This is a genomic window from Pantoea sp. JGM49 (assembly GCF_018257655.1).
Taxonomy (GTDB): Bacteria; Pseudomonadota; Gammaproteobacteria; order Enterobacterales; family Enterobacteriaceae; genus Pantoea; species Pantoea communis.
Genome location: NZ_JAERJM010000003.1, coordinates 264204 through 437415 on the forward strand (window position 1 = coordinate 264204; position 173212 = coordinate 437415).

The 173212-nt window shown below is 54.6% G+C and carries 155 protein-coding genes, 3 tRNA genes, 1 other RNA gene and 1 pseudogene; 64 read left to right on the forward strand and 96 right to left on the reverse strand.

Going from position 1 to position 173212, the window contains the following annotated elements:
- From JK231_RS07285 to JK231_RS07300, 4 genes are all read left to right on the forward strand, one after another.
- Window positions 1-76: transfer RNA gene (locus JK231_RS07285), tRNA-Val, on the forward strand.
- Window positions 77-117: 41 nt separating this feature from the next.
- Window positions 118-193: transfer RNA gene (locus tag JK231_RS07290), tRNA-Val, on the forward strand.
- A 4-nt stretch (window positions 194-197) separates the two neighbouring features.
- Window positions 198-273, forward strand: a tRNA-Lys gene (locus JK231_RS07295).
- 147 nt (window positions 274-420) lie between these two features.
- Window positions 421-771 carry a FlxA-like family protein gene (locus tag JK231_RS07300; protein ID WP_058959063.1) on the forward strand — a complete coding sequence of 117 codons (351 nt, stop codon included), beginning with the start codon at window positions 421-423 and terminating at the stop codon, window positions 769-771.
- Here the strand turns inward: JK231_RS07300 and JK231_RS07305 are convergent.
- On the reverse strand, window positions 768-1688 hold the full coding sequence (locus tag JK231_RS07305) for a LysR family transcriptional regulator (protein WP_058959064.1): 921 nt from the start codon (window positions 1686-1688) through the stop codon (window positions 768-770). The two genes, JK231_RS07300 and JK231_RS07305, sit on opposite strands and share 4 nt — an antisense overlap.
- Window positions 1689-1788: 100 nt before the next feature.
- Here JK231_RS07305 and JK231_RS07310 point away from each other — a divergent pair, with 100 nt between their 5' ends.
- Window positions 1789-2790 (forward strand): bile acid:sodium symporter family protein, encoded by a 1002-nt coding sequence (locus JK231_RS07310; protein WP_097118552.1) that lies wholly within the window; start codon window positions 1789-1791, stop codon window positions 2788-2790.
- Between the two features lie 30 nt (window positions 2791-2820).
- Here JK231_RS07310 and JK231_RS07315 read toward each other — a convergent pair whose 3' ends face one another.
- The 3 genes from JK231_RS07315 to zipA form a co-directional block, all read right to left on the reverse strand.
- Window positions 2821-3039: a DUF3820 family protein gene (locus JK231_RS07315; RefSeq protein WP_038645584.1), complete on the reverse strand. Its 219-nt coding sequence runs from the start codon at window positions 3037-3039 to the stop codon at window positions 2821-2823.
- A gap of 1 nt (window position 3040) precedes the next feature.
- Window positions 3041-5059, reverse strand: a complete 2019-nt coding sequence (gene ligA / locus JK231_RS07320; protein ID WP_211728280.1) for an NAD-dependent DNA ligase LigA — start codon at window positions 5057-5059, stop codon at window positions 3041-3043.
- Between the two features lie 72 nt (window positions 5060-5131).
- On the reverse strand, window positions 5132-6124 hold the full coding sequence (zipA, locus tag JK231_RS07325) for a cell division protein ZipA (protein ID WP_211728281.1): 993 nt from the start codon (window positions 6122-6124) through the stop codon (window positions 5132-5134).
- A 217-nt stretch (window positions 6125-6341) separates the two neighbouring features.
- On the opposite strand from zipA, the gene cysZ reads away from it, so the two are divergent.
- From cysZ to crr, 5 genes are all read left to right on the forward strand, one after another.
- A complete protein-coding gene (cysZ, locus tag JK231_RS07330; RefSeq protein WP_097118555.1) occupies window positions 6342-7100 on the forward strand; it encodes a sulfate transporter CysZ in 759 nt (252 codons plus the stop codon).
- A 140-nt stretch (window positions 7101-7240) separates the two neighbouring features.
- Entirely contained in the window at window positions 7241-8212 is a 972-nt protein-coding gene (cysK, locus tag JK231_RS07335) for a cysteine synthase A (protein WP_034825880.1), read from the forward strand.
- 386 nt (window positions 8213-8598) lie between these two features.
- Complete coding sequence (gene ptsH / locus JK231_RS07340) at window positions 8599-8856, forward strand: phosphocarrier protein Hpr (protein ID WP_034825876.1); 258 nt, start codon at window positions 8599-8601, stop codon at window positions 8854-8856.
- A gap of 159 nt (window positions 8857-9015) precedes the next feature.
- Window positions 9016-10743, forward strand: coding sequence for a phosphoenolpyruvate-protein phosphotransferase PtsI (ptsI, locus tag JK231_RS07345; protein ID WP_034825874.1), 1728 nt, complete (start codon window positions 9016-9018; stop codon window positions 10741-10743).
- Between the two features lie 42 nt (window positions 10744-10785).
- Entirely contained in the window at window positions 10786-11289 is a 504-nt protein-coding gene (crr, locus tag JK231_RS07350; protein WP_034825872.1) for a PTS glucose transporter subunit IIA, read from the forward strand.
- Window positions 11290-11688: 399 nt separating this feature from the next.
- On the opposite strand, the gene JK231_RS07355 is transcribed toward crr, so the two are convergent.
- The 11 genes from JK231_RS07355 to JK231_RS07405 all read right to left on the reverse strand — a co-directional run bounded on the left by JK231_RS07355 (window position 11689) and on the right by JK231_RS07405 (window position 21422).
- Window positions 11689-13050: an ATP-binding protein gene (locus tag JK231_RS07355; RefSeq protein WP_097118557.1), complete on the reverse strand. Its 1362-nt coding sequence runs from the start codon at window positions 13048-13050 to the stop codon at window positions 11689-11691.
- Window positions 13047-13727 carry a response regulator transcription factor gene (locus tag JK231_RS07360; protein WP_034825869.1) on the reverse strand — a complete coding sequence of 227 codons (681 nt, stop codon included), beginning with the start codon at window positions 13725-13727 and terminating at the stop codon, window positions 13047-13049. Before JK231_RS07360 ends, JK231_RS07355 begins: the two co-directional genes overlap by 4 nt.
- A 178-nt stretch (window positions 13728-13905) precedes the next feature.
- Window positions 13906-14787: a cysteine synthase CysM gene (gene cysM / locus JK231_RS07365; RefSeq protein ID WP_211728282.1), complete on the reverse strand. Its 882-nt coding sequence runs from the start codon at window positions 14785-14787 to the stop codon at window positions 13906-13908.
- A gap of 72 nt (window positions 14788-14859) precedes the next feature.
- Window positions 14860-15948 carry a sulfate/thiosulfate ABC transporter ATP-binding protein CysA gene (cysA, locus tag JK231_RS07370; protein WP_211728283.1) on the reverse strand — a complete coding sequence of 363 codons (1089 nt, stop codon included), beginning with the start codon at window positions 15946-15948 and terminating at the stop codon, window positions 14860-14862.
- A complete protein-coding gene (cysW, locus tag JK231_RS07375) occupies window positions 15938-16810 on the reverse strand; it encodes a sulfate/thiosulfate ABC transporter permease CysW (protein ID WP_211728284.1) in 873 nt (290 codons plus the stop codon). Before cysW ends, cysA begins: the two co-directional genes overlap by 11 nt.
- Complete coding sequence (cysT, locus tag JK231_RS07380; RefSeq protein WP_034825859.1) at window positions 16810-17643, reverse strand: sulfate/thiosulfate ABC transporter permease CysT; 834 nt, start codon at window positions 17641-17643, stop codon at window positions 16810-16812. The genes cysW and cysT overlap by 1 nt, the downstream gene beginning before the upstream one ends.
- Window positions 17643-18659, reverse strand: a complete 1017-nt coding sequence (locus JK231_RS07385; protein ID WP_211728285.1) for a sulfate ABC transporter substrate-binding protein — start codon at window positions 18657-18659, stop codon at window positions 17643-17645. The genes cysT and JK231_RS07385 overlap by 1 nt, the downstream gene beginning before the upstream one ends.
- Window positions 18660-18853: 194 nt before the next feature.
- Entirely contained in the window at window positions 18854-19750 is an 897-nt protein-coding gene (locus JK231_RS07390; RefSeq protein ID WP_211728286.1) for a Dyp-type peroxidase, read from the reverse strand.
- 96 nt (window positions 19751-19846) lie between these two features.
- Window positions 19847-20467 (reverse strand): RpoE-regulated lipoprotein, encoded by a 621-nt coding sequence (locus tag JK231_RS07395; RefSeq protein ID WP_097118563.1) that lies wholly within the window; start codon window positions 20465-20467, stop codon window positions 19847-19849.
- Between the two features lie 63 nt (window positions 20468-20530).
- Complete coding sequence (locus JK231_RS07400; protein ID WP_211728287.1) at window positions 20531-20989, reverse strand: DUF2919 domain-containing protein; 459 nt, start codon at window positions 20987-20989, stop codon at window positions 20531-20533.
- Window positions 20990-20996: 7 nt separating this feature from the next.
- Window positions 20997-21422 carry a GNAT family acetyltransferase gene (locus tag JK231_RS07405; RefSeq protein ID WP_211728288.1) on the reverse strand — a complete coding sequence of 142 codons (426 nt, stop codon included), beginning with the start codon at window positions 21420-21422 and terminating at the stop codon, window positions 20997-20999.
- A gap of 210 nt (window positions 21423-21632) precedes the next feature.
- Here JK231_RS07405 and amiA point away from each other — a divergent pair, with 210 nt between their 5' ends.
- Together amiA and hemF are read left to right on the forward strand one after the other, a co-directional pair.
- Entirely contained in the window at window positions 21633-22490 is an 858-nt protein-coding gene (amiA, locus tag JK231_RS07410; protein ID WP_211728289.1) for an N-acetylmuramoyl-L-alanine amidase AmiA, read from the forward strand.
- A 47-nt stretch (window positions 22491-22537) separates the two neighbouring features.
- Window positions 22538-23458, forward strand: a complete 921-nt coding sequence (hemF, locus tag JK231_RS07415) for an oxygen-dependent coproporphyrinogen oxidase (RefSeq protein WP_097118566.1) — start codon at window positions 22538-22540, stop codon at window positions 23456-23458.
- Between the two features lie 281 nt (window positions 23459-23739).
- Here hemF and maeB read toward each other — a convergent pair whose 3' ends face one another.
- Window positions 23740-26019, reverse strand: coding sequence for an NADP-dependent oxaloacetate-decarboxylating malate dehydrogenase (gene maeB / locus JK231_RS07420; RefSeq protein WP_211728290.1), 2280 nt, complete (start codon window positions 26017-26019; stop codon window positions 23740-23742).
- Window positions 26020-26338: 319 nt separating this feature from the next.
- On the opposite strand from maeB, the gene tal reads away from it, so the two are divergent.
- The 3 genes from tal (at window position 26339) to ampH (ending at window position 30689) form a co-directional block, all read left to right on the forward strand.
- Window positions 26339-27289, forward strand: coding sequence for a transaldolase (gene tal / locus JK231_RS07425; RefSeq protein WP_045814871.1), 951 nt, complete (start codon window positions 26339-26341; stop codon window positions 27287-27289).
- A gap of 69 nt (window positions 27290-27358) precedes the next feature.
- Complete coding sequence (gene tkt / locus JK231_RS07430; RefSeq protein ID WP_211728291.1) at window positions 27359-29368, forward strand: transketolase; 2010 nt, start codon at window positions 27359-27361, stop codon at window positions 29366-29368.
- Between the two features lie 145 nt (window positions 29369-29513).
- On the forward strand, window positions 29514-30689 hold the full coding sequence (gene ampH / locus JK231_RS07435; RefSeq protein WP_034825840.1) for a D-alanyl-D-alanine-carboxypeptidase/endopeptidase AmpH: 1176 nt from the start codon (window positions 29514-29516) through the stop codon (window positions 30687-30689).
- Window positions 30690-30792: 103 nt separating this feature from the next.
- Here the strand turns inward: ampH and JK231_RS07440 are convergent, their stop codons facing one another.
- On the reverse strand, window positions 30793-31851 hold the full coding sequence (locus tag JK231_RS07440) for a DUF1176 domain-containing protein (RefSeq protein WP_097118569.1): 1059 nt from the start codon (window positions 31849-31851) through the stop codon (window positions 30793-30795).
- A gap of 580 nt (window positions 31852-32431) precedes the next feature.
- Between JK231_RS07440 and JK231_RS07445 the strand changes: the two genes are divergently transcribed.
- Genes JK231_RS07445 through JK231_RS07480 form a run of 8 tightly spaced genes read left to right on the forward strand, consistent with a single transcriptional unit; the run spans window position 32432 to window position 40355 of the window.
- On the forward strand, window positions 32432-33262 hold the full coding sequence (locus tag JK231_RS07445) for a DeoR/GlpR family DNA-binding transcription regulator (RefSeq protein WP_034825836.1): 831 nt from the start codon (window positions 32432-32434) through the stop codon (window positions 33260-33262).
- 12 nt (window positions 33263-33274) lie between these two features.
- Complete coding sequence (locus tag JK231_RS07450) at window positions 33275-34258, forward strand: substrate-binding domain-containing protein (RefSeq protein WP_034825834.1); 984 nt, start codon at window positions 33275-33277, stop codon at window positions 34256-34258.
- A gap of 2 nt (window positions 34259-34260) precedes the next feature.
- The gene (locus tag JK231_RS07455; protein ID WP_211728330.1) at window positions 34261-35766 is read left to right on the forward strand and encodes a sugar ABC transporter ATP-binding protein; all 1506 of its coding nucleotides are present in this window, start codon (window positions 34261-34263) and stop codon (window positions 35764-35766) included.
- Entirely contained in the window at window positions 35759-36748 is a 990-nt protein-coding gene (locus JK231_RS07460) for an ABC transporter permease (protein ID WP_034825832.1), read from the forward strand. The genes JK231_RS07455 and JK231_RS07460 overlap by 8 nt, the downstream gene beginning before the upstream one ends.
- Before the next feature lie 13 nt (window positions 36749-36761).
- A complete protein-coding gene (locus tag JK231_RS07465; protein ID WP_058959087.1) occupies window positions 36762-37811 on the forward strand; it encodes an ABC transporter permease in 1050 nt (349 codons plus the stop codon).
- Window positions 37811-38503: a D-allulose 6-phosphate 3-epimerase gene (alsE, locus tag JK231_RS07470; protein WP_038645526.1), complete on the forward strand. Its 693-nt coding sequence runs from the start codon at window positions 37811-37813 to the stop codon at window positions 38501-38503. The genes JK231_RS07465 and alsE overlap by 1 nt, the downstream gene beginning before the upstream one ends.
- Window positions 38500-39393: an allose kinase gene (gene alsK / locus JK231_RS07475; RefSeq protein WP_097118570.1), complete on the forward strand. Its 894-nt coding sequence runs from the start codon at window positions 38500-38502 to the stop codon at window positions 39391-39393. Before alsE ends, alsK begins: the two co-directional genes overlap by 4 nt.
- Window positions 39393-40355, forward strand: a complete 963-nt coding sequence (locus JK231_RS07480) for a ribokinase (protein WP_034825823.1) — start codon at window positions 39393-39395, stop codon at window positions 40353-40355. Before alsK ends, JK231_RS07480 begins: the two co-directional genes overlap by 1 nt.
- 44 nt (window positions 40356-40399) lie before the next feature.
- Here JK231_RS07480 and nudK read toward each other — a convergent pair whose 3' ends face one another.
- From nudK to JK231_RS07515, 7 genes are all read right to left on the reverse strand, one after another.
- A complete protein-coding gene (gene nudK, locus JK231_RS07485) occupies window positions 40400-40978 on the reverse strand; it encodes a GDP-mannose pyrophosphatase NudK (RefSeq protein ID WP_097118572.1) in 579 nt (192 codons plus the stop codon).
- 275 nt (window positions 40979-41253) lie between these two features.
- The gene (napC, locus tag JK231_RS07490) at window positions 41254-41838 is read right to left on the reverse strand and encodes a cytochrome c-type protein NapC (protein WP_097118573.1); all 585 of its coding nucleotides are present in this window, start codon (window positions 41836-41838) and stop codon (window positions 41254-41256) included.
- 8 nt (window positions 41839-41846) lie between these two features.
- Window positions 41847-42278 (reverse strand): nitrate reductase cytochrome c-type subunit, encoded by a 432-nt coding sequence (napB, locus tag JK231_RS07495; protein WP_211728292.1) that lies wholly within the window; start codon window positions 42276-42278, stop codon window positions 41847-41849.
- 11 nt (window positions 42279-42289) lie between these two features.
- On the reverse strand, window positions 42290-44776 hold the full coding sequence (napA, locus tag JK231_RS07500) for a nitrate reductase catalytic subunit NapA (protein WP_211728293.1): 2487 nt from the start codon (window positions 44774-44776) through the stop codon (window positions 42290-42292).
- Window positions 44773-45063, reverse strand: coding sequence for a chaperone NapD (locus tag JK231_RS07505; protein ID WP_045814879.1), 291 nt, complete (start codon window positions 45061-45063; stop codon window positions 44773-44775). Before JK231_RS07505 ends, napA begins: the two co-directional genes overlap by 4 nt.
- 162 nt (window positions 45064-45225) lie before the next feature.
- On the reverse strand, window positions 45226-46728 hold the full coding sequence (gene ansP, locus JK231_RS07510; RefSeq protein WP_097118576.1) for an L-asparagine permease: 1503 nt from the start codon (window positions 46726-46728) through the stop codon (window positions 45226-45228).
- A 278-nt stretch (window positions 46729-47006) separates the two neighbouring features.
- A complete protein-coding gene (locus JK231_RS07515) occupies window positions 47007-47279 on the reverse strand; it encodes a YdgH/BhsA/McbA-like domain containing protein (protein ID WP_058959094.1) in 273 nt (90 codons plus the stop codon).
- Between the two features lie 241 nt (window positions 47280-47520).
- Here JK231_RS07515 and narQ point away from each other — a divergent pair, with 241 nt between their 5' ends.
- The 6 genes from narQ to JK231_RS07550 all read left to right on the forward strand — a co-directional run bounded on the left by narQ (window position 47521) and on the right by JK231_RS07550 (window position 55469).
- Window positions 47521-49209: a nitrate/nitrite two-component system sensor histidine kinase NarQ gene (gene narQ / locus JK231_RS07520; protein ID WP_097118577.1), complete on the forward strand. Its 1689-nt coding sequence runs from the start codon at window positions 47521-47523 to the stop codon at window positions 49207-49209.
- 41 nt (window positions 49210-49250) lie between these two features.
- Complete coding sequence (locus JK231_RS07525; protein WP_058959096.1) at window positions 49251-49883, forward strand: response regulator; 633 nt, start codon at window positions 49251-49253, stop codon at window positions 49881-49883.
- 195 nt (window positions 49884-50078) lie between these two features.
- A complete protein-coding gene (gene acrD, locus JK231_RS07530; RefSeq protein WP_211728294.1) occupies window positions 50079-53195 on the forward strand; it encodes a multidrug efflux RND transporter permease AcrD in 3117 nt (1038 codons plus the stop codon).
- A 562-nt stretch (window positions 53196-53757) separates the two neighbouring features.
- Window positions 53758-54126 carry an ArsC family reductase gene (locus JK231_RS07540; protein WP_034825783.1) on the forward strand — a complete coding sequence of 123 codons (369 nt, stop codon included), beginning with the start codon at window positions 53758-53760 and terminating at the stop codon, window positions 54124-54126.
- Window position 54127: 1 nt separating this feature from the next.
- Window positions 54128-55255, forward strand: coding sequence for a succinyl-diaminopimelate desuccinylase (gene dapE / locus JK231_RS07545; protein WP_160834309.1), 1128 nt, complete (start codon window positions 54128-54130; stop codon window positions 55253-55255).
- 25 nt (window positions 55256-55280) lie between these two features.
- The gene (locus JK231_RS07550; protein ID WP_034825779.1) at window positions 55281-55469 is read left to right on the forward strand and encodes a YpfN family protein; all 189 of its coding nucleotides are present in this window, start codon (window positions 55281-55283) and stop codon (window positions 55467-55469) included.
- 124 nt (window positions 55470-55593) lie between these two features.
- On the opposite strand, the gene ypfH is transcribed toward JK231_RS07550, so the two are convergent.
- The 6 genes from ypfH to dapA all read right to left on the reverse strand — a co-directional run bounded on the left by ypfH (window position 55594) and on the right by dapA (window position 62313).
- Window positions 55594-56289, reverse strand: coding sequence for an esterase (gene ypfH, locus JK231_RS07555; RefSeq protein WP_166936363.1), 696 nt, complete (start codon window positions 56287-56289; stop codon window positions 55594-55596).
- 73 nt (window positions 56290-56362) lie between these two features.
- Entirely contained in the window at window positions 56363-58444 is a 2082-nt protein-coding gene (locus JK231_RS07560; protein WP_211728296.1) for a GNAT family N-acetyltransferase, read from the reverse strand.
- Entirely contained in the window at window positions 58444-59307 is an 864-nt protein-coding gene (locus tag JK231_RS07565; RefSeq protein ID WP_058959102.1) for a neutral zinc metallopeptidase, read from the reverse strand. Before JK231_RS07565 ends, JK231_RS07560 begins: the two co-directional genes overlap by 1 nt.
- A gap of 223 nt (window positions 59308-59530) precedes the next feature.
- Complete coding sequence (purC, locus tag JK231_RS07570; protein ID WP_034825771.1) at window positions 59531-60244, reverse strand: phosphoribosylaminoimidazolesuccinocarboxamide synthase; 714 nt, start codon at window positions 60242-60244, stop codon at window positions 59531-59533.
- Between the two features lie 144 nt (window positions 60245-60388).
- Window positions 60389-61420, reverse strand: a complete 1032-nt coding sequence (bamC, locus tag JK231_RS07575) for an outer membrane protein assembly factor BamC (protein ID WP_211728297.1) — start codon at window positions 61418-61420, stop codon at window positions 60389-60391.
- A 14-nt stretch (window positions 61421-61434) separates the two neighbouring features.
- A complete protein-coding gene (gene dapA / locus JK231_RS07580) occupies window positions 61435-62313 on the reverse strand; it encodes a 4-hydroxy-tetrahydrodipicolinate synthase (protein WP_097118582.1) in 879 nt (292 codons plus the stop codon).
- A 143-nt stretch (window positions 62314-62456) separates the two neighbouring features.
- Here dapA and JK231_RS07585 point away from each other — a divergent pair, with 143 nt between their 5' ends.
- Window positions 62457-63023 (forward strand): glycine cleavage system transcriptional repressor, encoded by a 567-nt coding sequence (locus tag JK231_RS07585; protein ID WP_097118698.1) that lies wholly within the window; start codon window positions 62457-62459, stop codon window positions 63021-63023.
- A 140-nt stretch (window positions 63024-63163) separates the two neighbouring features.
- Complete coding sequence (bcp, locus tag JK231_RS07590) at window positions 63164-63631, forward strand: thioredoxin-dependent thiol peroxidase (protein ID WP_034825761.1); 468 nt, start codon at window positions 63164-63166, stop codon at window positions 63629-63631.
- A 34-nt stretch (window positions 63632-63665) separates the two neighbouring features.
- Here bcp and JK231_RS07595 read toward each other — a convergent pair whose 3' ends face one another.
- The 10 genes from JK231_RS07595 to JK231_RS07640 all read right to left on the reverse strand — a co-directional run bounded on the left by JK231_RS07595 (window position 63666) and on the right by JK231_RS07640 (window position 73544).
- A complete protein-coding gene (locus JK231_RS07595) occupies window positions 63666-64733 on the reverse strand; it encodes an AI-2E family transporter (protein WP_034825758.1) in 1068 nt (355 codons plus the stop codon).
- A gap of 136 nt (window positions 64734-64869) precedes the next feature.
- Entirely contained in the window at window positions 64870-66462 is a 1593-nt protein-coding gene (locus tag JK231_RS07600; RefSeq protein WP_058959105.1) for a sensor domain-containing diguanylate cyclase, read from the reverse strand.
- 165 nt (window positions 66463-66627) lie between these two features.
- Window positions 66628-67458: a phosphodiesterase gene (locus JK231_RS07605; protein ID WP_211728298.1), complete on the reverse strand. Its 831-nt coding sequence runs from the start codon at window positions 67456-67458 to the stop codon at window positions 66628-66630.
- An 11-nt stretch (window positions 67459-67469) separates the two neighbouring features.
- The gene (locus JK231_RS07610) at window positions 67470-68459 is read right to left on the reverse strand and encodes an ABC transporter ATP-binding protein (RefSeq protein WP_097118584.1); all 990 of its coding nucleotides are present in this window, start codon (window positions 68457-68459) and stop codon (window positions 67470-67472) included.
- On the reverse strand, window positions 68456-69268 hold the full coding sequence (locus JK231_RS07615) for an ABC transporter permease (RefSeq protein ID WP_211728299.1): 813 nt from the start codon (window positions 69266-69268) through the stop codon (window positions 68456-68458). Before JK231_RS07615 ends, JK231_RS07610 begins: the two co-directional genes overlap by 4 nt.
- On the reverse strand, window positions 69265-70122 hold the full coding sequence (locus JK231_RS07620) for an ABC transporter permease (protein ID WP_058959109.1): 858 nt from the start codon (window positions 70120-70122) through the stop codon (window positions 69265-69267). Before JK231_RS07620 ends, JK231_RS07615 begins: the two co-directional genes overlap by 4 nt.
- A gap of 2 nt (window positions 70123-70124) precedes the next feature.
- Window positions 70125-71129, reverse strand: coding sequence for an ABC transporter substrate-binding protein (locus JK231_RS07625; protein WP_249221656.1), 1005 nt, complete (start codon window positions 71127-71129; stop codon window positions 70125-70127).
- Between the two features lie 23 nt (window positions 71130-71152).
- Window positions 71153-72169 carry a substrate-binding domain-containing protein gene (locus JK231_RS07630; RefSeq protein WP_211728301.1) on the reverse strand — a complete coding sequence of 339 codons (1017 nt, stop codon included), beginning with the start codon at window positions 72167-72169 and terminating at the stop codon, window positions 71153-71155.
- A 126-nt stretch (window positions 72170-72295) separates the two neighbouring features.
- The gene (locus tag JK231_RS07635) at window positions 72296-72904 is read right to left on the reverse strand and encodes a DsrE family protein (protein ID WP_058959112.1); all 609 of its coding nucleotides are present in this window, start codon (window positions 72902-72904) and stop codon (window positions 72296-72298) included.
- A 34-nt stretch (window positions 72905-72938) separates the two neighbouring features.
- Window positions 72939-73544 carry a DsrE family protein gene (locus JK231_RS07640; protein ID WP_058959113.1) on the reverse strand — a complete coding sequence of 202 codons (606 nt, stop codon included), beginning with the start codon at window positions 73542-73544 and terminating at the stop codon, window positions 72939-72941.
- A gap of 639 nt (window positions 73545-74183) precedes the next feature.
- Between JK231_RS07640 and JK231_RS07645 the strand changes: the two genes are divergently transcribed.
- Complete coding sequence (locus tag JK231_RS07645; protein WP_097118589.1) at window positions 74184-75647, forward strand: M48 family metallopeptidase; 1464 nt, start codon at window positions 74184-74186, stop codon at window positions 75645-75647.
- 5 nt (window positions 75648-75652) lie between these two features.
- Window positions 75653-76000: an arsenate reductase (glutaredoxin) gene (arsC, locus tag JK231_RS07650; protein ID WP_058959115.1), complete on the forward strand. Its 348-nt coding sequence runs from the start codon at window positions 75653-75655 to the stop codon at window positions 75998-76000.
- Here the strand turns inward: arsC and hda are convergent.
- The 3 genes from hda to upp all read right to left on the reverse strand — a co-directional run bounded on the left by hda (window position 75997) and on the right by upp (window position 78944).
- On the reverse strand, window positions 75997-76698 hold the full coding sequence (gene hda, locus JK231_RS07655) for a DnaA inactivator Hda (RefSeq protein WP_202403671.1): 702 nt from the start codon (window positions 76696-76698) through the stop codon (window positions 75997-75999). The genes arsC and hda overlap by 4 nt on opposite strands.
- Before the next feature lie 93 nt (window positions 76699-76791).
- The gene (gene uraA, locus JK231_RS07660) at window positions 76792-78075 is read right to left on the reverse strand and encodes a uracil permease (protein ID WP_038645460.1); all 1284 of its coding nucleotides are present in this window, start codon (window positions 78073-78075) and stop codon (window positions 76792-76794) included.
- 242 nt (window positions 78076-78317) lie between these two features.
- Window positions 78318-78944 (reverse strand): uracil phosphoribosyltransferase, encoded by a 627-nt coding sequence (upp, locus tag JK231_RS07665; protein ID WP_211728302.1) that lies wholly within the window; start codon window positions 78942-78944, stop codon window positions 78318-78320.
- A 239-nt stretch (window positions 78945-79183) separates the two neighbouring features.
- On the opposite strand from upp, the gene purM reads away from it, so the two are divergent.
- On the forward strand, window positions 79184-80224 hold the full coding sequence (gene purM, locus JK231_RS07670) for a phosphoribosylformylglycinamidine cyclo-ligase (RefSeq protein ID WP_034825969.1): 1041 nt from the start codon (window positions 79184-79186) through the stop codon (window positions 80222-80224).
- The gene (purN, locus tag JK231_RS07675) at window positions 80221-80859 is read left to right on the forward strand and encodes a phosphoribosylglycinamide formyltransferase (protein ID WP_160834301.1); all 639 of its coding nucleotides are present in this window, start codon (window positions 80221-80223) and stop codon (window positions 80857-80859) included. The genes purM and purN overlap by 4 nt, the downstream gene beginning before the upstream one ends.
- Before the next feature lie 137 nt (window positions 80860-80996).
- On the opposite strand, the gene pstB is transcribed toward purN, so the two are convergent.
- The 3 genes from pstB to JK231_RS07690 are packed head-to-tail and all read right to left on the reverse strand — an operon-like array spanning window position 80997 to window position 85465.
- A complete protein-coding gene (gene pstB / locus JK231_RS07680; protein WP_211728303.1) occupies window positions 80997-81764 on the reverse strand; it encodes a phosphate ABC transporter ATP-binding protein PstB in 768 nt (255 codons plus the stop codon).
- Between the two features lie 12 nt (window positions 81765-81776).
- A complete protein-coding gene (pstA, locus tag JK231_RS07685) occupies window positions 81777-83375 on the reverse strand; it encodes a phosphate ABC transporter permease PstA (RefSeq protein WP_211728304.1) in 1599 nt (532 codons plus the stop codon).
- The gene (locus JK231_RS07690) at window positions 83372-85465 is read right to left on the reverse strand and encodes an ABC transporter permease subunit (protein ID WP_211728305.1); all 2094 of its coding nucleotides are present in this window, start codon (window positions 85463-85465) and stop codon (window positions 83372-83374) included. The genes pstA and JK231_RS07690 overlap by 4 nt, the downstream gene beginning before the upstream one ends.
- Window positions 85466-85647: 182 nt before the next feature.
- Between JK231_RS07690 and ppk1 the strand changes: the two genes are divergently transcribed.
- The 5 genes from ppk1 to mgtE all read left to right on the forward strand — a co-directional run bounded on the left by ppk1 (window position 85648) and on the right by mgtE (window position 91763).
- On the forward strand, window positions 85648-87708 hold the full coding sequence (gene ppk1 / locus JK231_RS07695) for a polyphosphate kinase 1 (RefSeq protein WP_097118592.1): 2061 nt from the start codon (window positions 85648-85650) through the stop codon (window positions 87706-87708).
- A gap of 5 nt (window positions 87709-87713) precedes the next feature.
- Complete coding sequence (gene ppx / locus JK231_RS07700; protein WP_211728306.1) at window positions 87714-89237, forward strand: exopolyphosphatase; 1524 nt, start codon at window positions 87714-87716, stop codon at window positions 89235-89237.
- Window positions 89238-89264: 27 nt separating this feature from the next.
- Entirely contained in the window at window positions 89265-89864 is a 600-nt protein-coding gene (tehB, locus tag JK231_RS07705) for a tellurite resistance methyltransferase TehB (protein WP_211728307.1), read from the forward strand.
- Between the two features lie 150 nt (window positions 89865-90014).
- Entirely contained in the window at window positions 90015-90203 is a 189-nt protein-coding gene (locus JK231_RS07710; protein WP_034825717.1) for a YfgG family protein, read from the forward strand.
- 126 nt (window positions 90204-90329) lie between these two features.
- Window positions 90330-91763, forward strand: coding sequence for a magnesium transporter (gene mgtE, locus JK231_RS07715; RefSeq protein WP_058959123.1), 1434 nt, complete (start codon window positions 90330-90332; stop codon window positions 91761-91763).
- Window position 91764: 1 nt separating this feature from the next.
- On the opposite strand, the gene JK231_RS07720 is transcribed toward mgtE, so the two are convergent.
- Together JK231_RS07720 and JK231_RS25465 are read right to left on the reverse strand one after the other, a co-directional pair.
- Window positions 91765-92259, reverse strand: a complete 495-nt coding sequence (locus tag JK231_RS07720) for a hypothetical protein (RefSeq protein ID WP_058959124.1) — start codon at window positions 92257-92259, stop codon at window positions 91765-91767.
- A 10-nt stretch (window positions 92260-92269) separates the two neighbouring features.
- Window positions 92270-92518: a hypothetical protein gene (locus JK231_RS25465; protein WP_071845604.1), complete on the reverse strand. Its 249-nt coding sequence runs from the start codon at window positions 92516-92518 to the stop codon at window positions 92270-92272.
- 216 nt (window positions 92519-92734) lie between these two features.
- On the opposite strand from JK231_RS25465, the gene JK231_RS07725 reads away from it, so the two are divergent.
- The gene (locus JK231_RS07725) at window positions 92735-92914 is read left to right on the forward strand and encodes a hypothetical protein (protein ID WP_034825711.1); all 180 of its coding nucleotides are present in this window, start codon (window positions 92735-92737) and stop codon (window positions 92912-92914) included.
- 253 nt (window positions 92915-93167) lie between these two features.
- On the opposite strand, the gene JK231_RS07730 is transcribed toward JK231_RS07725, so the two are convergent.
- Window positions 93168-93944 (reverse strand): DUF3750 domain-containing protein, encoded by a 777-nt coding sequence (locus JK231_RS07730; protein WP_211728308.1) that lies wholly within the window; start codon window positions 93942-93944, stop codon window positions 93168-93170.
- 226 nt (window positions 93945-94170) lie between these two features.
- On the opposite strand from JK231_RS07730, the gene JK231_RS07735 reads away from it, so the two are divergent.
- Window positions 94171-94497, forward strand: coding sequence for a type II toxin-antitoxin system RelE/ParE family toxin (locus JK231_RS07735; protein ID WP_211728309.1), 327 nt, complete (start codon window positions 94171-94173; stop codon window positions 94495-94497).
- Window positions 94498-94501: 4 nt separating this feature from the next.
- Window positions 94502-94831, forward strand: a complete 330-nt coding sequence (locus JK231_RS07740; RefSeq protein ID WP_211728310.1) for an addiction module antidote protein — start codon at window positions 94502-94504, stop codon at window positions 94829-94831.
- Window positions 94832-94882: 51 nt separating this feature from the next.
- Here the strand turns inward: JK231_RS07740 and guaA are convergent, their stop codons facing one another.
- Window positions 94883-96463, reverse strand: a complete 1581-nt coding sequence (guaA, locus tag JK231_RS07745; protein ID WP_097118601.1) for a glutamine-hydrolyzing GMP synthase — start codon at window positions 96461-96463, stop codon at window positions 94883-94885.
- 72 nt (window positions 96464-96535) lie between these two features.
- A complete protein-coding gene (guaB, locus tag JK231_RS07750; RefSeq protein ID WP_211728311.1) occupies window positions 96536-98002 on the reverse strand; it encodes an IMP dehydrogenase in 1467 nt (488 codons plus the stop codon).
- A 169-nt stretch (window positions 98003-98171) separates the two neighbouring features.
- Here guaB and xseA point away from each other — a divergent pair, with 169 nt between their 5' ends.
- The 4 genes from xseA (at window position 98172) to JK231_RS07770 (ending at window position 101217) form a co-directional block, all read left to right on the forward strand.
- Window positions 98172-99545 carry an exodeoxyribonuclease VII large subunit gene (gene xseA, locus JK231_RS07755; protein ID WP_097118602.1) on the forward strand — a complete coding sequence of 458 codons (1374 nt, stop codon included), beginning with the start codon at window positions 98172-98174 and terminating at the stop codon, window positions 99543-99545.
- A 47-nt stretch (window positions 99546-99592) separates the two neighbouring features.
- Window positions 99593-100606, forward strand: a complete 1014-nt coding sequence (locus JK231_RS07760; RefSeq protein ID WP_160834291.1) for a M4 family metallopeptidase — start codon at window positions 99593-99595, stop codon at window positions 100604-100606.
- A complete protein-coding gene (locus JK231_RS07765) occupies window positions 100603-100929 on the forward strand; it encodes a protealysin inhibitor emfourin (protein ID WP_034825682.1) in 327 nt (108 codons plus the stop codon). The genes JK231_RS07760 and JK231_RS07765 overlap by 4 nt, the downstream gene beginning before the upstream one ends.
- A gap of 105 nt (window positions 100930-101034) precedes the next feature.
- A complete protein-coding gene (locus JK231_RS07770) occupies window positions 101035-101217 on the forward strand; it encodes a general stress protein (protein ID WP_045814915.1) in 183 nt (60 codons plus the stop codon).
- An 88-nt stretch (window positions 101218-101305) separates the two neighbouring features.
- Here JK231_RS07770 and JK231_RS07775 read toward each other — a convergent pair whose 3' ends face one another.
- The 12 genes from JK231_RS07775 to JK231_RS07830 all read right to left on the reverse strand — a co-directional run bounded on the left by JK231_RS07775 (window position 101306) and on the right by JK231_RS07830 (window position 121219).
- Complete coding sequence (locus JK231_RS07775; protein ID WP_097118604.1) at window positions 101306-103744, reverse strand: glucose/quinate/shikimate family membrane-bound PQQ-dependent dehydrogenase; 2439 nt, start codon at window positions 103742-103744, stop codon at window positions 101306-101308.
- A gap of 418 nt (window positions 103745-104162) precedes the next feature.
- Window positions 104163-105656: a ribosome biogenesis GTPase Der gene (der, locus tag JK231_RS07780; protein ID WP_034825679.1), complete on the reverse strand. Its 1494-nt coding sequence runs from the start codon at window positions 105654-105656 to the stop codon at window positions 104163-104165.
- A 177-nt stretch (window positions 105657-105833) separates the two neighbouring features.
- Window positions 105834-107015, reverse strand: coding sequence for an outer membrane protein assembly factor BamB (gene bamB, locus JK231_RS07785; protein ID WP_211728312.1), 1182 nt, complete (start codon window positions 107013-107015; stop codon window positions 105834-105836).
- A gap of 19 nt (window positions 107016-107034) precedes the next feature.
- Entirely contained in the window at window positions 107035-107652 is a 618-nt protein-coding gene (locus JK231_RS07790) for a YfgM family protein (protein WP_045814917.1), read from the reverse strand.
- Between the two features lie 39 nt (window positions 107653-107691).
- Window positions 107692-108966 (reverse strand): histidine--tRNA ligase, encoded by a 1275-nt coding sequence (hisS, locus tag JK231_RS07795; RefSeq protein ID WP_097118606.1) that lies wholly within the window; start codon window positions 108964-108966, stop codon window positions 107692-107694.
- A gap of 106 nt (window positions 108967-109072) precedes the next feature.
- The gene (ispG, locus tag JK231_RS07800; RefSeq protein WP_034825671.1) at window positions 109073-110194 is read right to left on the reverse strand and encodes a flavodoxin-dependent (E)-4-hydroxy-3-methylbut-2-enyl-diphosphate synthase; all 1122 of its coding nucleotides are present in this window, start codon (window positions 110192-110194) and stop codon (window positions 109073-109075) included.
- Window positions 110195-110232: 38 nt separating this feature from the next.
- Window positions 110233-111249 (reverse strand): cytoskeleton protein RodZ, encoded by a 1017-nt coding sequence (rodZ, locus tag JK231_RS07805; RefSeq protein ID WP_038645413.1) that lies wholly within the window; start codon window positions 111247-111249, stop codon window positions 110233-110235.
- Entirely contained in the window at window positions 111239-111973 is a 735-nt protein-coding gene (pilW, locus tag JK231_RS07810) for a type IV pilus biogenesis/stability protein PilW (protein ID WP_097118608.1), read from the reverse strand. Before pilW ends, rodZ begins: the two co-directional genes overlap by 11 nt.
- Before the next feature lie 76 nt (window positions 111974-112049).
- Window positions 112050-113219, reverse strand: a complete 1170-nt coding sequence (locus JK231_RS07815) for a bifunctional tRNA (adenosine(37)-C2)-methyltransferase TrmG/ribosomal RNA large subunit methyltransferase RlmN (protein WP_211728313.1) — start codon at window positions 113217-113219, stop codon at window positions 112050-112052.
- 187 nt (window positions 113220-113406) lie between these two features.
- Entirely contained in the window at window positions 113407-113838 is a 432-nt protein-coding gene (ndk, locus tag JK231_RS07820; RefSeq protein WP_007884899.1) for a nucleoside-diphosphate kinase, read from the reverse strand.
- Between the two features lie 169 nt (window positions 113839-114007).
- Window positions 114008-116326 (reverse strand): peptidoglycan glycosyltransferase PbpC, encoded by a 2319-nt coding sequence (pbpC, locus tag JK231_RS07825; RefSeq protein WP_211728314.1) that lies wholly within the window; start codon window positions 116324-116326, stop codon window positions 114008-114010.
- A gap of 6 nt (window positions 116327-116332) precedes the next feature.
- Window positions 116333-121219, reverse strand: a complete 4887-nt coding sequence (locus tag JK231_RS07830) for an alpha-2-macroglobulin (protein ID WP_211728315.1) — start codon at window positions 121217-121219, stop codon at window positions 116333-116335.
- A 153-nt stretch (window positions 121220-121372) separates the two neighbouring features.
- Between JK231_RS07830 and sseA the strand changes: the two genes are divergently transcribed.
- Window positions 121373-122215, forward strand: coding sequence for a 3-mercaptopyruvate sulfurtransferase (gene sseA / locus JK231_RS07835; protein WP_058959144.1), 843 nt, complete (start codon window positions 121373-121375; stop codon window positions 122213-122215).
- Between the two features lie 239 nt (window positions 122216-122454).
- Here sseA and sseB read toward each other — a convergent pair whose 3' ends face one another.
- From sseB to trmJ, 5 genes are all read right to left on the reverse strand, one after another.
- Window positions 122455-123222 (reverse strand): enhanced serine sensitivity protein SseB, encoded by a 768-nt coding sequence (gene sseB / locus JK231_RS07840; RefSeq protein ID WP_058959145.1) that lies wholly within the window; start codon window positions 123220-123222, stop codon window positions 122455-122457.
- 240 nt (window positions 123223-123462) lie between these two features.
- Window positions 123463-124749: an aminopeptidase PepB gene (gene pepB, locus JK231_RS07845; RefSeq protein WP_097118612.1), complete on the reverse strand. Its 1287-nt coding sequence runs from the start codon at window positions 124747-124749 to the stop codon at window positions 123463-123465.
- A 62-nt stretch (window positions 124750-124811) separates the two neighbouring features.
- Complete coding sequence (locus tag JK231_RS07850) at window positions 124812-125981, reverse strand: IscS subfamily cysteine desulfurase (protein ID WP_211728316.1); 1170 nt, start codon at window positions 125979-125981, stop codon at window positions 124812-124814.
- Window positions 125982-126070: 89 nt separating this feature from the next.
- Window positions 126071-126568, reverse strand: a complete 498-nt coding sequence (gene iscR, locus JK231_RS07855; protein WP_034825654.1) for a Fe-S cluster assembly transcriptional regulator IscR — start codon at window positions 126566-126568, stop codon at window positions 126071-126073.
- Between the two features lie 135 nt (window positions 126569-126703).
- Window positions 126704-127447, reverse strand: a complete 744-nt coding sequence (gene trmJ, locus JK231_RS07860) for a tRNA (cytosine(32)/uridine(32)-2'-O)-methyltransferase TrmJ (RefSeq protein ID WP_211728331.1) — start codon at window positions 127445-127447, stop codon at window positions 126704-126706.
- Between the two features lie 121 nt (window positions 127448-127568).
- Between trmJ and suhB the strand changes: the two genes are divergently transcribed.
- Window positions 127569-128372 carry an inositol-1-monophosphatase gene (gene suhB, locus JK231_RS07865; protein ID WP_058959149.1) on the forward strand — a complete coding sequence of 268 codons (804 nt, stop codon included), beginning with the start codon at window positions 127569-127571 and terminating at the stop codon, window positions 128370-128372.
- A 42-nt stretch (window positions 128373-128414) separates the two neighbouring features.
- On the opposite strand, the gene JK231_RS07870 is transcribed toward suhB, so the two are convergent.
- Window positions 128415-129398, reverse strand: a complete 984-nt coding sequence (locus JK231_RS07870) for a nickel/cobalt transporter (RefSeq protein ID WP_211728317.1) — start codon at window positions 129396-129398, stop codon at window positions 128415-128417.
- Window positions 129389-130015, reverse strand: a complete 627-nt coding sequence (locus JK231_RS07875; RefSeq protein ID WP_211728318.1) for a DUF1007 family protein — start codon at window positions 130013-130015, stop codon at window positions 129389-129391. The genes JK231_RS07870 and JK231_RS07875 overlap by 10 nt, the downstream gene beginning before the upstream one ends.
- A gap of 156 nt (window positions 130016-130171) precedes the next feature.
- Here JK231_RS07875 and csiE point away from each other — a divergent pair, with 156 nt between their 5' ends.
- Entirely contained in the window at window positions 130172-131440 is a 1269-nt protein-coding gene (gene csiE / locus JK231_RS07880) for a stationary phase inducible protein CsiE (protein ID WP_045814928.1), read from the forward strand.
- Here the strand turns inward: csiE and JK231_RS07885 are convergent.
- Together JK231_RS07885 and glyA are read right to left on the reverse strand one after the other, a co-directional pair.
- On the reverse strand, window positions 131437-132573 hold the full coding sequence (locus tag JK231_RS07885; protein WP_058959200.1) for a 3-phenylpropionate MFS transporter: 1137 nt from the start codon (window positions 132571-132573) through the stop codon (window positions 131437-131439). The two genes, csiE and JK231_RS07885, sit on opposite strands and share 4 nt — an antisense overlap.
- Window positions 132574-132859: 286 nt before the next feature.
- Window positions 132860-134113, reverse strand: a complete 1254-nt coding sequence (gene glyA, locus JK231_RS07890) for a serine hydroxymethyltransferase (protein WP_045814929.1) — start codon at window positions 134111-134113, stop codon at window positions 132860-132862.
- A 338-nt stretch (window positions 134114-134451) separates the two neighbouring features.
- Between glyA and hmpA the strand changes: the two genes are divergently transcribed.
- Complete coding sequence (hmpA, locus tag JK231_RS07895) at window positions 134452-135636, forward strand: NO-inducible flavohemoprotein (protein WP_211728319.1); 1185 nt, start codon at window positions 134452-134454, stop codon at window positions 135634-135636.
- A 49-nt stretch (window positions 135637-135685) separates the two neighbouring features.
- On the opposite strand, the gene glnB is transcribed toward hmpA, so the two are convergent.
- The 5 genes from glnB to purL form a co-directional block, all read right to left on the reverse strand.
- Entirely contained in the window at window positions 135686-136024 is a 339-nt protein-coding gene (gene glnB, locus JK231_RS07900) for a nitrogen regulatory protein P-II (RefSeq protein WP_034825643.1), read from the reverse strand.
- Window positions 136025-136229: 205 nt separating this feature from the next.
- Window positions 136230-137567: a two-component system response regulator GlrR gene (glrR, locus tag JK231_RS07905; RefSeq protein ID WP_211728320.1), complete on the reverse strand. Its 1338-nt coding sequence runs from the start codon at window positions 137565-137567 to the stop codon at window positions 136230-136232.
- On the reverse strand, window positions 137564-138235 hold the full coding sequence (qseG, locus tag JK231_RS07910) for a two-component system QseEF-associated lipoprotein QseG (protein WP_097118614.1): 672 nt from the start codon (window positions 138233-138235) through the stop codon (window positions 137564-137566). The genes glrR and qseG overlap by 4 nt, the downstream gene beginning before the upstream one ends.
- 3 nt (window positions 138236-138238) lie before the next feature.
- Entirely contained in the window at window positions 138239-139666 is a 1428-nt protein-coding gene (locus JK231_RS07915) for a HAMP domain-containing sensor histidine kinase (protein WP_097118615.1), read from the reverse strand.
- Between the two features lie 669 nt (window positions 139667-140335).
- Window positions 140336-144226: a phosphoribosylformylglycinamidine synthase gene (gene purL / locus JK231_RS07920; RefSeq protein ID WP_211728321.1), complete on the reverse strand. Its 3891-nt coding sequence runs from the start codon at window positions 144224-144226 to the stop codon at window positions 140336-140338.
- A 270-nt stretch (window positions 144227-144496) separates the two neighbouring features.
- Here purL and mltF point away from each other — a divergent pair, with 270 nt between their 5' ends.
- Window positions 144497-145954: a membrane-bound lytic murein transglycosylase MltF gene (mltF, locus tag JK231_RS07925; protein ID WP_058959158.1), complete on the forward strand. Its 1458-nt coding sequence runs from the start codon at window positions 144497-144499 to the stop codon at window positions 145952-145954.
- On the opposite strand, the gene tadA is transcribed toward mltF, so the two are convergent.
- Both tadA and yfhb read right to left on the reverse strand, forming a co-directional pair.
- Window positions 145951-146445, reverse strand: coding sequence for a tRNA adenosine(34) deaminase TadA (gene tadA, locus JK231_RS07930; RefSeq protein ID WP_097118618.1), 495 nt, complete (start codon window positions 146443-146445; stop codon window positions 145951-145953). The genes mltF and tadA overlap by 4 nt on opposite strands.
- A 56-nt stretch (window positions 146446-146501) precedes the next feature.
- Complete coding sequence (gene yfhb / locus JK231_RS07935; protein WP_211728322.1) at window positions 146502-147140, reverse strand: phosphatidylglycerophosphatase C; 639 nt, start codon at window positions 147138-147140, stop codon at window positions 146502-146504.
- 204 nt (window positions 147141-147344) lie between these two features.
- Between yfhb and JK231_RS07940 the strand changes: the two genes are divergently transcribed.
- Window positions 147345-148184, forward strand: a complete 840-nt coding sequence (locus tag JK231_RS07940) for a MurR/RpiR family transcriptional regulator (protein WP_034825629.1) — start codon at window positions 147345-147347, stop codon at window positions 148182-148184.
- 411 nt (window positions 148185-148595) lie between these two features.
- Window positions 148596-148844, forward strand: coding sequence for a YfhL family 4Fe-4S dicluster ferredoxin (locus JK231_RS07945; RefSeq protein ID WP_058959160.1), 249 nt, complete (start codon window positions 148596-148598; stop codon window positions 148842-148844).
- Here the strand turns inward: JK231_RS07945 and acpS are convergent.
- The 11 genes from acpS to rpoE form a co-directional block, all read right to left on the reverse strand.
- On the reverse strand, window positions 148841-149221 hold the full coding sequence (acpS, locus tag JK231_RS07950; RefSeq protein WP_034825626.1) for a holo-ACP synthase: 381 nt from the start codon (window positions 149219-149221) through the stop codon (window positions 148841-148843). The two genes, JK231_RS07945 and acpS, sit on opposite strands and share 4 nt — an antisense overlap.
- Window positions 149221-149952, reverse strand: coding sequence for a pyridoxine 5'-phosphate synthase (gene pdxJ / locus JK231_RS07955; RefSeq protein WP_034825624.1), 732 nt, complete (start codon window positions 149950-149952; stop codon window positions 149221-149223). The genes acpS and pdxJ overlap by 1 nt, the downstream gene beginning before the upstream one ends.
- Before the next feature lie 70 nt (window positions 149953-150022).
- Complete coding sequence (recO, locus tag JK231_RS07960; RefSeq protein ID WP_097118621.1) at window positions 150023-150751, reverse strand: DNA repair protein RecO; 729 nt, start codon at window positions 150749-150751, stop codon at window positions 150023-150025.
- A gap of 3 nt (window positions 150752-150754) precedes the next feature.
- Window positions 150755-151657 (reverse strand): GTPase Era, encoded by a 903-nt coding sequence (gene era / locus JK231_RS07965; protein ID WP_034825620.1) that lies wholly within the window; start codon window positions 151655-151657, stop codon window positions 150755-150757.
- Between the two features lie 54 nt (window positions 151658-151711).
- Window positions 151712-152392, reverse strand: coding sequence for a ribonuclease III (gene rnc / locus JK231_RS07970; RefSeq protein ID WP_034825618.1), 681 nt, complete (start codon window positions 152390-152392; stop codon window positions 151712-151714).
- Between the two features lie 132 nt (window positions 152393-152524).
- A complete protein-coding gene (gene lepB / locus JK231_RS07975) occupies window positions 152525-153496 on the reverse strand; it encodes a signal peptidase I (RefSeq protein WP_211728323.1) in 972 nt (323 codons plus the stop codon).
- 9 nt (window positions 153497-153505) lie between these two features.
- Window positions 153506-155305, reverse strand: a complete 1800-nt coding sequence (lepA, locus tag JK231_RS07980) for a translation elongation factor 4 (RefSeq protein ID WP_034825613.1) — start codon at window positions 155303-155305, stop codon at window positions 153506-153508.
- Window positions 155306-155523: 218 nt separating this feature from the next.
- Window positions 155524-155988 carry a SoxR-reducing system protein RseC gene (gene rseC, locus JK231_RS07985; protein ID WP_058959162.1) on the reverse strand — a complete coding sequence of 155 codons (465 nt, stop codon included), beginning with the start codon at window positions 155986-155988 and terminating at the stop codon, window positions 155524-155526.
- Window positions 155985-156941 (reverse strand): sigma-E factor regulatory protein RseB, encoded by a 957-nt coding sequence (gene rseB / locus JK231_RS07990; RefSeq protein ID WP_034825608.1) that lies wholly within the window; start codon window positions 156939-156941, stop codon window positions 155985-155987. The genes rseC and rseB overlap by 4 nt, the downstream gene beginning before the upstream one ends.
- Complete coding sequence (rseA, locus tag JK231_RS07995) at window positions 156941-157600, reverse strand: anti-sigma-E factor RseA (RefSeq protein WP_034825605.1); 660 nt, start codon at window positions 157598-157600, stop codon at window positions 156941-156943. Before rseA ends, rseB begins: the two co-directional genes overlap by 1 nt.
- A gap of 27 nt (window positions 157601-157627) precedes the next feature.
- Entirely contained in the window at window positions 157628-158206 is a 579-nt protein-coding gene (gene rpoE / locus JK231_RS08000) for an RNA polymerase sigma factor RpoE (protein WP_038645348.1), read from the reverse strand.
- A 442-nt stretch (window positions 158207-158648) separates the two neighbouring features.
- Here rpoE and nadB point away from each other — a divergent pair, with 442 nt between their 5' ends.
- On the forward strand, window positions 158649-160268 hold the full coding sequence (gene nadB / locus JK231_RS08005) for an L-aspartate oxidase (protein ID WP_211728332.1): 1620 nt from the start codon (window positions 158649-158651) through the stop codon (window positions 160266-160268).
- Here the strand turns inward: nadB and JK231_RS08010 are convergent.
- The gene (locus JK231_RS08010) at window positions 160253-161002 is read right to left on the reverse strand and encodes a tRNA1(Val) (adenine(37)-N6)-methyltransferase (RefSeq protein ID WP_211728324.1); all 750 of its coding nucleotides are present in this window, start codon (window positions 161000-161002) and stop codon (window positions 160253-160255) included. The two genes, nadB and JK231_RS08010, sit on opposite strands and share 16 nt — an antisense overlap.
- A 137-nt stretch (window positions 161003-161139) precedes the next feature.
- Here JK231_RS08010 and srmB point away from each other — a divergent pair, with 137 nt between their 5' ends.
- A complete protein-coding gene (srmB, locus tag JK231_RS08015; protein WP_034825597.1) occupies window positions 161140-162468 on the forward strand; it encodes an ATP-dependent RNA helicase SrmB in 1329 nt (442 codons plus the stop codon).
- A 197-nt stretch (window positions 162469-162665) separates the two neighbouring features.
- Here the strand turns inward: srmB and grcA are convergent, their stop codons facing one another.
- Window positions 162666-163049: an autonomous glycyl radical cofactor GrcA gene (gene grcA / locus JK231_RS08020; protein WP_038645342.1), complete on the reverse strand. Its 384-nt coding sequence runs from the start codon at window positions 163047-163049 to the stop codon at window positions 162666-162668.
- Window positions 163050-163313: 264 nt separating this feature from the next.
- On the opposite strand from grcA, the gene ung reads away from it, so the two are divergent.
- Window positions 163314-163991 (forward strand): uracil-DNA glycosylase, encoded by a 678-nt coding sequence (ung, locus tag JK231_RS08025; protein WP_211728325.1) that lies wholly within the window; start codon window positions 163314-163316, stop codon window positions 163989-163991.
- 49 nt (window positions 163992-164040) lie between these two features.
- On the opposite strand, the gene grpE is transcribed toward ung, so the two are convergent.
- Window positions 164041-164619: a nucleotide exchange factor GrpE gene (gene grpE, locus JK231_RS08030; protein WP_034825591.1), complete on the reverse strand. Its 579-nt coding sequence runs from the start codon at window positions 164617-164619 to the stop codon at window positions 164041-164043.
- 122 nt (window positions 164620-164741) lie between these two features.
- Here grpE and nadK point away from each other — a divergent pair, with 122 nt between their 5' ends.
- The 3 genes from nadK (at window position 164742) to bamE (ending at window position 167899) form a co-directional block, all read left to right on the forward strand.
- Window positions 164742-165620, forward strand: a complete 879-nt coding sequence (nadK, locus tag JK231_RS08035) for an NAD(+) kinase (protein WP_034825588.1) — start codon at window positions 164742-164744, stop codon at window positions 165618-165620.
- Between the two features lie 85 nt (window positions 165621-165705).
- Complete coding sequence (gene recN, locus JK231_RS08040; protein WP_211728326.1) at window positions 165706-167367, forward strand: DNA repair protein RecN; 1662 nt, start codon at window positions 165706-165708, stop codon at window positions 167365-167367.
- A 184-nt stretch (window positions 167368-167551) separates the two neighbouring features.
- Complete coding sequence (bamE, locus tag JK231_RS08045) at window positions 167552-167899, forward strand: outer membrane protein assembly factor BamE (protein ID WP_211728327.1); 348 nt, start codon at window positions 167552-167554, stop codon at window positions 167897-167899.
- A 53-nt stretch (window positions 167900-167952) separates the two neighbouring features.
- On the opposite strand, the gene JK231_RS08050 is transcribed toward bamE, so the two are convergent.
- Window positions 167953-168243: an RnfH family protein gene (locus JK231_RS08050; protein ID WP_160869439.1), complete on the reverse strand. Its 291-nt coding sequence runs from the start codon at window positions 168241-168243 to the stop codon at window positions 167953-167955.
- Window positions 168236-168670: a type II toxin-antitoxin system RatA family toxin gene (locus tag JK231_RS08055; RefSeq protein WP_034825580.1), complete on the reverse strand. Its 435-nt coding sequence runs from the start codon at window positions 168668-168670 to the stop codon at window positions 168236-168238. Before JK231_RS08055 ends, JK231_RS08050 begins: the two co-directional genes overlap by 8 nt.
- Before the next feature lie 158 nt (window positions 168671-168828).
- On the opposite strand from JK231_RS08055, the gene smpB reads away from it, so the two are divergent.
- From smpB to JK231_RS08075, 4 genes and pseudogenes are all read left to right on the forward strand, one after another.
- Complete coding sequence (gene smpB, locus JK231_RS08060; protein ID WP_034825578.1) at window positions 168829-169311, forward strand: SsrA-binding protein SmpB; 483 nt, start codon at window positions 168829-168831, stop codon at window positions 169309-169311.
- 44 nt (window positions 169312-169355) lie between these two features.
- Window positions 169356-169717: a transfer-messenger RNA gene (ssrA, locus tag JK231_RS08065) on the forward strand.
- Window positions 169718-169914: 197 nt separating this feature from the next.
- Window positions 169915-171113, forward strand: a pseudogene (locus tag JK231_RS08070) (integrase domain-containing protein).
- Window positions 171114-171144: 31 nt separating this feature from the next.
- Window positions 171145-172488 carry a hypothetical protein gene (locus JK231_RS08075; RefSeq protein WP_211728328.1) on the forward strand — a complete coding sequence of 448 codons (1344 nt, stop codon included), beginning with the start codon at window positions 171145-171147 and terminating at the stop codon, window positions 172486-172488.
- A gap of 252 nt (window positions 172489-172740) precedes the next feature.
- Here JK231_RS08075 and JK231_RS08080 read toward each other — a convergent pair whose 3' ends face one another.
- Window positions 172741-172992 carry an ogr/Delta-like zinc finger family protein gene (locus JK231_RS08080; protein WP_211728329.1) on the reverse strand — a complete coding sequence of 84 codons (252 nt, stop codon included), beginning with the start codon at window positions 172990-172992 and terminating at the stop codon, window positions 172741-172743.
- Between the last annotated feature and the right edge of the window lie 220 nt (window positions 172993-173212).

A 173212-nucleotide genomic window follows, 5' to 3' on the forward strand; every position in this document is an offset into this window, starting at 1 on the left:
GGGCGATTAGCTCAGTTGGTAGAGCATCTCCTTTACACGGAGGGGGTCGGCGGTTCGAGCCCGTCATCGCCCACCACATCTTAGTCAGATGACACTCTTGTTAAGCAGTTCCGAAGTGGGCGATTAGCTCAGTTGGTAGAGCATCTCCTTTACACGGAGGGGGTCGGCGGTTCGAGCCCGTCATCGCCCACCACTTCGGGTCGTTAGCTCAGTTGGTAGAGCAGTTGACTTTTAATCAATTGGTCGCAGGTTCGAATCCTGCACGACCCACCAATGTAGAAAGGCGCCCTAAAGGCGCCTTTTTGCTATCTGCTATTTGCCCACCCTCACAAAACCTTTGCAAACACTTAACGCTTTGTGTGCTCAAGCCGTTTTATCCCCTTGCCGATAACGATAATGGTCTATTGCAAGGAGAAAACCATGTCTACTATCTCAAGTGTTAGCAGTGTCAGTACCGCAAGCAGCGGTAGCGGTTCAACGTCAGAAATTGCCAGCCTGAATAAACAGATTCAAAGCATCACCAAAGAAATTAAAGATTTATCCAGTGATGACTCCCTGACAGATGAGCAAAAATCTGAACAGGAACAGATGTTGCAATCGCAGATTCAGATGATTGAAGCGCAGATTGCACAAATCGAGCAGCAGGCAGCAGAAAAAGCACAACAGAAACAAGAAGCACAGCAGCCCACAACGGAAAGTGCCACCAGCGCCCAGAAAGCCGATGGCATTAACCGTCCGACCGAGACCAATCAGATCAACGTTTACGTCTAAAACGCCGGTTTGAGAGCACGTTGTTGCGCCAGCAGGCCTGCTTGTTGGCGCACTTCCTGCCAGATCGCTTCCGCAGCGGGTGTCAGAGAGCGATTTTTGCGTTTAATCAGCATCAGATTTCGATGGATTTCCGGATAGAGACGTCGCACCGTCAGTTTCCGCCCCGCCGGCAGCGGTAACGCCAGCGCAGGCAAAATGCTGATGCCAATACCGGCTTCCACCATCGGAAACAGCGTGGCGGGATGACCAATTTCCTGCACCACCTGCACCTGAATCGATAACTGCTGCAGCGCCGCATCCACCAGAAGACGACTTCCTGAAGCATAATCCTGCAAAACCAGGTTGCGCCCCGCCAGCATCGTCCATTCCGCTCGCTCGACCTGGGCCAAAACATCATCCGCATGGCACAACAATAAGAACGGCTCCTGCAAAATCGCTTCGTAATCCAGATCGGCATCCCCTAGCGGCCCGATGACAATGCCAAAATCCACCTCCGCATTGCGCACGCTTTGCAGCACTGACTGCTGAGCGCGATCGTGCAGGATGACGCGGATATCCGGATAACGTTGCTGGCTACTCGCCAGACACTGCGGCATTAGATTTGCCGAAGGTGTCTGGCTGGCGGCAACACGTACGGTGCCACTGCGCTGCTCGCCGTAACTGCGCACATCCAGCAGCGTGGTATTTAACTCCTCCAGCAAACGTTCCAGCCGCGATGCCAGTTGGTGCCCCGCTTCCGTCAGCATCACTTCACGTGTGGTGCGGTCCAGCAAACGCACGCCCATTTCCGCTTCCAGCTCCTTGATACTGTGGCTGACCGCCGACTGGCTGAGCCCAATCGCCTGCCCTGCCTGGCTAAAACTGCCCTGCTGCGCCACAGCCACAAAGGTGCGTAACTGACGTAAGGTGTAATTCATCGATATCGCTCATAGATTGATGCAATAAATCAATTTTATTTCTAAACCTAGCTGGCGCACAATCAGCACCATCTTTTTTTATTTTAACCGGATTGTAACAATGGGCTTTTTACGACTCGACCCGATGATGGTCAAACTCATCATCACTGTGCTGTTGGCCAGCTTCATCCCGGCCAAAGGCGGGTTTGTCGATTTCTTTGAATACCTGACCACCGCCGCCATCGCCCTGCTGTTCTTTATGCACGGTGCCAAGCTGTCGCGCGAGAAAATCATTGCCGGCAGCAGCCACTGGCGTTTGCATCTGTGGATCATGTGCAGCACTTTCGTGGTGTTCCCGATTCTTGGCTTGCTGCTGGTGTGGTGGCATCCGGTGAACGTCGGGCCAGAGATTTATACCGGCTTCATTTATCTGTGTATTCTGCCTGCCACCGTGCAGTCTGCGATTGCCTTCACCTCCATGGCGGGGGGGAACGTGGCGGCTGCGGTCTGTGCCGCTTCGGCATCCAGCCTGCTGGGCGTATTCATCTCGCCGCTGCTAGTGAATCTGGTGATGAACGTCCATAGCGATGCGCCGAGCAACGGTCTGGAGCAGATTGGCAAAATCATGCTGCAACTGCTGGTGCCGTTTGTGATTGGTCATATGTCTCGTCGCTGGATTGGCGGCTGGGTGGAGAAGCATCGTAGCCTGATTGGTAAAACTGACCAGACCTCGATTCTGTTAGTGGTTTACTCCGCGTTCAGCGAAGCAGTGGTCAACGGTATCTGGCATCGCGTCGGTGTGGATACGCTGCTGTGGATTCTGGCAGGCAGCGTGCTGATTCTGTTTGTCGCGCTGGCGATTAACCTGGGTGCCTCGCGTCTGTTTGGTTTCAGCCGCGCCGATGAAATCGTGGTGCTGTTCTGTGGTTCGAAAAAGAGTCTCGCTAATGGCGTGCCGATGGCCAATATCCTGTTCCCGGCCAGCTCAGTGGGGATTATCGTGCTGCCACTGATGATCTTCCATCAGGTGCAGTTGATGGTGTGCTCCTTCATCGCCCAGCGCTATAAGGCGGGCAATGAGAAGCGGCTGGCACAGCAGCAAGTCGAAGCACAAAAATCCTAAGCAAACGGCCCGCAATTGCGGGCCGTTTTGTTATTCACTGCGCTTTAGCGGTTTAACTAACCCCTGCAATCCTTCTATTTTAATCGCCAGGGTCAGCTGCATCAGCTCGCCCAGCTTCCCTGCCGGAAATTCGTTTTTACGCGCAAACCACAGCAGATACTCTTCTGGCACATCAATCAGCATACGGCCTTTATACTTGCCGAACGGCATAGCGGTATTGGCAATTTCAACCAGCTGATGTTTGTCCACGTTAAGCTCCCAGTAACCGAATCATTTCCGCTTCATCAATCACCGGAATACCGAGTTCCTGCGCTTTCGCCAGTTTGGAACCGGCCGCTTCGCCAGCAATCAATAAGTCTGTTTTCTTCGACACGCTGCCGCTCACTTTCGCGCCCAGCGCCATCAGTCGCTCTTTGGCATCATCACGGTTCATCTGCGACAGCGAACCGGTCAGCACCACGGTCTTGCCAGCAAATGGACTGTCGATCTCTTCAACATTCACCACTTCCAGCTGCGGCCAATGCACGCCCACCTCTTGGGTGAGTTCGCGGATGACTTCGCGATTGCTCTCTTCTTCCATGAAATTACGCACGTGTGCCGCCACCACTTTACCCACGTCCTGCACCGCAATCAGCGCATCCAGATCGGCGTTCATCACCTTCTCAAGATCGCCAAAATGATTGGCCAGATTGGCCGCAGTGGCTTCACCGACCTCACGAATCCCCAGCGCATACAGGAAGCGAGGCAGCGTGGTGAGTTTCGCTTTTTCGAGCGCATCCACCACATTTTGTGCAGATTTCGGCCCCATGCGATCCAGTCCCGTCAGCTTGCCCGCCGTCAGACGGAACAGATCGGCAGGTGTTTGTACGTACTCTTTTTCGACCAGCTGATCGATAATTTTGTCGCCCATGCCGTCAACATCCATCGCACGACGAGAAACAAAATGTTTGAGCGCCTCTTTACGCTGGGCACCACAAATCAGCCCACCGGTACAACGGGTAACGGCTTCGCCTTCCACGCGCTCGACATCCGAGCCACACACCGGGCAATGGCTGGGGAAGACGATTTCACGGGTATCATCCGGTCGTTCAGATTCCACCACGTTGACCACCTGCGGAATCACATCTCCGGCGCGGCGAATCACCACTTTGTCGCCAATGCGCAGGCCAAGACGCGCAATTTCATCCGCATTGTGCAAGGTGGCATTACTCACCACCACGCCAGCCACCTGCACCGGCTCCAGACGAGCGACTGGCGTAATCGCGCCGGTACGTCCCACCTGAAACTCAACATCGCGCACAAAGGTCATCTGCTCCTGCGCCGGGAATTTGAAGGCCACGGCCCAGCGCGGGGCGCGGGCGACAAAGCCTAATTGTTCCTGCAGTGCCTGCGAATCGACCTTGATGACCACGCCATCAATATCGAATCCGAGTGTCGGGCGATCCTGCTCAACCTGACGATAAAACTCCAGCACCTCTTCCGCGGTATGCGCCAGACGAATACGGTCGCTGACCGGTAAACCCCAGGCTTTAAATTGCTGCAGGCGCTGCCAGTGGCTGGCGGGCATGTCACCGCCTTCCAGCAGGCCGAAACCGTAACAGAAGAAAGTCAGAGAACGTTTAGCGGTAATGCGCGGATCGAGCTGACGTAGCGATCCCGCCGCAGCGTTGCGCGGGTTGGCAAACACTTTCGCGCCGGTGCGACGTGCATCCTCATTGAGTTTCTCGAAGCCCGCTTCGGTCATAAAGACCTCACCGCGAACTTCAACACGCGCAGGAATATTGTCGCCGTGCAGGCGCAGTGGAATAGCATGGATGGTGCGCACGTTGGCGGTGATATTCTCACCCGTGGTGCCATCACCGCGTGTCGCCGCACGCACCAGCAGTCCATCTTCATACAACAGACTGACCGCCAGGCCATCCAGCTTAAGCTCGCAACAGTAGGTCAGATCGTCGCTGCTTTTCAGGCGATCCTGGACGCGCTTATTGAAGGCAAGGAAACCGGCTTCATCGAAAGTGTTGTCGAGTGACAGCATCGGCACCTCGTGGCGCACCTGTTCGAAGGCGGCCAGCGGTGCTGCTCCCACGCGCTGAGTCGGCGAATCCGGGGTAATGAGATCGGGATGTGCCGCTTCCAGTTCACGCAATTGCTGCATCAGTCGGTCATATTCTGCATCCGGAATTTCCGGCGTATCCATCACGTGATAGAGGTACTCATGGTGACGTAACGAGGTGCGCAGCGCGGTGATCTGCTCCTGAACCGATTTCATAGTGTTTTATCCGATAAAAAACCCCCGACATGCGGGGGTTGTTTCGTTAATATTTGATTTTGCTCGCGGCTATCAGCCGATAACTTCGCGAATACGCGCTTTATAAGTTTCCAGCTTCTGTGGCGTCATCATGCGACGCTCATCATCCAGCACAACCCCGCCGACATCGTCCGCAATACGCTGGGCAGATTGCAGCATGAGCTTAAAGTTTTGGTTCGCATCGCCATACGACGGCACCATCATAAAGATGGAGATACCTGGCGTGCTGAAATCGCCCATAGTGTCGGGATTAAAGGACCCCGGTTTCACCATGTTCGCCAGACTGAACAACACAGGACCGCTGCCCGCTGGGCTCAGGTGACGATGGAAAATATTCATCTCACCAAACTGGAAGCCCGCTTGCAAAATACCTTGCAACAGAGCTTCACCGTTCAGTTCGCCGCCGGCGTGGGCGGCAACATGCAGCACCAGTACCGCTTCATTTTTTCTCTGGGTAGAAGCAGCAGACTGTTTTGGTTCATCGTGTGCGACCGGCGCTTCTTCTTCGTATTCGGGCTCTTCAGCGGCCTGGAACTCAGGCGCAGGCTGCGTGGCAGAAAGTGGCTCGTTATCCAGTAAGGGATCGGCCTGAACGGAGTGAGGCTGCGGTTGTGGCTGCGGCGCAGGTTTAACCACCGGCGGTTGTGGCGCAGGTGCAGGCTGGCGCACTTCCGGCTCATCATCCAGCAGCGGATCACCCATCAATGGGGTTTCATGACGCGGGAATGGCTGACGCGCAGGTTCAGGCGCACGTGGCGCGCTGACAGGCTTAGTCACAGGTGCGTCGAATTCGGGTTCGACATGCGCGTCACGATTGCGACGGACACGCACTTCGCCGACACCATCATCATCTTCTTCGCTCAGCAGATCTTCATCCGCTTCTTCGCGCTGTTTCAGACGTTTGTGCGGGCGATCGCGAAACACGGAAGAGCGCTCTTTACGGCTGGTCCACAGTCCGTGAAGTAGCAACGCTATTATGGCGATCGCGCCAACAACGATTAATATCAGACGCAAATCCTGCATCATTGTATTCTCTGTTGTTCCAATACCTTGCCACCACGGCAAACTTTATCCTCTAACTGTATTTGCCCAGCTAAACAAGTGCAAGTCTGTGCAGTATTTTCTGACAAATAAGATAGCTGCCCCACGCTTTTTTGCTGATTTTTCGCGCAAAGTGCGCCTGCCACCGACAAAAAGCCAGGTTATGATGTTCGCGCCGCCACATAAAGGAGAAAGGCTCGCTATGCCCGTTGAGAAATCGCCCTCATCATTAAATGGTATTCATTACTTTGCCGAAGGCTGGAGACTGGTACGTCTGCCTGGCATTCGTCGTTACGTCATTATTCCTCTGCTGGTGAACATTTTGCTGCTAGGAGGCGCCTTTATCTGGCTGTTTCAACGGCTCGGAGAGTGGATTCCGGCCTTGATGTCGCACATCCCTGATTGGCTACAGTGGCTCAGTTATTTGCTGTGGCCGCTTTCCGTCATATCGATTGTGCTGGTATTCAGCTACTTCTTCTCCACCATCGCGAACTGGATTGCCGCCCCCTTTTGTGGATTGCTGGCTGAGCAACTGGAAGGTCGCCTCACCGGTCACCCGCTGCCGGATAGCGGTTGGATGGCGATGGTTAATGATATCCCGCGCATCATGAAGCGCGAATTACAGAAGCTTGGCTACTATTTACCGCGTGCACTGGGACTGCTGCTGCTTTACTTTATCCCCGGTTTTGGACAAACGGTGGCACCGGTATTATGGTTTCTGTTTAGCGCGTGGATGCTGTCGGTGCAGTACTGCGACTATCCGTTTGATAACCACAAAGTGAGTTTTCAGCAGATGCGTAGTGCGTTACGTCAGCATAAAACGGCGAACATGCAATTTGGCGCGCTGGTCAGTTTGTTCACCATGATTCCGATTCTGAACCTGGCTATCATGCCGGTGGCCGTATGTGGCGCGACTGCGATGTGGGTTGATCGCTACCGCCTACAGCATGCACGTCACTAAAGCGTCAAAAAGCCTTATGCATTTTTGCGTAAGGCTTATGGTTGTGGGCTATATAGATATGCGATTTCTTTCCTTCCGCACACCGGAAGAACAGGTATGCTCTGAGGGTTCCCAATATTTCATACAGTTAAGGACGAGCTATGAGTAAGATCTATGAAGACAACTCTCTGACAATTGGTCATACGCCGCTGGTTCGACTGAACCGCATCGGTAATGGACGCATCCTGGCGAAGGTCGAATCGCGTAACCCGAGCTTCAGCGTCAAATGCCGTATCGGTGCCAATATGATTTGGGACGCAGAAAAACGCGGAATCTTAAAGCCGGGCGTTGAACTGGTTGAGCCAACCAGCGGTAACACCGGTATTGCACTGGCTTACGTGGCCGCCGCTCGCGGTTACAAACTCACGCTGACCATGCCAGAGACCATGTCTGTTGAACGTCGCAAGCTGCTGAAAGCACTGGGCGCGAATCTGGTGCTGACCGAAGGCGCAAAAGGTATGAAAGGTGCCATTGCTAAAGCCGAGGAAATCGTTGCCAGCGATCCGGATAAATTTGTGCTGCTGCAGCAGTTCAGCAATCCGGCTAACCCGGAGATCCATGAGAAAACCACCGGCCCGGAAATCTGGGAAGACACCGACGGTGAAGTGGATGTGTTCATTGCGGGCGTGGGCACCGGCGGCACGCTGACAGGCGTGAGCCGTTACATCAAGAACACCAAAGGCAAAAAAGACTTAATCACCGTCGCGGTAGAGCCGACTGACTCTCCGGTCATCGCTCAGGCTATCGCGGGTGAAGAGATCAAGCCGGGTCCACACAAAATTCAGGGCATCGGCGCAGGTTTCATTCCTGGCAACCTTGACCTGAAACTGGTTGATCGGGTCGTTGCGATTACCAACGAAGAAGCCATCAGCACCGCACGTCAGCTGATGGAAGAAGAAGGCATTCTGGCCGGTATCTCTTCAGGTGCGGCAGTGGCTGCAGCACTGAAGCTGCAGGAAGACGAAGCATTCGCCAATAAGAATATCGTGGTGATCCTGCCCTCCTCTGGCGAGCGCTATTTAAGCACCGCCCTGTTTGCCGATCTGTTCACTGAAAAAGAGCTGCAGCAGTAGCCGCCATAGTCTGAAAACGATGAAAAAAGCACCCTAATGGGTGCTTTTTTGTGGCGCAGATCTCACTTTTATCACCAGACAGATTGATTTCAATGACACGGCTCTGGTATTTAAGCTCCCAATTATTTCGGTGCCTGAAATTAATCTGGCTTTGAAGTGGATCAAGCTGAATGGAATTACTGATTTGGCGAAACGGCGAATCACGGCATACTTAGCAAGGTGACCTTTTCGCACAGTTTTTGATCTGCTGCTGAAAGACGCACATTACTAAGCGCATTTTTTGGTCAGCTTAATGCCACACCAGCGCACCTATACAGGCTAAAGTGACGGCTCCAGGCTAGACTTTAGATCCATAACACCAAACCTGATAAAGTTGGGGAAATAGAATGTTCCAGCAAGAAGTTACCATTACCGCACCTAACGGCCTTCATACCCGTCCTGCAGCTCAGTTCGTGAAAGAAGCTAAGGCTTTCCAGTCAGACATCACTGTGACCTCTAATGGCAAATCTGCCAGCGCGAAAAGCCTGTTCAAACTGCAGACTCTGGGTCTGACTCAGGGTACGGTTGTTACGCTGTCTGCTGAAGGTGAAGATGAGCAGCAAGCGGTTGAGCACCTGGTGAAACTGATGGCTGAGCTGGAGTAATTCCGCTCAGGCAAGCAACTAAACCGACTCCTTTGCCCCATTGAGTGCAAATATCTTGATCGCGGACAACCTGTCCGCGTTCTTGCTTCCTTAGAGTACTGTTCCGCGACAGTGGCAACGCATTGGGTCAATGAGCCATCGTGATTAAAAGGTAGGGTTATGATTTCAGGCATTTTAGCATCACCGGGTATCGCTTTCGGCAAAGCACTTCTGCTGAAGGAAGATGAGATCGTCATCAGCCGTAAAAAAATTACTGACGATCAGGTTGAGCAAGAAGTTCAACGCTTCCTTGATGGACGTGGCAAAGCGGCAGTACAGCTCGAAGCCATCCGTGTCAAAGCCGGTGAAACCCTCGGTGAAGAGAAAGCGGCGATCTTTGAAGGTCACATCATGCTGCTCGAAGACGAAGAGCTTGAGCAGGAAATCATCGACCTGATTAAGAAAGATCACGCAACGGCTGACGCTGCGGCGTACTCTGTCATTGATGGCCAGGCCAAGGCGTTGGAAGAACTCGACGACGAATACCTGAAAGAGCGTGCGGCTGACGTGCGTGACATCGGTAAGCGTCTGCTGCAAAACATCCTCGGTCTGCATATTGTCGACCTGGGTGCTATCGCAGAAGAATCTATTCTGGTGGCGAAAGATTTAACGCCGTCAGAAACCGCACAGCTGAACCTGAAGAAGGTGCTGGGCTTTATCACCGATATCGGTGGCCGTACTTCGCATACGTCCATCATGGCGCGTTCTCTGGAGATCCCAGCGATTGTCGGTACCGGTAACGTCACCACGCAAATCAAAAACGGTGACTTCCTGATCCTCGATGGCGTGAATAACAAGATTTACGTTAATCCTACCGATGCAGAACAAGAAGAATTGAAAGCGATTCAGACGCAATACCTGTCTGAAAAGCACGAACTGGCGAAACTGAAAGATCTGCCCGCTATCACGCTGGACGGCCATCAGGTGGAAGTGTGCGCCAACATTGGTACCGTGCGCGATGTCGCTGGTGCAGAGCGCAACGGTGCGGAAGGCGTGGGCCTGTATCGTACCGAGTTCCTGTTTATGGACCGTGACTCGCTGCCAACCGAAGAAGAGCAATTCCAGGCGTATAAAGCGGTAGCGGAAGCCATGGGCTCTCAGGCCGTCATCGTGCGTACCATGGACATCGGCGGCGATAAAGACCTGCCGTACATGAACCTGCCGAAAGAGGACAACCCGTTCCTCGGCTGGCGTGCGATTCGTATCGCCATGGACCGCAAAGAGATTCTGCATGCTCAGCTGCGCGCTATCCTGCGTGCCTCTTCCTTCGGCAAACTGCGCATCATGTTCCCGATGATCATTTCGGTGGAAGAAGTGCGTGCGCTGAAGGCCGAGCTGGAGCTGCTGAAAACCCAGTTGCGTGAAGAAGGCAAAGCCTTTGATGAGACCATTGAAGTGGGCATTATGGTGGAAACACCGGCTTCAGCGGTGATTGCGCGTCATCTGGCGAAAGAAGTCGACTTCTTTAGTATTGGGACAAATGACCTGACGCAGTATACTCTGGCGGTCGATCGTGGTAATGATTTGATTTCACACCTCTATAACCCAATGACGCCATCTGTTTTGGGCCTCATTAAGCAAGTGATCGACGCATCACATGCCGAAGGGAAATGGACCGGCATGTGTGGTGAGCTGGCTGGTGATGAACGTGCTACACTACTGTTACTGGGAATGGGGCTGGACGAATTCAGCATGAGTGCCATTTCAATCCCGAGCATCAAGAAGATTATTCGTAATACTAATTTCGAAGATGCGAAGGCATTGGCGGAGCAGGCTCTGGCTCAACCCACAGCGGAAGATTTAATGAACCTGGTGAACAAGTTCATTAAAGAAAAAACGCTCTGCTGATCCACGAGACGCTGGCCCCAAATTACTGCTTAGGAGAAGATCATGGGTTTGTTTTCTAAACTTTTTGGCGAAAAATCAGAGAGCGCGTCAGGGACTATTGATATCGTTGCGCCTCTGTCAGGCGAAATCGTGAATATCGAAGACGTACCTGATGTGGTATTTGCTGAGAAAATCGTGGGTGATGGTATCGCCATTAAACCGACTGGCAACAAAATGGTTGCACCGGTTGATGGTACCATTGGCAAGATTTTTGAGACCAACCACGCCTTTTCAATCGAATCTGACAACGGCATCGAGCTGTTCGTCCACTTCGGTATCGATACGGTTGAACTGAAAGGTGAAGGCTTTAAACGCATCGCCGAAGAAGGCCAGAAAGTGAAAAAAGGCGACGTGGTGATCGAGTTTGATCTGCCACTGCTGGAAGAGAAAGCAAAATCTACGCTGACGCCGGTTGTGATCTCGAACATGGACGAAATCAAAGATCTGATCAAACTCTCCGGTCAGGTAACTGTGGGTGAAACCCCGGTTATCCGCATCAAGAAGTAAGCAGCGTCTGGATAGTAAAAACGGCACCCAATGGGTGCCGTTTTTGTTTGTGTGGCTGGCTGGAACTGCAGGGTGCGGTGGCGTTAGGGATGGTGCAGTGGCGTTAGGGCTAGTGCGGTCGGTCAGGACGACCGGGCAGATCGCAAAGACGGCATAAACCATCCCTGGGCCTCGGCCCTCGCCATCCATGGCGAGGGACGCTTTGCTCCTCTGCCCGGTCGTCCTGCCCTACTCCACACAGTGCGTGCTGCTTTTTACTGCGTTAGATGCACGGCTTAGTGCGAATAGGTTCGTAGTATGAGTCGCAATGCATTGCGCGCTTGCCTGTGCTAACCGGACTGCATGGGCGCGCTACTATGGATTCACAAGAACGCGGTTAGATTGTGAGCGCTTAAACCTTCAGTCTTGCTTCCAGCGTGGCAATCGTAACGTTAGCTCTAAGCCACCTTCAGGGCGATTGACCGCCTGTACCTCACCGTGGTGCGCCAGAATCACCTTACGCACGATGGAGAGCCCTAAGCCGTATCCTTTGCCCATCAGTGGCGAATTAACGCGTACGAAGGGATCGAAGATGCTGGAAAGCTTTTCGTCGTCAACGCCCGGGCCCTGATCGCGCACGCGAATCGCCAGCCATTGATTCTCCGCCTGTAGCCTCACGCTGATATGCTGGCCTTTGTGCGAGAAGCGCAACGCATTACGCAGGACGTTCTCTACACCACGGCGAATCAACTCGGCATTGCCGTGCACGGTGTAGTCGGCGTTCTCATCGACCTGAAAGTCGACTTTTACGCCCGGAATCTGTGCCTCATAGCGCACGTCCGTGACCACCGCGTGCAGCAGGCCAGTGAGATCGAAATACTGCTCACCCGGCATACTTTCATGTTCCGCACGCGATAGCGTCAGCAATTCGCCAATCATCTTGTCGAGACGACGCGCTTCTTCATCGATGCGGTTCAGAGAGGATTCCACTGATTCCGGCGTTTGCCGCGCCAGACCGGTTGCCAGTTGCAGGCGCGCCAGCGGTGAACGCAGTTCGTGGGAGATGTCGTGCAGTAATTCCTCGCGCGCCTTCACCAGCGTATCCAGGCGCTCCACCATGGCATCAAAGTCTTGCGCCACGCTGGAGAGTTCATCATGACGACGACGCATGACCGGATAGAGTCGCACCGACAAATCGCCGCTGGATACGCGGGCAAAGCCTTCACGCAGCTGGCGCATTGGGCGCGTCAGGTTCCAGGCCAGTAATAAGCTGAACAGTAATCCTAGCGCCCCGGCAAAGGTGAACATCGGCTCTGGGATGTTGAGGATACGTCGCGGGCCACCGCCACCCATCGAACTATCCTCGCGCAATCCTTTAACGTCGTAACGCAACTCGTACTCTTTGCCATCCTGCCCTTTCACCCAACGGACGATGATATCCGGGAACGGACCATGGAAGGGTTCACTGAAGGTTTCCGGCGGCGCATTGCCGGGCGTAGCGGCAGGTTTATCATGCTGGATGACTGAGAAGAACTGGCGGTCGTTGGGTTCCCAATCGGCCATCATGTCATCCAGTGAACTCGGTCCGCCGCGCTCCAAGACAGAAACTGCGGACGCCATCTGTAAATTCACAATACGACGGATAGCCACAATTTCGGGTGGTTCGTGACGATTACCGGAAAGCGTAAAACCAAGCCACAGCAGCTGGCTGATGATGACAAATACAATCCAGAAGCCCAGTAAGATCTTCCAGAACATGCGGCCGCGGTAGCTGTGTTTCATCGAATGCGATAACCAATACTGCGCACAGTTTCAATGTTGATGCTGTCGGCGGTGAGCGCGGCCAGCTTCTGGCGGATATTGCTGATGTGCACATCCACGCTGCGATCGTAAGCTTCACGCGGACGACCAAGCCCTTTCTCTGACAGTTCATCCTTCGACACCACGCGATCGGGCGCACGCAGCAGCAGATCCAGCAGGTTGAATTCTGACGCGGTCAGATCAAAGGCTTTGCCCTGCCATTCGGTGATGCGCGTGGCCGGATTCAGGCTCAGCTCACCCCAGCGCAGCAGTTCTTTTTTGTCCTGAACCGGTGCCTGATCTTCGAAACGACGCAGTACGGCACGCAGACGCGCCACCAGCTCACGCGGGTAGCATGGCTTTGGTACATAATCATCCGCACCCATTTCCAGGCCGATAACGCGATCGATGTTGTCGCCTTTGGCGGTTAACATAATCACCGGCAAACGGCTGTTCTGGCGCACCTGACGCAGCACATCAATACCGCTCATATCCGGCAGCATAATGTCGAGAATCATCGCGGTATAGTTGCCCGACAGCGCCCCTTCAATCCCGGCGGTTCCGGTTAAAACCAGTTGCGTTTCAAAGCCTTCCGCAATCAGGTACTGGCTCAGCATGGTGCCAAGTTCTACATCGTCATCAACAAGCAGAATTTTCATCTTTATCTCTCGTACAAAATTGCCGTTATTTTGGCCTGAGTTGGCAATGAGCGCAGCCGATTTTACTCGATCCTTACAGTGCCAACACCAGAGGATTATCAGGGAGACTATAGACAAAAATGGCCCGGTCGCACCACAACAGCACGCGCAGGCCAGATAAAATGCGGGGAAGAGAAGATCAGTGGAACACGCCGGTGGAGAGATAGCGGTCACCGCGATCGCAAACTATCGCCACCACGACACTGCCGGGATGGGCATTAGCGATGCGCAGCGCACCGGCCACCGCGCCACCGGAACTCACGCCGCAGAAAATCCCTTCACGTTGCGCTAACGCACGCATGGTTTCCTCGGCTTCCCGCTGTGCCATATCGATGACCTCATCCACTAATTCAGGACGGAAAATCCCCGGCAGATAAGCCTCGGGCCAGCGACGAATACCCGGAATACTGCTGCCCTCCTGCGGCTGTAAACCAATGACTTTCACCGCTGGCGCAAACTCTTTCAGATAGCGACCGACGCCAGTGATAGTGCCCGTCGTGCCCATACTGGAGACAAAATGGGTCATGCGGCCCTGCGTCTGCTGCCAGATTTCCGGGCCGGTGGTGAGATAGTGGCCTAGGGGATTGTCGGGATTATTGAACTGATCCAACACCCTGCCCTCACCGCGATCGGCCATCTCTTGCGCTAAATCGCGTGCGCCTTCCATGCCCTGTTCGCGCGTCACCAGAATCAATTCCGCGCCGTAGGCACGCATCGCGTCCTGCCGCTCCTGGCTCATGTTATCCGGCATCAGCAGGCGCAATTTGTAGCCTTTCATCGCCGCGATCATCGCCAGGGCGATGCCAGTATTCCCACTGGTGGCTTCAATCAGCGTATCGCCGGGTTGAATGTCACCGCGCAGTTCCGCCTGGTGAATCATCGACCAGGCCGCACGATCTTTTACCGAACCGGCCGGATTATTGCCTTCCAGCTTTAACCAGATTTCACTGCCGTTTTCGGGCGTCAGGCGTTGCAGCCTGATCAACGGCGTATTACCGATGGTATTTTCCAGTATGGTCACGGTTTGATTCCAGACAGAAGAGAGGCAAATAAATCGGGCGGGAAAGTCCCGCCCGAAGGAGTGTCAAAAATATCAGGCGCTTTCGGCAAAGGCAACTGGACGCAGCGGCGTCGTGCCGTTGTACAGTCGTGCCTGCTGCAGGCCAACAAACAGGCGTTCGCCGCGAATCGGAGCGGTGTGATCGCCGTCATAGACCACGGAGAAGACCTCACCCTGCCAGCCGCTTGGCTGCACCACTAATTGCCAGAAGTGGCCACGTGGACTGATCTCCAGCACTTGCACCGGCAACGGGGTTTCGAGGCTGCTCTGACGTGAGATATCGACTTCCCACGGACGCAGGAACAGCTCAACTTCGCCCTGATGCGCGGGCGTGTAGCCCAGCGGCCAGCGATGCGCCCCCACATGGAACTGTGAACCGTGTACCTCACCGTCGAAGCGATTCACTTCGCCGAGGAACTCCAGCACAAAGCGGGTGGCCGGTTCCTGCCACACTTCATCCGGCGTGCCGACCTGTTCGATATTGCCCTGACTCATCACCACCACGCTGTCTGCGACTTCCATCGCCTCTTCCTGGTCATGCGTCACAAACACGCTGGTGAATTTCAACTCTTCATGCAACTGACGCAGCCAGCGACGCAGCTCTTTACGCACCTGCGCATCCAGCGCGCCGAAAGGTTCATCCAGCAACAAGATCTGCGGTTCCACTGCCAGCGCGCGCGCCAATGCCACGCGCTGCTTCTGTCCACCCGAAAGCTGAGCCGGGAAACGATTGGCGAGATGCGCCAGCTGCACCATTTCCAGCAGGCGCGTCACTCGCTGTTTGATTTCAGCGGCGGATGGGCGCTCGCGGCGCGGCAACACGGTTAAACCAAAGGCGATGTTATCGAACACGGTCATATGGCGGAACAGCGCATAGTGCTGGAACACGAAGCCGACCTGGCGATCGCGCGCGTGAGTACGGCTGACATCTTTACCGTGGAAATGAATCTGCCCGCTGTTCTGATGCTCCAGACCCGCGATGATGCGCAGCAGCGTGGTTTTGCCCGAGCCCGACGGCCCCAGCAGCGCCACCATTTTGCCGGTAGGAATATCCAGAGAGATATCATTTAGCACCGGCGTACGGCCGAACGCTTTGTTAATGTGTTTAATCTCAATGCTCATGATTTTTCTCCTGTTGGCGCTTCTGCTGATGCTCTAATCGCCACTGCACCACGCTTTTCAGAAACAGCGTCAAAATGGCCATCAGGGTCAACAATGCAGCCGCGGTAAAGGCGCCAACCGTGTTGTAATCCTGATGCAGTAATTCAACCTGAAGCGGTAAGGTGTAGGTCTCACCGCGAATCGATCCCGAGACCACCGAGACCGCACCAAACTCACCAATGGCACGGGCGTTGGTGAGCACCACGCCGTACATCAGCGCCCAGCGAATGTTCGGCAGCGTCACGCGGCGGAACATCTGCCAGCCCGATGCCCCTAACAGCACCGCGGCTTCATCTTCATTGCTGCCCTGGCTCAACATCACCGGCACCAGCTCACGCACCACAAACGGACAGGTGACAAAAATGGTGGCCAGCACCATGCCCGGCCAGGCAAACATAATCTGGATGTTGTGCGCATCCAGCCAACCACCCGCCGGGCCGTTGATGCCCCAGAACAGCAGATACATCAGCCCCGCCACCACCGGTGACACGGCAAAAGGAATATCAAACAGCGTAAGCAGCAACTGGCGGCCGGGGAAGGTAAAGCGCGTCACCAGCCATGCCAGCAGCGTACCAAACACCAGGTTGACCGGCACCGTGACCAACGCCACCAGGATAGTCAGCCAGATGGCGTGCAGCATGTCGCCATCTTTTAAATTAGAGAGCGAGGCGACGATCCCCTGGCTCAGTGCCTCCCAGAAGATCGAGATCATCGGGACCACCAGCAGCAGGAAAGAGACCAGCGCGCCCACGCCAATCAGCAGCCATTTACCCCAGTTCACCGGCTGACGTTCAGCGTGATTAATCTGCGAAATCTCCGCCATTAGTGGCCTCCTAAGCGACGGCCAAAGCGGCTCTGCAAGGTGTTAATCGCGAACAGCAACAGCAGCGAAGCGGCCATGATGACCGAGGCGATAGCACTGGCCGCCGGATAATCAAACTCTTGCAGGCGAACAAAAATCATCAGCGAGGTGACTTCGGTTTTCCACGCGATGTTACCCGCAATAAAGATAACCGCACCAAACTCACCCAGGCTGCGCGTGAAGGATAACGCCGTGCCCGCTAACAGCGCGGGCGCCACCTCTGGCAGCACCACACGGCGGAAGCTCTGCCACGGTGTCGCACCCAGCGTTTCAGCCGCTTCTTCATATTCCGGGCCTAACTCTTCCAGCACTGGTTGCACGGTGCGCACCACAAACGGGATGCTGGTGAAGGCCATCGCCACCGCAATGCCTAGCCAGGTGTAAGAGACTTTAATATCGAAATGAGCCAGCCATTGACCATACCAACCACTCACCGAGAACAACCCCGCCAGCGTCAGACCGGCAACGGCGGTAGGCAATGCAAACGGCAGATCCATTAAGCCATCCAGCAACGCGCGGCCGGGGAAGCGGTAACGGGTCAGAATCCATGCCATTAACATGCCAAAGAACGCATTGAAGATGGACGCCACGCCCGCTGACAACAGCGTGACTTTATACGCCGCAATCAGCTGCGGATTGGTAACCACATCCCAATACTGTGCCAGTGTCATGTTGGACAGTTGCATCAGCAGTGCGCTGATCGGCAACAGCAGGATCAGGCAAGTAAACAGCAGGCTGGTGCCGAGGCTGAGACCGAACCCTGGCAGCACGCGCTTTTGCGCTAAAGCAAACATCAACCGCGCCCCGCTGCCAGTAATTTATCCAGCTCACCGCCGCTGGCAAAATGGGTTTTCATCACGTTATCCCAGCCACCAAAGGCATCCTGCACATTAAACAGCGCGGTCTGCGGGAAGCGGTCTTTCTGTTCCGCCATCATCTGTGGATTGTTCACGCGATAATAGAAACCGGTAATGATTTTCTGCGCCTCAGGGGAATAGAGGAAATTCAGATAGGCTTTGGCCGCGTCAGCGGTGCCGTTGTGCTCGACGTTTTTGTCGACCCACGCCACCGGAAACTCCGCCAGAATATTGGTCTTAGGCACGATGACTTCGTAGTCATCTTTGCTGTACTGATTGCGGATGTTGTTCACTTCCGATTCGAAGCTGATCAGCACATCCCCTAAACCGCGTTCGGCGAAGGTGGTCGTCGCGCCACGGCCGCCGGTATCAAACACCTCGACGTTTTTCAGGAATTTCGTCATAAAGGCTTCGGTTTTGGCTTTGTCTTTACCATCCGCCTGGTCGGCTGCGCCCCAGGCGGCCAGATAGGTATAACGGCCATTACCGGAGGTTTTTGGATTCGGGAATACCAGCTTCACCTTGTCTCGTGCCAGATCCGACCAATCATGGATCTGCTTAGGGTTCCCTTTGCGTACCAGAAAAGCCATGGTGGAGTAAAACGGTGAGCTGTTGTTCGGCAGACGGGCTTGCCAGTCGGCTGGAATCAGGTTGCCTTTATCATGCAACACCTGCACATCCGTCACCTGGTTGTAAGTCACCACGTCCGCGCGCAGGCCCTGCAAGATAGCCAGTGCCTGTTTTGATGACCCGGCATGCGATTGTTTAATCGTCAGCTTGTCAGTGGGGTGCGCAGCATTCCACTGCTGCTCAAACGGCGCATTCAGGGCAACAAACAGCTCGCGCGAGACATCATAAGAGCTGTTCAACAACTCTGTTGCCTGCGCTGCACCGGCTAACGCCAGTGACAAGGCGATTCCGCTCATCCATTTTTTCGCAATCGGAAGTGTCATGCTGCACCCTGCTCGTCGGCGAAATCGCCAATGCCATTAGATGCTGTCAGTGTATTTATAACTCAGGGCAAACCAGTAACGGTTTTATATATCGTTTGGGGATTTCAAAGTCTAAAAAGGCATAAGACGGCGGGAGAGATTATGCAACAGACGGGATTGGTGGTGAGCGGCACGCAAGGCCGCTCACTGGCGTATTACAGCGCTTGCAGGGCATCCAGTGCAGGCGCAAAGAAGTAGCTGCCCGTTACCGGCTTAGTGAAGCGCAGCATCGCATCCATTTTGCCGTCACGCTCGCCGAACATGCTCAGCAGTTGCTGCTCAATGTTATACAAGCGGTTGCAGTACGAGATGAAATACAGGCCATGAGTGCCGCTGGCCGAACCATACGGCAGGCTCTGGCGCAGAATCTTCAGCCCTTTGCCCTCTTCTTTCAAATCAACGCGGCTGAGATGCGAGGTGGCGGGACGTTGATCGCCCGGCAACTCTTCATTATCCACTTTGGTGCGGCCAATAATCGCTTCCTGCTTTTCCACTGCCTTACGATTCCACAGTTTGAGATTGTGCTCCCAGCGCTGAGTGAAAACATAGCTGCCACCGGCATCCGGGCCTTCAACAATAATTGCCACCTGCTGACGCGCCTCGCCTTGCGGGTTTTCCGTGCCATCAACAAAGCCGGAAAGATCGCGCTCTTCCACCCAGCGGAAGCCGTGGGTCTCTTCTTCAATATTCACGGCGTCAGCAAAGGCCGCTAATGCCGCCTGTGCCAGCGAGAAATTCACGTCATGACGCAGAGATTGGATATGGATAAGCAGATCGCGTTGCGTGGCGGGTGCAATGCCTTTGCCCAATGGGGAGAAGGCTTTCAATTCTGGCGCTGAATCCGCACCTTGCAGATCGCGCCACAGCGCATCGCCAAAAGCGATCACCGCGCCCAGTCCGGCATCGGCAAATTTCTGTTGCAGCGCATCGAGTTGTTGCAGGAAGGTTTTGCTCCCCTGGCGGACAGCATCGAGATCGCCCGAAATACGAGCTTCTAGCCAAATGGCGAAACGGCGGTGTTCCAACAGGATCCCGCTCTGGAATTGAGGCATTGCACTGCTCTCCGGCATGAAAGTTGGGACGATTTTTCGCCCATATCATACCGGAAAGCCACACAGTGATTGTGCGTTAACGCAATTATTTTTTGCTTAGCGCTGCCAGACGATTTTGCTGATTTTCCAGCTTTTCAAGGTGTCGTCAGCCGGCATCAATCCCTCTGGTCCATGCCCTTCGCCGCTGTAGACATAAGAGATGTGCTGACTGCCCGGAGCACGGCACTCAACATCGCGCGCATCTAATCCGGTAGTGAGTTTGCAGTTGTCGAAGGCTTTGCTGAATTTGGCGCTAAACAGATCGCCAATCTTGCTGCCGTCTGCACTCTTTGCATCGGCATCCATCACTTCAACGCGTTCAACGCTGCTCTGGCCGTTGATCACCAGTTTCACTTTGCCATCTTCCAGCGCCTGCCAGAAATCAACCACCTGGCCATTCTGCGTGCGCATGCCCTGACGCAGCTGATAATCATTGTTTAACGCTTTACCGATCGCCGCTTCTGACATCGGGGTGGTGCTGCTTAAGCCTGCCACACCTTGTTCGGTCACGGTTAACGAGCCGCCAAACCAGTTCATTGGATTGAGTGCCGACCAGTGATAACTCAGCGGATTATACCAATGGCTTTCGCTCGCGCTGGAGGCGGTAGAGGAACCTGAACTGGCGCAACCTGCCAGCATCATGGCGCTAACCAGCAGTGCGGGACGAACAACTTTCATGAATGCTCCTTGATCTCTTGTGCCGATTGGCGTGCCTGTTGGAGTCGCAAACCGGCAAAAAGTTTATTCGATGTGATGTTCCGGCAGAAAACAGTCGCGCAGGCGCTGATGGGTTTGCAGCCAAATCAACGCCAGCAGATCAAACAGCGTTAAAAGTAACGGCCACGGAGAGTCCGGAAAAGCGCCCTGTATCAGCCCGTAGCCTTGTGACAACAGACTGATCAATAACGACACACTCAGCACCTGCCGCCAACTCTGCCACAGTCGCGGCCAGCGTTGGCGATAGCCGGTCAGCAGCAAACCCGCTGCCGCCGGAATGCCCAGCGCCAATCCAATCCAAAAGCTCTGACGATCGGGATAGAACAGCGCCAGCAGATCGTTACCCTGCTGACGGGACGCGCCCGCCATCACCAGTAACAGCCAGGTGCGCGCCTGCAATAACAGAATCGGCCAGAAAAGAAACGGCAGCCGTAGCTGCCCTTTTGCATCGTATTCATCTGGCAAATATTTCAGCCCCATCATCGGCGGCTTAATATTCGCGGTCTTCGATTAAACGTTTACCCAGCAACACCGAATCCACCGGCTCGTAATCGAGTTTCTCGTAGAAGGCGAGCACCTGGTCATTTTCTTCGCGCACCATCAGATTGATCTTCGGACAGCCACGCGCGATTAACTTTTTCTCCAGGCGATTCATCAGCGCATTAGCAAATCCGCGCCCCTGATAATCGGGATGCACCGCCATATAGTAGACCGATCCGCGATGGCCATCGTAACCGCCCATCACCGTGCCGACCACTTCACCGCCGACTTCCGCCACCAGAAAAAGCTCCGGATCGTGGTTCATTTTACGTTCGATATCCAGTTCCGGATCGTTCCACGGACGTAACAGATCGCAACGCTCCCAGAGCGTGATCACTTCTTCAAAATCTTCCTGGCGGAATGAGCGGATTTCCATCGGCGTTACCCTGCTATTAAGCACAATTCGCTGATTATCACGCATTCTTTGCCAGGCGCAACCCTCCCGCCGCGCAACGGTGGAAAAAAACGGCTAAATTGCTGTTAGTAACGTGTAATACAAAGTAATGCGCTGAAATGGTTGTGAAGTCGCCGCAAGGCAGTTGTTACGATATAACACTGGGCAGGATTTTCTGTCAGGGACCCCATTATGAGTAAAATTTCACTGCTGAAGCGGCTGACCAATCGCCGCCAGTTGATTCTCTCTGGCCTGGCGCTGGCGGTGCTGTCACCGCGCGCGGTGATGGCGAAAGAAGAGAACGCCGATTTGCGCGTCAGCAAAGGTCACACCCCGCCGAAACCGGCGACTAACGGTAAACGCATCGTGATGATCGATCCCGGTCACGGCGGCATTGATTCGGGCGCGGTGGGCGAAGAAGGCTCGGAAGAGAAGCACATCGTACTGGCAATCGCCAACACCGTGCGTACGCTGTTGCAAAATCACCCTAAAGTGGAAGTGCGACTGACGCGAGAAAGCGATCACTTTATCCCGCTGTATCAACGCGTGGAGATCGCGCATCAGCACGGCGCCAACCTGTTTATGTCGATTCATGCCGATGGTTACACCAGCCCGGATGCCAACGGCGCGTCGGTATTCGCCCTGTCGAATCGCGGCGCCAGTAGTGCCATGGCGCGCTATATGTCACAGCGTGAAAACGATGCCGATAAGGTCGGCGGCGCGGAAGTGCAGGAGAAAGATAACTACCTGAACCAGATTCTGTTCGATCTGGTGCAAACGGACACTATCCGCAATAGTCTCACGCTGGGCAAACACGTCCTGGATCAAATTCGCCCGGTGCATCATCTGCACAGCCAGCACACCGAGCAGGCGGCGTTTGCGGTGTTGAAGTCGCCCTCAATTCCGTCAGTGCTGGTCGAAACTTCCTTTATTACCAACCCGCGTGAGGAGCAACTGCTGGGTACCACTGCCTTTCGCCAGAAGATCGCCAGCGCGATTGCCGATGGCATCGTCAATTACTTCAACGAGTACGATCGTCGCCAGGCGTAGCTTTTTCCTGTGGTAGAATCGCGGCAAATTTCCGGAACGAGTGACTCATGAGCAATCCCGATATTTCCCGCGTCAAAGCGTTTTTATTGACGCTACAGGATGAAATTTGCGCCCAGCTGGCCGCTGCCGATGGTACAGCGACCTTCGCCGAAGATGACTGGCAGCGCCCAGGCGGCGGCGGCGGACGCAGTCGCGTACTACGCAACGGCGCGGTGTTTGAGCAGGCAGGCGTGAATTTTTCCCACGTACACGGTGATCAGATGCCCGCCTCTGCCACCGCACATCGCCCTGAACTGGCCGGCCGCAGTTTTGAAGCCATGGGCGTGTCACTCGTCGTCCACCCGGAAAATCCGTACATCCCCACCAGTCACGCCAACGTGCGTTTCTTCATTGCTGAGAAGCCGGGTGCCGATCCAGTATGGTGGTTCGGCGGCGGTTTCGATCTCACGCCGTATTACGGTTTCGAAGAGGATGCGCTGCACTGGCATCAAACCGCGTTTGACCTGTGCCAGCCGTTTGGTGAAGACGTCTATCCGCGCTACAAAAAATGGTGTGACGACTATTTCCACCTCAAGCATCGTAATGAACAGCGCGGCATCGGCGGGCTGTTTTACGATGACCTGAATACGCCAGACTTTGATCACTGCTTCGATTTTATGCAGGCAGTGGGCAAGGGTTATCTGGATGCCTATTTACCGATTGTCGCGAAGCGCAAGGCGCTGCCATGGGGCGATCGCGAACGTCAGTTCCAGCTCTATCGTCGTGGACGCTATGTTGAATTCAACCTGGTGTGGGATCGCGGCACGCTGTTCGGCCTGCAAACCGGCGGCCGCACCGAATCGATTTTGATGTCGATGCCGCCACTGGTGCGCTGGGAATATGATTACCAAACCGAAGCCGGCACGCCGGAAGCAGCGCTCTACAGTGATTTCTTGCCGGTGAAGGATTGGCTGGGATTGGGTGAATAGTTCTTTTGCAGGAAAGCACAAATGTTGATGGCCTTAGCCCCTCTGCTGCTGCAAGGGCAATCCGCAGCGCTGAGGCTTTTACGTTGGGCCAGGAGATCCACGCAGGGATGCGTGGATCAGTTCGGGGCCGACCAGGGATGGTCGCTCCCCGAACGGTCCGTCGGCACGACGTGGAAGCCGAGGGCACCGCGTTAGCGGCGCGAGGACTGCCCGGCAGCAGCAGAGGGGCTAAGGCCCACACCAACCCCCCCAGGCCCTTAGCCCTTAACCACGTCATCACCTCACAACGGCTCGGTCTGCGCCTCCACTACCGCTAACGCCACCATATTCACAATGCGCCGAACCGATGCAATCCGCGTCAATACATGCACCGGCTTGCTGATCCCCATCAACACCGGCCCCACCGTCACGCCTTCCGAGCACGACACGCGCAACAGGTTATAACTAATACGCGCCGCTTCCACGTTCGGCATAATCAGCAAATTAGCCGTGCCTTTCAGCGGGCTGTCGGGCATCAGTTCACGTCGGATACTCTCCACCAACGCCGCATCGCCGTGCATCTCACCATCAATCTCCAGTTCTGGCGCACGGCTCTGAATCAGCGCTAATGCATCGCACATCTTGCGTGCGCCCGTCGCATTGGACGTGCCAAAGCTGGAGTGAGACAGCAACGCCACGCGTGGTTCGATACCAAAACGACGCACCGTTTCGGCCGCCAGCAATGTGATATCCGCCAGCTGTTCCGCACTCGGATCTTCATTCACGTAAGTATCCGCAATAAAAGTATTCCCGCTCGGCAGCAGCAGCGCGTTCATTGCCCCAGCGACCTTCACGTCGTCGCGGAAACCAAACACCTTCTCCACCACATCGTAATGCTCGCGGTAATCGCCGATGGTGCCACAAATTAACGCGTCAGCCTCGCCACGATGCACCATGATCGCGCCAATCAAGGTTGGATTACCGATCACCGCGCGCTGAGCGGTTTCAGGCGTCACACCGCGCCGTTTCATGATCTGGTAATACTCGTTCCAGTATTCTTTAAAGCGCGGGTCGGACTCGTTGTTGACGATCTCAAAATCTTTACCCGCTTCAATTTTTAATCCTTGCTTCTGAATACGCATCGCAATCACATTTGGGCGACCAATCAGAATCGGCTTCGCCAGCCCCAGTGATACCAGCTCCTGCGTCGCATGCAGCACGCGCACCTCCTCCCCTTCGGCCATCACCACGCGTTTCGGATCTTTGCGTGCCTGCGAGAAAATCGGCTTCATAAACAGGTTGGTTTTATACACAAATTCGGTGAGCTGCTCGCGATAGGCATCAAAGTCAGCGATGGGCCGCGTCGCCACGCCGGACTCCATCGCCGCTTTCGCCACAGCAGGCGCGATCTGCACAATCAAACGCGGATCGAACGGTTTCGGGATCAGATATTCCGGTCCAAAACTCAGATCCTGATCATCATAGGCGGAGGCCACCACATCGCTCTGCTCGGCCTGCGCTAAGGCCGCAATCGCATGCACCGCCGCCAGTTTCATCTCTTCGTTAATTGCCGTGGCACCCACATCCAGCGCCCCGCGGAAAATAAACGGGAAACACAGCACGTTGTTCACCTGATTAGGGAAATCCGAGCGTCCGGTGCAGATAATCGCATCCGGCCGAACCTCTTTGGCCAGCGGCGGCATGATCTCCGGTTCGGGATTGGCGAGCGCCAGAATGAGTGGATTGGGTGCCATTTTCTTCACCATCTCTGGCGTCATCGCTTTCGGACCCGAGCAGCCGAGGAAGATGTCCGCACCGGCAATCACCTCATCCAGCGTACGCGCGCCTTTATCTTCTATGGCGTACTCGGCTTTGGTCGGCGTCATATTGGGTTCACGATCGCGGTAAATCACCCCTTTAGAATCACACACCACAATGTTGTGCTTCTGCATGCCGAGCGCCACCAGCAAATTCAGGCAGGCAATGGCTGATGCGCCCGCCCCAGACACCACCAGCCGCACATCTGAGATGGCCTTTTTCACGATGGTCAAACCGTTTAGCACCGCCGCAGTACAGATAATCGCGGTCCCGTGCTGATCATCGTGAAACACCGGAATCTTCATGCGCTCACGCAATTTCTGCTCAATGTAAAAGCACTCAGGCGCTTTGATATCTTCAAGGTTGATGCCGCCAAAGGTCGGCTCCAGCGCGGCGATTACCTCAATCAACTTATCCGGGTCCAGCTCATCCACTTCGATATCGAACACATCAATGCCGGCGAATTTCTTGAACAATACTCCTTTGCCTTCCATCACCGGCTTACCGGCCAGCGCACCGATATTGCCGAGACCGAGCACTGCCGTGCCGTTCGAAATCACCGCCACCAGATTGCCGCGTGCGGTGTATTTGTGCGCCGCCAGCGGATCGGCAGCAATCTCCAGGCAAGGTGCCGCCACGCCCGGCGAATAGGCCAGTGCTAAATCACGCTGCGTCGCCAGCGGTTTGGTGGGGGAAACCTGAATTTTTCCGGGAGTGGGATATTGGTGGAAATCGAGCGCACTTTGCTTGAGTTGATCGTCCATTTGGCATCCTTTGGCACGGCTGAAAAAACACCAGTATAGGAATCTGCGGCACAAAAGAGGGTGAAGGCGCTCAAAGAACGAGGGCACAGATTGCCACGGCTTCGCCTGCGGCTTTGGCGCAGCCTGCTATTCTTAATGTTGGCAAAACACGTAGCTGAACCGATCAGGCACCCCCTTCCGTGACAGATGCCCTTCAGCGCCACAATCAGAGAAAACGCATTTTCTTCGTGCAACGTCTGTAGCACTGTGTTGAGCCACGACTCAACAGGAAAGGGCACGACTCGTTTGCCCACATTATTGCTAATCAAGGAGTTAAGCGATGAACCAGCTAGATGCATTGAAACAGTTCACCACCGTGGTGGCGGACAGCGGCGACATCGAATCCATTCGCCATTACCACCCGGAAGACGCGACCACCAACCCTTCGTTGATCCTGAAAGCTGCCGGTCTCGATGCTTATAAACATCTGATTGATGACGCTATCGACTATGCGAAAAAACAGGGCGGCAGCAAAGAGACGCAAATCATCAACGCCAGTGACAAAGTGGCGATCAACCTCGGTATGGAAATTCTGAAAAGCGTACCGGGCCGTGTTTCGACCGAAGTGGATGCGCGCCTCTCCTTCGATCGTGGCATGTGTGTCACCAAAGCGGAGAAACTGGTACGGATGTATGAAGAGAACGGCATTGATCGTTCGCGCATCCTGATCAAACTGGCCTCAACCTGGGAAGGGATCAAAGCCGCTGAAGAACTGGAGAAAAACGGTATCCAGTGTAACCTGACGCTGCTGTTCTCCTTTGCGCAGGCGCGTGCCTGTGCTGAAGCGGGCGTGTTCCTGATCTCCCCGTTTGTAGGCCGTATTTATGACTGGTACAACTCACGCAAACCGCTCGACCCGTATGTGGTGGATGAAGATCCTGGCGTGAAATCTGTGCGTCGTATCTACGATTATTACAAAAAGCATCGTTACAGCACCGTGATCATGGGAGCCAGCTTCCGTAAGGTTGAACAGATTCAGGCGCTGGCCGGCTGTGACCGTCTGACCATCTCCCCTAACCTGCTGGAAGAGCTGGCGAACAGCGATGCACCGCTGGAACGCAAGCTGGAGCCATCAACCGAAGGCTTCCACCAGCCTGCTCCGCTCTCTGAAGCGGAGTTCCGCTGGGAACATAACCAGGATCCGATGGCAGTGGAAAAACTGTCTGACGGCATCCGTCAATTCGCCATTGACCAGCAGAAGCTGGAAGATGTGCTGGCATCACGCCTGTAAATCACCACACTTCTCACGCCGGACGGGCGTCTGCCCGTCCGCTATTGCCCAATCACAAGGGAGTACCCTATGTCTTCACGCAGAGAGTTGGCTAACGCGATTCGTGCTTTGAGTATGGATGCGGTACAGAAAGCAAATTCCGGTCACCCCGGTATGCCGATGGGAATGGCTGATATCGCCGAAGTGCTATGGCGCGACGTTCTCAAACACAATCCCAACAATCCGGCGTGGGTTGACCGCGACCGCTTTATCCTCTCCAACGGCCACGGTTCGATGCTGCAATACAGCCTGCTGCACCTCACCGGTTACGATCTGCCGATGGAAGAGCTGAAAAACTTCCGCCAGCTGCATTCCAAAACCCCTGGCCATCCGGAAATTGGCTATACGCCAGGCGTGGAAACTACCACCGGTCCGTTGGGACAGGGTTTGGCCAATGCGGTGGGCATGGCCATTGCCGAGCGCACCCTGGCGGCGCAGTTTAACCGTCCCGGCCACGACATCGTCGATCATTACACCTATGTGTTTATGGGCGATGGCTGTTTGATGGAAGGTATTTCACATGAAGTCAGCTCGCTGGCCGGCACCCTCGGCCTCGGCAAACTGATTGGTTTCTACGATCATAACGGCATCTCGATTGATGGTGAAACCGAAGGCTGGTTCACCGATGACACGCACAAACGCTTCGAGGCCTACAACTGGCATGTCGTCGGCAGTGCAGCAGGCATTGATGGGCACGATCCGGAAGCTATCGCAGCCGCCATCAAAGAAGCGCAGAGTGTCACCGATAAGCCTTCGCTGATTATCTGCCGCACGGTCATTGGTTTTGGGTCGCCAAACAAAGCCGGTAAAGAAGAGTCACACGGCTCGGCACTGGGCGAGCAGGAAGTAGCGTTGACCCGTCAAAAACTCGGCTGGCACCATCCAGCGTTTGAAATCCCGAAAGAAATTTATCAACAGTGGGATGCCAAAGAAGCCGGCAGTCAGCGAGAGAAAGCCTGGGATGAGAAGTTTGCTGCCTATAAAGCGGCGCATCCAGATCTCGCCGCTGAGTTCAGCCGTCGTCTGGATGGCGGTATGCCCGCGCAATGGAGTGAGGCGACTCAGGCGTTTGTTGATGAGTTGCAGGCCAATCCGCAAAAAATCGCCAGCCGTAAAGCGTCGCAAAATACGCTGGAAGTGTACGGCAAACTGCTGCCCGAATTGCTGGGCGGTTCTGCTGACCTTGCGCCGAGTAACCTCACCATCTGGTCAGGTTCGAAATCGATTAAAGAAGACATCGCCGGTAACTACATTCACTACGGCGTGCGCGAATTTGGTATGACGGCGATTGGCAACGGTATTGCCCAACACGGCGGCTTTATTCCTTACACTGCCACCTTCCTGATGTTTGTCGAATACGCGCGTAATGCGGTGCGTATGGCGGCGTTGATGAAGGCGCGCCAGGTGCTGGTGTATACCCATGACTCGATTGGTCTGGGCGAAGATGGCCCGACGCATCAGCCGGTGGAACAGCTCGCCAGCCTGCGCGTGACGCCAAATATGAGCGTCTGGCGTCCGTGCGATCAGGTGGAAACGGCCGTGGCGTGGAAAGCCGCTGTTGAGCGCCATCATGGCCCGACCGCGCTGATTCTGTCGCGTCAAAATCTGCTGCAGCCAGAGCGCAGCAAAGCACAGGTGGCCGATATCGCCAAAGGCGGCTATGTGTTGCAGGATTGCGCGGGCACACCAGAAGCGATCATCATCGCCACCGGATCTGAGATTGAAATCGCGCTGGGCGCGGCGGATAAACTCGGTGCCAGCGGCCACAAGGTGCGCGTGGTGTCTCTGCCCTGCACCGACGTATTCGACAAGCAGGATGCAGCCTACCGCGAATCGGTGCTGCCATCCGGCGTAAAAGCGCGCGTGGCGGTAGAAGCGGGTATCGCCGATTACTGGTTCAAGTATGTCGGCCTGGATGGCGCGATTGTCGGCATGACCACCTTCGGTGAGTCTGCGCCGGCAGGCAAGCTGTTCCCGGAATTTGGCTTTACGGTGGAAAATATCGTGAGCCATACCGAAGCATTACTCAAGCCGCACTAATCGATCCGGCCCTGCGTCTTTTGACGTAAGGGCCGTTTTTTGATCACAGCCTGATACAGAAAAAAATCCTCCCTTCCCTCTTCACGCCTCGCACAAACTGATTACTATAAGCTTTCCTCCGAATCCTGTTGCGGACGCTTTCCCGTTGAAAAAACGTACTCCTTTTTTACTGGCCTTAATGGTTTCAGTGCTTCCATTAAAAAGCATGGCGCAGACGGTAGCCGATCCGCTGCTGGCCTCTCAGATCGTTGATCGTTATGCCGAGCATATCTTCTATGGCAGCGGCGCAACCGGCATGGCGCTGGTGGCGATTGATGGCAATCAGCGCGTATTTGCCAGCTTTGGCGATACCAGCCCTGGCAATAACGTGCGCCCTCAGCTCGACTCCGTGATTCGCATCGCCTCGCTGAGCAAATTGATGACCAGCGAAGTGATGGTCAAAATGGCGGAACGCGGACAGATTCGCCTTGATGACCCGTTGAGCAAGTATGCTCCGGCTGGCGCACGCGTCCCGAATTACAACGGTCAGCCGATTCGCCTGATCAACCTCGCTACCCATACCGGTAGCCTGCCGCGCGAACAGCCGGGCGGAAAACCGCATCGTCCGGTGTTTGTCTGGCCAACCAAAGCCGATCGTTGGCAGTGGCTGCAGGGTGCGCAATTGAAAGCCACGCCGGGAACACAAGCCTCCTATTCCAACCTCGGCTTTGACCTGCTGAGTGATGCGCTGTCGAAAGCGGCAGGCACGCCTTATCCCGCCCTGCTGCAACAGCTGGTGACGCGTCCGCTGGGAATGAAAGACACCACCTTTACGCCATCCCCCGATCAGTGCCAGCGCCTGATGATCCCTGAGAAAGGGGCCAGCCCGTGCAATAACACCCTGGCGGCAATTGGCAGCGGTGGCGTGTATTCAACGCCGGATGATATGGGCCGCTGGATGCAGCAATTCCTCAACTCGGCGGTTAATCACCGCACGCCGCAGGTTGATCGTCTGCAAACGCTGATCTATCGCCGTGACCAGTTGACCAAAGTGGAAGGTATGGATGTGCCTGGCCGTGCCGATGCCTTAGGCATGGGCTGGGTGTATATGGGGCCAAAAGAGGGACGTCCAGGGATTATCGAAAAAACCGGCGGCGGCGGCGGCTTTATTACTTACATGGCGATGGTGCCACAGAATAACGTCGGAGTATTTGTGGTGGTGACGCGTTCACCGCTGTCACGCTTCACACCGATGAGCGATGGCGTGAATAATCTGTTGGCGGAGTTGGTGGGCAATCAAAATGGCTCACCGATGATGATCAATGCCATACCTTCTCCCTAGATAGTTCGTGATGCAGAAAGGCGGCAATTGAATGAATCCCCAGGAGCTTACATCAGTAAGTGACTGGGGTGAATGAAAACAGCCAACGCATCTGCAGTGCGAATTATGACGGGGGCTGGCTGACCCACAGCGTGGGCCATTTATCACTGCTATGCCATGCGTCACAGGTTTTCTCTTCAGCATACTCTGCCAGCACAAAGTCATTTCCGTCGTACTGCCAACGCGTGGCGACACCACAATCTCCCAGACCGCGGCCTTTACTGAAGGTGTAAAGCAAACCGCTGCTGGCATCGAATTCAGCGTTCACCAACTCCATCTGATTGTCACTGCGTCCGGGTGGCGTGAATGGCAAGGTCAACGTCAGCCCGCGAGCAACGTAAGGCTGGCTACGCGTCACCTCAAAGGCCAAATCAATCACGTTATAGGCACCGGCTTCACAACTGATCAAAAGCAGCGCTTTAGTGTCGGTGAGCGGCGCTACACTCACTTCACGTCTCAGCGGATCGAGCGAACAGTTGTCGGTGTTAACCCGCCAGGTACCGTAATCAATTAACCCGCTGGTTTCTTCCTGAGTTAACGGCGCTGGCTGCGGTAAGCGAGCGGGCAGTTGCGGTACCTGCGGCACAGGGAGAACGTCCGATGGCGCGCGATCGCCCCGCTTCACCCAGGCGCTGGCACCATTTACCCGCCCCTGAACGTCATCCATCAACAATAGCGCGGCTTTCATGCCGCTGAGTGGGATAGTGGCTTTAGCCTGATAGGTCAGTTGCAGAGTATGGGCATCCAGCGTTTGCGCCAGAAATTCGTCGATGGCGATGGCATTACTGGTGGCGAGATGGTGTGGCTCCACGCTCCAGTGTTTGAGGTCTGGCGTCAGGCGACGTTGATCCAGCAGCAAATTTTCCTTCAGCGGTCCGCCGGGCAGCTCTCCGCTGTACGCGCTGCCGTAATCAATACGCAGCAGCGGGCGATCGTTAACACCAGCGCCACGTGATAGGGTCATCACTAATCCGTTGTCCCCCGGAAAGCTGCGTGCCACGCAAAAAGCCGCGTTGTTACAGGTGAGCTGCCAGTCAGAAAATGACTTTTGTAATGGCTCAGCCTGAACGCACGCGACAAACACAAAGGGCAATAAAAGCAGCGACTTCATCCAATAAGACATCAAAAAAAAAGGTCCCCAAATTCCCTGAAAAGAAATCATAGCGTAACGACAACGTGGTCAGCAGGCCGAAACTGTGAGCTGGCCCTAAAAGCGGTACTAACTGCTGAAAAAGCCGTCGCCTGAGGGCGATCTGAGGCTGGAGAAGCAAGAATTCCATCATCCATTTCGACTGATTTCCGCTCAATCGGATTCGTCGGACTGTGGAGTCATGTTTGTCTGAAAGCGTGTATCTGGGTAACACCTCCGTCCGCTCGACGTCATGCCGTCAAAGACGGGTTTGGCTAAAAACAATTTTGCGCACATCACAAATCGGTCAAATACACACAAACGGTCATACTCGGTCATGATAAGGTGTTTTCATACGGTAATAATTGTTTGCTACCGATCCCGCGATTTAGCGCTAACACGCGTGTTTATGTGAATCAGATCTCTATTACATGAAAAATAGACATCTCATTTACATAAAAATTTAACCCATATCACTCTAACGTCGCCGGGCATTTTGACCACTGCGGACTCGTGCGCAGTCCACATTTTCCCGCTGCGGTATCCAGTACTTTATAGCCATCGGAGGGAAGTCATGTTGCCGATTGAAAGACAGCAGCGAATTATTGACGAACTAAATTTAAATGGTCGGGTTATTGTCGCTGAATTAGTCACGTTGTGTCAGGTTTCGCAAGAAACGATTCGTCGTGATTTAACTCAGCTGGAGAAACGTGGGCTGTTGCAGCGTAGCCACGGCGGTGCAGTACCAGCAAAACGACAAGCCGCTAACATTCAGGGGAATACGAGGGGTGTCAACGAGTATGAATTATCTTTCCGCCAGCGCATGAATGAACATGTAGATGCAAAGATGGCAATAGCCAAACGTGCACTCGATTTCATCAGCCCCGGCGATTGTATATTACTCGACAGTAGCACCACTTGCTGGTATTTGGCGCGACAGCTACCGGATATTGAATTAACGGTATTAACCAACTCTATCAGAATTGTGCAAACCCTTGCGGCGCGCGGCAGTATCCGCACCATCTGTCTGGGGGGAGAATATTCTGACCGTTATGAAGATTTCCACGGTGTTGTCGCTGAACAGCCTTTACGGGAATTTCAGATCAATAAGATCTTTTTTTCCTGTAGCAGTTTAGGCAATGACGGTTATTTACGTGAAGGTAACGAAAACAACGCACATTTAAAACAACAGATGTTACTGGCAGCAGAAAGAAAACATCTGCTGCTGGATGCCAGTAAATTCCTGCGGCCCTCATTCGCGCGTATTTGTCATTATCGCGATGTGGACTTTCTCATCACTGACCAATTAAAAGACAAAGAGCTGGAACAAGAATTAGCCTGGAACGGCGTCAATATTATTGATTGCTCACAGCGCAACAATTCAATGCAGCTTATAAAAAATTAATCCGGAGTCTTTATGAAAAAACATCTTATCGCCTGTTCTCTGCTTGCTCTGTTTGCCGCTACCGGCGCGCACGCTGCTGACAAATTACGCATGGGCATCGTGGTGAAAATTGGCGGTATTCCATGGTTCAACGCCATGGAAGCGGGCATCAAGAGTGAAGCGGCGAAACGCGGCATTGATGCATGGATGGTAGGCCCAACCGCCGCCGACCCTGCCCTGCAGGTGCGTGCGATCGAAGATTTGATTGCGCAGAAAGTCGACATCATCGGCGTAGTACCGAATGACCCGAAAGTGCTGGAACCGGTACTGAAACGTGCACGTGAAGCCGGCATTCAGGTGATCACCCACGAATCACCGGATCAGAAAGGCGCGAACTGGGACTTCGAACTGGTGGATGCCCCGACTCACGGCATCAACCATATGAAAGCACTGGCGAAATGCATGCATGAAGAGGGCAAATACGCCATGTACGTCGGCAGCCTGACTGTGCCACTGCATCAACAGTGGACCGATGCCGCGCTGAACTACCAGAAAGAGCACTATCCAAAAATGCAGATGGTGACCGACAAGTTCGGCGTCGGCGAATCGCTGGATGACTCCATCCGTACCACTAACGAACTGATGTCCAAATACCCGGATCTGAAAGGCATTATGGCATTCGGCTCACAGGGCCCAATCGGTGCCGGTCGTGCAGTGATGAACCGCAACAAGATTGATCAGGTGTGCGTCATTGGCGCCTTCAGCCCAGGCCAGGGTGCTTCACTGGTGCAGCGTGGCGCGATCAAAGGCGGCTACATCTGGAACCCGCAAACCGCTGGCGAAGTGTTCGTGCGTATCGCCGACATGATGCAGAAGAAAGAGCCGATCACCGACGGTATGACCATCGACGGTCTGGGTAAAGTGAAAGTTGACGAGGCGACCCACACCATCCTCGGTAACAACACCGAAAGCCTGGATAAAGAAAACCTGCCAAAACTGGTGAAAATGGGGCTGTAATGATGAAAGAGGTGATCCCACAGACGTTAATTGCGCTCGACAACCTGTCGAAAAATTTTGGTGGCAACCGCGCACTGAGCGATATCTCGCTGAGCTTACTGGCGGGCGAAGTGCACTGCCTGGCTGGCACCAACGGCTGTGGCAAGAGCACCTTAATCAAAGTCATTTCCGGGGTACACGCCCCGGACAGTGGCAGCCGCATTACCCTGGGTGATGGCCCGACCTTCCCGCGTCTGACCACCCGTCAGGCGCGTGATTTCGGTATCCAGGTGATTTATCAGGATCTGTCGTTGTTCCCGAATTTGAGCGTGGCCGAGAACATCGCCTTTGAGCACAACCTTATTGGCCTGCTCGGCTGGCACCGCAAGGCGAAGCTGCGTGAAACGGCAACCCGTATTATTGAAGAATTGAAATTCGATCTCGATTTGGATGAGAAAGTCTCGGCGCTGTCGATTGCTGCACGTCAGCAGGTGGCGATTTGCCGTGCACTGGTCGCCGATGCGCGCCTGGTGATCATGGACGAACCGACGGCTTCTCTGACCCGCACCGAAGTAAACCAACTGCTGCGCACTGTGCGCTACCTGAAAGACAAAAACATCTGCGTGGTGTTCGTCAGCCACCGTCTGGATGAAGTATTAGAGATTTCGGATCGCGTGACCGTGATCCGTGACGGACGCAAGATGGGCTGCTGGCCCGCTAAAGAGATGACGCCACATCATCTGACTGAACTGATGACCGGGCTGAAACTCGATTATCAACTGAAAGCGCCAACGCGTAATGCCGACCGCGCCATTCTCGAAGTCGAGAACCTGACACGCGCCGGTCAATACCATGACGTCAATTTCAAGCTGTATCAGGGCGAAGTACTCGGCCTGTGCGGCCTGCTCGGCTCCGGTCGTACCGAACTGGCACTGTCGCTGTTTGGCATGACCAAACCCGATAGCGGCAAAATCTGGCTCGACAGCAAGCCCGTGCGTTTCCGCGGTCATGAAGATGCCATCAAAGCCGGTATCGGTTATGTCTCCGAAGACCGCTTAACCCTCGGTCTGGTGCAGCAGCAATCGGTGGCTGACAACATGGTGCTGCCGATCCTCGACAAACTGCAAAACCGTTTTCACATCATCGACGAATACCGCAAGAACAAGCTGATCCTGCAATGGATTCAACAGCTCGGTGTGCGCGTGGCCGATCCCAATCTGGCGATCTCTACCCTCTCCGGCGGCAACCAGCAAAAGATTGTGCTGGCGAAATGGGTGCTGACCCAGCCGCGCATTCTGATTCTGGACTCGCCGACCGTGGGCGTGGATGTCGGCGCTAAAGCCAGCATCTATCAGCTGATCCACGAGCTGGCGAAGGAAGGTCTGTCGATCATTCTGATTTCCGATGAAGTGCCAGAGGTTTGGTACAACTGCGACCGCATTCTGCACTTCCGTGATGGCACCGTTCATGCCGAATACCAACCCGATACCGTTGAGCAAGAACAGCTGGCGGAGGTGATCAATGCCTGATTTTTCTCGTTTACGCCCGCACTCCAGTCAAGGCTGGCTGGCGTGGGTGCTGCTGGCTTTCATCCTGTTTTTCTCGGTGGCCAGCGACCAGTTCCTCTCCGTACAGAACCTGCTGGATCTGGCCGAAAGTTACGCGGTGACCGGTATTTTTGCCCTCGGCCTGTTTGTGGTGCTGGTGACCGGCGGGATCGATATCTCCTTCGCCGCGGTGGCGTCGGTGGTGCAATACCTGATCGCTTCGCTGTTTGTGCAGTTCCAGTTTGATAACGCGGCGCTGAGCATCCTGCTGGCGATTGTCTGCGGCACCACCTTTGGCGTGATTAACGCCCTGCTGATTACCTCGCTGCGCGTGGTGTCGATCATCATCACCATCAGTATGCAGTCGCTGCTGTTTGGTCTGCTGATGTGGGTGACCGGCGGTAAGAGCCTTTATTCCCTGCCGGACTGGTGGATCACGCTGCGCAGCGTGCTGCCCTTCACCTGGCAAGGCAACAGTTTCCAGATTGGCCTGCCGCTGATCACCATGCTGGTGATTGCCGGACTGACTGCGCTGCTGCTCAACAAAACCAACCTCGGCCGCCAGCTGTATGCGGTGGGCGGCGATGCGGAATCCGCACGTCGTATCGGGATTCGTGTCGGTCTGATTCACGTTTTCGCTTACGGCTGGCTCGGTGCGATGGCGGCGATTGGCGGCCTGGTGCAGGTGTATCGCATGGGTGAAGTGGTACCGAATGCGTTAGTCGGTGGCGAGCTGGATGTACTGGCGGCCACGGTACTGGGCGGTGCCAGCCTGATGGGCGGTAAAGGTACGGTGAGCGGCACACTGATGGGCGTGTTCCTGATCGCCATCCTGAAGAACGGCCTCAACCTGATTGGCGTCTCCAACTACTTCATGAACATCGTGGTAGGCGGCGTGATCATGGTGGCGATTGCCGTCACTCACTACAAAAAACGTAAAGAAACTGACGTCAGTTTCGTCTGACAGGAGCATTCACATGAAATCACTCTCTGCTCTGCGTCCGGACGGCACCAATATTGGCCTGATGCTGCTGATTGCGCTGGCGCTGGCAATCTTCACCTTCATGCTGCCGGGCCGCTTTATGACCGACTCGACCTTTATGAGCATGGCATTCCAGCTGCCGGAACTGGGCTTGCTGACGCTGGCCATGTTTATCGCCATCCTCAGCGGCGGCCTGAACCTGGCGATTATCGCTACCGCCAACCTGACTGCACTGTTTATCGCCTGGACGCTGATGAGCGCCCTGCCCGCCGATGCCGGCACCGGCCAGCAACTGCTGTGGCTGTTTATCGCCATCGTCGGCGCAATGCTGATTGCCGCCTTTATCGGTGTCATCACCGGTGTGATGGTGACGCGAATTGGTGCTCACCCGATTCTGGTGACGCTGGCAACCATGATGACGCTGAACGGCATCGGCATCTGGCTAACCAAAGGTGCCGCTGTCAGCGGCATGCCATCGGTGGTGCAGGCACTCGGTTCCAACACGCTGTTGGGTATGCCATTGCCGTTATGGGTGTTCCTGATTGCCGCTGCGCTGCTGGCGCTGTTCCTGGGCAAAACCCGCGCCGGTAAATGCATCTACATGGGCGGCAGCAACATTAACGCCACCTGGTTCAGCGGCATCAACACGCATCGCATGGTGGTACTGGTGTACGTCATCTCCAGCCTGCTGTGCGTGTTAGCCGGATTGATCATGATGGCGCGATTTAACTCAGCGCGTATGGGTTACGGCGATGCGTATCTGCTGCTGACCGTGCTGGCGATTATTCTCGGCGGCACCGACCCGAACGGTGGCTTCGGCCGCGTCACGGGGGTGGTACTGGCGCTGATTGCCCTGCAAGTGCTCTCTACCGGTTTCAATCTGATGAACATCAGCCAGCACGTAAGCCTGGCGATGTGGGGCGCTGTGCTGATTGTGGTACTGGCCTTCAAACAATTCAAAGCCCGTTTTAATGAACATCGTGCCGTCAAGCTGAGCAAGCTCGCTGCGGCCCTTAATCCTCTGACCGAAAAAAAGGAAGTCTAATGCGTATTCAAGTCTCCCCGTCGTTGATGTGTATGAATCTGATGGAGATCAAGCACCAGCTGGAAGTGCTGGACTCCCGCGCAGACTTCCTCCATATCGATATCATGGACGGTCACTACGTTAAGAACATCACGCTGTCGCCGTTCTTTATTGAGCAGATTCGTCCACACACCAAAGTGGCGCTGGATGTGCATTTGATGGTGGAACACCCGACCGACTTCATTGAAGTGATTGCCAAAGCGGGTGCCGACTACATCTGCCCACATGCAGAAACCATCAACCGCGATGCGTTCCGCGTGATCAACCTGATTCGCAGCTTTGGCAAGAAAGTCGGCGTGGTGCTGAACCCGGCCACACCAGTATCGTTTATCCATCACTATATTCATCTGCTGGACAAAATCACCGTGATGACCGTGGATCCTGGCTATGCCGGACAGCCATTCATCCCGGAAATGGTCGCCAAAGTGCAGGAACTGAAAGCCCTGAAGCAGCAGCATGGCCACAAATATCTGATTGAGATCGATGGTTCCTGCAACACGCGCACTTACAACACGCTGGTTGGAGCAGGTGCAGAAGTACTGATCGTCGGTACCTCGGGCCTGTTTAACATCCATGACGATCTGGCAACGGCCTGGGACATGATGCGTGACAGCATTGATGAAGCTCAGGGCCTGGCGAAGGTATCCGCATGATTCCACGCTGGCTGGGCATCGACATTGGCGGCACCGGCACACGTCTGCAGCTGATGGAAGAGGGACGCATCTGGTCCAGCTTCCGCAAGGTGCCGACGGCCAGCTGGGCGCAGCAGCCCGACGCATTGACGGCACTCGGGCAGTTAATCAGTGAAACACTGGAGCAGCAACCGGTGAGCGGCGTGATGCTGGGATTGCCGGGCATTCTCAGCCGCGATCGTCAGCAGGTGATTTCGCTGCCGTTTATTCAGGCGCTGGATCATCAGCCTGTGGCGGCGATCCTCACCGAGCGTCTTGGCGTGCCAGTGGCGATGGATAAAGATGTTAACCATCTGATGATGTGGGATTTAATGCAGCTGGAGCAGTTGCCGGATATCGCGGTAGGTTTGTATCCCGGTACCGGTATGGGCAACAGCTTGTGGATCAATGGTCGCTTTTACCACGGCCAGCACGGCGGCGCGGGTGAATTGGGCCATGTGCCGATTGCCGGTAACGATCTACCCTGCCCGTGCGGCAACCGGGGTTGTGCGGAGACGGTGACTTCGGGCCATTGGTTGAGTCACTGGGCTAAGGCTCACGTGCCGAATACCGATATGTCGGCGCTGTTTACGCAACATGGCGACCATCCGGAGTTGCAGGCATTTGTTTATCGTTTGGCGCAGCTGATTGCCACCGAAATGAACATCCTCGATCCCGAATACCTGATTCTGGGTGGCGGAGTGCTGGCGATGGCGGACTTCCCGCTGGCGCAGTTACGCAGTCAGATTCAGCAGCATCTGCGTCCACCGGCCACGCGTGACAATTTGAAGATCGTGTTTAGTCAATCCACCGATCACACCGGCTGTCGCGGTGCCTGTTTAGCCGCCGAACGCCTGTTCAGGAGTGCATGATGAAAGGAAAAGTGTGTGTGTTTGGCTCGTTCAACCTCGACGTCGTCGCGGTGATGAACCGCTTCCCGATGCCGGGTGAATCACTGACTGCCCATAACAGCATGATGGGACCGGGCGGCAAAGGCGCAAACCAGGCCACGGCGGCGCTGCGTGCCGGGGCGCGCGTGCACTATATCGGCAAGGTCGGTAATGATGATTTTGGCACTTTCGCCCGTCGTCACCTCGAAAAAACCGGCTTTGATGCGATTACGCTGTTTACCTGTAAAGAGAAGCCTACCGGCAACGCACTGATTTATGTGGCCGGGGATGATGCTGAGAACATGATTTCGGTGTTCCCAGGCGCGAACACCACGGTGACGGCGGCGGAAGTGTCGCGCTGTCAGCCTACGGTAGCCGCAGCAGATATCTTGTTGGTGCAGCTAGAGAACAACCTGAATGCCATTCAGCGCATGATTGATAATGCGCGTGCGGGTGGCACCTTTGTGATTTTAAACCCGGCGCCGTGGCAAAAAGTGAGTGATGCACTGCTGGCGAAGGTGGATTTACTGACGCCCAATAGCACCGAAGCGATGCAGATTACCGGCGTAAAGGTGACGGATTTTGCCAGTGCGCAGAAAGCCGCAGAAGTGATGCACCGCAAAGGCGCGCGTCAGGTGATTATTACCCTGGGGATGGCGGGCGCCCTGTTGTCCAATGCGGAACAGCAGCCGCTGCGCATTCCGCTGTTCCCGGCACAACCGCTGGATACCACCGGCGCGGGCGATGCGTTTAACGGTGCGCTGGCAGCGCGTTTAGCGTCTGGCGATGAACTGCCACAGGCGGCTCTGTTCGCTTCGGCGTTTGCTTCGTTATGTGTCGAGCGTTCTGGTGCGGCTAATTCAATGCCTTCGTACGCCGAAGCGCTGGCGCGTATGCAGGCACATCCGGAGTGCGTGCCCGAGCCGTTGGAAGTGATGGCTTGAATGACTGTGGGCGGCCATGAAAGTCGCCCTTAATGATGCACCGGTCAGGCTTTTAACCAACCTGCAATCTGCGCATATTGCAGCAGCATAATCGCTTTACCGTCGAGGATGCGGCCATCTTTCACCATCGCCAGCGCTTGCGGGAAAGGCAACTCCAGCACGGTAATCTCTTCATCTTCTACGCCACCACCGGCATTGGCGCGCATTGCATCGCTATACTCTGCCGCGAAGAAATGGACGATTTCTGTTACGCCACCCGGTGACATATAGGCTTCAAACAGCTTCTCGACCTTGCCGACCTCATAACCGGTCTCTTCGATGGCTTCTTTGCGGATGCAATCTTCCGGCGTGTCGTTATCCAGCAGCCCCGCGCAGGTCTCAATCAATTCACCGCTGGCATTACCGTTAACGTAAGTCGCAATGCGGAACTGACGAATCAGCAGCACGGTATTTTTATCGCGGTTATAAAGCAGGATGGTGGCGCCGTTGCCGCGATCATAGACTTCGCGTTTGTGGCGGATGACTTCGCCGTTGCTACGGGTCAGTTCGTAGGTGAAGTTACGCAGGATAAAGTAATTATCTGACAGTAACTTATCTTTAATGATGTTGATCTTTAACGACATGGCCGCTCCACCGCTTAATGAGGGAGCCTGAGATAATAGGCGTTAGCGGCGGGGAAAACTATCTGAATTCGAGCGGTCAATGCGCAATGATGGGCGAGAACGGTCGCGCAATACGTTGCGCCGCTACGACAGGGTGCAGGGAAAACTATCTGAATTCGTGCGGTCAATGCGCAATGAAGGGCGAGAACGGTCGCGCAATACGTTGCGCCGCTACGACAAGGTGCAGAGAGAAGTAGCGGCGCGATTTATCGCGCGAATTGATGACAATGCGAAAATCAAAAACCGTTCTTTTGCGCGCTCATATCCGGCAGATGGTGCGCAATACCTTTGTGGCAATCAATACAGGTTTGCCCATCCTCCACCGCTTTGCTGTGCATTTTTGCTGCCACGGTCTTCTGCGCGGTGAAATCCATGTACTCGAAGTTGTGGCAGTTTCGGCACTCCTGCGAGTTATTATTTTTCATCCTGCGCCACTCATTCTGTGCCAGCTCGATACGCGTCTCTTCAAACTTCTGCGGTGTGTCGATCAGGCCGAAGATCTTGGCGTACACCTCTTTGCTGGCTTGCAATTTGCGCAGCATTTTCGGGCCCCATTCGTGCGGCACATGGCAATCCGGGCAAGTGGCACGCACGCCGCTGCGGTTGTTGTAGTGCACCGTCTGCATGTATTCCTGATACACATTGTTGCGCATCTCATGGCAGCCAATGCAGAACTGCTCGCGGTTGGTCATCTCCATTGCGGTATTAAAACCGCCCCAGAAAATAATCCCACCGGCAAAACCCAAAATCAGCAGCGTGCCGAGTGCTAAGCGGCTGGGGCGTCGCCACCAGCGCCAGATGCGTAATAATCTCTGTTTCATTGATATCCTCACTGCCCAAAGCCGTTGGCCGGTTTAAAGGTGTTCTCCACCACCGGTTTGGCATCGGTCTGCGGGACGTGGCACTGCAAACAGAAGTAGCGGCGCGGCGATACCGTGCTGCTCACCAGGCCATCACGATCGGTAAAGTGTGTTGGGCTCACGCGCGGTGCGCCGGTGGTCAGGTAACTTTGCGTGCCGTGGCACTGCAGGCAGCGGTTGACGTTTTTCGTCACCTGGTAGCCATCAACGCTGTGCGGGATCACCGGCGGCTGATTCACGTAGTTCAGCGGTTTGCGGCTCTGCTCTTTCGGTTGATGGATCGTGCCCTGCTGCGTGGCCGTGACTTCCGGGGATTGTGTGAGATCCACTTCATGACCCGCGTAAACCACGCCGCCCAGCGTCAGGGCGGCAACGGTGATAAGAGTAAATAAGGGTTTCATTGCATCCTGCCTTAAATTTTGACCAGCTTAACGGCGCATTTTTTGTAATCGGTCTGCTTCGATAGCGGATCGGTGGCATCCAGCGTGACGTTGTTGGCCAGCACGCCAGCATCAAAGAACGGCATAAACACCAGCCCTTTTGGCGGTTGATTACGTCCGCGCGTTTCGACCGTGGCGACGGTTTCGCCACGGCGTGACATCACGCGGACCTTCTCGCCACGGCGGAAACCGCGATCTTTGGCGTCCAGCGGATGGATATACAGCAGCGCCTGCGGCACGGCACGATGCAGCTCCGGCACGCGACGCGTCATGGTGCCGGTGTGCCAGTGTTCCAGCACGCGGCCGGTACAGAACCACATATCGTACTCGGCGTCCGGTGCTTCAGCGGGCGGCTCATACGGCAGGGCAAAAATGGTGGCTTTGCCATCTGGTTTGCCATAGAAACGCACGCCCTCGCCCGCTTTGACGTAGCTGTCAAAGCCTTCGCGGTAGCGCCAGCGCGTTTCTTTGCCATTCACCACCGGCCAGCGCAATCCGCGCGCTTCATGATAGGCATCGAATGGCGCCAGATCGTGACCGTGTCCGCGACCAAAGCTGGCATACTCTTCAAACAGGCCTTTTTGGATGTAGAAGCCAAAATCGCGCGCCTCGTCGTTCAGTCGATCGTCGGCCACTTCGCTCAACGGGAATTGATTAACCTGGCCGTTGGCGTACAGCACGTCATACAAGGTTTTATCTCGCAGCTCTGGCTGTTGGGCAATCAACGCTTCCGGCCAGACCTCTGCTACGCGGAAACGCTTAGCGAAATTCACCATCTGCCACAGATCCGATTTGGCCTCACCCGGTGCTTTCACCTGTTGGTGCCAGAACTGAGTACGACGCTCGGCGTTGCCGTAAGCACCCTCTTTCTCCACCCACATCGCCGTCGGCAGGATCAAGTCCGCACACAAAGCACTGACGGTGGGATAAGGATCGGACACCACGATAAAGTTGCGTGCATCACGCCAGCCTGGCATGCGCTCCTGCGTCAGGTTCGGGCCCGCCTGCATGTTGTTGTTACACATCACCCAGTACGCATTCAGTTTGCCGTCTTTCAGCGCGCGATCCTGAGCGACCGCATGCAGGCCGATTTTGGCGGGAATGGTGCCCTGCGGCAGCTTCCACAGTTTCTCAGCCGTCGCACGGTGCTTATCGTTATTCACCACCATGTCTGCGGGCAGGCGATGCGAGAAGGTGCCGACTTCACGTGCGGTTCCGCACGCGGAGGGTTGCCCGGTGAGCGAGAAGGGACCGGTGCCGGGGCGCGAGATTTTTCCGGTCAGCAGATGGATGTTGTAGCACAGGTTATTGGCCCACACGCCGCGCGTATGTTGATTAAAGCCCATGGTCCAGTAGGAGACCACGTTGATGTTTGGGTCGGCATAGAGTTCGGCCAGCGCAATCAGCTGATCCTGCTCTACACCGCTCATCTCACTGGCTTTCTCTACCGTGTATTCGGCAACGAATTTGGCGTACTCGTCGAAGCTGATCGGCGTGGATTCGCCGCTATCCGGGTTTTTCGCTGAGGCCTGACGCGGATCGCTTGGGCGCAATCCATAGCCGATATCCGTGACGCCTTTACGTAGCGTCACGTGATTCTGCAGGAAGGTTTTATCGACTTTGTTGTTCTGAATGATGTAGTTGGCGATGAAGTTAAGAATCGCCAAATCGCTTTGCGGCGTAAACACCATGCCGTTATCAGCCAGTTCAAAACTGCGATGACGGTAGGTAGAGAGCACCGCGACTTTAACATTGTCATCGCTCAGGCGACGGGCCGTCAGGCGTGACCAGAGAATCGGATGCATCTCGGCCATGTTCGAGCCCCACAGCACAAAGGCATCGGCCACTTCGATGTCATCGTAGCAGCCCATCGGTTCATCCATGCCGAAGGTACGCATAAAGCCCACCACCGCCGAGGCCATGCAGTGACGCGCATTAGGATCGAGATTATTGGTGCGGAAACCGGCTTTCATCAATTTAGAGGCGGCATACCCTTCCCATACCGTCCATTGACCGGAACCGAACATGCCGATGGATTCAGGCCCGTTGGCTTTTAGCGCCGCTTTGAACTTCTGTTCCATGATGTCGAAGGCCTGATCCCAACTCACCGGGGTAAACTCGCCTTCTTTGTCGTAGTGGCCATCGGTCATGCGCAGCAACGGCTGCGTCAGGCGGTCTTTTCCGTACATGATCTTGGGCAGGAAATAACCTTTGATGCAGTTCAACCCACGGTTTACTTCCGCCTGCGGATCGCCCTGTGAGGCCACCACGCGTCCCTCTTGCGTGCCCACCAGCACGCCACAACCGGTGCCACAAAAACGACACGGCGCCTTTTCCCAGCGGATCGGGGCGCCCAGTGCGGTCACGGCTTTGGTGACGCTGGGAATAGTGAGTCCGGCGGCCACTGCCGCCGCTGCGGCCGCATTGGCCTTCATAAATTCTCGACGACTGACTTTCATGATGCTTCCTTGTGACGATATTCCGTTTCGTCTTGCTGGTGATACACCAGAGAAACGGCCAATACATGCGGGATATTGCGGGTGGCTTCGATGTTATTCAGCAAGGCGCGACTATCAGCAGCACCCAGGGTCACGGCCAGCGTGCCGCGTGCACTGTCTTCGGCGGCGATTTCGCAATCAGAAAGCAACAGCAATGCCTGCTTTACCGCCGGGATGGCGTGAGATCGCGCCTGGATGACCAGACCGCATACGTGCCAACTGCTTTCAGGGAGAATGGAGTGCGTCATGCGCTCACCTCGTTTAGCCAGCTTGAGATGAGGCGTAAAATACCCTGAGCTTTTGCAGGGCTATATCACCCGAAAGGTGTATATCCCGATGTGGGATCAAGGGAAGGACAATTGAAATGAAAACGGGGGCCAAAAGGCCCCCGTTGATGAGAATGGCTGCGATTAACGCGAGCTATCTTCCGCCAGCTTAGCTGCCCCATCATCCTGTTCGTCATGATGATGGTCGTGCTCTTTCATGGCTTCCGCATGCACGCGTTTGCGCACACCGAACCAGCCCAGCACCAGTACCACGGCAATCAGTGGGATGGATGCAATAGTGTAGGTACCGTTTGGATAATCAAACGCCATCAACACCAGCACGCTCACCAGGAACAGCAGCGTCAACCATGAAGTGAACGGTGCCCACGGCAGCTTGAAACTGACGTCTTCCGCTTTACCTTCTTTAATCGCTTTGCGCAGACGCATCTGGCACACCACGATAAAGCCCCAGGAAGAGATGATGCCCAGTGAAGCCACGTTCAATACGATCTCAAACACCTGCGATGGCACATAGTAGTTGAGCACCACACCGACCACGTACACCGCGATGGTAACGAGGATACCGGCGAACGGCACCTGCTGTTTGCTCATCTTCGACATGAACTGAGGCGCAGAACCGCCCATCGACATGGAGCGTAGAATACGACCGGTGGAGTACAAGCCCGAGTTGAGGCTCGACAACGCTGCGCTCAGCACCACGATGTTCATCACGCTACCAATGTAAGGTACGCCCAGTTTGGAGAAGAAGGTCACAAACGGACTCTGCCCTGCCTGATAGGCGTTCCATGGCAGCAGCAGTACCAGCAGCACCACCGAACCGACGTAGAAGAGACCAATACGCCAGATCACGCTGTTGATGGCTTTAGGCAGCATGGTTTTCGGGTCTTTACACTCCCCGGCCGCGGTGCCCACCAACTCAATCGAGGCGAAGGCAAACACCACGCCTTGCACCAACACCAGCGCCGGCAGCAAGCCGTGCGGGAAGAAACCGCCGTTGTCCGTGATCAGATGGAAGCCGGTGGTATTGCCGTCTAGCGGTTTACCGCTGCCGAGGAACACCACACCGACGATCAGGAACACCACGATCGCCAGCACTTTCACCAATGCGAACCAGAACTCCATTTCGGCGAACCACTTCACGCCGATCATGTTCATGGTACCGACAATCGCCAGAGCGCCGAGAGCAAACACCCACTGCGGCACATCACCAAACGCGCCCCAGTAGTGCATATACAACGCAACTGCGGTGATATCCACGATACCGGTCATCGCCCAGTTAACGAAGTACATCCAGCCTGCCACGTATGACGCTTTTTCCCCGAGGAATTCGCGTGCATAAGAAACAAAGCTGCCGCTTGATGGGCGGTGTAATACCAGTTCGCCCAACGCACGAAGGATAAAGAAGGAGAAGATACCGCACACCAGATAAACCAGTGCCAGAGCAGGACCAGCCATCTGCAAGCGCGCGCCTGCACCAAGGAACAGGCCGGTACCGATGGCACCGCCAATGGCGATCATTTGTACCTGACGGTTACCCATTGCTTTGTGGTAACCGCTGTCGTGGGAATTGAGCCAGCGTCTTTTCGCAGCGCGTTGTTCGGCTGCGGTTTTTTTAGTTGAATTCATAGCTTTCCTGTTTGTCCTGACCATCAATCATCGCCTGACCAATCGTTTGCGTGCGGCGGTGCGAAATGGGGTAAAACCCGCTACCGATACGGCGGAACGATGTCGCGCGGTGAGCCGGGAATTTACGGCGATGAATCCTACCCGTTCTGCATGAACGAAGCAAAAAATACCGTTTGGTTGCACGAGTTGATTTGTAAGAATCGGTCGCGGTGCACAAAAAAACCGGCCAGTGAATGGCCGGTAAAGGGGTGGCTACAGGGAAAAACTACGGGAGGGGATTAACGGTAAATCTCTGCGGTGCCGCTCCACAGGCTGGAATCGCCTGGGTTTTGCACGCCAATTACGCGGTAATGGCTGGCGCCCATATCTTCCGCTTTCTGCGACAGCTGGCGGGTTGCATCATCGATGGAACCGCGAACGCCGCTGATGGAAACGGTACCGCTGCTTTGCAGGTTTTCCGCCTGCTCAGCACTTAAGGGTTGCGCGGCGAAGGCCGTGAAACTTGCGGTGGCAAGCAGTGCAGCAGTCAGAATGGCAATGGGTGTCTTCATCATTTGCTCCTGTTGTCGTCCGTTCATAAAAGTGATTACGCTACAAATTATCAGCGAAGTAATGAAAAGCAGGCACAGCTGGCCGTAAAGCCGTTCAATAATTCGCCAGCTAACGACATGCAATCCAGGGAAAGGTAAAGAGAAGTGGATTTCTCTGCTAAAAGTAACCTGATGTGACGATTCCGGCTCGCTGTCTGCCTGACGCTGCCTTATAATCCCACGCTCTTATAAGGGTTTTATTGTGATAGTGAAACGTCCTGTTACCCGCACCATGGCCCGTGCTTTGAGCGCGATTGTGTTGTTATCGCTGCTCACCACCGGCCTGGCGCTGTTAACGCTCTCTAGCAGTTTACGTGATGCCGAAGCGGTGAATGTCGCCGGTTCGCTGCGCATGCAAATATACCGCCTCGCCTGGGATAGCACGCGCGATCCGCAGCAGCTGGCGCAGCACATCCAAATCTATCAGCAAACCCTCAGCTCACCGGCTCTGCAGCATCTGGAGCGCCCGTGGGTGCCGAAGGAAGTCGCCAGCCGCTATCGCTATCTGCGCGATAGCTGGCCGCAATTGCAACAAACGCTACAGCCCGAGCGCGCGCAGATCTATCAGCAACGCGTTGCCGGGTACGTCAGTGAAATCGACCGTTTTGTGCTGGCACTGCAACATTACGCCGAACTGAAAATGCATCTGGTGGCGGCCAGCAGCCTGTTCGGCTTTTTGGCGATTGTGGCACTGGCGCTTTGGACCATCCGCTTTATTCGTCGCAACGTGGTGCGCCCGCTGGATTCACTGGTCACGGCCAGCCAATACGTTGAGCAGGCGAATTTCAGCTTTCCGCCGTTATCGATTTCCCAACCCACAGAACTCGGCGTGTTAGCTCAAGCCTTTACCACCATGGCCGAACGGCTGCACTCGCACTATCGCCTGCTTGAGCTGGCGGTACGCAATAAAACGGAAGATCTCACCCAAGCCAATCGCACGCTGAAATTACTCTATGAAAGCTCACAGATCCTCACCAGCAGCCCACTGAACCCAGAGTTGTTCCAGGGATTGCTGCGGCTGGTGCAACGTCGTGAAGCGTTGACCGTATTGAGCATCACCAGCGACGGCATTAATTTTCAGGCGGGCGTGGCGGAAGACGATCTCGAATGGCAAAGTTTGCCGTTGCAGCAAGAGGACCAACGACTCGGCGAACTGTGCTGGCAAACGCGGCGAGCGCCTCCTGCCGATGAACTGATGCAAAGCCTGGCCCACATGCTGGCGCGCTCGCTATGGATTTGGCAGACGCAAAAACAGTACCAGCAGATGCTATTAATAGAAGAGCGATCAACTATCGCGCGTGAGCTGCATGATTCGCTGGCGCAGTCGCTCTCTTTCCTGCGCATTCAGCTCACGCTGCTGCGCCGCAATGTCGATAATACCCAGCCTCAGGCGCAATCCATTATTGCCGAATTTGATCGCGCATTGGCCGAGGCCTATCAGCAGCTACGCGAATTGCTCACCACCTTCCGACTGACCATTGAACAGGCGGATTTAGTGCAGGCGATGCAGGCCATGATCGCCCCGCTGCAGGAACAATCGCAGGCCGCGATCACCTTCGATTATCAATCGGGCCTGCAAACGCTGGATGCGCAACAGCAGGTACATGTGCTGCAGATCGCACGTGAAGCCCTGCTGAACGCCATTCGTCACGCACAGGCGCAGCAAATCCATATTTTTTATCAGCGCGATGAAGACGCATTCCATTTGCTGACGATTGAAGATGACGGTTGCGGCATCCGTAGCCTGGAAGAACCTCCAGGCCATTACGGTCTGACGATAATGGCGGAGCGCGCTGCCCGGCTTTCTGGCAGCTTACTGATTACTCCGCAGACGCGTGGCACGCGCGTTACGCTGCGTTTCCCACCGCGACCGGCACACCGGCTGGCTTAACGCGATACACTTATGTTGAATGGACTTTGACTGGAGAATTTATGGCCCCCTCTTCCCTGACTATTATGATCGTTGACGATCATCCGCTGATGCGTCGTGGCATCCGCCAACTGCTGGCACTGGAACCACGTCTGGAAGTGGTGGCCGAAGCCAACAACGGTACAGAAGCGCTGGCTGAAGCACGTCGCCTCTCGCCCGATGTGATATTGCTCGATCTGAACATGAAAGGCATGTCGGGTTTAGATACCCTGAAAGCCCTGCGCCATGAAGGGATCGCTTCGCGCATATTGGTGCTGACCGTTTCCGACGCACGCAATGATATTTACGCCATGGTCGATGCCGGCGCTGATGGCTATTTGCTGAAAGACAGTGAGCCGGAATTATTGCTGGCGCAGGTCATGCGCGGTGCAATGGGTGAGAATGTGTTTAGTGAAGTGGTGGCAGAATATCTGGCAACGCGCCAGCCGAGCGCCAATCCTTTCAAACAACTCACCGAGCGTGAACTGGATGTATTGCAGGAAGTGGCGCGCGGGTTATCTAATAAAGAGATTGCCGCCACCTTGCATATTTCCGAAGAAACGGTAAAAGTGCACATCCGCAATCTGCTGCGTAAACTGGACGTTCGTTCACGCGTCGCCGCCACAGTGCTCTGGCTCGAGAGCCGCAATGTGTAGCAGCGCACAGAAAACCAGCACGACATTTACACTTTCTCCATAATTTATCCACGATTCTCTAATTTGCGCCGCGTACAGTAGGCAGCATCAGGAGTTTTTGGGATAGCACCTTGCACTCCGCCGACGTGAAGCCGACTGCGCTTCACGTTTTACATAATAAAAGTAAAAAATACGCAGCTGAGGAGTGTCGGTTCCATGTCGAATTTTTTTATCGACCGCCCCATTTTTGCCTGGGTTTTGGCTATTTTGCTTTGTCTTTGCGGCACACTAGCGATCATCTCCCTGCCCATTGAGCAGTATCCCGACCTCGCACCGCCTAACGTGCGTATTACTGCCAATTATCCCGGTGCCTCTGCGGAAACGCTGGAGAACACCGTTACCCAGGTTATCGAACAGAACATGACCGGTATCGATAACCTGATGTATATGTCCTCAAACAGCAGTAACACGGGGCAGGCGCAAATCACCCTCACCTTTACCGCTGGCACCAATCCTGATGAAGCCCGCCAGCAGGTACAAAACCAGCTACAATCCGCACTGCGTAAATTACCCGCCGCCGTTCAATCTCAGGGCGTCACGGTGAATAAAACCGGTGACAGCAATATCCTGATGATTGCGTTTGTCTCTACCGACGGAAGTATGGACAAACAGGATATTTCAGATTATGTCGCCAGTAACATTCAGGATCCGCTGAGCCGCATCGATGGTGTGGGTCAGGTTGACGCCTATGGTTCGCAATACGCGATGCGTATCTGGCTCGATCCTAACAAGCTGATTGCCTATGCGCTGACCACCGATGACGTGGTGACGGCGATTGAATCGCAGAACACCCAGGTGGCGGTCGGCCAGGTTGGCGGCTTGCCATCGGTGGATAAACAAGCGCTCAATGCCACCGTCAATGCGCAGTCGATGTTGCAAACCCCAGAGCAGTTCAAAGCCATCACGCTGAAAACCAACAGTGACGGCTCGGTGGTGACGCTGGGCGATGTGGCTGACGTGGCGATGGGGGCGGAAAAATACGACTTCCTCAGCCGCTACAACGGTCAGGCGGCGTCCGGTCTCGGTATTAAGCTGGCGTCCGGCGCCAACGAAATGAACACCGATAAGCTGGTGCGCGCACGTGTGGAAGAGTTGTCACACTACTTCCCGCACGGGCTGGAAGCCAAAATCGCCTACGAAACTACGCCGTTTGTGAAAGCCTCGATCACCGACGTGGTGAAAACGCTGCTGGAAGCGATTCTGCTGGTGTTCCTGGTGATGTATCTGTTCCTGCAGAACTTCCGCGCCACGCTGATTCCGACCATTGCCGTACCGGCGGTGCTGCTCGGCACCTTCGCGGTGCTGTATGCCTGCGGATTCAGTATCAACACGCTTACCATGTTCGCCATGGTGCTCGCCATCGGCCTGCTGGTGGATGACGCCATCGTGGTGGTGGAGAACGTTGAACGCATCATGAGTGAGGAAGGACTTTCACCGCGCGCCGCCACGCGAAAATCGATGGGACAGATCCAGGGGGCGCTGGTGGGTATTGCGCTGGTGCTGTCGGCGGTATTCGTACCGATGGCCTTCTTCGGCGGCACCGTGGGCGCTATCTATCGCCAGTTCTCGATCACCATCGTGTCGGCGATGGTGTTGTCGGTGTTGGTGGCGATGATTTTGACGCCAGCCCTGTGCTCAACGCTGCTCAAACCTCTTGAACAAGGCCATCATCATGGACGTCGCGGCTTCTTTGGCTGGTTTAACCGCAACTTTAATGCCAGCGCGGAACGCTACGAACGCGGAGTCGCGCGTATCTTGATGAAGGGCGGGCGCTGGCTGGTGCTCTATCTCGGCATCATCGGCGTAATGGCGTTTCTGTTTATCAAGCTGCCGACCTCGTTCCTGCCGCTGGAAGACCGGGGCGTATTCCTGACGCAGGTGCAGCTGCCGCCGGGCGCGACCTTGCAGCAGACCTCCAACGTGGTGGCGAAAGTTGAAAACTATTACATGACCGCCGAGAAAGACAACGTGCTGTCGGTGTTCTCAACCATCGGTGCCGGTCCGGGTGGTAACGGCCAAAACGTGGCGCGCCTGTTTGTACGCCTGAAAAACTGGGAAGAGCGTCCAGGCAGCGATCGTACCTCATTCGCCATCATCGATCGCGCCACCAAAGCCTTCCATAAAATCAAAGAGGGCCGCGTGATCGCCAGCAGCCCACCGGCGATTACCGGCATGGGCAGCTCCTCCGGTTTTGATATGGAATTGCAGGATCACGGCGGCATTGGTCATACCCAGTTGATGGCAATGCGTGACAAGCTGCTGGAGTTGGCTGACAGCAATCCGGCCCTCTCTCGCGTGCGTCACAACGGTCTGGATGACAGCCCGCAGCTGCAAATTGATGTCGATCAGCGCAAAGCGCAGGCGCTGGGCGTTTCGCTCGACACCATCAATGACACGCTGACCACCGCATGGGGCTCAACCTATGTGAATGACTTCCTCGATCGCGGCCGCGTGAAGAAGGTGTATGTGCAGGCCGCAGCGGAATTCCGCATGCTGCCAGGCGATATCAACAAATGGTACGTTCGCAACAGTAGCGGCACTATGGTGCCCTTCTCCGCCTTCGCCACCAGCCGTTGGGAAACCGGTTCGCCGCGTCTGGAACGTTACAACGGCTACTCTTCACTGGAGATCGTCGGCGAGGCCGCCAATGGCGTCAGTAGCGGCACCGCGATGGATGTGATGGAGAAACTGGTGGGGCAACTGCCGTTAGGCGTTGGCTTCCAGTGGACCGGAGCCTCTTATCAGGAACGTCTCTCCGGTTCACAGGCACCTGCGCTGTATGCGATTTCGCTACTGGTGGTATTCCTGTGTCTGGCCGCGCTGTATGAGAGTTGGTCGATTCCGTTCTCCGTGATGCTGGTGGTGCCACTTGGCGTGGTGGGTGCGCTGGTGGCAACCTGGATGCGCGGACTCGAGAACGACGTGTACTTCCAGGTTGGCTTGCTCACCGTGATTGGCTTGTCGGCGAAGAACGCCATCCTGATCGTGGAATTCGCCAATGAGATCAACAGCAAAGGACGTGAGCTGATGGAAGCGACGCTGGAGGCTTCACGTCAGCGTCTGCGCCCGATTCTGATGACGTCGTTGGCCTTTATCTTCGGCGTGCTGCCGATGGCGATCAGCAGCGGGGCGGGTTCCGGCAGCCAGCATGCGGTCGGAACGGGCGTCATGGGCGGCATGATCTCAGCGACGATACTAGCGATTTTCTTCGTGCCGCTGTTCTTTGTGCTGGTGCGTCGTCGCTTCCCGTTAAAAGAGAAGTCACACGATTAAAGCCTAAAATAAAACGGGGCCGCGATATTCGCAGCCCCGTTGTTATTTGGATTGAATTACAGCAAGTTGGGAGTGCCCTGCTTTTCTCTTCGCGATTACTTACTACGTAACATCGCTTCAATAAATTCTTTCCAGTTCCCCAATTCGGTGTCGACCATCATACCCTCTCTTATTATAGTGGTGATTCTACGCCGATTTTTTCTACAGGTGAATACGTTTCCACCACTCAACACTATCGGCAAAAGCGCAAAAAACCTTCAATTTGTCGAAAATGCGTACTGACGCACATTTCAGCAAGCCGTTAACAACACAGGGAAAAATCACCTGCGTTATCGGGTAGCACATTTTTCCGATTAGGATAATTCTTAGGGGACTGATGATGCCACCAGGAACTATTCAGGACGTTAATGAATACGTTTACTGGACCTAATTAATAGAATTGATAACGCTGAAATTATCATTAAAAAACAAATAAAACGCAGCGCCTAACGCCGCAGAGGTCACAGCCAGCAGAGCGCTATGGTAAACTCGCGCTTTATTTTTCACAGGATGGGAACAGGCGATGACAGCGCAGTGGGTGATGTACGGAATTAAAAATTGCGACACCATAAAAAAAGCACGCAACTATTTAGCAGAATCCGGCACCGACTATCGTTTTCACGATTATCGCGTGGATGGCATCGATGACGCGCTACTGCAATCGTTTATCGATCAGCTTGGCTATGAAGTGCTGCTCAATACGCGCGGTACCACCTGGCGTAATCTGCCAGAAGCGGAGCGTGCAGCCGTCACCGATGCGGCCAGCGCGAAAGCCGTGATGCTCGCCCAGCCTGCCATTATCAAACGTCCGGTATTGTCTGCGCCAAATGGCGACTTGCTGGTCGGTTTTAAAGATTCCCTTTATCACGCGTTTATCCAGGAGAAGTCATAACATGTTCTGTCCGGTCATTGAGCTGGCTCAGCAGCTAATTCGTCGTCCGTCACTGAGTCCGGATGATGCCGGTTGTCAGGCGCTGTTAGTGGCGCGTCTGGAAGCGATTGGCTTTACGGTCGAACAGATGCACATCGGCGATACCCTGAACTTCTGGGCCACACGTGGTCAGGGCGAAACCCTGGCGTTTGCCGGTCACACCGATGTGGTGCCGCCGGGTGATGCCAATCGCTGGATCAGCCCGCCGTTTGAGCCTTCGATTCGTGATGGCATGCTGTTTGGTCGTGGTGCCGCGGACATGAAAGGATCGCTGGCGGCGATGGTGGTGGCTGCAGAACGTTTTGTCGCGGCTAATCCTCAGCACAAAGGGCGTCTGGCGTTTCTGATCACGTCCGATGAAGAAGCCAGCGCGGTTAACGGCACGGTGAAAGTGGTTGAGCGTTTGATGGCGCGCAACGAGCGCATGGATTACTGCCTGGTGGGCGAGCCTTCCAGTACCGAAATCGTTGGCGACGTGGTGAAAAACGGTCGTCGCGGTTCGATGACCGCCAATCTCACCCTCCACGGTGTGCAGGGCCACGTGGCCTATCCGCATCTGGCCGATAACCCGGTGCATCGCGCGATGCCAGCCCTGAATGAGCTGGTGGCCACCGAATGGGATCAGGGCAACGAATTCTTCCCGCCCACCAGCATGCAGATTGCCAACGTGCAGGCCGGCACCGGCAGTAATAACGTGATCCCCGGTGAATTTTTCGTGCAGTTCAACTTCCGCTTTAGCACCGAACTCACCGATCAGATGATCAAAGAGCGCGTGGCCGCCCTGCTGGATCGCCATCAGCTGCGTTACACGCTGGAGTGGAATGTTTCCGGCCAGCCGTTCCTGACCTCACGCGGCAAACTGGTTGATGCCGTGGTAAATGCTGTCGCGCACTATAATGAGATTAAGCCACAGTTACTGACCACAGGCGGCACCTCTGACGGACGCTTTATCGCGCGGATGGGTGCGCAGGTTGTGGAACTGGGCCCGGTGAATGCCACCATTCATAAAATCAATGAGTGCGTGAAAGCGTCAGATTTGCAGATGCTGAGTCGTATGTACCAGCGCATCATGGAACAGCTGATCGCTTAAGTAAGCACGCTAAAGGAGCAATGGGATGGAATTCTTTAAAGAGTACTGGTGGATCTTAGTGATCCTGCTGATGGTTGGTATTTTAATGAACGTTTATAAAGACTTAAAACGTATCGATCATAAAAAGTTTATGGATAATAAACCGGATTTACCACCGCATCGCGACTTTAACGATAAATGGGATGATGACGACGACTGGCCGAAGAAAAAATAATTGCGGTTGATCTCCTCCCTGTAACGTAGCGGCGTGATGCGCCGCGCATCTGATAGCGAAGTCGCTATAGAATTGCGCGATTAATCTCGCCGTTACGTTAAGAGCAACCCTCGCTGTTCAACCATCACATCATCATGATGACATCATCATCGCCCGGTTTAGCCCCGCTGAGCGCCTCGTCGAAGTAGCGACGCGGAATGGTATAACGCAGATGATTCAACGCCAGTTGCATGCTGCGATCATCAATGGCATGCGGCAAATCGTCCACCACATCCAGCGTCACATCCCCACCCAGTGCGGTTAACCGTTGCATTGCGGCTTCGGCATGCTCCAGCGGGATCTGATCATCATAATCACCGTGGATCAGATGAATGGTATTACGAGAGCTGACGCGCTCCGGCAGCGTGCTGTAACGACCGCTAAACACAATCGCGCGTCCTGCCAGATCGGCATGGGCTTTGACGCCTTCCAGTACCATGGTGCCGCCCTGCGAAAAGCCGACCAGCGCGGTAGCTTCCGGCCGGACACCCGATGCCTGCTGCCAGTGACGCACCGATTCCACAAACATCGGCATCACGGCATTCACGCCCTGCTGTTCCGAGCGGTCATGCGCGGGAATATCCGCAAACCATTGGCGACCCTGCGGCTCACTAGCCGGATAGGGCGCACCCACTGAGACAACGAATGCCTCCGGAAACGCTTTGGCGAACCAGTTGCCAACTTGCGCCATCGAATCAGGATTGTCATTCACGCCGTGATACAGCAAAAACAGCTGCGCAGCGTGTGTCGGTTGCTGAACAATTACATATCGTAGTGCCATAAGATCCTCCTCAAATCACTATACGCCGCTGAGGCGGGAGTGATATTGGGAAAATTTGAACGAGATAATGGATTTATTGCAACGATGCCAACTGCTGCTGCCACTGTTCCGCCCGGCTGGCATCACACTGAATCAATGCTTCAGCCGTCTCCTGGCGTAAGCGTTGCACCAGGGCTTTACGACCATTGAGTCCCGCTTGCTGCGCTACAGCACTCAACGCTTGTTTTTGCACAAGTATGGCTTCGAGTATCGGTTGTGGTGATGCTCGCACCAGGCGCTGCAACGCGGCATAGCTCGCCTCATAAGGCCGTTGCGCCCAGGCAAATCCTGCCAGCAGCGGCCAGTCATCCTCGCTCAGTGTCTGAGAGTGATCGGTCGTCTTGAAGGGAACATCAATAATGTCACGCAACCACACCGCGTCACGCGCAAATCGCTGTGCCGCCTGCTGCTGCAGTTGTTCTCCGGCAGGCGTTAAGGGACGTATCGCCATCGCCGCATAGCAGCCACTGCTGGCTTCACGCTGTGAGCCGATGCGTACCAGAGTAAAGCCACAACGCTGCCAGAACTGCCAGAGCGATTCGGTATAGCCAAAACTCACCGAAAGGAAATCGCATCCTTCCGCCTGCTGCTGTGCCATGGCCACCAACGCGCTGCCAATACCACGCTGTCGTTGTGCGGCTAACACGGCAATGCGACTGATACGCTGCGAGCGCAAGGTGGCGGCTTCTGCAAATCCCGCATGGGCTGCCAGTGACTGTGCGACCAGATTGCCGCGCGGACGGCGCAACCCCGCCCAGACGGCATCAGCCAGTGATTTGTCTAACCCCCCCTCTTCCACCAGCCACAGTGCGCCGACAATGTTTTCTGGCGTGCCTGCCAGCCAGAAGCGCATGCCGGGGGCATCCAGCATGCGCCGCAGGTCAATGGGAGAAGTGCGATAGTGGGCGCTCGCCAGCAGACGGTAGCCCGCTTCCAGTGCTCCTTGCTCTGGCGTAGCGGGGAAAATCGTTAGCTCGCCGTTAGGTCCGCTTTCTATCGCATCCTCAAACAGCAGCGCATGGCTTAGCCACTGCTCCAGCGGATCGTGCACTGACCAGCGCAAGGGTTCATCGAGCTGGAAATATTGTACCTGTGGCAAGGTAGCGCAGAAACGCAGCATAAAACCGCGCCCGGTGCCCTCGTAACCCTGCACGGTGGTGATCATCAGCACACGAGGGAAACGCTGCACAAACTGCTGCAACAACGGTGCTGGAATGGCGGCCGCTTCATCAACAATCAGCCACTGCACTGACGGCTCAGCGTCCATCGCGAGAATGGCATCCGGCGCCATAAAGTGAAAATGTTCACCGGCAAACGCTGCCAGCACCTCAGTGGAAACTTTGGCCGGTGCCGTCACCAGGCAGTGCTGATTATGCTTCGCCAGCATTCCGGCCAGCGCCGATTTGCCACGTCCACGTGCAGCCGTGATCACCGCCACGCCGCAGGGCATCTTAAGCAGCTGTTGCAGGATCCGCGCCTGCTGCTGTGGAGCCTGACAGTGCCACTCGGGTAAGTCCAGTAAGGCAGGTGTACGCGCAGGCTGGTGTGGGTGCTGTAATTCGGGTGCGCGCTCAGGTTGATGCTGATGCAGTAATCCGGATGCGCGCGCAGGCTGATGTTGCTGCAGCAATTCGGATGTGCGCTCATGTTGATGCTGATGCTGATGCTGATGCAGCAATATGACCTGCGGATCCTGTTCAATCAGCTGCTGCAGATGGTGAATAAAATGAGGCGTGGCGATCGGTTCGCCGACATCGGCCCAGCGCAGGCTGTCGCAGTCCGGTTGCGTGGCCCAGTCTTGCCACGGCGGCGTCAGTAACAACAACCAGCTTCCCGCACGCAACGTGCCCGCTAACGCCGCAAAGGCCTCCGCATGGAAACCGCTGCGCGCATCGAAAATCGCATGCTGGAATTCACGACCCAGCAGCGTGCGCAGAGCTGCAGGCGCCACGCGCTGGGGTAAATCATCGCTGTCGCTCAGCGTGAGCCAGTCGCCGGTCAGCGCTGCACGCCACTCCATTGCCTGCTGCAACGCCCAGTCAGCTTCACCGGCGATCACACACAAGCGACGAATGCCCGCTCGCTGCATCGCGGCGGTGATATCAACTAACGACATCAGTTGGCAGCGAAGGTGTTGCAGTCGCCCGGGTTTCCGCTGTCAAAACCGCGTTTGAACCAGGTATAGCGCTGTTGTGAAGTGCCGTGTGTGAAGCTATCCGGCACCACGCGGCCCTGGCTTTTCTGCTGCAACCGGTCATCACCAATCGCTTCTGCGGTATCCAGCGCTTTCTTGAGGTCGCCCACTTCCAGCATATTTTGCTGCTGCACATAATGGCCCCACACGCCGGCAAAGCAGTCTGCCTGCAACTCCATTTTCACCGACAGCTGATTGGCCTGTGTCTGAGTGGCACCCTGCTGCATCTGACGCACTTTAGGCTCGATGCCCAGCAGCTTCTGGATGTGGTGGCCGACTTCATGGGCAATCACATAGCCCTGCGCAAAGTCACCGCCTGCACCCAGCTTGGTTTTCATATCATCGTAAAACGACAGATCGATATAGACGGTTTGATCCGCCGGACAGTAAAACGGCCCCATCGCCGACTGGCCAGTGCCGCAGCTGGTTGAGGTGTAGTTGCGGTACATCACCAGCTTAGGTGGCACATACTGTTTGCCCATTTTCTGGAACAACGTGCCCCAGGTCTCTTCGGTGGTGGCGAGAATCACCTTAGTGAATTTGGCATCCTCATTATCCTGCGCAGAGTTCACCGGGCGCTGTTGCTGTTGTGTCACCGGCGTGCCGCCTTCCAGCAGCGCGGTGAGGTCGTAACCGTAATAACCCGCCACGGCCACCACAATCAGCAGAATGATGCCGCCCTTGCCGCGTGGAATGCGGATTTGCCGACCGCCGCCGCCCAATCCGGGTGAATCATTGCGACGATCTTCTACATTGTCGCTTTCACGACGACCTTGCCAGCGCATGGCTCGCTCCTGTTAAAAGGTTTTGCATGATTTTAGTTGGCGGCATCACTAATCACCAGCGTTGCGGCGTTAGCGTCGCGAGATTGAGAGAAAGGAGGCGTATTAAATAACGTGCAGGCAGGGTAGAAACAGAAAAGGCCGCCAACGATGACGACCTTTCACTTATGACGACCCCCTGATTACCGTGCGCTGGAATGCGCACTGAAAAGGCATCGCTGAAGACTTAATCCAGTTTCACACCCAGGCGGTGCGCCACTTCTTCATACGCTTCAATCAGGCCACCGAGGCTCTGACGGAAACGGTCTTTGTCCATTTTGTCCATGGTTTCTTTGTCCCACAGACGCGCGCCGTCTGGCGAAAATTCATCGCCCAACGTCACTTCACCATTGAACAGACCAAACTCCAGCTTGAAGTCGACCAGGATCAGACCGGCGTCATCAAACAGTTTGCTCAGTACGTCGTTGGCTTTGAAAGTCAGTTCCTGCATACGCGCCAGATTGGCCTTGCTGACCCAGCCAAAGGTCTCGCAGTAGGATTCGTTGACCATCGGGTCGTGTTTGGCGTCATCTTTCAGGAAGAGATCAAACAGCGGTGGATTGAGCAACATGCCCTCTTCCACGCCCAGACGTTTTACCAGCGATCCTGCCGCACGGTTGCGCACTACGCACTCCACCGGCACCATCTCCAGCTTTTTGACCAGCGCTTCGTTATCCGACAGCAGCGCTTCCATCTGGGTCGGAATGCCCGCTTCCTGCAATTTGGTCATAATGAAATGGTTGAACTTGTTGTTCACCATTCCTTTGCGATCAAATTGCTCGATTCGTGCACCGTCTCCTGCTGACGTATCGTTGCGGAATTCAAGTACCAGCAGATCCGGATTATCGGTGCTGTATACGGTTTTCGCTTTACCGCGATACAACTCAGCTCGCTTTTGCATCTCATTAACTCCAAACATGAAAGAACCCGTGTTCAGCGGTGTTTCACCGCGCGATGACTGCCTGACGCAATCGTTTACTTCGCCGGGCGCTATTATGCCAAATCCAAAACAAAAAGGCCGGAGAATCTCCGGCCCTTTGGCAATTTATTTGTTCAGTGCACCCTGGAACACCGCCACCAGCGCGTCATTCTGCGCCTGAGTGAGCACATGGCCCTTAGGATCAATGAACTGCAGACTGCTGCGGTTATCCAGATCGCCAACCTGCAATTTGTAATCGCCGTTTGGCAGCTCAGGATCTTTCGCACCAATCGCGTCAAACGCGCTGCTGCCCGGCTGCTTGTAGGTCACTTTCAGACTACCCTGCGAGCGGTTGTCATCAGTCACTTCCATGCCCACACGCTTCAGCGCCGCTGGCAGACGCTGCCAGGTGACGTTAAACGGTGAACGCAGCACCAGCAGTGGCAGACCGGTATCATCTGCGCCGCTCTGGACATCAATCTGTCCGGTCGCGCGGCCTGCAGCGGCATCGGCGCTGGCGGTATCAATCTTATCCAGACCGGTGCTGATGTCGTTCAGCATCTGGCCGGTGTAGCGTTGGATCTGTGCCGGAGCCGTCACCGTTTCACCTTTCTGCTGCAGTTCCAGCAGACGAACCGTCAGCACCTGCTGATAGCTCTGGTTCTGAACGCTGATCTGATAACGACCACGATACTGATTGTCTTCATCCGCACGGTTCCACTGCACCCAATCGGTGGTCAGCTGCTGCCCAGCATCATCACGCTGTGCAATCGGGAACTTGTAGGACTGGATCACATTCACCACCTGTGACCAGATCGAGCCACGGCTGCTCTCAACCGCCAGCACACCGGTATTACCAGTGAACTGTGCACGCGTGCCGTTCAGCAGCGCCAGAGCTTGAGCCGGAGGACGAATATCCAGTTCTTTACCTACTGCACCCTTCGCAACAGTGTGCGGCACATCGTAATCGCCATTCTGCAGAGGCAGAATCATCCCCGCCGGGGCTTTTAAATCATGCAGTTCAGGCGCCTGCAGGTAAGATTCATCACCGCTGACCTGGCGCTTATAACGCTGATCGCTGGAACAAGCTGTTAGCAGCATCAGGGTGGACAAGCCCACCACGGTTGCCAGCGTCGAGCGCTTAACTGAATAACTCATTGATTCTCCCTAATTTATCGCAGACCCGCTTTAATCAGCGCCTGAGCCGTTTTCGCCTGACCGGCTTCGGTCAGTGGCGTCATCGGCAAGCGCAGCGTGTCATCCGCGATTAATCCTAGCTGTTTCGCTGCCCATTTAACCGGGATTGGATTGGGTTCACAGAAAAGCGTCTGGTGCAGGTGCATTAGACGCTGATTCAGGCGACGCGCTTCGGCAAAATTACCCTGTTGCGCCAGCGCACAGAGTTCAACCATTTCACGCGCTGCAATGTTGGCTGTAACCGAGATTACGCCTTTGCCGCCCAGTTGCATGGAGTCCAAAGCTGTCGCGTCATCGCCGCTGACAATAATGAACTCATCATTAACCAGCTCTTGGATCTGAGAAATACGCGATAAGTTCCCGGTGGCCTCTTTGATTCCGATAATATTTTTAATTCCGGCCAGGCGAGCCACGGTTTCTGGCAGCATGTCGCAGCCCGTACGTGATGGTACGTTATACAGCATCTGTGGCAGATCGGTGCTTTCGGCAATCGCTTTGAAGTGCTGGAACAGACCTTCCTGAGTTGGACGGTTGTAGTAAGGCGTCACGGTCAGACAACCCACCACACCGGTGCCGGTAAAGCGCTTCGTGAGAGAGATACCTTCAGCAGTGGCATTGGCGCCGGTACCGGCAATCACCGGGATACGGCCATCCGCCAGCTCCAGGGTCTGCATCACCACATCGCCATGTTCTTCATGGCTGAGGGTAGCGGATTCGCCGGTGGTGCCAACAGAAACAATCGCCGCGGTGCCGCTGGCAACATGATAATCAATCAGTTTTTTCAAACTCTCGCGGCAGACATTACCTTTTTCATTCATTGGCGTAATGAGCGCAACAATACTTCCGGTGAACATGGGCTATCCCCTCGACAAACAAGTGCCTCATGTTACGTTTTACCTCGAAAGAAAAGCAAGCGAGCCAAGCCATTCCTACCCTTGTCAGCAGTTTTTTTTATGTTTACCTTATGGTTATTAGCGAACGTACAGGAAATGCCATTTTGTCGCAGTCACAGCCTCACCATCTGGTGATCACCGCATTGGGCGTTGATCGTCCGGGTATCGTCAATACCATCACTCGCCACGTCAGTAGCTGCGGCTGTAATATTGAAGACAGTCGTCTGGCGATGCTGGGCGATGAGTTCACCTTCATCATGTTGCTTTCGGGGAGCTGGAACGCGATAACCCTGATTGAATCCACGCTACCGATGAAAGGGGCTGAGCTGGAACTGTTGATTGTGATGAAGCGCACTAATGCGCGCGTCACCCCACCGATGCCTGCCACGGTATGGGTGCAGGTGGAAGTGCCAGATTCTCCTCATCTCATTGAGCGCTTTACCGATCTGTTCGATAAACATCAGATGAACATTGCCGAATTGGTGTCGCGTATTACCCCGGCACAGGAAGGTGTCCCACCGACACTGTATATTCAGATGACGGCACACAGCCCGGATAATCAGGCCAGCGCACCGTTTGAACAGGCCTTCAACAATCTGTGTGAAGAACTGCATGCACAAGGCTCAATTCGTCTTTATAGTGTCACCGACGATGCCAACAACACCCTGTAAGCTAACGCCGGATTATTTCTCCACACACTCTGCCCTGCAGCATACCGTGTAGTGAAATAACCCAGAGGGTGGCACCCGCTGGTGCTTTTTGCCGCGAGGGTGTATTACCCACAGCATGAAGAAAAAAATGGAGAGTTGTGATGAATCCACTGAAAGCCGGTGATACCGCACCGAAATTTAGCTTGCCCGATCAGGACGGCGAACAAGTAAATTTGGCCGACTTCCAGGGACAGCGCGTTCTGGTCTATTTCTACCCGAAGGCCATGACGCCGGGTTGCACCGTTCAGGCCTGTGGTCTGCGCGACAACATGGATGCGTTGAAAACCGTGGGCGTGGAAGTGCTGGGCATCAGCACCGATAAGCCTGAAAAATTGTCACGCTTCGCCGAAAAAGAGGTGCTGAACTTCACCCTTTTATCTGATGAAGACCACCAGGTCTGCCAGGAATTCGGTGTCTGGGGTGAGAAAACCTTTATGGGTAAAACCTATGACGGTATCCACCGCATCAGTTTCCTGATCGACGGCAACGGCAAAGTTGAGAAAGTCTTCGACGACTTCAAAACGTCGAACCACCACGACATCGTGCTGGATTATCTGAAGTCGGCATAAAATAAAACGGGTGCACAATGTGCACCCGTTTTATTTACCCCTGCTGATGCTCCAGCGTGGTTTCCGGCCAGGCGCGCACCACGGCCTTGATTAACGTCGCCAGCGGAATGGCAAAGAACACGCCCCAAAAGCCCCACATACCACCAAAAATCACCACCGAAAGAATGATCACCAGCGGATGCAGGTTGACGGCCTCTGAAAACAAAATCGGCACCAGCACATTGCCATCCAGCGCCTGCACCACCAGATAAACGATAAACATCGTCCAGAAATCGGTGCCTAAGCCCCACTGGAACAGGCCGACGCCAATCACCGGAATGGTGACCACCATCGCGCCGATGTAGGGAATTAGCACGGAAATCCCGACCAGCACCGCCAGCAGCAACGCATAGTTGAGCCCTAAGACCAGGAAGGCAATCCAGGTGACAAACCCTACCGCGACCATCTCCAGCACTTTGCCACGAATGTAGTTGGTGATTTGCTGATTCATCTCCTGCCACACCACGCCCGCCAACCCGCGATTGCGCGGCAGCACGCGACGCACAGCATTGAGCATCTGCTCTTTATCTTTCAGCAGGAAGAACACCATCAGCGGCACCAGCACCAGATAGATCATCAGCGTCATCAGCCCGACTAGCGAGGCCAGTGAGTACTTCACCAATGACTCCCCCAACCCGGTCAGGCGGCTACGCAGATTCTCCACGATGATATCGATGATGCCCGCATCCACCAGCGCCGGAAAACGCTTCGGCAACCCGGCGGCATAGACATAGAGCTTGTTGAGCATATTCGGCAGGTCACGCAGCAAATTGATGCCCTGCTGCCAGGCCACTGGCGCAACAATCAGCACCATCACCAGCAAAATACCGGCAAAAACAATCAGCACCATGCTGGTGGCGCAGGTGCGGCTGCATCCCAGGCGCTGTAATCGAACGGTTGGCCACTCCAGCAGATAAGCCAGCACCAGCGCGACCAGCAACGGTGCTAATAATCCACTGAAGAAAAACAGGATACAGAACGCCATCAACAGGATTACCAGCAGGCCAATCGCCTGCGGATCGCTAAAGCGACGTTTGTACCATTGGAAAAGCAGAGCCAGCATTTCACTTCCTTGACGCCAAAAACGGGATGACGATTGTACAGAAATTTGCAGTCGATGCCCGGTTCAGATGAACCTGTGCCGGGCACCTGTTTGGTGCGGAATGAGAGAGCCGCCGTTAGCAGCGGCTATGTGAAGATTAGCGGGTAATGCTGCTCACCAGCGCATCCTGCCCGGCAATCATCACGCAGTTACGTCCGGCATTTTTCGCCTGATAGAGTGCGGCATCCGCCTGTTTCAAGCTCACATCTTGCGGCTGATTATCGGCCTCCCAATGTGCGATGCCCACTGAAAGCGTGATATGCCCAACATGGTCAATCCAGCTCTCGGCGATGCTGGTACGCACGCGCTCGGCAATCACCCGCGCTTCTTCCGTCGAGGTGGCTGGCAACAGCATCAAAAATTCCTCGCCGCCATTACGGCACACCACGTCGGTCTGGCGCGCACTGTTACGCAGGGTACGCGCCACCTGTTTGATCACTTCATCACCCACATCATGGCCGAAGTTGTCATTCACCCGCTTGAAATGGTCGATATCCAGCGCCAGCACCGCAAAAGGCTGACGCATGGTTTCGAAGTAATCCAGCACCGCACTCAGGCCACGGCGGTTAAGCAAACTGGTCATCGGATCGGTTTGTACTTCCGATTTCAGCCGACCGATTTTGTCCTGTACCAGTCCGATCCCGGTGAGCAAGGCGCGTTTCACCTGTGCGGCTTCGAAGTACCAGGCACGAATACCGCCAATTTCACCCGAGACGCCCTGGGTGTCCATCTGACTGGCTTTACGCGCCAGTTGCCACAGCGGCAAGGCAATCAGACGGGCGAAGATCACCGCCATCAGTAAGGTCAGCAACGCAAACGGCACCGAGTTTTTCAGCACTTTCAGCAGCAAACCCGAGAGCGGTTGCAGGGTGACGTCGGTTGGTTTGAGCGCCACCACCATCCAGCCGGTGGTCGGCACAATGGCGTAACCCGCCAGTTTCGGCGTGTCTTCTTCTTTGACCTGCACCTCGCCATTAGTGCTCTCATTGCGTTGACGCTCGCTGACGATCTCTGGCGCGGTTTTACCAATTAGCTGGCTGTTCTGGTGATAAAGCACCTGATTGTTGCGATCCAATACATACACGCGCGTGCCATCCCGGTAGAACTGCTCACCGAGTAAGGCATTGAGGATACTTTTCTTCTTCAGATAGATAGTGCCGCCCACATAGCCGAGGTAGCGTCCTTCGTTGCTCCAGATCGGCCAGGAGACAAACACAATCAGATTGTTGGCAGCAGAGATGGTGGGCTTGCTCACCATCGGTTGGCGCTGTGCCAGCGCTTCCCGCGAAGCCTGGCTGGTGAGCTGCATGCCTTTGAGCATCAGTGACTCAGGCGAAATCGCTTTCACTATCCCATTGGTGTCGACCACCGCAACGGAGTTGAAGCTATTGGTTTGCTCACGCAGACGATTCACTTCCTGCTGCGCCAGTTCTGGATTATCAAAATCCTTGCCCAACTGCGTCGCGCTGTAGTGCAGCTGCGACTGTGCCAGCTGGAAAAAGACTTCCGTGGTGGCAGCCAGTTTGGTGGCATAAGCGCGATTGGCTTCGAGCGTGCTCTCGATCAGCACCATACGCTGCACACGCCAGGTGGCGTACAAGGTATTGGCGAGCGTAATGACGATACTGGTGATCGCCAGCAACGCGATCAGCGTACGCAGGTCAGTTTTTGGCCGGATGCGCATCAGCATGACACAACCGCCCTGGTGTGAAAATTCATCATTCGCGTGCCTGACAATATAGTTATAGTTGGACTAGCTACCCCTGGTGAGGGAACCGCCAATTGTACACCTGCAAACCAGATTGAGCACGAACCATCCTGTCAGACACGCGTAATTATTCAGCAAACGTTGGCGCTAATCGATCAGACCATTCGCATCATAGAACGGCCACGGGCCCGGATAATCGCCGATGGCACAGAGGTGCGTGGTCATGCCCTGCTGTGGATGCCAGCGATGCAACAGGAAACCCGGCGGTTCCAGCACGAAATTTGCCGGACCATTTTCAGATAAATCAAAGGCAACCTGATGCGAGACGCCCGGCGCCACGCAGGCCAGCGTTCCGGCAAAGCGCGCCTGTACCGAACGGTGCAAATGACCGCTCAGCACGCGTTCCACCTGCGGATGCTGGCGGATAATCGCCGCCAGCGCGTCGGGATTACGCAGCGGTTGCTTATCCATATGACCGATACCGGAAACCAGCGGTGGATGGTGCAACATCACCAGGGTAGGCAATTGCGGTTCGCGCACCAGCTGCTCTTCCAGCCAGGCCAGCTGCGCTTGGTCCACGTAGCCCCACGGCTGCTGCGGCACGCTGGAATCCAGTGCCAGCAGCTGCACCCCTTTCACCCGTGCCTGCCAGTTGAGGGTTTCGCCACGTTGCAGATAGTGGTGATTCGGGAACGCCGCGCGTAGCTGCTGGCGATCGTCGTGATTGCCCGCCATCAGCATGTAAGGCAGTTGCAAACGTCGCAGCGCCGTTCGGAGCGTTTGATACTCTTCTGCGTTGCCGAAATCCACCAGATCGCCGGTGATCACCACCATATCCGGGCGCGGCGTCAAACGATTCAGGGTGTCGATGACCCGCAGCAGCGCCGCCTGGGTGTCCACTTTTTTATACGACAGGCGACCGTTCGCCTTGATATGTAAATCACTTATTTGCGCAATCAGCGTCAATGCTTCAGACACGAATTTCTTCCTCAGGATGCAGAAAATTGCAGGGCGGCGTCTTGCGCCAGCGTCCAGCTCACCGGTTGTCCGGCATGCCAGGCTTCACGCGCATGGCGATCGACCTGAATCGGCATGGCCAGACCGATATCGATCATCAGCCGCTGCGATGCGCCTAAAAAGGTGCTGGCAAGGATAAAGCCCTGACGCGCATAGCGATTGTCGCTGGCGAGCAGTACATCTTCCGGGCGGCAGAAGCGCTGTGCATTGCCACGCGCATCGACATCCACGCAGTTAATCGCCCCGACGAAATCGGCGACAAACTTTGAAGCGGGGTGCTGATAGATATTTTGTGGCGTATCGATCTGCACCAGACGCCCCTGCTCCATCACTGCAATGCGATCGCCGAGCGCCATCGCCTCTTGCTGATCGTGGGTGACGTACACGGCGGTGATCGCCAGCTTCTTCAGCAGCGTGCCGATTTCCAGGCGTAAGCGGTCACGCAAGCGCGCATCCAGCGCCGCCAGCGGCTCATCAAACAGCAGCACTTTGGGTCTGGCTGCCAGCGCACGCGCCAGTGCCACACGCTGTTTCTGTCCACCGGATAACTTATCAATGCTGCGCTGTGACAGCGCGCTGAGATCCACCAGTTCCAGCATCTCCTGCACGCGCGCTTCACGCTCGGCACGCGCCACGCCCTGCACTTTCAAGCCGTAAGCCACGTTCTCAGCGACGTTAAGATTGGGAAACAGCGCATAGTTCTGGAACACCATGCCAACATTGCGTTTCTCAATCGGCAACGCGGTAACGTTACGATCGTCGAACCACACCTCGCCGCCCGCATCACAGCGCTCAAGCCCGCTGATGATGCGCAAGGTGGTGGTTTTTCCGCAGCCAGAAGGCCCGAGCAACACCAGGGTTTCCCCGGGATTCACGGTCAGATCGAGCGGATGCAATGCCAGTTGGTGATTGAAGTGACGTGAACAACCGCGCAGCGTCACGGTAACGGCCGCAGGATTCATGCCGCCTCCTTGTTTTGGCGCGATACCGCGCGGTTAAGCCAGTGATTCACCGCATTCAGCATCAGCAGTAGCGGCAAAATCATCAGAATGAAAATCAGCGTATAAGCGGAACCCACTTCCAGTCGCATTGAGGCGTAACTGTCCGCGAGGCCGACCGGCAGGGTTTTGGTCAGCGGCGTATGCAGCATCCAGGTGATGTTGAACTCCCCCACCGACAGGGTGATCACCATAAAGGCGCCCGCCAGAATGCCGTTGCGGCAGTTGGGTACCACCACGGTAAAGAAGCGCTGCCACAGGCTGGCACCGAGGCTGGCGGAAGCTTCTTCCAGACGCGGCATATCGATCGCCTGCATCACCGCCAGCACCGGTCGCATCATAAACGGCAGCGTGAACAGCACGTGACCAATCAGAATAAACACCCAGCTGTCACGCAGGCCGGAAAACTGGCCGTAAAGCAGAATGATGCCGAGCGCGGTGGCTAAGCCGGGCAGCGCCACGGGCAACATCAGGCACTCTTCAATACGTGCTGCCCAGCGGCCGGGCGCTTTCAACAAGCCCCACGCGGCGGGTACGCCAATCACCAGAGTGACCAACAAGCAGAACAGCGCTATCAGCAACGACAGCCAGAAGGTATCAGCGTACATCTCCCACACTTGCGCCACCCATTTCAGGGTCAACCCGCTGCGCAGGCCGATAAAGTAGTTATTGGTGACACCCGCCAGCATCGACAGCACCACCGGCACAATCATAAACAGCGCGGTGAGCGTGGTGACCAACAGCTGCAGGCTAAACAATCCGCGACGATTCATGCGGCCCCCTTGTGTGCCAGGCGGCGCGCTAACATCAGCGCCAGCCAGGCAACCGCGCCCATCACCACCGACAGCGCCGCCGCCGTAGCAAAGTTAGCGTAGTTAGTGAATTCGCCATAAATGGTCAGCGGTAACACCGCCAAATCGGTGCCGAGCGTAAAAGCAGTGCCAAACGCGCCCATGCTGGTGGCGAAACAGAGTGCGCCGGTAGAGAGCAATGCCGGCTGCAGGCCGGGCACGATCACGTCCCAGGTAATACGCCACTGACTGGCGCCAAGTGATCGCGCTGCCTCTTCCAGCGAGCGATCAAGCTTTTCACTGGCCGCGACGAGCGTAACGATGGCGCGCGGCAGCGAGAAATAGAGATAGCCGATAAACAATCCGGTGAGTGAATAGGCCAGCGTCCAGCGCTCGTGCACCAGGCTCATGCTGATTTGCGCCAGCAAGCCCTGACGGCCCGCGAGCATCACCACCAGAAAACCCACTACCACGCCGGGAAAGGCCAGCGGGAAGGTCAATAAGGCTAATAACGTGCCACGCCCAGCAAAACGCTGACGCGCCAGAAAACAGCCTACGATGGCAGCAATCACCAGCGTAACCAATGTCACCGCCAGCGACAGTAATACGGTATTCAGCAAACTCAGCAGGTAATTCGGCTGAGTGATTACCGTCCAGTAGCCACTGTGCTGGGTGGTGCGATCGTTCTGCATACCGATTTGCAGCAGGCGCGCAAACGGCAGCAGCCAAAATGCACTGAAGAACAGCAGCGCGGGCAGCGTCAGCCATAACCATTTGCTGCCCGGCAAGCTGCGAGCCTGGCGGCGTGAAGCCGCCAGGGTGTCGGAGATCGACATGATTAGTGAATCTCGCTCAGGTACTTAGCAGAGAACGCTTTCTGCGCATCGGCCATCTGCTGATAGTCGACCGTTTGGGCGCGTGCATAATCGCTATCCGGCAGGAAGAATTTCTTCGCTTCGGGTGACATTGCAGAAGTACGCACCGGGCGCAGGAAGGCATTGGCCCAAATCGCCTGACCTTTGTCCGACAGCACATAGTCGATCACTTTCTTGCCATTAGCTTCGTGTGGCGCGTTCTTCACCAGACTGATGACGTAAGGAACCGTCACCGTGCCCTCTTTCGGGATCACAAACGCAACGTTGGCGTGATCTTTATATTTGGCGCGATAGGCGTTGAAGTCGTAGTCGAGCAGAATCGGGATTTCGCCGGAAATCAGACGCGCATAGGCCGTCTGCTTCGGTACGATTGGCTGGTTGGCCTGCAGTTTCCTGAACCAGTTCAGCGCTGGCGTGAAGTCCTGCATGTTGCCGCCTTTCGCCTGGTTAACGGCCACAGCAGCCACATAACCGACAAAGGCACTGGCCGGATCAAGGTAGCCCACCATCCCTTTGTACTCAGGTTTCAGCAGGTCATCCCAGGATTGCGGCACTGGCGCGCCACCGAGTGCATCCACGTTGACCATAAAGCCCATGGTGCCCGAGTGCAGCGCGACCCATTTGCCATTCGGATCTTTCATTCCGGCAGGGATGTCGTCCCAGTGCTGCGGTTTATAATCGGTGATGACGCCCGCGCTGTCGGCCTGGATGCCGAAACTGACGCCGTAATACACCACATCTGCCACCGGATTGCCCTTCTCCGCCACCATTTGCGCCAGCGCCTGGCCGGAGTTTTTGTTGTCTTGTGGCACGGTGATGCCGGTGTCTTTGGCAATGGCTTTGAGCTGTGTACCCCAGTCAGCCCATTCGGGCGGACAGTTGTAGCAGATCGCGGTTTCGGCGGCCTGCGTCATCATACTGAACAGCGAACCGGCGGTCAGCGCGATCGCTCCTGCAAGAATTTTCATTTTTTTATGGAATTTCATGGTGGTTATGGTTCCCTGGTGGAGGCAGTCAAAACGGTGGCGGGTGCGGCGATGCTTTCACCGCTCCGCAACCGGTGGGCCAGTACGCGGGTGCCGCGGCTGGCTTGTTGTAACAACATATCGATGGCACAGGCACCGAGCATGTCGGCTGGCTGAGAGACGCTCGCCAGTGACGGCGCAATCTGCTCGCCAATATCGATGCCGTCAAAACCCATCACCGAAAGTTGCTGCGGGATGCGTACACCGGCACGCGCCGCGGCACCAATCAGGCTGATGGCAAGCAAATCATTTGTACAAATCACCGCTGTCAGAGGTGCTGCGCCCTGCAACTGCGGTTGCAGCAGCGCGAAATCAGAATGGGTATGGCTGGCCATTTCAATCACCGGCAGCGCATTCAGCCCTGCGGCCTGCATCGCATCGCAGTAGCCCTGATAACGCAGGCGAGCGCGATCCGATTGCAGCATCGGCCCGGTGACCATGCCGATATGACGATGGCCCAGACTTAGCAAATGTTCGGTGGCTTCCCGCATCGCCTGCTGGTTATCCACGCAAATCGCTGGCCAGTGACTCTGCTGAGGCACGTTGTGCGCCAGGACAAACGGCATGCTGGCTTCATGCAGCGTGGTCAGAACCGCGCTGTTATCCGCATCGGCCACGGTCAGCACCAGGCCCGCCACGCGCTGGCGCAGCATGTGTTCGACGATCGCCGCTTCACGCTCTGGCTGATAATCACTGGTTGCCACCAGCAAACCGTATCCAGCCGCACGCGCCTGACGTTCCATCGCCTGTAACTGGCGTGAGAAGATCGGGTTGAGCAGTGAAGGCAACAGCACACCCAGCGTGGTAGAACTTTGCGTACGCAGCTGACGTGCAATGTGATTGGGGCGAAATCCGAGTTGCTCTGATGCCGCCAACACCTTTTCCAGCGTGTCAGGCCGCAACAGATGGGGATCAGAAAATGCGCGTGCGGCGGTAGCGCGAGAAACGCCAGCCAGCTTTGCCACACTGATTAAATCGGACATGTTCGCCTCGTGAATGAGCAATGAGATCGATCTCATTGGCGCTTAAAGTAGCGGCGAACTGTGACAGCAACATCGCGGGGAGATGACGAAAAAATGACAGCAGCGCGAACTGCTGTCAGGCAGGAATTACAACATCAGGAAGGCGTAACCTTCGTTTTGCAGCGAGGCAACTGTGGTGCCACTGGAGAGCGTATGAGTGACGCGCGTATCGATCCAGTCACGCTGTAGCTGATGGAACGCCACCGATTGATCGCAGATCGTGACCTTCACTCCCGCCTGCTTCAACTCATCGATCAATTTCAGGTTCGGGTTATCTGTGCCGTAAGCTTTGCGGAATTGTTCGTTATTCAGCGCGGCAGGCACGGCATCGCTGTTGATTGACACCACGAAATTCAGCTGATTTAGCGGCACTCCGGCAGCGTAATAAAGGTTGGTGACACGCGCCACGCGTTCCAGTCCGAGGTTAGGTTGACGGACATCCCCTTCCGTGCGGTTGATCTGAAAAACGACCTTATTGCTCAGGCCTGGCGTATTCGCGGGATTGTAATCCGGCGTATTCACAAAATGGATTTTGCCGTAGCCCGCGATGGCTGGCGTGCTCCAGAAGTCCGCTGGCTCGCTTTTGTTGTCAGCAAACTTGCTGCTGACCTTATCCACCAGCTCTGGAAGCTGTAACACATTACCGCCCACGAAACCCGCCAGTGCGGCGATAACAATATAGGACGCTGGACGCATTTCACTTCTCCTCGATAGAAGACCCTAAGCCCAATTACATTTGCAGGAAGGCATAACCCTGATTTTCCAGCGTCGACACCGTGGTCGGACTGGACAACGCATGAATAACCGATTGATCGATCCACTCTTTCGGGAAGTGATGGAACGCCACTGACTGATCGCACACCGACACTTTGACGCCTAATTTGTTGAGTTCGCCGATCAGCGCCAGATTGGGGTTGTCAGCTTTATAAAATTGCTGGAAATGCGCGTTATCCAGCATGGCAGGCGTGGCATCACCGGTCACAGAGACAACAAAGTGCAGCTGATCGGCAGGCACGCCTGATGCGATGTAGAGGTTAACTACGCGGGCGACGCGCTCCAGCCCAAGATTAGGCCGCTTCATGTCCCCTTCGCTTTTGGTGATTTGAAACACCACTTTGTTGCTCAGCCCGACTACCGGTTTAAAGGCGGCATCAGATTCGTAATGGATTTTGCCGTAACCATCGACAGCAGGCGTGCTCCAGAAACCTTCAGGATCGGTTGGCTCGGCAGAAAAATGGCTCACCACTCGCTGATAAATATCATCACTTTTGCTGACGGTGGCGCCAACAAACCCACCCACGATCGCAATCAGGGCGTAAGAGACAACAGAACGCATAATAACTCTCCGGCATGCACTGCGCTAATTCACAGTCCGTTTGAATAAAGTGCCTTATCTATATCACAGCGTGAGCAGGGCAAAAGTCCTGTAGTTTTGGCCTATCCGGGATTTTCATTGCGGAAATAATAATTAGTCAGGCTAATTGAATAATGCTTTCGATTGAGCTGAAGAGATGCCTAAAAAAATAACTGGCTTGAATCGACTGTCAGCTATTTAGTTTTTATCAAGCCAGGGGAGCTGAAAATATGACCATACTTAACTAAAATTTCGGCGACCCTATAAAAAATCACCATTAAAATCACTGATGGATAAAACAGGCCAGTTCACTGTTTTGACGTTTGTTTTTCAGAGTAAACCTGGAAAATTTCATGCCAGATTCAATTATTTTGAGCAACTTTACGTAACTTTAACTTCTGAACCTGTAAAAGCGCTAACCTGGTCGTGGCGGACTATTCAATTTTTTGCTGCAATCAGCGCCCGCTGTAGCCATTTTTTCATTTTAAGTCTGTGTCGCTTCTTCATTTGCTTGTTACCACGCGCTGGTTAAGATAGAAGCGCTGCGTCAAAGGAAAGTACGCGCAGAACATTTGAACGACTTACCTGTCCAATTGCAGGTGACTTTTACAGGATCAAGGCATGTTTAACCGGTTGAAAAAATCAGTGCTGGCGGCCCTTATTCCTACGCTGCTGCTGACGCCCGCACTCTCCGTGCACGCGGACGTGAGTGATAATCTGCCCGATATGGGAACCACAGCGGGTTCAACGCTATCCATTAATCAGGAATTACAAATTGGCGACTTCTACGTGCGCCAACTGCGCGCCAGTGCGCCGCTGATTAACGATCCGCTATTAAATCAATACATCAATGAGTTAGGGCAGCGCCTGGTGGCGCATGCCAATTCGGTGCGCACGCCGTTTCACTTCTTTCTCATTCAGAATGACGAACTGAACGCTTTCGCCTTTTTCGGCGGCAACGTAGTGCTGCATTCATCATTGTTCCGCTACACCGACAATGAAAGCCAACTGGCGTCGGTGATGGCGCACGAAATTTCTCACGTCACTCAACGCCATCTGGCACGTGCGATGGAAGAGCAGAAGCGTAATGCGCCACTCACCTGGGTGGGCGCGTTGGGGTCGATTCTGCTCGCCATTGCCAGCCCACAAGCCGGGATGGCGGCGTTAACCGGTACGTTGGCGGGTACGCAACAGGGTATGATCAGCTTCACTCAGGCCAATGAGCAAGAGGCTGACCGCATCGGGATTCAGGTGCTGCAACGTGCAGGTTTCGATCCGCAGGCGATGCCAGCTTTCCTGCAGAAGCTCGCCGATCAAAGCCGCTTCTCCTCCAAACCACCGGAAATTTTACTGACGCACCCCTTACCGGATAGCCGTTTGGCCGATGCGCGTAACCGTGCCAACCAGATGCGCCCGGTGGTGGTGCAGTCATCGGAAGGCTTCTACATGGCGAAAGTGCGCTCGTTGGGTATGTACGCTACTGGCCGTAATCAGCTGACCGATGAGCTGTTAAATGAATACGCCAAAGGCAACTCACGTGAGCAAATGGCATCGCAATACGGTAAAGCGGTGCAGTTCCTGCAGGCGAAAAGCTTCGACAGTGCGAAAAAAATCATCACCCCGATGCTGGCGAAACAGCCGGATAACGTCTGGTTGCTGGATATCATGACGGATATCGACATCGGTCTGAACCAGCCGCAGCAGGCGATCAACATGCTAACCAGTGCCAAAGGAAGCAGCACCAATCCGGTGCTGCAGCTCAACCTCGCTAACGCTTATGTCGAGGCGAAACAGCCCGCTAACGCCACGCGCATCCTCAATCGTTATACCTTTGCCCATCCCGATGACGTCAATGCCTGGGATTTACTGGCACAAGCCTCGGCAGCACAAGGATTACGGGATGAGGAGTTGTCGGCACGAGCGGAAGGATTAGCACTCAATGGCCAGCTCGATCAGGCGATCACCACCCTGAGCAGTGCCAGCGCCCAGGTGCCGCTCGGCAGCCTGAAACAGGCACGTTACGATGCTCGCATCGATCAGTTCCGCGAACTGCAAAAGCGGTTCCGTCAGTATCAGAAAGGATAAAAATAATGGTGAGCATTTATCACAACCCGCGTTGCAGCAAGAGCCGCGAAACCCTGGCGCTGTTGCAGGATAAAGGCATTGAAACTGATGTGGTGCTGTATCTTGAAACACCGCCTGACGTGCAGGCGCTAAAAAAACTGCTGCAACAGTTAGGCATGAGTAGTGCGCGCGATCTGATGCGCCGCAAAGAAGATCTTTATAAAGAGTTAAATCTGGCAGACAGCCAGTTGAGTGAAGATCAACTGCTGCAGGCGATGGTTGAGCATCCGAAACTGATCGAACGCCCCATCGTGATCAACGGTGATCAGGCACGAATTGGCCGTCCACCGGAAGCGGTGCTGGAGATTGTTTAAAGCCCCAGCGCTTCTTTGACAAAAGGAATGGTGAGCTTGCGCTGTGCGCTAATAGAGGCGCGATCTAACCGATCAAGCGTATCAAACAGCGTGCGCATTTCGCGGTCGAGGCGTTTCAGCAGGAAGCGCCCGACATCTTCCGGTAACTCAAAACCACGCAGCCCTGCTCGCATTTGCATCGCCTGGAGTTTGTCTTCATCTGACAATGGCTGCAAACGATAGATTTGTCCCCAGTCGAGACGGGAAGCTAAGTCCGGCAGGCCAAGATTGAGCTGACGCGGTGGACGATCGCCGGTGATCAGCAAACGCGTTTTGCCGATTTCCAGAATACGGTTATAGAGATCGAAGATCGCCATCTCCCACTCGGCATCACCGGCAATGCATTCGATATTATCAATGCAGACCAGTGCCAGGTTCTCCATGCCGTCCAACACTTCCGGCACAAACCAGGTGCGTTTATCGAGCGGAACATATCCCACCGCTTCACCACGGGCCGACATCTCAGCACAGGCTGCATGCAGTAAGTGACTTCGGCCGCCGCCTTCACGTGACCAAAAATAGAGATAGCTGCCGTGTTGCTGAGAGAGTGCGCCTTGCAGCGCCGCCAACAGAGACGGATTTTCCCCCGGCCAGAAACTGGCAAAGGTTTCATCATCGGGTAAATAGAGTGGCAGTGAAAGCTGTGCCGGCGTGTTCAGAAGTACCTCAACGGATGAGCAGGCAGAAAACGGCGCAAGTTTATCACGATCCTTGCAAGAGATGAACCAGGCTTCCCTGCCCGGCAAAGCGCATTAACTTTCGCGCTTTTCTTCGGCATCCAGTACCACTTCCTCGGGCCGTAACAGATTGATTACGCGGAAAATCAGTGCCAATGCGACGCCAACGATGGTGGCCAGCGCCATGCCTTTCAGTTCTGCAGCGCCGATATGCACTTTCGCGCCGCTGACGCCGATGATCAGGATCACCGAGGTCAGGATCAGATTCTGCGCTTTGTTGTAATCCACTTTAGATTCAATCAATACGCGAATACCGGAAGCCCCGATCACTCCGTACAACAGCAGAGAAACGCCCCCCATGACCGGCACCGGGATCGCCTGAATTGCGGCCGCCAGTTTACCTACGCAAGAGAGCAGAATCGCGAAGATCGCCGCCCCGCCAATCACCCAGGTGCTGTATACGCGGGTAATTGCCATCACGCCGATGTTCTCACCGTAAGTGGTGTTTGGCGTGGAACCGAAGAAACCGGAGATCATGGTGGACAAGCCGTTAGCAAACATCGAGCGATGCAGGCCGGGATCGCGAATCAGATCTTTTTTCACGATATTGGCGGTAACGACTAAGTGGCCAACGTGCTCAGCGATCACCACCAGCGCCGCAGGCAGGATGGTCAACATCGCGGCCCATTCGAAGCGCGGCGTGTAGAAGGTTGGCAGTGCAAACCACGGCGCATCAGCCACCGATTGCCAGTTTACGATGCCCATAAAGGAGGAGAGCGCGTAGCCAGCCAGTACGCCGATCAGAATCGGGATAATGGCGAGGAAACCGCGGAACAGCACCGAACCAAACACCGTGACCGCCAGTGTCACCATCGAAATGATGATGGTTTTGCTGTCTGGCGAGGTGCCATCGGCTGGCAACAGACCGGCCATATTGGCTGCCACGCCCGCCAGTTCCAGACCGATCACCGCAACGATTGCGCCCATCGCGGCCGGTGGGAACATCACATCCAGCCAGCCGGTACCGGCTTTTTTGACGATCAGCGCCACTACACAGAACAGGAAACCGCAAAGAATAAAGCCGCCCAGCGCCACTTCATAACCCAGCGGCAACAGCAGCAGCACCGGTGAAATAAAGGCAAAGCTCGAACCCAGATACGCCGGGATTTTTCCTTTACAGATAAACAGATACAGCAGCGTACCAACGCCGTTAAACAGCAATACGGTGGCCGGGTTGATGTGGAACAGAATCGGCACCAGCACCGTGGCGCCAAACATGGCGAACAGGTGTTGTAAGCTGAGTGGAATGGTTTGCAGCAGCGGTGGACGTTCGTCTACCCCGATCGCGCGTCTTGTCATTATCTCTCTATCCCCATTAGTCGTTATGAATGCTGTTTGTTCAGGCCGCGCCATCAGGGAGCCGCGCAATTCATTACGCAATATTCCAACACGCTAAGTGCCATGTCGGGAAAAAGAGCGCGATAAATCGCGCCGCTACCAAAGGTGCTGGTGTTTATGCGGCACTGAACTAAAGGGCATTACTTGAGTTGTTGTGTTTTTGCCAAAAAAAAGCCGACTCTCTGGCCGGCTGGATGCTTTCTTTATTTCGTTCCGAAGATCTTATCGCCGGCATCGCCGAGACCTGGAATGATATAGCCCTTCTCGTTCAATCCCTGATCGATTGACGCGGTGTAGAGCTCAACGTCCGGATGCGCTTTCTCCAGCGCCGCAATCCCTTCTGGTGCTGCCACCAACACCAGCACTTTGATGCTGTTGCAGCCCGCTTTTTTCAGCAGGTCGATAGTGGCGATCATCGAACCACCGGTTGCCAGCATCGGGTCAACGACCAGTGCTAAACGCTCTTCGATATTGGACACCAGTTTCTGGAAGTACGGCACCGGCTCCAGCGTCTCTTCATCACGATAGACACCGACGACACTGATGCGCGCGCTTGGCACGTGCTCCAGCACACCTTCCATCATGCCAAGGCCCGCACGCAGAATCGGCACCACGGTGATTTTTTTGCCTTTGATTTGATCGACGTCGACCGGGCCGTTCCAGCCTTCGATGGTGACGCGCTCCGTGACCAGATCGGCAGTGGCTTCATAAGTCAGCAGGCTGCCGACTTCTGAGGCCAGCTCGCGGAAGCGTTTGGTGCTGATATCATGCTCACGCATCAGGCCCAGTTTATGTTTGACCAGCGGGTGTTTGACTTCCACGATCTTCATGATTGTTCTCCCGGAATTGAGTTGAGCTAAAAAAAATCGCCGGATTATACCGCCTTTTTGCCGCTGCGCCACTTGTCATTGGTCAATGGCTTAGCGCGATTAGCGTGATCTTAAGGATTGGCGAAAAATCAGCACTGTGCAAAGCGGCGTGAGATGGCACTCGCAAACGTTTGCCTGCGCTGATAGAATTAGCGCGCTTAATTTTTGCCACCAACCGCAATTCGCGTGGGGATTCCGCAGTGACCGACAAAACCTCTCTCAGCTACAAAGACGCCGGTGTTGATATCGATGCTGGTAACGATCTGGTTGACCGTATTAAAGGCGTAGTAAAGAAAACTCGCCGCCCGGAAGTGATGGGTGGGCTGGGTGGCTTTGGCGCGCTCTGTGCGCTGCCGCAGAAATACCGCGAGCCTGTGCTGGTCTCCGGAACCGATGGCGTCGGCACCAAGCTGCGTCTGGCGATGGATCTCAAACGTCATGACAGCATCGGCATCGATCTGGTTGCGATGTGTGTGAACGACCTGATTGTACAAGGCGCTGAGCCGCTGTTCTTCCTCGACTACTACGCAACCGGCAAACTGGACGTGGATACCGCTTCAGCGGTGATCACCGGTATCGCTGAAGGTTGCCTGCAGTCAGGTTGTGCGCTGGTCGGCGGTGAAACCGCTGAGATGCCAGGCATGTACCACGGTGAAGACTACGACGTGGCCGGTTTCTGCGTCGGCGTGGTGGAAAAATCAGAAATTATTGATGGTTCGAAAGTGCAGGACGGCGACGTGCTGATCGCGCTGGGTTCAAGCGGCCCGCATTCGAACGGTTATTCGCTGGTGCGTAAGATTCTGGAAGTCAGCCAGACTGATCCAGAAACCAAACAGCTGGATGGCAAACCACTGGCCGATCACCTGCTGGCACCGACTCGTATCTACGTGAAAAACATCCTTAGCCTGATCGAGCAGGTGGATGTGCACGCGATTTCTCACCTGACCGGTGGCGGCTTCTGGGAGAACATCCCACGCGTGTTGCCAGACAATACTCAGGCGGTGATTGACGAGAAGAGCTGGCAGTGGCCGTCCGTGTTCAGCTGGTTACAGCAGGCCGGTAACGTCAGCCGTCATGAAATGTATCGTACCTTTAACTGCGGCGTGGGCATGATCATCGCGCTGAGCCCGGCCGATGCCGATAAAGCGGTACAGCTGATGACCGACGCTGGCGAACAGGCGTGGAAAATCGGTGTGATTAAAGCCTCTGACTCAGAAGAGCGAGTGGTTATTAATCCATGAAAAAACTGGTTGTACTGATCTCCGGTAACGGAAGCAATCTTCAGTCCATCCTCGACGCCTGCGCAAGCGGGCGTATTAACGGCAGCGTCGCTGCCGTTTTCAGTAATAAAGCCTCGGCATTTGGTTTGACGCGTGCGCAGGAAGCCAGCGTGCCGGGCCATAGTCTCGCCGCCAGTGACTTTGCCGACCGCGATGCGTTTGACCGCCAACTGATGCAGGAAATCGATGCCTATGCGCCGGATTTGGTGGTGCTGGCCGGTTACATGCGCATTCTCAGTCAGGCGTTTGTCGCGCATTATCACGACCGGTTGGTGAACATCCATCCGTCGCTGCTGCCGAAATATCCCGGACTGCATACCCATCGTCAGGCGCTAGAGAATGGTGATGAGGAACACGGCACGTCGGTGCACTTTGTTACTGACGAACTGGATGGCGGACCGGTGATTTTGCAGGCGCGCGTTCCGGTATTTGCTGAAGATGATGAAGAAGAGATCACCTCACGTGTACAGCATCAGGAGCATGCGATTTATCCGCTGGTGATCGGCTGGTTTGTCGATGGACGCTTGCAGATGCGTGATGGAAAAGCCTGGCTGGATGGGCAACCGTTGCCACCTCAGGGTTACGCACACGACTGATTTTCACCTTATTCAGCCGCTTGCAGACACGTTGCCCCGCTTAATTCACCCCAGTCACTGGCTGATGTCAGCGCCTGGGGCTGCTAAAACCTGTTGCCTTTCTACGCCCTGAAAACGTAGCGCACGTTGCCTATCCCTTAACCAAATCTACCCGTAATGTAATCTTCGGTTTTGCGCGCTTTTGGCGAGGTGAAGATGCGGTCGGTTTCATCAAACTCCACCAGTTGTCCGTTATGCATAAACGCCGTGTAATCTGACACGCGCGCCGCCTGCTGCATGTTGTGCGTCACCAGCACCAGCGTGAAATGCTGCTTTAACGTGGTCATCAACTCTTCGATCACTAGCGTGGAAATCGGATCGAGCGCCGACGTCGGCTCATCCAGCAGCAATACTTCCGGCTCAATGGCAATGGCACGCGCAATCACCAGACGCTGCTGCTGACCGCTGGAGAGCGTCAACGCATTCTGTGCCAGCTGATCTTTCACTTCACTCCACAGTGCCGCTGCACGCAGTGCACGTTCACAAGCTTCGTTCAGCACGCGACGATCGCGCACCCCTTGCAGCCGCAAACCGTACACCACGTTCTCGTAGATCGATTTCGGGAATGGATTCGGGCGCTGAAATACCATGCCAATCCGGCGACGCAACGCAGGCAGATCCTGATTCGCCTGCATCACCGCATGCTGATCGAGCAGAATTTCACCTTCAATGCGGCAGCGATCAATCACATCGTTCATGCGATTAAAGCAGCGCAGCAGCGTTGACTTGCCACAACCGGACGGACCAATCAGCGCTGTGATGCGGTTTTTCGGGATGTACAGATCGATATTGTTCAGCGCCTGGCGTTCACCGTACCACAGCGACAGTTGGTTAACGGTTAACGCGATGTCGTAATCGGGCGTCATCTAAAAACCTTTCTAGTGCGTCATGAGGCGGTAACGCTCGCGCAGCCGATGCCGCAGCGCCATCGCCAACAGATTGAGCGACAGGATGATCACCACCAGCAGCAAGGCGGTGGCGTAAACCAGCGGTCGGTCAGCGTCGATATTCGGGCTCTGGAAGGCCAAATCGTAAATCTGAAAACCGAGGTGCATAAATTTGCGGTCGAGGTGCAAATAGGGGAACACCGCATCCACCGGTAACTCCGGGGCCATTTTCACCACACCCACCAGCATCAGCGGGGCGGTTTCCCCTGCTGCACGCGCTACAGCCAGAATCAGGCCGGTGAGCATCGCCGGGACCGCCAGCGGTAACACCACGCGCCACAGCGTTTCCGCCTGAGTGGCACCCAGCGCCAGCGAGCCCTGACGCAGATTATCCGGGATGCGTGACAGCCCCTCTTCGGTGGCGACAATCACCACGGGTAATGTCAGCAGCGCCAGCGTCAACGCCGCCCATAGCAGGCCCGGCGTGCCATAGGTCGGATTCGGCAACGCGCGCGAGAAAAACAGCTGATCAATCGTGCCGCCGATCAACCAGACAAAGAAGCCCAGACCAAACACGCCATACACAATCGACGGCACACCGGCGAGATTCACCACCGCGATGCGCACCAGCCGCGTTAACGCATGACGTCCGGCATATTCGTGCAGCCACACCGCCGCCACCACCCCCAGCGGCATCACGATGATCGACATCAGCAACACCATCAGCACGGTGCCAAAAATCGCCGGGAACGCCCCGCTCTCGCCGCCGCCTGATGTCGGGGAATCGCTGACAAACTGCCAGATTTGACTGAAGAAGTGCTGTACTTTCTGCCTAAACGACATCGCATTCGGATACCAGGCATCCACCACCTGCGCCAGCGGAATGATATGATCCTGCCCCTGCACATCGCGCAGCACCAACGTGTCGCGTTCGCTCTCATGTTGCAGATGGGTCAGTTGTTGCGCTAGTGCGCTAAAGCGCCGTTGCAGCGCCACGCTGTTGGCATCGAATTCCGATTGATCCTGCAGGGTGAACGTGCCGCGCTGACGTTGCTCATCAGCTTGCTGCTGCAGGCTTTCCAGCTGTGCATTGAGGCGCGCCATTTGCACTCGACGAATATGGCTGGCCTGGCGTAACTGCTCATGCACCTGTGCCAGCCGCTGATGCAGCAGCGCATCACGATCGCGCGCGGTCAGCACTTCATTATCTTCCCGCAGTTCAATCAGCCAGCCGTAAGCGTTGCCACCGCTGCGGCGCTGTAAAACCACCACATCTGCCGGGCGACGCGTTTTCGCCGCGCCCTGGCTATACAGCACACGGAAATCCGGTGCGGCAAAGTCACGATTGCCGGTTTTCACCACATAGCGCCACTGCTCGCCCTGCGGCTGTTGGTTCAGCGTTTCGCCCAGCACCATCACCGCCGAGCCTTCCGGCGGCTGGAACAGATATTGATCCACCGGTTGTGGCCAGAAGGCGCGCATGCCCTGCCATCCCAGCAGGCCAATCAGCAAGGTAAACGCCAGTAAACACACGGCCACCGCACCAGCAGTCAGCCAGCGCCAGCGATCGTTTTGACGCATCGCTTTCATCCCTGTCCCTCATGCTGGCTGTAGCGCTGGCGCAGACGCTGACGAATCAACTCCGCAACGGTGTTGATCACTAAAGTGAATATCAGTAACAACAGCGCACTCAGGAACAGAATTCGGTAATGCGCACTGCCCGCTGCCGCTTCCGGCATCTCAATGGCGATGTTAGCCGAAAGTGCACGTAATCCGGCAAACAAGCCGCCTTCACTGACCGGCGTGTTACCGGTGGCCATCAGCACAATCATGGTTTCCCCTACCGCGCGGCCAAAACCGATCATCAGGGCAGCAAAAATGCCTGCTGATGCACCTGGCAGCACCACACGCGTCAGGGTTTGCCACGGCGTAGCGCCCAGCGCCAGTGAACCTTGCCCCAGCGCGCCCGGCACGCTGAATAAAGCATCTTCTGACAAGGTGAAAATCAACGGCACCAATGCAAAGCCCATCGCCAGCGCCGCGACCAATAAGTTGCGTTGTTCATAATGCGCCAACCGCTCGCCGATATCCGGCCACAACTGCGTGGGCAGCCACAGCGTCAGGAGTGTGACGGCCAGCAATACCGGCAGCAGCAGAATCACCTCGAAACCTGGGCGTCGCCAACGCGCTGGCAAATGCGGACTGAGCACGCCGCACAGCAATAAAGTCACCGCCAGCACCAGCGGTAGCAGCAACACGCCGACCAGCGCGGTACTCACGTGCGGTGCCAGCCAGACGCCGGCAATCAAGCCAATCACCACGCTTGGCAACGCGCCCATCATTTCAATGCCCGGCTTCACCCAGCGGCGTAATCCCGGAGACATAAACCATGCGGTGTACATTGCCGCCGCCAGAGCCAGCGGTGTGGCAAACAGCAGCGCCAGCGAGGCCGCTTTTAGCGTGCCCAGCACCATCGGTATCAGACTGAATTTGGCCTGATAGCTGTCGCCAGCCGCAGTGGATTGCCATACCCAATCGGGCTGAGGATAGTTTTCGTACCAGATTTTTTGCCACAGATTGCGCCAGGTGAAATCGGGCCACGGATTATCCAGCGCAAACTGTTGCCACTGCCCTTCCCGTTCAATAATCAGCGCATCGCCGCGGGGTGAAAAGGCCAGCGCCTGGATGCCCGGTGCCAGCTGACGCGTCAAAATCGGTCCCTGCTGCTTGCTGGCGAACAGTTTGACCTCACCCGCTGCATTAAAGGTGGCAAACACACGACGCTGCGCCTCAGGCACAACCTTCAGCGCATCCTGGCTGTGATCAAAGGTATGAATTTCCTGCAACCGCGGCCCTTTATCGCCTGCGATGGCAAACCATTGCTTGACCCCCTGGGTATCCTGAATCAGCAGCGTGCGCCCCCCGGTGAGGATATGCAGGCTTTGCGGACGCTGGTTAAGGGTCTGCGTTTCGCGCAGCTGAGCGCCTTCTGGCGTGATTTGCCATACACGCAGCAAACGCCCTTCGCTGGCGTACAGCAATGTGCCATCGGGGGATAACAGCAAATGCTCGGCTTGCTGCTGTGGCAGCAAAATCTGATTAACGGTTTGCTGGTTCTCCAGCGTCATTACGCTGATGCCTGCCGGCGTTTGGGCGGCAATCCGCCATTGGTGATCGCTTAGCGAGGTGAGCGCCATGGTGGTGACCGCGCCTTGCGCCAGATGCAGCGGACGATCGCCAAACGGGAAGAACCATTGACCGTGGTTTTCGTGGATCAGCGGTTGCATCAGCAGCAGTGCGCCCTGCATATTGAGCAATACGCTATTGCTATTGCTGCTGTTGACCGCCGCATCAGGGTGCTGTTGCAGCACCAGCGCCTCAGCGGCGGGCTGCCCATCGAGTGGAATAAAGCGCGCCTCGTTGCGGCTGATGCGCCAGCCGAGATGCCCATCGCTGCCCATCGCCAGTACCTGGGCTTTATCCCAAAGCTGCATATTGGTGGTGGCTTGCATGCCCGGCGCGCTGAAAAGGGGTAACACCACCCAGATCAGCCAGAAGAATAGCAGCAGCATCAGCAGCAAAATGCCCACGCCGCAGCCTGTCACCACGCGACGAACAAACTGATCGACAGCACGGCGACGGCGGTCGCTGAAATGGACAGGGATACGATTTATGCTCATGCAGGCCAGGTTACAGGTGAAAACACGTCGCTATGTTGCCCGTAGCTGATTGATAAGACAACCTTTGGCGTTGGACAAGCTTGCCATACTCTCGCCATAATGGTGACGGACACTGAGCGGAGGCGCATTTTTGCGATTTTCCCGCCGGACAATCCGTCCAGCAACAGCCTCACGGAGTCAGAATGGGTCAGGAAAAGCTGTATATAGAAAAAGAAATAAGCTGGTTAAGCTTCAACGAACGTGTATTACAGGAAGCAGCGGACAAAACGAACCCGCTAATCGAGCGCATGCGCTTCCTGGGAATCTATTCCAACAATCTCGAAGAGTTCTACAAAGTGCGCTTCGCCGATCTGAAACGTCGCATTCTGATTGGTGAGGAACAGGGCACGCCGACGACCCTTCGTCATATCCTGAAAAAAATTCAGCTGCGGGTGCAGAAATCGGATCAGGAATTCGATGCACTGTACAACGACCTGCTGCTGGAGATGGCACGTAATCAGATCTTTCTGATTAACGAACGCCAGCTGTCGCCGAATCAGCAAGAGTGGCTGCGCTATTACTTCAAACATCAATTACGCCAGCACGTCACGCCGATTCTGATTAACCACGACACCGATCTGATTGAGTTCCTCAAAGACGACTACACCTATCTGGCGGTTGAGATTATTCGCGGCGACGATATTCGTTACGCGCTGCTGGAAATCCCGTCTGACAAGGTCCCACGTTTCGTCAATTTACCCGCTGAATCACCGCGTCGTCGCAAGCCGATGATTCTGCTGGATAACATCCTGCGCTATTGCCTGGATGAGATCTTCAAAGGCTTCTTCGATTACGATGCGCTGAATGCTTATTCGATGAAGATGACGCGCGATGCTGAATATGACCTCGTTACCGAGATGGAATCAAGCCTGCTGGAACTGATGTCCTCCAGCCTGAAGCAGCGTCTTAACGCAGAACCGGTGCGCTTTGTGTATCAGCGTGATATGCCGGATGCGATGGTGGAAATGCTGCGCCATAAGCTGTCGATTTCGAACTACGATTCGATTGTGCCGGGCGGCCGTTACCACAACTTTAAAGACTTTATTGGCTTCCCGAACGTCGGCAAAGCCAATCTGGAAAACCGTCCGCTGCCGCAAATCCGTCACATCGGCTTTGATGGCTTCCGTAACGGTTTCGATGCCATCCGTAATCGCGATGTGCTGCTCTACTATCCGTATCACACCTTTGAGCACGTGCTGGAGCTGTTGCGTCAGGCATCGTTCGACCCAAGCGTGCTGGCGATTAAGATCAACATTTATCGTGTCGCTAAAAACTCACGCATCATGGATGCGATGATCCACGCGGCGTACAACGGTAAAAAAGTGACTGTGGTGGTGGAGCTGCAGGCGCGTTTTGATGAAGAAGCCAATATTCGTTGGGCAAAACGCCTGACCGAAGCGGGCGTGCACGTGATCTTCTCCGCGCCGGGTCTGAAAATTCACGCCAAACTGTTCCTGATTTCACGTCGTGAAGGCGATGAGATTGTGCGTTATGCGCATATCGGCACCGGTAACTTCAACGAAAAAACCGCACGCATTTATACTGACTATTCATTGCTGACCGCCGATGCGCGCATCACCAATGAAGTGCGCCGCGTGTTCAACTTTATTGAGAACCCGTATCGTCCGGTGACGTTCGAACACTTACTGGTGTCGCCGCAGAACTCGCGCGACATGCTGTATAAGTTGATCGATGCCGAGATCGCCAATGCCCAGCAGAAAAAACCGGCGGGCATTACGCTGAAAATCAACAACCTCGTCGATAACGGCCTGGTAGATCGCCTCTATGCCGCGTCATCTGCGGGCGTGAAGATCAATTTACTGGTGCGCGGCATGTGTTCTCTGATCCCTGATTTACCGGGCATCAGCGAAAATATTCGTATTACCAGCATCGTTGACCGTTATCTTGAGCATGACCGCGTCTATATTTTTGAGAGCGACGGCGAGAAAAAGGTTTATCTCTCTTCCGCAGACTGGATGACGCGTAATATCGATCACCGTATAGAGGTGGCCGTGGCGATCCTTGATCCCCGCGTGAAGCAGCGCATTCTGGATATCATTGCCATTCTGTTGAGTGATACCGTGAAAGCGCGCATCGTGGACAAAGAACTGAGTAACCGTTATGTTCCGCGCGGCAATCGCAAGAAGGTGCGCTCGCAGCTGGCGATTTACGATTACATCAAGAAACTGGAACAACCCGAATAACGCCTATGCCAATTTCCCATAAAAGTACGCCGAAACCGCAGGAATTTGCTGCCATCGATCTGGGCTCAAACAGTTTCCACATGGTCATTGCCCGTGTGGTCGATGGCGCCATGCAAGTGTTGGGGCGTTTGAAACAGCGCGTGCATCTGGCCGATGGGTTAGATGCGCAAAATCGCCTGAGCGATGAGGCGATGGAGCGTGGCCTGAGCTGCCTGGCGCTGTTTGCGGAGCGTTTACAGGGGTTCAGCCCGGCAAACGTCACTATCGTCGGTACGCACACGCTGCGTATCGCCACCAATGCCGAAGAGTTCCTGCAGCGCGCCGCAGAGGTGATCCCCTATCCGATCGAGATCATCTCTGGCAACGAAGAAGCGCGTCTGATCTTCATGGGCGTGGAGCACACGCAGCCGGAAAAAGGCCGCAAGCTGGTGATCGATATCGGCGGCGGTTCAACCGAACTGGTGATCGGTGAGGATTTTGAACCGCAGCTGGTGGAAAGCCGCCGCATGGGTTGTGTCAGCTTTGCCAATCTCTATTTCCCGAAAGGGGAAATTTCGCCTGAACACTTCCGTCGCGCGCGTTTGTCCGCGGCGCAGAAGCTGGAAACCATGGCGTGGCAGTATCGTCTGCACGGCTGGCAGTATGCGCTGGGTGCTTCAGGCTCGATCAAAGCGGCCTGCGAAGTGCTGCTGGCAATGGGTGAGAAAGAGAAACTGATCACCCCGGAAACGCTGGAAATGCTGGTTGATGAAGTATTGAAGCACAAGTCTTTCAATGCGTTGAGTCTGCCGGGCTTATCGGAAGAGCGTAAAGCGGTGTTTGTACCTGGCTTAGCGATTCTGTGTGGCGTGTTTGATGCGCTGGCGATTCGCGAACTGCGCCTGTCTGATGGCGCGCTGCGTGAAGGTGTGCTGTATGAGATGGAAGGTCGCTTCCGCCATCAGGATATCCGCAGCCGCACCGCGCAAAGTCTGGCTAACCACTACGCTATCGATAGCGATCAGGCACGCCGCGTGCTGGAAACGACCGAGCAGCTTTATCTGCAGTGGCTGGATCAAAATCCCAAGCTGGCGAATCCACAGCTCTCCGCGCTGCTGAAATGGGCTGCGCTGCTGCATGAAGTCGGATTGACCATCAATCACAGCGGCATGCAGCGCCATTCAGCTTACATCCTGCAGAACTCCAACATGCCTGGTTTTAATCAGGATCAACAGATGCTGTTGGCCATGCTGGTACGCTACCACCGTAAAGCGGTGAAGCAGGATGAGATGCCACGTTTCACCTTGTTCAAAAAGAAACAGTTCCTGCCGATGGTGTTCCTGTTACGTCTGGGTACGCTGCTGAATAATCAGCGCCAGGCCACCACCAAGCCGGACTCGCTCAAGCTCAAGGCGGATGACAGCAACTGGACGCTGACTTTCCCGCGTGGCTATCTGAGCCAGAATACGCTGGTACAGCTGGATCTGGAGCGTGAGCAAGCCTACTGGAATGATGTCACCGGCTGGAAACTGACGCTGGAAGAGGAGTAATGCGGGCTGCTGGCCCGCTGTATCACTATGACAACACGTCCCGATAACTATTTCGCGGAAAAATACGGTCTGACACCGACCCACTCCGAAGTGCTGGCTGCATTGCCAAAACTGGCAGTGGGCAAAGCGTTAGACCTCGGCTGCGGCCAGGGCCGTAATAGCCTGTTCCTGAATCAGCATGGTTTTGACGTGACGGCCTGGGACAGCAATCCCGTTAGCCTTGAGCGTCTGAATAGCATTATTCAGGAAGAGAATCTGGAGAACATTCGCACGGAACTGTGCGATCTCAATAAGGTGCGTTTCAACGGCGGCTATCAGTTCGTGCTCTCCACAGTGGTGATGATGTTCCTGCAACCGGAATCCATCCCACAGCTGATTGCCGATATGCAGGCCAGTACGCTGAAATATGGCTATAACCTGATTGTGGCGGCGATGAGCACGGATGATTATCCCAACTCGCAGAACTTCCCGTTTACGTTCAAATCCGGCGAGCTGAGCCATTACTATCGCAACTGGCACATCGTGAAGTACAACGAGGAAATCGGTGAACTGCATCGTCGTGATGAAAACGGCGATCGCATCAAATACCGTTTCGCCACGCTACTGGCGCAAAAAGCCAGCTATTGATGACGAGGCCGCGAAATGCGGCCCCATCTGATTTTGATCAACGCACCCTTAACCATTACTGCTCATTTTTCACACAGCAATTGACCTGACGATCTAACTGTGACTAAATGTTGCCATCGCCCAGCCGGGCATTTAAAGGAACCACCCCGCGTGAACAGCGCCATCCCAGCACGAAGACGTCCCAAAACCGGTACCATGACTCGCATTATTTTGCTGATCAGTTTCTTCATTTTGGTTGGCCGTCTGATTTTCATTATCCCCGGTGCGATTGAGCATCATCAGCAAAAAAAAGCCGCACCTGAGCCGGTCACCACACTGAGCACCAGCGATTCGCGCTAAGGAATTTGCGGGTCATCGTTGCTTGCCGCTTCACATTGCCCGATTGTGACAATGCTGCTTAATGCGCCCTGATTACCCGCAACGCGCTACACTTTGACCTGACTTTACAGACACAAAGGACGCGTTATGTCTGCTCCGTATGCACAACAATTAACTGAAATCCGTCAGCGCATCTTGCATCTGCTCCTCAGCGAGGACGATCTCGTTGATGTGCTGCTGGATAAATCTATCGATCTCAATGCCGCCGAGTTGCGGGAGATCACCGACTGGCGCCATCAGCTGGAAGAAGAGCTGCATCAACTGCACGCGGCTGACTTAGCGGATATCCTCGAAGCGCTACCTGAACAAGAGCGTCTGGCATTATGGCGCCTTGTGCCCTCCGAACAGCGCGGTCGCGTGCTGGTCGAAGCCTCTGAAACCGTCTGGGCCAGCCTGACGGAAGGTATGACTGATCGCGAGATTCTGCACGCTATTGAGCCGCTGGACATCGACGATCAGGTATATCTGGCTCGCTATCTGCCGCGTGATTTAACCGGACGTTTACTCACCACGCTGGAGCCAAACTTGCGTGCACGCCTGCTGGAAGTGATCGAGCTTGATCGCGACCGCGTGGGCCAGGTGATGGATTTCAATATTCTGACTGTCCGATCTGACGTGACCCTCGCCACCGTGCAGCGCTTTCTGCGCAAGCGCAAAAGCATGCCGGATGGTACCGATAAAATCTTTATTACTGACGAACAGAATCAGTTGCTGGGTGAGTTAACACTCACCGACATTTTACTCAACAAGCCAAAGACGCTGGTTTCTGACGTGATGAATGCGCGCCCGACCACCTTTCAGCTCGACGACAAAGCCGAAGATGCAGCCAGTGCCTTTGAGCGTTATAACCTGATCTCTGCCGCCGTTATTGATGCGAAAGGTAAGCTGATTGGCCGTATCACCGTGGAAGACGTGATCGATCTGGTTAACGAAGAGAACGAAAGTAACATTCGTAAGATGGGCGGTATCAGCCAGGGTGAGGACGTGTTCGCGCCGGTGCGCAAAGCGGTGGGTAAACGCTGGGCGTGGCTCGCCATCAATCTGTGTACCGCATTTATCGCTTCTCGCGTAATTGGCCTGTTTGAAGAGACCATTTCTCAACTGGTGGCGCTGGCGGCGCTGATGCCTATCGTCGCCGGGATTGGCGGTAACACCGGTAACCAAACCATCACCATGATTGTGCGTGCACTGGCGCTACATCAGGTGGAACCCGGTAACTTCTCCTTTCTGGTGGTACGTGAACTCGGCGTTGCCCTGATTAACGGGCTATTCTGGGGCGGAATCATGGGCAGCATCACCTGGTTGATGTACGACAATATGCAACTCGGTGGCGTAATGATGCTGGCGATGGTGCTTAATCTGCTGCTGGCGGCGCTCATGGGCGTACTGATTCCGTTGATCATGACCAAGATGAAACGCGACCCGGCAGTAGGTTCCAGCGTGCTGATCACCGCTATCACCGACACCGGCGGTTTCTTTATTTTCCTCGGTCTGGCAACGGTGTTTTTGCTGCACCGTTAAATCAAAGACAGTGCGCGTAACGTTGCAGCGCTTGCTGCAAATTGAGTTGCAACGTTGCGTGCGCCAGTTCGCTGATGCCTGGTGTTACGCGCGATGAGCCGCGTTGATTTAACCACTCGACCACATCGATAAGGTGCCACAGCGCGGTTTTACCATCATGAATTGGACGTGGAAACTGCGGGCTGTGAGTGAGCATTAACTTCCGCATATTCTGGCGCGATACGCCGATCAACTCGGCGATATCCGTAAGGCCGACCAGATCGGGGGCCGCTTCAATCAGTTCGGCATCGGGTAAAGCCTGAATGACTTCGGCTAAGGCATCGCGAATCGCTTGCTGCGCACTCTCCGCTTCCCGGTAGTACATCAGACTCAATTTACCGGCTACGCCAGTACCCACCAGCGCATCAGTGCAACCGGCAGCGCCGAGTCGTTCCAGGGCTTCGTCATCAGACACAGCCTCACTCAACTGAAAACGTAACGTGAATTCAAATTCCATTTTTACATCCTTATCGTTTCACTCTTGAGCAGTTATCCACCACTCGCTTTAACATCCTGGCATGATTTTCAGGGCTCTTAGGCGTGCTCCAAATGCAGGTAATACAGAAATCACCGCATCGACACTCTGCTGAATTCTCCGGGCAATACATTTTTCCCCACGCATGATGCCCACCCTGCACAATTTTCCATCCCTGAACTTCTGCATAACGTAAAACGCTTTCAATCTCTTTGTGCGGGTGTCGCTTCCTTTCTGACATTGCATGCCACCTTATACTTTGAACATTAGGTTGTCAACTGACAACCACCTTCAGTTTTCAGATGCTATGTCATCAGCATTTAAGGCGTGAGAGAACAACAAGTGTCCTGTGATCCCGGATTTAATTTGAGGTTGGATACCAGCGCACAAAATCGAGCGCACCTGAGTTCAAGCGCATATACACTTAGCGCTATCACTGACCTGAGGGAGAAACAGCATGTTTAAAGTTGATGATTTTGTGCAGTCGAAGACCGGTGGCCCAAAGATGCAGGTCACACGGGTTGAAGGGGAGTTGCTATGGTGTGCACGTATTGACGATCCCATCAAACGTGAGATCGAAGTCAGGGCAGATAGCGTGAATTTGTATCACGAAGAAGGCGATTTCGGCGTGTGCTGATTCTTCCGTTGCGCGATAAATAGCGCCGCTACTGGTCAGTGCACCCTGCCATAGCGGCATAATTTATTGTGTAATGCCTGGTTTTGCTCGCCATGAATGACGCGCTACGCTGCTCGGTGCGGTTAATGACGCCCTTACATTGTTTGGTGCGGTTTTCATAAAGTGCGCATTCATGCGTACCAGGTTAAAGACGCACTCACTGGCTTAAGTGGATGGCATTACGCAATTTTTTGCATGACGTGAACGCAGACAATCACGGATTGTCCTTTTGCAGATTATCTTGCCCAATTCCGCCAATAAACGGCAAGCGCAGTTTTAATGGCGCGAAGTCCAGCCCCAGATTCAATCCCAACACATTCACTTCCAGCCCTTCTTCCGCACCCAGGGTAACGCCTAACACACCCAGCAAGGACACCTGTAATCCGCGCCCCGACGGTGGTAATCCAATGGGATGAAGCAGAGAGCGATAATCTTTGCCTAGTGCATTAGCAGGCAAATCCAGCTTCAACGCAGGCACTTCACGGCCAATGTGTGCCATAAAGGTGTTGCTGTTCGGTCCCGGCCACGCGTGATAGGTCGTTGGCCATGGGTAAGATTTTATCGCCGCTTCGATCTGCGGAATCATTGCTTCTGCTTCCTTGCCGCGATGCTCCACCAGTAAACGCGGTTTCGCGCCGTACCAGTATCCATCCGGCAGGTTTGCGTTGCGACGCACCTTATCGCCGCTGCCCCAGCTGATCACTTCGTAGCGGTTGTACTGCGTCTCCCCTGCACGCTTAAAAATGATCCACGGATGCACCGCGACAGCGCCCTTCCAGCCATATGTGGGCGCAGCATAAACCTGCACGATGGCCAGATTGGCATATTGGTGCGGGTCCGGCGCTATCCCGGCCGAATCCCGTCGCGCCGTCGCCCAGCCACCGCGCTCACTGGTTAACTCACCGGTGCGCGTGGCCTGCGCCAAACTGGCTGCCAGCGAGAGCAGCACAATACAGAGGAAAGAGAGGAGAAAGGCTTTCAGTGGCAGCATCGACGGCGTCCTGATGATTAACAATTCACCTGCCATCATGCATTGGTAGGGTGAGTTTGTATTCACTAACTATGCGATAGGGCAAATTGCACTGAAAATGCATGTCGGTTGGCAATAAAAGAATGGCGTATATCTCGCAGATGCACACACTTCACTAACCCTTTCGTTGCATCAATGTCGCTTATAAAAGACAATTTTCGCTGGATTGAATGCTTGCGAGGACGCTATGCTGTATACCACTAAACGTTATCAGGATCCTGATGGCAAAGTTCCCTATACCGAATGGATAATCAAATTAAGAAAGAGGGATCCTCGCGCCGCAGCAAAGATAGATACTCGAGTGGATCGCGCTGAAAGTGGAAACTTTGGCGACTACCGATTTGAAAGAGAGGGTGTTTGGGAATTAAAAATCGATTATGGCCCGGGTTACCGCGTCTACTACGCACTCGATGGAGATAGGATAATTTTGCTTCTTATTGGGGGAGATAAATCGTCCCAAAAACAAGACTTAGCAAAAGCAGTAAAATTTTGGCGTGAACATCAAACGAGGTAACAGCATGACTATCATCACTCAATCTGCACCAAAGAAAAAAGCAGTCAGTCACGACGATGCGATGGTAGCAGAGCTGCGAGAAAACCCGGATTACGCTGAAATCTACCTGCAAACGGCATTGGAAGATATCTACGAAGAAGGCGGGATAGCTGCCTTTCTGATCGCCCTTCGCCGAGTAGTTGAGGCTCGGGGTGGCATTAGCGAAATCTCTCGCAAATCGGGGTTGTCGCGCCAGCAGTTGTACAAAACGCTCTCAGAAAAAGGAAATCCAACGCTCACTACCCTTACAGAGATTACCCGTGCAGCTGGCGTTAGACTGATTCCTCACATCTAAATAAAAAGCCCGCATTTAAGCGGGCTTGATAGGCAATTCAGTTAACGAAAATCATTCCCACTCAATCGTGGCCGGTGGCTTACCTGAGATATCGTAAACCACGCGAGAAATGCCGTTCACTTCGTTGATGATGCGGTTGGAAACACGGCCGAGGAAATCGTACGGCAGGTGCGCCCAGTGCGCGGTCATGAAGTCGATGGTTTCTACTGCACGCAGTGAAACAACCCAATCATATTTACGACCGTCGCCCATTACGCCAACAGAGCGTACTGGCAGGAACACGGTGAAGGCCTGGCTGACTTTGTTGTACAGGTCAGCTTTATGCAGTTCTTCGATGAAGATTGCATCGGCACGACGCAGCAGGTCGCAATACTCTTTCTTCACTTCGCCCAGTACACGCACGCCCAAACCTGGACCCGGGAACGGATGGCGATACAGCATGGCGTATGGCAGGCCCAGTTCCAGGCCGATCTTACGCACTTCATCTTTGAACAGCTCTTTCAGCGGCTCAACCAGGCCCATCTTCATCTCTTTCGGCAGACCGCCCACGTTGTGATGCGATTTGATCACGTGTGCCTTGCCGGTAGCAGAAGCAGCAGACTCGATCACGTCTGGATAGATGGTGCCCTGTGCCAGCCATTTCACGTCAGTCAACTTCAGCGCTTCTTCGTCGAACACTTCAACGAATACGCGGCCGATGATCTTACGCTTGGCTTCGGGATCGTTCTCGCCCGCCAGTGCATTGAGGAAACGGTTTTCAGCGGCAACGTGAACGATGTTCAGACCAAAGTGGTCGCCAAACATATCCATCACCTGCTCAGCCTCGTTCAGACGCAGCAAGCCGTTATCCACGAACACACAGGTCAGGCGATCGCCGATAGCGCGGTGCAGCAGCATCGCGGTGACAGAGGAATCCACACCACCTGACAGGCCAAGGATCACTTTATCTTCGCCGACCTGCTCACGAATACGCTCAACCGCATCTTCGATGATCTTGGCTGGCGTCCACAGTGCTTCACAGCCGCAGATATCACGGATGAAACGCTCCAGCATGCGCAGGCCCTGACGGGTATGCGTCACTTCTGGGTGGAACTGCACGCCGTAGAATTTCTTCTCTTCGTTGGCCATGATGGCAAACGGACAGGTTTCGGTGCTGGCAACGGTTTCAAAGCCAGCCGGGATAGCGGTCACTTTGTCACCGTGGCTCATCCACACGTCCAGCAGCGGTTTGCCGGCTGCGCTGATGGCATCTTCGATGTCACGAACCAGCGCGCTCTGGGTCAGCACTTCAACCTGCGCATATCCAAACTCACGCTCGTTGGAGCCTTCAACCTTGCCGCCCAGCTGCATTGCCATGGTCTGCATGCCGTAGCACACGCCCAGCACTGGTACGCCAGCATTGAACACGTATTCTGGTGCACGTGGGCTGTTCAGCTCAGTGGTGCTTTCCGGGCCACCTGACAGGATGATGCCGTTTGGATTGAAGCTACGAATCTGCTCTTCGGTGACATCCCACGCCCAGAGTTCGCAGTAGACGCCCAGCTCACGCACGCGGCGCGCGACCAGCTGCGTATACTGAGAACCAAAATCGAGGATCAAAATGCGATGTTTATGAATATTTTCAGTCGTCATTGAGGCGTTTCCATTGGGATGGACTTAATAATAAAAGCGCCCGGCAGGTGCCGGGCGTTGAATCTTACGGGATTATGAACCCATGCGGTAGTTCGGTGACTCTTTGGTGATGGTCACATCATGCACGTGGCTTTCGTTGATACCTGCGCCACTGATGCGCACGAACTCGGCTTTAGTACGCAGATCGTTGATGGTTGGGCAACCGGTCAGGCCCATGCAAGAGCGCAGACCGCCCATTTGCTGGTGCACGATCTCTTTCAGACGGCCTTTGTAAGCGACGCGGCCTTCGATACCTTCTGGCACCAGTTTGTCAGCCGCGTTATCGGTCTGGAAGTAACGGTCAGATGAGCCTTTAGACATCGCGCCCAGTGAACCCATACCACGGTAAGATTTGAACGAACGTCCCTGATACAGCTCGATTTCGCCTGGAGATTCTTCAGTACCCGCCAGCATAGAACCGACCATCACAGCGGCCGCGCCTGCGGCGATCGCTTTGGCGATGTCACCTGAGAAACGGATACCACCATCAGCCACAACCGGGATACCAGTGCCTTCCAGCGCAGCAACCGCATCAGAAACGGCGGTAATCTGTGGTACACCTACGCCAGTCACGATACGCGTGGTGCAGATTGAACCAGGGCCGATACCCACTTTTACCGCGCTCACGCCCGCTTCGGCCAGTGCCAATGCACCTGCACCGGTCGCCACGTTGCCCCCGATGATGTCCAGGTCTGGATACTTCGCACGGGTTTCACGGATACGTTGCAGAACGCCTTCAGAGTGACCGTGAGAAGAGTCGATCAGCAGAACGTCAACGCCCGCAGCAACCAGCGCGTCAACACGCTCTTCGTTACCTGCGCCCGCACCAACCGCAGCACCCACACGCAGACGGCCTTCCGCATCTTTACAGGCGTTAGGTTTACGCTCTGCTTTCTGGAAATCTTTAACGGTAATCATGCCCAGCAGATGGAAGCTATCATCCACAACCAGCGCTTTCTCAACACGTTGTTCGTGCATTTTCTGCAGTACGATGTCGCGCGCTTCACCCTCTTTAACGGTGACCAGACGCTCTTTCGGTGTCATCACTGCGGAAACTGGCAGGCTCAGGTCCGTCACAAAACGCACGTCACGACCGGTAATGATACCGACCAGTTCGTTGTCGGTGTTCACAACCGGATAACCCGCAAAGCCGTTGCGCTCGGTCAGCTCTTGCACTGCCGCCAGCGTGGTGGTTGGCAGAACAGTTTGCGGATCGGTCACTACGCCACTTTCGTGTTTTTTCACTTTGCGAACTTCATCCGCCTGGCGCTCAATCGACATGTTTTTGTGGATAAAGCCCAGACCGCCTTCCTGCGCCAGTGCAATTGCCAGACCGGCTTCGGTCACCGTGTCCATAGCAGCAGACAGCATAGGGATGTTCAGACGGATGTTTTTCGTCAGTTGGGTGCTGAGATCAGCGGTGTTCGGTAAGACAGTGGAGTGAGCTGGAACGAGCAGAACGTCGTCAAAAGTGAGGGCTTCTTTAGTGATTCTTAGCATTGCAATATCTCCACCTGGGGGCGATTAAAACAGATAAAATATTGCCGCGGCATTATACAGGCCGAAATCGATTGCCTCCAGTGTTTTTTAGGAAAAAGTCTTGATCCTTCGGGTGAGCAATGTAGTATCGGTTGATTAACCCTCTGATTTAAAATTTGATCTACATCACATGTCGCTACCGCCAACCGCCAATATTTTTACTGTCAGCCGCCTGAATACCACGGTGCGCCAACTGCTGGAAAATGAGATGGGCCTGGTGTGGCTCAGCGCTGAGATCTCAAATTTTAGCCAGCCCTCTTCCGGTCACTGGTACTTCACCTTAAAGGATGATGGCGCACAAGTCCGCTGCGCGATGTTCCGTAATAGCAACCGCCGTGTCACCTTCCGTCCTCAGCATGGTCAGCAGGTTTTGGTGCGCGCCAGCATTACGCTGTATGAACCGCGTGGCGACTATCAGCTGATTATCGAAAGCATGCATCCAGCGGGTGAAGGTCTGCTGCAGCAGCAGTTTGAGCAATTGAAAGCGCGACTGGCGGCCGAAGGGCTGTTCGATCAGCAGTTCAAACAGCCGCTGCCCGATCCGGCGCGCCAGGTCGGTGTGATCACCTCTGCCACCGGTGCCGCGTTGCATGATGTGCTGCGCGTACTGCATCGCCGCGATCCCTCGTTGCCGGTAATTATCTATCCCACGCCGGTGCAAGGTGTGGATGCACCGGCTGCGATTGTGCGTGCCATTGAACTGGCGAACCAGCGTGATGAGTGTGACGTGCTGATTGTCGGCCGTGGCGGCGGCTCGCTGGAGGATTTGTGGAGCTTTAACGATGAGCGCGTGGCGCGTGCTATTTTTGCCAGTCGCCTGCCCATCGTCAGTGCCGTCGGCCACGAGACAGACGTCACCATCGCCGACTTTGTCGCCGATCTGCGCGCCCCTACCCCATCTGCGGCGGCAGAAATCGTGAGCCGCAATCAGATCGAACTGCTGCGCCGTTTGCAGTCACAGCAGCAGCGAATGGAAATGGCGATGGATTTCTACTTTGCAGAGCAGCAACGCCGTTTTACCCGCATACAACATCGTTTGCAGCAGCAACATCCACAGCTGCGTCTGGCACGCCAGCAAACCACACTGTTCCAGTTGCAACGTCGCCTCGGCGAGGCAATGGATCAACGTCTGCGCGTGGCTAATCGCCAGCAGGATCGCGTGTTACAGCGCCTCAATCAGCAGCAGCCTCAAGGGCGCATTCTGCGTGCGCAGCAGCAGATGCAGCAGTGGCAGTATCGCCTGCAACAGGGCATGGAGAAGCAGCTGAATCACAATCGTCAGCGATTTGGTAATCTGGCTGCACAACTGGAGGGCGTCAGTCCGCTTGCCACACTGGCGCGTGGTTTTAGTGTGACAACGGATACGCAAGGCCAGCTGGTGAAGAAAACCCAGCAATTGCATAAAGGCGATTTGCTGCGCACCCGTCTGGATGATGGCTGGGTGGAAAGCCAGGTGACCGCCCTTGAACCGCAGAAATCGCGTAGCCGTAAAGCACGATCCTAGCTGAAAAACTATACTTCTGGCATGTTCACTCACGGCCAGGAGTTACTATGACCTACAGCGTTATTCCTCCGTATATTCTTCGCAACATCATTGACCATTGTTCGGGTGCGCCTCAGGAGTCTGCTCGCCGCACCCTCACCCATGTTCAGCAACTGATGACTGAACACAATCATAAATCGGCCAGCGCGGCCACCGCCCAGCCTGGCAGCGTGTTGCGTGCCATCTTTGATGCGAAGAACACACAGAATCTACCCGGCACCTTAATCCGCGATGAAGGTCAGCCAGGCAATGGTGATGTCGCTGCCGAGGAGGCCTGGAATTATCTCGGCATCACCTACGATTTCTACTGGCAAATCTTCAAGCGCAACTCACTGGATAACCAGGGCCTGAAGCTGGATGGCACCGTGCATTACGGCAAGGAGTATCAGAACGCCTTCTGGAACGGTCAGCAGATGGTGTTTGGTGACGGCGATGGCGAGATTTTTAACCGCTTTACCATTGCGCTTGATGTGGTCGCGCATGAACTCACCCACGGCGTGACCGAGAACGAGGCCGGGCTGGTTTATTTCCAGCAGTCTGGTGCATTGAATGAATCGATGTCTGATGTGTTCGGCTCGCTGGTGAAACAGTTCCACCTGCAGCAAACGGCCGATCAGGCTGACTGGTTGATTGGTGAGGGCTTGTTAGCATCCGGGATTAAAGGCCGTGGACTGCGATCCATGTCCGCACCTGGCACGGCCTACGACGATCCGAAACTCGGCAAAGACCCGCAACCGGCGGATATGGATCACTACATCGAAACGCGGGATGACAACGGCGGTGTTCACCTCAATTCTGGCATTCCTAACCGTGCGTTTTACCTCGCCGCTAAAGCACTAGGCGGCTTTGCCTGGGAGTTAGCGGGCCACGCCTGGTACGACACCCTCTGTGACAAAACACTGCCGCAGGATGCCGATTTCAGCACCTTTGCGCGTTTCACCGTCGAGCATGGCGGCAAGCGATTCAATCGCTCGGTGGCGGAAGCAATTCAATCCGCCTGGCAACAGGTAGGCGTAACGTGAATATTCAACTGACTGATGACGCCATTATCGAACTGGCGCGTGAAGGCGGCATTGCTTTTATCCCCAATCTGCGAGGCGAGCGCCGCTTTGCGCTGGCTCAACTTCCGGAGCCACAAAAACAGCGGGTGTGTAACGTGCTGGAGCAGGCATTACCGTTAGGGGAACCGGAAGATCAGGCGGCGAATCTTGGCAGCGGCGATCAGCGCTATTTTCGCATTCAAATCACCTATGCCACCCATCAAGAGGCGGGATCCATCGTGATTTTAATTCCAGAAACTGTGGCATCGCCAGAATTAGAGGCTCTCTGGCGCGACGGCCAGTGAAGAACTCGGAGATCTCCCAAGGCAACCTGTAACTTACTGACTATAATCATTAATGTGGCTAGCTAGTCCACATCGAAGAAAACACCCTTAGATGAGGTCTCTGCTATGACACAAAAAAAGCAACGAGGCGGTGCTGGGAACTTTGCAGAGGACCCAGAGCGTGCCAGGGAAGCCGGCAGTGCTGGCGGCAAAGTCAGTGGGGGCAATTTCAGAAACGATCCTGAAAGAGCCAGGGAAGCTGGAAGAAAAGGAGGTCAAAAAAGCCGTCGCCCCTCCAAGCAGCAGTGAATAAGGTACCTTAAGGAGTGAAGTGCGCCACGGATGGTTAATAAAAAAAGGCCGACATCATGATGTCGGCCTTTCTTCTTACTGAGGCTTACTTGCTGTCTGGCAACGCGTAAGCAATCACGTAATCACCACGGTCTGGTGACTGACGTGCACCACCTGCGGAGATCAGGATGTACTGTTTGCCATTTTTCGGCGAAACGTAGCTGATTGGGCCACCCTGGCTGCCGACTGGCAGACGAGCTTTCCATACTTCTTTACCGGTTGAGCTATCGAAGGCGCGCAGATAGTAATCCTGCGTACCGGCGATGAACACCAGGCCACCCTGAGTTGCCAAGGTGCCACCCAGCGTTGGCATACCGATTGGCATTTGTGCGCGCATCTTGATACCGAATGGACCGGTATCCTGCACGGTACCGACTGGCACCTGCCATACGATCTGACGGGTTTTCATGTCGATAGCTGACAGCGTACCAAAGGGTGGTGCCTGGCACGGAATACCCAGTGGAGACATGAAGCGGTTTTTGTTAACAGCGTAAGGGGTACCTTTCAGCGGAACTGCGCCCATACCGGTGTTGATCGCTTCACCGCCGTTGCTGGCAGCAGACTTAGTGGTGTCCTGAGGAATCATCTGTACCCACAGGCCCAGACGCATGTCGTTAACAAACATGTACTGGTTGTTCGGGTCAAACGAGATGCTGCCCCAGTTCATACCACCCAGTGAACCTGGGAAGCTGAGTGATTTGTCAGTGTCCGGAACAGTGAACAGTCCATCGTAACGCATGCCTTTAAAGGCAATACGGCACACCAATTGGTCGAACGGCGTCGCGCCCCACATGTCAGACTCGGTCAGCTTCTGGTTGCCGATGTTAGGCATTTCCACTGAGTGCGGCTGTGTTTTGGTGTACTGCTCGTTCGGGATATGGCCCTGCGGCATTGGCTGCTCTTCAACTTTCGTCAAAGGCTTGCCGGTCAGGCGATCCAACACCCAAATCATACCGGTTTTTGCACCGATAACGACGGCTGGCTTAGTGGTGCCATCCTTCATCGGGAAGTCAACCAGGCTCGGCTGCATTGGCAGGTCGAAGTCCCACAGATCGTTATGTACGGTCTGATAAACCCATTTTTGCTTGCCGGTAGTCGCATCCAGCGCCAGAATTGATGCGCCGTAGGTGTGATCCAGTTTGGTACGATTCGCACCCCACAGATCCACAGACGAGCTACCCATTGGCAGGAACACAGTGTTCATCGCCGGGTCGTATGACATCGGTGCCCATGAGTTCGGGGTACTACGGGTGTAGTCTTTGCCCGGCATCAGGATGGCATTCGGGTCATCGTTACCTGGGTCAAACGCCCAACGCATCTGACCGGTGATGACGTCAAAGCCGCGCAGTACGCCGCCAGGCATATCGGTCTGGACGTTATCCGCCACACGACCACCCACCACTACGGTGGTGCCGGCCAGCTGTGGTGCAGACGTCAGCTGATACTGTGGATCGGGCGCTTTACCCAGACCTTTTTTCAGGTCAACCACACCGTGGTCGCCGAAGTCTTCACAGAATTCACCGTTGTCAGCATTGATGGCAATCAGACGCGCATCAATGGTGTTCATTAGAATACGACGCTGACAGGTATCACCTGCCGCCAGAGCTGGCGCAGGAACCGGCGTTGAGCCAGGCTGTGTTGGCTGCTGTACGGGTTTGGTCGCATCGAAATACGCCAGACCACGGCAGCGGTTCCACACTTCTGCCTGTGCGTTGATTTCACGCTTCCAGATCTGCTTGCCAGTATCCGCTGCAACCGCAATCACGTTGTTGTGCGGGGTGCAAAGGTACAGGGTGTTGCCTACCTGCAGTGGCGTTTCCTGATCTTCCGCGCCGTTACCGGTTGGGCTGATCGGGGTATCGCCAGTGTGGAAGGTCCATGCAACCTGCAGGTCTTTTACGTTGTCACGGGTGATCTGGTCGATCGCCGCGAAACGGTCACCTTCAGGCGTGCGGCCGTAGCTGCTCCAGTCCTGCTGTGGTTTAGACTTGTCCACCGGAATCAGCGGCAGCTGTTTGCCTTCGAAAGCGACGGTTGGGTGCGGCTGGAACATCTGCACGAAAGTTGCCACCATGCCAACAGCGATAACTGCTGAAAGGACATAGGAAACTTTCGCCAGAGAGCTTTTGCCTTCACGCTTACGCAGCGCTGGCCAGGTCAGGAACGCCAGCAGCATCAGGCCTGCAGGCACCATCAGGCGTGAAACCAGCTGCCAGAAGTGGAAGCCCGCATCAAACAGCGCCCAAATCAGGGTGCCAACGAAGACCAGAATGAATAAGGTCACGGCGGATGATTTGCGACGGAAGAACTGAACCGCCGACAGCAACATCACAATACCGGAAATGAGGAAGTACCAGCTGCCGCCCAGAGCGACCAACTTGCCACCGCCGATCGCGAAGAACAGACCGACAGCCAGCAGGACCAGCCCGAACAATACAGACCAGATACTCAACCCTTTGCAGGGACGAGCGGAATTTTCTGCCATAACAAAAACTCTCCTGAAAAAATAACGCGCTGGTGCCGGCTAACAAGCTGTAGCCAGTAGCAATGCTCCTGCCAACGATGGGGGACAGGAACCAAACCGTTACGCTTTATTTTATATCTATTGGTACGGGTGCAATGCCCGTCATTCGGCGCTTGTGAGCAAGGACACATCGCAGGTGAGAGTGATTCTCGCTACAAGGCGGCAGGATTGTACCACCTGGTTCATTAGAAAGTGAACATCCATAACGAAGGAGTTACTGCGTAATAGCATTTTTGCTACAAAACCAGTCATAAGTTATTAATAAATATGAGGCTGAATCAAAGTGTAATTTTTGATGCTAAGGCGATATGTCAGGGATGATGAGCTTATCGTGCGGCATCAGGGCGAAAAAAAAGGGCCCGTTTGGGCCCTCTTCACTTTAACGCTTATTCTTTTTCAGATGCGACATCAGTCGCTGGCGTTTGCGCTGCTGCGTCGGTGTCAGCAGGTTACGTTTGCCCGCGTACGGGTTGTCGCCTTCTTTAAACTGAATGCGAATCGGTGTGCCCATCACGTTGAGTGAGCGACGGAAGTAGTTCATCAGGTAACGTTTGTAGGAATCTGGCAGATCCTTCACCTGATTACCGTGAATCACCACGATCGGCGGGTTATAACCACCAGCATGGGCATACTTCAACTTCACGCGGCGACCACGCACCAGCGGCGGCTGATGGTCGTCAGAAGCCATGGTCATGATGCGCGTCAGCATCGCGGTGCCGACACGTTTGGTTGAGCAGTCGTAAGCTTCGGTCACGGATTCGAACAGGTTACCTACGCCACTGCCGTGCAGCGCCGAGATAAAGTGAATGCGCGCGAAATCGATAAAGCCCAGACGGAAGTCCAGCATCTCTTTCACTTCGTCACGCGCTTCCTGGGTCATGCCATCCCACTTGTTGACCACGATCACCAATGAGCGACCGCTGTTCAGGATAAAGCCGAGCAGTGACAGATCCTGATCGGAAATGCCTTCACGTGCATCAATCACCAGCATCACCACGTTGGCATCTTCAATGGCCTGCAGCGTTTTGATGACAGAGAATTTTTCTACGGTTTCGGTGATTTTTCCGCGTTTACGCACACCGGCGGTATCAATCAACACATACTCGCGCTCATCACGTTCCATTGGAATGTAAATGCTGTCACGCGTGGTGCCCGGCATATCGAAGACCACAACGCGGTCTTCACCCAGGATGCGGTTAGTCAGCGTTGACTTGCCGACGTTAGGACGGCCAACGATAGCCAGCTTGATCGGCAAGGTGGTCGGGTCGAAGTTTTCTTCTTCCTCTTCCGCCAACGCCTTCTCGTCCTCTTCTTCTTCTAACGCGGCCCAGTAAGCGGCGTTTTCTTCTTCTTCCGTCAACTCCACTTCCGGAACGGCTTCTTCCATCCATGGCAGCAACGCAGCTTCAAGCAGGTTGTTCACACCGCGACCGTGCGAGGCCGCAATCGGATGAATGTCACCCAAGCCCAGCGCATAGAAATCCAGCACGGCAGCATCAGGATCGAGACCGTCAGTTTTGTTCGCGACCAGGAAGGTGGCTTTTTCGCGCGAACGTAGGTGATTGGCGATCTGTTGATCGGCCGGCATCACACCCGCACGCGCATCCACCAGGAACAGCACCACATCCGCTTCTTCAATCGCCAGCAGCGATTGTTCTGCCATGCGGTTTTCGACGCCTTCCTCGGTGCCATCAATACCGCCGGTATCAATAACAATGAATTCGCGCCCTTCCACTTCGGCGCGACCATATTTGCGATCGCGAGTCAGTCCAGGAAAATCCGCTACCAGCGCATCACGAGTGCGCGTTAAGCGGTTAAATAGCGTAGATTTTCCCACATTGGGACGCCCAACCAGCGCGACCACAGGTACCATAACACTTGCCTCAGTTTTAAAAATAAATCGCCCGAATGGCGTGATTATAACGACATTTGCCAGAAGGCGTCAGGCTGAAGGCGCTAAGAATACCATGCCTGACTAAAAACGAAACGGCCCCTGACGAATCAGGAGCCGTATTAGCGAGCAGGAAGCCGGTTCCTGCAAAGCCCAATCTTAACGAGTGATGGCGTAAACTTCGCCGCCCTTCGCCTGGATCAGCAGCTTGTCACCGGCAACCACCGGGTCAGTCTGGAAGCCATCGCTGTCCAGTTTCTGCTGCGCAACAAAGCGCCCGTCAAGGGTGTTAATCCAGTGCACATAACCTTCGCTATCGCCAACCACCAGATAACCGTTAAACAGCACTGGTGAAGTCAGGTTGCGATGCAGCAGATCGCTCTGGCGCCAGATGGCCACGCCACCGTCGGCATTGAGCGCAATCACGCGGTCATCCTGATCGACCAGGTAAATACGACCCGCATCAACCACCATGTCTTTCACGCCGCCGATTTCGCGTTTCCACAGAATCTGGCCTGAACGCAGTTCCAGCGCGGTCAGATTACCGTTGTAAGCCAGCGCATAGATCACACCGTTAACCACAACCGGCGTCGTATCCACATCGCTCAGACGATCAATCTCTGTGGCGCCACTTGGTTGCGAAATACGCTGCTGCCAAATCAACTGCCCCTGGTTCATGATTACTGCACTCACGCGGCCATTGTCACCACCGACAATCGCACCACCGAATGCCACAGTCGGTGCAGATTCACCGCGCAGTGACAGCGCAGGCATATCGAGGTTGACGCTCCATTTGATCGCGCCAGTACTCTGGTCCAGCCCCTGCAACATACCGTTGCTGGTGTGGATCAGTACCAGGCCATCACTCACAACTGGACGCGACATCGCTTCACCGGCGACTTTCGTCTGCCAGGCGATGCTGCCATCGTTATTGTTCAGTGCATAGACCTGGCCGCGCTCGCTGCCGATATAAATGCGATCGCTGGTAGCGGTAATACCGCCAGAGAGAAGAGCTGAGATGTTTTTCGAGAAGAAGCCGGTTTTCTCAGAGAGATCGACTTTCCATTTCTCTTTACCGTTGCTGGCATCCAGGGCTTTCACTACGCCAAAGCGGTCGGCCGCATAGACGGTACCGTCCTGCCAGGCTGGATGCAGATTGGAATAGAAATCGCCAACGCCATCACCCACCGAGGTGCTCCAGGCCGTCTGTGGCGTAAACTGGTTTTCCACTTTCGGCAGCGGAGCCATTTTTACTACATCTTCTTCGCCGCTGAACAGCGAACAACCGCTGAGCAGAGTGACTGAAATCAGCCCTGGCAGCAGGTATTTACGTAATTCCATGTGCGCTCTCTTGACTGGCTTAACTTAAGTTATTCATCTTCATCTGCAGCATTTGCTTCAACGCAGGAGAGGCCTGCGATTCAGCACCTTTGCTCCAGGCATCACGTGCGCCCTGCTTGTCGCCTTTGCTCAGCAGTGCTTCGCCACGAATGTCCGCAATAATGGCTGTCCAGCCATCACCCTTAACATTGTTAAGAGTTGAAAGTGCGGCATCGGCCTGATTTTGCTGCAGTTGAATGCGTGCCAGACGCAGGTTAATCACCGCCTGCAGGTTGGCATCTTTGGTATCTTTCAGCCCGCTCTGAAGCAGCGTAATGGCTTTATCTAACTGATTTGCTTCAACGTACTGTTTCGCTAAATCGAGCGAAGCCAGTGCGCCATAAGTGTTGTTATTTTCATTGGCAAAGGCGGCAACCGCTTCCAGCGTTTGCGGCTTATCCGCCTGCATCGCAGTGGTCAGTTGTTGATACTGTGCCGACGCAGCTTTATCCGCACCATCCTGATGACTGGTCCAGAAACGCCAGCCACCCAGTGCAGCAATGCCGATGATCACACCCACAGCCAGCGCTTTGCCGTTGTTCGCAAAGAACTGACGCAGTGCGTCAACCTGTTCGTTTTCGTTGCTGTAAACTTCCACGCAATCCCTCTCCTTTAAATGGCTGTTGCAGTGCTGCGTTTACTGCAGCAGCGTGCGCAATGTCGCAGCGGCTTCGCTTTGGGCAACGGTTTGTTGATCGCCTGTGCTCAGGTTTTTAATCACGACCTGACCCGCTTTCACTTCGTCTTCACCCAGCACCAGCGCAATGCGTGCGCCCCACTTGTCTGCACGGCCAAACTGCTTCTTGAAGTTACCACCACCGAAGTTGGTCATCAGCTTCAGCGCCGGATCTGCATCACGCAGTTTTTCCGCCAATTGCATCGCAGCGGACTGAACGCCCTGCCCCGAAGCGATAACATAGACATCAACAATGCGCGTCGGTTCAAATTCTGGATTAACCGCCTGGACCAGCAATACCAAACGCTCAAGACCCATGGCAAAACCGACCGCTGGCGTAGCGCGACCACCCAGCTGTTCAACCAGACCATCGTAGCGTCCACCGGCACACACGGTGCCCTGTGAACCTAAGCTGTTGGTCACCCACTCAAACACGGTGCGGTTGTAGTAATCGAGGCCACGCACCAGACGCTGGTTCACGGTGTAAGCGATACCCGCGTCATCCAGCAGGCTGCACAGCCCGTCGAAGTGCGCGCGTGAGTCTTCATCGAGATATTCATTCAGCGTCGGCGCATCGTTGAGTAACAGTTGGATGTCAGGGTTTTTGCTGTCGAGTACGCGCAGCGGATTGCTGTACATACGACGTTTGCAATCTTCATCCAGTTTGTCTTTGTGCTGCTCAAGGAAGGCCACCAGTGCGTCGCGGTAGTTCGCGCGCGCTTCCAGTGAGCCGATAGAGTTGAGTTCGAGACTCACGTGTTCAGCGATACCTAACGCTTTCCACCAGCGCGCGGTCATCATAATCAGTTCGGCGTCAATGTCCGGGCCTTGCAGACCAAACACTTCCGCACCAATCTGATGGAACTGGCGGTAACGACCTTTCTGCGGACGTTCGTAGCGGAACATCGGACCGATGTACCACAGACGCTGTTCCTGATTGTACAGCAGACCATGCTCAATACCGGCGCGCACGCAGCCCGCGGTGCCTTCCGGACGCAGAGTCAGGCTTTCACCGTTGCGGTCGTCAAAGGTATACATCTCCTTTTCAACCACATCGGTGACTTCACCGATAGCGCGTTTAAATAGCGGGGTCTGCTCTACAATCGGCAAACGGATTTCGCTAAAGCCATAACTGGCCAGCACCTGCTTCAGGGTGCCCTCAATACGCTGCCAAATCGCAGTATCCGCTGGCAGGTAGTCGTTCATCCCACGGATCGCTTGAATATTCTTCGCCACGTTAGAATCTCTTAATACAAAAAAACCTGTCCGGCATCATACCTTATGAGGATGAAACCGCACAGGTTCAATCACAAACCGGCACGCGGCGGGCGCGCACCATCCCTTATTTTTCCAGCTGCTGCACGTTAATGCGGCGGCTTTCATCCAGCATGCTGGCCTTGGCACGAATACGTGCTTCCAGCTGGTCGATCATATTGTCGTTATCGAGGCGATCGCGCTGACGCACACCGTCCTCGTAGAAACCACTTTTACGGCTACCGCCCGTCACGCCCATGGTCGAAACAGTGGCTTCGCCAGGACCGTTCACCACACAACCGATAATCGAGATATCCATTGGCGTGATGATGTCTTCGAGACGTTCTTCCAACGCATTCACCGTCCCAATCACATCAAATTCCTGACGTGAACAGGTTGGGCAGGCAATAAAGTTGATACCGCGTGATCGAATGCGCAGCGATTTCAGAATGTCGTAACCGACCTTGACTTCTTCCACCGGATCCGCCGCCAGCGAGATGCGCAGCGTATCGCCGATCCCTTCCGCCAGCAGCAAGCCCAGGCCAATCGCTGATTTTACTGAACCGGCGCGCGCGCCACCCGCTTCGGTAATACCGAGATGCAGTGGCTGATCGATGGCTTTTGCCAGCAGGCGATAAGATTCAACGGCCAGGAACACGTCAGAAGCTTTTACGCTCACTTTGAACTGATCAAAGTTGAGGCGATCGAGGTGATCAACATGGCGCATCGCGGATTCGAGCAGCGCCTGTGGCGTTGGCTCACCGTATTTTTCCTGCAGATCTTTTTCCAGTGAACCGGCATTCACGCCGATACGGATAGGAATATTGTAATGACGGGCACAATCCACCACCTGGCGGATACGCTCGTTGTTGCCGATATTGCCGGGGTTGATGCGCAGGCAGTCGACGCCATATTCGGCGACTTTCAGTGCGATACGATAGTCAAAATGAATGTCCGCCACCAGCGGCACATTGACCTGTTGCTTAATCAGTTTGAACGCTTCCGCCGCATCCATGGTCGGAACAGAGACGCGCACGATATCGACACCGACACGCTCAAGCTGGCGAATCTGGTTAACCGTGGCGTCCACATCCGTGGTGCGGGTGTTGGTCATTGACTGAACGGCAATGGGCGCACCATCACCAACCGGCACCTTGCCGACGTAAATCCGTGTTGATTTGCGACGGATAATGGGTGCTTCGTTATGCATATTCTCTCTCCACAATTACCCGGAAAGCGCGCTGCGCGTTATTGCGCACCCAGCGTCAGACGGGCAACCTGGTTATTACGGATAAAACGACTTAAATCAACGGGCTGATTCTGATATTGCACATCAACCGCACTCGGAGCGCCAATTTTCAGACGATACGGAGCCGTTCCGGACAAGCTGAGCTTACCGCCGCTACGTTGCAATCCGCTGAACAGCTTCTTGCCAGTAGCGTCGGTGACTTCCAGCCAGCAGTCGGCTTTGAAATTCATCACCACCGCATTTGGGTCACCCGCTGGCTGGCTTACCGCCGCGTTGCTGGTCGGCATTTGACCTGCTGGTACACTGTTGGCAGGTGCCGGAGAGGTGGCTGCTGGCGGTGCGTTATCGATCGGTGCCTGGCTCGGTGAAACCACGGCGTTATCGCTGCTGGTAGCAGGCGCAGTGGTGTTGGCAGCCGAAGCCGCGTTGTTGCTGGTACTCGGTGTCGCAACCGCACCTGCACCGTTATCCACCGGCGTACCGGCGGCATTGGTATCACTGTCAGTCGCGCTGTCAGTGCTGTTTTCACCCAGCGGAATAGACTGACTGTTATCGCTGCTGCTGCCATTCTGGTCGGCCATTGAGACCAGATCGGCCTGCGAGGCTTTATGGTTTTGCCACCACCACGCGCCGGTCAGACCAATGACCACAAAAATCACCAGCCAGGTGAAAATCATCAGCCAGCCATCACGCTTTTTACGGCGCTTACCTAACGAGAAGCTCTGCATTGGCTCAATTTTGGCCGCGCGCACGGGAGCCTGCTTCGCCATCATCGGCAACAGGTCATCTTCCGGCACATGCACCAGACGAGCATAAGAACGAATGTAACCGCGCAAGAACGTCGAAGCTAAATCAGCTGGCGACTTATCCTCTTCAATGTCTCGTACGGTAGAAAGTTTCAGGCACAGGCGTTCAGCGACATTTTGCTGAGTCAGCCCCATCTGCTCACGGGCCAGACGCAGGCGTTCACCTGTGGAATGTACTGCAGAATTCTCTTGAGTGGCTTCAGTATTCATTAGCTAAATAACGCTGGTACTGTATCGATTGTGGAAAACTTCGCGCCAACCGGTCGCCATAACGTGTAACGTCAGCAGCGTTTCCCTGTTGCGCGGCGAAACGTATTTGTAACCACTGGCTCTCTGCCGTTGCGGGCAAACGCTGGTGGTACACTTCTAATAGCAGCGGAACCGCCATGCGATCCTGCTGTTCAAGCCGCCTTTCCACTTCCAGAAGCAGTTGACTGCCCTGCTCCGGTGCGGCAATCAGCGCGTTGCTCAAAGACTCGCGCGCTGAGGCACTCTCTCCAGCCTGCAGGTAACAATAGCCCGAAAACAGAAATGCATCCTGACGAGCTTCGATTTCCTGTGCAGCCATCGCCAGCTTAAACTGTTGATGCGCTTCGCCATACTGCCTTAAACCGCAAAGAAACGCACCGTAATTGTTAGCGATGTAGCCATTCGCTGGCGCTAACTGCTGGGCGCGTTGGTAGTGCCAATGGGTCTGCGCGCTATTCTGCTGCGCCTGTGCCAGCCGCGCAAGCGCCAACGGCACACGATAATCTTGCGGTGCGGCCCGCTCAGCGCGTAATAAATTACGCTGTGCTGCAGCAAAATCTTTCACCGCCAGGTAGTGCAACCCTAGCTGTAGCCTGATATCCGCAGCGCCTTGCTGGACCGGTGGATTGACACAACCGGTTACAACAAAGCCCGCCAACAACACTGCCGATAATCCTTTGTGCATTTCAGTCTCTCCCTCTGACATTGAGAGGAGAGACTGGCACGGCTTACGCCCGGTGGGTATCACCAGGCGCCGTGTTTCAGAGCGCCTTCACAGAGATGGTTTCACCGGCCATTTTCTTACGCAAGGTGCGCTTGGTACGGTCGATAACGTCACCCGCTAACTGACCACAAGCCGCATCAATATCGTCGCCACGCGTTTTACGCACGATAGTGGTAAACCCATAATCCATCAGCACTTTGGAGAAACGATCGATACGGCTGTTGGAGCTACGGCCATATGGCGCGCCCGGGAACGGGTTCCATGGGATCAGGTTAATCTTGCACGGCGTCTCTTTCAGCAGTGCAGCCAGCTCATGCGCGTTGTCGGTGCTGTCATTGATGTGATCCAGCATCACGTACTCGATGGTCACGCGGCCCTGATTGGCGTTCGATTTCCCAATGTAGCGTTTAACCGCCGCGAGGAAGGTTTCGATGTTGTACTTTTTGTTGATCGGCACAATTTCGTCACGAATCGCATCGTTCGGTGCGTGCAGCGAAATCGCCAGTGCCACGTCGATCATATCGCCCAGCTTATCCAGTGCCGGCACGACACCCGAGGTAGACAGCGTCACGCGACGTTTTGACAGACCAAAACCGAAATCATCCAGCATGATGTCCATTGCTGGCACCACGTTGTTCAGGTTGAGCAACGGCTCGCCCATGCCCATCATCACCACGTTGGTGATCGGACGCTGGCCGGTAATTTTCGCCGCGCCGATAATTTTCGCCGCGCGCCATACCTGACCAATGATTTCGGAAACACGCAGGTTACGGTTGAAGCCCTGCTGCGCAGTCGAACAGAATTTGCACTCCAGCGCACAGCCTACCTGTGAAGAGACACACAGCGTTGCACGGTCAGCTTCCGGGATATACACGGTTTCGACCAGCTGATCGCCCACGCGAATCGCCCACTTGATAGTGCCATCGCTGGAACGCATCTCTTCCGCTACTTCCGGCGCACGGATTTCAGCGCGCTGCATCAATTTGCCACGCAGCACTTTGTTGATGTCAGTCATCTGCTCGAAATCATCGCAGCAGTAGTGGTACATCCACTTCATGACCTGATCGGCGCGGAACGGCTTTTCACCCATCTCTAAAAAGAATTCGCGCATCTGCTGACGGTTAAGATCCAGCAGGTTAATTTTTTCGTTTTTTGGGGAAACATCCACGGGGGAAGCGGACGACGGCGTCACAATCTGTTCGGACATAATGTTCTCTGGCCTCGTTGTTACACGTTACGGCTCTGGTTAAGAATAGGAAAAAAATAACGCCCTCGCTGAGCCAGGCTCAACAAGGGCGCATTATTGTACTACATCTGCTGCATCATGCCAGGGGAACGACTTTACCGATGATGAAAAGGTGTAAAGTCGTTTATCCGCATTGGCAGCAACGCACTTAGCGAGTGCGTGGGCAGACTTCGTTCTCTGCGAAGAAGTATGCGATTTCGCGTGCAGCAGATTCAGCTGAGTCAGAACCGTGGGTTGCGTTCTCAGTGAAGCTGTCAGCGTAGTCAGCACGCAGAGTACCGGCCAGTGCGTTGTCTGGGTTGGTTGCACCCATCAGATCACGGTGACGCTGAACGGCGTTTTCGCCTTCCAGAACAGAAACAACTACTGGACCAGAAGTCATGAACTCAACCAGACCATCGAAGAATGGACGGCCTTTGTGCTCAGCGTAGAAGCCTTCAGCCTGCTCTTTGGTCAGGTGCAGCATTTTTGCGCCAACGATTTTGAAGCCTGCGCTTTCGAAACGGTTGTAGATAGCACCAATCACGTTCTTAGCGACGGCGTTTGGTTTAACGATAGAGAAAGTACGTTCGATTGCCATGATGACCTCTAGTTAGCATCCTGAAGAAACCGGGAATTCGCTCCCGGTAAGAAAACGCGCCGATTATAGGGACATCATCGGGCGTTGCCTATTGCCGATTGGTTGAATTATCGAAAATAATTGATTTTTGTCGGGGCGAACACGCGCAGAATCTGGCATGCGCGGATATCTAACCCCGAATAAATGAGACGGATGCCAGTTGGCCCGCCTCATCCATCACCACCAGTTGATACTGGCCCGGTTCGCTGAGCACCAGCGCCGCACTGTTTTGTTCTGCCTTCTGTTCCACCGGTTGCCCGTTCAAAAACCACCAGCGCTGCGCCCCCTTTCCGCCCTGAACGGCCACCGGCAGCACCAATACCACTTTGCCTGGCAGCGGCTGCACACGCTGCCCCTCAATTACGCCGGTGATCAAGAGCGGTGGCGCGCTGCCCTGATTTAAGGGTGGGCAGCGAGGATCAACAGGCGGCAGGCGCTGCTGGCGGCGTTCCGCCATCGGCAACCAGGGTTCCAGCGGCAGTGGCCACATCAAACGTTCGTGACTCTGCGCCTCGGGGCAATCGGCAGCCACGCGTAAGCCCTGCGGGTTTATCCAATAACGCTGACGTAAACCATTCACCCCTTCCTGACCGGGTGCCAACAGTGTCGGCGGCACGGTTTGATTCAGTATCCAGCTTTGGCGGCGCTGGCGGCAATTTTCGTCGCCCTGCGGCAAAGGTTGTCCTCCGGGCCAGCAAATACTCATGGCGCTGACGCTCTTCGGACGTGGATCGCGCGGTACGCCGTGCAGCGGCATATGCCCCGCCAGCAGGTTGTTAACCTGATTCATCACCGGTGCCGCAGAGGCAAAGCCAAACTGACCGGCAACCGGCGTGGCATCGGGCCTGCCAACCCACACGCCAATTAAATAGCGGGGCGTAATGCCAATCGTCCAGGCATCGCGATAGCCGTAACTGGTGCCGGTTTTCCAGGCCAGTGGTGCAATATCAGGAATGGCCGCGGATGGCAGCGCTTCGCCCGCCAGAATACGTCGCACAATCCAGGCTGCGCCCGGCGAAAGCAGTGGTCGCTCTTGTAATCGCTGATTGGGCAACCAGCGCAGCTGCGCGGCATTCCCCTGACGGGCAAAAGCGCTATAAGCCGCCACGATGTCATCGAGCCGCGCGCCCGTGCCGCCGAGCACCAGTGACAGATTCGGTTCGGATCCCGCCGGAAAGCGCAGGTTCAGACCGACATTGCGCAGGCGCGCCGCCACCGTTTTCGGGCCAAGCGCGTCCAGCAGTTGCACCGCTGGCAGGTTCAGTGAACGCTCCAGCGCCTCGCTGGCACTTACCGGACCGTGAAAACCGGAGTCAAAGTTTCCGGGGCGATAATCACCGAAACGGCGCGGCACATCCTGCAGCAGTGATTCACCGTGGATCAGGCCATCATCCAGCGCCATGCCATAAACAAAAGGTTTCAGCACCGATCCGGGCGATCGCACGCTGGAGATCATATCGACATGGCCAAAGCGACTGTCGTCATTGAATGACACCGAGCCAATATAGCCACGCACTTTCATATCCTGATGATCCACTACCAGCAGCGCCAGCGAGGTGCGTGGCGGCAACTGGGTTTTCATCGCTGACGCCAGACTCTCCAGTTCGCGCTGCAGCGACACATCGATGGTCGAGGTAATTTTGTTGTCGGGAGAGAGCGACAGCAGGCGGCGTGCCAGCAACGGTGCCATTTGCGGCGTTTGTCGCGGCGGCAACCAGATCGCTTCCTGTTTAATATCCGCCACATCCTGCGCCGACCACACCTGATATTCTGCCAGTCGATCCAGCACTTTATTGCGCGCCGCATCCGCACGTTGCGGCCAGCGGTCCGGGCGCAGACGGCTCGGGGCCTGTGGCAGCACGGCGAGCAACGCTGCTTCACCTTTGGTGAGCTGAGATGGCGGCTTACCCAGCCACATCCAACTTGCTGCGCCAATGCCTTCCACCGTGCCGCCAAACGGCGCACGATTAAGATAGAGTGTGAGAATGTCACGCTTGGATAAATGCCACTCCAGCTGTAGCGCTCGCCAGGCCTGAACCACCTTACCACGCAGCGTACGCGGTTGTGGGTCGATCAATCGCGCTACCTGCATCGTTAGCGTGCTGCCGCCTGACACAATGCCGTGATGCAGCAGGTTTTGCCCGATGGCACGCACAATCGCCATCGGATTGATGCCGGGATGGTGCCAGAACCAGCGATCTTCGTAAGTGAGCAGCGCCTGAATATAGTCGGGCGAGACCTCCTCCAGCGTCACCGGATAGCGCCAGACGCCTTGCTTGTCGGCAAAGCGCCACAGCGGCGTGCCATCCTCCGCGACCACCACGCGTGCAGGTTGCACTTCCTGCAGCGGCAGGGGATCGAGTCGATCCAGTAGCCATATACCGACGAGCATCAGCAGTAAAAAAAGCGGCAGCCAGCGCCACCGCTTCAGTGCATGACCTTTTTTCATTACCGCTTAGCGCACATTCAGTTTTTCCGGCGTGATGCCAATCGCGCGCCACTCCGGCACATACATTGATTCGACCTGCGGAGGCGGCAGACGATAGCTACCCGGCGTCACCGCGCGTGCCAGATACAGCAGCGTGGCTGGTGTGTAGCCATCCAGCGCCAGTGCCGCAACGAAGCGGTCATCACGGAACTCAATGTGTTTGATGTTGGCTTGCTGCATATCCATCATGCTCTCTTTCAGCGCATCGGCACTGTCGCCCAGACTGGCGCTGCTATCGCTCAGGTTCTGGTTTTCCAGTTCCAGTCCTGCAGGCAGTAAATCCACCACCAGCGCATCGCTCACCCGCTCGCTGGCCGTCACTTTCAACCGCACCACCAGCAATTCACCACTTTTCAGGTTGGTGAGGTCAGCTGGCTTACCGTCGAGGGTGAAATACTCGCGGGTGATCTTCAGCACGTTGCTGATTGGCGACGGTGCTGTTTGCGGATAACCCACCACATTGAGCGTGCCGTAAAGCGGCGAATTATTGTCGCTTTTCACCGACAAGCCCTGGCGTAGCTGATCTTCGCTGATGCCCATATTGAGCGTCTGATTGCTGCTCAGCGGCTCACTTCTGCCCTGCAATGTGGCTTGCCACTGTTCACCTTTGTGCTGCTGCAAGGTGCGAGCGGCGAGGAACAGCGCATTGTTTTCCTGGGTGGAGAACCAGCGCTGACCATGTACCGCTTTCGCCAGATCAATCAGTAATGGTCCCTGCATATCGGGCAGCAGTTGGTTTTCAGTGATGAGCGCAACAATCAGCGCGCGGTCACGCACCGGGCTGCCGTAATCACCCAACCAGCTGTTGGGTTTGCGCTCCAGCCCTATGCCCTGTGCCAGCGCCAACTGCGCACGCTGTTGATCGCCCATCAGTTTCAGCGCCACACCCAGTTGCACCAGCGCCAGACCTGATTTTGCCTGCTCACGCTTGTCGTACAGTGCACGCAATGCACCGAGCGGCGCCTGTTGCTGTCTTGCTAATACCAGCCCGGCGTAAGCTTGCACACTGAAACGCAATCCATCGGCATCGCTGCTCCAGCTGGTTTCTATTTGTGCCGGGTCCTGCAGATAGCGCAGCAAGCGTTCATCGGCGCGGCTGATCACCCCTTCCGGCACGCTGTAGCCCGCTTCACTGGCACGCAGCAGGAAATCGGTGACGTAAGCCGTCAACCAGAACTCCTCCTGACTCTCTTTGCTCCACAAGCCAAAGCTGCCATTACCACGCTGCATACCTGCCAGGCGTGCAATACCGGTGGCAATCGATGCCCGGCGTGCCTCATCGGTGCTGGTTTTAATACCCAGCGCATCCAGCTGCGCTTTGTTGGTGAACACCGACGGCCAGATGCCGCTGGCGGTCTGCTCAAGGCAGCCGTAAGGGTAGGCATACAGCTGGCTGATAAAGCTGGCGATATTCAGCGGCGGACGATTGCTGAGTGACAGCTGTCCGGTCAGCGTATCCTTTTGCAGGCCGCTAAAGGCACTCGCCACCACCTGCCAGCTCTGCCCGGTTTGCATCACATTATCAAAACTCAGGGTTTGGGCGGGATAAGCCGGGCGCACGCCGATGGTCCATTTGCGCTCGCTGGGCTCCAGCGTCTCACCCGGCAGACTCATGCCGGAGACGTTGAGCTGCACCGCCCCCTCACCAAAGGCTCCCTGGGCTTTAACCGGGATTTGCAAGGTCGTGCGCGCACCTTTCGCCAGTTGCACGCTGGAAGTGACAGTGCCGTTCAGGGCGATCAGACCCTGCGTTGTTACGTCGACTTTTAGCGTCTGCGGCTGATCGGTCAGGTTGGTAAGATCCAGCGCCAGCGTCGACTGGTCACCGCTGGCCATAAAGCGCGGCGTCGCCAGTTCACTGATGAGCGGCGCGGCCACCACCATTTTGCGCTCCGCTGAGCCGAAGCTCTCTGCGCTCCATACCTGCGCCATCAAGCGTAACTCGCCATTAAAGGCCGGAATCGGGAGATCGATGGTGCCTTCGCCGTTGGCATCCAGCGTGACTGGCTGCAGCTGTTGTGCGACGATCTGCACATCGGTGACCGGCTTTTTACCGCCTCGCGACAGCGCATCGGCATCATCGCCGTCACCACCAAAGCGCAGTGCCGCCAGCTTGCCACCGCCTTCGATGAGCTGACCATAGACATCATATTGATCGGCGTTGTAACGCTTACGGCCAAAGAACGCGTCCCATGGATTTGGCGTTTTGTAATCAGTGATGCTCAACACGCCGCTGTCCACCGCTGACAGCAAGACCTGAACCTGCTTAGGTAACTCGCCGCCTTCACGGCTGGCTTTCACCTTCACTTTGACTGTCTGCTCAGGGCGGATTTTTTCAGGCGCATCCATCGCCAGATTGAGACGTCGCGCTTCGGTCGCCATCGGCAAATGCAGCAGCCCTACTGACCTTTTCGGCGTGGTGCCGTTGGCTTTATCGCCGTCACGCACCACGATGGCGCTGAGATAGAGATCGTGACGCTTCCAGCTCTCATTAATCGGTACATCAATGGTCGTGCCACCGGCAGGAACGTCGAGCGGCTGCCACCACAGCGTTCCGCTGCTGGATTCCACCATCAGATACCCTTTACCGGCAGCCGGTGATTCCACCTGTACTTTAGCGGTATCACCCGGTTGGTAGGCGCTTTTATCAATTTTCAGTTTGACCTGATCGGGACGTAACGCACCGGTGCCATCAGTGTTGTCCTGCCACCAGTAGCCCGCATTGAAGCGCACGCTACTGACAATGTTCTCTCCCGCATGCACCTCCAGACGATAGGTGCCCCACTCCACCGGGAAGCTGATTTTCTGGCTGCCGCCCGCGGCAATAGTGATGCGCTGCTCGTCTTCCCGCAGATCTTTTTGGTCATAACGCGACTGCCAACCTTCGCTGTCTGAGAAGCTCCAGAAGTAGTCACGGCGTTCGTGAATCAGGCGCACATCCAGATCCTGCGCCGCCAGTTTCTCGCCTTGCGGATTGGCATAAACAACATCAAATTCCGCCAGGCCGTTTTCAGGTACAGTCGGCTCATCGCGGTAACGATCGGTGCGATAGTCATAAACTGACTCACTGTTAAACAGTGGACGGATACCCGGCAGTGCAGGCGCGGGCCAGATCGATTGAGTCGCGCGACGTGTCACCGGACGCCCACCGGTTTCCAGCAGGCTGGCTTGCAGTATCAGGTTGAGCGGCGAATGACTTTCTGCCCAGCTGCTTTCCACGTTGAGCTGCAGTTTGCCGCTCTCATCCAGCTTTTCATCAACGTCATCGAGACTGCGTTTCAGATCTTCAGTGATATCGCCAAATTGATAGCCTGGCAGCGCTACCACAGCTTCACGCGCCGGGCGCAGGAACAGTTGCCCCTGCAACTCATTACCCGCCGCTGGTGCGCCATACAGATAACGGCCCTCAACATCAAAGGTCACTGAGGCGTCCGGTGCCAGCGGCTGTTCGCTGTTGCTCAATGCCAGCGCCATACGTTCTGGCAGGAAATCTTCGACATGGAACGACCAGCTACGCGGCTGGTTATCACCGCTGTTGATGCGCAGCGTCCATTCACCGGTCATGGCTGAAGCTGGAAGAGCAAAGCGCTGCTGGTACACACCGTTCTCCGGCTGCCAGACAAAGGTCTGGGTGACTTCACCATTAGGCTGCACCACTTCGGCTTTGACCGGTTGTGGCGGCAACGGCTTGCCATCGGCATCACGCAGCAGCGCATTAACGATCACCGTTTCACCGGGGCGATAGAGATCGCGCGGGCCGAACAGGAAGAACTGCTTGTCATAACCCTGCGGACCATCAATCGGGAATTCGGCGAGATCCAACGCCGGACGATTGAGATCGATCAGAGAGGTTTGCCCTTTCTGCGTTGCCAGCAGCAACTTGCCTTTGGCGTTGGCGGGCAGGCGCAGATGGCCATTGCTGTCACTGGTGCCACTCGCCAGCTGTTGGCCTTTCTCGTCCAGCAGTTGCACATTGACGTCATCTAGCGGTGCGCCATTGGCGAGGCTTTGCGTAAAGAGTTCCAGTTGATCCGGGAAGCTATGCAGCGATAAACCAATGTCACTGAGCGTAAACAGGGTTGCTGGCTGTGTGTAATTGTAGGTTCCGGCCTGTTTCATCACCGCCAGATAAACACCGGGCTGCTTGAGCGCATCCACATCGCTGAGCGGCAGCTGCATCTTCTCACGCGTGTTGCGGGCCGGATTGAGATCAAAACGTCCACTGTAGACCAGATCGGCATTTTTCAGTAAATCGCGTGATTCCCAGTACGACAGGTTATTACCGTAATTCCACAGGGCGAGAAAATCGGCCAGTACGGCGCTTTTCACCCGGAAGAAATCGACATCAATGTTGTTCACATTGAGTGCCAGCACCGGTAATCCCTGCGTCAGGCGCAGCGGCAGCAGTGATCCCCGGCTGGCGAAACCCACCATCGGCTGGATATCGCGGGTAGTCAGCGTCTGGCTGAAAGGGCTGGATAAGGTACTGCCATCGGCGGCCTTGAGGCCGGCATCGACGGTCACTGTTAATTTGCGCGACGGTTCAGGATGGCGGAAGCGTAGCGCCTTGCCATTTTGCGCCAGTTCCCAGCCGCCATCGACCTTACCGCTTTTCTCATCGCTGATATGGACCCGCGCGTTCAAGTCCTGTTTGCTATCGATGGCAGTATTGAAACTCAGCACCAGTGCTGATGCGCCATCCAGTTGCAGCTCGGAAAGGTCGATCACCGAGATCGTTTTCGCCGCATTTTGCACCACAGGCGTATCCTCAGCCTGCGCAGGCAGCAAAGCGCCGCCCAATAGTGTTCCGCCGATCAGCACGCTGAGCAGCAGTCGATTAACGCGTTTTGCCATGGTAAGTCCCTCACCAGCCCCAAAGGTTAAAATAGTGTGCTGCGCAATTTCACATCAACCTACTCACTTTAGCAACGATACCCTTGAGATAGCGTTCACATTCCCGGACACTGGTCCTTTCCGTTTTCTGATGATTGAGAAGAGGTTGTTGCGATGACAGCTCCCCTGTTTGTCTCTGCCGATTGGTTAAAAGAGCATTACACCGATGAAACGTTGCAGGTATTAGATGCGCGCATGTTGCCGCCAGGTCAGGAAGCGGTGCGTGATATCCAGGCGGAATATCTGGCAGGGCATTTGCCCGATGCGCCTTATTTCAATATCGAAGCTTTGTCCGATCACACCAGCGCTTACCCGCATATGATGCCGCGCCCGGAAGCTTTTGCCGTGGCGATGCGCGAACTGGGTGTTAATCAGGATAAACACCTGGTGGTGTATGACGAGGGCAACCTGTTCTCTGCACCCCGCGCATGGTGGATGTTGCGCGCCTTTGGCTGCGTCAATGTGTCGATTCTGGCGGGCGGTTTGCAGGGCTGGAAAGCGGCAGGCTTTGATGTCGCTTCAGGCCCAGTTAACCTGCCGGAAGGCGAGTTCGAAGCTCATTACGATCAGGGGCTGGTGAAACGCCTGACCGATGTGTTGTTGATCAGCCATGAAGGCGGCGCGCAGATCGTTGATGCCCGAGCGGCTAACCGCTTTAACGCAGAAGTGGATGAACCGCGTCCGGGCCTGCTGCGCGGGCACATCCCGAATAGCTTGAATATGCCGTGGAACAATCTTGTGGCGAACGGCGAGCTGAAACCGGCGGCTGAACTGCGCGATTTGTTTGAAAAAGCCGGCATTAAATTGGATCAGCCCATTATCGCCAGCTGCGGTTCGGGTGTAACGGCGGTGGTGGTGATTCTGGCACTAACCTCGCTGGGCGTGCGTGACGTCACCCTGTATGACGGATCCTGGGGCGAATGGGGTAGCCGCGACGATTTACCGATTGAGAAATAAAGTTTAGCTAGCCGATTAAACTGCTGAGCATGGCAATGAAGGGGGTTGCAGAACAAACTTCTGAGCCTGCTAATGATGATTTGACTACCGCGCAATAAATTGCGCCGCTACCCGATAAGTGCGATCTGTAGCGGCGCGATCAGATAAGTGCGATCCGTAGCGGCGCGATTTATCGCGCGTATCTTAAGCCGGACAATGGCTGTCAGATGCGCAATAAATTGCACCGCAGCTAGCGATGTTTAGATAATCCGCTGACTGCCTTTGAAGTCGCGCAGGAAACTCCCCCAGCGACGTTCATAAAATGGCGTGATGTGCGCGGTAAAGAAGTGGCTGACGCCTTTCTCGTCGACCACCACTTCGCAGATATCAATCGGTGCGTCATCCGCCAGCGTATCGGTTGCCACGCTGCCTGCCGCCTGAATAATCTCATCGATATTGCTATCGGCTTCGATACCGATCAGTAGATTCGGCTCTTCCATAGCATTCTCACGAATGCTGGCGATGTAAGCACGACGCACCTGTTTATATTTAGCAAACAGCTGCGTCAGAGAATCAATCATCTGCGCGGGCGGTTCAGCCACTTCCGACAGAAGCAGGGCATGGCCGCCTTCCAACACCGTTTGCTGACTCAGCGCACTGCCCTCTTCACCGATCAGATGGGCGATTTCACCTGGCGAAAACTCTTTACCCGCCGGTAATTTGGGATTGAGGAACAAGCTCTCACCCAGGGTCATTTCAAACAGCGTGCGCGCGGGCAGGCGCAGATAAGGCTGCTCTTCTTTAATTGCTTCGCCCATCGCCTCTTCTGAGGTGAAGAACGGGATAACGCTGCCGCCACCCTCTTTTTCCCAATGCAGCAATTCCACGGGCGAAGTGGCATCAAACTGCTCTGCAGGACTTTCACCTGGCACCCAAATGTCAGATTCCAGCAGCAGTTGAAAGAATTCCGGACGGTGCGCAGGCTCAGTGGCGGCCAGCTTTAGCACCTCTTCAAGACGATTGCTCATTTATCAAGTTCCAAAAAAACGGCAAGCTCATGCATGAGGTTTGCCGCTTAAGCGCTGTTCGGTCGCCATCAATGACGACCCTACACAATACTGATGAAGGATGCACATCAACGACGACCTGACGTAGGTTACACATCAATGGCGACCAGACGAAAGGTGCATGCACATCAATGGCGGCCTGACGTGGGTTACACATCTTTCTGCGACCTGACTTAGGGTTCGCATTGATGCGCGCCGGTTTTACTTCAGCAGCAGATTGGCAATAGTGCGCACACCCAGACCGGTGGCACCCGCTGACCACTGATCCACCGCGCTTTTACGGTAAGTGGCAGAACAGTCAATGTGCAGCCAACCCTGCTGATAGTTGCTAACGAAGTAAGAGAGGAACGCCGCCGCGCTGCTGGCGCCTGCTGCATGCGCAGGGCTGGCAATGTTGTTCAAATCGGCAAAGTTTGACGGCAGATGGCTGCGATGGAACTCCGCCAGCGGCAGACGCCAGAAGGCTTCGTTTTCACCAGTTGCACTGCCCAGCAGAGATTCCGCCAGTACATCGTCAAAGGTAAACAGGGCGTGATAATCGTTGCCCAGCGCCGTTTTCGCGGCACCGGTCAGGGTCGCGGCATCGATCAGCAGTTCAGGATTTTGCTCGCTGGCATCAATCAGGCCATCAGCCAGCACCAGGCGCCCTTCCGCATCGGTGTTCATCACTTCCACGGTTTTACCGTTACGATAGCGGATGATGTCGCCGAGACGGAACGCGTTACCGCTCACCATGTTGTCAGCACAGCACAGGAACAGCTTCACACGTTTGGTCAGGCCACGCGCAATCGCCAGCGCCAGCGCGCCAGTTACCGTTGCCGCACCGCCCATATCGGATTTCATCGAATCCATAAACGCGCTCTGCTTCAGGCTGTAACCACCGGTATCAAAGGTGATGCCTTTTCCGACCAGACAAGCGTATACCGGCGCATTTTCATCGCCGGTGGGGTTGAAGTCGAGCGCCAGCAGCACAGGTGCGCGAGTTGAACCACGGCCCACGGTGTGAATACCGGCATAACCCTGCTCACGCAGATCTTCGCCTTTGGTGATGCGATAGCTCACTGCGTCACCGCCCACTTCGCTGATCAGATCGATCGCGCTGTGCGCCAGTTGTTCCGGACTCAGATCTTCCGCTGGAAGGTTAATGGTGTCGCGCACCCAGTCAACGATCTTCAGACGACGATCAAATTCAGTTTGATCGTTTTCGCTTAATGCTGGCCACTCTACCTGGCGCTTGCCTTTCGGGCTGCGATAGCCTTGCCAGAATGCCCAGCACTTCTCTAAATCCCACTCTTCGCCGCTCAGGGCAACGTGGCGAATCCCCTGACCGTCCAGCTTACGCCCCGCGCGCTGGATGCTCATCAGCGCATCGGCGCCAGTCAGGTGAAGGGTCATGCCACTTTCAGTGCTGCTCAGCAGTGCTTTTTCACCCCAGCGCGCATCGGCGGCCTGGGAGCTGAGCGTAATTGTCATCGGTTGTGTTGTCATCGCGTGGCTCCGTTTGCGTTAGGTGTCACCTTACGCCAGAACCGGCGCAAGGGGTGCATGAATTAGCGGGACGTGGCGGGCGTTAATGCCCGTAAACGGCTTACCGCTTTATTGACCAGCTCAATGGCATAGTCAATTTCCTCTTCGGTAGTGAAGCGTCCCAGCGAGAAGCGCAGCGAGCTGTGTGCCAGCTCCTGCTCAACGCCCATGGCGCGCAGTACATAAGAGGGTTCGAGACTGGCCGAGGTACAGGCAGAACCGGACGACAGCGCCAGATCTTTCAGCGCCATAATCAGTGATTCGCCATCGACCTGAGCAAAACTGAGGTTGAGGATATTCGGTGCGCCCTGCTCCAGCGAACCGTTAATATTCACATTCTCTAACTGGCTGATGCCGTGCCACAGACGTTGGCGCATGGCTGCGAGACGCGCCATTTCACTGCTCATCTCTTCACGTGCAACGCGATACGCTTCGCCCATGCCCACGATTTGATGCACCGGCAAGGTTCCGGATCGCATACCGCGTTCATGACCGCCGCCGTGCATCTGCGCATCGATCTGTAATTTAGGTTTACGACGCACCCACAGCGCACCAATGCCTTTCGGACCGTAGATTTTATGCGCTGAAAACGACATCAGATCCACCGGCAGTGCCGCAACATCAATCGGCAATTTGCCGACGCTTTGGGTGGCATCAACATGAAACAGGATGTCACGCGCGCGGCACAAGGCTCCGAGCGCGGCGATATCCTGAATCACGCCGGTTTCGTTGTTCACATGCATCAGGGAAACCAGCACCGTGTCATCGCGCAGTGCGGCTTCCAGCATCGCAGGCGTGACAATGCCATCGCTGCCGGGTTGCAGATAGATGACGTCGAAGCCTTCACGCTCCAGTTGCTGGCAGCTATCGAGCACTGCTTTGTGCTCAGTTTGACTGGTAATAATGTGTTTGCCGCGCGCCTGATGGAATTGAGCCGCGCCTTTAATGGCGAGGTTATCAGCTTCGGTGGCACCGGAAGTAAAAACGATTTCACGCGGATCGGCATTGACCAGCTCTGCAATCTGATTGCGCGCCACATCAACGGCTTCTTCTGCCTGCCAGCCAAAACGGTGAGAACGGGAAGCGGGGTTACCGAAGGTGCCATCCAAAGTAAGAAACTGCATCATTTTGGTGGCGACACGCGGATCGGCAGGCGTTGTCGCTGCGTAATCCAGGTAGATCGGTAATTTCATTGCGCTAAAACTCCGTATAAAAAATCATACGTCTTTATAGCACGATTCAGCCCCGGCTGTGTGAACAGCAAGGGCTGAAGGGGAGCGGATTAAGCACGCAGATTAACGTTGATGGTTTCCTGCATACGATGCTGCTGGAAGCGGCGAGTGTCGTTCATGTTCTGACGATCTGCCACATCCAGGATTTCCTGGTTGTTTACCAGTTCAGCCAGCGTGATGTTGTTGAGGAATTCGCTGATGCGTTCGCTCAGGTCACGCCACAGGACGTGAGTCAGGCAGCGCTCGCCACCCTGGCAGCCTTCTTTGCCCTGGCACTTGGTGGCATCAACAGATTCGTCAACCGCCGTGATCACCGCGCCAACGGCAATCGCGCCAGCATCTTTACCTAACAGATAACCGCCACCTGGACCACGAACGCTGGCCACTAAACCGTGCTTACGCAGACGTGAGAATAACTGCTCCAGATAGGAGAGCGAAATGCCCTGACGCTCAGAAATGTCAGCCAGCGGCACCGGGCCCTCGTTTGAGTGCAGTGCAACGTCCAGCATAGCGGTTACGGCATAACGTCCTTTGGATGTCAGTCTCATAGCATACAACCTCGTAAGCGTCCGTCCGGGTATCGGCGGGCTATCTGATGAATTGACGCCAGTCTGCCATTCCTGAGTAAAACGGTCAACTATTTAACCAAGTAATTTACTCAACTATTTAACCAACTGTTTTACTCAACTATTACCCTTATTACCTTTAGGCTTTTGGAACGAAGCCAGCATACCCCGCAGGATATTGAGTTCATCACGTTCCGGACGCGCGCGGGTGTAGAGACGGCGCAGTTTGCTCATCACCTGACTCGGGGTGCCTTCGCGGATAAAGCCGCTCTCCAGCATCATCTTCTCAATGTGTTGATAGAAGCGCTCCAGATCGTCCACCAAAGGATAAGGGGATTCTTCTTCTTGCGGTTGTGGGCTGGCTTTCTCCTGCGCATCCAGCCATGCCATACGCACTTCGTAAGCAATGATCTGCACTGCCATCGCCAGGTTTAGCGAGCTGTATTCCGGATTTGCCTGAATGGCGACGTGATAGTGGCACTTCTGCAACTCTTCGTTGGTCAGGCCCACACGTTCACGACCAAACACCAGTGCAACCGGTGCCTGCTGGCCCTCTTCCACGCTTTTGATACCGCATTCACGCGAATCCAGCATCGGCCAGGGCAGCGATCGGGAACGCGCGCTGGTGCCGACAACCAGGCTACAGCCCGCAATCGCTTCGTCCAGCGTATCCACGATTTTTGCATCGCCAATTACATCGCTGGCGCTGGCGGCAAGAGAGATGGCCTGCGAGTCAGGTTTGACCAGCGGGTTGACCAGATAAAGATTGGTTAAGCCCATGGTTTTCATGGCGCGAGCAACAGAGCCCATGTTGCCAGTGTGCGAGGTTTCAACCAGTACGATTCGGATATTTTGCAGCATAATAGTGAGCGGTGAGAAAATGATGGCGCGTAGCCTAGCATAAAAGCAGGACATTTGCTGAACACCCTGATATACTCCGCGCCGTTTTCACCCGTTCTTTAACATCCAGCGAGAGATACCGATGCATCCGATGCTCAACATCGCCGTGCGCGCAGCGCGCAAGGCCGGAAATTTAATTGCCAAGAATTATGAAACCCCGGACGCTGTCGAAGCCAGCCAGAAAGGCAGCAACGACTTCGTTACCAATGTTGACCGTGACGCAGAACGTCTGATTATCGAAGTGATTCGTAAATCCTACCCGCAACACTCCATCATCACCGAAGAAAGCGGTGAACTGGCGGGCGATGATCAGGACATTCAATGGGTAATCGATCCGCTGGATGGCACCACCAACTTCATCAAACGTTTACCACATTTCTCTGTATCTATCGCTGTGCGCATCAAAGGCCGCACCGAAGTGGCTGTGGTCTACGATCCAATGCGCAACGAACTGTTCACCGCTGTACGCGGTCAGGGCGCACAGCTCAATGGTTATCGTCTGCGTGGCAGCACCGCGCGTGACCTGGATGGCACCATCCTGGCAACCGGCTTCCCGTTCAAGCTGAAACAGCACGCAACCCCTTACATCAACATCGTGGGCAAACTGTTCACTCAATGTGCTGACTTCCGTCGCACCGGTTCTGCTGCGCTGGATCTGGCTTACGTGGCCGCTGGCCGCGTGGACGGTTTCTTTGAGATCGGTCTGAAGCCATGGGATTTCGCTGCGGGTGAACTGCTGGTACGTGAAGCGGGCGGCCTGGTGACAGACTTCACCGGCAACCATGGCTACATGATGTCAGGTAACATCGTTGCAGGTAACCCACGCGTTGTGAAAGCCATGCTGGCGACCATGCGTGAAGAACTGAGCGAAGCGCTGAAGCGCTAAGCACCAAAAAGGCGGATATCATATCCGCCTTTTTTTACGCCGTTAAAACGGTCGTAACCCGCTACTCATCATCGGCTGTGCGCTTTGCCACAGTAACCACCCTGCCAGTACCAGCAGAATCCCACCTGCTAATCCTAATGCCTGCATAATGATTTTCGCCCCGTGCGACATTGCACTGTTTGCCCCTAGCTTTTCAGCTAATCGCCGCGATCGTTGAACTAATAAGCCCATTGCGGAGACCGTGACCGCCGTACCGATGGCCATGGCCACCGCCGAGGCCACACCCCACGCATAAACACCAATCACCTTAGAAAACAGCAGCATCATGATGGCGCCAGAACAGGGACGCATGCCCATGGAGAACACTACCAGCGCCTGGGTTTTCCCGCTCACCGCGCGATCCATCTGTTCAGCACTCGGCAGATGCGCATGACCGCATCCGCAGTGTTCATCATGCTGGTGATGTGGGCGAATGGCGTGAATCTGAATCTTCGCCGACGCGGGACGTAATAGCGGAAGTAATGTACGCAGCGCACGCCAGCCGACCCACACGCCCAACGCCATCACCAGCAGATAACTGCCCTTCTCCAGCCAGTAACTGCCGAGATGCATTTGCCGCGATGAGGTTTGCAATACCACCAGCATCACTGTGACCAAACCAATCGCCACACCGCCTTGTAACAGTGCGGCCAGTAGCGTCAGTTTCATGCTGGTTTTCAGCTTCGCGGGATGCGTCGCCAGGAAGGTGCTGATCACCACTTTGCCGTGCCCTGGGCCCAGCGCGTGCAGCACACCATAAGCCAGGCTAAAAAGCATTAAAGTCACGCCCGCCTGCTGAGGCTGGTCAGCGACTTGTTGCAGGAGTTGGGTCATTTCGCGATTGAGGACTTTCTGCCACAACACGCTTTGCAGCAAAATTTGCGACCAGTGCTGCCACAGGGTATATCCGGCAGCAAGCATCACCATGGCCAGCAACCAAAGCGGCCACAGTCTGCGTGAACGAGAAGGCAGAGAAATCAATGACATGTCAGGGTTACCGTTTGCGCGAATTGCTGACCAAGATCCATGTCTTCCGGCGGCGCATCGGCTTTATCCAGCGACAGCGCATATTGCTTGAGCGAGTCATCCGGTTTGGGGGTGTGTAAGTCTATCTGGCAGTGTGCTTTTACGCCGTCGTCCATGGTTAATGCCTGTGGGTTATCGTAATACATATCAACAAAGTAGCTCGGATCGAAGGTCTGAATACGATACTGTTTCGCACTCAGCGACTGGGGTTCGCCAAACGGCACAATAAACTCCAGCACTGCTTTGTTGCCGTTGCGCGACAAATTGTACTCTTTGGGCAAATTCAGGAACTTCACCCGCGTTTTGTCCTGCCATACCTCTGAGAAGTAATGTTGCCCCAACACGTTCGCCATCACCTGCGCCGCCAGCTTTTTCCATACCACGTCACCGGGTTTCGCTTTGCCGGCATCGTAAAGCAGATCGGCTGAAGTAATTTCATCCATGGTCCACACCATTTTCATGCCTGTCAGGTGATCGTTTTCGCTGACAAACTCGTTTTTCATATCGATAAAGCTGTGCGGATGAGACCAGGCTGCAGCGCTGAACAACAGCGTAAAAGGAATGAATGCAATTTTCATGTGTTATAAAGTAACAATTCTCAAGTGAAGATTATACTGGTCCAGAAAAACTGTGACCCGCCTAAAAGCTCTGAGCAAAAGTCACGACAAAGTGCAGGGTTACCGCGTGGAGTTAGCTATTCTTAACTCAAAAATGACCCGCGGATAATACTATTGATGAGTTCTGCACCTTCATCTGCACCACTCTTCAGCCGTGCCCAGCGTCGTTGTCATCTGCTATTGCTACTGTTTCTGCCTGCTCCCGCGCTAACGCTTGAAAAGCTCTGCCAGTTAAATGGTGTTGATCCTGCCGTTGCCCGACAGGATATCGCGGATGTCGGTGATGAGATACAGCGCTTCCATCAACTGGAGTTACACCAGATGGTGGATGGCAGCTTCCGCATACACGGGACGGAACTGGACAGGCGGCTCTGCCTGCTCCATTGGCTGCGACGCGCGCTGCGCCTGTCGCAGGATTTCGTCTGCGAACATTTTGCTCCCGTGCTGCGTCAGCGCCTGAAAGTCCTCAATATCGAAAAGGCGCTGTGGGATGAAACCAATCTGCAGGCGTTAATTCAACATTGCAGTCTGCGACTAAGCCGCGATTTCACGCCGCGCGATCGCCTGTTCCTGCAAATCTTTATGAAGTACGCGCTTTGCCAACGGCAAAATGCACTGTTTAATGAAAAACAGCGGGCATGGCTGGCAGCAAAAACCGAGCGTGCTGCCGCAGATGATGTGATTCACCACTGGCAGAAACGCTGCCATTTAGCGCCGGACGTTAGCGAAACCGACTTCTGGACGCTGCTGTTCAGTTTGATTCATGCGCCGGATGGGAATCAGCTTGAAGACCACCAGGCACAGCAGCTCATGCTGGCCGTAGAAGCGTTAATCGCCCGTTTTGAACAGCTGGCGCAGACACGCGTCAAAAATCAGCACGAGCTGAAATTGCAATTATTCACGCATCTGGCGCAAGCGCTGGATCGCAGTCACTTTGCCATTGGGATTGATAACAGTGTGGCATTGGACGTGGCACGTCTTTATCCACGTTTACTGCGCACCACCGAACGCGCGCTGTATCACTTTAGCAGTGATTTCGGCACGGAATTTAGCGCGGAGGAAGTGAGTCTGGTGGCAGTGTTGTTCGGTGCCTGGCTGATGCAGGATAGCGCACTGCAGGAGAAGCAGGTACTCCTGTTGACCGGCGCGGATGCGGCAATGGAACAATTACTGGAGCAGCAAATCCGCGAGATAACGCTGCTGCCAATCAACATCACTTATCAGGATATGCTGCACTTTCAACGAGAAGGTGCACCGCGTGACGTGGCGCTGGTGATAACACCCTACGCCACATCGTTACCGTTGTTTTCACCGCCGCTGATCCACGCCGAGCTGCCGCTGAGCTACCATCAGCAGCAACGCATTCGTCAACTGCTGGAAGCTTAAGCGGCGCGCGGACGAAGGAACAATGCAGGAAGCGCCACCAGTGCCATCACCCAGAACAGATGTCCCTGTAAATGGGTAAACAGCACACCGCTGATCATCGTCATCACGGCAATCCCGCCGCCCATCGCCAGTGCAGAGTAAAGCGACTGCAATCGAATCACCTCGGCCCCTTTGCGCGCGGCAATAAAGCGCATCGCTGCCAAATGGCATACGGTGAAGCTGCCACAATGCAAAATCTGAGCAGCAATGAGCAGCGGCAGCGCGGTGCTGGATCCCAGCATCACCCAGCGCACTAACGCACAGCAGCAAGAAAGCAGCAGCAAGTCGCGGGCACTCCAGCGACGGAACAGACGATTGCTCAGCGCGAAGATGACGATTTCCGCCACCACGCCCAACGACCATAGATAGCCAATCACCGATGCGGAATAACCTGCTTCCTGCCACCAGATAGCACTGAAGCTGTAATAAGCTGCATGTGCCCCCTGCATTAGCGTCACGCATAACATAAAGCGCCAGACCGCGTTCTCCCGTAGCATATCGCGCCACGCCGTCCAACCGCCGCTTGCCCCCTGCCGCACATCACCTTGTGGCCGGGTTTTGGGTACTAACATCATGCCGCTAAGCATGGCCAGCAAGCCCACACTCAGCAGTGCCAGAATCGCCTGTGATGACCAGGCACTCACCAGCATCCCCGTCAGCGCAGAGCTAATCACAAACGCCAGCGAACCCCATAGCCGCACCGGGCCATAAGCCAGACCAATTTGCTGCGTCCAGGTCGCTGCCAGCGCATCGCTGAGCGGCACCAACGGCGAGAAAAACAGGTTGAAGCCCACCATGACCAGTAACAGCCATAACCATTGGCCGCCAAACCAGAAACCTAACGCAAAAAGGCACGTCATCAATGCCAGCAGCCGCAACGCCAGAATCAGCTGAGAAGGGTTTTTAACCTGCGAGGCGATCAGCAGGCTACCGACAAATCGCGCCACCATGCCGCAACCGAGCAGTAAGCCGATTTTTTCAGCATCCAGGCCTATGCCTTTGAGCCAGACGCTCCAGAAAGGTAAGTAGATGCCGTAACAGAAGAAGTAGGTGAAGTAGCTGAGTCCCAGCCATCTGGCCGATCCGATGGTCATTTTGCCTCCCACAGGCATGTCAGCTGCGCCCGCAGCCCATTGGGCCGCTACTTTGTCAGAGGCTTGAACAAAAGTGAAATGAAAGGTCGGGGAATCGCTTTTTCTGCGACAGGCTTCGTATCGGAAATCGTACCTCAGACGCCGTAATAACAAGGTCTGCGTGAACGCTTCATGTGCGGTGTGTGCGGTGTGTGCGGTGTGTGTTGACTCTATACAGCATGGGTCGCGTGCATAAAAAAAGGATGGCAAGCGCCATCCTCTTTAATCACATCAGCATGGTGCCAAATCAGGCATACACAGGCAGACGCGCACAGATATCGAGTACCTTCTGCTTGGTGCGCTCGATGGTCGCTTCGTCGTTGATGTTGTCCAGCACGTCAGCGATCCAGCCAGCCAGCTCACGCACGTCTGCTTCTTTGAAGCCACGGCGTGTCACTGCAGGCGTACCGATACGCACACCGGAGGTCACGAATGGGCTCTTCGGATCGTTAGGTACACTGTTTTTGTTCACAGTGATGTTAGCACGGCCCAGCGCGGCATCCGCTTCTTTACCGGTCAGGTTTTTGCTCACCAGATCGATCAGGAACAGGTGGTTATAAGTACCGCCTGAAACGATGTTGTAGCCACGCTCCAAAAGAACTTCAACCATTGCTTTGGCGTTTTTAGCCACTTGCTGCTGGTAAGATTTGAACTCTGGCTCCATTGCTTCTTTGAACGCCACCGCTTTACCCGCGATCACGTGCATCAATGGACCCCCCTGACCACCCGGAAACACCGCAGAGTTCAGTTTTTTGTACAGATCTTCGTCGCCGTTTTTCGCCAGAATCAGGCCACCACGTGGACCCGCGAGGGTTTTGTGGGTGGTTGAAGTCACGATGTGTGCATGCGGAACCGGGTTCGGGTAGACATCAGCGGCGATCAGACCGGCAACGTGCGCCATGTCAACGAACAGGTAAGCGCCCACGCTATCAGCGATTTCGCGCATTTTTGCCCAGTCGCACACGCCAGAGTATGCAGAGAAGCCACCGACGATCATTTTTGGCTTATGCGTTTTAGCCAGTTCAGCCAGTTCGTCGTAGTTGATTTTGCCGGTTTCGTCGATGCCGTAAGGGATGACGTTATACAGCTTGCCTGACAGGTTCACTGGTGAACCGTGCGTCAGGTGACCACCGTGCGCCAGGTTCATACCGAGGATGGTGTCGCCCGGCTGCAACAGCGCAGTATAAACCGCGAAGTTGGCCTGTGAGCCAGAGTGCGGCTGTACGTTGGCAAAGTCTGCGCCAAACAGCGCTTTCGCGCGATCGATTGCCAGCTGCTCAACGATATCAACGTATTCACATCCGCCGTAGTAGCGTTTGCCCGGATATCCTTCGGCATATTTGTTGGTGAGCTGTGAACCTTGCGCCTGCATAACGCGTGGGCTGGTGTAGTTTTCAGAAGCAATCAGTTCGATGTGCTCTTCCTGACGCACCTTCTCTTGCTCCATAGCCTGCCACAACTCGGCATCATAATCGGCAATGTTCATATCACGCTTTAACATCCGGCATCTCCTGACTAGCTAACTTTTTTAACGGCAGTTTAGGCCCCGGCAAGGGGCGAAGGCCAACAGTGTAAACGGTTTTGACAGGTGACGGTAGCGCCAATCCCCTCTTTTTACGCAAACGATTGGCACGGCGCTGGAACGGGTTTTTTACGCCTTTTTGCAATCCTGTAAATCACGATATTTGCTCACGCTGGAGAGGAATATTTTTCAGGTTTGTGGGCCAGCTTCCAGCTTCAGCACCTAACCCGCAATCAAAACAGGGGATTTACAGGCTAGATGAACGATCATAAGATGTATTTAAAATACATGTTTAAATTCACTGTGAGGCATTCACCATGCTTGATGCGCAAACTATCGCTACCGTAAAGTCTTCCCTGCCCGCTATTGCTCAGCTTGGCCCGCAACTCACTGGCCACTTCTACCAACGTTTGTTAACGGCACATCCGGAACTGAAAAACGTCTTCAACATGATTAATCAGCGCAGTGGCAATCAGCGTGAGGCGCTGTTTAATGCCATTGTCGCGTACGGCAGCAACCTGGAGAACCTGGCGGTGCTGCTGCCGGCGGTAGAGAAAATTGCACAGAAGCACACCAGCCTGAATATTCAGCCCGCGCAATATGCGGTAGTCGGTGAAACGTTGCTGGCCACCATCGAAGAGTTACTCAATCCCGGCGATGACGTCTTACAGGCGTGGGGCAAAGCTTACGGGGTGCTGGCGGATGTGTTTATCCAGCGTGAAGAGGCGATTTATTGCGCCTCAGAAGAGAAAGTCGGCGGCTGGCGTGGCGCGCGTGACTTCCGTATTCGCACCATCAACACTGAAAGCTCAGTAATTAAAAGTTTTGAGCTGGTACCTAACGATGGTCAGCCCGTCGCCGATTTCCTGCCCGGACAATATCTGGCTGTTAGTCTGCGACCTGAAGGAAGCGAAAATATCCAGCATCGCCAGTATTCACTCACCCATCTACCTAACGGTAAATCCTATCGTATCGCAGTGAAGCGCGAGGAACACGGCAGCGTTTCCGGTTGGCTGCACATCCATGCGAAGGTCGGTGATATTGTGCAATGTGCTGCACCGGCGGGTGATTTCTATTTGCAAACAAAGGGAACCGCGCCGATCACGCTGATTTCTGCCGGTGTGGGTCAAACTCCGATGCTGGCAATGTTAGCCAGCCTGGCTGAGCAGCAGTATGCGGGCGCGGTTAACTGGCTACATGCGGCCGAATGTGGTGCACAGCATGCTTTCGCGGATGAAGTGCAAGCCACAGGTGTTCGCCTGCCACATTTCACCAGCCATATCTGGTATCGCGAGCCGGAAAGCGTGGACAGTGGCCGTTTTGATGCGCAGGGATTCATGGACCTCGCAGGCATCTCCAGCCAATTGAATCAGGCCGACCGCCAGTTCTGGCTCTGCGGCCCTCTGCCATTTATGCAGTTTGTCGCGCGGCAGCTGGTCGATGCCGGTATCAGTGCCGATCGTATCCATTATGAAGTTTTTGGCCCGCACAAAGTGCTGTAAATAAAAAAGCCTGCATCATGCAGGCTTTTTAACAGGCTAACGAAGTGGCTTAGATCGCCTCTTCGTCCTCTTCACCGGTACGGATTCGCACCACGCGCGCCACGTCGAACACAAAGATTTTGCCGTCGCCAATTTTGCCGGTCTGCGCGGTATTCATAATGGCTTCAACGCAGGTGTCGACGATGTCATCACCGACCACCATTTCGATTTTCACTTTTGGCAGAAAATCGACCATGTACTCCGCGCCACGATACAGCTCAGTGTGGCCTTTCTGGCGACCAAAGCCCTTCACTTCACTGACCGTCATCCCGGTGATGCCCACTTCAGCCAACGCTTCGCGCACATCATCGAGTTTGAATGGTTTAATAATTGCATCGATCTTTTTCATGACAGATCCTTTTTTCACTCCCTCCATGATGGACGGATAACAAGTAGTATATACCCGTCCTGCTTCAAGTTGCAGAGGGGTTGGCGGCTCTCTTTTCCCCAAATCGCTTGAAGAAGTAAGCTCATCGGGATGCTTTCGTTTGCCGTCTGACTGCAACTCAAATTATTTGGGGTAGTCAATGGATGAATCAATATGCCGCAGCAAGCTAATCTTTAAATTCACTGGCGTCCAGCTCATGGCGTGACAGCAGCTTATAGAATTCTGTACGGTTACGTCCAGCCAGACGCGCAGCGTTAGTGACATTTCCTTTGGTCATTTGCAGCAATTTGCGCAGATAGTTGAGCTCAAATTGATTACGTGCCTCAACAAAAGTCGGCAGCGCCGTATTTTCACCCGCTAACGCCTGCTCAACCAGCGCATCCCCGATCACGGGTGACGTGCTCAGCGCGACACACTGCTCAATCACGTTGACCAGCTGCCGCACGTTGCCAGGCCAACTGGCCCCCACTAAACGTTTCATCGCATCCACAGAGAAGCTGCGCACGAAGGGTTTATGACGTTCGGCCGATTGGCGCAAGAGATGGTTCGCCAACAGCGGAATATCCTCTGCACGTTCATGTAGTGCGGGAATCTTCAGATTCACCACATTGAGGCGATAGTAGAGATCCTCGCGGAAACTCTTTTTCTCCATCGCTTTGGGCAGATCGCGATGGGTGGCCGAGATGATGCGCACGTTGATATCGACATCCCGATTACTGCCCAGCGGACGCACTTTTCGCTCCTGCAAGACGCGCAAGAGTTTGACCTGCAACGCCTGTGGCATATCACCAATTTCATCAAGAAACAGCGTGCCACCCTCCGCCGCCTGAAACAGCCCTTCACGCGCACTCACGGCACCGGTGAAAGCCCCTTTGGCGTGACCAAACAGCTCAGACTCCAGCAGTTGCTCCGGTAGCGCACCACAGTTAATGGCAATAAACGGCTTGTTTGCACGCGGGCTGGCGGCGTGAATCGCCTGAGCCAGCACTTCTTTTCCGGTACCGCTCTGGCCATTGATTAACACGCTGACGTCGGATTGCGCCACCATGTGCGCTTGATCCAGCAAACGCAGCATCAGTGGATTGCGCGTCACTACCGCTTCACGCCAGGTATCATCACTGATGGGCGCGCGCTGTGCTAACGCTTCATCAATGGCTTTATACAGCGCGTCACGATCCACCGGTTTCGTCAGGAAACTGAATACGCCCTGCTGCGTGGCAGAAACCGCTTCGGGGATCGAGCCGTGCGCCGTAAGAATGATCACCGGCAAACCCGCATGGCGTTTCTGGATTTCGCCAAATAACGCCAGTCCGTCCATTTCATCCATACGCAGATCGCTGATCACCAGATCAACTTTCTCTTTCTGCAACTGGCGCAGCGCATCCGGACCACTTGCGGCGGTGGTCACCTGATAGCCTTCACTGCTTAAGCGCATGCCAAGCAGTTTAAGCAGGCCGGGATCGTCATCCACCAGCAGTAAACGTGCAGACTGTTTCATGGTCACTGATCCTCACTTTGTGCATCACTGGCACCGTGCGATGTATCGCTGCTGTCCGCCGGTTTACGGGACGACAGCTGGCGTTCGATGTCAGTTAAGCGCTCAAGCTTACGCTGAGTCTCCTCCAGTGATTGACGCAGTTTGGTTTGCTGCTGGCGCAGGCTATCCAGCTCAGTATCGTGGCTTTGCTGGAGTGCAGCATAGCGGCTGCGTTCACCGCTTAACGCCAGCTGCGCCGCCTGATTACTACGCCACAACATTAATAACGGACGCACGGAGGCTGGATAGGAAGCGCTGTAGCCGTCTAGCGTATCGACGAACTGACGGCGCTCAAAGGGCGTCACATTGCCATTTGCCAGCAGAATGCCTTGTTTAAAAGCACGCGACCAGCCTTGTACTGGCCAGCGCCGTGCCTCAGCACGCGCTTCCGCTGGGGATAAACGCTCACCACAGTCGATAGCACGCTGCCAGTAGAGGGGGTTGCTCATGGCTGTTGGCGTTTCAATCTTCCACACGTTTTGACAATCGGTCGCCAGATAATCAGGCAGCCGCACTTCTGGCTCAGGAAGATTGGTGCCATCGTGTAACGCGCTGCCCGTGGACGGTGTCTGGCAGGCACTCAAGCCAAATGCCACCAACGCGCAGCTAAAAAGTTTAATCAGGGTGTGTTTCATTAATCAGGCATTCCCGGCGCTGGTCGTCAAAATGATTCGAAAACAGACATCCGCATCCTTGCGCGTTACCAATTGCAAATCGCCCTGCATCCTGCGCAGGCAATCTTTCGCGATGCTTAACCCCAGCCCGCTGCCTTTAACTGGCCCTTTGCGCTGCTGGCTGCCCTGAAAAAAGGGCTCAAAAATCATCGCCTGCTCTTCAGCCGGAATCGGTGTGCCGGTGTTCGCCACCTCAATCCACACCTGGTTGCCTTTCTGTTGGCTCTGCAGCCAGATGTTACCGGATTCGCTGCCGTAGTTCACGGCGTTCGAATAGAGGTTATCGATGACCCTTTGCAGCAATGATGCCTCTGCCAGACAGTGCGCCACCTGAAGATCAACATGGGTGGTGATCTGACGTGCACCGGCGGGCAATGAATGGATTTTAACGACCGCATCAACGATGTCATTGATTGCTACCGGCTCCAGCGCCATGGGGCCATCCGCCAGTTTGCGGTTGTAATCCAAAAGTTGTTCGATGAGACGCTGCAAATGGCGGCTGCTGGTATCAAGAATCGCGACCACTTCTTGCTGTTCCGCATTGAGCGGCCCAGCCACCTGATCGGCCAATAATTCCGTGCCTTCACGCAAGCTGGCAAGCGGGGTTTTCAGTTCGTGCGAGAGATGACGCAGAAACTCATGTCGCTGCTCTTCCAGCCAACTTAGGCGCTCGCTCAGCCACACGATGCGCTGACCGAGTGAGCGGATTTCACGCGGACCGCGAAAACTCACGCTGTCACCCAGCGCTTTGCCTTGCCCCAGTCGGTTAATCATCCGTTCAACGCGTTTAACCGGGCCGATGATCATGCCGGTAAACAGCAGCACCAGTGCCAGACTGATCAGAAACAGAATCAGCGCCTGCCAGCCGAAAAACTGGCCGCGATCGGCGATTTCGCGCTGAAGCTGCAAGCCACGCGAAAATACCACTTCACGCGTCGCCTGCACCATTTGCGCATTGGCATCAGAAAAATGTTCGAGGGCCGTTGCGGCTTTTGCCACTGGGTTACCGTTGTCGCACTGCACGCTGGCGAGCTGCGGCAAGGTTTCCTGCAACGCTTTGAAGGAAGGAAGATCCGGCAGGCTATCCGCATGGCTGGTGAGCATCTGACCGTACCGCGTCCACTGCGTCTGATAAAGCTTTTGCAAGGTGGCATCCCCTAACACGCAATATTGACGATAACTGCGCTCCAGCTCGAGCGCCGTGCGCGCCATCGCTTCGCTGCGGCGTACGTCGGTGAAGGTATTGCGATTGGTATCTGCGGCCTGATTACTGAGCGCAGACAAACTTTCCCAGGCTTGCCACGCCAGCACCAGCAATGGCAACAGGACCAGTAAAAAAGCCATCAAGACTAACTGCCGCAGGGATCGGGGAAACAGACGCCATCTCTTCACTACCGCGCATCCTTTAATGTGAGCTGCTGGCATGCTAACTAAGTATCAATAGGGAAGAAAGTACCGAAAGGAAAACGGCAGCCCTTTTGGGCTGCCGTGAGAGCGACGCCGCAGCATCGCTTGCAAAATAGGTGGAGCCTAACTCAACGTTGCGTCCGATGCTTGATAACGTTGCAAAGCAAGCGATTATCGGTTGGGTGGACGGCAGGCTCCGTTTGGTGCGTCATTCGAATTTTATGAGCTCAACCGCAGTGCGGGGCAATCATAGACAGGAGAATGAGCAACGCAGTGAGTATAGCAACTATCGTGCCAGAAATGAAATAGCATTGATTATCAGAGTAATGCGAGGTGTGACGCAGTTTTTTTATGAAAAAGCGGACCGGCTGGTCTGGCGAAAGTGTCGCTGATCAGCAACGAGTTAGAGGATGAAAAATTGATCCAATATAAATCAATAATTTAAATGTCACCATTTAGCGACACATCAATATCGTGTTTGTCGCTAATTTCCGACAATTTTGCGAGCCAGCCAAAGTAGGTCATGGCGTAATGGATTGAGTGAGTGAGTGAGTGAGTGAGTGAGTGAGTGAGTGAGTGAGTGAGTGAGTGAGTCTGGACCAGCTGGCTAAAAGAAAGGCCGCCTTGCGGCGGCCTCTGATGCAGTCGGCTAAATTAGCCCAGCTGCTTGCGTGCGTTGCGGAAGATACGCATCCACGGGCTGTCTTCGCCCCACTCTGCTGGGTGCCAGGAGTTGCTCACGGTGCGGAACACACGCTCTGGGTGCGGCATCATAATGGTGACACGACCGCTTTCGTTGGTGACTGCAGTGATACCGTTCGGCGAGCCGTTCGGGTTGGCAGGGTAATTTTCGGTCACTTTACCGAAGTTGTCCACGAAGCGCAGCGCCACCAGACCTTTGCTTTCCAGCTGAGCCAGATGCGCACCGTCACGCACTTCCACGAAGCCTTCACCGTGCGACACGGCGATTGGCATATGAGAACCGGCCATGCCGTCCAGCAGCAACGATGGGCTCGCAGCCACTTCAACCAGGCTGAAACGGGCTTCAAACCGCTCTGACTGGTTACGTACAAAGCGTGGCCACAGTTCGCTGCCCGGAATCAGCTCACGCAGATTCGACATCATCTGGCAGCCGTTACATACGCCCAGCGCCAGCGTCTGTGGACGGTGGAAGAAGTTTTCGAACTCATCACGCACACGGCCGTTGAACAGAATCGACTTCGCCCAACCTTCACCGGCACCCAATACGTCACCGTAAGAGAAGCCACCGCACGCGACCAGCGCCTGGAACTCTTCCAGACCACGGCGGCCCGCCAGCAGATCGCTCATGTGCACATCGACTGCGGTGAAACCCGCACGGTGGAAGGCAGCGGCCATCTCAACGTGGGAGTTCACGCCCTGCTCACGCAGTACGGCAACACGAGGAAGCGCGCCTGTGGCGATCATCGGCGCAGCAACATCTTCCTCTGGCTTGAAGGTCAGATGAACGTTCAGGCCAGGATCGTTGTCGTCTTTCTTCGCTTCGTGCTCCTGATCGGCACAGGCAGGGTTGTCACGCAGACGCTGCATCTGCCAGGTGGTCTCTGCCCACCAGGTACGCAGCGTGGTACGGCTTTCGCTGTACACCGCGCTGTCGCCAGAGCGGATGACAAAGCGATCGCCCGGCAGCGCCTGACCAATCACATGCACATTGCTGCTCAGACCATGGTCGGCAAACACTTTCTCAACGGCTGCACGATCTGCGGCATTAATCTGGATCACTGCACCCAACTCTTCGGTGAACAGTGCTGCCAGCGCATCGTTACCCAGCGCGGCGATATCGGCTTCGATACCGCAGTGACCGGTGAAAGCCATTTCTGCCAGTGTTACCAGCAGGCCGCCATCAGAACGGTCATGGTAAGCCAGCAGCTTCTGCTCGGCCACCAGCGCCTGAATGGCGTTGAAGAAGCCTGCCAGCTGCGATGCATCACGTACGTCGGCTGGCTTATCGCCTAACTGACGGTAAACCTGTGACAGCGCGGTAGCACCCAGGGTGTTTGCGCCGTTGCCCAAATCAATCAGCAACAGCAGGTTATCCTGGTCAGCTTGCAGTTGAGGCGTTACGGTGCGGCGCACATCTTCTACACGCGCAAAGGCGGTGATCACCAGCGACAGCGGCGAGGTCATCTCACGCTCTTCGGTGCCCTGCTGCCAGCGGGTTTTCATCGACATCGAGTCTTTGCCCACTGGAATCGTGATGCCCAGCGCCGGACAGAGTTCTTCACCAACCGCTTTCACTGCGGCATACAAACCGGCATCTTCGCCTGGGTGACCTGCTGCGGCCATCCAGTTTGCAGAGAGCTTCACGCGCTGCAGGGAACCAATCGAGGTGGCTGCCAGGTTGGTCAGCGCTTCACCGACCGCTAAACGGCCTGAGGCAGCGAAGTCCAGCAAAGCGACTGGAGCACGTTCGCCCAGTGAGAAGGCTTCGCCGTGATAGCTATCCAGGCTGGCGGTGGTCACTGCACAGTTCGCTACCGGGATCTGCCATGGACCGACCATCTGGTCACGCGCCACCATACCGGTTACCGAACGGTCACCGATGGTAATCAGGAAGGTTTTCTCTGCCACAGTTGGCAGATGCAGTACGCGATTAACGGCATCAGCCACGGTAATCCCGTCACGCACCAGCGCATCGCCTTTGGCCTGCTGAGTGGCAACATCACGCGTCATCTTCGGCGTTTTGCCCAACAGCACGTCCAGCGGCATGTCGATAGGGTTGTTATCGAAGTGGCTATCCGCCAGGTTCAGATGCAGCTCTTCGGTGGCTTCACCGATCACCGCATAAGGTGCACGCTCACGCTTACACAGCTCGTCAAACAGCGCCAGCTGAGCCGGTGCCACCGCCAGCACATAACGTTCCTGGGATTCATTACACCACACTTCCAGCGGGCTCATGCCTGGCTCATCGTTGAGGATGTCGCGCAGGTTGAAGTTACCGCCACGGCCACCATCACTCACCAGCTCTGGCATCGCGTTCGACAGACCGCCAGCACCGACGTCGTGGATGAACAGAATTGGGTTGGCTTCGCCCAGCTGCCAGCAACGGTCGATCACTTCCTGGCAGCGACGCTCCATTTCCGGGTTGTCACGCTGGACAGATGCAAAATCCAGATCCGCATCAGACTGCCCAGAGGCCATTGAAGAGGCTGCTCCGCCGCCGAGGCCAATGTTCATCGCGGGCCCGCCGAGCACGATCAGTTTCGCGCCGACGACGATCTCACCCTTCTGCACGTGGTCAGCTCGGATGTTACCAATACCGCCCGCCAGCATGATCGGCTTATGGTAGCCACGCAGTTCTGAGCCATTATGGCTGTTCACGCGCTCTTCATAAGTACGGAAGTATCCGTTCAGTGCAGGACGGCCAAATTCGTTGTTGAACGCTGCGCCGCCCAGTGGGCCTTCAGTCATGATATCCAGCGCGGTAACAATACGCTCCGGCTTACCAAAATCTTCTTCCCACGGCTGTTCAAAACCCGGAATACGCAGGTTGGAAACGGAGAAACCGACCAGGCCCGCTTTCGGCTTCGCGCCACGTCCCGTTGCGCCTTCATCACGGATTTCACCACCGGAACCGGTCGCAGCACCTGGCCACGGGGAAATCGCGGTCGGGTGGTTATGGGTTTCCACCTTCATCAGGATATGCGCCTCTTCCTGATGGAAGGTGTATTCGCCCTTCTGCGCATCGGCGTAGAAGCGGCCCACTTTTGAACCTTCCATCACCGCGGCGTTGTCTTTATAAGCAGACAGAACGTGCTCAGGATTGTGTTCAAAGGTGTTTTTGATCATTTTAAACAGCGACTTAGGCTGTTTTTCACCGTCGATAATCCAGTCGGCGTTGAAGATTTTATGACGGCAGTGCTCTGAGTTTGCCTGAGCAAACATATAGAGCTCGATGTCGTTCGGATTGCGGCCCAGTTTGGTGAAGGCATTCAGCAAATAGTCGATTTCGTCATCGGCCAGTGCCAGGCCCAGCGTGGTGTTGGCCTGTTCCAGTGCAATGCGACCGGCACCCAGCACATCAACGCTTTTCAGCGGCTGTGGTTCATGGTGTGCGAACAACTGCTGCGCATCATTCAGGTCACCGAACACGGTCTCCATCATGCGGTCATGCAGCAGGCTAGCCAACTGTTGCCATTGCGCTTCCGTCAGCTGCGGCGCCTGCACATAGAAAGCCATACCGCGTTCGAGGCGGATAACCTGGGGCAGATCGCAGTTGTGCGCGATATCGGTGGCTTTTGATGACCACGGAGAAATGGTGCCGGGACGCGGCGTCACCAGTAACAGACGCCCTTGTGGCGCGTGCTCGGCGAGAGAAGGACCGTATTTCAGCAGACGTTGCAGGCGGGCATGTTCATCCGCACTGAGCGGTGCACTGACATCGGCAAAATGGACGTACTCGGCGTAAATATCACTCACTGGCAGGTGAGCGTCCTGAAAGCGGGTCAGCAGTTTGTTTACACGAAATGCCGACAGAGCGGGCGAACCACGCAGAATTTCCATCATCAAAGATCTCTCGTCTTCGAAGCGCCGGGCGACGCTTCATTGGGCGCAACAGGGGAAAACGGGCGGTATTATAGAGAAACAGCACGGGTTACGAAACCGTTTGCGCATAAAATCTGGCACTCAGCATTTGGCTGAATTTTGCACAATTCTTGCTATATAAGTTGCCCTGCTGCACTTTGTTGCGCAAAATGCCCCTCGCTCTGGGAGTAAAAACAACACAAATACTGCCTTTAAAAGACAGAGGCCTGTGAGCCATTACGAGACAACTATTTGAAACGCCTGAAAATAAACTATCTGTTTATCGGTCTGATCACCGTGCTGCTTGCGCTGGCACTGTGGCCTTCCATCCCCTGGTACGGGGGCGGAAAAGACGCGTTATCACAGATTAAATCACGTGGAGTGCTGCGCATCAGTACCGTCAACTCCCCGCTGACTTACTACACCATCAATAATGCACCAGCCGGTATGGATTACGAGCTGGCGAAACGCTTCGCCGATTATCTTGGCGTCAAACTTGAGGTTACGGTGCGTCCGAACCTCGGCGATCTGTTTGACGATCTGGATGATGGTAAGGCGGATTTGCTGGCCGCCGGGTTGATCTACAACGGTGAACGCCTTGCCCACTATCAAAGTGGACCGAGCTACTACTCTGTTTCGCAGCAGTTGGTGTACCGCATTGATAAGCCACGGCCGAAGAATCTCGGCGATTTGAAAGGCCGCCTGATTGTGCAGTCCGGTTCGGCATATCTGTCAACTTTACGTTCCGCAAAAGCTGACAGCTATCCCGATCTCGATTGGGCGATTTCTACCGATCAGGGACAGAAAGCGCTACTGGAAGCCGTCGCCGACGGCAAGCTGGATTACACCGTGGGCGATTCGGTCACCATCGGCTTATTGCAGCGCATCCATCCGCAGCTGGCCGTAGCATTCGACATCACCGATGAAGAACCGGTCACCTGGTATCTGCCACGCAGTGATGATGACAGTCTGAATGCGGCAATGCTCGACTTCTACAGCCAGATGGGCGAAGAAGGCACAATGGCGCGCCTCGAAGAGAAGTATCTCGGTCACGTTGGCACTTTTGATTACGTGGATACCCGCACCTTCCTGCGCGCGATTGATAACACGTTGCCGGATATCAAACCGCTGTTTGAGAAATACGCGGCGAGCATGGACTGGCGTCTGCTGGCAGCCATCTCTTATCAGGAGTCGCACTGGAATCCGCAGGCGACCTCACCGACCGGCGTGCGCGGCATGATGATGTTGACGCGTAACACCGCTGACAGCCTCGACGTCAACGATCGCCTTGATCCTGAGCAGAGCATCCGTGGCGGCAGCGAATACCTGCAACGTATGATGGAGAAGGTGCCGGACACCATCCCTGATGATGAGCGCATCTGGTTTGCATTGGCGGCGTATAACATGGGCTATGCGCACATGCTGGATGCCCGCAAGCTGACGGCCAAACAAGGCGGTAATCCTGATAGCTGGGCCGATGTCAAACAGCGTCTGCCGATGCTAAGCCAGAAGCGTTATTACGCGCAAACCTCCTACGGTTACGCGCGCGGCCATGAAGCTTACAACTATGTCGAGAACATCCGTAAGTATCAGATCAGTCTGGTGGGATATCTGCAGGAGCAGGAGAAGCGCATCGCTCAGCAGTCGGCGCTGGAAGCGGAATTGGGCGCCGGTTACCCGGCGGTCGAACCTAAGATTGCGATGAACTAACCTTCGCGCTGCGCCTGGCGCAGCGCTTTCTTTTGCTCACGGCGCATGCGGAAGAAGTCACTCAACATTCCGGCACACTCTTCTGCCAGCACACCGCAATCAATCTGAATCTGATGATTCATACCTGGATGACCAATCACGTCCATGAGCGAGCCCGCTGCGCCCGTTTTCTCATCCTTTGCGCCATATACAAGCCGCGTAATGCGACTGTGCACCATCGCACCGGCGCACATCACGCAGGGTTCCAGCGTCACATACAACGTGGTATCAAGCAGGCGATAGTTTTCGAGGATTTTGCCGCCCTGCCGCAGCGCCATGATTTCGGCATGCGCGGTCGGGTCGCACTGACCAATCGGTCGATTCCAGCCTTCGCCAATCACTTTATCACCCTGCACTAATACCGCGCCCACCGGCACTTCGCCCTGTTCCCACGCGCGACGCGCCAGCTCCAGCGCATGGCGCATCCAATATTCATCTGTTTGTGGGTTCACCGGGCAGCTCCTGCGGATTTAAAGGCGGCGCATTATAGACGGAATCGCCGCATGATTCACTCCAGCTGTTGCAGCTCACCGCGAGGTGTCACCCGCCAGCGATGCTGGCAGAAGAACAGCAGCGGGTTATCCTGTTTACTGTCGCTGTAACCGCTGTAGAGTTGCAATGGTGTACCAATCTTCTCTTCGAGTTGAGCGACCTTCTCATGCCCGAGGCAACGCATGGCCAGCACGCGCCCCCCTAAACCGGGTTGCATCTGACTGGCAATCAGCTGTACGCGCGGCAGAAAGGCCGAATCGAAATAGACCTGCTCCACCAGTGATTGTGGTGAACCAGTGATCAGCCACACATCCGCATCATCGCTGCTGAGATAATCGGTCAGACGTTGTTGCACCACCGGAAAGGCGGTAACACGCTGACGGAACCATGTCGCGAACTCCGCTTCACGCTGACGCAGGCATTGCTCACTGTGGCCGAAGGTAATGGCCCACAGCAGCAAGCTCATCGGCCAGCGTGCGGCGCGTCCTTTAAACAGCATTCCCAGGCCAATTACCGGCAACAGCGGCACCACCAGCAACAGGTTGATCGGCTGGCGTCGCAGCAGATAACGCATAAAGGTGCCAAACATGTCCTGCTGATGCAGCGTGCCATCCAGATCGAAAAACACCACGCGGCGTTGCGTACCCTTTGTCAAACTCCTCTCCTTATCTTTCCTTTCTACGGCTTGCCCTACAGTGTAGCCAGCTTCAACGGCGGGGGCGAAAGCAGTCATTTTTAATTCCAATGGCCACAATGCCAGCTGAATAGTTTATTCTTTGTGTCGGCGTGATGTCATTAAAACCTGATGGTGCGAAAAGAGACTAAGCTCAAGCGGGATTAGATGGATTAAGGATCGAACATGAGTTCATTGCTGCGAATTCGCCAGCTCTACCCTCGACTGGCGCTAAATGAGCGTCGGCTGGCGGATTTTTTGCTGTCGCAGCCGGATCGGGCACGGCATCTGAGTTCACAAAAACTGGCTGAGGAATCGGGCGTCAGCCAGTCGAGCGTGGTGAAGTTTGCCCAAAAATTGGGCTATAAGGGATTCCCTGCGCTGAAACTGGCACTGAGTGAGTCGCTGGCGGATCGCGACGCCATCACCGTGCACAATCATATTCTTAGCGACGATCCCCTCAAAGTGGTCGGCGAAAAATTACTGACTGAGAAGATTTCCGCTATCCGCGCCACGCTGGATATCAACAGCGAAGAGAAATTGCTGCAAACCCTGCAATTGCTGAAAAACGCCAACCGCATTTTGTTAGTGGGCATCGGTGCGTCGGGGTTAGTGGCGAAAGATTTCTCATGGAAGCTGATGAAGATTGGCATCAACGCGGTAGCCGAGCAGGATATGCATGCTTTACTGGCGAGCGTGCAGGCGATGGCACCGGGGGATGTGCTGCTGGCGATTTCCTATACCGGCGAGCGGCGTGAGATTAACCTTGCGGCACAGGAAGCCGCGCAGCTGGGGGTCGACGTGCTGGCGTTTACCGGCTTTACCCCCAACTCGCTGCAACAGTGCGCTTCCATATGCTTGTACACCGTTGCCGAGGAGCAAAGCACGCGCAGTGCCGCAATCTCATCCACCAGTGCACAACTAGCGTTGACTGACCTGCTGTTTATGGCGTTGGTACAAAACGATCCAGAACGCGCTTCAAGCCACATAAGGCACAGTGAAGAACTGGTCAAAAAACTGGTGTGATACAAAAAAAGCCGTCATTCGGCCTTTTTACTTTGCGAAGCAGAATCGTGACGACAGGCCTGGCGGCTCGCATGCTGCAAGTTATGCAGGCACTCATCGCATAAAGCGGCATCATCAGACATCCAGCGAGCCAGCCACCCTCGCGCAACTCCACACTGAATGCATTGCTGCTTTAAAAACATTTCTTTCAACGAGTTAATTTTTATCATGGTGCTTACGACAAACATTTATGCGGATAATTACCGCACAAAATGATAACTCGGAGTATTCCTAATTCCTATCTAACCTTTGATGAATTTTGCTTGAGTGACGCAATCCTCGCTTTGTTTGATCCCGCGCAATAAACCATGCGACCTTATAAGCCGGTTTTATGATAAGGTGCGCGTCTTCTTTCTCAGGCTAACGGCGATCATGGCTTTACTCATTACGGCGAAATGCATCAATTGCGATATGTGCGAACCTGAATGCCCGAACCAGGCCATCAGTTTAGGTGAGGCGATCTATGAGATTGATGTCGACCGCTGCACCGAATGCGTGGGCCATTATGATGTGCCGACCTGCCAAAGCGTCTGCCCGATTGATAACACCATCATTTCTGACCCACAGCACCCGGAAACCCGTGAGGCGCTGTGGGAGAAATTTGTCGTGTTGCACCCTTAGTCTTCGATGATCACCGTTGCGCAGGCGTAGTGGCGCTCATCGGCCAGCGTGACATGCACATGTTTCACGCCCAACTGGCTGGCAATCACTTTTGCCTGTTCGAAAAAGCGTAAGCCCGGTTTGCCAAGCGCGTCGTTGTACACTTCGAATTGATTAAAGGCCAGACCACCGCGAATGCCTGTACCAAAGGCTTTGGCCGCCGCTTCTTTCACCGCAAAACGTTTGGCAAGAAAGCGCACCGGTTGCTGGTGCGCCTGATATTGCTGCCACTCGGCTTCGCTCAAGACGCGACGCGCCAGACGATCGCCGGATCGCTCAATCACACCGGCAATACGTTCGATTTCAACGATGTCGCTGCCGAGTCCGAGAATCGCCATTAACGACGCGCTTCCCGCATCAGCTGCTTCATCTCTGACACCGCATCCGCCAGGCCACTGAACAGCGCACGGCCAATGATGGCGTGACCAATGTTTAGCTCATGCATCTCCGGCAGTTCAGCGATGGGTTGCACGTTGTGATACGTCAGACCGTGACCGGCGTTAACCTTCAAACCGAGGCTGGCTGCAAACGTGGCCGCTTTGCGAATACGCGATAATTCGGCTTCACGCTCCAGCCCTTCCGGTGCTTCCGCATAGGCGCCAGTGTGGATCTCAATGTAAGGCGCGCCGCTGGCAACGGCCGCTTCAATCTGGCGGTGGTCGGCATCGATGAACAGCGACACCAGAATACCCGCTTCGCTCAGCAGGCGAACCGCAGCATTGATTTTGTCCTGCTGACCCGCCACATCTAATCCGCCTTCAGTGGTCACTTCCTGGCGCTTTTCCGGCACCAGACACACGAAGTGCGGCTTGATATCACAGGCAATGTCGATCATCTCATCGGTCACCGCCATCTCCAGATTCATACGTGTCTGGATGGTGTCGCGCAGAATACGCACATCGCGATCGGTGATATGACGACGATCTTCACGCAGGTGCACAGTGATGCCATCTGCGCCCGCCTGTTCAGAAACAAACGCCGCCTGGACTGGATCGGGATAATTCGTGCCACGTGCGTTACGTACGGTGGCGATGTGGTCAATGTTGACCCCTAACAGCAACTCAGCCATGACAATCCTTAAATAGGTTCAGTGTGTTTGCAGTGTACCGTGCTGAGCATATCAGGCGGTACGACCAGCGCTAGTCGTTTGCCACATCGGGCTTCTTTTTGGGCACAAACTGGCGAAACAGTTCCTGGCTCTTCAGCGGTTTACCGCCCAGATAAGGCTTGAGCGCCATACGCGTGAAGCGCTTGGCAGCACGCAGGCTGTCGGCATCGGGAAACTCGCGTTCCCACAGCGCACGCAACTGGCGACCGGTAAAACTGCGTTGGTTCACCACCAGGCTGGCGATAAACCCCTTCTCTTCACGATAACTGTACGTCATGCCGTCATCGATCTCTTCACCACTGCCCGCACAGTGCAGGAAATCCACGCCGTAACCCAGGTGGCCCAGCAGCGCCAGTTCAAAGCGACGCAGCGCCGGTTCAGGCGTGCCACTGCCTGCGGCCAGCATCTGGATGCAATTGAGATAGTCAAAGAAGAGGTCGGAGAAAGGAATTTCCTGCTCAAGCACGCGAGACAGCAGTTCGTTAACGTACAGCCCGCAGTAAAGCGTGATGCCACTGAGCGGTAAGGCCAGCGACACCGCTTCGGCGCTGCGCAGCGTTTTAACTTCGCCACGTCCACCCCAGCGCACCAGCAGCGGCGTGAAGGGTTGGAGTGCACCTTTGAGTTGGGAACGGCGCGAGCGTGCGCCTTTGGCCAGGACGCGGACACGCCCTTCGCTTTCGCTGAACAGATCGAGCAGGAGGCTGGTTTCGCTGTAAGGGCGACTATGCAGCACAAAGGCGCGTTGCCAGCCTTCCATCAATTATTCGTCTGTATAGCCCAGGCTGCGCAGTGCACGTTCGTCATCCGCCCAACCCGATTTCACTTTAACCCACAGTTCGAGATGCACTTTTGCCTCAAACATCTCTTCCATGTCTTTACGCGCTTCAATACCGATGGTTTTAATCTTGGCGCCTTTGTTGCCAATCACCATCTTCTTCTGCCCTTCGCGCTCGACGAGGATCAGACCGTTGATGTCATAGCCACCACGATCGTTAGAGACGAATTGTTCGATTTCCACGGTCACTGAGTAAGGCAGTTCCGCACCGAGGAAGCGCATTAGTTTTTCACGGATGATCTCAGACGCCATAAAGCGCTGTGAACGATCGGTGATGTAATCTTCCGGGAAGTGATGGTCAGATTTCGGCAGGCATTTACGCGCGATAGCGGCAATGGCATCAACGTTCTTACCGCTTTCCGCCGAGATCGGTACAATCTCAAGGAAGTTCATCTGCTGGCTCAGGAACTGCAGGTGTGGCAGCAGAATGGTTTTATCCTGAATGTTATCGACCTTGTTAACCGCCAGCACCACCGGTACTTTGCCGTCGCGCAGCTTGTTCAAGACCATTTCGTCGTCCGGCGTCCAGCGGGTGCCCTCAACAACAAAAATCACCAGCTCCACATCACCAATTGAGCTGCTGGCAGCACGGTTCATCAGGCGGTTAATCGCCCGCTTCTCTTCCATGTGCAGCCCGGGAGTATCCACGTAAATCGCCTGATAAGCGCCTTCAGTGTGAATACCCATGATGCGGTGACGCGTGGTTTGCGGTTTACGCGAGGTGATCGACACTTTCTGCCCCAGTAATTGGTTCAGTAAGGTGGATTTGCCAACGTTAGGTCGGCCAACAATCGCGATAAAGCCGCTGTGTGTTTCGATTTCGCTCATTCGAGTCCTGACTTGAGCAGCGTCGCTGTCGACGCTGCGATATGACTATGTATTTTATTCGAGACCAAGCTTAATTAATGCCTGTTCAGCGGCAGCTTGCTCTGCTTTACGGCGGCTGGAACCTACACCCACCACCGGTTCTGCCATGCCACTCACCTGACAGTGAATGGTGAATTCCTGATCGTGGGCTTCGCCACGCACCTGCACCACCAGATAAGAAGGCAGCGGCAGGTGACGCCCTTGCAGAAACTCCTGCAGACGCGTTTTTGGATCTTTTTGCTTATCACCCGGGCTGATTTCATCAAGGCGATTTTGGTACCAATCGAGAATCAGTTTCTCAACGGTTTGAATGTTGCTGTCGAGGAAGATACCGCCAATCAGCGCTTCAACCGTATCAGCAAGAATCGATTCGCGACGGAAACCGCCACTCTTCAACTCGCCCGGTCCAAGACGTAAACATTCGCCAAGTTCAAACTCACGCGCCATCTCTGCCAGGGTATTGCCCCGCACCAGCGTAGCGCGCATGCGGCTCATGTCACCTTCATCCACACGTGGGAAGCGGTGATAAAGCGCATTGGCAATCACATAGCTGAGAATGGAATCGCCAAGAAACTCAAGACGTTCATTGTGCTTACTGCTGGCACTGCGGTGAGTCAATGCTTGCTGCAGTAGTTCCGGATGAGTAAAAGTGTAGCCCAGTTTGCGCTGCAGCTTGTTAATAAGGATGGGGTTCATGCGATTCCAGTTATTCTGTGCGTCTGTAACTCTGCATACGAAACAGGGCTGAGCTTCCAACACGTTCTGTTTCGTTTGCAGTGGCCCCCCGAAAGAGGCCAACCGTGTTGCCCACCGCAGTGGGCATAATGCTTAGTGGATTCCGCCGATGCGACTTAAGCGCACGCCCGTTGGCCACTGTCCTTCTTGTTTCTCAAAGCTCATCCAGATAGCCACCGCTTTACCGACCAGATTCTTCTCAGGCACAAAGCCCCAGTAGCGGCTGTCGGCGCTGTTATCGCGGTTATCACCCATCATGAAATATTGCCCTTCCGGCACGATCCACGTGGATTGCGGCTGACCCGGCTGCTGATAATACATGCTTGCCTGGCTCTGCGCTTCGTTTACTAACAGGATATCGTGCGTCACCGTGCCCAAAGTCTCTTTACGTGTTCCCAGACGCAGGCCGCCCTTCATGATTTCGCCCTGTGGTGCTTCAAAGAAGCCGTTGCCGGTTTCATTGCCATCAAAGCCGCTGAAGGTTTGAATGAAGCGGCTTGGCTCCACGTTGGTATAGGTGATCGGCAACGCGGTATCGCATTTGCCCGTGCCACAACCCGGGTTAACCGTCAGCGTTTTACTGTAAGGATCAAACACCACTTTGTCGCCCGGCAGACCGATCACACGTTTAATGTAATCGACGCTCGGATCTTTCGGGTATTTAAACACCGCCACATCACCACGCTGCGGATGACCCGTTGGGATCAGCGTGGTTTGAGTAATCGGATCTTTGATTCCGTAAGCAAACTTCTCCACCAGAATAAAATCACCAATCAGCAACGTCGGCATCATGGAACCTGATGGGATCTGGAACGGCTCAAAAATAAATGAGCGAACGATCAGTACCACTGCCAGCACCGGGAACACCGATGCCGCCGTTTCTACCCAGCCTGGCTGAGCCGCCACTTTGGCCAGCGTTTTGCCGTCCAATGTGTTGCCCGCCTGCGCTTGTGCAGCTGCCTGCTTAGCACGACGCGCCGGAGCCCACTTAAAGCGATCGATACACCAGATAACACCCGTTATAAGCGTGGCGATCACCAGAATCAGGGCGAACATATTAGCCATTAAAGTTCCTTATTTGCTGTCTTTACCGACATGCAGAATGGCAAGGAATGCTTCCTGCGGCAGCTCAACGTTGCCGACCTGCTTCATTCGCTTCTTACCGTCTTTCTGCTTCTGCAACAGTTTCTTCTTACGGCTCACGTCACCGCCATAGCATTTCGCCAGGACGTTTTTACGCAGCTGCTTGACCGTTGAGCGAGCGATAATGTGGTTGCCGATTGCCGCCTGAATCGCAATATCGAACTGCTGACGTGGGATCAGATCTTTCATCTTCTCCACGAGGTCGCGGCCACGATACTGAGAGTTATCACGGTGGGTAATCAGCGCCAGCGCATCAACACGTTCTGAGTTAATCATCACGTCGACACGCACCATGTCAGAGGCCTGGAAACGTTTAAAGTTATAGTCCAGCGATGCATAGCCGCGAGACGTTGATTTCAGACGGTCGAAGAAGTCGAGTACCACCTCTGCCATCGGGATTTCATAGGTCAGCGCAACCTGTTTACCGTGGTAAACCATGTTGGTCTGCACACCGCGTTTCTCAATACACAGGGTGATGACGTTGCCGAGGAATTCCTGCGGCAGCAGCATATGACACTCGGCGATCGGTTCGCGCAGTTCTTCAATATTGTTCAGCGGTGGCAGCTTCGAAGGGCTGTCAACATAGACTGTCTGGCCGTCGGTGGTGATGACTTCATAAACTACCGTTGGCGCTGTAGTAATCAGGTCGAGATCGTATTCACGCTCCAGACGTTCCTGAATGATCTCCATGTGCAGCAGACCGAGGAAGCCGATGCGGAAGCCGAAGCCCAGCGCCGTTGAGCTTTCTGGCTCATAGAACAGTGAGGCATCGTTGAGGCTCAGTTTGCCCAGCGCATCACGGAACGCTTCATAGTCATCAGAGCTGATCGGGAACAGGCCAGCATATACCTGTGGCTTCACTTTCTTAAAGCCTGGCAGGACATGTTCAGCAGGATTGCGTTGCAGCGTCAGGGTGTCACCGACTGGCGCGCCCATGATGTCTTTGATAGCGCAAACCAACCAGCCTACTTCACCGCAGTTCAGTTCATTACGGTCAACCTGTTTCGGTGTAAAGATGCCTAAGCGATCAGCGTTATAGGTCTGACCGGTGCTCATCACCTTCACTTTGTCGCCTTTACGCAGCGTACCGTTCTTGATACGAATCAGTGACACAACGCCCAGGTAGTTATCGAACCATGAGTCGATGATCAGCGCCTGCAGTGGGCCTTCCGGATCACCTTCCGGTGGTGGGATATCACGCACCAGACGCTCAAGCACATCCGGAACGCCAACGCCGGTTTTCGCCGAGCAGCGCACGGCATCAGCCGCATCAATACCGACGATATCTTCAATCTCTTCCGCCACGCGCTCAGGATCGGCCGCAGGCAAGTCGATTTTGTTCAGAACCGGTACCACTTCCAGATCCATTTCCATTGCGGTGTAGCAGTTCGCCAGCGTCTGTGCTTCAACGCCCTGACCTGCATCGACCACCAGCAAAGCCCCTTCACAAGCCGCTAAAGAGCGGGAAACTTCATAGGAGAAGTCAACGTGGCCGGGAGTATCGATAAAATTGAGCTGGTAAGTTTCACCGTTCAGCGCTTTGTAATCGAGCGTGACGCTTTGCGCTTTGATGGTAATGCCGCGCTCGCGCTCCAGATCCATAGAATCCAGAACCTGCGCCGCCATCTCACGATCGCTGAGGCCACCACAAATCTGAATCAAGCGGTCAGAGAGCGTTGATTTGCCGTGGTCGATGTGTGCGATGATGGAGAAATTTCGTATGTGCTTCATTTATATGAATATCTTCACGTAAAAAATCAGTGGAAAACTTGAGCACAGACACATTCAGGAAAGTGAGCTTTACCCGGAATCCTGTCAGCCTCATTAATGACGACGCATATTACACTGTTAACGCCGCGCGTTAAAGAATGGAACTGTGGGGAATCGCAACAGATTTCAGCGGGTAAGCCTAAATGAAAAAGCCGCGCATTGCGCGGCCCTGGCAGGGATCAACCTTCATTTTCTACGCGCATGGCATCGGGCGGTAACGCAACGCTGAGGATGATCGGCTGAAAGGCTTCCCGATGACCGAACACGCTGGAAACCCCTTTAGCCACAATAAAGCCACCGATGCCGCCTAACAGTGCACCGCAGGCCGCCGCCAGATCGCTGTGGAACAGCATCTGAAACAGACCTGCGACTAAAAACAGGCCAAACAGCGGCGTCATGTAAACCAGCAGCGCTGAACCCAGCAGACTGCTTTCACGGATACCCAATTCAATGCGCTGTCCGGGCTGTAAAGGCTCCGGGCTGGCAATGGTCATGACATGAGCATTTTTCGGCCCAAGTTGATTGAGCGCGTGGCTGCCGCAGCCTTTGCGGGCTGAACAGCTGTTACAGGAGGTTTTCGCTTCCGAGTGCAGCGTGGCAATGCCTTTTTCCCACGCCACCACGGTGGCCCATTCTCTCATCATTTTTGTGCACCTGAATCTATGCTGTCCGCGATACGTTTGGCCGTTGCAGGCGGTAATTCGCCCACCACGGTGATTTCACGATTATCGCGCACTTCTGTCTGCACCGTACGACGCCCAGTGCGCAATGACTGCGGCACACTGCTTTTATCGGCAGGCGTAATGTTGATAGCAAAGCTAAATAAGCCATCGCTGTACAGACGAGATTCTACGGTTTTATTCATGGCTGGCATATCGCGGCGACTCTGCGAAATCAGTGTCATACCCGCTGGCAACCAGCCTGGCTGCCAGCTGAGCTGCACTTTATCGCCCGCCGGTAATGACAGCGTTGGCGGCAGATTGGCTTTTTCCAGCCCCTGCATCAGATTACGCACGCCTTCATCCACCGCAAAGCTGATGACACGGAACTGCTCCAGCGTTTCACCATCACGATCCAGCAAATCAATGCGTAGCGGCAATTTAGTATCAACATCCAGCCACACGACATAGCTGTAGCGCGTGCCATCACGCGACACGATGCGTACCACTTCGCACATTTGATCGGCCATACGTGAACGTCCTACCGGAATAAAATCGTAGGCATCACCAAGGCGGGAGAAATCAGCAAACATCAATGCAGGCAGCGCATCAATAATGTGATTGCCCGGTAGTGAGAAAGGATCAAGTCCAGGCTCGAAGTAGCTGATGTCATTGCCACGTTGAATCACTTCACGACGCGGCCCATCCATCTGCAACAGTTGGGCAAAGATACGATTATCGATAACTGCATGACGATAGCGCAGAGATTCAATGCCAAGACGAGAGACATTGATGTAGGCGAATTCGTAGTTGAGGTTCTGGCTTGCCTGCTCCATCTGCTGTAACAACGCCCCGGAAGCAGATGTCTGCGCCGGGGCGGTGGAGGACCAAAGCAGGCTGCCTGCCAGCAGGCTAACGGCACACCAAAGTTGCTTCATTACTGCTGTTGAGTTCCTAACGACTGATTTCCGGGAACATTAGCTTGCGCCTGCTGAGGATCATTCTTTTCATCGAACTGGACCTGATCAGCATGCAGACGGCGTTGCAGTTCATAGTCCTGCAGCATGGCATTCACGCGACGACGCTGTTCCTGTACCTGCTGGTTAGAGCTATTGGTGTCAAACGCGTCAGAAGGGACGCCAAGACTGACAGGAGAAGCTTTACCCATCATCGGCAGCGTATTAAACGCTGGAGAATCTGAGGTTTCCGTTGCACTGCTGCCAGGCTGAGTATTGTAGTGCTGAACACCCACAATCACGGCCAGCGAGACACAGGCAGCCACACCAATCTGCGCCAGTTGTGCAGTCCAGGTGCCGCCACGACGCCAGAACGGCATTTTCTCCCAGCGTGATGGCTCAGGCTGCGCTTCAGGAATCAGCGGAGTCACTTTACGCAATGGCTCATTTTCAATGGCCGCTGCAACGCGTGCGGAGATATCAAAATGCAGCACTTCACCGACATCACCTCGCAAGGTGTCGCGGATTAGATGGTAGCTCTCCCAGCTTTTTTGAAGATCTGCATCTTTCGACAACGACGCCAGCAGCTCGTTATCGAGAGTTTCACCATCCATTAAAGCGGAAAGTTTTTCTTTCTGCATGCTTTGGTACCCTTCCAGTAGCCGTTATCACTGACGTTGGATAAGCGGTTGAACTTTATTATCAATGGCCTCTCGGGCACGGAAGATACGCGAACGAACCGTACCCACCGGGCAATCCATGATGGCGGCAATCTCTTCGTAACTTAAACCATCCAACTCCCTGAGAGTGATGGCCATACGCAGATCTTCGGGAAGCGCCTCAATGGTCCGAAAAACAATTTGTTTCAGTTCCTCTGACAACATTAAGTTCTCAGGGTTCGAAATTTCTTTTAATGCTCCCGCACTTTCGAAATTTTCTGCATCGATAGCATCCACATCGCTGGATGGCGGACGACGCCCCTGAGCCACTAAATAGTTTTTTGCTGTATTCACCGCAATGCGGTACAGCCATGTATAAAAGGCGCTATCGCCACGGAAAGATTCCAGTGCGCGATACGCTTTAATAAAGGATTCCTGAACCACATCAGGCACATCGCCTGAAGGGACATAACGTGAAACCAGGCTCGCCACTTTATGCTGGTATCGAATCACCAGTAAATTAAATGACTTTTGATCTCCCTTCTGAACCCGCTCAACGAGAACCTGATCCGTTAACTGCTCGCTCATCCGAGGTAATGTCTCCCCAAATCTCTTTTTATGCGTAAGTGAACTGCCAGCACATCTCATTGTTCTGAGCAAGCATGCGCTTAGAGTCATATGTTGGCCTGAAGTTCACCACGACCAGATATTTTCCGTATCGGAACCACGACATCATTGTTGTTGATTGTCTTTCAGTGTAGCGACTGGCTACGCCGTTGGCGTCATTTGCGGCACCGATAATCGCTGGGAGAGTACCCTATGACGCCCTAATTTTCACCTCTATTACCTGAATTTTCAGAGTGTTTGGTATAAAAAACACGATGTGCTTATTTTTGGACATAACTTACTGATATCGCGTGATTATGTCGCCGCTCTGGATAATTTTACCGCGTAATTTGTTCAAAATACTTCACAGGACTGGCTTCCAGGCTTATGCTCGGGAAACCTTTTGTTTAGTAAATTAAACACCATGACATCGAATCCTGATTACCAATGTGATGTGTTAATTGTGGGTAGCGGTGCTGCAGGCCTCTCTCTGGCGCTGCGACTGGCACCCTATTACCAGGTGACCGTGTTAAGCAAAGCACTGGTGAACGAAGGTTCGACGCTGTATGCCCAGGGCGGTATCGCCGCGGTGTTTGATGAAACAGACAGCATTGAATCTCACGTCGAAGACACATTAATTGCCGGTGCAGGCTTATGTGAGCGCGAAACCGTTAGCTTTATCGCCAGCAATGCGCGCCATTGCGTGCAATGGTTGATTGATAACGGCGTGGCCTTCGACAAGGAACCACAAGGTGACGGCGAAGCGCGTTACCATCTGACGCGCGAAGGTGGTCACAGCCATCGTCGAATCCTGCACAGCGCCGATGCCACTGGCCGCGCGGTGGAAACCACGCTGGTGAGCCAGGCGCTAAGCCATCCCAACATCCGTATTATTGAACGCACTAACGCCGTTGATTTAATTCTTTCCGACAAACTGGGGCTGCCGGGCAAGCGTCGGGTGGTGGGCGCGTGGATCTGGAACCGCAATCGCGAACAGGTGGAAACCTGTCGTGCTCGTGCGGTGGTACTGGCCACTGGCGGTGCAGCAAAAGTGTATCAGTACACCACCAACCCGGATGTGGCCTCTGGCGATGGTATTGCGATGGCATGGCGTGCTGGCTGCCGTGTCGCCAATCTGGAATTCAATCAGTTCCACCCCACCTGTTTGTTCCATCCTCAGGCACAGAACTTTTTGCTCACGGAAGCACTGCGCGGCGAAGGCGCATGGCTGTTGCGCCCGGATGGTACCCGTTTTATGCCTGATTTTGACGAGCGCGCTGAACTGGCCCCGCGCGATATCGTGGCGCGCGCTATCGATCATGAAATGAAGCGTTTGGGTGTCGATTGCATGTATCTGGATATCAGCCATCAGCCAGAGAGTTTTGTCCGCGCGCACTTCCCGATGATCTACGAGAAATTGCTGACCTTCGGACTGGACCTGACAAAACAGCCCATTCCCATCGTTCCTGCCGCCCACTACACCTGCGGCGGCGTGATGGTGGATCAGCAGGGCCGCACCGATGTTGATGGGCTATATGCCATTGGCGAGGTGAGCTATACCGGCCTGCACGGTGCCAATCGCATGGCATCGAATTCTTTGCTGGAGTGTCTGGTGTATGGCTGGTCTGCGGCAGAAGACATGATTCGCCGCTTGCCGGATGTTGCCGCCGTCGAGCAACTGCCAGCCTGGGATGAAAGCCGGGTCGATGACGCGGACGAACGCGTGGTGATTCAGCACAACTGGCATGAACTGCGCCTGTTCATGTGGGATTACATGGGAATTGTGCGCACCACCAAAAGGCTTGAGCGCGCACTGCGCAGAATTAATTTACTACAGCAGGAGATCGATGAGTATTACGCGCATTTCCGCCTCTCCAATAACCTGCTGGAGTTACGCAATCTGGTGCAGGTGGCGGAGTTGATGGTGCGCTGTGCGCTGGAACGCAAAGAGAGTCGCGGCCTGCACTGTACGCCTGATTATCCCGATCAACTCCCGGAAGCTTTACCGACTCAACTCCAGCCAGAGCATTATCGGAACAGATAGAAATCACTGACCAGACTCAGCCAGTCAGCCGAGTAGCTCTTATCTTCATCACGAATGGCGAGACGTTCCAGCAACGTTTCACCTGCCGTGGGCGAGAAACCTAACACCAGACGATTCGGCGGACGATGCGCGTAAGCCGCCACGTCGTAGCGATATCGCAAATGCCAGCCATCAGCCAGCGCCAGCGGGATGAGATTTTCTCCCGCATCCTCAGGCAGCACCACGCAAAAAATCCCCTCTTCTTCGATTAGCTGAGCGGCACAGCGCAATAGCGTGGGATGATCCAGGGTGGTGGTACTGCGCGCGCTATCACGCTCTGCGCTGGCTGACGCCGTTCCCGGCGCAAAAAAAGGTGGGTTGCTGACGATCAGGGAGTAGCGCTTTTCCGATTGCTCGCTCCAGCTGACGATATCCTGTTGATGCACAGTGATACGATCGGCCCACGGAGAAGCCTGAACGTTTTCCTCAGCCTGGCTAGCCGCACTGGCTTCCAGCTCGACGGCATCCAGCATCACCTGTTGTGGCGTACGCTGTGCCAGCATCAGCGCAATCAATCCGCTGCCGCAGCCAATATCCAGAATTCGTCGCGCGCCTGCCACTGGCGCCCAGGCACCCAGTAACACGCCATCGGTGCCGACTTTCATCGCACAGCGATCATGCGCCACGAAAAATTGCTTAAAGGTAAAACCATCTTTTCTTAACATTGCCCGCGTCTGCGGCTGGTCCTGAGACATACTTCACTACCGTTGAATTATCTACTGCGGGGAGTGTAACGTGGTCGCGAGGGGAATTCACCTTCACCTGCTGCACACAAACAGATGAAGATTATGTCTGTTCTGTCTATAATCAGCGCCCCAAACTGAGGTAGACCATGACCGTAACCACATTCTCCGAACTCGAACTCGACGAAAGCCTGCTGCAAGCGCTGCAGGAAAAAGGCTTCACGCGCCCCACTGCCATTCAGGCTGAGACCATTCCTGCCGCGCTGGAAGGCCGTGACGTTCTGGGTTCGGCGCCAACCGGAACGGGGAAAACCGCTGCTTTTCTGCTGCCCGCTTTACAGCATCTGCTCGACTTCCCACGCAAAAAATCGGGCCCGCCACGTATTTTGATCCTCACGCCAACCCGCGAACTGGCGATGCAGGTTGCCGATCACGCACGTGAGTTGGCTAAACACACGCACCTGGATATCGCTACCATCACCGGTGGTGTGGCTTATATGAACCACGCCGAAGTGTTCAGCGAAAACCAGGACATCGTGGTGGCCACCACCGGTCGCCTGCTGCAGTACATCAAAGAAGAAAACTTTGACTGCCGCGCCGTAGAAACGCTGATTCTGGATGAAGCCGACCGCATGGTCGACATGGGCTTCGCGCAGGATATTGAAACCATCGCTGCGGAAACCCGCTGGCGCAAACAGACGCTGCTGTTCTCCGCCACGCTGGAAGGCGAGAACATCAAAGATTTTGCCGAGCGTCTGCTCAACGATCCGGTATCAATTGAAGCGGATCCCAGCAAAAGCGAACGTAAAAAGATTCAACAGTGGTTTTACCGTGCTGACAACCTTGAGCACAAAACCAAGCTGTTGGTGCACCTGTTAAAACAGCCTGAAGCCAAGCGCGTGGTGGTGTTTGTGCGTAAGCGTGAGCGCCTGCATGAACTGGTGACCTGGCTACACGAAGCCGGTATTCGTACCAGCTATCTTGAAGGTGAGATGGTGCAGGTAAACCGCAATGAAGCGATTAAGCGTATCAACGAAAATCGCGTCAATGTGATGATTGCGACAGATGTTGCGGCACGCGGAATCGACATTGATGACGTCACTCACGTCATCAACTATGACCTGCCACTAACTGCCGATATCTACTTACACCGTATTGGTCGTACTGCACGTGCTGGCCGTAAAGGCACGGCGATTTCGTTGGTTGAGGCACATGATCATGTGTTGCTGGGTAAAATTACCCGTTATATCAACGAGCCGATCAAAGCGCGCATCATCGAAGAGTTGCGTCCGGAATCACGTGCGCCAAGTGCTAAAGTGACAGGAAAACCGTCGAAAAAAGCCCTTGCGAAGCGTAAAGAGCGCAAAGAGAAAGAAGCTGAAAAACCGCGTGTTAAACAACGTCATCGTGACACCAAAAATGTCGGTAAACGTCGTAAGGCAAGCGGCAGCAGCACACCTGAGAGCGGTGCAGAATAAATCAGCACTCACTCAATAAAGCGCCTCTGATGAGGCGTTTTTTTTATCTTTAGCCTGCCAAAATAGCGCTTCGGTTATATTTTTGCTGTGAATCCCCTTTCCGGCATTCCCTTTTAGGATCGATAAAGACAAAAAAGCCGCACCAAAGAGTATCGGCGCGGCCTGTATTGCTGTGTGACTTTTCGTCAGCCGATCAATTACAGACTTTCAGTGAAAGTACGGGTAATCACATCGCGCTGCTGTTCAGGGGTAAGCGCATTAAAGCGCACCGCATAACCAGACACACGAATGGTCAGCTGCGGATATTTTTCCGGATGCTTAACCGCATCTTCTAAGGTTTCGCGGCGCAGCACGTTGACGTTCAGGTGCTGGCCCCCTTCAATACGCACCTCGGGTTTCTGCTCCAGCGGGATTTCACGGTAAGCAATGTCGCCCAGATCGCTGATCGCAACGATCTGATCTTCCGTGAAATCGCCTTTTGCGCACAGGCAACGGGCTTCCGCTTTCTCGTCATCCAGCAACCAGAATGAGTTCAGCAGTTGTGGGTTATTGGCCTGAGTAATTTGAATACCGGTAATCATAGTGACCTCCAGGGCTTTAATGCGCGATGTTTCCTATCACGCGGTGTATCCATTGATCTGACACATTGATATACCACCGGGGATTTGCCGCCGTTTTGACCTTTATCAATTATGCTGGCAAGCGAAATGCGCTTCATCGCTAACAAATTGATTTACAACCATTACGCATAAAAACTTTTTCTGTATTTTTTCAAATTATTTTTGTCCTTCTGCTGCCGTGTCCGACACGTTAAGCTAGGCGCAAAATTTTGCAGGGAGTTAACGATGGCTGAGAAGCTGACCTGGCACGACGTGCTGGCTGAAGAGAAAGAAAAACCTTACTTCGTCGAAACCTTAAAAGCGGTAGCTAACGAACGTGCCGCAGGTGTGACCGTATATCCGCCGCAAAAAGACGTGTTCAATGCCTTCCGTCTGACGGAACTGGGCGACATTAAGGTGGTGATTCTGGGCCAGGATCCCTATCACGGCCCGAATCAGGCGCACGGTCTGGCGTTCTCCGTGCTTCCCGGCGTGCCCACGCCTCCTTCACTGCTGAATATGTACAAAGAATTGGAGCAGGATATTGCGGGCTTTACGCGCCCACAGCACGGCTTCCTCGAAAGCTGGGCCACACAAGGTGTGATGCTGCTGAACACGGTGCTCACGGTAGAAGCCAGTAAAGCGCATTCCCACGCGCGATTCGGCTGGGAAACCTTTACGGACAATGTGATAAGCGCGATCAATCAACATCGTGAAGGCGTGATTTTCCTGCTGTGGGGTTCGCATGCGCAGAAGAAAGGCAGCATTATCGATACGCATCGTCACCATGTTTTGAAAGCGCCGCACCCTTCCCCGCTTTCCGCCCATCGCGGCTTTTTTGGCAGTAAGCACTTCTCGCAGGCGAACGCGCTGTTAATCCAGTCGGGCCAGACGCCCATCGACTGGATGCCTGTCCTGCCTTAGAAATAAAAACGGCCGCAATCAGCGGCCGTTTTTGTATTCAGCAGGGTAATCAGCCCTTGGCTTTGGTTACTGCCACCATCGCTGGGCGCAACAGGCGACCATTGAGGGTATAACCACGCTGCATCACCATCAGTACATGGTTCGGTGCCATGTCTTCTGATTCAATCATCGACATCGCCTGATGCACATCCGGGTTGAATGGCACGTTGGTTTCCCCGACCACTTCAACACCATACTTACGCACGGCACCCAGCAGGGATTTCAGCGTTAGTTCGATGCCTTCAATCATCGAAGCCAGTTCGGTGTTCTCTTTATCAGCCACTTCCAGCGCGCGCTCGAGGCTATCAATCACTGGCAGCAGTTCGTTGGCAAATTTTTCCAGCGCAAACTTGTGCGCTTTTTCCACATCCATTTCGGCACGGCGACGGATGTTCTCAATCTCCGCCTGAGCGCGCAGCTGTGCTTCACGCACGCCACCTTGCGACTGGGCTAATTCCGCTTCCAGTTGCGCGATACGCTCATCACGCGGATCCACCTCAGTTGCCGTCTCTGCGTCCACGTGCTGCTGATCCTGTTGAATTTCGTCTGAGACTTGCTCGTTAGGGGTGTTCTGTTCTTTACTACTCATGAATTTCTCCGCGTTTTGCACATTCATCTCGCTGGTTGGCTTATTATGGGGATCAGTTTGACGGTTTCAAGTGAACCCATCACATTGCCTGGCCGTTTTGGCTTATGAGGAACACGCGCTAAATGAACAAACACTTTAACTGCATTGGGATTGTCGGCCATCCGCGCCATCCTACTGCGTTAACCACCCATGAAATGCTCTGGCGCTGGCTGACAGCAAAAGGCTATGAGGTGATCGTCGAGCAGCAGATTGCGCGCGAATTGAACCTGAAAGATGTGGAAACCGGCAGCCTGGCGGAAATCGGCCAACGCGCCGATTTAGCCGTGGTAGTGGGCGGTGATGGCAATATGTTGGGCGCGGCACGCGTGCTGGCACGTTATGACATCAAAGTGATTGGGATTAACCGCGGTAATCTCGGTTTTCTCACCGATCTCGATCCCGATAACGCACAGCAACAGCTGGATGATGTGCTGCAAGGCGAATACTTTGTTGAAAGCCGTTTCCTGCTGGAGGCGCAGGTGTGCAAAGAAGCGTGCTCGCCGCGGATCGGAAGTGCCATTAATGAAGTGGTGCTGCATCCGGGGAAAGTGGCGCACATGATTGAATTCGAGGTGTATATCGATGAGGTCTTTGCGTTTTCCCAGCGTTCGGATGGCTTAATCATCTCGACGCCCACTGGTTCCACCGCCTATTCCCTCTCAGCGGGCGGCCCGATTCTCACGCCATCGCTGGATGCCATCGCCATTGTGCCGATGTTCCCGCATACGCTTTCTGCGCGCCCGCTGGTGATCAACAGCAGCAGCACAATCCGTCTGCGTTTTTCATCTCTGCGTAGCGACCTGGAAATCAGCTGCGATAGCCAGATTGCGTTACCTATCCAGGAAGGAGAAGATGTGTTGATTCGCCGCAGCGCGCATCATCTCAACCTAATCCATCCTAAAAATTACAATTATTTTAATACGTTAAGCTCAAAACTGGGCTGGTCAAAAAAATTGTTCTGAAAATCACCGCCAGCCACTTTACTGTATAAAAAACCAGTTTATACTGTATGAAAAACCATATCTGTTTTTACATACAGGTGATTTCATGCTGGCACAACTGACCATCAGTAACTTTGCTATCGTTCGTGAACTGGAGATCGACTTTCATCGTGGGATGACAGCGATCACGGGGGAAACCGGCGCAGGTAAATCCATCGCAATTGATGCGCTGGGCCTGTGCCTGGGCGGCCGCTCTGAAGCAGATATGGTGCGTCAGGGTGCCAGTCGTGCCGATATCTGCGCGCGTTTCCAGCTCAAAGCCTCACCTTCTGCACAGCGCTGGCTGGTGGAGAATCAGCTCGATGAAGGCAGCGAATGCCTGCTGCGCCGCGTGATCAGTGCCGATGGCCGCTCTCGTGGCTTCATCAATGGCACTTCGGTGCCGCTGTCACAACTGCGTGAACTCGGACAGCTGCTGATTCAAATTCACGGCCAGCATGCGCACCAGCTGCTACTCAAGCCAGACCACCAAAAACATCTGCTGGATGCTTATGCGGCTCATGATGACCTGCTTGATGAGATGCGTCAGCACTACCAGCGCTGGCATCAAAGCTGCCGTGCGCTGGCTCAGCATCAGCAACTATCGCAGGAGCGTGAAGCACGCCGTGAACTGCTGCAATATCAGCTGAAAGAACTGAATGAATTTGCCCCACAGCCGGGCGAATTTGAGCAGATTGATGAAGAGTACAAACGTCTCGCTAACAGCGGCCAACTGCTCTCGACTAGCCAGCAGGCTCTGCAAATTCTCGCCGATAGCGATGACACTAACCTGCAAAGCTTGCTGTATAGCGCGCGCAATATGCTCGGCGAATTAGTCTCGCTGGATGACAAAGTGAGCGGCGTGTTCAATTTGCTGGAAGAGGCAGCGATTCAACTGAGCGAAGCCAGCGACGAGCTGCGCCACTATTGTGAACGTCTGGATCTCGATCCCAATCGTCTGCATGAACTGGAACAACGTCTGTCACGCCAGATTGCGCTGTCTCGTAAACATCACGTGTCACCTGAAACCTTGCCGGTGCTGTATCAGCAATTACTCGACGAAGCAGAGCAACTGTCGCAGCAAGAGAGCGATCAGGAAACGCTGCAAAATGAAGTGGGATCACACCATCTGGCGGCGGTGGCCTGCGCGGAAAAACTGCATCAGCTGCGTGAGCAGGCGGCACATGAACTCAGCCAGTTGATCACCCAGAGCATGCGTACTCTGTCGATGCCGCACGGTCAGTTTGCTATTGAGCTGGAGTTCAAAGCCGATCAACTTACGGCAGATGGCGCTACACGCATTGATTTCCGCGTGACCACCAACCCTGGCCAGCCGTTGCAACCACTCGGCAAAGTGGCATCAGGGGGTGAGCTGTCGCGTATTGCGCTGGCGATTCAGGTGATCACCGCACAGAAAATGGAAACGCCGGCCATGATCTTCGATGAAGTGGATGTCGGTATCAGCGGCCCAACGGCTGCAGTGGTCGGTCAGATGCTGCGCCAACTCGGCGAATCCACCCAGGTGATGTGTGTGACGCACTTGCCGCAGGTTGCCGGTTGTGGACATCAGCACTTCTACGTCAGCAAAGAGACCGATGGCGAGATGACCGAAACCCATATGCAGCCGCTGGATAAACGAGCCCGCCTGCAGGAACTGGCACGTTTGTTAGGCGGTAGCGAAGTCACGCGCAACACGCTGGCCAACGCAAAAGAACTTTTAGCAGCCTGATTCCGCACTTTTTTCTGGCCTGGTGGTCATATGCTTGCTCTGTAGAGGTTTCCAATAGGACAAAGGTTTATTATCATCGGCAGTTATATCGCCATAATAAAGCCTGCCGTAAGCAGAGTTCAGAATTTGATGGCAACAAAACAGCCTGACAAAAGGCGTTTGGCCCCAGAAAAGGAATGTATAGATGCGCTGTAAAACGCTGACTGCCGCGGCAGTGGTAATGTTGATGATGACCGCCGGATGTTCCACCCTTGAGCGCGTTGTATATCGTCCGGATATCAATCAGGGGAATTACCTGGTCGCCAACGATGTTTCGAAGATTCACATCGGCATGACGCAGCAGCAGGTTGCCTACACTCTCGGCACACCGATGATGCACGATCCGTTTGGCAGCAATGTCTGGTATTACGTGTTCCGTCAGGAACCAGGCCATGAAGGCGTGAAGCAGCAAACCCTGACGCTGACCTTTGACAGCAACGGTACGCTGACCAATATCGATAACAAACCGAAACTCACTGGCAAAGAAGGCTAAGTGATCGGCAACAAAAAAGGCGCTTAAGCGCCTTTTTTGTATCTGCGATTCCGCTATTTGTTGCTCGCCGAGCGTTCTGCTCGCTGGCGACGCATCTCTTTAGGATCCGCAATCAGTGGGCGGTAAATCTCCACGCGATCGCCATCCTGAACCGCATCACCCAACTTTACTGGCCGACTGAAAATCCCCACCTTGTTATTTGCCAGGTCGATGTCTTTGCGCAGTGATAACAAGCCCGAGGCTTTAATCGCCTGCTCTACGGTCGCACCCTCTTCCAGGGTTACCGAACGCAAATACTGCTTTTCAGGCAGCGCATAAACGATCTCAACGGTGATATCAGGCACGATAAACCTCTTTCGCGCGCTGACTGAACGCTTGCACCATGCTATTCGCTAATTCTTTGAAGATACGACCAAAGGCCATTTCAACCAGCATGTTGGTGAATTCGAAGTCGAGGCTCAGCTCCACTTTGCAGGCATCATCACCCAGAGACGTGAAGTGCCATCCACCGGTCAGCTTGCGGAACGGACCATCAACCAACTGCATTAAAATGCTCTGATTGCTGATCAACGTGTTGCGGGTGGTAAAGGTTTTACTGATGCCCGCTTTCGAGACATCTACCGCTGCCGTCATCTGATTTCCGCTGTTATCCAACACGCGACTGCCCGTGCAGCCTGGAAGAAACTGAGGATAAGCGTCCACATCATTCACGAGCTGATACATCTGCTCAGCGCTATAGGGGACCAACGCCGAACGGCTAATCTGGGCCATAATGGTTCCTGTTCATCACAAAACCGTTGAATAATACCATTTTCGGACACCAAACAAAATTCACGGGTTTGCCAGCTGTGCTAAAATAGTGTGTTTTTTACCGCCCCCAGGACAGGGGGATGCGCCCACAGACTGAGTGATGTAGACTACGCCGCACTATGACAAAGAAAAAAGCTCACAAACCCGGTTCAGCCACTATTGCCCTCAACAAACGCGCTCGCCACGAATACTTCATTGAAGAAGAGTTCGAAGCGGGGATGTCGCTACAGGGATGGGAAGTTAAATCACTCCGCGCCGGTAAAGCCAATATCAGCGACAGCTACATTTTGCTGCGCGATGGCGAAGCCTATCTGTTCGGTTCCACTTTCCAGCCGCTGGCGGTTGCCTCTACGCACGTGGTGTGTGACCCCACGCGTAGCCGCAAGCTGTTGCTGAAGCAGCGCGAACTCGATTCGCTTTACGGCCGAGTCAACCGCGAAGGTTTCACAGTGGTTGCACTGTCGATGTACTGGAAAAACGCATGGGCCAAGCTGAAGATCGGTGTGGCGCGCGGTAAGAAAGAACACGACAAGCGTAACGATGTGAAAGATCGCGAATGGCAGATGGATAAAGCACGTATTATGAAGAATTCAAAGCGTTAAGCACTGGATTCATCCGTCACTATTCTGTAGTATAAGAAGTTCTTGGGGCTGATTCTGGACTCGACGGGATTGTGAAGCCTTAGGTGCATGTCGAGGGGCGGTTTGCCTCGTTAAAAGCCGCAAAAAAATAGTCGCAAACGACGAAAACTACGCTTTAGCAGCTTAATAACCTGCCAAGAGCCCTCTCTCCCTAGCTTCCGCTCTTAAGACGGGGATCAAGAGAGGTCAAACCCAAAAGAGATCGTGTGGATGCCTTGCCTGGGGTTGAAGCACTAAATCTAATCAGGCTAGTTTGTCAGTGGCGTGTCTGTCCGCAGCTGGCCGGCGAATGTAAAGACTGACTAAGCATGTAGTACCGACGGTGTAGTAATTTCGGACGCGGGTTCAACTCCCGCCAGCTCCACCAAAATTCTTTCGCGGCGATACCAGAATCGTCCGCTGAAGTCCTGAAAGCCCGCACGGCGAAAGCCTTGCGGGCTTTTTTGTGTCTGTAATCATCCGAGGCGTTCCCCCCTGAATCCAGAGATAATTGGTACACGAGTTGGTACACGTTATAAATAATGTGTACCTAAAACGTGTACCAATTATGGACGGAAACCAGTCATGGCCCGGATGACACGCCCCCTCACCAATAACGAAATCCTCAAAGCCAATTCTCAAGAGAAAGACTTAACGCTGCACGATGGCGATGGACTTTTCCTGCTCGTCAAAACATCAGGTAAAAAGCTGTGGCGTTTTCGCTACCAGCGGCCAAATAGCATTAGCCGCACAAATCTCAGCCTAGGCTCTTACCCTGCCCTGACGCTCGCCGTCGCTCGCCAAATGCGTGACCAATATCTTTCGCTGCTTGCTCAAGGGATTGACCCGCAGAAGCAGCAAGAGGAAGTATCGGAACAACGCCAAATCGAGCTGGATAGCATTTTTTCAGTTGTGGCTGGGAGATGGTTCCAGCTTAAGAGCAAAAGCGTTACCGAAGATTATGCGAAGGATATTTGGCGATCGCTGGAGAAAGACATCTTCCCTACTATCGGTGAGATTCCTGTTCAAACGCTCAAAGCCAAGACGATTGTTGAAGCACTGGAGCCAATCAAAGCTCGCGGCGCACTTGAGACTGTTCGCCGATTAGTGCAGCGCATTAACGAGATTATGATTTTTGCAGTCAACACAGGGTTGATTGATGCAAATCCGGCTTCGGGCGTTGGTATGGCTTTTGAAAAACCCAAAAAGCAAAACATGCCAACACTTCGACCGGAAGAATTGCCTATGCTGATGCGTTCTCTAGTCATGTCGAACCTATCTGTTCCGACTCGCTGTCTTATTGAGTGGCAGCTCCTGACCCTTGTGCGCCCTTCTGAGGCCTCTGGCGCTCGATGGGTAGAGATCGATCTCCATGCGAAACTCTGGACTATTCCAGCCGAACGGATGAAAGCTAAGCGGGAACACATTGTTCCTTTATCACCTCAAGCATTAGAGATTCTGGATGCAATGAAGCCAATTAGCGCTCATAGGGAACATGTTTTCCCTAGTAGGAATGATCCAAAAAATCAATGAATAGCCAAACTGCAAACGCCGCTTTAAAACGCATTGGCTATGATGGTAAGTTAGTTGCTCATGGGCTACGCTCAATCGCAAGTACTGCACTCAACGAGCAGGGATTCAATGCAGATATTATTGAGGCGGCTTTAGCTCATTCAGATAAAAATGAAGTACGCCGTGCTTACAATAGGTCTACATACTTAGCTGCGCGTTATAATTTAATGAACTGGCGGGGGTTATTCGTAAAGAAATCACTTTCACATTAGTTCACCTTAGAAATTTAAAAGGATCGTAATTATGGATTTTATTTCAGAGCTGGATGAAATAATTATTCTCGGCACGCAAGGTAATATTGAATCTTCTATTCTTGACATGAATGATGAAGATTTCTATGAGTTTACTGAAACTATATATCTTGTTACTAGGCATTATTTTAATATAAACCCGCATAAAAATGAAAACTTTTCATTTATAGCAAACGCATCATTGAGCGGCGGCCGTCATCCATGTTCCGCCGCAGAATGCCGAATCAATAAAATATTACAAGTAGCATCATTCTCTGCACTCTATAGCGATGAAGTTTATATTCAAAATCCATTTGAAAAAGTCACTATAGATGGAGTTGAGAACGTTAATAGCATGTCAAGACAAGATGTTATTGCTGGCATATATAACTATCTCTATCTAAAACCATTAATTAAAAGAGGCATAATAAAATACGCACTTAATAAAATCGCCTTATGCCACGAACACGGACTATCATTAGCCGGCCCACTTTCTGAAGAATTAATTAAAAAAGAAAAGGATTTATACGAATTACTTCATGAAGAATTGATTCATAAATGCACGGTTAGTTTTGATATTACTGCCGACGGCACTCCTTTTTTGGAGATAAAAGGGCCAGATAGTTTTGTCGAGCACGGAGTTATGTATTTTCATCTCATGGAGCCTGTTGGTGATTATATTAAATCACTCTTCAACAAGTCTTTACCTTATAGATTTTCAATGAAAGAAGTAGTTCAAGAACAGATCCTTGCTTTAATCATATCACCAATAATTGAAGACTTATCAGAACAAGAGTGGCATACAAAATTTTATGGCACATCATATTTATGTGACAACCAGCAGCAAATTATGGTGGCAACAAATACTAACCCTACCATATATAAAGTGAACTCAAAAAGCTTCAACTCTTCCATTGAACACTACCTACCAACAATACAAAGTAAAAACTTAGAAAGCATACTGAAAATCAGGGAGAAAGAAGAAGAGTCATTCAAGGTTTACAGAGACAAAGTTAACAATCTAATTAGAAAGAGTAAATATTGGGAACAAAGAGAGATTGCTGAAATATTTAGAGACCAAATTCTCCCTGAGATCAACACCATTGAAAAAAAAGTAAGTGACTGGAAGAAAAAAACTAAGGCTGGGATAAGAGATAAAATTATTATTGGTTCTGGTGCTGTTTCATTCGGTTTATATGCAGGAATTTTACCAAATGATCTTAGCCACTTACTAGCAGCCATAGGAGGTGGAGCAGCAGTTATTAGCACTGCTGTTGACTATACTAAAACCATAAGAGGGAAAAGTGAGGCTAGATCAAATGATTTTTACTTCCTTTGGCAAATGAAAAATAAATGATGCACTTCGCGCGCAATGCTATCCCCGCCACGCCTGCCCGCTTTATGCATCGTTTTTCATGCAAGTGCATTGTGTGGGCCAAGCCGCGCCCTATATGGCCTGAATGGGAGAAAGCGGCACATGATTTTGCATGCAGATCCATGCACGCTATGCATGCACTGCTCTTTACAAAGCGGCTCGCCAAAAAAAGGCTTCAGTAAGACAAAGACAGGAATAAAAAAGCCGCTGGTTATGCAGCGGCAGTGTGAGGGATTAATGAATCTGGCGGAATGCAGAACCATAACGGCCCAGCGTCTGGCGTTCTCTTGCTGGTTCCGGTGATGATACCGGTATTTTTTCCGGCTGTGGCGGTGCGGTGATCACCTTTGTGATGCTCTCATTCGTCTTGAAAGTACAGGAGCAGTCGAGGTTAGTGCACTGGTGATAACGCTCTTTTACCTGCTCTGACATATAGCGGCTCGATTTGGTATGTGCCGCGCTTTTGCAGAAGGGACAATGCATCATTTCTGGCTTCCCTCCTGAAGTTTTGCACGCTGCGCCCGGATTGATTCAGCCAGCTTCTGGCGGCGCATAGGATGGCGGTAAAGCTCCATATCAATACCCGTAAGCGGCGGGCGATACAGACCAATACTCTCCAGCAGCGGAGCTGAATCGCCACGGATAATCTAGACACTTCCGAGCCGTTGATAATACTGGGTTTCATATTCTGTCGGTGACATCTGAT

Bases quoted from the DNA above. Each gene is read 5' to 3' on its own strand.
- JK231_RS07565 (WP_058959102.1), bottom strand. From the start codon at position 59,307: ATGCGCTGGCAAGGTCGTCGTGAAAGCGACAATGTAGAAGATCGTCGC.
- JK231_RS07355 (WP_097118557.1), bottom strand. From the start codon at position 13,050: ATGAAACACAGCTACCGCGGCCGCATGTTCTGGAAGATCTTACTGGGC.
- xseA (WP_097118602.1), top strand. From the start codon at position 98,172: ATGTCGCTACCGCCAACCGCCAATATTTTTACTGTCAGCCGCCTGAAT.
- tehB (WP_211728307.1), top strand. From the start codon at position 89,265: ATGACAACACGTCCCGATAACTATTTCGCGGAAAAATACGGTCTGACA.
- pstB (WP_211728303.1), bottom strand. From the start codon at position 81,764: ATGACGCCCGATTACGACATCGCGTTAACCGTTAACCAACTGTCGCTG.
- ypfH (WP_166936363.1), bottom strand. From the start codon at position 56,289: ATGGCACTACGATATGTAATTGTTCAGCAACCGACACACGCTGCGCAG.
- hmpA (WP_211728319.1), top strand. From the start codon at position 134,452: ATGCTTGATGCGCAAACTATCGCTACCGTAAAGTCTTCCCTGCCCGCT.
- csiE (WP_045814928.1), top strand. From the start codon at position 130,172: ATGAGTTCTGCACCTTCATCTGCACCACTCTTCAGCCGTGCCCAGCGT.
- bamC (WP_211728297.1), bottom strand. From the start codon at position 61,420: ATGAGTTATTCAGTTAAGCGCTCGACGCTGGCAACCGTGGTGGGCTTG.
- JK231_RS07815 (WP_211728313.1), bottom strand. From the start codon at position 113,219: ATGTCCGAACAGATTGTGACGCCGTCGTCCGCTTCCCCCGTGGATGTT.
- lepA (WP_034825613.1), bottom strand. From the start codon at position 155,305: ATGAAGCACATACGAAATTTCTCCATCATCGCACACATCGACCACGGC.
- recN (WP_211728326.1), top strand. From the start codon at position 165,706: ATGCTGGCACAACTGACCATCAGTAACTTTGCTATCGTTCGTGAACTG.
- JK231_RS07300 (WP_058959063.1), top strand. From the start codon at position 421: ATGTCTACTATCTCAAGTGTTAGCAGTGTCAGTACCGCAAGCAGCGGT.
- JK231_RS07885 (WP_058959200.1), bottom strand. From the start codon at position 132,573: ATGACCATCGGATCGGCCAGATGGCTGGGACTCAGCTACTTCACCTAC.
- rodZ (WP_038645413.1), bottom strand. From the start codon at position 111,249: ATGAATACTGAAGCCACTCAAGAGAATTCTGCAGTACATTCCACAGGT.
- JK231_RS07760 (WP_160834291.1), top strand. From the start codon at position 99,593: ATGACCTACAGCGTTATTCCTCCGTATATTCTTCGCAACATCATTGAC.
- JK231_RS07460 (WP_034825832.1), top strand. From the start codon at position 35,759: ATGCCTGATTTTTCTCGTTTACGCCCGCACTCCAGTCAAGGCTGGCTG.
- JK231_RS08010 (WP_211728324.1), bottom strand. From the start codon at position 161,002: ATGTCTCAGGACCAGCCGCAGACGCGGGCAATGTTAAGAAAAGATGGT.
- purN (WP_160834301.1), top strand. From the start codon at position 80,221: ATGAAAAAACTGGTTGTACTGATCTCCGGTAACGGAAGCAATCTTCAG.
- bcp (WP_034825761.1), top strand. From the start codon at position 63,164: ATGAATCCACTGAAAGCCGGTGATACCGCACCGAAATTTAGCTTGCCC.
- JK231_RS07440 (WP_097118569.1), bottom strand. From the start codon at position 31,851: ATGTCTTATTGGATGAAGTCGCTGCTTTTATTGCCCTTTGTGTTTGTC.
- purC (WP_034825771.1), bottom strand. From the start codon at position 60,244: ATGCAAAAGCGAGCTGAGTTGTATCGCGGTAAAGCGAAAACCGTATAC.
- trmJ (WP_211728331.1), bottom strand. From the start codon at position 127,447: ATGCTGCAAAATATCCGAATCGTACTGGTTGAAACCTCGCACACTGGC.
- JK231_RS07405 (WP_211728288.1), bottom strand. From the start codon at position 21,422: ATGGAAATCCGCTCATTCCGCCAGGAAGATTTTGAAGAAGTGATCACG.
- smpB (WP_034825578.1), top strand. From the start codon at position 168,829: ATGACAAAGAAAAAAGCTCACAAACCCGGTTCAGCCACTATTGCCCTC.
- JK231_RS07725 (WP_034825711.1), top strand. From the start codon at position 92,735: ATGTTTAAAGTTGATGATTTTGTGCAGTCGAAGACCGGTGGCCCAAAG.
- alsE (WP_038645526.1), top strand. From the start codon at position 37,811: ATGCGTATTCAAGTCTCCCCGTCGTTGATGTGTATGAATCTGATGGAG.
- guaB (WP_211728311.1), bottom strand. From the start codon at position 98,002: ATGCTAAGAATCACTAAAGAAGCCCTCACTTTTGACGACGTTCTGCTC.
- JK231_RS07455 (WP_211728330.1), top strand. From the start codon at position 34,261: ATGAAAGAGGTGATCCCACAGACGTTAATTGCGCTCGACAACCTGTCG.
- glyA (WP_045814929.1), bottom strand. From the start codon at position 134,113: ATGTTAAAGCGTGATATGAACATTGCCGATTATGATGCCGAGTTGTGG.
- ptsI (WP_034825874.1), top strand. From the start codon at position 9,016: ATGATTTCAGGCATTTTAGCATCACCGGGTATCGCTTTCGGCAAAGCA.
- uraA (WP_038645460.1), bottom strand. From the start codon at position 78,075: ATGACAAGACGCGCGATCGGGGTAGACGAACGTCCACCGCTGCTGCAA.
- era (WP_034825620.1), bottom strand. From the start codon at position 151,657: ATGAGCGAAATCGAAACACACAGCGGCTTTATCGCGATTGTTGGCCGA.
- JK231_RS07480 (WP_034825823.1), top strand. From the start codon at position 39,393: ATGAAAGGAAAAGTGTGTGTGTTTGGCTCGTTCAACCTCGACGTCGTC.
- tal (WP_045814871.1), top strand. From the start codon at position 26,339: ATGAACCAGCTAGATGCATTGAAACAGTTCACCACCGTGGTGGCGGAC.
- rpoE (WP_038645348.1), bottom strand. From the start codon at position 158,206: ATGAGCGAGCAGTTAACGGATCAGGTTCTCGTTGAGCGGGTTCAGAAG.
- cysW (WP_211728284.1), bottom strand. From the start codon at position 16,810: ATGGCGGAGATTTCGCAGATTAATCACGCTGAACGTCAGCCGGTGAAC.
- iscR (WP_034825654.1), bottom strand. From the start codon at position 126,568: ATGAGACTGACATCCAAAGGACGTTATGCCGTAACCGCTATGCTGGAC.
- pstA (WP_211728304.1), bottom strand. From the start codon at position 83,375: ATGAAAGCGATGCGTCAAAACGATCGCTGGCGCTGGCTGACTGCTGGT.
- JK231_RS07615 (WP_211728299.1), bottom strand. From the start codon at position 69,268: ATGAATCGTCGCGGATTGTTTAGCCTGCAGCTGTTGGTCACCACGCTC.
- ndk (WP_007884899.1), bottom strand. From the start codon at position 113,838: ATGGCAATCGAACGTACTTTCTCTATCGTTAAACCAAACGCCGTCGCT.
- JK231_RS07560 (WP_211728296.1), bottom strand. From the start codon at position 58,444: ATGTCGTTAGTTGATATCACCGCCGCGATGCAGCGAGCGGGCATTCGT.
- rseA (WP_034825605.1), bottom strand. From the start codon at position 157,600: ATGCAGAAAGAAAAACTTTCCGCTTTAATGGATGGTGAAACTCTCGAT.
- JK231_RS07390 (WP_211728286.1), bottom strand. From the start codon at position 19,750: ATGCCTCAATTCCAGAGCGGGATCCTGTTGGAACACCGCCGTTTCGCC.
- dapA (WP_097118582.1), bottom strand. From the start codon at position 62,313: ATGTTCACCGGAAGTATTGTTGCGCTCATTACGCCAATGAATGAAAAA.
- alsK (WP_097118570.1), top strand. From the start codon at position 38,500: ATGATTCCACGCTGGCTGGGCATCGACATTGGCGGCACCGGCACACGT.
- der (WP_034825679.1), bottom strand. From the start codon at position 105,656: ATGGTACCTGTGGTCGCGCTGGTTGGGCGTCCCAATGTGGGAAAATCT.
- JK231_RS07610 (WP_097118584.1), bottom strand. From the start codon at position 68,459: ATGAATCCTGCGGCCGTTACCGTGACGCTGCGCGGTTGTTCACGTCAC.
- rseC (WP_058959162.1), bottom strand. From the start codon at position 155,988: ATGATGAGAGAATGGGCCACCGTGGTGGCGTGGGAAAAAGGCATTGCC.
- JK231_RS07310 (WP_097118552.1), top strand. From the start codon at position 1,789: ATGGGCTTTTTACGACTCGACCCGATGATGGTCAAACTCATCATCACT.
- napA (WP_211728293.1), bottom strand. From the start codon at position 44,776: ATGAAAGTCAGTCGTCGAGAATTTATGAAGGCCAATGCGGCCGCAGCG.
- cysA (WP_211728283.1), bottom strand. From the start codon at position 15,948: ATGAGCATTGAGATTAAACACATTAACAAAGCGTTCGGCCGTACGCCG.
- JK231_RS07465 (WP_058959087.1), top strand. From the start codon at position 36,762: ATGAAATCACTCTCTGCTCTGCGTCCGGACGGCACCAATATTGGCCTG.
- crr (WP_034825872.1), top strand. From the start codon at position 10,786: ATGGGTTTGTTTTCTAAACTTTTTGGCGAAAAATCAGAGAGCGCGTCA.
- bamE (WP_211728327.1), top strand. From the start codon at position 167,552: ATGCGCTGTAAAACGCTGACTGCCGCGGCAGTGGTAATGTTGATGATG.
- JK231_RS07540 (WP_034825783.1), top strand. From the start codon at position 53,758: ATGACAGCGCAGTGGGTGATGTACGGAATTAAAAATTGCGACACCATA.
- sseA (WP_058959144.1), top strand. From the start codon at position 121,373: ATGACAGCTCCCCTGTTTGTCTCTGCCGATTGGTTAAAAGAGCATTAC.
- acpS (WP_034825626.1), bottom strand. From the start codon at position 149,221: ATGGCGATTCTCGGACTCGGCAGCGACATCGTTGAAATCGAACGTATT.
- JK231_RS07645 (WP_097118589.1), top strand. From the start codon at position 74,184: ATGTTTAACCGGTTGAAAAAATCAGTGCTGGCGGCCCTTATTCCTACG.
- pepB (WP_097118612.1), bottom strand. From the start codon at position 124,749: ATGACAACACAACCGATGACAATTACGCTCAGCTCCCAGGCCGCCGAT.
- pbpC (WP_211728314.1), bottom strand. From the start codon at position 116,326: ATGAAAAAAGGTCATGCACTGAAGCGGTGGCGCTGGCTGCCGCTTTTT.
- bamB (WP_211728312.1), bottom strand. From the start codon at position 107,015: ATGGAATTACGTAAATACCTGCTGCCAGGGCTGATTTCAGTCACTCTG.
- arsC (WP_058959115.1), top strand. From the start codon at position 75,653: ATGGTGAGCATTTATCACAACCCGCGTTGCAGCAAGAGCCGCGAAACC.
- dapE (WP_160834309.1), top strand. From the start codon at position 54,128: ATGTTCTGTCCGGTCATTGAGCTGGCTCAGCAGCTAATTCGTCGTCCG.
- upp (WP_211728302.1), bottom strand. From the start codon at position 78,944: ATGAAGATCGTGGAAGTCAAACACCCGCTGGTCAAACATAAACTGGGC.
- JK231_RS07640 (WP_058959113.1), bottom strand. From the start codon at position 73,544: ATGCGTTCTGTTGTCTCTTACGCCCTGATTGCGATCGTGGGTGGGTTT.
- nadB (WP_211728332.1), top strand. From the start codon at position 158,649: ATGACATCGAATCCTGATTACCAATGTGATGTGTTAATTGTGGGTAGC.
- JK231_RS07625 (WP_249221656.1), bottom strand. From the start codon at position 71,129: ATGAAAATTCTTGCAGGAGCGATCGCGCTGACCGCCGGTTCGCTGTTC.
- ligA (WP_211728280.1), bottom strand. From the start codon at position 5,059: ATGAAATCGGTTCAGGAGCAGATCACCGCGCTGCGCACCTCGTTACGT.
- JK231_RS07360 (WP_034825869.1), bottom strand. From the start codon at position 13,727: ATGAAAATTCTGCTTGTTGATGACGATGTAGAACTTGGCACCATGCTG.
- cysK (WP_034825880.1), top strand. From the start codon at position 7,241: ATGAGTAAGATCTATGAAGACAACTCTCTGACAATTGGTCATACGCCG.
- purL (WP_211728321.1), bottom strand. From the start codon at position 144,226: ATGATGGAAATTCTGCGTGGTTCGCCCGCTCTGTCGGCATTTCGTGTA.
- JK231_RS07450 (WP_034825834.1), top strand. From the start codon at position 33,275: ATGAAAAAACATCTTATCGCCTGTTCTCTGCTTGCTCTGTTTGCCGCT.
- suhB (WP_058959149.1), top strand. From the start codon at position 127,569: ATGCATCCGATGCTCAACATCGCCGTGCGCGCAGCGCGCAAGGCCGGA.
- JK231_RS07600 (WP_058959105.1), bottom strand. From the start codon at position 66,462: ATGCTGATGCGCATCCGGCCAAAAACTGACCTGCGTACGCTGATCGCG.
- JK231_RS07720 (WP_058959124.1), bottom strand. From the start codon at position 92,259: ATGGAATTTGAATTCACGTTACGTTTTCAGTTGAGTGAGGCTGTGTCT.
- JK231_RS07875 (WP_211728318.1), bottom strand. From the start codon at position 130,015: ATGAAAATTGCATTCATTCCTTTTACGCTGTTGTTCAGCGCTGCAGCC.
- cysZ (WP_097118555.1), top strand. From the start codon at position 6,342: ATGCCCGTTGAGAAATCGCCCTCATCATTAAATGGTATTCATTACTTT.
- JK231_RS07445 (WP_034825836.1), top strand. From the start codon at position 32,432: ATGTTGCCGATTGAAAGACAGCAGCGAATTATTGACGAACTAAATTTA.
- JK231_RS07620 (WP_058959109.1), bottom strand. From the start codon at position 70,122: ATGTCGATCTCCGACACCCTGGCGGCTTCACGCCGCCAGGCTCGCAGC.
- pilW (WP_097118608.1), bottom strand. From the start codon at position 111,973: ATGCACAAAGGATTATCGGCAGTGTTGTTGGCGGGCTTTGTTGTAACC.
- napB (WP_211728292.1), bottom strand. From the start codon at position 42,278: ATGAAACCCTTATTTACTCTTATCACCGTTGCCGCCCTGACGCTGGGC.
- JK231_RS07305 (WP_058959064.1), bottom strand. From the start codon at position 1,688: ATGAATTACACCTTACGTCAGTTACGCACCTTTGTGGCTGTGGCGCAG.
- ispG (WP_034825671.1), bottom strand. From the start codon at position 110,194: ATGCATAACGAAGCACCCATTATCCGTCGCAAATCAACACGGATTTAC.
- JK231_RS07385 (WP_211728285.1), bottom strand. From the start codon at position 18,659: ATGACACTTCCGATTGCGAAAAAATGGATGAGCGGAATCGCCTTGTCA.
- JK231_RS07740 (WP_211728310.1), top strand. From the start codon at position 94,502: ATGACTATCATCACTCAATCTGCACCAAAGAAAAAAGCAGTCAGTCAC.
- ung (WP_211728325.1), top strand. From the start codon at position 163,314: ATGGCTGAGAAGCTGACCTGGCACGACGTGCTGGCTGAAGAGAAAGAA.
- acrD (WP_211728294.1), top strand. From the start codon at position 50,079: ATGTCGAATTTTTTTATCGACCGCCCCATTTTTGCCTGGGTTTTGGCT.
- JK231_RS08055 (WP_034825580.1), bottom strand. From the start codon at position 168,670: ATGGCCCAGATTAGCCGTTCGGCGTTGGTCCCCTATAGCGCTGAGCAG.
- JK231_RS07770 (WP_045814915.1), top strand. From the start codon at position 101,035: ATGACACAAAAAAAGCAACGAGGCGGTGCTGGGAACTTTGCAGAGGAC.
- glnB (WP_034825643.1), bottom strand. From the start codon at position 136,024: ATGAAAAAGATCGATGCAATTATTAAACCATTCAAACTCGATGATGTG.
- pdxJ (WP_034825624.1), bottom strand. From the start codon at position 149,952: ATGGCTGAGTTGCTGTTAGGGGTCAACATTGACCACATCGCCACCGTA.
- JK231_RS07525 (WP_058959096.1), top strand. From the start codon at position 49,251: ATGGCCCCCTCTTCCCTGACTATTATGATCGTTGACGATCATCCGCTG.
- JK231_RS07870 (WP_211728317.1), bottom strand. From the start codon at position 129,398: ATGTCATTGATTTCTCTGCCTTCTCGTTCACGCAGACTGTGGCCGCTT.
- sseB (WP_058959145.1), bottom strand. From the start codon at position 123,222: ATGAGCAATCGTCTTGAAGAGGTGCTAAAGCTGGCCGCCACTGAGCCT.
- amiA (WP_211728289.1), top strand. From the start codon at position 21,633: ATGAGTAAAATTTCACTGCTGAAGCGGCTGACCAATCGCCGCCAGTTG.
- tkt (WP_211728291.1), top strand. From the start codon at position 27,359: ATGTCTTCACGCAGAGAGTTGGCTAACGCGATTCGTGCTTTGAGTATG.
- JK231_RS07635 (WP_058959112.1), bottom strand. From the start codon at position 72,904: ATGCGTCCAGCGTCCTATATTGTTATCGCCGCACTGGCGGGTTTCGTG.
- recO (WP_097118621.1), bottom strand. From the start codon at position 150,751: ATGGAAGGCTGGCAACGCGCCTTTGTGCTGCATAGTCGCCCTTACAGC.
- JK231_RS07595 (WP_034825758.1), bottom strand. From the start codon at position 64,733: ATGCTGGCTCTGCTTTTCCAATGGTACAAACGTCGCTTTAGCGATCCG.
- JK231_RS07550 (WP_034825779.1), top strand. From the start codon at position 55,281: ATGGAATTCTTTAAAGAGTACTGGTGGATCTTAGTGATCCTGCTGATG.
- rseB (WP_034825608.1), bottom strand. From the start codon at position 156,941: ATGAAGCAACTTTGGTGTGCCGTTAGCCTGCTGGCAGGCAGCCTGCTT.
- srmB (WP_034825597.1), top strand. From the start codon at position 161,140: ATGACCGTAACCACATTCTCCGAACTCGAACTCGACGAAAGCCTGCTG.
- napC (WP_097118573.1), bottom strand. From the start codon at position 41,838: ATGAAACAGAGATTATTACGCATCTGGCGCTGGTGGCGACGCCCCAGC.
- JK231_RS08075 (WP_211728328.1), top strand. From the start codon at position 171,145: ATGGATTTTATTTCAGAGCTGGATGAAATAATTATTCTCGGCACGCAA.
- JK231_RS07690 (WP_211728305.1), bottom strand. From the start codon at position 85,465: ATGAGCATAAATCGTATCCCTGTCCATTTCAGCGACCGCCGTCGCCGT.
- ppx (WP_211728306.1), top strand. From the start codon at position 87,714: ATGCCAATTTCCCATAAAAGTACGCCGAAACCGCAGGAATTTGCTGCC.
- guaA (WP_097118601.1), bottom strand. From the start codon at position 96,463: ATGACGACTGAAAATATTCATAAACATCGCATTTTGATCCTCGATTTT.
- lepB (WP_211728323.1), bottom strand. From the start codon at position 153,496: ATGGCTAATATGTTCGCCCTGATTCTGGTGATCGCCACGCTTATAACG.
- JK231_RS07775 (WP_097118604.1), bottom strand. From the start codon at position 103,744: ATGGCAGAAAATTCCGCTCGTCCCTGCAAAGGGTTGAGTATCTGGTCT.
- hemF (WP_097118566.1), top strand. From the start codon at position 22,538: ATGAGCAATCCCGATATTTCCCGCGTCAAAGCGTTTTTATTGACGCTA.
- JK231_RS07630 (WP_211728301.1), bottom strand. From the start codon at position 72,169: ATGTCCGATTTAATCAGTGTGGCAAAGCTGGCTGGCGTTTCTCGCGCT.
- grcA (WP_038645342.1), bottom strand. From the start codon at position 163,049: ATGATTACCGGTATTCAAATTACTCAGGCCAATAACCCACAACTGCTG.
- JK231_RS25465 (WP_071845604.1), bottom strand. From the start codon at position 92,518: ATGTCAGAAAGGAAGCGACACCCGCACAAAGAGATTGAAAGCGTTTTA.
- mgtE (WP_058959123.1), top strand. From the start codon at position 90,330: ATGTCTGCTCCGTATGCACAACAATTAACTGAAATCCGTCAGCGCATC.
- ppk1 (WP_097118592.1), top strand. From the start codon at position 85,648: ATGGGTCAGGAAAAGCTGTATATAGAAAAAGAAATAAGCTGGTTAAGC.
- JK231_RS07505 (WP_045814879.1), bottom strand. From the start codon at position 45,063: ATGACGCACTCCATTCTCCCTGAAAGCAGTTGGCACGTATGCGGTCTG.
- JK231_RS07735 (WP_211728309.1), top strand. From the start codon at position 94,171: ATGCTGTATACCACTAAACGTTATCAGGATCCTGATGGCAAAGTTCCC.
- nadK (WP_034825588.1), top strand. From the start codon at position 164,742: ATGAACAAACACTTTAACTGCATTGGGATTGTCGGCCATCCGCGCCAT.
- JK231_RS07945 (WP_058959160.1), top strand. From the start codon at position 148,596: ATGGCTTTACTCATTACGGCGAAATGCATCAATTGCGATATGTGCGAA.
- ptsH (WP_034825876.1), top strand. From the start codon at position 8,599: ATGTTCCAGCAAGAAGTTACCATTACCGCACCTAACGGCCTTCATACC.
- JK231_RS07730 (WP_211728308.1), bottom strand. From the start codon at position 93,944: ATGCTGCCACTGAAAGCCTTTCTCCTCTCTTTCCTCTGTATTGTGCTG.
- ansP (WP_097118576.1), bottom strand. From the start codon at position 46,728: ATGAATTCAACTAAAAAAACCGCAGCCGAACAACGCGCTGCGAAAAGA.
- JK231_RS07515 (WP_058959094.1), bottom strand. From the start codon at position 47,279: ATGAAGACACCCATTGCCATTCTGACTGCTGCACTGCTTGCCACCGCA.
- JK231_RS07850 (WP_211728316.1), bottom strand. From the start codon at position 125,981: ATGAAATTACCGATCTACCTGGATTACGCAGCGACAACGCCTGCCGAT.
- JK231_RS07395 (WP_097118563.1), bottom strand. From the start codon at position 20,467: ATGAAAGTTGTTCGTCCCGCACTGCTGGTTAGCGCCATGATGCTGGCA.
- rnc (WP_034825618.1), bottom strand. From the start codon at position 152,392: ATGAACCCCATCCTTATTAACAAGCTGCAGCGCAAACTGGGCTACACT.
- cysT (WP_034825859.1), bottom strand. From the start codon at position 17,643: ATGTTTGCTTTAGCGCAAAAGCGCGTGCTGCCAGGGTTCGGTCTCAGC.
- qseG (WP_097118614.1), bottom strand. From the start codon at position 138,235: ATGAAACACACCCTGATTAAACTTTTTAGCTGCGCGTTGGTGGCATTT.
- JK231_RS08080 (WP_211728329.1), bottom strand. From the start codon at position 172,992: ATGATGCATTGTCCCTTCTGCAAAAGCGCGGCACATACCAAATCGAGC.
- JK231_RS07400 (WP_211728287.1), bottom strand. From the start codon at position 20,989: ATGATGGGGCTGAAATATTTGCCAGATGAATACGATGCAAAAGGGCAG.
- grpE (WP_034825591.1), bottom strand. From the start codon at position 164,619: ATGAGTAGTAAAGAACAGAACACCCCTAACGAGCAAGTCTCAGACGAA.
- JK231_RS07940 (WP_034825629.1), top strand. From the start codon at position 147,345: ATGAGTTCATTGCTGCGAATTCGCCAGCTCTACCCTCGACTGGCGCTA.
- JK231_RS07830 (WP_211728315.1), bottom strand. From the start codon at position 121,219: ATGGCAAAACGCGTTAATCGACTGCTGCTCAGCGTGCTGATCGGCGGA.
- nudK (WP_097118572.1), bottom strand. From the start codon at position 40,978: ATGTCGTTAAAGATCAACATCATTAAAGATAAGTTACTGTCAGATAAT.
- maeB (WP_211728290.1), bottom strand. From the start codon at position 26,019: ATGGACGATCAACTCAAGCAAAGTGCGCTCGATTTCCACCAATATCCC.
- zipA (WP_211728281.1), bottom strand. From the start codon at position 6,124: ATGATGCAGGATTTGCGTCTGATATTAATCGTTGTTGGCGCGATCGCC.